Raw genomic sequence first — 230,686 nt, 5'->3', positions numbered from 1 at the left:
TTTTACTGATGTATATGGCACACCGCATAATTTAAGTATAGCATCACTACAGGCAACTATACTCAAAGATCATATTCAAGCAAAGAAATATTGGTTTGGAACTGATCTTTACGGACGTGATATGCTGAGCCGAATGATATTAGGTACGCGAGTTTCCTTTTCAGTCGGAATTATGGCTGTACTTATTTCATTAATTATAGGAATCACCTTGGGCGCTATGGCCGGTTTTTACGGTGGTAAAATTGATCAGTTTATTTCGTGGTTAATTAATGTGGTGTGGTCCCTGCCGTCATTGTTACTGGTTATTGCTATTTCATTTGCCTTAGGAAAAGGATTTTTTCAAGTGTTTGTAGCCATCGGCCTCTCTACCTGGGTTGAAGTAGCCCGTATGGTCCGCGGGCAAATCATCAGTATCCGGGAAGTTGAATTTGTTGAAGCAGGGCGCGCTTTAGGATTTAGCAGTTCACGTATTATTACGCGTCACATTCTCCCTAATATATCAGGGCCGATTTTAGTTGTTGCCTCTGCCAATTTCGCGTCTGCTATTCTGCTTGAGGCTGGATTAAGTTTTCTGGGTTTTGGTGTGCAACCTCCTTTCCCATCTTGGGGTGCGATGATTAAGGAGCATTACGGGTACATAATCATTGATGCTGCATATTTGGCTATTTTGCCAGGTTTGGCAATTATGTTGATCGTTTATGCGTTTAACCTTGTATCAGTAGGATTAACCGATGCCTTTAATGTACGGCAAAATGCTAATGCATAGCCAAATTCGTATTTACTCAAGTTATTTGCTAATTGACGCATGTTTTTTTAGTATTTTGATTGGTAGAAAATTGTATATAATCTAGAAGAAGTGAATCAAGCAAACGATCAACAGGATATTCTCGAACTGCTTATTAAAAGGCAGGTGGAGTTAAATTCATTGCTGGAGATCACCCGTGCCGTAAATAGTAATCAATCTAAGGAAACACTTTTCCAAATGACCGAACTGATTCTCAGAAATCAGCTGCGGGTGGGAAAACTTCGCATTTTTTCACATTTAGGAGCATCCTGGACGCAACCCATAAGCTATGGCGTGCAAGTGTTGGATGATGATGAACTGGCTGAGCTGATTTTTATGGTTTGCTCTTACCAAACCGTAACCCTGCTTGATACTTCATCTCCCGCTATCCTTTCTGATTTTCAATTGTTAATTCCGGTAGCTTATAAAAATCAAATATTAGGATATGTTTTGCTGGGTAAATATGATGTTTCGAATGCAGAGCAAGTTGAAATTGATGTGAAGCTTATTCAAACAATCATTAACGTGATTATGGTCGCTGCTGAAAACCGTCATTTATATGAAGAACGTTTACAGAAAGAGCGTTTGCAACGCGATCTTGAAGTGGCCAGTGAAGCTCAGGAAATGCTGCTGCCACGAAAGTTGCCCGATAATGAGCGGATTTCAATGGCTGCAACCTATATGCCGCATCGTAATATTGGTGGTGACTACTATGATTACATAGAGCTTTCAAAAGATGAGTTTATGTTTTGTGTGGCTGATGTTTCGGGGAAAGGCATTGCCGCTGCATTGCTAATGGCCAACTTCCAGGCCAGTGTGCGAACGCTTGCTTTTCAACATCAACCATTGGATATATTGATGCAGAATATCAACCGGGCCATTTTTGATATTACTCACGGTGAAAAACACATTACTCTATTTCTCGGATATTATAATTTAGCCACGAGAACGTTACGCTACGTCAATTCTGGTCATAATGCTCCTGTGTTGTATAATGGTACAGAAATAAAGGAGCTAAAAACCGGCTCAATGATGATTGGCATTTTTGAAGAACTACCCTTTGTAAAGGTCGGCACTGAACAGCTCCCTTCGGGATCGGTGGTGCTGAATTATACCGATGGATTGATTGAGTTCGATCAGGAGGAAACCGATGTGTTTAATGAAGAAGATGTTGCCAAATTTTTGCTGGAACATCATGAGCTGGGACCTAAAGTGCTCAATGCATTACTGATCGATAAAATTCAAAGCATGTTTATTAGACATCGTCATGATGATGATATAACTTTGCTGACGTTTAAAACGTTTTAATAAGACTCCATGCTGCAATCATTTTATCAGGAAGAATTTTTAGAGGCGGGCTGCGATGAAGCGGGAAGAGGTTGCTTGGCAGGTCCTGTTTTTGCAGCAGCGGTAATTTTACCTAAAGATTTTGAACACCCTGTTTTGACCGACTCTAAGTTGCTAACGGAAACCATAAGATATGATCTAAGGGAATATATTGAGAAAAATGCCCTTGCTTATGCTGTTGCAGCTGTTGATAACGTTGAGATTGACGAAGTTAACATTCTAAATGCTTCATTTCTAGCGATGCATCGTGCTGTAGATCAGCTTAAACTTCAGCCTGAATATTTAATTATTGATGGTAATCGCTTTAAAAAATACCAAAAACTTCCGCATGCATGCATTGTAAAAGGCGATGAGAAGTTTTATTCCATAGCTGCGGCTTCCATTTTGGCTAAAACCTATCGTGATGATTTTATGAATAAGATTCATTTGGAATACCCGCACTTCGGATGGGATACGAATAAGGGCTATGCCACAAAAAAACACCGGGAGGGAATTCGTAAACATGGCCCTACTTCTTATCATCGTACATCGTTTACCTTGCTTCCTTCTCAACTGGAATTGTTTGAACTAACCTCAAAAGATACCGATTGTACAGTCGGTTCCATGTCTTGATTCTTTTATCTTTATTATTTTAGCTCAAAACCATGCAAGCACTAAGTTTCATCACCAACGGAAAAGGTGAGCAAGAAGGTATCTTGATTAATTACAAAGATTTGAAGCGTTTGAACTTGAAAGTTGCAGATGTTATTGCCACGCTAAAAGAGCATGAATTGGCTATAAATGCTGAAATTGACAAAAGTGTTCCGGCAACCTCAATGGCCGATGCGCTGTCGAAGCTAAAAGGTAAGCTTGGATAACGTTAAATCGGCTGATAGCAAAGAAGAACAATTCCACTGTTAAAGGTTTTTGAGCTGATGAGTTTTAAATCTACTGGATGCTGAATGTTTTTGAACAGAGGCGTTCCCTCGCCAATCACAATCGGATCGATCATGATCTGATATTCGTCTATCAAATGCTGTTCAGCAAACTGTGTTAAGATGCTTCCACTTCCTAAAATGGTCATGTCTTTTCCTGGAAGCTTTTTCATTTTCTTAACTTCTTCAAAAATATTGTCTTTTATTATGCTCGTGTTGGCCCAATCGGCAATTTGGAGTGTTCGGGAGAAGACAATTTTATCAGCATCATTCATCCCTTTTGCGACGGCCGGATCATTTTCCATCGCATGGGGAGTAGGCCAGTAACTTGCCATCAGCTCATAGGTTATACGGCCAAAAAGAAGGATGTTTCCCTTTTTGAGCATTTCGGCGGCGTATGCATTTTCTTCTCCACCGTGTTTGTGCCAGCTAATATCTTCTTGTACACCTTTAAAGAAACCATTCAGCGTTGCAAAATTAAATACCGTTAACTTTCTCATGTTTTTTAATCTTTAAGTCTTATCATACATTTTACATCTTTCTTGCTTAAATACCATTCAACACAGTAACCTTGAGGGTCCAGATCAGGTGATTCCAGAAGTTGTTTGAAGGTTCTTCCAATACTTGAGAGGTCATGCATGTAGTCGCTGATTGTTATTCCAAGGTAGTTACCTTTTTTAATCACCAGTGTGTTGCAATTAATTTGTTCAGCTTCTCCTTGATTAATTTCTTCTGCCGCTGCTCTGTAAACTATGCCGACCCCATCTTCAGGGCGCGATAGGCCAAAGTATTTTCTATTAGTAGCAAACGGAATCACTTTATGCAAGGTTTGACGTGCCTCTAAAATGCCATCAGGAAAAGATTTTGCGGTAACGTACATTACCTTAATGTCATTGGTTAATGATAGTGTTTCCATGTATGGGAGTTTTTGATAAAATGATTGGTTGATATAAATTTAGACAATAGACAGCAGAATTGTCGGGTGTAAAGCGATGGTTGAGGATATAATTCCATCTGCCTTCATCCATTCTCCCTTCTTCCAAATATTGTTACCTTTGCGCTTCCTTATGATGAATTCATGAAAAATACAGCTTTAACAAACGTACACATTGCCTTGGGTGCTAAAATGGTGCCTTTTGCAGGTTATAATATGCCGGTTCAGTACACTGGTATTAACGATGAGCACGCTACCGTTCGTAACGGAGTAGGTGTGTTCGACGTATCGCACATGGGTGAGTTCATCCTGAAAGGTGAGAATGCATTGGAGTTGATCCAACGCGTTACTTCAAACGACGCTTCTAAGTTATTTGATGGCAAAGTTCAGTATTCATGCTTGCCTAATGAAAACGGCGGTATTGTTGACGATTTATTGGTTTACCGCATCGACGAGAAAACCTATATGTTAGTGGTAAATGCGTCAAACATTGAGAAAGATTGGAATTGGATTTCAGAGCGCAATACGAATGGTGTTGAAATGCACAATATCTCTGAAAAAACCAGTTTGTTGGCGGTTCAAGGTCCGAAGGCAGCTGCAGCTTTGCAAAAACTTACCGATTTCGATTTAGCGGGAATGGAATACTACTCATTCAAGAAAGGCACATTTGCAGGTGTTGATAATGTTGTAGTTTCGGCTACAGGTTACACCGGTGCAGGTGGTTTCGAAATTTACTTTGATAACGAACACGCAGAGCAAATCTGGAAAGCTGTTTTTGAAGCAGGTAAAGAGTTTGATATTAAGCCGATTGGTTTAGGAGCCCGTGATACCTTGCGTTTAGAAATGGGTTTTGCCCTGTATGGTAATGATATTGACGATACTACTTCGCCATTAGAAGCTGGTTTGGGCTGGATCACCAAGTTCACTAAAGACTTTACCAATTCAGCTGCATTAAAAGTACAAAAAGAAGCTGGCATCAAACAAAAATTAGTTGGTTTTGAAATGTTGGAGCGTGGTATTCCGCGTCACGATTACGAAATTTTTGATGCTAATGGTGCTAAAATTGGCCGCGTAACCTCGGGTACTCAAGCGCCAAGTTTGCAAAAAGCAATTGGTATGGGCTACGTAGCTCTTGATCACGCCAAAGAAAATGACGAAATCTTCATCGGCATCCGCGATAATAAAGTGAAAGCCAAAGTGGTGAAATATCCTTTTAAATAATTCCATTTGTGTCATCCTGAGTGGTAACGAAGGATCCCTGATATTCTTCGGAAGGGGATTCTTCGTTACCGCGGAATGACAATATTTATCCCAATGAAAAAACTCGAAGTCTGCTTTACCCCTGCGCTTTTACACTTATATGATTTAACAGGTAGTGTGGTTGTGGTTATTGATATTTTTCGCGCTACATCTTCCATTACTTACGGCATCGATAATGGAGCTAAGGCCATCATCCCGGTGGCTACGGTTGAAGAGTGTATTGCTTATAAAGATCATGGTCATTTATTGGGAGCAGAACGTAACGGTGAGGTAGTTGATGGTTTTGATTTCGGGAATTCTCCTTTTAGTTATTCAAAAGAGAAAGTAGAAGGGAAAACCTTGGTACTTACTACTACGAATGGGACTCATGCCATTAATGAATCAAAAGGAGCAGATGAAATCGTAATTGGTTCTTTCCTTAATTTGAATGCGGTTTGTCATTACCTGGTTAAACAGGATAAAAATGTGTTTTTGTTGTGTTCGGGATGGAAGGGGAAGGTGAATTTGGAAGATACCTTATTTGCCGGCGCAGTAGTGCATCAATTGAAGTTTCATTTCGACACCTGGTGTGATGCATCTGTTTTAGCTGAAGATTTGTACCTCATGGCCAAAGATGATTTACATGAATACATGAAAAAATCATCGCACAGCGAACGCCTTAAAAAATTGGGAATTGAAAAGGACATTGAATTTTGTTTGAATCTAAACCTGATTGATTCTGTACCGGTGATTAAGGACGGGATGATTGTTAAAGGTTAAAGGTTTAAAGGCTTGAAGAAATGCTTTAAGCTTTAGTCTTAAATTTAAGTAATTCAAACATTCTCTCATTCAATAATTCCATCATTAAAAATGCGCGCAGTTATCCAACGTGTTTCAGAGGCTTCCGTGAAAATTAATGGTAAAATCAATGGCCAGATTGATATTGGTTTTGTGGTGTTACTCGGCATTGAAGATCGTGATACACAGGATGACATTGCTTGGCTCTCCCAAAAGATTGCTTCAATGCGTGTATTTAGTGATGAAAACGGACTAATGAATAAGGCTTTGGCAGATGTAAATGGCAATGTTTTATTAATTAGTCAGTTCACGCTACATGCTTCTACCAAAAAAGGGAATCGCCCCGGATTTACCCGTGCAGCCAAACCCGACAAAGCTATTCCACTTTATGAGGCATTTATTAAAGCACTAGAACAGCAACTGGGCAAAGAAATTGCAACCGGTGAGTTTGGTGCCGATATGAAGGTAACTTTGGTCAATGATGGTCCTGTAACGATTATTATGGACACGCATGATAAGGATAGCTTTTAACAACAACTAAATATAACTTGAACTGCAACAATATGACTCTAGAAGAAGCTCAAGCTTTGGTCGATAACTGGATTACGACCACCGGTGTTCGTTATTTCAGTGAGTTAACCAATATGGCCATCTTAACGGAAGAAGTTGGGGAAGTTGCCCGATTGATTAGCAGAACGTATGGGGATCAATCTTTTAAGAAATCAGATAAGGATAAAAACTTAGGAGATGAACTGGCCGATGTATTGTTTGTATTGATTTGTTTGGCCAATCAAACCGGAGTGAACCTCACAGAAGCTTTAGAGAAAAATCTGGAGAAGAAAAGTATCCGTGATGCTGATAGGCACAGGAATAATGAAAAATTGAAGTAGGTTTTCATGGTTTTTAGTCGCCATGATTCTCAGTAAGACTTAAATACTCATGGCTTTCCTAAACTCGTGTATCCACATTGTGAAATACCGAGAAATAACTTTCATAGCGACTCACCGCAATCCGGCCTTCTTCAACAGCTTTAATTACAGCGCAACCCGGTTCCTGAGTGTGCGTGCAATTGTTAAAACGGCATTGGTTCACCATTTCTTTCATTTCAGGGAAATAGCCCGAAAGTTCATACTTGTCAATATCCACAACGCCCAATTCACGAATTCCAGGAGTATCGATTACGAAACCACCATCCGGAAGTGTAAACATTTCAGCAAAAGTAGTGGTATGCATGCCTTTTTGATGCGCACGTGATATTTCAGCAGTTTTCAACTGATTTTCTGGAACGATAGCGTTAATCAAAGATGATTTGCCTACGCCTGAGTGACCGGAAAATAAAGTGGTTTTGTCTTTAATTAAAGCCTTCACTTTATCGATTCCGAAGCCTGTAAGTGCGGAAATTTCATAGCAAGGATAACCGATCGACTCATAGATTTCCTGAACTGCTTTCAAATATTCTTTATCCGCTTCTTCATACAAATCATATTTGTTGAACAGAAGGATGGCAGGGATATGATAAGCTTCGGCTGTAAGCAGGAAGCGGTCAATAAAACCTAATGATGTGCGTGGTAAAGCCAGCGTAACGACCAAAATGGCTTGATCCATATTGGCGGCGATAATCTGTGTTTGTTTGGAAAGGTTAACCGATTTACGGATAATGTAATTATGGCGTTCATGAAGATGGTTAATGATAGCAGTTTCTTCACCCGGTTCCATTTCAAAATCTACCATATCTCCAACGGCAATCGGATTTGTGGTTTTCAAACCTTTAATACGGAATTTCCCTTTGATCCGGCATTCGTACGAATTTCCGTCATCCCCTAAAACGCTGTACCAGCTTCCTGTCGATTTTATTACTTTTCCTTTCAAGCCGCTAATTTAATTCATTTGTTGAGTAATTGAATGATGGAATGAAGAAATAAAGATTCTTTAGATTCGTTCATATTGCTTAAGTTTCAATTATTTTCAGTTGGAATGAACCCGCCTTAATTCACTTCTATCAAATATCCGGTGTTCAACGTTTGTGGACGGGTTGAAGGATTGAGAAATTTGATTTTCAAGCGAGATACTCTGTATTGCGGAGTGGTATAAATCTTTCCGTAATTCAACTTCATGTTATCAAGCTCTTTTTTATCGTCGCCTACTACAAATACATAGAATTTTTCGCCTGCATCATTTTTGTGTTTAATCTGCTCCACACTCAATCCCGGAACCATTTTCTTAGAATAGAAATCGAATGAATTGATAAGCTGTTTGTAGATATAGGTTTTATCAGTACTTATGTTGTTTTCTTTAGCAATTCTCGCCATTTCATTTCCTGCCTGATATTTTAATAATTGAGGGTAAAAGTTGGCATTCAGCATGAAGTTTACTAGTAAAATGGCAACGGCAGATGGTACTAAAATCCGATACATAATTCCTTGTCCCCGGAAAATGGTATAAAACAGAATCGTAAGCAAAATAAAAGCAATAACTTCAACCCAAATTTTATCCATCGGGAAAAACCAGAAGTTGATGATGATAGAAAGTAGAATGAGTATGCCAATCGTGAATAACTGCGTCTTTTCCAAAATATTCAACGCTTTTAGATTATTACTTTTCATGAGGTTGTCGAGGTAAGAAGCTAAAAGCACGGCGAACATCGGAAACAATACATTCAGGTAATGAGGAAGCTTGAATTGTGACATGGACATTAATGGCAACATGATTAATAATCCGCCTAAGGTCAAAAAATCCATGTCGGGTAATTTGCGAAAACGAACATCCCAAAAGGCTTTGATTCGGCCGAAAATGGACGCATATACAATTAAGACCCAGGGTAAGATTGCCCAAAGAAGCGTTTGGTAGAAGAATGAAAACTCCGGGTTAGAAACAAAGGTTCTGTCACCGGCCAATCGATCAAAGCTTTGAGTCCAGAAAATGAACTTAATACCCAATAGACCGTGTTGCCCATTAACAAACTTCTCGGGATGTAAATCGAATTGTAAATAATAGCAATACAGTACCGGTGCCAATGTAAGCAGAAAAGCAGCTGCACCAACGAGCCATTTCCAATTATAAAAGGTCGTCCATTTGCGTAGATATACGGTGAAGCAAAATAGAGCACTTCCGGTAACGAATACAGCAATCATGCCTTTGGTTGATACCCCTAAGGCTACTCCTGCAGCTCCAATCATGACGTTAATGAGTTTGTCGGTTTTTATAAATTCGGCCAGTTGCCAAATGCCAAGTGCCACAGAACCTGTTAAAATAGCATCCATACGAACATCATGATTGGCCAAAATAATAGCTTGTGATGTTACAAAGATCAACGCGGCCATTTTTCCAACCTCTTTATTATATAAGGTTCTCCCCAGACCATAGGTTGAATAAGCGCCTAGAAATGTAAATAATACGGAAGGCAACCTATATGCCCAATCACTAATTCCAAAAAGTTTATAAGACGCTGCTGCGAGCCAAAACAATAAATGGGGTTTATCCAGGTAGTCATAATCGGCTAAATTGCTTTCTAAACGACCGTAAATATTGACAAAGTCATTATGTTGAAACATCCGTAAGGCAATGCCTGCGAATTTAGTAGCATCGGTATCAATAAGTGGAAAAAGTAAACCAAGGAAATAAATGAATCCGCAAAGGGTAAAAAGAAATATATAGGTGCTTTTATTGATATACTGTTGCATCCGCTATTTTTTGATTGCCAAAAGTAGGAATTTACCTAAGTACGGTCTATATATTTTTCACCCAGTGCCGCTATGTTATCCACAATTTTCTCTGTAACCGCTTGCTTCGACGCGACCCAAAAAAACTTTCTATCTTTAAGGTTCATACATCCCCTGAAAGTAATACTGATGAATTCTAATCGAAAACTGCCAGTTTTGGCGCTAATTGTTCCTTGTTATAATGAAGAGGAAATGCTTGGTATCGCCATCAAGAAATTGGTTGATTTTTTGGCAGATTATGTTTCCAGAGGGTTAATTGCCCAAAAAAGTTTTGTGCTGTTCATTGATGACGGTAGTAATGATGCAACCTGGTCTATTCTTGAAAGCGCAAATCAAGAGTGTCTGAAAGCAATTAAACTTTCACATAATGTTGGAAGCCAACATGCTTTAATTGCCGGATTAACCTGGGTTGTTAATAGAGTTGATTGTTGTATATCATTGGATGCTGATTTGCAAGATGATATTTCGGTGATGGAACAAATGATTGCTGATTATAAAGTAGGCTCACAGATTGTATATGGAGTTCGGGGTAGCCGTGATACGGATCAAGCCATGAAAAAAGGTTCCGCTCGGCTGTTCTATAAGATCATGAAAAAGATGGGTGTTGATTTAGTATATGATCATGCTGATTTTCGTTTGTTGTCTAACAAAGTGTTATTAGAACTGCAGAAATATAAGGAGGTAAATCTTTTCCTTCGAGGGTTATTTCCATTAATGGGCTTTAAATCATCATTGGTATATTATGATCGTCAAGAACGTATGGCCGGCGAAACGAAATATCCTTTAAATAAGATGCTGCAATTGGCCACGAATGGCATCACCTCTTTCTCCAATTTCCCTCTTAAGCTTATTACTTATGCAGGTTTCGGAATTTTCGTAGTAACCTTTGTTATCAGTCTTTGGGTTTTGTTTGAGAAATTCTTTGGATATACCGTTCCTGGTTGGGCTTCTATTACATTGCCTATTTATTTTTTAGGTGGAATTCAATTACTGGCGCTTGGCATAATCGGTGAATACCTGGGTAAGATCTATTTAGAAACAAAAAATCGTCCGCGCTTTCACATAGAAGAGGAAGTAGACTTCGAAAAAATGAGATAAAAAAGCATTTTGGAACTAGTCATGGAGAACTAACCCGTTTTTGTCATGTTGAGCGGAGTCGAAACATCCGTTTCATGATGTTACAGACCCTTCGACTACGCTCAGGGAGACAAGGGAAATCACTTTGGAGACAGCCTCTTTTAATTATAAATTTTAATTAAGGATAGAAGATGGAAATAGATTCGATAAGAAAGATTTTGATTAGATAATAATAATTACAAAATAATTACTTAAATTAACTGTAACTATCTAACAATTAGGCTCATGAATAAATACATCTACTTGTCTGGGCATGGAAAAATATGCCTGGGTTTACTATCTACATTCGTCTTCTTATTCATTTCCTTTCAATCTCTTGCCCAGAAAAAAAGCTATGTGATAAAAGGAAAAGTTATTGAGACAGGAACAAATGCTCCTCTTCCGGGTGTTCTTGTGAATATTACAAACACCAATTTTGGAACATCTACTGAAGGCAGCGGTAATTTTAGTTTGACTGCTAACCTTACGCCGGGGAAATACAAAATTGTGTTCTCCTTGGTTGGCTATAAATCACAAACTAAAACATTGGAATTAGGATCTTCCGAACAAGTTAGTATAAATGGTGAGTTAGGTTCGGATGTGACTGGTTTGGATGAGGTTATCGTTACAGGAACGTCTATTGGTACAACACGAAAGCAATTAGGGAGTTATGTGAGTTCCGTCAGTTCCGAACAGTTGAATAAGGGCGTAGCCACCAATGCATTGTCTGCCCTGCAAGGCAAAACAGCGGGTGCACAGATTACACAAAATTCTGGCGACCCTGCAGGAGGTATGTCAGTCCGCTTAAGAGGAATTAGTTCAGTTAACTCATCTTCAGAACCGCTTTATATTGTTGATGGGGTAATCGTTAATAACTCGACCACCCGGGTTACCAATACTACTTCCAATTATGATGGTGGCAATTTCGTTGGTAATATTGGTCAAAATAGATTAGTGGATATTAATCCGGCTGATATAGAGCGAATTGAGGTGTTGAATGGCGCGGCTGCAGCAGCAATTTATGGTTCCAGGGCAAATGCCGGTGTAGTACAAATTTTTACAAAAAGGGGCAGTGCTGGAGCTCCAGTTGTCGGCTTTAGTACCAGTTTAACATTTAGTAAGTTGCGTAAAAGAATAGATGTAAGTCATGCTCCAACCAAGTTTGGCGGCTCTCCTGATGTGCAAACTCAGGACATTCTAACTCCTTCCTTAGTAAACACGACGCCTGTTACGCGCTATGATTATCAAGATGCAATTTTTCAAACCGCAACAGGAACTGATAACAACATTTCTGTTAGTGGCGGTAAAGAAGATACTAAATATTATACATCCCTTTCTTATTTTTCTAATGAAGGTATAGTGCAAAATACTGATTTTAAGAGGTTTAATTTCAGGGCGAATCTGGATCAAAAGCTAGCTAAATGGGCATCTTTAACAGCAGGGTTAAACTATGTTAATAGTAATGCCAATGAAAAGCCTGATGGTAACTCATTTTTCTCTCCTATGAACTCAGTAACCATTATTGGTAATTTCCATGATATTTATGCTCGGGATTTATCCGGAAATTTAAAAGCGGTAGGTGAAAGAGGGCGTGTAAATCCTCTTTCTGTAATCGAGGAGATTCAACAAAAGGAAGAAACCAACAGGGTTCTCGGAAACTTAGGCATAAAAGTGTTTCCTGTAAAAAATCTTACTATTGATTACACCGCTGGAGTTGACACTTACTCCCAAAATGGAACCACTTTTATTCCTGCTTATCCTTACAATGTAAGCGATGCATTTTTTGGTGGTGGTCCAACTTTGGATCCTGCTCGTAATGGATACAGTGGCAAAGCAAATAACAATGTTTTACAGTTTAATAATGAAATTAATGGAACCTATATTATAGATATTAACAAGGATTGGGGTTCTACAACTCAAGTTGGCTATTCTTACCAATATGAAAAGGGAACTTATTCATTATTGCAGGGCAGGGGTCTGGTGCCTTTGGTTGAAACTGTAAACGGCGCTAGTACTCCAATAGCAGGTTCGGATTTAAGAAATGAGCTTTGGATATCGGGTGGATACTTACAACAGAATTTTAAATATAGAGATCATCTGTTTGTAACCGGTGCAATAAGGGTTGACGGCTCCTCCGTTTTTGGAAAAGATGAACGAAGCCAAGTGTATTTGAAAGGAAATCTTAGTTATATTTTATCCTCTGCTCAATATTGGGAAAAACTAGGTGTTTCAGATTGGTGGGATCTTTTTAAACTCCGTATTGCTTATGGTGAATCGGGTAACCTAACCGGCATCGGTGCTTATGATCGTTTTAATGGATATAATTCTCAATCTTATCTGGGCAAATCATCTCTTTTCTCAAGCACACAACTTACCAATCCGCAAATAAAGCCTGAACGTCAGCAGGAGTTGGAAATCGGAACAGATCTTTCCTTCATGAAAAATAGAATTGGAGTGACATTTAATTGGTATAAAAAACGTGTAAACGATCTTTTATTCCCAACCATAATTGCTCCAACTACAGGCTTTTCAAGTTTACAGGATAATTTTGGTTCCCTTGAAAATAAAGGGTATGAGTTAGTGTTAAATGCTGTTCCTGTACGAAACAAAGATTTTGCATGGAATGCGAGTTTTATTTTTAATCATAACAGGAATAAAGGCTATGGTTTAAGTCAACCACTTTTATTATTGAGCACTAATGCAGGAGCCCCTGTTGCAATTATCGAAGGCCAGCCGATAGGGGTTTTCTATGGAACTTATTTTGCAACTGATGCTTCAGGTAATTGGATACTCAATGCTAATGGAATTCCTTTAACCGAAAGAGGTATTCAAAATGGTCCACTTGATGTTACAGTGCAGAGAGATGCAAATGGGTTGCCGTTGTCTACCGCTACTACTTTGCGTAAAGTCATAGGAGATCCAAATCCAAACTATACCTCTTCATTTATAAACGATTTTACTTACAAAAAACTTTCCTTGCGTGTTCAATTGGATGCAGTGCAAGGTGTTGACGTGTTTAATGCCGATTGGAGAACCCGCCAGGGAGTAGGGAATGGCTTGGTGGCCGAGAAGGAGCATGAAGGATTATTGCCACGAGGTTATATTGCTGGAGTTTACTCTATTGAGGAGTGGAGAATTGATGATGGTTCATTTGTAAAACTTCGTGAAATCTCATTAGGGTATAATTTTGGTAAAGTCAAATTTTTTAAAGACTTAAATGTTAATGTAAGTGGTCGGAATTTGATTTCATGGGATAATTATAAAGGGTATGATCCGGAAGTTAATGGGCCTGGTCAAAGTACGGTATTGCGTGGAATCGACTTTGGTTCGGTTCCAATTCCTAGTACGTTCAGTATTGGTATTCAGGCGAAATTTTAATTTTTAAAATCGAACATTATGAAAAGACATATCATGAAACTTTCATCATATATAAAGATAGCAGCAATGAGCCTGCTTATCTTTGCATGTAGTAAGGAATATTTAGATCCTCAAAAAGCTGTCCCGGAAGAAGTTTTTGATTCTCCATCAGGATTAACTGCAGTAGTAACCGGCATTCAACGTGTTTACACAAATGAGCGGGGTAGTTCATTGTATAATGTTGTAACAGCTAATGGTTTTCTTTCCAAAGAATTGTTTTTAGTGAATCCTGGCAACATTGCTGAAGGTCAGTTAAACGCAGGTGGAAGTACTTTGGATGGAACCAATACAATTATATTGGGTCTTTGGTCAACAAGTAACAAAATCATTTTTGAATCGGATAGGGTAATTACGAATGCCTTGTTATTAAATGATAAAAATTACGCAAGTGGATTAATAGCCTATGCAACGATTTTTAAGGCAATAGCTTTAGGCGATTTAGCAATGTATTGGCAGCAAGTACCAGACGGAAATGGAGTAAATGTTGGTTTTATTAGTAGTACTGATGGTTTCAATAGAGCAATTACTGAGATTGATCAGGCATTAGCCGCTATTACGGCAAATCCAATTAGTTCCACATTTTTAGGTGCCATCCCTCCCGGAATTGATATTGTTAATTCGCTAAACGCTTTAAAAGCTAGGTACGCATTGTATATTGGTAACAATGCACTGGCATTAAGCACTGCAAACAGTGTTGATCTTACAAAAAAATCATCCTTTAACTTTGATGCAATTACGCTAAATCCAATTTTCCAAACGGCAACGGCAACCAATAATGTTTATCAGCCTGTTGATTCTACACTAGGGCTTCCCGTTGGCCTGCAACCTGATTTGCTGGATAAACGTGTGCCTTTTTATACCACAATCAATACAACAATAGCTCCCCGATTCAGAATTAATGGATTTGCTGTTGCTGGTAGTACTCCATGGCCTGTTTACTTACCCGGTGAAATTATGCTGACAAAAGCAGAAGCATATACGCGTCAGGGAGATTTAGTAAATGGTTTAATAGAGCTTAATAAGGTGGTAACAAAAACAGCCGCAACGGATGTTTTTGGTGTAGGAGCTGCGCTTCCACCAATCGCGAGTGTAGCTTCACAGCAGGAATTGTTGGATTTAATTTATAAGCATCGATGCATTGAGTTGTATATGTCGGGCTTAAAGTTAATCGATATGCGACGGTTTAATCGGCCGGTATCTGAAATGAAGCGATCCTTTTTTCCATATCCCTTTGCTGAGCGAGATAACAATCCGAACACTCCACCTGATCCGGCTTTTTAATTAAGCGGGGAATGGCATAATACTGAAAAGCCGTCTGAAATATTTCAGACGGCTTTTCAGTATTAGATTAGAATTTTGATTAACTAGAATACTTGCGAAGCAATTCTATGTGTTGTATCAGTAAATACTTTTGAAGCAATTCTACGGGTTGTATCCGATTTGCCCATTGTATAATAATGCAATACAGGAGCTCCTAAGTCGATAAGCTCTTTTGATTGCTGAATGCACCATTCAATTCCAATTTCCCGAACTTCTTTGTCTGTTTTGCAAGCCTCAACCGCGTCGGCCAAGTCTTCCGGAATATCAATATGAAACACTTTTGGAAGAAGCGTTAATTGCTTTTTAGTAGTAATGGGCTTCAGCCCTGGTATAATAGGTACATTTATACCGATTGCTCTACACGCTTTTACAAACTCATCATACTTTTTATTGTCATAAAACATTTGAGTAACTATGTATTCGGCACCCATGTCTACTTTCATCTTCAAGTATTTTAAATCCGAACGTAAGTTGGGAGCTTCAAAATGCTTTTCAGGATAACCAGCAACGCCAATGCAAAAATCAGTTTTGTCGGCACTAATCAATTCCTCATGTAAATATTTACCTTGATTCATTTCCAATACCTGGCCCATCAATTCCGAAGCGTAGGCATGGCCGTTTGGTTCAGGAATAAATCCGCCATCTTCTTTTCGGGCATCACCACGCAGAACTAAAACATTATCAATACCTAAAAATTTAAGCTCAATTAGAGCATTCTCAGTATCTTCTTTGCTAAAACCACCGCAAATTAAATGAGGAACTGCATCTACTTTATACTTGAACTGAATAGCGGCACAGATGCTTACAGTTCCAGGGCGTTTACGTGTTGAAACTTTTTCTAACAACCCGTCATGTCTCTTTTTGTAGATGAAATCTTCACGATGATAGGTTACATCAATAAAAGGTGGATTGAATTCCATTAACGGATCAATGGATTCAAATATTTGAGAAATACTTTGACCTTTTAATGGTGGTAAAAGCTCGAACGAGAAGAGCGGCTTTTTAGCATTTTTTATATGTTCAGGTATTTTCATGTTTAATAATTTTAGTGATTGATTGAGAGAAGGATAGAATGATTGATCACTCTCTCATTCTATCATCCATTCATTTTTTATTTAATAAGCTAAATTCGGTGCAAGCCAACGTTCAATTTCTTCTACGGTTTTTTCTTTGCGAACTGCGTATTCTTCAACCTGATCTTTTTGAATTTTGCCCAATCCAAAGTATTTAGAATCAGGGTGAGAAAAATAGAAGCCACTGACAGCAGCCGTTGGATACATTGCCAAACTTTCGGTTAGGAAAATACCTGTTTGCGCTTCTGCATCAAGTAGGTCGAACAGTGTTGTTTTTTCGGTATGATCAGGACAGGCTGGATAACCCGGGGCCGGACGAATACCTTTGTAACGTTCCTCAATGAGTTCTTCATTCGAAAATTGTTCATCGGATGCATATCCCCAAAACTCTTTACGAACGCGTTGATGCATACGCTCTGCAAAAGCCTCCGCTAATCGATCGGCTAATGCTTTTACCATGATGCTATTATAATCGTCGTATTGTTCTTCAAACTCTGCAATCAACTTTTCTATACCTATTCCGGTAGTAACGGCAAAGCCTCCCCAGTAATCAGCAATTCCGGTCTCTTTTGGAGCTATGTAGTCAGCCAGCGCGAAGTATGGAATGGTGCCGGCTTTTTCCAATTGCTGTCTGAGCGTATGAATTGTCGTTAATTTTTTAGTTCGATTATCATCTGCATATAACTCGATATCATCATCGTTTACGGTGTTTGCCGGCCAAAAACCAATAACGGCACGAGCTGTAAGTTCTTTGTTGTCAATGATACGTTGAAGCAGTTTTTTTGCATCGGTTAATAATTTAGTAGCTTCTTTTCCAACAACTTCGTCAGTCAAAATTTTAGGATAACTACCATATAATTCCCAAGTGTTAAAAAATGGAGTCCAATCAATGTATTCTGCTAATTCAGCTAGATCATAGTTGTCGAACACACGAGTTCCAATGAAACTCGGTTTTACCGGTTGATAATTATTCCAGTTAATCTGTGCTTTCTTTTTACGTGCTTCCTGCAATGAAACAAAGCTTTTGGTTGATTTTTTGTTCAAGTGCATATCACGCAGCTTGTCGTACTCTTGGGTAATTTGAGCTGTAAATTCTTCGCGTTGATCAGCACTTATTAAGCTACCAGCCACAGGTACCGACTTTGAAGCATCAAGCACATGAACCACCGGGCCAGAGTAGTTCGGAGCAACTTTAACCGCTGTATGGACTCTCGATGTAGTAGCGCCTCCAATTAATAATGGAATGTTAAAGCCTTCTCGCTGCATTTCTTTGGCAACGTGCACCATTTCATCCAAGGATGGAGTAATGAGTCCGCTTAATCCAATAATATCTACATTCTCACGTTTTGCAGTTTCTAAAATAGTTTGACAAGAAACCATGACGCCTAAATCAATGATTTCGTAATTGTTGCAGGCTAAAACTACTCCTACAATATTTTTACCAATATCGTGAACGTCTCCTTTTACGGTAGCCAGTAATATTTTGCCTCCACTTTTATTTCCCGTTTCCGGTAATGCATCCGGGTTTGCTGCGGCAAATGCGGCCTTCTCCTCTTCAATGAATGGAAGAAGGTAGGCAACCGCCTTTTTCATAACACGAGCGGATTTTACAACTTGCGGCAAAAACATTTTACCAGAACCAAATAAGTCACCAACGATGTTCATTCCATCCATTAATGGCCCTTCAATTACTTGAAGAGGTCTTGGGTATTTCAGTCGGGCTTCTTCAACGTCTTCATCCAGGAATTCAATAATGCCTTTTACCAAAGCATGTGAAAGGCGTTTTTCAACCGTATCTTTTCGCCATTCTTCATCTTTAACCAACACCTTTCCTTTTGATTTAATGGTTTCGGCAAAAGTTACTAAGCGTTCGGTTGCATCCTCTCTTCGGTTTAACAGCACATCCTCAACTAATTCCAGAAGATCTTTCGGAATCTCTTCATAAACTTCCAGCATGCCTGCATTCACAATACCCATGTCGAGTCCTGCTTCAATTGCATGATATAAGAATGCTGAGTGCATGGCCTCACGTACCGTATTATTCCCTCTAAATGAAAAGGAGATATTACTTACCCCGCCGCTTACCTTGGCTAAAGGCAAATTTTGCTTAATCCAGCGGGTGGTATTGATAAAATCAACTGCGTAATTATTATGTTCATCCAAACCGGTCGCTACAGTAAGAATGTTTGGATCGAAAATGATATCCTGAGCAGGAAAACCAACTTCTTTTGTTAAAATATCATATGATCGTTTACAGATCTCAATTCTTCGTTCGTAAGTATCGGCTTGGCCTTGTTCGTCAAAAGCCATTACCACAACTGCAGCTCCGTAACGTTTAATTTTACGGGCATAGTTTCTGAATTTTTCCTCTCCTTCTTTTAGGGAGATAGAGTTAACAATGCCTTTGCCTTGTAGTCGCTTTAAACCAGCTTCTATAACTGTCCATTTTGAGGAATCAATCATAATTGGAAGTTTGGCTATGTCGGGCTCCGAAGCAATCAGGTTAAGAAATTTAATCATAGCAGCTTCGGAATCAAGCATGCCTTCATCCATATTTACGTCAATTATTTGAGCGCCACCTTCTACCTGTTGCAAAGCCACTGAAAGTGCAGCTTCGTAATCTCCGGCTAATATTAGTTTAGAGAATTTGGGAGAACCGGTAATGTTGGTACGTTCTCCGATATTTACAAAGTTAGTGAGTGGTGTAATTACCACTGGTTCGAGGCCGCTTAAACGTAAATATTTTTCGGGTTGAGGAATTGATCGAGGTTGAAACTTAGCTACTTCTTCAGCGATGAGGCGGATATGGTCGGGAGTAGTTCCACAACAACCACCCACTATGTTAATAAAGCCGCTTTTTAAGAAGTCACGGATTTGATGCAACATCTGTTCAGGAGTTTCATCGTACTCTCCAAATTGATTTGGTAAACCGGCATTAGGATAAGCGCCAATAAAAAAGGGAGCTTTTTCAGCGACTTCTTCCAAATAAGGCCGCATGTCTTTTGCTCCTAACGCACAATTAAACCCTACAGAAAGTAAATCAAAGTGAGAAATGGATATCAGGAATGCTTCGGCGGTTTGGCCTGAAAGTGTTCGGCCGCTGGCATCAGTGATCGTTCCCGAAACCATTACAGGAATTTTTTTGCCGATGCTTTCACAATATTGATCAATTGCAAAGAGGGCCGCTTTGGCATTAAGTGTATCAAAAATGGTTTCTACCAAAAAAATATCAATACCGCCATCTACTAAACCTTTAACCTGCTCCGTATAGGCTTCAACCAGTTGATCAAAAGTAATTGCGCGAAAACCAGGATCGTTCACATCGGGTGATAAAGACGCGGTACGGTTTGTTGGGCCGATTGCTCCGGCAACAAAACGAGGCTTTGATGGATTTTTGGCCGTCATTTCAACTGCAGCTTCTTTAGCAATACGGGCCGACTCATAATTAAGCTCATAAACCAGGTGCTCCAATTGGTAATCAGCCATCGCAATGCTGGTCCCGCTGAATGTATTGGTTTCAATAATGTCAGCTCCGGCTTCAAGATATTGTAAATGAATGGCTTTTATAACATCAGGGAGGGTAATGCTTAGTAAATCATTGTTGCCTTTTAGATCGCTGGGATGCTTAGCGAAACGTTCTCCACGGAAATCTTCTTCCGTAAGTTTATAACGTTGGATCATGGTTCCCATGGCCCCGTCAAGGACTAAAATGCGTTTTTTTAAAATTTCTCTGATATCCATCTATTCTGTTTCAGCTAATCTTTTGGGTAAATAATCGACAGTAAATTGCACAATCGACAGTTAATACTGCAATTGATGATTCAAAACTGTAGACAAAAAAACTGCTTATCAGATACGTCGCGTGGAGAATCCACTACCGCTTATCTTCTCACACCATAATTAGTGTGAATAGAATGTGGCACCTTGTAAGTACAGGTTGCCAAGACTTCGCTGGGTCTATTCCCTCCGTCTTTCTTAATAAGCATTGCAAATATGCCTTATTCGTATGTTAATTCCAAATTATATGCTAGAAAAAGGGAGGTTATAATTAAGCTGATGTTATTTAACATTAACTTAACATTGACATAATGATTAAGTAATTTTGTTACAGCTCTTTTGTAGTCGAAACATAAGAGGAAAATGAAAAAATACTTTTTATTAATTGCTACTGCTGCCATGATGGCATCTTGTGGTGGCGGAAAGAAATCAGCGGAAAATAACGCTGCCACATCAATTAAGATTGATGGCTCAAGTACTGTTTATCCACTTTCTGAGGCTGTTGCTGAAGAATTCAGAACTGAACAGCCTAATGTTAACGTAACTGTTGGTGAATCAGGTACTGGTGGCGGATTCAAAAAATTCTCGCGTGGTGAAACGGATATTAGTGATGCTTCACGTCCAATCACTGCTGAAGAAATGGAAGCATGTAAAACTGCAGGAATTAACTTTATTGAATTACCAGTTGCTTATGATGGGCTTGCAGTAGTTGTAAGTAAACAAAATACTTTTATTGATCACATCACCGTAGCTGAATTGAAAAAACTATGGGAGCCTGCAGCTCAGGGTACAGTTAAGACTTGGGATCAGATCCGTTCATCGTGGCCTAAAGAACCAATTAATTTATATGGCCCGGGAACTGCATCGGGTACTTTTGATTATTTCACCGAAGCTATTTGCGGTAAAAAAGGAGCATCAAGAGGTGATTATACTGCAAGCGAAGACGATAACGTTTTAGTACAAGGGGTAGCAAATGACAAAGGGGGGTTAGCTTACTTTGGATTGAGCTATTTCGAATCTAATTCAGATAAACTGAAATTAGTTCCGGTTGATGGTGGTAATGGTCCAATTGCACCTAGTCAAGAAACCGTTAGTAACGGAACTTATGCTCCACTTTCTCGCCCAATGTTTATTTATGTTAACACCAAAGCAGTAGAACGTAAAGAAGTACAGGGTTTTGTGAAGTTTTATATCGAGAACGCTGAGAAACTTTCGAAAGATGTAGGTTCAGTGCCATTGCAATCGAATGAATATAAAATGGTATTAAGTCGTTTTGCTGCAAAAACAACAGGAACGATTTTTACTGAAGGTAAAACCTCTGTTGGCATGAGTATGGCTGATCTCTTGAACAAACAAGAAGGTAAATAAGCATTCTAACTATTACAAAAAATTTAACCCCGACCACTTATGGATTATTCCTAAGGGTCGGGGTTTCCATCAAGTAACTAATTAGTAATTCCCAGTAATTACATGCAAAAAATTAAAGAAAAAAGCATCGAGGCATTTCTGATTCTGTGTGCTTCAATCACAGTTTTCACCACCCTTGGTATTATTGTAATTTTGTCCATTGAAACATTTCAGTTTTTCAGAGAGGTTTCTGTTTTTGAATTCTTTACCGGTACCGAATGGACTCCATTATTTGCCATTAAAAAATATGGTATACTTCCATTGGTTGCCGGAACTCTGCTTACAACGCTGATTGCCATTGCTGTTGCTCTTCCGCTGGGGCTAACCATCGCCGTCTATTTAAATGAATATGCTGACCAGCGTTTAAAAGCTGTAATTAAGCCGTTGCTCGAAATATTGGCGGCCATTCCAACTGTTGTTTATGGTTTCTTTGCACTCACATTTGTTACTCCCGTATTACAAAAAATAATTCCTAGCTTGTCGGGCTTTAATGCGCTTTCTGCCGGATTAGTTATGGGAGTCATGATCATACCTTATGTTTCATCATTGAGTGAAGATGCCTTAAGTGCAGTGCCGAAATCCTTACGAGAAGCGGCTTATGGTATGGGTTCTACACGTTTGCAAACAGCTTTTAAAGTAATGTTGCCGGCTGCCTCATCTGGAGTTATTGTATCTGTGATTCTGGCAATTTCGCGTGCTATTGGCGAAACCATGATTGTGGCAGTAGCAGCCGGGCAGGAGCCTAAGTTCACGTTTAATCCTTTACAATCTATAGAAACCATCACTACTTACATCGTTCAGGTTAGTATGGGTGATGTTCCTCAGAATTCACTTGAATTCCGATCTATTTTTGCAGCAGGTATCACTCTATTTGGTTTAACCTTTATCCTAAATAACATTTCATATTGGATGAAACAAAAATATCAGCAGAAGTATGAATAACGCGAGAAAGAACATGTTTAAAGATTCCCTATTCAAGTACTTTGCTATTTTCTGTACTTCAATAGGATTAATAGTACTGGCATTATTGCTGTTTGATATATTTTCAAAGGGATTGACAAGGATAGATTGGGATTTTATTACCAACCTTCCATCACGCCGTCCTGAACGAGCTGGTATTCTAACCGCGTTGTTTGGTATGATGTGGATAGTAACTCTTACTATTTTAATTGCTTGTCCAATTGGTATTGCAGCTGCAGTTTATTTGGAAGAATATAGTTCAAAAAATCGTTTTGCTAAGTTCATAGAAATTAATATTTCAAATCTGGCCGGTGTCCCATCTATTATCTATGGAATTCTTGGATTGGAAGTTTTTGTTAGGTTACTAAAATTAGGGAATAGTGTATTGGCGGGTAGTTTAACACTTTCTTTACTTGTATTGCCTGTAATTATTGTTGCTACACGAGAAGCTATTAAGTCCGTGCCAAATTCATTGCGCGAGGCATCGATTGGTCTTGGTGCTACTCCTTGGCAAACCATTCAGCGCATTGTGTTGCCGGCTTGTTTTGGTAGTATTTTAACCGGGATCATCCTGGCCATATCCCGTGCGGTCGGTGAAACTGCGCCTTTAATTGTTGTTGGAGCCTTAGTTTATGTGCCGTTTGTGCCTCAAACACCTATGGATCAATTTACGGTGTTGCCAATCCAAATTTTCAACTGGACAAGTCGTCCTCAGCATGGTTTCGTGGTAAACGCTGCAGCAGGTATTATTATACTTTTGTTGTTTGTGTTTTTATTGAATAGTATTGCTATTATACTACGAAATCGCCATAATAAAAGAGTAAAATATTAATAGATTTGAGAATTGAGATAGGTGATTTGAGGTGATGTCTTTGCCTGAGGTCTGATCTCACATCTAAATAAGTATGTACAAGTTAGAAGCAAGAGATATTCAATTATATTACGGCCAAAAACACGCCCTAAAAGGGATTAGTATGGCTATTAAACCGAATACTGTTACAGCATTTATTGGTCCGTCGGGTTGCGGTAAATCAACTTTTTTGCGCTGTTTTAATCGAATGAATGACTTGATCGATACATGTCGTATCGAAGGTGAGATTTTAATTGACGGCCGCGATATTTATAAAGACAGAATTAATGTGGTTGACCACCGTAAAAAAATAGGGATGGTTTTTCAAAAACCCAATCCATTCCCAAAGTCTATTTTCGAGAATGTGGCCTATGGTTTGCGGATTAATGGTATTACGCATAAAAAATTTCTTGAGGAAACTGTGGAACGTTCTTTACGTCAGGCCGCACTTTGGGACGAAGTGAAAGACGATTTGAAAAAATCAGCATTAGCACTTTCCGGAGGTCAGCAACAACGCTTGTGTATCGCACGCACCTTGGCAGTTGAACCATCAGTAATATTGATGGATGAACCCTGCTCAGCTCTCGATCCAATATCAACAGCAAAAGTTGAAGAGTTGATTCATGAGTTGAAGAATAAGTACACTATTGTAATGGTTACTCATAATATGCAGCAAGCAGCACGGGTTAGTGACCGAACGGCATTTTTTTATCTGGGTGAATTAATTGAATACGATGATACTCCAACCATTTTTACGAATCCGGCCAAAGAAGCTACTCAAAATTATGTAACTGGTCGTTTTGGTTGATTCATTTTAGTGGTCTATAGTCGTAGACCATGGTTTAGTAATTTTACATTTAGAAAACACCATATTCATGGACTGCTGATTGCTGACCATGGCATTTTTAATTCATACAACTATGACACATTTAGAAGAAGAACTGCAAAAGCTTTATTTGCAGATGATAGATATGGCCAACCTTGTTACAGGTCAAATTAGCAAGTGTCTTTCTGCTATGCTTGAAGCTGACCAAGACTTGGCACGTGAGGTGATTTTTAATGAAAAGAGGGTAAATGCTTACGAGTTAAAGATTGATAAAGATTGTGAAAACATTTTTACACTACTCAATCCTTTTGCTCAGGATATGCGGTTCGTATTTGCTACGCTGAAGATTAATAGCAATTTTGAACGTATTGGCGATAATGCTGAAGGTATTTCACATTATGTATTACTTGCTGATAAAGGATTTGATAAATCGTTGTTGAAATTTTGCCGTTTTGAAGAAATGGTAGTAACAGTAAATGAAATGTTATCCGATGTAACCAAGGCCTATATCGACAAAGATCCGAAACACGCTCGCCGGGTATTTCAAAAAGATAGTATTCTGGATGAAATTAATAAAGCCGCAACTGATTTGTTGGCAAACTATATTAAGGAAAATCCAGGTAATATTATGCAGGCACTATACTTGTTAACTATTATTAGAAAGGTGGAACGTGTTGGCGATCATATTACCAATATTGCCGAAGAAATTATCTTTTATATGGAAGCAAAAGTGTTGAAACACGGTAAAAAATCACACTTTTTTGAAGAAATGGATAAACCGGAATAATTTGAGGGTTTTATAAGTTTAAAGGTTTTAAGTCTGAATAGAATTCAACTTGAAACCTTTAATTTTTCTAATTAAGTCGTTTAGCAATCAACTGCTCAACTTTTTTATAGAATTGAATAGGTTGAAGTGCTCTCCAGTTTAAGTCATCTAACTCTCCTCCCATATTTAAATAATAATCTAGGTTATTATCTTTCATTTCAGAAGATACATGTTCACGAAAGTTGACAGCTGCGATCCAGCCTTCCTCTACCTCTTGAAACCACTCCTCATAATAAGAATCATCGGAAGCATGAAAATTAAGGATGTTTTCACCGATCAAAATAAATTTATTGATTCCATTTGCCATGATAAACTCCAAAACATCGCGTTTTAGAAGCATTATATCATTGTTAATGCAATCGTTCCATTCACCGATCATTTCAATAATGCAATAGCCACGATGGTAATCGACAAAAAGTACTTTTATGTATAAAGTTGATGAGCCAAACGAGTCCCACTGTGGGTGAATGTAGAAGTTGTATATGGTATTATCGTAATAAAACTCACTATACTCACGGTTATAGAATGGTGAAAATTTATCCTCCGAAGCGACATAATAATCACGCCAATTGTAATAAGGTTCTAGTTCGTGCATCTTTAATTTGAGGATTTTAAATCGAGCTAAAAGCTTCAATTGCTTTTCTTACACTTCCATGTTTGGTTAAGAGCTCTTCTGCAGTTTTATAATCCAGTCCGGTTGCATTCATTACCATTCGAGTGCCGCGGTCAACAAGTTTATCATTGCTTAGTTGCATATCGACCATTTTGTTCCCTTTAACACGCCCTAATTTGATCATAACCGTGGTGCTAATCATGTTAAGTACAAGCTTTTGGGCTGTACCTGATTTCATACGCGTTGAACCAGTAACAAACTCTGGCCCTACTACCACTTCAATTGGGTATTGCGATGAGGTAGCAACGGGGCTTCCTTCATTGCAAACAATGCAGCCGGTAAGCACATTATGTTTGTTTGCCTCTTCGAGTCCTCCAATTACGTATGGTGTAGTACCTGATGCAGCAATTCCAATAACGACATCCTTTTCGTTTATATGATGTGCCATTAAGTCTTTCCAAGCCTGTAGCTTATTGTCTTCAGCATTTTCAACAGCCTTGCGAATCGCAATGTCGCCACCGGCAATGATGCCAACTACCATTCCATGAGGAACTCCATAAGTTGGTGGCACTTCAGATGCATCCAGAATACCTAATCGTCCACTTGTGCCAGCACCAATATAAAAAAGACGTCCGCCTTCACGCATCCGTTCAACTATCTTCTCCACTAAATTAGTGATGGAAGGAATTGCCCTTTCAACTGCGAGAGGAACGGTTTTGTCTTCATTATTAATGCTTTGTAAAAGTTCCAAAACTTCCATTTTTTCTAAATGGTTATATTTTGAATCCGATTCGGTAGTTCTATTCATCTCATTTGAGTTTTTTATTCATTAATAAAACTCCAAAGTTCAACAATGCAGCTATAATATCATAACAAAAAGATTAATTGTTTAAGTGTTATAACATGATGAACAATTGAGGAATATAATTTGTATTAGTTTATATTAGGACAGTTAATAATGAATCAAACAAGAAAAAATCTACTGCTTTCTGCATTGGCAGGTGCAATCATGGGAGCAGGAATGTTAGTGGGAATATGGGTGAGTAACAATAATGATCATTCATCTCGATCAGGTTTCCTGTTTTCTTTTCCTTCATCAAGCAAGCTCGATAAGGTGTTACAGGTTATTGATGAACGTTATGTCGACTCAGTGAATATTGATGAAATAGAAAATAAGGCGGTACAATCTGTAATGTCTCAACTTGATCCTCATTCACAATTTGTAGATGCAAATACTTATAGGACCATTAATGAGTCGCTTGAAGGTAACTTTGAAGGAATTGGGATTGAATTTCATGTAATTAACGATTCTTTGTTGGTAGTTTCAGTTATTCAGGATGGCCCATGTGAAAAGGAAGGATTGTTAGCAGGAGATAAAATTGTAGCTATTGAGGGGGAAAGTATAATTGGTGTAAAGAATAGTGATATAATAAACAAACTCCATGGACCGAAAGGGACCGATGTTGTTTTGAGCGTAGTTAGGCCGGGAGTGAAAGGTGTTATGGATTTCCATGTTACACGTGGGCAAGTTCCAATTAATAGTGTAGAGGTGCACTATATGCTGAACACTGAGACTGGATATATTAAAATATCACAATTTGGAGCAACTACTCATGAGGAGTTTTTGAAAGCGATGGCCGATTTAAAAAATAAAGGTCTTAAAAGTTTGGTATTGGATTTACGAGGCAATGGAGGAGGGTATTTGAGAGCAGCAACGGCTTTGGCAGATGAATTTCTGCCAAATAAACAATTGATTGTATATACTCAAGGAAGAAAGCAACCACGAGAGGATTATTATGCTACAGGTGGAGGGGTATTTGAGAAGGGACCTTTGGTGGTACTGATAGATGAAAATACAGCTTCTGCCAGCGAAATTCTTGCCGGGGCGTTGCAAGATACAGAACGTGCTATAATTGTAGGTCGGCGCTCTTTTGGTAAAGGCTTGGTGCAAGATCAGATTAAATTTCCTGATGGTTCTGGCCTGCGGCTAACTATAGCCCGTTATTATACTCCCTTAGGAAGAAGCATTCAAAAGCCTTACGATAAAGGTATTGAAGCCTATAAAAATGAAGTTGGGTATCGGTTAAAACATGGCGAACTTTTTCATGCCGATAGTAATAAAATGGCCTTTAATGACTTGATTCAATATCATACAGCAAATGGAAAAATAGTTTATGGAGGAGGAGGTATTATGCCTGATTATTTCATTGCTCTGGATACATCGCGTAATGCTCTATTTACTACGATTACAGAAAATGGAATTTTGACCAAATATGGATATGAGTTTATATGTAAAAACGACGCTTCACTAAAAACATATAAATCTTTGAATGATTTTCTTACTGGCTTTTCTCTCAACGAAAAGAAGCTTAACGAAATTTTAAAAATGGCATCTTCAAAAGGATTAAAGTATAATCTTGTGGGAGTTAAAAGTGCCGCCAATCCCATAAATACCCAATTAAAAGCGATGGTTGCGCGATGGTTTTGGGGGGAAGAGGGTTTTTATAAGGTTATTAATGCAGAGGATAAAATGATTGCAGAATCAGTGAATATTATTTCTACGGGGCAGCTAGAGCAAGAATCTTTAAATAATATGGCGAAAGTTAAACACTGAATACTACATAAAGAAGCCCTTCGATAAATTTGAAGGGCTTCTTTATGTAGTATTGAAATTATTATTTAGTTGTATCAGCAGCAACTGAATCTACGGTAATAGCTGAAGAATCAGTGGAAAGAGATTTAGCTAAAGCATCAGCACGTTGGGCTAGATCTGCTGAATCAGCTGAATTATCAGTTTTTTTACCTTCACCACACGCAACAACTACGAAAATTCCGGCAGTTAAAATTAAAGCAAATACTTTTTTCATTTTGTTCTTAGATTTTAAATCGGCTGCAAAGGTATGGGTTAAAAAATATATAACAAACTGTTTTTTAAATAATTGATAGTTCAGTGCTTCGATTTGTATTTGTCTGAAAATGAAAAAAGAAGCTGAGTAATCAGCCTCTTTTCGGATCAAACTTGATATTCTATAAATTTATTTTTGTCTGAAATGGATGGCAATCGGAACGCCTGAAAAATCAAAGTGTTCACGCATTTGATTCTCAATATAGCGTCTGTATGGTTCCTTAATATATTGCGGCAAATTACAGAAGAACGCAAATGAAGGAGCAGCTCCCGGGAATTGCGTTACATATTTAATCTTAATGTGTTTTCCTTTGATTGATGGTGGCGGATAATGCGCAATTACATCAAGCATTACATCGTTTAATTTAGATGTAGGGATTTTTTTGGAACGATTGTTATAAACTTCCTGCGCTACTTCTATCGCTTTGAAAATACGTTGTTTGTCAGGTACGGAAGTGAAAATAATAGGAACATCGGTGTATGGCGCAGTTTTTTCTCTAATAGCTGCTTCAAACTTTTTAGTAGTAGTATGATCCTTTTCGATCAAATCCCATTTGTTTACTAAAATAACAATGCCTTTGCGGTTTCTTTCTGCCAGATGGAAAATATTAATATCCTGCGATTCTATACCTTGCGTGGCATCCAACATCAAAATACATACATCAGCTTCTTCAATGGCTTTAATTGTACGCATTACCGAGTAAAATTCTATGTTTTCCTTTACCTTGGTTTTCTTGCGTAAGCCGGCAGTGTCAATCAGCATGAATTCATGTCCAAATTGCTTATAATGAATATGGATTGAATCGCGTGTTGTGCCTGCAATTGGAGTTACAATGTTACGATCGTTACCTAAAAATGCGTTGATAATAGACGATTTTCCAACATTTGGGCGACCAACGATTGTAAATTTAGGAAGTTTGCTTGACTCGTCTTCAATATCGGGATTGAATTTATCAACCACTGCATCTAACAAATCTCCCGTTCCGCTACCTGTCATGGCTGAGATATCATAAATGTCTCCCAAGCCCAAACTATAAAAGGTACTTGATTCGTAGTTCAGTTTATTGCTGTCAACTTTATTGGCTACAACAAAAACAGGTTTTTTTGAGCGGCGAAGAATGTTCGCCACATCGTCTTCAAGATCAGTAACACCTGTGGTAACATCAACCATGAATAAAATAACGGTAGCCTCTTCAATGGCAATTATTACTTGCTCACGAATAGCAGTTTCGAAAACATCTTCTGAATGCGCCACATAACCACCGGTATCGATAACAGTAAATTCTCGTCCGATCCATTCAGCTTTGCCGTAATGGCGATCGCGAGTAACGCCACTCATGTCATCGACGATGGCTTGACGGGTTTCTGTTAAACGATTAAATAAGGTGGATTTACCCACGTTCGGTCTGCCCACTATTGCTACTATATTACTCATGTTTGTCTTTTAATGATTGAATTACTGAATGATGGTGTGATTGATACCTTTTTATCCTTCTCTCCTTCATTCGTTTACTTGTTTTTTATTATTGATTGAATTATTAATGACTTAGAATATTATTCCATCATTCTTTCATTCAATTATTTCTTTTCTCTAGCTATCGTATCCGAAACGTTTAAGGTAATTGTCTTTATTGCGCCAGTCGTCAAGAACCTTTACAAAAACTTCCAGAAAAACTTTCTTTTGCAAAAAGGCTTCAATGTCATAGCGAGCTGCAGATGCGATTTTTTTAAGCATCAAACCTCCTTTGCCAATGATAATTCCTTTTTGTGTATCGCGTTCTACAATTATTTCGGCACTGATACGTACAATTTCAGGTTCGTCTTTAAAAGAGATAACGACTACTTCTGAGCTATACGGAACTTCTTTTTGGCAACATTGGAATATTTTTTCACGAATCAATTCCGAAACAAAAAAGCGCTCTGAACGATCGGTTAAATCTTCCTTGTCATAATAAGGTGGGTGTACCGGAATGTGTTGACGAATAAAAGCTAATACAGCATCAACATTAAAATCTTTTAACGCTGACATAGGAATAATAACTGTTGGATTCAGTTCCTTTTGCCAGTTTGTCACGCGTTCAGTTACTGCTTCTTGATTTGATTGATCAATTTTATTGACAAGTAGGGCAACCGGGCCAGTATATTTTTTTACCTTTTCAATAACATCGGCCTCATCATGCTTTTCGTTGATGTCAGTAACTACTAATAATACATCTGCATCTAAAAAAGACTCATTTACAGCCGACATCATTGATTTCTGCAAACCGTATTTGGGTTTGATAATACCAGGAGTGTCAGAAAAAATAATCTGCGTTTGCTCATCATTTATTATCCCAATGATGCGATGTCTTGTCGTTTGCGCTTTGTGGGTAATAATCGACATGCGTTCACCAACCAATATATTCATCAAGGTTGATTTACCTGCGTTAGGTTTACCAACAATGCTTACAAATCCTGCTCTATGCTCCATTAAATGAGTTCTAAGTTTTGAGTAATAAGTTTCAAATTCTGTGGAAAAGAATCTTCAACTTAATGTTTTTATGAAATCAGCTTGATTGTTAATGGGTTGCAATTTGAATGATTGGGAGCCCTTGAAAAGTAATCACTTGCTGATTTTGAGGTGCAAAGATAAGGTTTAGAAATTTTTAAAAATAATTTTGACGATTAAATTATCATTTCTATCTTTGCAGTCCCAAAAGGAATAGCGGGTTTATGTTCGTGGTTGCGTTTCTAGAGGAGTAAAAATAGTGCGGGATGGAGCAGTTGGTAGCTCGTCGGGCTCATAACCCGAAGGTCGTAGGTTCGAGTCCTGCTCCCGCTACCCAAGTTAAGGCCGATGCTCAATCGGGTCAGATTTAGATAAAAGTATGCATTCCGTTTGGAATTGGAGTCATGAACCTTAAGTATACTATCACTACAAAATAGTGCGGGGTGGAGCAGTTGGTAGCTCGTCGGGCTCATAACCCGAAGGTCATAGGTTCGAGTCCTGTCCCCGCTACCCAAGTAAGGCCAACGTTTGTTGGCCTTTTTCATTTTACTTAGCCCTATTTCTTATCTATCTAGATGCTGGGATTGTTAAAATCATAGCCAATTCAATAATATTCTTAAGTTGACTTGAAAAGAGGTCAATAACCAAGATTATTTTTTTGTAGATCCATATTTTAAGTTCTCATATATATCCCCGCCTAAAATAATTATGATAATAAGATATTAACGTTTTACTTTATAAGTATTTGTTAATCAGCTTATTAAGCTTTGTTTAATTGCTTGGTTTAAGTTGTGAATCTGAATTCTGAGGGTTATATTTTTTTTCTTGTAGAGAATTGTTCAATTAAGCATGCTTTTTGAAGGTTACATAATGGTAATTGACTGACTGTTAATTTGGTATATAAATTGATTGTTAGAGATGTTATTGTTAAAATATGACAGATAAAGCAATTTTCTATGAAAAATAATCGCTTATTATTTAATGGATTGTTAGTATTTGGTTGGATTTCCATTTTAACGTCATGCACGAGTAATAAAAATATACCTTATTTTCAGGATGCTGGATATACCAAGCAAGCACAAAAAGTTATCAATAGTTACCAACCCGTAATACAATCAGACGATATTTTAGCTATCTCTATCTCCAGTTTAAATCCTGAAGCTACGGTTCTTTTTAATACTAAAGCCACTAATTCATCTACTAATACTTTGGATCAGCGCCAAATTGATGGTTATTTGGTAGACAAAAATGGATTTGTCGATATGCCGGTAATTGGGCTAATGAAACTTGGCGGTCTTACTTCTGATGCGGCCTCAAACACTATTAAAGCTAAGCTAACTAATTATCTAAAAGAGCCTTCTGTTAGCGTTCGTTTTCTTAATTTTAAGGTATCCGTTTTGGGAGAAGTTGCCCGACCGGGGGTATATCCAATAACTTCAGAAAGTGTAACATTAGCAGAAGCTCTGGGTCTGGCCGGCGATATTACCATTTACGGAGTTAGAGAAAATGTGTTGCTGATTCGTGAAGAGAATGGCAGTCGGCAATTTGCCAGAATCAATATGAATTCTTCTGATGTATTTGCTACACCTTATTATTATTTGCATAAAGGTGATGTAATATATGTTGAACCTAATCAGCGTAAATATACCTCAAGTGAGAGTAATAAGCCTTATCAAATACTAGCTGTTTTAATTGGATTTTTGAACGTAGCAGCTATAGTAGCTTTAAATAAAAATTAAACAATTAGTGCTCTCGTTATGAACAAGTTGTTAACAACTTCCCAAAAAGCCGTTCCTTTTCAAACAGCTGTACCACCGGAAGTGGGAATTATGCAATTCCTTTTAAAATGCTTACGAAAATGGCCCTATTTTTTATTGTCATTAGTTATAGCCTTTATAGGAGGGTTTATATATTTAAAATTGAATGTACCTATCTATCAAATTACCGCTAGTATTTTAGTAAAACAACAAAGTAAAAAGGATGCTAAGACAAAAGAAAGCGTTATGAATGAACTCAATGTTTTTGATAACGATAAAGTGGTTGTTAACGAAATGGAGGTTTTTAAATCAAGGCTTTTAATGCATCGGGTGGTTGATCTTTTGGGTATTAATGTTACCTACTTCTCACACAATTCAGGTAATTTTTTAAAAGGGCAATGGGTAGATAAAGAATTATACAAGGTTTCTCCTATTCGCGTGCATGTTGAAAAGTTGTTGATGGGTACAAAAGAAGAACCCTTGATTGTTGAAATGCTGGATGATAAAAGGTATCGTATGGTTGATACAAAAGCAGAACACTTGTTTGGTGATAAAATAAGCGATGAGAGAGGCGTGTATACAGTTTCTTATAATCCAGAAGCTCCCATAACCGGTCAAAAAATTAAAGTAAAAATGGCTTCTGTTGAAAGGGTTGCGCAAAATTATTTGGATAACAACCTAAGTGTAACGGTTGCGGGTAAAGATGCCAGCGTGTTTTCTTTGAAGTTAGAAGACGCTGTGCCTGAAAAGGGGAAAGATATTTTAAACGCTCTAATAGTTGAGTACAATAAAAGTGCGGTTAATGAGAAAAATAAGGAAGCTGCAGTGGCTTTAAATTTTATTGAAGAACGCTTAAAATTAGTAACGGGAGAACTGAGTAATGCTGAAGAAAAAGTAGAAGAATATAAATCGAGTAAGGAGATTACTGATATCAGTTCGCAATCAGCTCAGCTGCTTGAGATGATGAAAGAAAATGACGCTCAATTAAATCAAGTAAATATTCAATTAAGCCAGCTGAATTCAATTGGTGAACTGGTTGCTAAAAGTAATGGAGGAGGTTCCATTCCCTCAACGGCTGCTGCAAATGATCCTGTACTTCAAAACAGAATTACAAAACTTAATGAACTTGAACTAGAAAAAGCAAAGTTATTGCAAACAACAAGTGAAAATAACCCAATGGTTCAAGGTTATACTACTCAAATTGAGAATGCCAAAGCAGGCATAGTTGATAACATTCAAGCAACTAAACAGGCCTTGCAAATAACACGAAATTCGTTGCAAAGCAATAACGCTCGATTTGAATCAACCGTTCGAACCGTTCCAAAGAAAGAGCGTCAACTGGTTAATGTTGAACGTCAAAAAAGCATAAAACAAGATTTATATACGTATTTATTGCAAAAAAGGGAAGAAACTGCGCTAGCCTATGCGGCTATGATTTTGGATAGTCAGGTGGTTGATCCGGCGCAAAGTACAATTGATCCTGTTCGTCCAAGTGCTGGTAAAACGTTTGTCTTGGCTTCTCTTCTCGGGTTACTGATTCCGGTGTTTAGTATTTGGGTTAAAGAGCTAATTAATAATAAAATTAAGGCTCGTGAAACCATCGAAGATGCAACCAAAGCTCCTATTGTTGGCGTTATTGGGAAGAGTTCAAGCCGCTCTCCATTGGTGGTTAGTGCAGGTAGTCGTACTGCTTTATCTGAGCAATTCCGGTTTTTAAGAACCAATCTTCAATACATTGATGTAAATAATAAAAACAAAATTCTTCTCGTTACATCAAGTATTACGGCAGAAGGCAAAAGTTTTGTTTCTTTAAATCTTGGTTCCAGCTTGGCTATTTCAGGTAAAAAAACTGTGATTTTGGAATTAGATCTGAGAAAACCCGGCATATCAAAAGCAATTGGGGTGAAAGGAAATTTCGGCATAACCGATTATTTAAGAGGAGAGGCCACTCTTGATAATATCATAAAAATGGTGAGTAATAATGAAAACTTATATTTAATTAGTTCAGGTGAAACCACTGAAAACCCAATTGAGCTTTTAATGGGAGAGAGGGTGTCAGCTTTATTTCAAGAGTTGAACGAAAAATTCGATTACGTGATCATTGATTCACCGCCAATTGGATTGGTTGCAGATGCATTATTAATAGAGAAATTTGTTGACGCGACAATTTATGTGGTAAGATATGGTCATACACAATTGCCTCAGTTAAAGATGATTGCTGATTTTCATGAAGCAGGCAAGTTTAAAAACATGAGTATTGTATTCAATGGAGTTGATTTTGAACAAAGTTATGGTTACGGATACACAAATACAGGATATTATGAGCCGGTTAAATCCCGAAAGCAGGTCTTGAAAAAACTAAAGGCGTCCTGAAATCAAAATCCTTTATAACTTAGAACCGTTATCGCTCAATATTAGTGATCTTGAACAATTCTGCCTTGTAAACATAAATTATTCAAACGTGAAAAATAAACCAATCATAATAATAGTCGGACTCGGTTACGTAGGATTACCCTTAGCAGTTGAATTTGGTAAAAAATACAAAACTATAGGTTTTGATATTAACCCTTCCCGAGTGCTCGATTTGTCAAATGGGTATGATAAAACACTTGAGGTTGATTCAGACGAGTTAAAAGCTTCTAAGCATTTATCATTTACTAACGATTTGGAACAGATCAGAGTAGGTAATGTCTATATAGTTACCGTTCCTACACCAATTGATAATTTTAAAAATCCTGATCTTGCTCCATTGCTAAAAGCCAGCCAGAGTATTGCAAAGGTGTTGAAAAAAGATGATGTTGTAATTTATGAATCTACTGTTTATCCGGGTTGTACGGAGGAAGATTGCGTTCCCGTATTGGAAAAATATAGCGGTTTAAAATATAACCAAGATTTCTTTTGTGGATACTCACCAGAACGCATAAATCCAGGTGATAAGGTAAATACACTTACTACAATTAGGAAAGTAGTTAGCGGAAGTACTCCTGAAATTGCTCTACAAGTACAAGAATTATACAACACCATCATTAATGCCGGTACTTTTTTGGCCCCTTCTTTAAAAGTAGCAGAGGCCTCAAAAGCAATTGAAAATGCTCAGCGCGACGTTAATATTTCATTTGTAAATGAATTATCTCTGATTTTTGACAAAATGGGAATAGATACGCATGATGTGTTGGAGGCTGCAGGAACAAAATGGAACTTTCTTAAGTTTAAGCCTGGTTTAGTTGGCGGACATTGTATTGGCGTCGATCCTTATTATTTAGTTCATAAAGCGCAAAGCTTGGGTTATTATCCTCAAGTTATATTGTCTGGACGTAGGATCAATGACAATATGGGAATGTTTGTGGCCAATAAAGTTGTTAAGTTGATGATCAAAAAGGGGCATAAAATTGATGGATCAAAGGCACTTATTTTAGGTGTTACATTTAAAGAGAATTGCCCTGATATTCGTAATTCGCGGGTTATCGATATTTATAATGAGCTCGTTCAATTTGGCTTAAGTGTTGATGTATATGATCCATGGGCCGATAAGAAAGAAGTGCACGAAGAGTACAGTATTTGTTTGTTGGACAACTTAGATGGCAGAAATTATGACGTAATCATTTTAGCTGTATCTCATGAAGAGTTTCAAGCTGTTGATTACAATTATCTCAAACATAATTACTCTTCAATAATTTTTGACACGAAAGCATTCCTGGATCGTAAACTGATCGATGCCAGATTATAATGGAATAATACTCTCTTGAAATTTACGCTCTCACTATGAAACAGATACAAATGGTTGACCTTAAAGGTCAATATGAACGAATTAAGCAAGAAATTGATTTAGCTATAGTTGAATGCCTGGATTCTGCGGCCTTTATCAATGGTCCCCAGGTAAATGAGTTCCGACAGAAATTAGAAGAATACCTGTCTGTAAAACATGTAATTACATGTGGTAACGGGACAGATGCCTTGCAAATTGCAATGATGGCACTCAATTTTAAGCCAGGGGATGAAATTATTGTTCCTGCATTTACCTATGTTGCTACCGCAGAGGTAATTGCTTTGTTGGGTTTAACTCCTGTTATGGTTGAAGTTGATCCGGAAACATTCAATGTCACGGCTCCCATTATTGAAAAGGCCATTACCAATAAAACTAAAGCAGTCGTCCCTGTACATTTATTTGGTCAGTGTTGTGATATGGAGCCAATTTTGAATTTGGCTAAACATCATGATATTCATGTAATTGAGGATACAGCCCAAGCATTGGGAGCCCTTTATACATTTTCTGATGGAACCGTAAAGAGTGCTGGAACCATGGGTGATATTGGTTGTACCTCTTTTTTTCCTTCTAAAAATCTTGGATGTTACGGTGATGGCGGGGCGTTGTTTACCAATGATACTAAGTTAGGTGAACGTATTAGAATGATAGCCAATCATGGACAAGCTAAAAAATACCATCATGAAATGTTGGGTGTTAATTCAAGATTGGATACACTTCAAGCGGCTATTTTAAAAGTAAAATTATATAAACTCGATGAGTATGCAGCTGCCAGAAATAAGGCTGCGAATTATTATGATGCCGTTTTTAATGGTGTAGATGGAATTAAAATGCCCAAACGCCAATATAATTCTACGCATGTTTTTCATCAGTATACCCTTTTGTTGGATGGCGTTGATAGAGACTCACTTAAAAATTATCTGGAAGAGAAAGGAATTCCTGCTATGGTGTATTATCCTATACCACTGCATCTGCAAAAAGCATTTGAAACTGATCGCTATGGAGAAGGAGACTTTCCAGTTTCTGAAAAGTTGTGTAAACAGGTGCTCTCTTTACCAATTCATACTGAATTAGATGAAGAACAATTAGCATATATCACTCAAAATATTATTTCGTATGCAATTAAACAACGACAATACGCTTGAGAAATCCTATACGGCTCATGCATCAGCTGTGATCGATGAAGGTTGTGAAATAGGCTTGGGGACTCAAATTTGGCATTTTAGCCATATTATGCCTAACTGTAAAATTGGTGAGAGATGTAACATTGGACAAAATGTTGTGATATCTCCTGAAGTCGTATTGGGCAATAATGTGAAAGTGCAGAACAACGTCTCGATTTATACGGGTGTAATTTGTGATGATGATGTTTTTTTGGGCCCCTCCATGGTTTTTACAAATGTAATAAATCCTCGCAGTGCGGTGAATCGTCGTGGGCAATATGCAAAAACTCATGTGGGTAAAGGTGCTTCAATTGGAGCTAACGCAACTGTTGTTTGCGGGAACAATATTGGAACTTATGCTTTAATAGGTGCCGGAGCAGTTGTAACTAAAGATGTTCTACCATTTGCATTGGTTGTAGGGAATCCCGCAAGGCAAACCGGTTGGATTAGTGAGTTTGGTCATAAATTGAAATTTGACGAGAATGGAAAAGCAGTGTGTCCGGAAAGTGGTCAAATATATATGCTAGATAATAACATGGTAAAACGCATCAAATAAACCTAAAATGAACGCTCTCAGTAATAATCTTATAGGTGAAAAAGTAAAGTTTGCGGTGGTGGGTTGCGGCCATATTGGAAAGCGCCATGCTGAAATGGTGACAAGAAATAAAGAGTCGGAATTGGTAGCCTTAATAGATATAAAACCGCAAGATGAACTAAATTTAAAAGATTTTGATCTTCCTTTTTATCGTAGTATCAATGATTTTTTGTCATCAGGCATAGAAGTCGACGTTGTAAATATTGCTTCTCCCAATGGTTGTCATGCTCAGCAATCTCTTCAATGTTTGGATGCTCGCAAACATATTGTTGTTGAAAAACCAGTTGCTCTTCGTAAACGTGATGCTGAAACTGTAATCTATAAAGCTTTAAATGTAAATAGGCAAGTATTCGCCGTTATGCAGAATCGCTACTCTCCCCCCTCGATATGGATTAAAGATTTAATCAATTCCGGAAGATTGGGTAAAATATTTATGGTTCAATTAAACTGTTATTGGAACAGAGATACTCGTTACTATACTCCTTGCAGTTGGCATGGTACAAAGGACATGGACGGAGGAACATTGTTTACACAATTCTCCCACTTTATTGATATTCTGTACTGGCTTTTCGGAGATATTGACAATATAAAAGGAAAGTTTGCAGACTTTAATCATGAGGATATTACTGATTTTGAAGACAGTGGCTTTATTACTTTCGATTTTGTAAATGGAGGTATGGGGTGTGTGAATTATTCAACCGCTGTTTGGGATCAAAATCTTGAAAGTAGTATGACCATTATTGCTGAAAATGGTAGTGTCAAAATTGGTGGACAGTATATGGATAAAGTAGACTATTGCCATGTTAGGGATTATGAAATGCCAGTTTTGGCCCCCACTAATCCAGGTAATGATTATGGTGCCTACAAAGGATCCGCTCAAAATCATAATTACATTATCGAAAACGTGATTGATACTTTAAAAGGTCGTTCAACTATAACCACGAATGCATTAGAAGGTTTAAAGGTTGTTGAGATCATCGAAAGAATCTACGCTCAAAAGTAATTTTATGAATGTTTTTAAAAATAGGTCAGATTATTTTAAGAATTCAGTCACCTTGTTTTCGGGAATTGTTATTGCCCAAGGTGTACAGGTTTTATTGTTTCTGATTCTTCCAAGGTTATATGGGCCCGAGGATTTTGGATGTTTAGCTCTTCTTTTTAGCGCAGTAAGTATTTTATCAGTTGTTTCAACCAGCAGATATGAATTCGCTATTTTATTGCCTCGCAGACAAAATACGGCATTCAACGTAGTGAAAGTTACTTTGATTAACTCATTTATGGTTAATATAATCCTTACCCTGACATTTATAATTTTTAGCAAGCCAATTATTAAGTTATTTAATTTTCAAATACTCGGCAATTGGTATTATTTACTTCCATTGGTGGTGATTATTAACACATTTTCAGTCGTATTTACTAATTGGTTTAATAGAAATAAGCAGTATAAGTTAATCTCAACTAATAAAATTGCTGAAAATGCAATATTTGGAGGAGTCGCAATTGTGTTTGGATTTCTTCACCAACCTTTGGGTTTAGTGTTAGGCAAAATAATTGGGCTTTTATCAGGTGTATTGATTTATTTTTTTAAGTTGGTTAAAACAGGAGATATCGCTTATTTCAAAAAAGACAACAACAAAAGAATTCTTAAATCAACGGCAATCCGGTATATAAAATTTCCAAAATTTACACTTGTTGCCGGTTTATTCAATACGGGAGCATTAGAAACACCATCATTTTTAATTAATTCATTTTTTGGTCATTCGGTGTTGGGATTATTTGGATTCGCAAAGCAAATTTCTACAGTTCCTATGGGGATAATTACCAAATCATTAGGAACTGTTTTTAATGAGCAAGCCGCAAAAGATTATGCGGAAAAAGGAAACTGTGAACAGGTTTTTCTAAAAACGTTAAAAGCGTTGGCAGGAATTTCATTTGTTCCTTTTTTGATTTTTTACTTTTTAGCCCCTGATTTTTTTGCTTTCACCTTTGGAGAAAAGTGGCGTCAGGCTGGAGAGTTTGCCAGTATTTTGACTCCAATGTATTTTTTTCAGTTTATTTCTAGTCCATTATCAGCCACATTTAGTATAGCAGAGAAGCAGGAAGTAGATTTGGTGTTTCAATTTTCATTGTTTTTTGGAGTGTTGGCTTCAATGTATTTAGGTGGAAAAATTGGCCAAATTGAAACTGCCTTAAGCTTGTATGCGGCGGTGTTCACAATTTATTATTTAGGGTTGCTTGCCTATAGTTATAAATATGCTAAAGGTATCGCTGCTTTAAAAAAAAGTAACGTTAGTTCAAAACTTGGTACGGCTTCATAATTGATCCGATGCCTTTGTTGAGATCTCGAGTCTGTTTAATAGTATATTATATACAAAGATCTTTTTATTCTAAAACTAATTCATTTGGGCACAGTAAATGTTAGTAAAACTCACTGATTATAATGCCTGAGTTATTGAATCGAAAGTCAGGGTGTTTTTTTGAAATTATATGATAAACTTTTTGCTATAATATTTGATGTGCTTAATATGGATATCTCAATAGGTTTTTTAAGAGAAGAATCAGTGAGGGTTAAAGACCAGTCTGGTACGAAAACATCGAAAGAAAGATACCGCTCACTTTGCAAAACAGAAGATTCAATTCCGCTTTTTTCACAAGATTGGTGGTTAGATATGGTTTGTGGCGAGCATAGTTGGGATGTGAAAATCATTGAATCGGAAGGGGAAATCATTGCAGCCTGGCCTATTTACATTAAAAGAAAATGGGGCTTTGTTGGTATAGTTCGACCTCCGTTTACACCGTATTTGGGATGCTGGATAAAATATCCTACGGGGCAAGATGATATTATGAGGATGGATTTCGAGATTGAAGTTTATAGTAAATTGATTGCAACGCTTCCGAAGTTTGATCACTTTTCACTAGCTTTTGATTATGATTTTCATAATTGGTGTCCCTTTTATTGGCAAGGTTTCAAACAGACTATAAAATATTCCTATGTAATTGAAGACATTGGTAATTGGGAACAGGTTTTAAAGCGGTTTTCAAAAACTAATCGTCAACGGGTAAAGAAGGGGCAACAAAATATGACTGTGAAGTATGATTTGCCACCTGAAGAATTCTATAATTTTCATGTGGACGTTTTAAGGAAAATTGGGCGCAAAATAAAATATTCATTTGAACTGTTTAAACGTATTCATGATGCAGCTTTAGCACATGGATGCGGTCGGGTTTTATATGCAGTTGATGCAAATAATAAAATACATGCTGCCGTTTTTGACATTAGGGATGAGCATTTCGCATATTCTATTTTTGGTGTTTTTGATCGCGAGTGTAATGCAAGTGGAGCGTCGACTTATCTGAGTTTTGAGGCCATAAAGTACGCATCACAATTCGTAAATCGATACGATTTGGGCTGGACAATGAACGCACCACTTGGGCATGCTAAAAGACACGAAGGAGCTGTTCTCATGCCTTTTCACAACATTTCAAAAAATAATTCAATGCTCTTAAAAGTCAGGTCATTTAGTTCAAATAAACCATTTTCTTAACATGAAATAGAATGCTCTTTTAAAAAACTGATTTAAATAGAACCCAATACATTTTTGCCTGCAACTAGTTTATTTACTTAAGATTTTCATGTGCATTTTTAATTCTTTTAAAGAGGAAATTAATCACCTAAATAATTCACCTGTTTAAACATTTCAAAAAATGGCTATTACACTAGATCTTTTAGAATTAGAAGAAACAAGTCCGATTAAACTCAACGGAGATGCTCGAATAGCTACAGCAAAGGAAAAGTATCGAAAACTCTGCAATCAGGAAAGTTCAATACCCCTTTATTCGAAAGATTGGTGGCTGGATGCTGTTTGTGGTGAAAGTAATTGGGATGTGTTGTTGATTGAATCGGATAGAAAAATAATTGCAGCATGGCCGATTTACATAAAGCAGAAATGGGGCTTAAAAGCAATTACACAACCGCCAATGACTCCCAATTTAGGCATCTGGATCAAATATCCTGATGGTCAAAATTTTGGCAATAAGCTCACGCATGAGATTGAAATATGTAATGAGCTGATATCAATGTTGCCTAAATATCACCATTTTTCAATAGCATTTAACTATGAATTGAAAAACTGGACCCCTTTTTACTGGCATGGATATAAGCAAACAACAAGATACTCGTATGTTATCGATGATATAACAGACCCTCAAAAAGTATTACGAAACTTTCCCAAAGAAACCCGCAGTAGGATTAGGAAAGCGGAGAATAATGTACAGGTAAAATTTGATCTATCTGCTGAAGAATATTATAATTATCATAACAGTATTCTTAAAAAAATAGGGAAAAAGATTAATTATTCTTTTGAATTATTTAAAAGAGTACATGATGCTGCACTTGCACATAATTGTGGGAAGATAACCTATGCCGTTGATCAAAATAATATCATTCATTGTGCTTCATTTATGGTTTGGGATAGTAGTTGCGCCTATGCTATACATGGAGCTTATGACAGAGAATATAATTCAAGTGGGGCTTCCAGTTTACTTTATTTTGAAGAAATCAAATACGCATCATTATTTGCCAATAAGTATGATTTAGGTTGGACAATGAATAAAACGCTGGGTTATGCAAAAAGACGTTTAGGAACTACTCAGGTTCCATTTCATCATATTTCAAAACAAAAATCGAAATTACTAAGAATAGGGCTGTTTTTGTTACAGAACTTTGGCGTTTGAACCATCTGGATTAACCTTTTGAATTATAGATGTGATTGGATTATTTATATTATTTAGAAAAACTACATCTGCAATGCACAATCACGATTTCGTTAATGCAGAGAAGGTCAAATACCGTAAATTGTGCAAAAGTGAGGATACCATTCCCGTTTACTTGAGAGATTGGTGGTTGGATGCTGTTTGTGAACAGCAAACTTGGGAAGTAAATTTAATTGAGGTCGATGGAAAAATAATTGCTGCACAGCCCTATATTATAAAAAGTAAATTCGGTTTTAAAATAGTAGGAACTCCACTATTTACTCCTTTTCTTGGTATATGGCTCAGGTTTCCTGAAAACCAAAACTATGCTAATAAATTAGCTCAAGAGATTGAAATAAGTGAAAAGCTAATAGCCAAGATTCCTAAATGTGATTATTTTAATCAGGGATTTAGTTATGAGTTTACCAATTGGTTGGGTTTTTATTGGAATGGTTATGCACAAACTACGCGTTACTCCTACGTTATAGAAGATATTTCTGATATTGACAAAGTGTTTAATGGCTTTGTAAAAACAAAAAAAACCAATATCAGAAAAGCTCAAAAAATAGTTGATGTAAAATATGATTTACCCGCAAAAGAATTTTATGATTTTCATAAAACCAGCTTGGGAAAAATGGGTCAAAAAATTTCATATACTTTTGAAACGTTTAATCGTATGCATCAAGGGGCCTATGAAAATAATGCGGGTCGTACTATTTATGCCGTTGATGAACATAGTAACATTCACAGTGCTCTCTACTTCGTATGGGATAAAAAGTGTGCATACAGTATTATAAGCGCTATCGATCCCAATTATAATTCAAGCTATTCGTTGAGTTTATTGTTTTTTGAAGCAATTAGAATATCCTCACTCTACGTAAATAAGTTTGATTTTGAAGGTAGTATGATAAGAAGTGTAGAAAATTCATACAGACATTTTGGGGGAGTTCAAAAACCTTACTTTAAAATCTCTAAAATCAACTCAAAATGGCTGAAATTCTTTATGAAATGGAAGTCATAGCATTGTTTAATTAAGCATTTAAGTATGGAATAGATTTTGAATAATAAATTGTATACAATTTATTATTCCGAGAATAAGCCATTATGAATAAGGTAATTATCAATATTCCATGTACTTATCAAGTTGAAAAGCAATATTTGTGCGATGTGCTTTTTACTCAATTTCTGGGCATTGATTATCAAGTTAATTTTAGCCCTGATATAGATAAGGTAATAATTGAAAGTCAATACTATAGAGGGAAACTCATTTTGCCTGAAATTTTGTTTGCTACCCCAGAAGATATCTGGCTTAAAAAACAAAGTTTTCCTAGGCTTCCGCTAAGAGTCAGAGATTTAATTGATCTCCAGCATTCTAACCTTTATAGTCAAACATTACCTGTAATTTATGGTGATGATAAATCACAGCTTTGTAATCTTGAAGCCGATGAAACCTATTTTGATATTGATTTGTTGGGCAGTATGTTCTTTCAACTAACGCTTTATGAAGAAATTGATAACGACCAATGGGACGAATTCGGAAGGTTCCCTTATCAGCATTCAATTTTCTATAAAGAGAATTTGCATGACAGAGCGCTGGTTAATGAAAATTTGGAAGTGTTATGGCATTTGTTGGTCACTAAGTTTCCGGGAATTAGAAGAATAAATCATCAGTACAAATTATCTGTCACTCACGATGTTGATCATCCGATCGCAAATAATAATGGTTTTTTTAGCTTTCTTAAAGGCTGTGGAACAGATCTAATTAGGGAAAAATCAATAAGTGTTTTATCCCGACGGGTTTATTCAAGAATAATCAAAACAGAGGATCTAAATACATCTTTAGATCCTTTCAATAATTTTAAATACCTAATGGACGTGAGTGATAAATTAGGTCTTAAAAGTGAATTCAATTTTATAGTAATAAATGGAAATGGATCTGTTGATGGTGAGTATGATATTGAAAAAGGTTTTGCCCGCCAACTGATTAAATATGTATACGAAAGAGGACATATAGTTGGCTTTCATCCCAGTTTCTACACCTATTGTAATTTGGAAGAAACTAAAAATCAATTTACTAAACTTAAAACATTGTGTGAAGAATTAGAGGTGAAGCAAAGTGTTTTTGGAGGACGTCAACATTATTTGCGTTGGAAAAACCCGGATACCTGGGCTATCTGGGATAAAATTGGCGCAGATTATGATTCATCGCTTGGATGGAGTAGATATTTGGGTTTTAGAACAGGAGTTTGTTATCCATATACTGTATTTGATCTGATCAATAGAAAAAAGTTAAATCTAAAAGAAAAGACTTTAATGGTAATGGATTTAGCGGCTGAAAAGTATGATTCACACAGGTCTTTCATGGAAAAAGTGAAAATGATAAATTATACATGCAAGTATTTTAGTGGAGAAATGACCGTTTTGTTTCACAATAATTATATCATTTCTCCTAAGCAAAAACGACAATACGAATTGCTTCTAAATAGCTTAATATGATCACTATTGAAGACATGCCTTCTCCTGTAACAGTTAAAGTTTGTCACTTGTCATCCGTTCATAAACGATATGATGTGAGGATTTTTTATAAGCAATGTCGAAGCTTGGCCCAAAGAGGCTATGATGTCACTTTTATAATCGCTGACAGTAAGGGAAACGAAAGAAAAGACAATGTTAATATTGTTGATGTAGGTGCACCATACAGCCGTATTCAGCGTATTGCCAAAACCATTTTCAAAGTATATAAAAAAGCGCTGGCTGTAAATGCTGATGTTTACCATTTTCATGATCCTGAATTGCTTAGCCTTGGTTTGTTATTAAGGTTAAAAGGAAAGAAAGTGATTTATGATGTACATGAAGATTTACCGCGACAGGTTTTGGGTAAAGCATACATGAAACCAAGGCTTAAAAAGGCACTATCCGTATTTATTGAATGGTTTGAAAACCATACTGCCGGTAAAATGAGCGGTATCATTACAGCCACTCCTTTTATTCGTGATCGGTTTTTAAGACTTCATGATAACACTATTGATATCAATAATTTTCCGTTATTGGAAGAAAAATTTAATAATACAAACTGGGATCATAAAAAAGATGTAGTTTGTTATGTAGGAGGTATAAGTGAGGTTCGTGGCGTAAAGCAGATGGTTCAGGCCATGGAGAAGGTGCACAATGGTACTCGTTTTAATTTGGGAGGGAGTTTTGAGTCAGAGCAATTGCATACTGAGGTTAAACAATATAAAGGATGGCAAAAAGTAAACGAGTATGGTTTTGTAAACAGAGATCAGGTATCCCAAATACTCTCTGAATCAAAGGTCGGAATTGTAACCTTGCAGCCAATAATAAATTACATAGATTCCTTACCTGTAAAAATGTTCGAATACATGTTGGCTGGTATTCCGGTAATTGCATCTGATTTTCCAGTTATAAGAGGTATTATTGATAAAGCAAATTGTGGCATTTGTGTTGATCCTGAAAATCCCAATGAAATTGCAAATGCGATTAACAGTCTGATGGCTGACCCTGAAAATGCGAAAAAATTAGGAACCAACGGTTATCAAGCAGTTTTAAGCAAATTTAACTGGAATATTGAAGAGCAAAAGCTTTTCAGTTTTTACGATAAAATTCTAGATAATGTATCCTCAATCTAATAATCCAAGTTTTTTTGTAGATATAAAGCCTTTTTTATTTGCTCTGTTTTATCTTCTGTTCATTTTTTCAGGAATGATTAAATGGATGTCTATTTGGGTTCTCGATCCAGCAATTCTCATGTTTGGTTTTCTGATGATGCTCTATTTTCTATTTCCTACACGGGTTAAATTCAATAAAAAAATTCAGTTTGTTTTACTTTTTTATCTCTTGCTGATGGCATGGATCCTGTTTGCAACAGTTTACACTCCATCCCTGGACTATTACAAAGAAAAACTGTTTAAAACAGCAATTATGAGTGTCGGGCTATTTTTGCCTTTTTTTTTCATAGACTCAAAGGAGGACATCAAATACATTATTCCAATTATTAATGTCATAGCATTCATAACAGCCAGCGTTTACATTTATATCTATATAACCGAAGGAAGTCTTGATCGAATTTTATATGATGAGGAAATAGTTTTGAAATATCCGCGCTATGCAGGTGTTTCTTTAACAGCTGCAGCAGGAGTTGTGGTTAATTTAACAAAAAACTCACCCAAGTTTATTGCCTTTAAAGTCTATTTATTACTCGGAATTATTTTAGCAGGTAGTAGAGGTCCTTTCGCCCTATTACTTGTCATGATGATGATTTATTACTTGTCCAACTATATTAAATCTCCTAAAAAACTGATATTATTCAGTGTTGTTTTAGTAACAGGGATGGTTTTATTTCTTTCCTGGCCAGGCAATGAGCGTATCATGGAGCGCTTTGATATTATGAAGGGAGGAGATGAAGGTGATAATACTTCTGTTCAATTGAGGGAAGAACATTGGAGCAAATCATCTGACATAATTGGAAAACATCCGATTTTGGGAGCTGGATACGGTTCTTATGGAATAGTTGCTTTTCAAACCGATGACAGATATGCACCGCACAACATTTTCTTGGAAATTTTTGTTGAAACAGGCATAATTGGTTTTTTAATATTAGGTGCATTTTGGTGGGCTTTGTTTAAAGTTCTCTTTGAATGCTATAAATCACCGGATAATACAGCTGCAGTTTATGGGTTGATGACAGCACTTGTGTTCTATTTTTGTGTTTCATTTTTCTCCATTTATTTCTCTGATAGTAAGTACCTTTTTGGTTTTGTTGGAATGTTTTTGGCTGTTTACAATAATGAGCTCAATTCTATGCAAAATCAATACATTCTTGAGGATTCTTTGACCTCTGAGTAAAAATAATTTAAAATAAAAGAAGTTCGAAATTGCCTTTTGATTTGCCTTAACAGTTTTGTGCGTTTTTTAATTTTGTATTTCATTCATTATGAGTTATTAATGTTTGTTTTGGTACTGATTTTGATCTTCTACAAGCCTTGAGTATAGCCTTCAGATCGTTGGGCTTTAGAAAAATCCGTTCAACCATTATCGTATACATTTATGCTGATTGATATCATTGCCGGTGCCCGGCCCAATTTTATGAAAATAGCTCCCATAATTGAAGCAATTGAAAATGAGCAAAAGAATGGTTTAAATCTTCACTATCGTTTAATTCACACCGGCCAGCACTATGATAAAAAAATGAGTAATGATTTTTTTGATCAACTCGGTATACCTAAACCACATATCAATTTGAATGTTGGCTCAGGAACCCAAGCTGAACAAACGGGGAAAATCATGTTAAGATATGAAGAAGTGTTATTAAATGCTCCTTCTGATATGTGTTTGGTTGTAGGTGATGTTACTTCAACAATGGCTTGCTCAATTGCAGCTAAAAAACTAAATATTAAAGTTGCACACGTAGAGGCAGGTATTCGCTCAGGTGATATTACAATGCCTGAAGAAATCAATCGAATTGTAACTGACTCAATCACTGATTACTTTTTCACCACCTCTGAAGCTGCAAATAATAACTTGAGAAAGCAGGGGGTGAAAGAGGAGAACGTGTTTTTTGTGGGGAATACAATGATTGATACTTTGTTAAAGCAAATGGATCGTTTCATTAAACCTGCTTTTTGGAACGAATTGAATTTAAAGGCAAAACATTATATTGTAATGACCTTGCATCGGCCCAACAATGTTGATCAGGAATCTCAATTACGTGATCTCATTAATGAAATAACTGAATGTTGCTCTCATTTACCAATTGTTTTTCCTGTTCATCCTCGTACTGCCAAAATGTTGACTCAGGTCGGAATTAGCGCTCCTAATTTGCATTTAATTGAACCGCTTGGTTACCTGGAATTTAATTACCTGGTTAAACACGCAAAAGCTGTAATTACTGATTCAGGAGGCATAACCGAAGAAACCACTGTTATGGGTATTCCGTGTATGACTTTACGGAATTCAACGGAACGCCCTGAAACATGTACTATTGGTACAAATGAATTACTGGGGACAGATCCAAAAGCGATTAAACCTGCTATGCAAAAAATATTTGACGGTCAATGGAAAACGGGAGGGATTCCAGAATTGTGGGATGGAAATACATCAGGCAGAATTGTTTCCGTGTTGAAAATGATAGGGAAATTACAAATTCAGATGGAAGAAATTCCTAAGATAGAATAACAAGATTTGGCTATTCGGAATTGAATCTATAGAATTTTTGAATGTAAAATGCGCTCTCATGAAAATTGTTTACTTCTATCAATATTTTTGTACCCCAAAGGGCTCGTGGAGTACCAGAGTTTACGACTTTGCCAAATATTGGATTAGTCAGGGCCATGAAGTTACTGTTGTAACCAGTATCTATTCGAAATCTGATCTGAAGGCCACCCGGTTTATTGAAGATCAAAATATTGAAGGCATTCATGTAAAAGTGATTAACATAGACATCGATAATAAACAATCACTACCCAAACGAATTCTCACTTTTATACAATATACACTTGTTTCAAGTTGGTACGCTTTAACATTGCCTGCAGATGTGGTTATTGCTTCTTCCGGTCCAATTTCAGTTGGTTTTACGGGGTTGTTAGCTCGCCATATTAGGAACAAAAAAATGGTTTTTGAAGTTAGAGATATCTGGCCCGATGCGCTTATCGAACTTGGTGTTTTTAACAATAAAATAGCTCAAAAAGTTGCTTATGCACTCGAGCGAGCTTGTTATAGATCGGCTGATTTAATTGTGGCGCTATCACCCGGTATGAAAGCTAATATTGAACGTCGTTTTAACCTTGATACAGTAATTTCAGTTACTAATGGCGCAAACTTAGATTTATTTGCTACTCCAGCTAACACTTCGAAATTGCCTGCGATTTTTAGAGAAAACAAGGTTGCCATTTATACCGGTAATATTGGAAAAACGAACAATTCAGAGCTGTTGTATAGTGCATCCCAGATTTTGAAAGCAAAAAATAATAAAAGTATAAAAATTGTTTTGGTAGGAGATGGGCAGCTGAAAACTGAGTTGAAGAATCGTGCCCAACAGGAAGGTTTGGATAATTTCGTGATTCTTGATTTGATGCCTAAAATAGAATTAGTGGCTTTATTGCAAAACGCTCTTGTGTCCTTGATTCCCTTGGCTAGCGCACCTTTATTAGATACCTCCTCTCCCAATAAACTCTTTGAATCTTTAGCCGCAGGGGTTCCGGTTGTTCAAACCACTCAAGGCTGGATTAAAGATTTTTTGGATCAAAACAATTGTGGTTTTACTGTGAAACCCGACAATCCGGAAGAATTAGCCGATTTACTAATTTATTTAGACGAGAACCAGTCAGTCCTTAATCAGCAAGGGACAAATGCACTAAATACGGCTCAACTCTTTTTTGGTAAGGATTATCTGGCAAAAAAAATGCTGAATGGCCTAATGGGTATCGCTAGTCACAAAGAAAAATTGGTCACCGTTAAATAATCTAAATTTATCTCTATGTCAATACCGTTCTCTCCTCCTCGAATAGATCAAAAAATTATTGATGAAGTTGTAAATGCAATGAAATCAGGTTGGATTACTACAGGACCAAAAACAAAACTCTTTGAAAAAGAACTTGCTGAATATACCGGAGTGCCGGCAGTACTATGTTTAAACTCGGCAACGGCTGGTTTAGAGTTGGCATTAAGATGGTTTGGTGTGCAAGAAGGTGATGAAGTGATTTTGCCGGCATATACTTATTGCGCTACAGCAAATGTTGTAGTTCATTGTGGCGCAAAACCGGTTTTTGTTGATATAAATGCTGACGACTTTAATATTAGTGTTTCAGAAATTGCAAAGCATATTACCACTAAAACCAAGGTTATTATGCCCGTTGATTTTGGAGGAATGCCATGCGATTACGATGCTATAAACGCGTTGGTGAATGCTCATCGGGTAAAGGACAAATTCGTTCCAAGGAATGAAATACAACATTCTTTAGGGCGAATTATGGTTTTATCTGATGCGGCACATTCAATAGGCGGAAAATATCAGAATAATAAAGTTGGCGGATTAGCAGATCTCTCAGTTATTTCATTTCATGCGGTTAAAAACCTTACCACAGCTGAAGGTGGGGCGATGTGTTTTAACCTTCCTACTCCTTTTGATAATCATAAAGTTTACAACGATTTGGTAATAAAGTCGCTGCATGGTCAAAACAAGGATGCATTGGCTAAAGTTAAACCTGGTGCATGGAAATATGATATTGTGGAGCCCGGCTATAAATATAATATGACCGATATACTTGCTTCGATTGGTCTTGTTGAATTAGCCCGATATGATAATGATACGTTGCCTAAACGCAAATATGTGTGTGATCGTTATTCTAAATTGCTGAAGGAATATTCATGGGCCCAATTACCCATTTTTGAAGATATCAAAAGAGAAAGCTCTTATCATCTTTATCCTTTACGGATTGTTGAAATTACCGAAAAACAACGCGATGGAATTATTGCCATGATCGCCGAAGCTGAGATTGCGGTTAATGTACACTTCATTCCATTGCCCATGATGTCATTTTATAAACAACAAGGATATGATATTTCCGATTATGTCGTGAGTTATGATAATTATAGTAGAGAAATATCATTACCAGTATTTTATGATTTAAATGATAGGCAAATTGAAGAAGTTGTCAATGTACTAATCGATTCGGTGGAAAGAGTTGTGAATAAGGTTAGTATATGATGGCGTTAAATGATTATAATATGGCACATGCAAAATTAAATAATGGCTGAAAATGGAATTCAAACTCAAATTTACTTTCTAATGAAAAGAATGCTCGATTTTTCATCCTCATTGATTGCTTTAGTACTTCTTTCTCCGCTATTACTCATCATCGCTTTTCTAGTAATGATTGATTCAAGGGGGGGAATCGTATATGTTCAAAAGCGCGTAGGTAAAGAAAATCGGGATTTTAATCTATATAAATTCAGAACCATGTATATGAATTCTGATGGTAAGGGATTGTTGACGATTGGGGATCGTGACAGCCGGGTAACAAAGATTGGATATTTTTTAAGAAAGTATAAATTAGATGAATTGCCTCAACTATTTAATGTGTTAGAAGGAAATATGAGCTTAGTTGGTCCACGGCCTGAAGTGCGTAAATACGTGCAGTTTTATTCTCCTGAGCAAAAACAAGTTCTTTCGGTGCGTCCAGGTATTACCGATTATGCATCAATCGTATTTAGGAATGAGGCTGAATTAATGGTAAATGCTGACGATCCTGAATCGTATTATATTACAACAATTCTCCCCATAAAGCTTAGGTATAGTTTGGACTACATTAAGCGGAAAAGTATAACTGAAGACATTAAGATTATTTTTTTAACAATCTTCAAAATCTTAAAATAAAAAAGGTGGACAGTCTAGTTGAGTGTCCACCTTTTTATTGATGTTGGATATTATAATGTTTTCGGTCCTACATTCACACTTACCAAAGGAATACCGTAAGTGTTTCCTGAAATAGTTGTCGAACCCCAAGATCCGCTAGAGAACAACAGAATTGCAGGATCCTGGCTCTTGTGAATAAACTTGTTGTTTTTAATGATCAACTCTTTCTCCGGTGTCGCACGAATCGTAACTGCTCTGTACTGACCCATGTAGAACGTGTTATCGTGTACGTTGATTGAAGTACCGCCTACACCTTTGTAGTCTCCTTCTGAACCGTGCATATCAAACGAGTGTTCGGTTGCGTGCTCAAGTACAGTGTTGAAGGCTGCTTCAAAGCTTGTGCCCGAAGCACCACCACCTGCAATTGCGTGACGGTTGTAGTCAAAGTAGTTATAATCGATTAAGGCAAAACCTTTATCCAACACGATACCGTATCCTAAACCTGCACGTTGGTTGTGGTGAATGTATGATTTGGTTACACGACCAGTTTTGTTACCCTGGAATTTAATACCTGCATATGGGAAACCGAATACTTCAACATTTTCAATTAAAGCGCCATCGTGGTTAACCAATACTCCAATCATGCTGTAGTTAATCGTAACGGATGCAGTGGTAGTACTTGGCCCTTGAATACGAAGACCATTAATGTTAACATTGGTTCCTGCCGTCTTAAACATGGTTTTCGTCAAGCTGTTGGTATATACCAAACCGCCTAATGCACCATTTTTACCTCTGCCACTGTACAGTTTAACTCCTGCTTTAAGCGAAATTGTGGCTGTATTAGTAAGGTCAATTTTTGCATTGTCAGCAACATATACAATTTGACCTGAAGTTGCTTTTCCTAATGCTGAAACAAGCTCAGCCGAAGTTGACACCAAATAATCATACTTATCTGTAGGCGGCGTCGTCATAGTTGGCGGCGGCGTTGTCGTAGTCGGTGGTGGCGTTGTCGTAGTCGGTGGTGGCGTCGTCGTAGTTGTTGGCGGCGGCGTCGTTGTAATTGGCGGCGGCGTTGTGGTTGGTGGCGGAGTAGCTGGCGCACCTGGATCAACTGCCGGCGGTGTTACAGGTGTTCCTGGGTCAATTGCAGGTGGAGTTGTACTTGGAGGAGTTACACTAATACCTGTACTATCACTTGGTGTTACCTCTGTATTGGATTCTGTAGGTTGTATTTCTTCTTCTTTAGTACAAGAAATGATTGAAACGCTTAATGCCAAGCCTAAAATTAGGCTCATTTTGTTTTTTGAATAATTCCCTAATCCGAAAAAATTTCTCATGCTCATAGTATTACTATTTAATTGTTTTTTGTTTGGTTACACTTTTAATCGGCAAAGGCATAAAAAATTACCATCTGCCTTAAATTGGGCACAAAAAGGCCCCTTAGCTCCAAGGCTAATTTTTTAAATCATGAAAAAATCATGAGGATGACTGGCGATGTTTCAAAAATGAACATCATTTGTCGGAGGCAGCGTAGCGTTTGGGTTTAATCAGAAAAGTGAAACATATCGGTCAGCGCCGGACATGAAAATTGGATTACGATTAGCTTAACAATACAATTGTTTCGCTAATTGTGTTAAATCCAACAATACAAGCCATAGAAATGACGGGATATTGTTTTCAATTATCGTAATTAAATAAAACGATACTTGCCTTAGAGAGCGAGAAAATTTAGAGAGAGAATTTAGAGAGAGAGAATTTAGAGAGTATTGCTATTAAATTTTTGGTTTGCTCAAAATCTTATGGTTTTTAAAAAATATTTGATTTAAAATTTAATTATTGACTGGGCGTAATTTTCCAATCAATGGTTCATCTATAGTCAATTAGCGCTCCATAGAGCCAAAGTGATCTAAAATGCCAAAAGAGGTTGTTGATTTTTAAGAATAAAAAAATAGATATAGTGTAGATGGTCTTCCTGTGCAGGAGATAAAAATTATAATCACTTTAATAACATAGGCTTTCAAGAATGATTTACGTTTTTGTGATTTTTTAAAGAAGTGTTAATTAGTTAGAAGGTGCGCGTAATATTGTGTAGATCACACACCCCAAATGGTTATGCAATGGAAATTAATTCCCCAAATTTTCATTAATCTCACGTTGTTAACTGCCTGGTATACAGTCATTGAGTGTATGTTTTTTTGTGCTTGTCGAGTCGTAGCTGCGAATTGGTTAATTATTCACCTCTGTATGTAATTGAATGATTATTTCTTTTGGAGGGATATTGAATGTATTATCAGAAATCATTTCTGAACCAAAATTGCCACTGGATAGTATCGAAATTGCTGACTGCTCATTGGGATGCACAAATCTATTGTCTTTTATGATCAATTCTTTTTCAGGAGTGGCTCGTATAGTAATGGCTTTGAAATTACGCATATAGAAAGTATTGTTGTTAATATTGATTGCTGTTCCTCCTATTCCCTGGTTGTCACCTTCCGAGCCATGCATATCAAATGAATGAGCAGTTCCATGAGATAAAATAGTATTGTAGGCTGCATCATAACTTGTTCCTGCTCGTCCGTCGCCGGCAATGGCATGTCGGTTATAATCAAAATAGTTATAATCAATTAAAGCATAACCTCTTTCTAATACAACTCCATAACCTAATCCATTATTCTGATTATGATGTAGGTAACACGCTGAAATATGACCTGAGTGCGTATTTCTAAATTTAACAGCGGCATACGGCCAACCGAAAATTTCACAGTTATCAATTAAGGCTAGTTCTGCTGTTACCTGAATTCCTACATAATAATCGGGGTTTATATTAGTGGTAGAACCATGTGGCCCTTGAATGCGAACACCAGAAATTCTAACATTATCGCCAATAATACTAAACATGGTTTTGTTTGGATTGTTGGAGTATACTAATCCTCCAAGGGATTCATCAACTCCTCTGCTGCTGTATAGCTTTACTCCTCGCCGAAGTGAGATAGTGTTAGAATTGCTGAGGTCAATTTGGGCGTTTTTATCTATAAAAACCACCTCTCCGGGTTTAGCTTTATCTAATGCTGAAATAAGTTCATCAGCATTGGTAGCCAAATAATCATACTTTTCAAGTGTAACGGGTGTTATTTTTACTGTATCTATTGGGATAGGGTTAAAATAACCTTGCTCCGGCACTTCTGTTTTTTTACATGATATAAGGACCATCATGCATAAAATTACAATTAAGGAATTCATTTTGGTTTTTCTCCTGATCCATATTGTAATTATAATTACAGATTTAATGTAGTTATTGTTTTGATTTTAGGCGCTTGAAGCTTTTGGGGAAAGTGTTGCCAAGGATGTTTTTTGAGTATGAAGTATGGTAAGCAAGGTTACATTGTTTTCGGTCCAACTTTAAATATTGATATTGTAGGGATTTTATAAGTATTACCTGAAATGTTTTTTATCCCCCAGGTTCCGCTAGGAAACAATAGAATTGCAGCAGACTCACTAGTATGCACGAACTTGTTGTTTTTGATAATCAATTCTTTCTCAGGAGTAGCACGAATGGTGATTGCTCTGTATTTTCCCATGTAGAAAGTGTTATCATGAATATTTATTGAAGTGCCCCCTACACCTTTATAGTCGCCTTCTGAACCGTGCATATCAAATGAGTGTTCAGTTGCATGCGGAAGAACAGTGTTGAATGCGGCCTCAAAACTTGTACCCGATGCACCACCTCCTGCAATTGCGTGACGGTTGTAGTCAAAGTAGTTATAATCAATTAAAGCAAAACCTTTATCTAACACGATCCCGTATCCTAAACCTGAACGTTGGTTGTGGTGAATATAGCTTTTAGTTATGTGACATGTTTTAGTATGTTGAACTTTGATGCCTGCATAAGGGAACCCAAAAACTTCAACATTATCGATCAATACATTTTCTTTATTAACCAAGATGCCAATGTTGCTGTAGTTGATTGTAACTGGGGTAGTAGTAGTGCTAGGGCCTTTAATACGGAGTCCCGAAACTCTTACATCGCTACCGGTAGTTTTAAACATAGTTAAACCTAGGTCAGTAGTGTATACCAAGCCGCCTATTGCTCCATTTTCACCTCTGCCACTGTAAAGCTTTACACCCCGAGGAAGTGATAATGATGATGTAATATTAATTTTTGCCTTGTCGTCAACATAAACGGTGTCATTCGGAGCTGCATCGTTTAATGCACTGGTTAATGCCGATAAAGTTGAAACTATGGTTTTTTTATATTTTCCTGCAGGTTGAGTTTGAGTTTTTGAAGTTTCAGCTGCATTTGAATTAATCAGTTTTGAAACTTCTATAGAAATTACATTGTTGTATAAAGTTAGCAGTGCTTCTGATTTTTCACAAGAAACCATTGATGCACTTAACAAAATGCCTAATAAAAAGCTCATGTTATTTTTAGTGTCAATCTTTTGTACCTGATTGTTCTTAAATCTACTAATTAATAGTTATTGTTTAATTCTATTTTTTGATTACTTACTTTTTTAATCAGCAAGGGTAGCGTGTAGACTTTAATGCTCAAGTTTTTGATGTTTGGTTTTTAAACAGTTGATTATAAATTTGTTATAGTTTTTGTTATTTGGGTACTGTTTTCATAAGTATCCTGTTTTCTTGTTTTCGATAGGCTTGTGTGGTTTTGTGAACACTGATATTCTGCTCTTGTTTAAGGCTCGTTTTGTGTAAGTAACTATAAAGCTCTTTTTGTAATTAAAAGAGATGGCTTGTTACTAAGTGTTTGAATATTAAGTATTTGGTTATTGTTGTTGGCATAGGTTTGATTTTTGTATTTATGTTCGTCTGCAATGTATACCACAGTACACAATAGTGAACTGTTTTTTAATTATCAGATTAAGGCGCAATGAATAAAATTTTACTACTCAACATGTAAAGAAAAACTGTACCGATTTATGTTTACGCTCTCTTCCTCTTCTAAAGTAAAAAAAGTAGCTTCTTTTACTTTTCGTCTATCCACTTTTAGATTTGTGCCTACGTGGATTATTTTTTTTATTGATAATTTTTTGAGTTCTCTATCCTTTGTATTTGCATTTGTACTTTATTTTGATTTTAATAAAAATGATTTAATAGCCCATGAAGGGCTTAAACATCTTTTTATAACTAATTTGTTGGTAAGTCTTTTCATTTTTAGCAGGATTAAAACATATACCAGTATAATTCGGTTAACCAGCTTACAAGATTTACTTGGAATTTTTTTGGCGGCTATTTCAAACGTGTTATTACTTGTTTTTTTAAAACTGGTATTGAATATTCTTAACGTCTCGTTTGAGTTGCCAATGAGTGTTATTTTATGCCATTTTCTCATTTTGTTTTTCCTTCTTGTTAGCTATCGGTTTCTGGTAAAGTTTACATTTCAATCATTAACTGCTGAATACAGCAGTGCATTAAAGCCTGTTATTGTTTTCGGTGCAGGTGATTGTGGACGAATGGCAGAACAGTTGATCAATCAGGAGAAAAGAGGGGGAATGAAGGTAGTAGCCTTTATTGATGATGATCCAAATAAGGTCGGTAAAACTATTGAAGGTGTGAAAATATACAATGCCAGAAACGATTTAAACGAATTAATAAAAAAGTATAGAGTTGAGCAGGTGATATTTAGCATCCAGCATCTTGAAGCCAAACGAAAAAGGGAGGTTGTAGACTTATGTCTATTAAATAATGTTAAGGTGGTTTACGTGCCTTCTGTTAAAAAATGGATTAATGGAGAGTTCAATATCAATCAATTACGGAAAATTAAGATTGAGGAACTGCTCGAAAGGGATGTTATCCAGATTAATAATTACTCCATTTTTGAACAGATTTCAGATAAAAAGATACTGATTACGGGGGCGGCAGGGTCAATTGGTAGTGAAATAGTAAGGCAGGTGTTTTCCTACAATCCTAAAGTAGTTGTTTTATGTGATATTGCCGAAACGGCTCTCTATAATGTTGAACTTGAATTAAAAGAAATTTTTCCTGATAAAGTATTTCAGTCGGTTATTGTTGATATAAAGAATTTTGAAAAGATGGAATGCGTTTTTAAGAAATACACCCCTGATTACGTATTTCATGCTGCAGCGTATAAGCATGTGCCAATGATGGAGAAATATCCTGCTGAGGCCATTCTAAATAATGTTGGAGGTACAAAGGTGGTTGCAGATCTGGCAATAAAGTATGGTGTTAAAAAGTTTGTCATGATCTCTACTGATAAAGCTGTGAATCCTACCAATGTCATGGGGGCATCCAAGCGTATTGCAGAAATTTACATTCAATCGTTAGATGATTTCTTGTCTCATAATCAAACACAACCAACTACAAAATTTATCACCACTCGCTTTGGGAATGTGTTGGGCTCAAATGGTTCTGTAATTCCCCGTTTTAAAGAACAGATAGAAAAAGGAGGGCCGGTAACAGTAACTCACCCTGATATTAATAGGTATTTCATGACTATTCCTGAAGCTTGCCAATTAGTATTAGAAGCAGGCACCATGGGAAATGGAGGAGAAATATTTGTTTTTGATATGGGAGAGTCCGTGAAAATTGTTGATCTCGCTAAAAAAATGATCCAATTATCAGGATTAACATACGATAAGGATATTCAGATTGTTTATACAGGATTACGTCCGGGTGAAAAATTATATGAAGAAACATTAACTGCTTTTGAACACTGTGAAAAAAATCAGCATGAAAAAATCATGATTGCTAAGGTTAAGAAATATCCATTTGTTCAAATCGTTGCTCAAATTGAAGAACTGTTGAGTAACGCGGCAACTAATAATGATAATCTTACTGTGCAAAAAATGAAGCAAATCGTTCCAGAGTACAAAAGTAGACAATCCGTCTTTGAGGTATTAGATGCTGTTATGCTATAACATACTTTCTACTTTATTATTCTACTCTATTATGAAAAATACACTTATTGTTGAAAACAACCTCGGCAGCTATGTAAGCTTTGTGGAAACGCAGTTAAGAAAAGGTTATGAGTTTATCAGTTTTTCAGAACTCTCTCGACCTAAAAAACAAATAATTTTACGCCATGATGTTGATTTTGATTGTCAGCTTGCCTATCAATTAGCTCAACTTGAAGAAAATATGGGTGTGAAATCGACGTATTTTTTTCTCGTAAGCAGCGATTCTTATAATGTTGCCTCTAAAGCTAATTTTGAGGCCATTAAAGCCATCCAAGGTTTAGGGCATACAATAAGCATTCATTTTGATCCAACAGTCTATACTGATTTTTCAAAAGGCTTGGAGGTAGAAGTTGCCTTTTTTGAGCATTTTTTTGACACTAAAGTTAATACAATCAGTATACATCGTCCTAATTCCTTTTTCTTAGAATATGATTCTCCAATTATGGGAATCGAACACGCTTATCAAAGTAAGTATTTTAAGAATATAAAATATTTCGCTGATTCAACCGGAGAATGGCGATATGGACATCCATTTGAATCAGAAGAGTTTGAACAAGGAAAAACATTGCAAATCTTAATACATCCTATATGGTGGGTAATAAATGGTTCTAGTAACTTAGATAAACTTAAGAGTTATTATGCTCAAAAGAAAATAGTGATGAAAGAGCATATCGCTAATAATTGTAAACCGTTTAGAGATATTTATGGCGAATTATAAAAAAATTGCAGTTTTTGGCTGTAAACAAACTACCAAATTTATATTAGATGCATTAGGTGATAAAGTGCCTGTTTCTTTATTGATTACAATTGATCCGTATTTGGCTAGAGAAAATGAAGTTGCGGATTATTATGACTTCTCTGAAATTGGTAACCTCGTAAAGGTTTATTCAGCCCAATCCTATTCCTTAAAATCTCAAGGGGATATTAATTTCATCAATGCTCAACAAATTGATATTGCCTTCGTAATAGGCTGGCAACGATTGTTGCCCGAATCGATATTGGATAATTTAACCATTGGAGCCTTTGGTATGCATGGGAGTTCGCTCAACTTGCCATTGGGTAGAGGGCGTTCTCCAATGAATTGGTCGATTATTGAAGATAGAAAGGTGTTTTATACAAACTTATTCAAATTTAATTCAGGAATCGATTCTGGTGATATTGTAGATTCATTTAAGTTTACCATAACTGAAAGAGATAATGCAGCAACCATGCATTTTAAGAATACTTTAGCAATGAAATACTTGATCGAGAAAAACCTTGCTAAGCTTTTAAAAAATGAACAGCTCCTTCATAAACAACCAGCTATTATTCCTACTTATTACCCTAAGCGTAATCCGGATGATAGTTTAATTGAATGGGATAGAGATCTTTATTATATCGAACGATTCATTCGTGCAGTTACCAAGCCTTTTAACGGTGCTTTTTCCTTTTTGAATGGAGAGAAGATGGTGATATTTCAATCGCAACCCTTCGATGTACACGAATTTGGTTATGATAATGAGGAGCCAGGGACAATTGTTGAGGTGCTAACAAATGAAGCCTTTTTGGTGAAGTGTTTTGGCGGTTTGCTATTAGTGACTGATTTTGTGTTTAAAGGGCTGTTAAAAAGAGGTATGCGGTTTGGAAATAATGGAACGATCGTTACTGATTTCCAATTAAACAAATTTGGTTTTTATGATATTCCTGAAGAAAACTTCTATTTAATCAATAAAAAAGTGTCGCACTAAAAAAGCACGACACCCACAGTCTTATTATTTAACTACCGTAAATTTCTGAATATAGTCTTTGGTATTAATTTTTACATCTACTAAATAAACACCTGTTGCATAGTCATCCAGGCGATAGGTTTTTGAATACAATCCGCTGAAGTTTTCTCCTGTTTCCCTTAAAATTACCTTGCCATTAATATCTAAGATTCTTACTTCCAGATTACTTGTTTCCCAAGCATTGAATTGTAAGGTAAATAAGTCTGCCGCTGGTACCGGAAATAATTTCATGTCAATATTTGAAGGGATATCAGGACGAGTATAATTGATTTCGTTTGATGAAGAAGTGCATTCACCTTCTACTTTTACCTGATAAGTGCCTGAATGTTCAGGTTTATAATGGGAGTCTGTTGCTTTCTCTATTAATCTGCCGTTTAAATACCATTGATTATTTCCTAGTTGATTTGATACCAGTTCCCCATTTACTAAAGTTATAAGAGGTTTGTTTACACTAACAGCCTCTCGTGGACTAATACAACCCAAGGCTTTTACTTTCATGTCGTAGAAGTAATAATAGTAATTGAGGGGGCCAGTGGAAGCGGTGTTACCTGTTATTGACATCACTCCTGATATTTGAAATGGATATCCATTTACATTGGCATTATTGCGTAAAATGGTTGCATCTTTATCATAGCTTATATTAATGAGGTAGTTGCCTGGCACAGGTATTTTTAAATTGAGATTATAAACAGTCCCTGTATCAGTGGGATCTACTAATTGTGCTCCTAAGGCTTCTGGTTTGCGGGTGGCAGTTACATTTAAGCTTACTGATGATACTTCTTCTCCTGTTTTTTCATTGGTTACAGAGAAATTAATGATTCCTGAGTGCCCAATGTATAGCCGTGCTTTTTCCAGTTCAATAGGAGCAAGAGCGGTAATTTTTACTGAAGGACTAAATTGATTGTAGGCACTTCCAGTAAATCCAAAAACTGATTTGTTTACAGGTCCAACACTTCCACTAAAATCATTTAAAGCTCCATATAAAACAGTTGCATTAGTGGTGGTCATTGCTTTATTGCCTGCCGCTATTGGATTTGTAGCAGTTGGGCTGTCGTACCAAAATGTTGTTCCTGATGTTGTTGATGCTTGTAATAGAACATTGCCTGGCACATCATCACAAATTGCAGCTGATAATAGAGGAGGAGACGGTACTGGATTTGTAACAACGGTTTGAATAAGCGTATTATTACTGCCTATCTGGTCTCCGCTAAGATTGGCAGTGGTAGTAAAAGTGTAATTATGCCCGCCAATACTGCTGAATGTTTCAGGAAAAGTAAAATTAATAGCTGCGCCCCTTGATAGAGGCCCTGCAATTATTCCCGTAAACGTTTTAAGTGCTCCGGTAGCGTCACTTAGTACAGTGCTCACCGGAATATTGCTTTGAGTTAAAGTGCCTTCATTTGTTATCCTAACAGTAACGTTTTGATTATTATTTTGACAGGAATTATTATCAGGATTTACTAACGCTGTTACTGCAATGTCATTTGAAGGAGGAACTATAGCTATGGCATAATCTTCAGTTTCACCCGAAGCATAACTGCCGCAAGAAATGACTGAATTAGGATCTGTTCCTTCCTGTAAAATGATGCGCATTCGAACCGTTTTTCCAATTGTAATGTTATTGGGAGCGGTAATTGTTGTGTTAATGGTTGATCCAGGCGCAATATTGGGGTTGGTTGAAACCAATTCTCCAGCATCATCGAAGCTTCCATTGCTATTCCAGTCAACAAAAACCTTTACGATAGAAGGATTTGCCGATCCGCAATTGCCGGTTGTAATACTCAAGGGTAAAACTTGACTTGGTTCAATTGATGTTGATAAATTCGAAAAATTTGAATAACCGGTACACAAACCTGCCGTATTATTGTTAATTCTTCCCATGAATACGTTCGTGATTCTGGAACCTGTTGGAGATAATCCTGCTGAAGTGCAGTAGCTTTTGCCTCCAACTCCCGAAACAATGATGGAATAGTCCTGTTTTCCGTTTTTGAGAGTGCCTTTATGTGAAACCGTTATGGTGTAAACCTCCCCAGGTTGGGATGCCGCAATAAATATTTTTTCAATATTATCGCGAAAATTATCGCCGGTTGTTGCCGGATTAGCCGGGTTTGCAGGGTCGAGTATCCAAGGCGCAAATGTATTGTTTGCCGAAGTTATTCTGATATCAAGATCATTAATCAGTTTTAAGTCTTTGCTGTTAACTATACCATCAGCAGTAGGTGTAGCGTCCGGATCTGTCCATGCAATCGTGGCAGCAAGTGGTTCGGTTCCCGATGCAATTACTTGAAATTGATATTTTTCTCCTTGATTTAGGCTGCGTTCCTGAATTAAGCTGCCTTGATTATTATTATTGCTGATCAACAATGCTGCGCGTTTTGCATTTACTAGCCCCCAGCCATTTTGGTAGTCGGGGCCTGGGGCATTGCCTGCTTCATCAGCTGTATGAATAATTAAGCCTTTTAAGGTGGCTGATCGCATGAAGTTATTGTTATTCAAATTCGAATAATGCTCTTGTAATAAAAGAGCAGTCCCTGTTACTGCAGGTGCAGCCATTGAGGTGCCATCCATAATTGCATAAGCATCATTTGCTGCTGAACTAGTGGATAATACATTGATCCCCAAACTAACTACATCCGGTTTAATACGGCCATCATCAGTGGGGCCCCATGAGCTAAACGGAGCAAGTATTACATCAGAGGGTTGGTTGTATTTTCCATTGGTTAACGGTTGGATCGCTCCTACCACAAGAATGTTTTTAGCATTACTTGTGGTAGAAAGAATGTCATAGCTGTCGTTGTTGGAAATAGCGCCGGCAACTCGCTGATTAACTAATTTAAACGTTCCTTGATCATTTCGTTGATAGTAAGCTTGCCCGATATTAGGTCCGGTTTGATTACGATTATTGCCTGCAGATTTTACAATCAAATAATAAGGAGCGTTAAATGCAATTTTATCCCAATTGGTAGCAAATGAGGTGTATGATCCGAATTTATAATCCTCAAATTGACCTTCTTGCCCCCACCATTCCCACTGCGGATCTTGATTTGTTCCTGCACGATCGGAGTTAAATCGCCAACCTGCAATGTTTCCATATGAATGATTGGATAATAATAATCCTCGGTCAGCAGCTGCTTTAGCCATTTCAGCGTCATCATTAAAGAAGTCGTATGAATATAAGTCTGGTGCGGCAAAGGCCATTCCTTTGGCCGAAGGATTGATTCCGGAAGCTATTAGCGTGCCGGCCACATGGGTAGTATGGCTTTCATAAGAACTGGTGTTATCACCGTTTTTTATTCTACCTGCAAATTCCTGATGAGTCCCCAAAACCTGACTCCCGTCCCAAATTGCAATTTTTCCGGCTAATGAACTTTTTGAGCCTTTTAAGTTAAAACCTGTTGAGCCTCCAGGCCATAGGGCATCTGTTTGTAATGTTGCTGCTGAGCTTAAGTTGTTGGTTATAAGGTAAATTGGGTATCCTTTTGAGTCAACTCCCTGTAAGCCCATAATGCTGCCATCTTTATTAACCTTGAATACCTCCCATTTTTTCTCTTTAGCAAGAGCAAGTACGCGTTCATGATTTAATTTATAGTTATCTTTAAGTTTATCAGAAAGCTTAGTGAGTACCTTTTTTTGAGTACGACTGATCTCTTTATAGTTTTGTGAATACACAACTTGAGAACCGTGCACTAGAAATAAAACCAATACAAACGGGAAGAAAAGTTTTCTCATTCAGGAAGACATTTAATTACAATGCTAAAGGTATTTGTTTTTTCAATATGTTAATGAACATGATTCGTATGATCGATGCAGTTTTAATATTTATATTTTCATTTGTATACTCAGCAAAAACCGATTCAATTATTCAGCAAAGTAATAAACAGAGTCAAGGAATTGAAGGAGTTGTGTTTTGGCGGTCCGGGAATCAAATGCCGTCACCTGATGAGTCTGCTACAGGTATGAAAGGAAAACCCATTGTTAGAGAAATTGTAGTGTTTAAACTCACGAAAACAAACGAAACTAAACAATGCAAAACTTTTTTTTCGGCCATTAAAACAGCTGAAGTTGGAAGAACAAGGAGCGATTCTGCTGGATATTTTTTGTTGAAGCTGCCTCCCGGAAATTATTCAATTTTTGTCCGGGAAGAAAAGGGATTATTTGCTAACCGTTTTGATGGCCATAACAATATATGTCCTGTTGAAGTGAAGGCAGGGGAAATTGCTAAAATAGAATTAATAGTTGATTACGCAGCAAGTTATTGATCGATTTCGGATTGGGCTGTAAATTCTTCTTCGAGTATTTGTCTGGTTAGTGGTTTGCCTAAGAATTTACGCACAAACTTATAATTTACAATTCGTTCATGATCCACAGGGTCAAGAGAGGATGATAACATGTAAACTTTACATTTGTCAGTAATATTAGGATGTTGTTTTTCGAAAAGCTTTAAGAAGTCAAAGCCGTTCATGTCAGGCATCCTGATATCCAGGAAAATCAGCTCTGGAAGCGCTTCACCATTTTCCTGTAACACATTCAAATAATGGAGAGCTTCCTTAACGGAAACAGAGCAGTGCACATTCTTTACAAACTGATAGTTTATAAGAATTTTTTTATGAATCAGATTGTCAATGGTGCTATCATCAATAATCAAAGCCGAATTGTAGATATAACTTTCCATTCAACAGGGGATTAGGTTTAATTTTTTAGGTTCGAAAGCGTTTAATTGAGACATCTATATTATAAAAAAAAATGCAAAAAAACAACTATTAATATAGTGATCCATATAATAATTTCAATCCAATTTCTGCTAGTTTAGCTTCATATTGCGCATTGGTATACCTAAAGTCGGCCTGCAAATAATTTTGTTGCGCATCTCTTAAATCCAAAGCCGTAATGTTTCCAAGTTTATATTTCTCTACAGTAATTTCCAGGTTTTGTTTAGCCACTTCTTTATTTTCCTCCTCCAGTCCGATGAGGACAATGCTGTTTACGTAATTATTGTAGGCATTATTCAAACTTGCATCCAATTGTTGTTTAACTTGTTGATAAAAGAGTTCGGCATTTTTAATATTAAATGCAGCATTTTTCTCCTGACGATGTTGTAATAAACCGTTAAAGATATTAATCGACGCGGTAGCTCCATAATTGAATCCTAGGTTTCGGTTGGATAGTGTTTGTCCTACCTCTGATTGGGATTTTAAGAAGCTGTAATTACTATTAAGACTCACAGTCGGGTAACGATTCGCTTTGATCTCTTTTAAACCAAATTTTGAAATATTTTGATTTAAATAAGCAGCAGTTAATTGAGGGTTTTGACTCATTATCCTATTCCGGGTTTCTTCATAGGTTAAAGATTTGTCGATTGGAATAGTATCTTGAGCGGTGAAATCAATTGTTACTTCTCTTGCTAATAAATTGTTAAGATTGATTTTTGTTGCTTTTAAATCTTGCTCGAGGCGAATAAGGTTGGTGGTATCGGCATTTAGGTCGACTTTTGATGCTAACAGATCGAGTTTGGATCCCGAGCCAACATAATATTTATTCGCTGCATTTTTAACCCGCATTCTTGATATATCCAATGCCTCTTTAAAGGTATTTATTTCACGTTGTTTACGAACAATATCATAATAAATAGTTGTGATATCATACATAGTCGTCAGCACTGTGATTTTTGCATTGGTTTCTCCCAAGGCATCCACCTGCTTTAATTTATCGTAGGTGGCAAACATTTGCATACCATCAAAAATGGTCCATGTAAGTCCTACGTTTGCATTGTATGAATTGGAGTGAGCACCGTTTTTATTTTGCTCAGTACCGTTAAAAAAGGTGGTTTTGGTATCGTTGATATTACGAACAGTTCCTGCCGTTGCATCTACACGAGGGAGCATACCTGCATTTGCACGTGTTGCATTGTTTTTATCAATTAAGGAGTTGTTGCGGGCAATTTCAATCGAATAATTATTCTTTAATGCTATTTCTGTGGCTTTTTCGAGTGAAAGAACTTCTGTATATTGAGCAGAAGTTCTTTTACAATAGATTGAAAACAATACTATCACAGCAAGGCTTAATTTCTTCATCATTAATTTAATACAGGTTCTACTTGTTTTTCAGTAACTTCAGCTGATCCTGTTTCGTCAGGTGAGAGTTGGTGTTCTTTTGATAAGTAAGAATAAATTGCAGGGATTACAAATAAAGTAAGAGCAAGTGAAAACATTAACCCTCCAATTACCACAATGCCCATACTCATACGGCTTTTTGCAGCGGCTCCCAATGCCATTGCAATTGGTAAAGCTCCCAATGCCGTAGCTATACTAGTCATCAATATTGGGCGTAAACGAGCGGCGGCGGCTTCACGAATAGCTTCCTGAACGGTTTTGCCTTTTTCTTTCAATTGGTTGGCAAATTCAACAATCAAGATACCGTTTTTAGTTACCAAGCCAACCAACATGATAATCCCGATCTGACTAAAAATATTGATGGTTTGATTAAATAACCATAAGGAGAATACTGCTCCGGCAATTGCTAATGGAACGGTAAGCATGATAATAAAGGGGTCGATAAAACTTTCGAACTGTGCAGCAAGGATCAAGTAAATTAATATCAATGCCAAAATAAAGGCAAACATGATGTTTGATGAGCTCTCCGCAAAATCTTGTGAGGCGCCGGTTAAGCTTGTTGTAACCGATTCGTCCAAGGTTTTTTGGGCTATCGCATCCATCGCTTTGATTCCATCTTCAATTGTTTTACCAGGTGCTAAACCAGCCGAAACGGTAGCAGACATAAACCTATTGTTGTGATACAATTGGGGTGGACTACTTTCTTCTTTCATGCTCACTACATTATCTAATTGAATAAGTTGACCTTGATTATTTCGAACAAACATTGATTGTAAGTCTAATGGCGTTTCACGATTAGCCCGGTCGAACTGGCCAATTACCTGATATTGTTTGCCATTCATAGTGAAGTAGCTGAAACGCTGTCCGCTAAGCCCTAATTGCAACGTCTGGGCCACATCTAATAATGAAACCCCTAAGCTTTTAGCTTTTTCTCGATCAATGGTGATATTTAGCTCAGGTTTATTGAATTTGAGATTAACATCCGTCATGATAAATGTTGGATCTTGGTTTACAGCGTCTTGAAATTTAGGAACTGTCTCTTTTAGTTTTTCAAAATTAGGAGCCTGTAAAACATACTGGATGGGTAGGCCACCTCGTCCGTTAGACGAAATAGTTTGTTGTTGGGTAACAAAAGTACGCGCTTCAGAAAATTTGCTTGTAAGCTTGGTTAGATAATCTGCAATTTGTTGTTGACTTCTATTTCTTTCTTCAGGCTCAGATAAACGCAAACGAATCATTCCTGTATTGGTAGCGCCGCTTCCAGAAAATCCCGGAGAAGTAACGGTTAGACTAATTTTTTTCTCTGGAATAGAATCAAGAATTAATTGATTTAATTTCAACATGAAATTGTCGGTATAGTCATATGAAGCGCCTTCAGGAGCGGTAACTTGTAATCTTAGCAGGCTACGGTCGTCTAAAGAAGATAGCTCCGATTGAAGCATTTTTCCGAAGAAGAAAATCATCCCTATACAAGTGATTGTTAATGGAATGGCAATCCATCGTTTATTTAAAAAAGAATTAAGCGAAGCTCGATAGTTTTCTACCATAGCAATAAAATAAGGCTCTGTTAATTCATAAAACCTGCTGTTTTTTTGAGCTCCTCCACGAATCATGCGCGCATTGAGCATTGGTGTTAAGGTTAATGATACAAATGCCGATATTAAAACTGCCGCTGCGATAACAATACCGAATTCACGGAAAAGCCGACCTACAAATCCTTCAAGGAAAATGATAGGCAAGAATACAGCTGCTAAGGTGATGGAAGTTGAAATTACCGCGAAGAAAATTTCATTAGACCCTTTTATTGCCGCTTGAAATGGAGATAATCCTTCTTCTACTTTTTTGTAAATATTCTCCGTTACCACAATACCGTCATCGACCACAAGCCCAGTGGCTAATACAATGGCTAGGAGCGTGAGTACATTTATGGAGAACCCCATCAAATACATAATGAAAAATGTACCTACCAGTGAAACCGGAATATCAATTAATGGCCGGAAGGCAATTCCCCAATTACGGAAGAACAAATAAATAATCAAGATTACTAGAACTAAAGCAATTGCAAGCGTTTCAGCAACTTCATTAATTGAACGTTGAATGAAAACTGTATTGTCAAGTGCAATATCTACCTTGTAATCTTTAGGTATATCTTTTTTGATCTGATCATACCGTTTATAGAACTCTTTGGCAATATCCAAATAGTTGGCTCCAGGTTGAGGAATCAATGCAAGTCCAATCATTGGGACTCCAGATTCACGGAGAATAGTTTCTTCATTTTCAGGCCCGAGTACAGCATTGCCAACATCGCTGAAATGTACAATGGTACTTCCCGTATTTTTAATTATAAGATTATTAAATTGTTCTTCTGTAGAAAGGTTCCCGGCCGTTTTTACTGTTAATTCTGTGTTGTTTCCTGTAATTTTTCCGGTTGGAAGCTCAATATTTTCACGATCTAAAGCATTTTTGACATCAATTGTAGTAAGCCCGAACGAAGCAAGTTTGTCCGGGTCCAGCCATAAACGCATTGCATATTTCTTCTGACCCCAAATTTGAACGGAACTCACTCCTGGAATAGTTTGTAAACGTTCGGCAATAACGTTTTCTCCATAATCACTTACATCTAGCTGATTACGAGTGTTGCTTTGCAAAGTCATGGAAATAATCGCATCGGAGTTCGCATCTGCTTTAGTTACGACCGGCAATCCGTCGATATCTTTAGGAAGGGTGCGCACAGCTTGAGAAACTTTGTCACGTACATCATTAGCTGCCTCTTCCATATTTTTGGAGAGGTTGAACTCTACGGTAATATTGCTTGAGCCTTGATTACTACTCGATGAAATTGAACGGATACCATCGATGCTATTTACTGCTTTTTCAAGCGGCTCCGTGATTTGTGATTCTATCACATCAGAGTTTGCTCCCGGGTAATTAGTCCGAACGTTAATAACCGGCGGGTCAATAGAAGGGTATTCCCGAACGCCTAAGAATTTAAAGCCAATGAATCCGAACAATAAAATGATAAGATTCATCACGATTGCCAATACCGGCCGCTTTATACTTATGGTTGATATGCTACTCATTGTTAATTAATGAAATATGAACTAGTCGGTTTGGAAGCAGAACTTTAAACTTCAGCCATCTGCCTTCTGTAATTTGTCAGTCTTTATTAAAAGAGAAATTTTATGAATCTTGTTTCAGATTCATTAGCTGCAATCTTAATTCGAAATTTTAACCTTTATAGGGGCATCTGCTTTTAATGACATAATACCGGTAGTAAGTACAGTGTCTCCAGTATTAAGACCCTTTAAAACCTGAACAGTTGCATCTGTTCTTGCCCCTGTTTCTACCATCACTTCTTGTGCAGTTCCATTTTTATTAATAAATACCTTTTTACCTTTTAATACAGGAACTATAGCTTGGGATGGAACAAAAATGGCATTTGTGGTTTCTTTTAAAGGAAGCTCAATGCGAGCAAATGAACCTGCTAACAAACTTCCATCAGCATTTGATGCCTTTGCTTTAAGCATAACAGTACGAGTTGATTCATCTATCTTTGGTTCAATTGCAAATACATTAGCGGTGTGCACCTTATTTGAGCCTTCAACAGTGAACGAAAGGCTGCTATTTTTTCTTAGTACTTGAACGTATTTTTCAGGGACAGCAAAAGTGATTTTAGCTGGATTGGTATTTACCAAATTCGCAATTACGGTTTGTGGCGTAATGTAATCACCCATAGAAATTGACCTTAAGCCGATTGTGCCATTAAAGGGAGCGCGGATCTCAGTTTTTTGTAACTGAGCCCTGAATAGTTGGGTTTCTGATTTTAAAGAATTTAATTCAGCTAAAATAGCGTCATAATCTTGTTTACTTACCGCATCTTTCTGTAATAAAATACGTTGTCGATATTCTTTCTCTTCCGCTAATTTTTGTTGTGTAATGGCTTTTGCTAATTGTGCCTGCAGTTCATTGTCATTAACTTTAATCAGAAGGCTCCCCTTCGATACGTTACTTCCTTCTTTAAAGTAGATGCCAGTAATTAAACCTGAAATTTCTCCACGAACCTGAATTTCTTCATTAGCTTCAATACTTCCGGTAATATTTAAATGATCTGTAAAAACCTCTGGTTTAATAATTATCCCGTTAACAGTCATCGGTCCATTTTTTTTACCATCTCCACTGTTTCTATTCCCTCTAGCCTGATTGCCTGCCGGTTTAGCGGTAATGCGGTTATAGATTAAATAGCCTAATGCTAATACAAGGAGTGTATAAATGATGTGCTTAGTCTTCATGTTTAAAAAAAATGTTTTAACAACTATTTTGTTCAAATGTAAGTGTGAATGCTTTGTAATTGTTTTAAAACTTACAAATGTATCAACTATGTTACTGTTAAAAATGCTTTAACTAAATTGGGAGTATTTATTTTTTTTGTATATAATATACAGTTGTTAATCATTAGTTAGTATTGATAACTTTAAGTGGTGATTACTGAAGTGCTTGAAGGGGTTGATGCTGGAAATTTCCTTCATTGTCGAGGTCTTGCTTCTTTTATTTAAAGCGATTTTCATTAAATTTAGAAGAGCAATCAAGTTTAGTTTAATTAGATCTTTTTCATCAAGTAATAACATATTATGTCTTTAATCACAATTAAAATCATGGATACCGGCAGAGTGTTTCAAGTTCCGTGGACTAACAACATGAATGGTCAGCAAGCCTTGGAGCGTGCTTACGATATTGATCAATTAGAAGGAAGTGATTTTAGTTTTGGACTACAATATTTTGGTCATAAGCTTGGGTATATGGTTTTTATGCTCGATGGTATTTATGATGATGTGGAGAATAAGAAAAACTTCTGGGTGTTAATTGTCAATGATAAAGTGTCTGACCAAGGTATTGATTCAGTAATTTTAAATCCTGACGATGAAATGAAATTCGATTATCAAAGCTATGCTACGGATACTCAAGCCCACTTTTTGATGATAGAAAAGTATCGGACCTATATGTTAATGCGACCGGCTTAATAGCCGGCTTTTTTTTGCCCTTTCACTTTTGGTAAGGAATCTTATACACTTTTGCGCATTAAACTAATTCGTATACTTGCGCTTTATTCAATTGTTATGAAGAAAATAATTAACGTTTTATTATTATCAATTTTATTTATGAATACATCCCAAGCTGCAGATCCTAAATTGAGTTACAAGCTTTCTTTTGATGAGGCTTATGCGCATTATGTGGATGTAGAAATGAATGTTTCCGGCATTAATGACGATGCTTTTATAGTAAAAATGCCGGTATGGGCTCCAGGATCTTACCTTGTTCGTGAATTTGCACGCAATGTGGAAGGATTTCAAGCCTATGTAGGGGATAAAAAATTGAAAACCGAAAAGGTTCGTAAAAATGCCTGGAAAATAGTTGGCACTAAAGGTCAAAACGTAACCATTAAATATAAAGTGTATGCATTTGAACTAACTGTTCGTACTAGTTTTATTGATGAAGCACATGCTTATTTAAACGGAACTAGTGTGTTTATGTATATTGACGGCAAGCAGAATTTACCGGCAACCATCAATGTGAAACCTTACAAAAAATGGAAAGAGATTTCATGTGGTTTAGATGCAGTGAAAGGTGATAAATGGACCTTACATTCTCCTAACTACGATATTTTAGCTGACTCTCCAATGGAAATTGGTAATCAGGAAATCTTGGAATTTACTACAGCAGGTGTTCCGCATCAAATTGCTTTATATGGCGGCGGTAACTACGAGCGTGAGAAATTAAAAACGGACTTGAAACGCATTACTGAAGAAGCGACTTCGGTGGTGGGTGTGCATCCTTGTAAACACTACACGTTCATAGTGCATTGCGTTCCTTCTGGAGGAGGAGGTTTGGAGCATTTGAACTCTACAACTGTACAAGTTTCAAAATTCAATTTCAGTAATGAAACTACCTACAAAAGTTTTCTTTCATTAATTGCGCACGAATATTTCCATTTATGGAACGTGAAGCGAATTCGTCCGATTGCACTTGGTCCATTCGATTATGATAATGAGAATTACACTAGTTTGCTTTGGTTCTCTGAAGGCTTTACCGCCTATTATGATAATTTGTTAACGCGTCGTGCCGGATATTATACTCCTGAAGCGTATTTGGATATAGTTGCTACAGATATTAACAAAGTTGAAAACCAACCGGGAGCTAAAGTTCAACCGGTGGCTGAGGCAAGTTATGATGCCTGGATTAAATACTATCGTCCAAACGAAAACTCTAATAACTCCACTATTTCTTATTATGATAAAGGATCGATTTTAGGAATATTGATGGATATGGAAATTCTGCGTGCAACCAAAGGACAGAAGAATGTAGATGATTTGATGAAATATCTTTATAATGAGTTCTACTTGGGTAAAAAACGTGGTTTTACAGACGAAGAATTTAAGACAAGCGTTGAGAAAGTATGCGGAAAGAACTTTGATGAGTTCTTCGCTAAATACGTAAATGGTGTAGAATCAATTCCATACAATGATTTCTTATCAACGGTTGGTTTACGCTTAGCCAATCAAAACCAAGATAAAAAAGAAGTTTTCTTTGGCGTTAACACCAAAAACGACGGTGGTAAAATTATGGTAACTTCAGTTGTTCGCGGAAGCTGCGCTTATCTTGCCGGCATTAATGCAAACGATGAAATTGTAGCAATTGATAATTTCCGTGTAGACGATTTGGCAAAATGGATCGGGTACAAAAAAGCAGGCGATAAAATTAAAGTCACCGTAACGCGTGAAGGTGCAGAACAGAACATTGATGTTGTATTAGCCGAAAGCAAAGCTGTTCGTTACAAATTTGAGCAAGTAAGTAACCCAACTGCTGAGCAAACCGCAGCTTATAATAAATGGCTTAAAATTCAATAATCGATATATAAATGATAACAATAAAGCCTCATAGTTCTGTCTATGAGGCTTTATTGTTGAAGGAATAGCTTTTCGATTAGCGAAGAGCTTAAAAAACTTAATCCTTTATCCTTCGGCCTGATTTTAACTTACATTTTCGTCTTCACTTTATCCCAGCCTTTAATTTGCCAGTTAACATGTGCGCTACAGATATGATTTTTATTGGCATCGTAAACAGGTAATTCGAAGGTTTTGTATACGGCTTCCGATTCATTTAAATCTTTTAGCAAAGTGTCCGCCTGTTTTTTATCAAAATTGAAGGTTACGCTCACATCGGTTTTACCTTGGTAAAAATATTCCATGCGCAGGTCTTTCATGATGATGCGGTAATTGGCAGCACCCAAGACATTCATCAACTGCAGCCCGCAGGCATATTCGCACAGCGTAGCCAATCCGCAGGCATGTAAACCTTTAATGTGGTTCATGTTTTTACGGATGTAAGGCATTCGAATGCTTACCGATTTGTCAGTAATACTTTCTATTTTAAATTGATGAGGATTGTTAAACGGAATTACTCTCCATAAAACACGATTTAAGATCCAAAGGTTAAATGAAGAGGTCTTTGCTTTATCAATTAGGATATTTAGTTGTTTCATAATTAAGAGCACATCGATTTTTTGGGCTAGATTATCATTCAATCATTTGTGAGAAAGATTCTGTTTTTAGTTCATTCTGCAAGTTACTGTATGCATCTTCCAACTCTGTAATTAAACTGTTCACAATTTCTTTTACCGGTTTAATATCGTCTATCAATTCAACCGATTGTCCGGCGCACCATAGGCTCTTATAATTTCCTGGTTGAACAGCTGCTTTCAGTTTCTTCATACCCCGAATTTGTACCAGCATTTTAAAATACTTTTTGGTCGTTTTATTTTTGGAAAGCAACCGCTCCAGCCAGCCTTGTTTATAACCGATTTGTTTAGCATAAGGAGTATTGATGATATTACAAGGCGTTCCAGAAAGCTTTTCCGTTAGTACCACATCTTGCATATGATTATCAACTATTGCTTGTTTATAAGCATCGCTTACATCGGCTTCAGTTGAGGCAATGAAGCGAGTTCCGATCGAAGCACCTGCGGCGCCAAGACTCAATATCGATAATAATCCTGCTCCATTGGCTATTCCTCCGGCAGCCACAATCGGAATGTTTGGAAAATGTTTGTGAAGTGAAGGGATCAGCAAATGCAATGGGTTTGGACCAGCATGTCCTCCGGCTCCTTGTCCTACTGCAATAAAGCCATCACAGCCTAAGCTCGCACATTTTGCCGCGTGTTCAATATTCGTGACATCACAATATACCTGAGCGCCATAGGCATGAGCCACATCGATAACCTCTTTCGGATTACCCAGTGAAGTAATATAAAAAGGCACCTTGTGTTCCACACAGATTCTTAAATGTTGCTCATACAAAGGGTTCGATTTTTGTACAATGAGGTTTACGCCGTAATTTCCTCGTAAATACGATTGATCGGCCGAGAACTGCTTTAATGCCGTTAAAACATTCACTAATTCACCATCGTTTCTATAATTAAGAGTGGGAAATACGCCCATGATGCCGGAAGATATAGCAGCTTTTACCATCTCCAGGTTGGAAACCAGAAACATAGGCGCCATCATAATAGGATAGTGAATGGACAATCCTTGGGTTAGTGGATTTTTTATTTGCATACTTATTTTCTTGTACTAAATATAGCTTTGGTATTAAGTTGTAAAGGAGAGTTAGTTAAAGATACTTAATTTGGGTAATTGCTTTATTGATTCCTGATTTTTTGTAAATTAAGCCAAGCATCTATACATAAATCTTAACAAAAAAGAACCTAAATCGATACACAATATGCAAGTTAACACAATCATGGATCTGCTGAATACTTTGCCCCAACGTTATAAAGGTCGGGAGGTTGTTGCTGGAAAAAAAGAGGGGGTTTGGGTTAAATATTCTGCTGAACAATTCAGAGAGAATGTAGATAACGTAAGTTTGGGCCTTCTAGCTTTGGGCATGGGCGCTGATGATAAAATTGCCAATATGTCACCTAACCGCCCTGAATGGAATTTTGTTGATTTTGGGATCATGCAAATCGGAGCTCGGCACGTTCCCTTGTATCCGACGTTGGCCGAAAATGATCTTAAATTCATTATAAATGATGCGGAAGTAAAAATCATCTTCGTTGCTTCCAAAGAGCTGTATGATAAAGTACAAAGTATCCGAGCAGAGGTTCCATCGCTGAAAGAAGTTTATACTTATGAAGATGTTCCCGGAGCGAAATCGTGGAAAGAGGTAAAAGCTTTAGCTAATGAAAATGATCGTACACAATTAAAAGCCCTATCATCGAATATTTCTCCTGATGATTTGCTTACTTTAATTTATACTTCAGGTACAACCGGTAATCCTAAAGGCGTAATGTTAACGCATGGTAATCTGGTTAGTAATATAGTGACTTGCCACAAGTTGTGCCCTTCTGAAGCTCAAATTGCATTAAGTTTTCTTCCGCTCTCTCATATTTTTGAGCGAATGATAGTTTACATGCATATGTTTAACAGCCTTTCTGTGTATTATGCTGAAAGTATTGATACCATCTCTGCTAATTTACAAGAGTTGAAACCCGACTGTTTCTCTACTGTGCCTCGTTTATTAGAAAAAGTGTATGATCGCATCGTAGCAAAAGGAAATGAATTAACCGGCATAAAAAAAACCTTGTTCTTTTGGGCACTAAACTTGGGATTAAAGTACGATCACGACGGTAAGAATGGTTGGTGGTACGGTGTGCAACTACAGGTTGCCCGCAAGCTCATTTTCTCAAAATGGCAAGCTGCTTTAGGTGGAAATATTAAAGTGATTGTATCCGGCGGTGCCGCATTGCAAGAACGTTTAGCTCGGATTTTCTGGGCAGCTGGTATTCCGGTGTTAGAAGGTTACGGATTAACGGAAACTTCTCCGGTTATTGCTGTAAATACATTCGATCGGCAAGGGCATTGTTTCGGTACAGTAGGTAAAATAATTAATGGAGTAGAAGTGAAATTTGCCGAAGATGGTGAGATTCTTTGTAAAGGGCCGAACATTATGAATGGTTATTATAAACGACCTGAGCAAACCGCTGAAGCTATAACAGATGGCTGGTTTCATACCGGAGATATTGGGGTGTTGGTCGATGGTAAATATCTGAAAATTACTGACCGTAAAAAGGAAATATTCAAAACAGCAGGAGGGAAGTATATTGCGCCGCAAGTAATTGAAAATAAGCTTAAAGAGTCGGTTTATATTGAGCAAATTATGATTATTGGTGAAAATCAGCGTTTCCCGGCTGCTTTCATTGTTCCAACCTTTGTTAATTTGATAGAGTGGTGCGCTCGTAATAACGTTGAATATACTACTAATGAAGCAATGGTGAAAAACCCTGATGTGATAGCCAAATATCAACAAGAATTGGATAAATACAATGTAGGTTTTGGTAAATGGGAAACTGTTAAAAAGTTTGTGCTTTTACCAAGAGAATGGTCAATTGATGAAGGCGAAATGACTCCAAAATTAAGCTTGAAACGAAAGATCATCATGGAAAAAAATAAAAACCTGATTGAAGCTATTTATGCTCATTCTGAGCCGGTAGTGGCATAGTTTGGAGGTATTAGACTCAAGATAAAAGAATCAGGGCTCTATAAAATTATAACAAACGCCTCCAATGTTCGGGGCGTTTGCTTTTTCCGTTTTAATATGTTTCAGTCTGAGCTAATTTGTCACGCTGAGCGAAGTCGAAGCGTTTTGGCGATAAACCAATCTGCTCAGACACTAATTGATCAAATGCATTAAATTTGATATAAATCAAAATCTATCAACCATGAAATGTTGGACCTCTTTCATCTTATCCATTCTTAGCATCACTCTATTTGCATGTGTTCAAGGGCAAGTTGGACAGAATGTGTCCGGAGCCTACAAGAACGGGATGGTGGTTACTGCTCATCCTGAAGCATCAAAGGTAGGTTTGGCAATCTTGAAAAAAGGCGGAAATGCTGTTGATGCGGCGGTGGCGATTCAGTTTGCACTGGCGGTTGTTTATCCTAATGCAGGTAATATTGCTGGTGGCGGATTTATGGTTTATCGATCAGCTAAAGGCGAAACATCTGCCTTGGATTTTAGAGAAAAGGCCCCGGCTAAAGCTTCGCGAAATATGTATTTAGATAGTGCAGGTAATGTTATTACCGATCTGAGTATTTCAGGGCATTTATCAACAGGCGTGCCCGGTTCGGTCGACGGGATGTTTGAAGCCCATAAAAAATACGGAAAGCTTCCTTGGAATGAACTCGTACAACCGGCAATCGATCTTGCAAATAACGGGTTTGAGTTAACTGAACGTCAGGCAAACGAATTAAATCGAGAAAGAACAGATTTTATAAAATATAACGCCCCAACAAATACATATTTTTTAAAAAAGGGGGCGTGGGAAAAAGGTGGAATTGTAGTTCAATCTGATCTTGCAAAAACGTTAACATTGATTCGGGATAAAGGTCGTGATGGGTTTTATGATGGAGAAGTGGCCGATCTTATTGTGAAAGAAATGCAGGTCGGTAAGGGCATTGTTTCAAAAAAAGATTTAAAAGATTATCATTCAATATGGCGTAAACCGTTAATTGGTAATTATAAAGGGTATGAAATTATTTCAATGCCACCGCCATCCAGCGGAGGGGTAGCTTTATTGCAGTTACTGAAGATGGTAGAGCCTTACGATTTGAGAAAATTAGGATGGAATACTGAAAAATCCATACAAGTGATGGTAGAAGCTGAACGCAGAGTGTATGCCGATCGTGCTGCTTATTTGGGTGATCCTGATTTTTATAAAATTTCACTACTAGAATTATTGGCTCCAGCCTATCTAAAATCGCGAATGGCTGATTTTTCCTGGGATGAAGCGACACCCAGTTCTGCTGTAAAAGAAGGAAAGCTTAGTAAGTATCAATTTGGCCCAGCGATAATGAAAAAAGAAAGCGAACAGACTACTCATTTTTCAATCGTTGATCGCGAAGGTAATGCGGTAGCCATTACAACAACGTTAAATAATAGCTATGGCTCGAAAGTGTTTGTTCAAGGTGGTGGATTTTTATTGAATGATGAGATGGATGATTTTAGCATAAAACCGGGCGTTCCGAATATGTACGGTTTGGTGGGCGGCGAAGCCAATGCCATTCAACCGGGAAAACGTATGTTGAGTTCGATGACTCCAACCATTGTAGAAAAAGATGGAGATTTATTTATGGTTTTGGGTACTCCCGGCGGTTCAACCATTATTACTACCGTTTTTCAAATAATCGTAAATGTGATTGATCATGATGTGGATATGCAAACCGCTGTTGATGCAGGTAGGGTGCATAACCAATGGTTGCCTGATACGGTTTTCTATGAGAAAAAAGGAATAGACAGTTTGGTGCTGCGCTCGCTCGAAAGGAAAGGTTATCATTTTAAATCAAGAAATGCTATGGGCCGTGTTGATGCTATTTTGAAAACAAAATGGGACTATCTGGATCCTGGTGCTGATAAACGAGGCGATGATTCGGCAATGGGATGGTAGGTTGAAATTCAAGTTCGTAATGTAAAGATATCCCCTCTCTCCTGAGGTGTGTCACGAATGTAAGTAGTGCATGCTACGAGCAATGTTGTAAGTAAGATGATGGTAGGTCCATCATGCACCGCGCAAGCGGTCACTTAAAAGTTAAATAAAACAGAAGTCTTAGACTGGTCGAAAGTATAAAGCCTCCAAATCCGGAGTAAAACCCAGTTTAAAAACCAAGTTTTGTTATTTATGGGGCGTAAGCTTTACGCCCCATAAGTCAGATGCACACATCAACAATCCTCTAAACTATTTTATTGCTATGCTTGCATAATAAATATATTATGCCGAAATTGTTTATGCTGGTATAGTAAATTAAAGCGTTACAGTGTGAAAGAACAGGAAACCATAGACTATTACATTAAGCTTGCTTGGCAAAGCGTAGCCAATAAATATAATCAAATTGCTTCGGAGTACGGTATTACTCACTCATTTGGGTATTTGCTAATGAACGTTGCTAAAGAAGGAACTAGTGTTTCGGTGTTAGCCTCCCTTTTAGGACAAAAAGCGACCAGTTTATCTCGCTTGTTAAATAGCATGGAAGATATGGGGCTTATTTATCGACAATCAGATTTACAGGATAAGCGTTTGGTGAAAATCTTCTTAACTCCGACTGGTATAGAGAAAAGAAAAATAGCAAGTGGGGTGGTGCGAAAATTCAATGATTATCTGGCACAGAACCTAAATGAAGAGGAAAAAAATAACTGTTTGGAAACACTAAAGAAGATAAACAGGTTAACCCATGATTATGTTCCTGAAGAGGCCGAAAGGTATAATATTTAGTTATTTATACTAAAACAGTCCTGAGCCTTTTATCATTATTCTTTTATCGAAATAACTTTTAACGAATAAATCAATCAACAATGAATCGAATTATTAAGAAAGTTGCTGTGTTAGGATCCGGAATCATGGGTTCGCGCATTGCTTGTCACTTTGCCAATCTTGGGGTTGAGGTGCTACTGCTCGATATTGTTCCTAAAGAACTAGCTTCTGAAGAATCGGAAGGCGGTGTCGCTACAATTCAGGATAAAGCTGCTCGTAACAAAATTGTAAATGCCGCTCTGGAAACAACTATAAAGTCAAACCCTTCTCCTGTTTTTACCAAATCGGTAGTAAACAAAATCACTGCGGGCAACTTTGACGATAACATGAAAGATATCGCAAGTTGCGACTGGGTAATTGAAGTTGTAGTTGAAAATCTTGAAATCAAGAAAAAAGTGTACGATCAAGTAGAAAAATTTCGTAAACCAGGTACACTTATTACATCCAATACTTCGGGGATTCCTATTCACATGATGGCAGAAGGCAGAGGTGATGATTTCAAAGCGCATTTCTGCGGAACCCATTTCTTCAATCCTCCACGTTATTTGCGTTTGCTTGAAATTATTCCAACGCCATTCACCAATAAGGATGTGGTTGAATTCCTGATGCACTATGGTGATAAATTCCTCGGGAAAACGACCGTCTTGTGTAAGGATACTCCTGCTTTTATTGCAAATCGGATTGGTGTTTATAGCATCATGTCTTTACTCCATTTGGTTGAGAAAATGGACCTGACTGTTGATGAGGTGGATAAATTTACGGGTCCGGTCTTGGGTCGACCGAAATCAGCAACCTTCCGTACTACCGATGTGGTAGGGCTGGATACCATGATTAAGGTAGCAAAAGGATTATATGATAATTGTCCTGATGATAAAGCCCGTGAACTGTTTAAGTTGCCTGCTTACGTAGCTAAAATGGAACAGAATAACTGGTTAGGTGATAAAACCGGACAAGGTTTCTATAAAAAGATAAAAGGAGCAGATAGTAAATCAGAGATTTTATCATTGAATCTGAAAACCTTAGCATACGAGCCTCAGCAAAAAATCAAATCGACGACACTAGAAACTTTAAAGTCGATCGAAGACTTGCGTTTACGTATGAAAGCGTATGCAATGGGTAAAGATAAAGCCGGCGAGTTTTTCCGGACTTCATTCGCTGGTTTGTTTGAATATGTGTCTGATCGCATTCCTGAAATATCTGATGAATTGTATCGAATCGACGACGCATTACGTGCCGGTTTTGGTTGGGAACTTGGTCCGTTTGAAGTTTGGGATGCATTAGGTATAGCAGAAGCGGTAGATATGATGAAGAAATACGGTCATGTTCCAGCTGTATGGGTTACAGAAATGTTAGCTGCCGGAAATACTTCGTTTTATAAAGTGGAAAATGGTGAAAAGAAATACTATGACATTCCGTCTAAAACCTACAAAAACATTCCTGGGACTTCTCAATACATTATTTTAGATAACATTCGGGCAACCAAAACGATTTGGAAAAATGCAGGAACAGCCATTACAGATTTAGGCGATGGAATTATCAATCTGGAGTTTCATACCAAAATGAACACCATTGGTGGCGAAGTGCTGGAAGGCATAAATAAAGCCATCGATGTTGCTGAAAAGGGGTATCGCGGATTGGTAATCGGTAATGATGGAGCAAACTTTTCAGCAGGAGCCAACGTGGGTATGATCTTCATGATGGCAGTTGAGCAAGAATGGGACGAAGTAGATTTTGCTATTCGGATGTTTCAAAACACCATGATGAGAATTCGTTATTCAGGCATTCCGGTGGTTGCGGCACCTCATAATTTAACTTTAGGTGGTGGTTGTGAATTATGTATGCATGCTGATTTCGTTCAGGCTAATGCTGAAACCTATATGGGTTTAGTTGAATTTGGAGTTGGTTTGATCCCAGGCGGAGGTGGTTCAAAAGAATTTGCATTGCGTGCTTCGGATGCTTTCGCAGAGGGGCAAATTGATCAGAATATTTTGAAAGATAAATTTCTGACGATTGGTATGGCGAAGGTTTCAACTTCGGGCCGCGAAGCTGAAGAACTGGGTTATTTACAAAAAGACAAATACGCCATCAGCATGAACCGTAGTCGCTTAATTGCTGATGCTAAAGAAAAAGCTATTGAATTGGCTGATGCAGGTTACACTAAACCCGTTCAACGTAAGGATATTAAAGTGCTGGGTAAGTCGGGTTTAGGAATGGTGCTAGCAGGTGCAAACACCATGTACAGCGGTCATTATATTTCAGAACACGATAAAAAAATCTCTGAAAAGTTAGGTTATGTGCTTTGTGGCGGTGATTTATCGGCTCCAACCCTGGTAACAGAACAATATTTACTTGACCTGGAGCGCGAGGCGTTTTTATCCTTATGTAGTGAGAAGAAAACCTTAGAACGTATTCAAAGCATTCTTACAAAAGGGAAAACGTTAAGAAATTAGAGGTGAGAATTGAGTAATAGTAGCAAGATAATATAATAGTAGCAAGTGTCAAGATTTAACAACCATAAAACCGATGCATAATTTTAAAGTACTCAAAGTGTGGCAAAAATCAATTGATTTTGCTGTGGATATTTATAAAGCTACGGCCTTTTTACCAACTGACGAAAAATACGGGTTGATTTTTCAAATGAAAAGAGCGTCAGTTTCAAATTCTGAACTTGAAACGCAAGTTATTATTGCTAGACTTGAACTATTAAGCGATTCGACCACAATGAATTAATAAATAAAGTATCAGAAATTCAAAAGATGATACATTCTCTTGAGAAAACTTTGTCTTGATATATACTATTCAATACTAAAACAAATATGGAAGCATACATCATAGCAGGATATCGTACCGCAGTGGGCAAAGCTCCACGAGGGGTGTTCCGTTTCACTCGCGCCGATGATTTGGCAGCTGAAGTGGTAAGTTATTTAGTGGCATCAGTGCCAAATTTAGAGAAAGAAAAAATCGACGACGTAATTGTTGGTAATGCAACTCCTGAAGCAGAACAAGGCTTAAATATTGGCCGTATGGTTTCGCTTATGGGGTTAAAAACATATAAAGTTCCGGGTGTAACTGTAAACCGTTACTGTGCATCTGGATTAGAAACCATTGCTATAGCAGCGGCAAAAATTAAGTCAGGAATGGCTGATTGCATCGTAGCAGGAGGTGTCGAAGTAATGTCGGGGATGCCTTTTGGAGGAGTGAAAATTGTTCCGAATTATGAGGTAGCTAAAGACAATCCCGATTACTACTGGGGGATGGGTTTAACTGCTGAAGCTGTAGCAAAAGACTTTAAAGTTTCCCGAGAAGATCAGGATATCTTTGCCTTTAACTCGCACCAAAAAGCAATCGACGCAATTAAAAACGGCCGATTTGCAGACGATATTGTTCCTATTACTGTGAATGAAAATTACGTGGATGAAAACATGAAACGTAAAACGCGTTCATACGTGGTTGATACTGACGAAGGCCCTCGTGCCGATACTTCAGTTGATAAATTGGCAAAATTGAAACCAGTTTTCGCTGCAGATGGTAGCGTAACTGCAGGTAATTCTTCACAAACTTCTGATGGAGCTGCCTTCGTGCTGGTTGTATCTGAAAAAATGCTGAAAGAATTAGGCGTTCAACCAATTGCTCGTTTTGTAAGCTATGGTGTGGCCGGAGTTCCTCCACGCGTCATGGGTATTGGCCCGATTGAGGCTATTCCATTAGCTGTAAAAAAAGCAGGTTTAGGCATAAACGATATTGATCTGATCGAATTAAACGAAGCATTTGCTACTCAATCCTTAGCCATCATTCGTGAACTGAATTTGAATCAGGATATCATAAACGTAAATGGTGGTGCAATTGCCTTAGGACACCCATTGGGTTGTACTGGCGCTAAATTAACTGTACAAGTGCTAAACGAATTGCGCCGTCGTCAGAAAAAATATGGAATGGTAACCATGTGTGTGGGTACCGGACAAGGTGCTGCAGGTATATTTGAGTTTTTAAATTAGAAAAAGTATTGAGCATAAGTGTCTCAATACGCAATATGCAAACCTCAATTCTAAAATCAATCATGGAAGCAATAGCAAAAAAAACAATGAAGGGCGGGGAGTTCTTAATCTCAGAAACCGAAGCTCAAGATATTTTCATTCCGGAAGAATGGGATGAGGAACAATTAATGATTGCAAAAACCTGTCACGATTTTCTTGCTGCAGAGGTTTTGCCTAACCTTGATCGCATTGATAATCACGAAGAGGGTTTGATGGAAAGTTTGATGGATAAATCAGGTGAGCTGGGTATTTTGGGTGTTTCAGTCCCAGAAGAGTATGGAGGTTTTGGAAAAAGTTTCAATACTTCAATGCTGGTAGCTGAAGTCATTGGAGAGGGCCATTCATTTGCAGTGGCGATGTCGGCACATACAGGTATTGGAACATTACCTATTTTATACTACGGAAATAAAGAGCAAAAAGATAATTACATTCCGAAGCTTGCAACCGGAGAGTTGAAGGCCGCATACTGCTTAACAGAACCCAACTCAGGATCGGATGCTAACTCAGGTAAAACCAAAGCAGTTTTAAGTGCCGATGGGAAGAGTTATGTAATCAATGGGCAAAAAATGTGGATTACCAATGGTGGTTTTGCCGATATCTTCATTGTGTTCGCTAAAATTGAGGACGACGAAAACTTGTCAGCCTTTATTGTTGAACGTGGCTTCGGGGGCATCACTATGAATCCTGAAGAGCATAAAATGGGTATTAAAGGATCTTCAACCCGCCAAATTTTCTTCAATGACTGTCATGTGCCGGTTGAGAACATGCTATCTTCCCGTGGTAATGGTTTCAAAATCGCTGTAAATATTTTAAATATCGGACGGATTAAACTTGCTGCAGCGGCAATTGGCGCAGCAAAAGCTGTAGTTAACAAAGCAGTGAACTATTCGAACGAACGCGTTCAGTTTAAGTTGCCAATTTCAAAATTTGGAGCTGTGCGTTATAAATTGGCAGAAATGGCTACTCGTATTTATGCGGTGGAATCAGCGATGTATCGTGCAGGCCAAAACATTGATGATGCTTACGAAACATTGGTTGCCGGTGGGATGGAGCCTGGGCAGGCAAAATTGAAGAGTACTGAGCAATTTGCTGTTGAGTGTGCAATTTTAAAAGTATACGGTTCTGAAGCATTGGATTATGTAGTGGATGAAGGAGTTCAAGTGTATGGAGGTATGGGTTTCTCAGCAGAAGCTCCTATGGATCGTGCATATCGCGATGCGCGTATCAACCGTATTTTTGAAGGCACGAATGAAATTAACCGTTTGCTTACCGTTGACATGATGTTGAAGCGTGCAATGAAAGGTGAGTTGAACTTGATGGGACCGGCTCAGGCAGTTGCTCAAGAATTATTGTCAATTCCTGATTTTAATATTACTGACGATGGATTGTTTGCTTATGAAAAACGCATGGTTAAAAATATAAAGAAAGCCGCATTGATGACCGCAGGTGCAGCTGTGCAGAAACTAATGATGACACTTGGCAAAGAGCAAGAAATCTTGATGAATATTGCAGATATGGCATCATTGGCATATGTGGCTGAATCAATGGTGTTGCGTACTGAAAAGTTGATCGGTATTCGTGGGGAAGAAGCTTGTGCTTCGCAAATCGATATGGTTAAAATCTATGTGAATGAAGCCATCGATAAAGTGTGGTTGAATGGAAAAGAAGCGCTGAACTCATTTGCTGAAGGAGATGAGCTACGCATGATGATGATGGGACTTAAGCGTTTCACGAAAGCGGAACCTTTTAATTCGAAAGATGCTCGTCAACGAGTAGCTAAAAAGATTATTGACGAGAATAAATATTGTTTCTGATAATTATTCTGCGTGTGTTTTTAAGTTACGGTGCATTCGAAAAGATTGCACCGTATTTTTTATTTAAGAACACAATTTATTGTGAATAGAAGAGTTTAAGTAGAGGTCCCGGAGGCTTTATTTTAGGTTATATTGCTTTGCAACAAAAAATTAGCTTTAAAAAAACCATAATAAACAGCATCTTTGCGGGCTAGACAGAAGAAATTAAAGTTCAAATGAAGAAATTATTATTAGCAGCTGTAATAGGAACCGGATTGTTGGTTTCAATGTGCTCTACTCAAGATACTCAAAATGTATATTGTATAAGTCAATATTCAGCAAAAGCAGATTCAGCAGATCGTCAGGCTATAAGAGCATTTGTTGTTCGTAAAGCAATGGACAGCGTTTATACAACGGCTTCAGGTCTTTCATACAGAATTTATAATGCGGGAAATCCTAATAGAAAACCATCCGCAAGATCAAAGGTAGGCGTGGATTATACAGGAGCGTTAATTTCAACGGTCGATTCGTTGTCTGATAAGCAGTTTGATCATGGAACGCATATTAATTTTACCCTGAATAATGTAATTAAAGGGTGGACCGAAGGGTTACAATTAATTGGTGAAGGTGGAAGAATTCGCTTGATGATTCCTTCTTATATGGCTTATGGTGACTGTGGAAATGGAACCGCAGTTCCTTCCAATATTCCGTTGGTTTTTGATATAAAATTGGTCCAATTATATTAATAGGAATTTGAGAGAGATTATGAAGAAAGTTTTATTAACCCTGTCGCTTATCGGAAGTGTCGTTTTTTCAAGTTGTTTGAAAAGTGAACAACCTTGTATGAATACTCCAAGTGCAACTCAGGATGCAAAAGATCAACAGGTAATTGAAGCGTATATAACATCAAAAGGACTTACTGATGTTCAAAGCACTTCAACTGGTTTGCATTACAAAATTATTACTCCGGGCGAAGGAGCCACTCCAACAGTTAACTCACAGGTTACTTTATCTTACACCGGTTCACTCACCAATGGTTTAGAGTTTGATAAGGCGGATTATCCAATTAATTTTGTTTTGGGTCAGTTGATTGCAGGTTGGATAGAAGGTTTGCCTAAAATAAAGGAGGGCGGGGAAATACTCCTGTTAATTCCTTCTCGATTAGGTTATGGAACTTGTGCAAATGGTCCAATACCTGGAGGTTCAGTTACCGTATTTGATATTACACTGCAAACAGTTACTAATTAGAGTAAGGAAGTTGTAAAAAGAGCTTGGTTATCCTAAGCTCTTTTTTTATTTATTATTCCGCTTTTTCTCCATCAAATTAAAATACAGGTTGCATTAACTATAAAGTTGTTTCAAGGCGATATCAATTGTGGGAAATTGAAATTGAAAGCCTTCATTTTTTAGTTTTTCGGCAGAAACTTTTGTGCTACTTAATATCACGGAGCTCATTTCTCCCAAAGCTAATTTTAGAATAAAAGCTGGTGGGTTGGGTAACCAAAGAGGTTTATGTACTACTGATGCAAGAGTTTTTGTTAACTGCGCATTAGTGACCGGGAGAGGGGCCACTGCATTATACGCTCCTGAAAACTGTTCGTCTTCAATCGCTTTAATGTAAATATTGCACAGGTCATCGATATGTATCCAACTCATCCATTGGTGGCCGTTGCCTAAAGCTGCTCCCAGTCCTAATTTTATTGGTTGAGCCATTTTGGGCAAGGCACCTCCTTCAAGGCTTAATACAACACCAGTTCTTACCTTAACCGTGCGAATGTTTAATTTATCGATTTCATCAACGGCCCGTTCCCATTCGACGCAGCAATTGCCTAAAAAATCATTCGCCGGAGTATCATTTTCATTCATTGATTGGTCTCCTCGCTCTCCGTAATAGCCAATAGCTGATGCTGAAATAAATGCCTTTACGTTATTTGGTGTAACGGCCAATGTTTTTCTCAGTAGATTCACACTGTTTGTTCGGCTTTCCAGTATTACTTTTTTACGTGATTCTGTCCAGCGTTTATCAGCAATTCCGGCCCCGGCAAGGTTAATAATATAATCCACCTCCGAAATTGATTTTGGATCGATCGTTTGTTCTTCGACGTTCCATTTGTATGTATTTATAGGAATAGAGGTTTGAGTTGTAGATGATCTGCTTAGCCATGAAACACTATAACCTCTCGCTGACAAGAGTTCTGTTAGTCGATGGCCTACTAATCCACTCCCGCCTGATATAAGTACTGAAGACATGATTTTATAGTTTTAAGTTTCGAGATTCATTATCAAGAATTAGATGTTGGTATTAGCAGAACTAATATTCTTTACCTTTGTTTCGATTAAAAACTTTAAACGATTAATGAAATATACTAAACACATTTTTGTTTGTACGAATCAACGAGCGCTGGGGACTAGAATTTGTTGCGGTGAACAGCATGGCTTAGCATTAGTAGCTGAATTCAAAAAACAAATTAAGGATTTAGGATTGAATACAGAGATTCGAGCACAGCGTGCGGGTTGTATGGAAACCTGTGAGTTAGGGCCGTCCGTAGTGGTTTATCCTGAAGGAGTATTTTATGGAAAGGTACAACTAGCTGATGTGAAAGAAATCGTTCACGAGCATATCGCTAATGATCGTATTGTAGAACGATTAGTGATGGATTTACAAAAGTTGAAAGAGCTTCAATCAAAATAGATTAAACGGTATATCCTGGTGCCAGTATTCTTTTCCATTCTGGATGTTTTTTTAAGTAGGCTGCAACATAAGGGCATAAGGGTACTAATAATTTTCCCTCAGTTTCTATCATTTCTAAAACAGTTTCAACTAATTGTTTTGCAATGCCTTTTCCTTCCAGCTCTATTGGAACCTCAGTATGGTTTAGGTAAATATAACCTCCAGAGCTCCTATATTCAATAAATGCAATGTAGCCGTTTACTTTAGCTTCAAAATGTTTGACTATTGTGTTTTCAATAACGTTGATCTGAATAGGAGATGTGTTCATGGTAAAAAATGTTTTAGTTTGAGGATATGACTTGAAAGGGGAATTAACTTTTTTTATTTACCGTCTGTAATTTGATGGCCGAGATCATCGATAATCATTTGGTGAATATCCATCAGGTATTTTACCAAATCACCAATTGATATTAGCCCAACTAGTTTATCATCTTCTTCCACCGGTAAATGTCGAACACGATAGCGGGTCATCAGTTCCATACATTCTTCAACCCCTTCATTGGGGCTAACGGTATGAAAAGTGTCGCTCATAATATCATGTACACGTGTTTCACGGGATGCTTTACCCTTAAGAATTACTTTGCGGGCGTAATCACGTTCAGTGAATACACCAATATGTCGACCATGATCGGTAACAACCAAAGCTCCTATGTTTTTTTCAACCAACATTTCTAATGCATCGTAAACAGTTTCTTCCGCATCAATTGCATAAATGTTAGTTCCTTTTCGTTCAAGGATGTCTTTTACTTTTAACATTTCAGTTGATTTTTGTCTTAATATAGTGATTTTTAACGTGATATAAAAGAGAGGACGATGTGGTAGAATAGTTAAAAATGATAGAATAATGGTTTTATTCATTCACTCCTATTCATTCAACCGATGCGGCCTGAATGTGTCTGTCTTTACCTGAGCCTGGAGATCATGTAGAATATAATACAATCCGAAATTGGTTCGGTTGAAATATAAAAAGTGCTTAGCCCCCCTGGCTTGTTTGAGTTTGGGGTTTGTGGTTACTTCTTCGCTCCAGGCAAATAATTCATCAAAAAAGGCTGGTTTGCTGAAATCAAATTCCGCCTGTTGGTAAGGTTGAGCAAATAAGCTAATCATCGCTTTATAATTTTTATAATAGAATTCTACTTGTTTTGGAGTATCGGATTTTAAAATGAGACCGAGTTTTCTGAAATACTCAATGGTTTTATGTCTGTCGTCAAAAATGTTGGAGAATAAACAGGTGAAAAAAGGATAATAGAAATCATCTGGAATTTCTTTAATACAACCAAAATCAATAATGCCTAATTGATCATCCGGAGTAATCAGGAAATTGCCAGGGTGTGGGTCGGCATGGACTGCGCGTAATTCATGTTGCTGAAAATTATAAAAATCCCAAAGAGCCTGACCGATTTTGTTGCGAAGTTCCTGTGAGGGCTTTTTCTTCAAGAAATCCTTAAGGTGAATTCCTTCCAGCCAATCCATTGTGATGATTCTTTTACTCGATAATTCAGGATAATAGGTTGGGAAGATGGTGTTTTTTAGGTCTTTGCATACTGTCGAAAAGTGAATGGATCGCTGAACTTCTAAAATATAATCGGTTTCTTCTAATAGTTTTTCTTCAACTTCTCCCATATAAACCTGCAATTCGGCTTCACTCATGTTTAATAATCGAAATGCGAAAGGTTTTACAAGCCTTAAATCAGAACTGATGCTATCGCCAACTCCCGGATATTGTATCTTAACCGCTAGTTTCTTGCCATTTTTGGTAGCCTGATGAACCTGCCCAATGGAAGCCGCATGTTTTGAATTTATATTGAAAGTATCATAAATCTGATCTGGGGTTTTGCCGAAGTGTTTTGAAAAAGTGCGTACAATTAATGGTCCTGAGAGAGGTGGCGCACTATACTGCGCAAGTGAAAACTTGTCGGAATAAACTTTGGGGAGTATGTTTTTATCCATGCTCAGCATCTGGGCAATCTTTAGAGCACTGCCTTTTAATTTACTTAATGCATTATAAATATCTTCCGCATTTTCTTTGTTCAATTCCTCCCTAGAGTGATTAGGGTTAACCATTTTTTTTGAATAATGCTTCAGGTAATTTATTCCCACCTTGGCGCCGGTTGTTACAAACTTCGCTGAACGCTCTACTTTTGATACCGGTATGCTATTTTGCTCTTTCATAAAGGATTTCAGGATTTGCGATGAAATTTACATTGAGGTATTATTTGAAAATAAAATCGGGTTTGAACTTGGAGTTTTTGACCAGGAATTTGCCGTATTCAATTAAGTTATCAATCGGGCTTCTGCTCATCAAGTCAAAAGTTACGTTAATTCCTTTTTCAATAGCCTCATCCGTTTTCTCAAAGTCCGGACTGTCGTCGTGAATCCAAAAATTAAGAATGAACGAAAACTGTAACCACAAGGCATCTTTATATCGGTCGCTAATGTATTTCCGATCGGAGAGTTCATTGTTATCCATGCCTTCATTAATAATCTCAAGTGAAAACTTCGAGAACTCTTCTTTCACGTTTTGAAGAACTGCTGGTGTAGAAATACTTCTTTCGGTGTGTTTTAAGCTGTAAATAATAAAGCTGCGACGCGATTTCAGTACTTCAACAAAGGAGTAAAAGAAGGAAAGAGCTTTCTCTCTGGCATTATAACCTGCATAAGTCTCTTGTGATTTAATAATATCCATTGTTTGGGTAAAGAGCTGCTGCCAGATTCTTTTTTCAATTGCTTCAAAGGAGTTGTAATGTGTGTAAAAGTCGTCTTCTTTCAATTTTAATGATTTGGTAAAAATGTAAACCGATTTGGGTTGTTCGTTATTACTCAGCACATAATCAATATATGCGTTTTCGAGTTTTTCTTTTGTGTTCATAGCTGCATCATGGTCTTGTAAATCAATAACGTTACGTTCTGTAATTGGTTTTGAAAAAGAGTCGTTAAGGAAGGTAAGTGTTGGGTGAAAACAATCTGCACCGCTATGAGGTTATTGAACTACACCGGTGTTTCGGCTATGTTTTTTAATAAAAATTTCTGTTTTTTAGTATAAGGCCGTAAGTTCGGATCGTGGGAGAGTTTTATTTAATCGGCTGTAAATCAATTTATAGTTTAAAAAAACAAGTGGTAGCAGTTTTTGTTAATCAAAAGTAATTGAAGTAAGGTGAAAAAGTTTTCGATTAGTGATATAGAATGTTTGACAAATATTAAGGCGCATACCATCCGTGTTTGGGAGCAGCGCTACTGTTTAATAACTCCTAAACGAACGGAAACGAATATTCGCTACTATGATGATCAAGACCTTAGAAAATTCTTAAATATTTCCCTCCTTCTGGACTCAGGCCTTCGCATCTCCGAAATTGCCAAAATGAGCAATAAAGAAATCAGTTCTCGTATTTTAAAACTTTCCGAATGTGAGGTGAACGGATGTTCATGTACTATTAATTCATTGTGTAATGCGATGTTAGCTCTCGATGAGTTGATGTTTAACCAAACAATGGAGAATAGTATTACTTCTCTTAGTATCGAACAAACCATGCTTGATGTTATATATCCCTTCTTGCATAAGGTGGGGATGATGTGGCAGGTAGGAACAATAAATCCCGCGCATGAACACTTTATTACTCATTTAATTAAACAACGTTTAATTGCCGCGATTCATTCTATTGAAACGGTGAGCAGTAAGGTGGCTCGTAAGTACATGCTGTTTTTGCCCGAAGGTGAAACGCATGAAATCAGCTTGCTTTTTGCTAATTACCTTATCAAATCACGCGGTCATCACGTACTATATCTAGGGCAAAACCTGCCACTAGATGATTTGGAAGAGGTGGCCAGTTTTTATGATCCTGATTATATAATCACATTTTTGATTAGTAGCACCCACTTTACTTGTCCGAATCAGCTTGTTCAAAAAATGTTGGAAACCTTACCTCGCTGGACTTTATTAGTATCGGGTTCATTGGTTTTGAATAATACTATTGAGCCGCATGAACGATTAAAGGTGGTTCGGCATGTGCCTGAGTTGATTGATTTTATTACGAACGACACCGAAGTCAACAATCTCTATTTTACTTGCTAAATCAGGGTGTCTCGACAGGTTTCTCTTCAATGGGTAATTGCAAGGAAATATATAATCGCTTGTTTAACTGTGATGCGGATAATGTATCAAGCTTATCTGTTATATGAGGATTGTGTTGAGATTTCTTAGTTAAAATCACAGTTTTATGAATTACAGCCTTGTCTGTACAGTGTAAATAACTATTTTTGCTTCTCATACATTTTTAGGTATATATTACACGCATGGATAACCTCACGTATCTTAACAACGCCCACACTTCGTACATAGAATCTCTATACCAGCAGTATAAACAAGACCCTGAATCGGTTGAATTTGGCTGGCAAAAATTCTTCGAAGGTTTCGATTTCGGACAAAATTCCGGAGCGCCTGCCGCTGGATATGAAACACCAGAGCATGTTCTCAAAGAAATTAATGTTTTAAACATGATAAATGGCTATCGTACTCGAGGCCACTTATTCACTAAAACAAACCCGGTTCGTGAGCGTCGTAAATATTTTCCCGGTAAGGAATTGGAAACTTTTGGTTTGAGTGATGCAGATCTCGACACCGTTTTCAATGCAGGCGTTGAAGTAGGATTGGGCCCAGCTAAATTACGTGACATACATCAACTTTTAGAAGATACTTACTGCCAATCAATTGGTGCTGAATATAAGTTTATTCGTAATCCATTAAAAATTAAGTGGTTTGAGGATAAAATGGAGGTCGGTCGTAATCAACCGAAATTCGACATTGATCAGAAGAAGCGCATTCTTCATAAACTTAATCAGGCAGTCGTTTTCGAAAACTTTTTGCATACAAAATTTTTAGGCCAAAAACGTTTTTCACTTGAAGGAGCTGAGGCACTTATTCCTGCCTTGGATTCTGTTATTGAAAAAGGTTCGGATTTAGGAATTGAAGAGTTTGTAATTGGTATGGCTCACCGCGGTCGTTTGAACGTGTTAGCCAATATCATGAACAAAACCTATAAAGATATTTTTACTGAGTTTGAAGGCAAAAATTACGACGAAAGTGCTCCTTTCGGTGGCGATGTGAAATATCACATGGGCTTTTCAACGGATGTAGAAACGGCTAAAGGTAAAACTATGCATTTGAGCTTATGCCCAAATCCTTCACATCTTGAAACAGTTGATGGCGTGGTTACCGGTATTGCTCGTGCTAAAATTGATCAGAAATACAATAACGATAACACAAAATTAGCTCCAATATTAATCCATGGTGATGGTTCAGTTGCCGGACAAGGCATTGTGTATGAAGTTTTACAAATGGCTAAGTTGGACGCTTACAAAACAGGTGGTACAGTTCACTTGGTAATTAACAACCAGGTAGGTTTCACCACTAACTTCAAAGATGCGCGTTCAAGTACGTATTGTACTGATATTGCTAAAGTTATTCTTGCGCCGGTTTTCCATGTAAATGGTGATGATGTTGAGGCATTGGTTTATGCTATTAATTTGGCAATGGAATATCGTCAAACTTTCCATAATGATGTGTTTATTGATATTCTTTGCTACCGTCGTTATGGTCATAATGAAGGAGATGAACCACGTTTCACTCAGCCAACTTTATATAAATCAATCGACAAGCATCCAAATCCACGTGAAATCTATATTCAAAAATTACAATCGCAAGGAAGCTTTGATGCTAACCTGGCGAAAGAAATGGATAAGAGTTTCCGCAAAATGCTTCAAGAACGTTTGGATGAGGTAAAACAACAACAACCGGTATTTGAAAAGCCTGTTTTACAAGGTGCTTGGAAAGGGTTACGCTTTGCTACTCCTGCTGATTTTTATAAGTCAGTAAATACCTCAGTAGATGCAAAAACAATTGTTGAATTAGGTAATGCAATCACTGATCTTCCAAAAGATAAAAAGTTCATCAACAAAATTGAAAAGTTGTTTGCCGATCGTAAGAAAATGGTTAATGAAACCAAAACTTTCGATTGGGCAATGGGTGAATTGCTTGCCTATGCTACTTTAGTGAATGAAGGTCACCGTGTTCGTTTCAGTGGTGAAGACGTAGAGCGTGGAACATTTTCACATCGTCATGCAGTGGTAAAAGTTGAAGATTCTGATGAAGAATACACCCCGGTGGCTACTGTTGCTAAACCTGGTGCGCCATTTGAAATTTACAACTCACACCTTTCTGAATACGGAGTATTAGGTTTTGAATATGGTTATGCAATGGCATCTCCAAATGCGTTAACAATTTGGGAGGCTCAGTTTGGTGATTTTGTGAACGGAGCTCAAATTGTGATTGACCAATATATTGCAAGTGCCGAAACCAAATGGCAACGTAGTAATAACCTTGTCATGTTATTGCCACATGGTTTTGAAGGTCAAGGCCCAGAGCACTCATCAGCGCGTATTGAGCGTATGCTGGAGCTTTGTGCAGATAACAATATGTACATTGTTAACCTTACTACCCCAGCACAGATTTTCCATGCGTTGCGCCGTCAGCTTAAAACGGAATACCGTAAACCGTTAACTGTATTCTCTCCTAAGAGTTTATTGCGTCATCCGGCATGCGTAAGCCCACTCGCAGATTTTACTACCGGTGGTTTCCAGGAAATCATTGATGATGCATCAGTAAAAGCTAAAAATGTGAAAAAAGTGTTGTTCTGTTCAGGTAAGATCTATTATGAATTACTTGATCAGCAGCAAAAAGATGAACGCCACGATGTAGCTGTTGTTCGTGTTGAGCAAATGTATCCGTTCCCGATGGAGCAATACAATGCGATCAAAGAAAAATACAGCAATGCTGAAGAAATTTTCTGGGTACAAGAAGAGCCTGAAAACATGGGAGCATGGCCATGGATTGTTCGTCATTTACGCCGCGAGCCAATTGAAGTTATCGCTCGTCAGGAATCGAGCAGCCCGGCAACCGGTTACGCTAAACTTCACGTTGTTCAACAGCTTAACATAATCAGCCGTGCTTTTGCAAGTAAAGTTGATGCTAATGTGAAAGAAACGGTGAAAAAAGCAGTAAAAAAGACTGAAAAAGTAGATTAATAAAATATGAAGTAGGATTTATGAGATAGAGTAAAACTACTTATTACTCATGTATCCTACTTCGTTTATAAATAAGTAACGAATACAAGAAATACCCCAATAAATCATGGCTATTGAAATGAAAGTGCCCGCAGTGGGCGAATCAATAACAGAAGTTACCTTGTCGCGTTGGATTAAAAACGACGGTGAGTTTGTTGAGATGGATGAGGTCATTGCTGAACTTGAATCTGACAAAGCTACTTTTGAATTAACCGCTGAAAAAGCTGGTGTACTAAAAACAAAAGCTGCAGAAGGCGATACTATTCCGGTTGGTGCAGTAATTTGTGCTATTGAGGAAGGTGCTGCTCCGGCTGCTGCCCCTGTAAAAGAAGAGAAAGCAGTTGCTGCTAATGCTGCAACTGTAGCAACGCCTGCGCCTGTTTCCGCTTCTGCGAATTATGCAACGGGTCATCCTTCTCCTTCTGCTTCAAAAATTTTGTCTGAAAAAGGAATTGATGCTAAGGATGTAAACGGTACTGGCAAAGATGGTAGAATAACCAAAGAAGATGCAGAGAAAGCGAGCGCTAAACCTGTTGCAGCACCTGCAAAAGCTGCTCCACTTGCTGCTGCACCTGCCGTTTTTGGTTCTCGTGAAGAAAAACGTGAAAAAATGTCGAACCTGCGTAAGACAATTTCAAAACGTTTAGTTGCTGTTAAAAATGAAACTGCAATGTTAACTACTTTCAATGAAGTAGATATGTCGCCAATCATGGCAATTCGTGCGCAATACAAAGATAAATTCAAAGAGAAACACGGTGTTGGTCTTGGCTTCATGTCATTCTTCACTAAAGCGGTTTGCGAAGCATTAAAAGAATATCCTTCAGTAAACGCTCGTATCGAAGGAGAAGAGATCGTTTACAACAATTTTGTTGATTGTTCTATCGCGGTTTCAGCTCCTAAAGGGTTAGTTGTTCCCGTAATTCGCAATGCAGACTCAATGAGCCTTGCTCAAATTGAATCAGCTGTATTGGCTTTGGCTTTAAAGGCCCGTGAAAATAAATTAAGCATTGAAGAAATGACCGGAGGGACCTTTACAATCACTAATGGTGGTGTATTTGGTTCAATGATGTCGACTCCAATTATTAATGCTCCACAATCGGCTATTTTAGGTATGCATAACATTGTTGAGCGTCCGGTTGCTGAAAAAGGACAAGTAGTTATTCGCCCGATGATGTACATCGCACTTTCTTATGATCACCGTATTATTGATGGTCGTGAGTCAGTTGGTTTCCTTGTTCGTGTGAAACAATTATTAGAAGATCCTACCAGATTGTTGTTAGGAGTTTAGTTTTTAGACTAAAGATTCTAGATAAAAGAAAGCCTTCCTGATTAACGGGAAGGCTTTCTTTATAATCCCAGCGGTTGTAAGGCTTTATTTAACACTATCTTTCTCCATTTTGTCATTCATGTCTTTACGTTCCATTTTGGTCAAATCCATGCCGCATTTAGCACATTTGCCTGGTTTATCACTGGTTTGGTCAAGGTCCATTGTACAATAGTAAGTACCCTCTTTTATTAAGGCCACTTTATCATGAGGACACGTACCTGCTTTTGTTGACATATAATTGCATTTTGGGCAGATATACATAACCTCCATAGTACTCACTTTGTTCATTTTCTTCATTTTGCCCTTAGTGTTATCCTGGGCATTAGCTGTAATACCAAGAAAGGTAATTGTAATTAATAAGATTAGAGTTTTCATTACGATAAATTTTTGGATTTAGTTTATTGGTTAATTCGGAACTGTTAAACTTACGAACTTATTATGCATGAATCAATCTAAATTATTGATTTTCAGCTATTTTGTTTGTTTTTTTAATGAAATTCTAATTCAATACACTTCTTATAAATAAAATTATCTGGATGGGGTAAATTCCGAACCAAATCATGCAAATGGTTAGGAAAAGAAGTGTTGAAGCACTCAAAATATAATAAGCAGGATGCAGTAAATTTTCTTTGATAATATGTTTATCTCCTTTAGAAAACATCGTTGTAATAATTCTCAAATAATAGAATAATCCAATCACACTACTTAGTACCAATACAATTGCCAGCATCCAGAGATGGGCATCAATTCCTGCACTTAGAATGTAGAATTTTCCAATGAAACCTGCTGTTAATGGAATTCCGGCTAGGGAAAGCAGAGCAATTGTCATTACAATTGCTGCTATTGGAGAATGCCAAAATAAGCCACGATAATTATCAATATGATCAGCATCCTGTTCTTTGCTTGATAGAATGGTTACTACGCCGAAAGCGCCCAATGTGGTAATGAAATAGGCAAATAAGTAGAAACTTACGGCCTCAATACCCAGTTTGTTACTGGATAAAAATGCAAACAACAGATATCCTAAATGAGCAATGGAAGAATAGGCCAAAAGCCGTTTAAGGTTTTGTTGATTCAAGGCTAAAAGGTTCCCAATTAGCATTGAAGCAATGGCAATGAGGGTAATTATTAAGGTTGATATTTGAAAACGATTGCTGCCAATGGTGTTAAAAAAATGAATCAACACTGTAAACATGGCAGCTTTTGAAACCGTGGCAATAAATGCAGTAACCGGTAAGGGCGCTCCTTGGTAAACATCGGCCGTCCACATGTGAAAAGGTACCAATGCAAGTTTGAAGCCAATGGCAATCAACATTAGTCCAAATCCCACGAGAAAAATAATTGATGGCATTCCAAGTTTATTCAGATGATCAGCTATTAAATTGAATTGCATGGTGCCCGTATCAGTATAAATTAGCGCCATCCCGAATAATAAAAAAGCTGATGAAAATGCGGCCAGCATCAGGTATTTTATACCAGCTTCAATGGCGAAGTTGCGGGTGCGCAAATAAGCAATAAGCACATAAAGTCCAATACTTAGAATCTCCAATCCTATAAAAAGAGGAAAAAAATGATTGCTGATAACCAATACTTCAGCACCCAAAGTGCATAGCAGTAGCAAAATGTAATATTCCTTTGGGTTTTCCTCTTTCTCTTCGAAATAGATATATGAAAAAACGTTTATTACTAAACCCGAAAATAAGATCAATGCTAAAACGAAAATTGAAAATCCATCAATAATAAAAAGCTGATGAAGAGAATTAGATAAATAACTAGGCCGATTGGATAGCGATACTAACGAAACTATGAACGACAATGCACATATAGCCTGTATGATTTTATGATTCAATTTAAAGGCAATAAGTAACATGATCACAACCGAGGCTACGGCAATGATCGTTAATGGCATCAAAGCGTTTAAATCACTTACCGTCATTGTCAATGGATTTAGGTAGATATTTGATCTCTTTTTTTACAATAGGTTCTTCGATCATTACTGCAGAAGAGTAGTATTCTTTTAGTTTTGAAATACTTGAATTTACAGTATTAATAATAGGCTGTGGATATACTCCAGTCCAAATAATAGCAATTGTTAGACTTGCCATGATGATTATCTCCCGGAGCGAAAAATCTTTTATTGAATGTTCATCGGTTTTCGGCCCAAGGAAAACCTTCTGCATTAATCGGAGGGAATAAATAGCAGATAAAACCAGTCCGATGGTAGCAATTACGGCAAGCGGAATATTGGCTTTGAATGCACCCATTAGAATCATGAATTCAGCTATGAAATTGCCAAGGCCGGGTAATCCGCATGAGGCCATCGCGAATATCAATCCTGTAGTTCCTATTCCCGGAGCATCAGCCCAAAGGCCACCCATTTTGTTGATATCACGGGTATGTAATCGTTCTTTTAAACTTCCAGCTAGTATAAACAAAGCCCCGGTACTGAGTCCATGTGTGATAATTTGTAACAAAACACCTTGTAACGCTAATTCATTAAAGGAAAAAGCGCCGAGCATGATGAAGCCCATATGGCTTACGCTGGTATAAGCTACGAGTCGTTTTAAATCGGTTTGAGCGAAGGCTAGTACGGCACCGTAAATAATGCCTATCACCCCGATTAACATGGCGAGCCAGGCAATTTCTGCAGTTGCTTGAGGGAATAATGGAATTACAAAACGGAGAATTCCATAGGCTCCGGTTTTTAGCATAAGTCCCGCTAAAACGACACTTCCTGCGGTTGGGGCTTCCGAATGGGCATCGGGTAGCCAGGTATGAAAAGGAAAGACAGGAAGTTTCACTACAAAAGCAATCAAAAATCCCAGCATTAGCCATTTGGCGTCCGTTGGTGCAATTTCCGCATTCAGTAAATCGAAATAATCAAAGCTATAATGACCGGTATTGCGGCCGTTTATAAAATACAAACCCAGAATCGCCAGAAGCATCAACAACCCGCTGGCTTGGGTGAAAATGAAAAATTTGTATGAAGCATAAATGCGGTTTTCGCTACCCCAAATGCCAATAAGTAAGTACATAGGTATCAACATTACTTCCCAGAAGAAATAAAACAGAAAGAGGTCCGTTGCAAGAAATACGCCTACAATGCCAGCCAAAATCCAAAGTAGATTGAAATAATAAAAACCTTGTCGCTCTTGAATTTCATCCCAGGAGCATAATATAGATAACACTCCGAGAAAAAGTGTTAATATCACCATAATTAAACTCAAGCCGTCCATTGCCAGATGGAAACTGATGCCAAAGTCAGGAATCCAGATTCGTTTGAAATCGATGATCCAGCCATCGTTATCATAAAATGAAAGAGAAGCATGGCTTATCCAGATCGTTAAACCCAAACCAAATACAATTAATATACTAATCAGCGCAATCGTTCTAGGTAAGTAGGGCTCCCATTTTCCGGAGAGCCACGCCAGCAAACCGCCAGCCATAAGCAATATGATTAACCACCCGAGTATCATAACAAGATGTTTAATGTGAGAATGATGATACTGCCCATTATTATACCCATGATGTACCAACGCAGTGAACCCGACTGGCTAAGTGATAAAATGCGATTAAGCGTATTGGTAAATTGGACTAAGGCAGTATAGATTTGATCAATGAAATCATTTTTATTTATAGATGTAATTGTTTTAAAGGGTTTTACAAATAATGCATTGTAGATAGTATCAAAAAACCAGCCCGAAAACCATAAGCGATGTAGTGTTGACGGTAATGCCTGGCTCTTCAATTTGTCAATTATCCCCGGATTTTTTGCATATGTCCACCATGTCAAATAAATTCCTGATAAACCAATTATTGCTGCAATAAGCTGAAAAGCAAATTCGGATTCGACACCAGCTTGCATACGTGTTTCAGGCAATGTTTTTTGAACCAGATCAGAGAAGATCGTTACCTGCCCGAAATTGTGTGGTAATTCAATGAAGCCTGCTGTGATAGAAAGTACAGCAAGTATTACCAGAGGAATGGTAATACGCATGCCGGGGAGATGGCCTAGCGGCGTTTTCGATTCCCCGAAAAAGGTAAGGATGATCATTCGGGTGGTGTAAGCAGCTGTGATAAGGGCACCGATTAAAGCTGCGAGCCATAACCATGCAGTTCCTTTTTCAGCTGACCAGGCATACCATAGAATTTGATCTTTACTGTAGAATCCTGCGCTAACGAGCGGAAGGGCGGCTAATGACATTGCTCCTGCCAGAAAGGTCCAAAAGATTAAAGGCATTTTGTCTTTCAGTCCTCCCATTTTAAACATGTTATGTTCATGATGCTGAGTTTCGATTACTGCACCTGCAGCCAAAAACAATAAAGCTTTAAAAAAAGCATGGATCATGAAATGGAATATAGCGGCCGACCATGCCCCAACGCCCAATGCCAAAAACATATAACCAATTTGACTGATGGTGGAATAGGCTAAAACCCGTTTTATGTCAAATTGAGCCAACGCCGAACATCCGGCCAAAAGCAAAGTGACGGCGCCGATTACTGCAACTAAATGTTGTGTGAATGGGGACCGTTCAAAAATGACATGCATGCGTGCAATGAGGTAAACTCCGGCGGTAACCATTGTCGCAGCATGAATTAATGCACTTACCGGTGAAGGACCTGCCATGGCATCAGGTAGCCATGTTTGCAACGGTAATTGTGCTGATTTTCCTATACCTCCTGCTAAAAGCAATAAGGCAACGGTGCAGGCAATAGGTGCTCCAATTTGCCATTTATTGCTTGCTCCTTGTAGCAATGCAGGAATATGCAGCGTTTGAAACTGATAGAATAAAATGAATAAGCCAATAGCCATCGCTGTATCGCCGATACGGGTGATAATGAAGGCTTTTTGGGCAGCCAGGCCGTTTTCCTGTTTCTCGTACCAAAAACCTATTAACAAGAAACTGCACAAGCCAACACCTTCCCATCCTAAGTACATTAAAAGTAGATCTTCTGCTAAAACTAAAATGAGCATGGAGAATACGAAGAGGTTCATGTAGGCGAAGAAGCGTGCATAGCTTTTGTCTTCAATCATAAATTCTGAAGAATACAAATGAATTAATGCGCTTACAAAGGTGATAACAAATACAAATACCAATGAAAGTGAATCCAGATAGAGTGATATTTTAGGCGCAAAACCACTTGCATTAAACCAGGTCCATAGAAACTGGCTATAGGCGCCCGAAGGCGGTGGATTTGAAATAAAGTTGACTCCAATGATTATGGTGATTAATGCAGATAATGAAACACTTCCTACTCCGACTAGTGCTACAGTCGTTCGTGATAAATACCTGCCCAGAGCCAGAATAAGGAAGCCGGCAAGAGGAAGTGTAGGTATGAGCCATAGTAAATGCTGCATTTATAGAGAGTTTAGATAAAAGACACAAGAAATAAGATCATAAATAACTCTGGTTTAAAACTGCCAACTGGATCATCCCTTCATTTCATTTACTTTATCTATATCCAGTGATTGATGTTGATGATATATTTGCATGATTAAGGCCAGGCCAATTGAAACTTCGGCTGCGGCCATGGTCAAAATGAATAAAAACATGATTTGTCCATCGGGTTGATTCCATTTCGCGCCTGCTGCTATAAATGCTAATCCTGCAGCATTAAGCATGATTTCTACAGAAATTAACATAAACAGCACATTTCGACGAATCGCAACTCCGATAAGTCCTAATGAGAATAAGATTGCTGCTAAAATCAATACCTGTGAAATGGATATGTCAGTGTTCATTCTTGTTACTTCATTAATTTCAATAGTGATAGGTTATTACTTATTTAGTCTTTTTGTTTCTCTACATATCAGCGTGAGGAGTGTTCTCATTTCATTTGGATTTAGTTTTTTGCCTATTCTTTTTGTGGATGTTCAGCATACTCCGTAATTTTTTTACTCATTGTATTCTTCCAAAAACCGGTGTGAAACGCGCCGTTTGTGTTGGCCGATGTGAGCGGCACCAACTATGCCTGCCGTAAGTAACAATGCGGCTAATTCCACCAAGATCAAATAGGGCCCGAAAAGTGTTTGAGCCACTATTTTCGTGTCCATTCCGGTAATGGCGTGTTCTTGACTTGATGATTTTGATAGAAGATAAATTAGCTCGACTAATAAAATGAGAGAAAGCAAAACCGGACCGGTCCAAGTTTGTGGTTGGAGCCATTTTCTTTCCTGATCTATCGTTTCTTTTCCGAGGTTTAGCAGCATCATGGTGAATATGAACAGTACCATGATTGCTCCTGCATAAATAATGAGTTCCAAAATGGCAATAAAAGGAGCTCCCAGTTGATAGATGACCACCGCGATTGCCAGAAATGAAACGATTAAATACAGCAATGCGTGCACCGGATGTTTACGGGTAATCACCATAAGAGTTGAAACTATGGCAATGACTGATGATATAGAAAAGAGTAGATTCATGGTAGTAAACTATGTATGTCAATCGGAGGTTCTTCGTTATCTCCTTCACCTTTATTTTTCACACCGGCATCCAATCCGGCCACTTTGTAATAATTGTAACCCGGGTATTTACCTTCTCCTGAAATCAAGAGATCCTGTTTTTCATAGACTAAATTCTGACGATCGTATTCGGATATTTCAAAATCAGGGATGAGTTGGATAGCATAGGTAGGGCAGGCTTCTTCACAATAGCCGCAGAAAATGCAGCGCGAAAAATTGATGCGAAAAAACTCCGGATAACGACGGTGGTTCTCATCTTCGGTAGCCTGCAGTGCAATACAATCAACCGGACAGGCTGCCGCACATAAGTAACAACCCACGCAACGTTCCATTCCGTCAGGATCCCGTGTTAGCACAATCCGTCCGCGGTAACGTGGATGCAAAGGAGCTTTGTGTTCAGGGTATTCGATGGTGGCGCGTTTTCTGAACATGTGCAAAGATGTAAGCCATATACTACGGATGATGCTGAACATTTTATTTTAGTATTGAGATATGCATATTGCGAATTGAGATTTAGTGAGTCCATGGGCCATCGGCTATGGTTCGTGGACTTTTAATTCTTCAGTAAAAGCACAACGGCTCCAGTTACCAGTAAATTCAACAAAGTAACCGGTAACAACACTTTCCATCCGTAACCCATTAATTGATCATACCTCGGACGCGGAAGTGAAGCTCTTAACAGGATGAAAAACAGAATGAATGCGAAAGTTTTTAAAGCAAACCAGCAAATCGGAGGCAGAAATTCAGGGCCCAACCATCCCCCCAAAAATAAAGTTGTGACCATGGCCGATATAAGCGTAATGCCTAAATATTCGCCGATGAAAAACATGCCGAACTTCATGCTGGAGTATTCGGAATGGAATCCTGCCACCAACTCACTTTCGGCTTCAGGAATATCAAAAGGCAACCGATGAGTTTCAGCAATTCCGGCTATAAAGAAAATTACAAATCCTACCGGCTGTAAAAGAATGAACCAATGATTGCGTTGAGCTTCTACAATATCACGCAAACTGAATGAGCCAGAAAGCATAACTACGCCCATTAACGAAAGGCCCATAAATACTTCGTAAGAAATCATTTGTGAGGCACCACGTAAAGCGCCCAATAATGAATATTTGTTATTGGATGCCCATCCACCCAGCACAATGCTGTAAACGCCTAATGATGACATCGCCAGGAAGAAGAGTATCCCAATGTTGAAATCAGTAATTAAGATTCCGGGTGCAAAAGGTATGATCGTGAAGCTAAGCAATACAGTGATTACCAAAATGGCTGGAGCAATTACAAAAACCGCCTTTTCGGAGAAGGGAGGAATCCAATCTTCTTTGAAGAATAATTTTAGGGTATCGGCCACTACGATAAAGAGTCCGAATGGGCCAGCCCGATTTGGTCCTAAACGATCTTGCCATAATGCCAACATGCGCCGCTCCACCCATATGAGCAGGGCCGCCAAGGTGAGCAGGCTGAACAATTCTCCTACAATAGTGAGAATATATGTTAATGTTTCGTTCATATCCTTATTATCCAGTACTAATAATAATGTGAGTTTGAGGAGTCGAAAAACTTTTGTCAATGAGCGGTTCGACTCAGCTCAGCGTGACTTTTTTAAATTTTTTATTCTTAATATAATCGGTAAGTGACAATTAAAATCCTGTAACCCGTGAGGCAGTATGGCTACCTTCCTGGGTAATTCAGTTATGATTCTCAGAGGAAGGGTTACTTCTTCGCCATCTGTTTCAAAAGTCACTTTGCTACCATCCTGTAAATTCAAATTTTCTGCATCTAATTTATTTAGGCCAATATAGGGTTGAGGTGACCGTTCGGTAACGCCTGGAGTATGTATGCTTAATTCATCCGAGCCGTAAATATGTTGCACCGGAATGGCTAGCCATTCCTGGTCTTTCAGTTCGATTGGTACAAAATTATTGTCATAGTAAGAACTCATACCCTCCTTGTTGTTTATCAATCTGATTCCCGGATCTCCTCCATGCAAAGCTCCTCCAATTTCAATCTGGAATTTATTAACGGATTGTACTGAATTCCAGCCCGGCGACCAATAAAAGGGAATGATGGACGAAGGGGGTTCTCCTCGATAACCTTCCATCGTAAATGACATAGGTGTATCAAGATCTTGTGCAGGTTTAGGCTCACTTACATTGTCATGGGCATTCATTGCGGTTCGTCCGCTGTAGCGATGAGGTTCTCGAGGGATACGTTGTCCGTTAATCCGAAAGTCACTCTGTAAAACTGCTTGTGCAATCCCTTTGAATTGAGGCATGGCAATCGCAATTTCTTCTAAAAGTTCATGTGGCGAAGTACGATCTTTTATTGAAATGCCTTTTTGCAATGAAAATAATTCATTAAGCCAGCGCCAGCTTTCCTGTATCAGTTCATTTTTTGCATTTAAAGCCTGAAAGAAGCTTTGCGCACGGCCTTCGTTATTAATCAGGGTGCCGTCTGATTCGGCAAAAGTGCCGGTAGGAATCAATACACTTGCTTTCTGAGTTGTTTTATTATGAAGATGATCGATTACAATGATCTCTTTACATGCTTCGAAGAATCGATCAACATTGCCAGATGACGTTCTTCGGTACAAATCGTTTTCGAGAATAATTACCGTATCTGTATCGTTCAAAAAAACGTGTTTCATGGCTTCTTCCAAAGGAGGAGCATCCATCATCGCCAATCCCAGGCTATTGCATTCATGTTCTACAAAGCATAGGTTAGCGGTTTTTAATGATTTAGCGATGTTGGCAGCCGCTTTTACAAGGCCTTCCTGCATGCTGCTCGTGCCTGTAATGATTAATGGCTTTTTGGCTTTTGATAATGCTTTGGCAATCGCTTTGGCTTCTTTTAGCAGACTTTCAGAGAGAAGATGTTCAATAGGTGAGGCTGAATCGATATGATGAGCAATAGCATAACCCAACTGAATAATTTCAGCAGGCGACAGATTTAAGGATGCCTGAGCCAGTTCGTCCAATTGTGTTTTTAGAGGATTGGCAATAAATAATGGAGCATGTTCTTGTTGAATAAATTCTTTCAAGGCTAAACTGTGCCATGCCGGAAGGCTGGTTTTAAGCTCTGAGGGACCTTTTTGTATGGCTTGTCGAACAGCTAGGGCGAGCATTGGGGCAGAATTATGAAGGTCTTCGCCAAGTACTAGAATTGCATCAGCTTCTTCTACTTCTTTCAAGGATGGAATATATGCAATCCCGGAATTCATAACTTCAAGAATTAACTTATGCAATGATGCTTCTTGTTCAGAAATTCCTTGATAGAAGTTTTCCGCACCAATCAATTTTCTTAAAGCAAAATTTGATTCCATGGAAGTTCTTGGTGAACCAATGCCAATGGTTTTTCCGGGTGTTATTAAAGCTGATGTTTTATTTAGAAGATTTTTTTTATTGAGGTCTTTAGAATTTTCATCCCTTAATTTTGCTTCTTTAATCCGAAGTGGGCTGTTGACAAATTCATACCCAAAACGCCCCCGGTCACAAATAAAGTACCCGTTAACTTCTCCATTATAGCGACTTGTAATTTGTCGCAACTCGCCATAACGTTCGGCAGCTATGATATTGCAACCCAAACTGCAATGTTGGCAAACAGATGGGGCAGATGTGAAATCCCATTTACGAGTATAATGTTCTTTTAAGGTTTTATCGGTAAATACGCCTGTAGGGCAAACTTCGGCTAAGTTTCCACTAAATTCGTTTTGTAAAATGCCATCCTCACTTCTGCCAAAATACACATGGTTATGAGCGGCAAAAACGTCGAGGTCTTTGCCGCCTGCATAATCTTTGTAGAACCGAACACAGCGGTAGCATTGAATGCATCGATTCATTTCATGGTTGATAAAGGGGCCGAGATATTGGTTTTGGTAGGTTCGTTTCTTGTATTCAAATCTTCGGTAGTTATGGCCTGTCATCACCGTCATGTCTTGTAAATGACAAGAACCGCCTTCGTCGCAAACGGCGCAATCATGCGGGTGGTTGGTCATTAACCATTCAATTATATTGGCTCTGAACTGTACCGCATCGGCATCAGAAATGGATAGTCTAAGTTCATTTGATACGGATTCCATGCACGACATAGTTATTCTTCCACGTGTATCGGTTTCGTCTTTAAATACCTTTACTGCACACTGACGGCAAGCGCCTACCGATCCCATGGCTGGATGCCAACAGAAGTAGGGTAGGTTGAATCCCAAGGTAAGGCAAGTCTCCAATAGATTTTTGCCCTCCTTTACTTCGTATGCTTTATTGTCAATGTATATGGTTGCCATTGTATGGGCATTTTTTATCATGAATGTGACGCTCAAAATCTTCTCTGAAATATTTCAAGGCACTTTGTAATGGTTCCATCGCGCCGGGAGCCAATGCACAAAATGTACTTCCAGGTCCGAGATACGTTGTATGGAAACTCAATAAATCCAGATCTTCCAATCTGCCTTCTCCTTTTTCTATGGATAATAAAATTCGCTCTACCCATGGAAGGCCTTCGCGACATGGAGTACACCATCCGCAAGACTCTTGAGCGAAGAAATGCTGCAGGTTATGAACAAACCCCACTGGGCAAGTATGGTCATCCAACACGATCATGGTTCCTGTGCCTAGTCGACTCCCCGCAGCACTCACGGTTTTGAAATCCATTTTTATATCCAAATGTTGTTCGGTTAAAAAATCAGTTGAGGCTCCACCCGGTAAAGCACCACGGAAGTTATATCCTTTTTGCATTCCTCCTGCATATTCTTCGACCAGTTGCCGCATGGTAATGCCCATAGGCAGCTCCCAAATCCCTGGTTTTTTAACCCTTCCACTAACACCATAAAGTTTGGTGCCACCATCTTCACTATAACTTAAACTCCTGAACCAATCCGCACCATGGTTAACTATATGAGGAATATTGCAGAGTGTTTCTACATTGTTCACAATAGTGGGTTTGCCGAATAATCCGCTAACCTGCGGGAATGGTGGTTTTGCTCTTGGTGAAGCACGTTTTCCTTCCAGTGAATTGAGCAAGGCCGTTTCTTCACCACATATGTATCGCCCAGCACCGGTATGTAAATGCATCTCGAGATTCAATTCAGTGCCCAATATGTTTTTACCTAAATAGCCGGCTTCATAGGCTTCGTGAATCGCTTGCCTGATTCTCAACGCGGCTTCTTTATAAGCCCATCTTAAAAATATATATGCCGTTGTCGCCTGAATAGCATAGGATGAAACAATCATGCCCTCAATTAACTGATGCGGATTACCTTCGAGCAATAGGCGGTCTTTAAAAGTTCCGGGTTCCATTTCATCAGCATTCGCAATAAGATATTTTGTTGCAGGAGCATCTGGTCCTTTCGGTACAAAACTCCATTTCATTCCAGTGTTGAATCCTGCTCCTCCTCGTCCTTTTAAATTCGATTCTTGGATCAATGATCGAACTTCTTCGGGAGACATGTTTTTAAGCGCATTTCGAACAGACTTATAGCCACCCGTCATCTCATATTCTTTTAAGTTGAGCGGCGGACGATCAATATGAATGTTTTTGGTAAGCGGCCTTTCCATGTTTTTAAATGATTGAGTGAGGTTTTATTCTGTTATTCAGTCCTTCTGTCATTTATATTTTTCCAAAATGCCTTCCAGCTGTTCTTCCTTAACATCTCTATATGTATCCTCATCGATCATTAAAGCAGGAGCATGGTCACAGGTGCCAAGGCAAACATTGGGCAATAAGGTAAACCGACCATCAGGTGTTGTTTCTCCGAAATGAATACCCAAATGATTTTTAAAGGCATCATAAACCTTTTCATAGCCCATTACCCAACAACTTATACTGTCGCACAATAAAATTACATGCCGGCCAACAGGTTTACGGAAGATAAGATTGTAAAAAGTAGCGATGCTGTCTAATTCCGCGGTCGACATTTCCATGTAATCTGCAACAGCATTTAAGCTGCTGTCGGAAACCCAGCCACGATGTTTCTGCACAATTTTCAATGCCTCAATACATGCAGCTTTCCGATGTGGTACCTGAGCCACTTCATGTTCTATTTCTTTTATCTCTTCAGAACTTAACATATTTTCAAAAAATTATAACATGATGTACATACCCTGGCGCACTAGCCAATGTTTTTTATTTCTTACACTTTCTACTTTCCACTTTTTTCACCTGTCAATGTCTGCCAATACATAGTCCATGCTGCCCAAAATCGATAATAAATCAGCTACAGTATAACCTTTACTGATATATGGGAGCATTTGCATATGAGGAAATGATGGGGTGCGCACACGAACCCGATAGGGTGATGTATTTCCATCACTTATCAGGTAATAACTATTGCTTCCTTTTGTTGCTTCAATGCAGCTCATCGCTTCTCCGGGTGGAATCACCGGCCCCCAGCTCACGCCTAAAAAATGTGTGATCAGGGTTTCAATATCCTGCATCGTATGTTTTTTAAGAGGGGGAGTCGTGAGGGGATGATCAGATTTGTAATCACCTTCGGGCATATTGTTAAGGCACTGTTCAATGATGCGCAGGCTTTGCCACATTTCCTCTACCCGAACTACTGCACGATCATAGCAATCTCCGTTTTGAGCGGTTGGGATATCAAATTCAAAGTTTTCGTAACCTGAATAAGGCTGTTTTTTTCTGAAATCCCATTCAAAACCACAAGCCCGCAAGCCGGGTCCGGTAACTCCCCATTCAATAGCTTCTTGCAACGTATAGATTCCTATGCCTATGGTTCTTGCTTTGAAAATGCTGTTTTTCATCACCATGTCATGATATTCCCTTAGCTGTTTCGGGAAATATGCCACAAATTCGCTTACCATTTTATCCCAACCTTTTGGAAGATCTTGTGCTAGTCCGCCGATACGAAACCAATTAGGATGCATACGCCCACCGGTAATGGCTTCAACAATATCAAATACCTTTTCGCGGTCCGTAAACATGTAAAAAACAGGAGAAAGTTGTCCGAGGTCTTGTGCAAAGGTTCCGTACCACACCAAATGACTGGCAATTCTAAAGAACTCGCAGAGCATAACTCTGGCGGTTTTAACGCGGTCGGGAACCGTAATGCCGGCTAGTTTTTCAACGGAAAGTAAATAGGCAAGGTTATTCATTACTCCACCCAAATAATCAATTCTATCAGTGTAGGGAATATAGGTGTGCCACGATTGACGTTCGCCCATTTTCTCGGCACCGCGGTGGTGAAACCCGATATCCGGAACTGCATCAACAATATCTTCCCCATCTAACTGTAAAATGATTCGCAGTACACCATGAGTGCCTGGGTGCTGCGGACCGATGTTTAAAAACATGTAATCCGTATCTGCACTTTTGCGTTTCAAGCCCCAATCTTCTGGTTGGAACTGCAATGCATGTTGTTCTTTGTCTTGTTTTTCATCCCAAAGTTTAAATGGACCCATTTCCGTGGCCCTTGCCGGATGTTCTTTGCGCAAAGGATGGCCTTCCCAAGTTAAAGGCATTAATATCCGTTTGAGATGAGGATGACCTTCGAACTGAATTCCAAACATGTCAAATACCTCACGCTCGTACCAATTTGCGGCAACCCAGAGATGTGTAATGGTTGACATTTTGGGGAATTCGCCTTCTAAGGCAACTTTTAAACGGATGAATTGGTTTCTTTTGAAAGATAGGAGATGATAAACTAAAGTGAATTCGGTAGAATGATGATTATTTTTTTTAGCGTAAGACCTTTCGTCGATTGCTGAAAGATCATAGAGCATCGAAAATTGAATGGGATGATCGTTTTTTAAATAGCTCAGCACATCCACTAGCTTTTCTTTGACTACCCAAAGTGTGGTAATCTCATCAGCAGTGGTTTGCTGAGTGAAAACTGATTCACCGAAGTGTAGGATCAGTTCATCAACCAAAGATGAACGAAGTTCCATTTATAGAGAGCGCTTTTAATAATTATTCTTCAAACTGTGTCGGGAGAGGGATAATCTGCTATTTTCATTCTTTCCTCCCTCTTCATATCTTTCATTGATCTTTTGTCAGGTTTAATAATTCCTTGTTCGCCGATGGTCCAACTTAAGGGCCTTTGCTCTTTGCCTACTGAATCAGCTAATAGCGTTAATCCATGCATAAACGCATCAGGTCTTGGCGGACAACCGGGTACATAAACATCTACCGGTAGAAATTTATCCACACCCTGAACCACACTGTATATATCGAACATGCCTCCTGAATTGGCACATGAGCCCATTGAAATAACCCAGCGCGGTTCCATCATTTGTTCGTGTAAACGTTTAATGATCGGTGCCATTTTTATAAAAACGGTACCTGCAATAACCATAACATCGGCTTCTCGAGGTGTTCCACGAATAACCTCTGCTCCAAAACGGGCCACATCGTATTTACTGGTAATACTGGTGGCCATCTCTACAAAACAACAGGAGAGTCCGAAGTGAAAAGGCCACATCGAGTTTTTTCGTCCCCATGCCAGCAAATCTTGCACAGTGGTTAGTACTACACTTTGGTGCATAGTATCCTCAAAAGAACTTGTTCCCTTAATTGCCCTTTCTGGGTTTTCCGGATTACTCAGCCACCATTTCATGTTAATTAAGTCAAGGATATAGGTTGTAGATTTAAGGATTTAGGTTTTTTTGTCTTCTTCTATGTGTTTAAGCCCCTTTTATCTTTCCGTTTTTAACTTTCCAAATTGTGCCTTCATTCTCAGATCTTAAACCTTTTTTCGCTTTCAGTTTTAAACTATCTGCTTTCATCCCAAGTCTTCATTCTCTTTTTGTATGCCTTTAGTATTTTCTTTCCATTAGGTCCAAAATCAAGGGCGCCAATGCTCCATTCGTAAATCAAAACAATTATTAATATGGCGATGAAAATACATATTCCTAAGTACCCCGGCCAGCCTAATTCTTTGAATGATAATGCCCAAAGTATAATGAAAACAGCTTCGATATCGAAAATTACAAAGAGCATTGCTACGAGATAAAATTGATTTGAGAACCTTAGGCGGGCTGTACCTGTCTCCAAAATGCCTGATTCATAAGGTTGATCGGTTGCACGTTCTTTATGATGCTGGCCCAGTATATAGGAGAGGGCAAGAATGGTAAGTACAAGAAAGAAAACAATTGATGTATAAAGTATAAAAGGCCAACTTGGAATTGGCGGAGTAGAATTTATCATTGTTTTCGCCTCCCCGCGAAGTTAAATTCAAACTTGTTTAATCAAAGGGATGAATTATTTCTGTCCTGCAATGTAATGTTCCAGGTTTTCAATGATGAATTTCTGTTCATCAATCATGTATTTAACTAAATCGCCAATAGATATCAGGCCTACTAATTTGCCATCGTCTATAACCGGTAAATGCCGGGTGAATTTGTTGGTCATCAAATTCATACATTGCTCTAAGCCTTCATCTGAATTAGTAGATATTGGATCAGGGTTCATGATTTCACCGATTAGCGTCTCCTTGGAAGCTTTACCTTTTAAGATTACTTTTCGAGCATAATCGCGTTCAGTAAATATGCCAACGAACTTATCTTTATCGAGTACCACCAAAGCGCCTATGTTTTTATCGACTAACATTTCTAATGCCTCATAAACCGTTTGATTAGGAGCAATTGAATAAATAGCATTGCCTTTTTCTTTTAATATATTCCTAACTTTTGGCATAATCATATGTTTAGATAGATGAATAGGTTTATTGAATGCTAATTAATATTAATTTACCACTTTGCTTCATAAAATCAAAGTGTTATCTTTTTGTAAGGCTGTTTTATCTCCTGTTTAACTTTTTATCCTTATCATATTTAATTACTTTTGCGCAAAAAAAATATGTTTCATCAAAAGAGTTTAGGACTTCCACAACTCTACATATTACACTAAATCTTAATTATTAAAAATGAAATACGACGTAGTAGTTATCGGTTCAGGCCCGGGCGGGTATGTTGCGGCAATTCGTTGCGCACAATTAGGTTTAAAAACCGCGGTTGTTGAGCGTTACAATACCTTTGGTGGAACTTGTTTAAATGTAGGCTGCATTCCTTCAAAAGCTCTGCTTGATTCATCTGAGCATTATCATAATGCTGCTCATACATTCAAAAAACATGGAATTGAATTGAGCCACTTGAAGGTGAATATCGGTCAAATGATCTCACGTAAAAACGAAGTGGTTAAACAAACTACGGAGGGTATTCAGTTTCTGTTTAAAAAGAACAAAATCGATTCATATTTCGGACATGGTTCTTTTGTAAACAAGAATACAATTAAGATTAAAAAAGACGATGGTTCAGAGCAAACCATTGAAGCCGATAAAGTAATTATTGCTACTGGTTCAAAACCTGCTGTTCTTCCGTTTATTAAAAATGATAAAAAACGTATCATCACTTCTACAGAAGCATTAAACTTAACTGAAGTTCCTAAACACCTTATCCTTATTGGGGGGGGTGTGATCGGGCTTGAATTGGGTTCGGTGTATGCTCGTTTAGGTGCAAAAGTTACTGTTGTGGAATACATGGATTCAATTATCCCAACTATGGACCGTGAACTTGGAAAGCAATTACAACGTTCATTGAAAGGTTTAGGGTTTGAGTTTATGATGAGCCATAAAGTTACTGGTGCTGAGGTAAAAGGCAAAGAAGTAACCGTTACAGCAGAAAACCCTAAAGGCGAACTTGTTGAAATTAAAGGCGATTACTGTTTAGTTGCGGTAGGACGTACTGCTTATACTGAAAACTTAGGCTTAGAAAATATTGGTATCACTGTTGAAGAACGTGGTAAAAAGATTACTGTTGATGATCACTTGGAAACTTCAGTAAAAGGTGTTTATGCAATTGGGGATGTGGTTCGAGGTGCAATGTTAGCTCATAAAGCTGAAGAAGAAGGTGTTTTTGTGGCTGAATTAATTGCAGGACAAAAGCCTCATATGAATTATAACCTTATTCCTGGTGTTGTTTACACCTGGCCTGAAGTTGCTGCTGTTGGTAAAACCGAAGAGGAATTAAAAGCTGCAGGAATAAAATATAAAACCGGCTCATTCCCGTTCAAGGCCAGTGGTCGTGCCCGTGCAAGTATGGATACCGATGGTTTGATCAAGGTGTTGGCTGATGCTCAAACCGACGAAATACTTGGCGTTCACATGATTGGTCCTCGCGTTGCTGATATTATTGCAGAAGCTGTGGTAGCTATGGAATTCCGTGCTTCCGCAGAAGATATCGCTCGTATTTGTCATGCTCACCCAACTTATACTGAAGCATTCAAAGAAGCAGCTTTGGCAGCAACGGCTAACAGAGCTATTCATATTTAATCGATAATCGGACCCGTAGATTATAGTCCATGGTTCATATGTTTTAGTTCAAGGTAGAACTAATGATTATGGACAATGGACTATTTTCTTATTTTCGTGCCTATTAATTCTCAGCCCTTTATTACTTCATGAACATTCAGCATAATAAATCCTTACGTAAATTAAATTCTTTTGGTGTGGATGTGAACGCGCGCAATTTTGTTGAAATTACCGACCGAGAACAACTAACCGAACTTTTTTTGAATAAGGAAGTTTCGCGTCAGCCTTTGTTGATTTTAGGAGGAGGAAGCAATATGCTCTTTACCCATGATTTCAACGGATTGGTTGTAAAGGTGAATATTAAAAGCATTAGCTCCACTGAAGAGGGAGATGATGTTTATGTTCATGCTGGAGGAGGTGAAGTTTGGAATGATTTGGTGATGTATTGCGTTAACAATGGCTTCTGTGGAATGGAGAATCTTAGCTTGATTCCCGGCTCTGTTGGAGCAGCCCCAATTCAAAATATTGGAGCCTATGGAGTCGAGGTTAAAGATATTTTTCATAGTCTGGAAGCATTTGATATTACTAGCCTTTCCTTTAGAACTTTTACCAAAGAGGAGTGTGAATTCGGTTATAGAGAAAGCGTATTCAAAGGACGATTCAAAGGTCAATACATAATCTGTTCAGTAAATTTCAAGCTTTCTAAAACTCCTAAATTGAATACCAGTTACGGAGCCATTGAAACTGAGTTGAAAAATAGAGGTATTGAAAAGCCGACGATCAAAGATGTAAGCGACGTTGTTTCCCATATCCGGGTTTCTAAACTTCCTGATCCTTCAACTATTGGTAATGCAGGGAGTTTTTTTAAAAACCCAATTATTTCTGCACAGCATTTTCAATCGGTAGTTACTGCGCATCCGGATGTAGTAAATTACCCTGCTGGTGAAGGAAAAATTAAACTGGCAGCTGGCTGGTTAATTGAACAATGTGGTTGGAAGGGTAAAGTAGTGGGTCATACCGGTACTTGGAAAAATCAAGCATTGGTGTTGGTAAATCATGGAAGTGCCACTGGTAAAGAAATTTTTGATTTCTCTGCACGCATTATTCAGTCAGTCAATGAAAAGTTTGGGGTGGAACTGGAGCGTGAAGTAAATATATTTTAATTGGTTGCTGTAGCCTTATAGCAACGACCTAGCTTACTAAATCTGTTTGGCCTGGAAGGTTCAAGATTTGTACAAAACTTCCGCTAATGTTGAGCAAAGCCTTGTAACAGAAAGCAGGACTGTGAAATGTTAATAATACTGAATAAGCGTTTTAAACAGATAGCTGCCTGGTTTATCTGTATTGTTTTTTTCTTCCTTTGTGTTTAAGATGTTACTTGTTTTGTTTTTGCTATTATTTTGATAATCAGTATATTGTATTAAAATTGAAAGGTTAACGAATTATTTCAAACTCATTTTGCTAGAATGACATTGATTTAGCAAGTAAACTTTATTCCTTTAAATTTACAATCTCTGTTTAAACACATTGTTTAATTAATTTATAAAATAATTAAACAAATGCTTGGATTTTAGTATTGCCTGCTGTAAATTTGTTTAACAAAATTAGTGAAAGGTTAAACGCTATGACAAGTATTGAATTTAGCATTTTAGTAGTGCGGCAAGCTCCTTCATTGAAAATGTATGCTCTGCATTTTACGAAAGACTCTGATGACGCCAATGATTTGGTTCAGGATACATTACTCAAAGCCATCACTTATTATAATAAATTTAAAGAAGGCACTAATTTAAAAGGATGGTTGTATACCATCATGAAAAATACTTTTATCAACAACTACCGTAGGCTAGTGAAGGTAAATAGTATAGTAACTAAAACAGACGAAATACTGCCCTCAAATTTATTGTTCAGTTCGGCTAGTAATTATGCAGAAGGGAAGTTTATAATGGAAGACATTAATAAGTCGCTCGGAAAAATTTCACGTGAATATTATACCCCATTTACCATGTATTATGAAGGGTATAAATACCATGAAATTGCTGAGGAATTAAGCATTCCGATTGGAACTGTAAAAACCCGTATTCATGTAGCCCGTAAATTATTGAAAGTTCAATTAAAGGATTACAGCGAAGGAAGGCCTCAAAAGGTTGTTTATGAAGATTAATTTTTTGTGTTTAGGTTAGATAATTAGGCTTGCTATTGCAGGCCTTTTTTATGAAATCGTTAGCTTGAAAAAAACAAAGGTATTCTGCAAAATGAGAAAACCTTTTTGTTTAAAATTGAAGGTTTACCTAAGCATCTTTGTTTCCAAATAAGTTTTTAAGTTTTCCACAAATTCCTTTTGCTGCCGTAGTGGCTTCGTTGGCTTTTGTATCGAGGTCCATGTTTAAGAAGTCGTCTTTGAAATCGTTTAGTTTTGCGCTAGCTTCTTCTTTATAGTGACTTAAATTTTCATCGCTGAAGTTTTTTCTGATATCACTGGCAATTTCCGAAGCTTTGCCTTTTAGGCTTTCATGCTGTTCGGCTATTTCGTCCGAAATAGTATCGAACTTTTTACTTACAATTTCTTTTATTTTATCAATATTTTCCGGGCTAAGTGAGTTTTTTATATCCTCAAATTTTGACATTATATCATTTTTAATATCCTCAAATTTTCTCTGAAGTTGTTTTTTTAACATCGTCAGTTGCTGTAATATCTTTGGCCAATTCGGATGCTTTGTTTTTAGGATCGTTGGCAGGGATTCCTGAATTGTTTTCGTTCATCGTTATAGGCTTTAAATTTTGCATTAAGTTAATGATTTTGAGGTGCTTATTTTGTTTTCAGGAGTCGTTTTTCAATAAGCAATCTTTAAAAAAGACTTTAATCCTCTCATTTGTCAGATGCGGATTCTATTTTTGAAGCAGATGGAAGAGTTAAAAGCGTATACTAAAAGCCAGCTTGCTTTACGCAATGGACACGATAGGCCTGAAATATGGGTTGCTTTTGAAGGGCTAATTTACAATGTAAGTCATAGCCGATTGTGGAGAAATGGGAAGCATTATGAGCATTGGGCAGGGCAAGATTTAACAGATGAACTGAAAGATGCCCCGCACAATGATCATGTTTTTGAGAAATTTGAAGTTGTTGGTACCTTGAAATGATTATTGGCGATCCTCTAGTTGTTCAATCTCTTTTTTTAGTTTTTCCATTTTAAGCTGGGTAAGCTCAGTTTGAGTTTTTAGATACTTAATTACGTAATAGAATAATGCTACTGTTACGCAAAGAGAAAGGAAGGCAATTGCTGTTGAAAATACTGCGTCCATATTTGATTTTTAAACGCTCAAATTTATAAATATTTTAAACTATCAATAGATAAAAAAACTGGCCTATATTTATTTAGAAGCCAGTTTTTTATTTTATAAGAGAAACGCTTAAAACTGAACCAGTTTTGAAAATGCTGCAACTCGTTCCTCTATTTCTTTTGGAGTTAGATTCTTAATGCGCTCGGTTCCGAATTTTTCAACGCAGAAGGATGCCATTGCCGAACCATGAATCACCGCTCGTTTCATATTCTCAAATGTAATTTCGCCTTTGCTGGCCATATACCCTATAAATCCGCCTGCAAAAGTATCACCGGCACCTGTTGGGTCGAAAACGTCTTCTAAGGGAAGGGCAGGAGCTGAGAAGATTTGTTCCTTACCAAACAATAAAGCACCGTGTTCTCCTTTTTTAATCACCAGGTATTTTGGTCCCATGTTTTGAATCGCACGCGCTGCCTTAATCAATGAATATTCGCCCGAAAGCTGACGCGCCTCTTCATCATTAATGGTAAGTACATCCACTAATTTTAAGGTTTCTTTTAAGTCGTCCATGGCAATGTCCATCCAAAAGTTCATGGTGTCCATTACAATTAGCTTAGGGCGCTTTGTAAGGCGTTTAATAACCGTTTGTTGGATTTGAGGAGTAAGGTTGCCTAACATCAGGAATTCGCAGTCCTGATAGCTCGCAGGAATAACCGGGTCGAAATCGGCAAGTACGTTTAGTTCGGTCACTAAAGTGTCACGACTATTCATGTCGTTATGGTATTTGCCCGACCAAAAAAATGATTTTTCACCATTTCGAATCTGCAAACCATCGGTATTGATGCCGTGATTATTTAAATCTTTAATTTCTTCTCCAGGAAAATCATCTCCAACAACGGCAACCAAATTTACATTTGAAGTGAAATAAGAAGCCGACAAACAAACGTAAGTGGCTGCACCTCCGACAATTCTGTCGGTTTTACCAAAAGGGGTTTCGATGGCATCAAAAGCCACCGTTCCAACTGCCAATAAGCTCATGCAATTTTTTTTAAATTTTTTCTTCGCAAATATTGCATATTTAATTCTAAATCCCGAATATTGCACTCCCAAAACGATACAACGGTATCGGAAATTGAAAAGGGAAATAGTTTAAACGAGTTACATTTAAGCTGTTTTTAATTGAAGAAATGAAAAGCCTTTCAAAAGGTATAACACTCCTAAGTAGCTCAGCTGGTTAGAGCATCTGACTGTTAATCAGAGGGTCCCTGGTTCGAGCCCAGGCTTGGGAGCGATACTGCAAAGATTAATTCTGGTGCAGTACAAAAAGGGACGACTCCCACTTCTCAATTAAATTCCTAAGTAGCTCAGCTGGTTAGAGCATCTGACTGTTAATCAGAGGGTCCCTGGTTCGAGCCCAGGCTTGGGAGCAAAAGTCCTGTCGAGTAATCGACGGGATTTTTTGTTTTATAGTCTTATCGTAATAGCCTACTCTTGTCCTTAGGTTCATTCTAATTCTCTAATTCTCTAATTCTCTAAGTATCATTAAGGATCTGGAATATTGTTTATGATTTGATTTTCAGTTATTTATGGCAATATTTTTGGGGTAAAAGTGTCACCCTTTAATCGATCGTTATGAGAAACTGGAAGAGCATCTTTTTTATCCTATTCAGTATATTTTTTGCCGGATTTATTAGTGATCATCATCAAATAGGATTCTCTAATTATTTTACTGTTTCAAAAGATTCTGTTGAAAAAAAGGTCTGTTTTAAGATCATTGGTATGCCTTTTAATCGGGCAGAGGGGAACGATATTCACAAATTATTATCAAAACAACCTGGAGTAATTCAATGTGCAGTTACTTTTGAAGTAGCAACAGCAAGGCTTGTAATTGATACGCGAAAAACGGATAGTTTTAAGCTGGCTGAAGTCATTGAAGGGTATAAGGCTGATCGAGGCTTCCCCCGGTATCATGCCGTGGAAATAGAAGACCAATAACCGGATAGGTGGGAGGTTGGGAGGAAAATTGAAAAACAAAATGCGATGACTTTGATTAGGTAGTTAACGTCTTAAATTGAAGACCAGGACTTTAATTTTAGCATTATCCAATTTGTTAGTTTCTTATGTGTTTGATAGCTAGTGATTTGCAATGTTAAGGCGTTTTTTGTGAAAATGTTTTTTACTTTTACAGGCTCATTAAATCGGAATCAAGATTTATTGGACTATAAAAAACTAATTAAACACGAATGAAACCAACTTTTGATTTCGAAAAGCCAATCTTAATATTGATGGAAGAGCTTGAAAAAGTTCAGCAAGCGCAAGAAAAAACTAAGGTTGACTTTTCGGCAACTATTAAAGAAATAGAAACCAAAATAGAACAGACCCAAAAAGATATATACAGCAACCTTACCGGCTGGCAAAAGGTGCAGATGTCTCGTCATCCTGAGCGTCCTCAAACATTCGATTATATCTCAATGATGTGTGAGGATTTTATCGAATTGCATGGTGATCGCACTGTAAAGGATGATAAGGCTATTGTGGGAGGATTTGCTACTATTGACGGGCAACCAGTAATGGTAATTGGGCATCAAAAGGGTAAAAATACCAAAGAACGCCAGTTTCATAATTTTGGGATGGCAAATCCTGAAGGGTATAGAAAAGCGCTTCGTTTGATGAAACTGGCCGAAAAATTCAACGTGCCTGTAATTTCGTTAATCGATACTATGGGGGCTTTCCCTGGTCTGGAGGCTGAAGAGCGTGGACAAGGAGAGGCAATTGCCCGTAATTTGCTCGAAATGTCAATATTAAAAGTGCCTATCTTGTGCTTCATTGTTGGAGAAGGTGCTTCTGGTGGTGCATTAGGAATTGGTATTGGAGATAAAGTGTACATGTTGGAATATTCATGGTATTCAGTAATATCTCCTGAATCATGTTCTTCTATTTTATGGAGAAGCTGGGATTTCAAAGAGAAAGCAGCCGATGCCTTGAAACTCACCGCACAAGATATGTTTGCTAACAAATTAATTGATGGCGTTATTACAGAACCATTTGGAGGGGCTCATAATAACCCTGAAGAAATTGCCATGACAGTGAAAGCAAAAATTATAGCAGATCTTGCAGAACTAAAAAATAAAAAGGTAGATACATTGATCAACGAGCGTATTAATAAATTCTCGGCAATGGGAGTTGTTAACGAAGAATAATCTTAATTTTAGAAAATAATTCTAAAAAACAAACGAGCCGTTCTGATTCAGAACGGCTCGTTTGTTTTTTAGTCGGGCTGAAGAGAGTTGATTCTAATTATTTGATAAGGGTTACAATGTCTTATAGCCTTTGGGTTAAAAATGGGTGCATTAAGGGCGCACATTAGAAACGAAATGAGTTAATCAGTAAATGCTTTAAAATGCATTGACGTTACATAGATACTAAGAAAAAGAGCTACCTCAAACCGAGGTAGCTCTTTTTCTTAATCAACTAATTGCTATTTTTTTTCGGCATTAAGTAGTTTATCTCCTTTGGATATACTTCCTTTTTGTACTCTTTGTAGTTCCTCTATGTTTTTATCTTTTTCACATGAGGTAATCGATAAGGTGGTAAAAGCTAGGGTCAGAACTAATGCGATTTTGAATTTGGGTAAAATGGTATGCATATTATAAGATTAAGAATTAATTGTGGCGCGAAAATAGGAGTTGGATCCTGTGGTCTAGTGGCCATTTAGGTAACAAATTTGGTGTTCATTAGGTAACAATTTTAGTGCTCTGAGGTAATGAGTTGAAGGAAAGTTGTTTGAAAAATAAAAATCCCTCTCGTTTTAATACGAGAGGGATTTTTTAATAGCGAGTTGAGATGATTACTATTGCTGCACAGAGCCAAATTTACTCTGCCATGTTTTCAATTCGTCATCTAGTTTTTTGTTAAGACCGGCTTGTCCGTTCTTTTGTGCAATACCGCTGAGTTCATTGATTAGGCCCATTCCGAACTGAATTTCTTCAGAAAAACGACGCAAGCCACTTGTGCCCATTGAGTGATAATAATTTAATTGATCTGCAACAAAGTCATTCAATTTAAGAGCTTGCTTAGTTCCTTTGTCATATTTTTTACAATTAAAGTAGAGTTCGGCAGCCAGCAAGTCAGGAACAAGGTTATAACCTACTTGGTTGTTGATAAACGGAATCTCAGCATTCATACGATCCAGTACTTTTACACATGAATCAAGTTTGCCTTCGTTGAAGCAAGCTTGTGCTAAAATTAAATATGTGCTACGTGCAGTGGTAGTCATACGTGAACTTTCAGGATCAACATAAATAAACGGTTTATTATAGTTATCCCATTTGAAGCGATTCATTACATTGTTGTACATAATAGCAGTATTGATGCTTCCTTCACGTCCTAATATCCCAGCTGTTGAATCTTTTTTCATCGGCACTAAACGGTATGCAAAGCCTTCATTCTGGAAGTAATCTTGTAATCCGTAGTAGTTACGATCAGGTACGGTGATTGCAAAACAGATTGGGCGTTTCCAGTTGTTGTGAGCAATAATATCCAGTGCTAATAAATCATTTTTGTATAAGCCGTTCGATGGTAAAGTCCAATCAATTTCGTTTACAATTTTGCCGGTATATTTAGGGGCAACCACGCCGTATTTTATCACATCGTCTTTATTGACAGTAAGTTTAAGGTTTTTAGTAGGCAAGTAGTTGATCATTTCTCCGCCCTGAGTTTGCGCTTTGGCTTGCTGATCATCGCTTCCAATGAAATCGATAACGTCTTTCAAGTCAGAGTTCCCCGCCATATTTTGGTCAAATAAAGGAACGTAATCACGAATACCTTGCGCGAATTTTTCATTTGCTAATGAAATTGGAACCGGCTCAGAATCGTTCATTTTATTTTTCATCTGACGGCCGTACCAATCTGTTCCTAATAAGCTTAAGTTCACAATCCGAACATCTGTACGAATGCCTTCCACTTCCTGGCAATACCAAAGTGGATAGGTGTCGTTATCGCCATAAGTGAAGATAATTGCATTTTGTGCACAAGAATTTAAATAGTTGGCAGCAAGGTCACGGGTTAAGTAACGTTGAGAGCGATCATGATCGTTCCACTCTTCTTTTGCCATCAAAGCTGGAACCGCAACTAAACAAAGTCCTGTCGCAATACCCGCCGAAGCAAGAACATTCATCTTCTTGGATAAAAGTTCGTATAGCCAAAGTACGCCTAAACCAATCCAAATGGCAAAGGCATAGAACGAACCGGCATAGGCATAATCTCGTTCACGTGGTTGTAACGGCGTTTGATTCAGATAAAGCACAATCGCTAAACCTGTCATGAAGAATAATAAAAATACTACTGAAAGGTCTTTGAAATTACGACGATATTGGAACACAAAACCAATTAATCCAAGAATTAACGGTAAGAAGTATAGTCGGTTATACGCTTTATTTTCGGTGATGCTTTTTGGTAAGCTGTCTTGATTTCCTAAACGGATAGCATCAAGCGGTTTAATGCCGCTAATCCAGTTACCTTCATGCACGCTGCCTTGTCCTTGCACATCATTCTGACGACCCGCAAAATTCCACATGAAATAACGGAAATACATGTAGTTAACCTGATAGCCTAAGAAGAATTTAATGTTATCTGCAAAATTAGGCGCGCCGGTTAACCCTAACCATTGACGGTAAAATTGTTGATGACTTTGATCATCGCTGAAAAGTCGAGGGAAAATTGTGCTTCTTGATTTTTCGTAAATAGGAACCGGTCTGCGTCCAACTTCTTCGTATTTAGTTGCTCCTTTACGGTATTGCATAGCGCCTTCTTCCTGTGACTCTACTTTGGCATCAAAGTAAGGCCCGAACAATAATGGACGGTCGCCATACTGCTCACGATTCAGATAGCTTAAGAAAGAGTAGGCATTTGAAGGGTCGTTATTGTTAAGGTTAGGGTTGGCTTTTGCACGAATTACTACCATTGCAAATGAGCTGTAACCGATAATAATAAAGGTTAGGCAAAGCATTGCCATATTCAGTAGTTCATGCTGTTTTTTGATCGAATAGTAAATGCCGTAAACTAAACCGGAGATCAGAAGTAACAAAAAGAAGATTACGCCACTTCCGAAAGTCATGCCAAAACTGTTTACAAATATTTTGTCAAACCATGCAGAAAGGGAAACAATACCAGGGATTACACCATACATTACAAAGACTAAAATGATGCAGGATATTATAAATGTAATGATTGCGCCTTTGGTAGTTGGTGTGTTCTTTTTGAAATAATAGACGAAAGCAATTGCAGGAATGGCCAATAAGTTTAATAAGTGAACGCCAATTGACAAGCCCATCATATAGGCGATGAATACTAACCAGCGATCGGCATGCTTATCATTCGCTTCGTTTTCCCATTTTAAAATTGCCCAGAAAACAATAGCAGTGCAAAGTGATGACATTGCATATACTTCTGACTCTACAGCTGAGAACCAAAACGTATCAGAAAATGTATAAGCCAATGCACCAACCATGCCAGCACCCATAATGGCTACTGTATTTGCTAATGTTATCACGGAACCTTCTTTTACAATTAATTTCTTTGCCAGGTGAGTGATGGTCCAGAAAAGAAACATGATAGTAGCACCGCTTGATAGGGCAGAGCCGAAGTTAGTCCACCAAGCTACCTGGCTAGGGGCACTAGCAAACGTGGAGAGTACTCTATAAATCATAAGAAATAAAGGAGCTCCTGGTTGATGAACTACTTGTAGTTTATAAGCCGCGGAAATAAACTCACCGCAGTCCCAGAAACTTCCGGTGGGTTCGAGTGTTAAAGTGTAAGTAATTGTTGCAATAAGAAATGCAAGCCATCCGAAGATGACGTTTGAACGGGTATAATTTGTCATAAAGCCTTATTTGACTATTGTTTTTCTATTGTATTATCAAACCGCCGAAGTTAAAAATTATTTTGTGCTCTTATAAAAAATAAATGTGCCGACATAAATTATCATGGCGACATATTTGACTTAATCCATTGCTTCCAGTTTTATCCTGAAAATTTCCATTCCATTTCTGTCTTTTTACTTGGCTCGTACTATTGCTTTGTCTTTCATTCTTTGAATTCTGTTGTCTAGCGAGTGCAATTAGTAGAACTCTTCCTGAAAATGAGCCTGGCTTAGAAAAAAAACATTTAAAATCGGTTTGCTTAAAACATTGATTATCTGAATAAAATGGTGATGGTTATAGTCTTGAAAGTAGGGTGATGGAAAATTATCATTAAAAAATATTTTTTTATTTCAATCTTGATCCTATCTTTGCGGCCGATTGCAACGGCAATTGGTTATCGGGTTCTACTCGCTAATAGTTTGAAATCAGAAACAAAAAATAAAAAAAATATTTTTTTGGATATTAAATTTTTGTTTCTACTTTTGCAATCCCAAAACAACGACAACAGTTGTGATTGCCCGATAGTATAACGGTAGTACGACGGTTTTTGGTACCGTTTGTCTAGGTTCGAATCCTGGTCGGGCAACTCAAACAAATGCGAAATACGGCATCAGTAATTACGATTTCGTACTTTCGCATTTTTTATTTATAAAGATGCCATCACGTTTTAACCCTGTTAAATTATTTGCAGGTTCAGCTTCAAGCTCCCTAGCAGATAAAATTGCTCAAGTTAGCGCACGTCAACTTGGTGATATTTCATTAGCGCGCTTCAGCGACGGCGAGTTTCAGCCGATTTTTAATGAGTCTATTCGTGGTTGTGATATTTTCCTTATCCAATCGACCTACTCTCCATCCGATAACTTAATGGAACTGTTATTAATGGTTGATGCCGCAAAACGTGCATCAGCTCATTACATTACTGCAGTAATCCCTTATTTCGGTTTGGCGCGTCAGGATCGTAAGGATAAACCTCGTGTGGCGATTGGCGCTAAATTGGTTGCTAATTTATTAGCGGCAGCCGGCGTTCATCGTATCATGACCATGGACTTGCATGCTGCTCAGATTCAAGGTTTCTTCGATATTCCGGTTGATCACCTGGATGCCTCTGTAATCATGGTGCCTTATATTAAGTCGTTAAAGTTGCCAAACCTTACCATTGCTTCACCTGATATGGGTGGTACAGCGCGTGCGCGTACCTTTGCAAAAGCATTGAATGCTGAAGTGGTAATTTGTGATAAACAACGTAAACGTGCCAATGAAATCGAATCAATGTCGGTAATTGGTGATGTAAAGGGTCAGGATATTGTTTTAGTAGATGATATTTGTGATACTGCCGGAACTTTAACTAAAGCAGCAGCTTTGTTAATAGAGAAAGGCGCAAATAGCGTGCGTGCAGTATGTACACATGGTGTGCTTTCCGGTAAAGCATTCGAAAATATTGAGAATTCAGTGTTGGAAGAATTGATCATTTGTGATACAATTCCATTGAAACAGCCAAGCAATAAAATTAAGGTGCTTTCAGCGGCTGAATTATTCTCAAAAGCGATTGTAAACGTTTATGAGCACGGATCAATCAGTGATTTGTTTAGAATCAATGATTCCATCCAAACAAAAGTGAAATTTTAACCAAGCTTTTTAATTTTAAATAAATATAAAATATGAAATCTATTGCTATTAGCGGTTCGAAAAGAGCGAACGTAGGGAAACGTGATGCTAAGGAGTTACGTTACGAAGGTAACGTACCAGCTGTATTATACGGTGGTAAAGAGCAAACTCACTTTTTAGTGTCTGCAGCAGATTTGAAACCTTTGATTTATACTGCAGAAGCAATGTTCGTTGAGTTGGACATTGACGGTGTTAAGAAAAGAGCGATCGTAAAAGATACTCAATTTCACCCAGTTACCGATCTTTTGTTACATGTCGACTTCCTTGAATTATTTGAGGATAAATTAGTTGCTATGGAATTGCCTATTAAATTAGTAGGTACTTCTCCAGGTGTACGTATTGGTGGTAAATTAAACCAAAAATACCGTAAGCTTAAAGTTAAAGGGTTACCTAAAGACTTTATTGATGCTATCGAGATTAACATTGAAAAATTAGAGTTGGGTAAAAACATCCGTGTGGGTGAAATTTCACTTCCTAATTTGGAAATTTTGAATGCTAAAGTTGATACTGTAGTTTCAGTTCTTGCTTCACGTGCTACACGTCAGGCTGATAGTGAAGCAGCTGCAGCAGCAAAAGGTAAAAAATAATTTATCTTTTAAATGAAATTAAAGCAGCCCGTACAGGCTGCTTTTTTTATGCCTTTTTTAATATAAAAATCAGATTATTACAGTAATTATTAATCCTAAAGTAGACTAATGAAATATTTAATAGTCGGACTTGGAAATATTGGTCCTGAATATGTTGATACACGTCACAATATTGGCTTTATGGTGATCGACCAAATGGCGAAGGAAGAAAATGTGAAGTTTATCACGGAACGTCACGCCTATTATACAGAAGTAAATTATAAAGGAAGAACTCTACATTTGATAAAGCCAACCACCTATATGAATTTAAGTGGAAAGGCCATTAATTATTGGATGCAGACGTTGAAAATTCCAATTGAAAATGTATTGGTTGTTGTTGATGAGCTGGCTTTACCATTTGGGAGAATTCAATTAAAACCCAAAGGAGGAAGTGCTGGTCATAATGGGTTAAAGAATATTGAAACCATGTTAGGGTCTCAAAGTTATGCCCGTATTCGATTCGGTATTGGCGATAATTTTCCAAGAGGGCGTCAGGTTGATTATGTACTTAGCGGTTTTGATCAAGTGGAAATTCCTGAACTTCCTTTATTAATCGATAAAAGTATAGAAATGATAAAGGCCTTTTCAACGGTAGGGCTGGAATTGGCCATGACCAGGTTGAATAAATAGGTGATAACATAAAACACAAGGGCAAAATTCGTATCGAATTTTGCCCTTGTGTTTTATGAGAAATTAGTCAGTTTCTTAAAAAGTGTTGACTCCGTTTTGTCCAGAATATTGCAACCTTAACTAATCTGACGGTTCTAGCATGAAAATGTCTTCGATTTGCAATCCTAGTGTCTTGGCTAATTTCAGTGAAAGGACAACTGAAGGAACATATCTATTGATCTCTATTGAAATAATAGTTTGACGAGACACATTTACCATTTCTGCTAATTGAACTTGGGTAAGTTGCCTTTTAAGTCGTTCTTCTTTAAGAATATTCTTCATTGCTTTAACTTAACATGAAGGACATAATTAAATCTGCCAATAAAAGTGAGCCAGAAAAGAAAGACCATGACAATAAAGAAAAGCATGAGGATAGCTTCGTGTCCTTTTTGTGATTCACCAAACAAAATAAAAAATATAAAACCAACAATGATAAAAATAATTTGTATTTGGGCTGCAAACTGAAAACTTTCTAGCCTTGTTCTTTGAACCATTTCGTCCTCCTGTTTCTCTTTAGAAAAGGATAGTAAATATACTCCACCAAGAAAGGAGAAAAATGAAATGATTGCTATTATAACATTTGCATAATGGTATGGCGAATTTTGCCCTCCAGCACTTTCTCCAAAAACAAAGGTCAATACCTTGGTGACAATCCCTTTCTGCATACAAACCCAGAGAAAAAAGCCTAGTGGTGCGATGATCGTACCAACTTTTTTGAAACGATGTGATAATAAATTTTCCATAAAAGTGTAATTTTTTAAACACTAATGTAAAGTATACTTTACGTAAAAACAACTGGATTTTCTGGTAAAGCATCTTTTGAAGATTTATCAGGTTCTTCGAAGCGGTAAATAACCAAAGTGATTTTATGCCTTATCTCACCACTGTGATTGAGCCTGTTCGATTTTTTCTTCCATTGTTTGGATTAATAACATAATAATAAACGCCAACAGGTATTTCTATGCCTTTATAGGTGCCATCCCAGGGAGTAGAGTATTTTTTTGCTGAAAAAACAAGCTGTCCATATCTGTTGAATACTAGAATATCTGCATTTTCCCATGTTTCAAGGTAATCTATTTCCCATTTATCATTAATACCATCTCCGTTAGGAGAAAATGCATTGGGTATAACCGGATTTTCCTTAACATAAACAGTAACGTCATCCGTTGCAATACAGCCTGAACCTGAATAAACAGTTACCCTATATTTGGTCTCCTTTTCTGGAAATGCAACTGGATTGGGAATGGTGTCATTACTAAGTCCTGTAGAAGGGGTCCATTTGTACCTGATGTTCATACTTGGTGAAATTGCATTCAGTTGAACCTCTCCTCCTTTTAATACGGTTACATCGTTGCCGGCATCAACTTCTGGGTTGGGGTAAATGGTAAAAGTTTGACTTTTTTCTGCGCTGCATCCATCATTGGTTGTAAATGAATATGTAATTGTATGTGAGCCTAAACCTGCAACCTTGGGATCAAATAAACCATTGGCTGAAACTCCAGGGCCAGAATAGCTAGAACTTCCCGCAAATCCATAAATTTCTTTTGCATTTAGCATAAATGGAGCATCATTAATACACATATTCTTTATCGGGTTAAACTCAATTCCAGGTATTCCTTTTATCGTAATCTGATGGATTTTATCGGAAAAACAAAGGGTCCCGGAAAAAGCTCTTAAGCGTATATCAATTGCTTTTGGTGTTAAATTATGTGTTTCAGGATACTTGAAGGTGTATTTTCTATCCGTTACCAAATCTGGTTTAAGCTCTACCAATTTATAAGCGCTATTGCCCTGGTGATCAGTTTCATCAAAATACCATTCCAGCCGCACAACTTTACCCGGACTAACGGTCGACTTATCTTCAAATGTAACTTCCATTCCAGAACACGTTGAGCTGGTGTTTGAAGCAAATTCGGAAACCGGGCTTAATCCGTTTACTATAAATTTCTTTTCTGCACTGCTAACACAGCCCTTATTTGAAGTAACGGTTAATGTAACCGTAAACTCTCCTTCACGTGGATATAAATGCGTTGCATCTCTGGTCGTTGCTGTGTTTCTGGCTCCTGATGCAGGGTCGCCAAAATTCCACAGATAGCTTAAATTAGCATCCGATCCATCTGTGATGGATGTTATATTCTTGAAATCTGCAGCAGCATCAGTAATACAAATATCAGGTGTAATAAAATCAGCAACAGGTACAGCGTTCACCGTTACCTCATTAGTCAGCTTGTTTACACAACCTAAATCGGTTTCCGTAGTCAAGGTCACATTATACTTTCCTGTTTTGGTAAAAATATGCGATGGGTTTTGCAGGTTGGAAAAATTAGAGGTTGAAAGTGAATCACCAAAATTCCATGCCCATTTTGTAATAACACCCTCGGCAGTGAATGATTTATCAATGAATTTTATTTCCTGGCTTTCGCAATCAGGCTGAGATACTTGCATTTGCACCACCGGTAGTTCTTTAATGTGTACAGTTTTAACATATTGAGTTGCTGAGGCGCAACCGGTTTCGGCTTCTACACTTAATTTAACCTGAAAATCACCGCCGGAAGTAAACGTGTGGGTAAATGGATCTGCATTCAACCGTACTTCAGGTTGGGTTCCATCACCAAAATCCCAGATCCACTTTTTTATAGCTTTGCCATTGCCTGAACTTTTGTCTGTAAAACTAATTGCGGCATCCTTACACTGAGGATTCATCACTTCGAAAGATGCTACCGGTAACGCAAACACTTCATAGTTCAATTCAATTACCTCATCAGCAGTGCAAGCTATTGGTGCAGGGTTGACCACCATTGCCTTGATGACATAAGTGCCGGCCTGATTATAACTTATATTTGAACTTACGTAACTGTACTTATATAGCGTTTCTCCGTTTACCGTTTGTACAATGAAATGAGCATCCGGATTGGGATCTGTAACGATTGTTCCATTACCTAAATCCCATTTCAAGCTGGTTGTTTTATAAGGCAAAGTTACAAACAAGTTAAATGGGGTATTCACGCATCCTCCTGTTAAAGGTTCTTTCGTAACCACATTTTCAGGCTCTATAAATTTGCTTAAATTTTTTAGATCAGAACCGGCAAGATAACCGTATGATTCGACATTCCCATAGCCATAAGCAATGGCTACAAACCCAACCTCGGCTTTAATTCTATGTGTTGGATTAATGTTGGAAGATTGCGAGACATCAACAACTATATAGCTATACTCATTATTGATTGGTATAAACTTGTTTACTGCAAAACTTGCTCCTGCTGGATTTGATCCAAAACTTGCGCCATCTACTGTTAGCGTAGAGGCCCCACTGGTTTTAATAATAATATTGATATAGTGGCTGGTGATATTTGTCGGGGCGCTGGGTGTAGAAATAGCAGAATATACCGTTACATCTTTCAAGGTTTGTTCTATCGGATTAAGAATTGTCATTTCCGGATCTCCAGGGTAGAGTACATTGGTCCTGTTGTTGGGGTTACAATTCTGAGATGTTTGAAACTGTGTCACACTTATGGGCTTATCCGCCTGAATGATGGCGCTGCTTTGGCTTTTAAACGTAATGATGCTTCCTTTGGCATAAGGATTATTCAGCATATCGCCGTTAGCCGAAGTAGTAGATCCATTAACATTAATAGTTGTATTATCCTCCGCCACCTGAATACGGTAAATATCCCAGCTTCCATGTAAAGTGTTGTAAAATGGTGCCGCTACAAAGTTTTTTCCCCAGGCAGAAACCGGCAACAGCTGCTGGTAAAGGTTGTCTTGGCCCGATGGATTGTTGGGATTTACAGTATTTCCGTCTTCGCAAAATCCATTTTTTGAACTTCCTGAAAATACCGAGAACGGCTTACATCCATTTACGGTCCGAAAGCGCGATCCCGACAGATCAAACTGCGACTGATACTGGTAAACATCACCAGCATTCAGGGTTATTGTAAAAGGGAGGTTGGCCTTGTGTGATGAATTTCCCCGGCTGTCTTGTGTAGGTGTTACTTCGATTTCTGTTCCATCTTCTACTCCAACAATTGTAAACTGAGAAGATCTGAGTTCAGCCTTTGTATCCGGAAGCTGCACATAGGAAATAGCATAATAGTTATTCCCAAGGGTATTGGTGGGATATACCAAACAGGCTGCCGAACGGGCCGCATAGGAAATGTGCGAATAAACAATCGCAGGTTTATCCGATGTTACATGTATCGCTTTTCCTATATCTATTCCATCCGATGTACCCACATACACATTATATATCTTGGGGTTGATAACAATGGCTTTTGCTTCATTCGGTTGAATGCTTACCAAGGAATCTAAACCGATAGCCCGGATTCGAACATTGGCAGCATATTCAGAAGTAATAAATAAAGTTAAACGCGAGTTGGTATTATCGATATGCCCGGCATATGGAACCCAGAAATCCGTTCCCTTATTGGATGTACCCTGAGCATTGCTTTTTAGGGTAAACGTGAAAGTAATAAAAAATAGCAATGCAAGCCTATAAGGCCAGATTCTTTCTCTCATATTTTAGGTCTAAACTGAATTGAACCGAGTGGTCAGAAATATTTCTAAAAGTAGAAAATAAATAATCAATGTATAAGGGACTTACCTGTTTTACCGTGGAAAAATAATGCATACTGATATATGAGTTTTGCTCTGTTTTTATTTGGTGTAACTATTTATTAGGATGTTTAAACATATAATGTATTTTTATTCTATAGACAACTTTTGAGGTTTGGTGTACGTAACCTAAATATGCCCATTAAAAGCAATAAAGCATTTTACTGATAAACCATATAGTATGCAATTCTTTAAGAAAAGAAGTATTCGATTAATTTTTTTTGTTTGCTTTACAACTTGTGTAGCGAAGGCTCAGGATGATCCGATGAAGATGCTTGAGAAAACAGACTCAACAACAAAGAACGAGTTGGTTGCTGCAACCTTTAAGGGAACCCGTATTATTAATTTTAATTCAGTTGAAACGAGCGGCCCCCGTACATTGGAATTTCAAATTCAACACCGTTTTGGAGCATTTAACAGTGGGGGATATAATTTTTTCGGGTTTGATGAAGGTGCTTCTATACGTTTTGGATTTTTATACAGTTATAACGGACGATTAGAGTTTGGATTAGGAAGAAGTTCAATCGATAAGCAATATGATGGTTCTGTAAAATATCGGTTACTTCATCAAACAACAGATAACCATATGCCTCTGAGTGTAACTTTACTAGGCTATACCTATTATACCACACTTAGAGATCCGAATAAGGCTATTAATGGATTTGATATTTACGCCAAAACCAGTAGTAGATTTTCATATTCGGCACAAGCCATTATTGCTCGAAAATTTACGGATAATTTTTCCTTGCAGTTAACGCCGGTATTTATCCACTCTAATTTGGTTCTGAATCCGAACGACAAGAATGATGTTTTTGCATTAGAAACGGCTGGTCGCTATAAGTTCACCAAGCGGATGGCCTTAATAGCTGAGTACGGTTTCCCTTTGAACGATTATTCAACAGATACCTATTACAATAGCTTTGGTTTAGGCTTGGAAATTGAAACCGGCGGTCATGTTTTTCAAATCACATTTACCAATTCACTAGGAATGACTGAAAATCAGTTCATACCTTTCACAGTTAATAAGTGGAGCGACGGTGGAATTCGCTTAGGGTTTAACATCTCGAGAGTATTTACTCTTTAAATTAATTACGATGAAAAAGATAGGTTTATGTATAGCAATTATCATCATGAGCATTCAATGTTATGCTCAGATGTATACATCAAATGCCACCATGGTTTCATTTTATTCCAAAACACCCATGGAAGACATTGAGGCTATCAACTCAACAGCAGCCACACTGTTGAATACGGCTAATGATTCAATTTATGTGCGTATGAAAAACACCGCCTTTAAATTTAAAAGTGCATTAATGCAGGAACACTTTAATGAGAATTACATGGAAAGTTCCAAGTACCCCTTATCTACATTTAGAGGTAAAATTAATGAACAGATCGATTTTAGTAAAAATGGAAGTTATGTTGTTTCAGCTACCGGTAAGATGATTGTTCATGGAGTGGAACAGTTGAAAACGATAACCGGAACAATAAATATTAAAGAAGGAAAGATTAGTATTAACTCTTCCTTCAAGGTAAAACCTCCTGAATTTAATATCGAAATTCCATCGCTGGTTTTTACCAAGATTGCTGAAGAAATAACGGTTAAGTTAGTTACGGTATTGGCGCTTATGGATAAAATGTAAAAGTAGTAAGCGAAAAGCAATTTAAACTTTTCGCTTACTACTTTCTATTGTTATCTAAAACTTTTATAGGCATTGATCAATCCATTTGTTGATGAATCGTGTGAGGTGACCATTACTGTTGATTTTAACTCAGGAAAGATGACGTTGGCTAATTGTTTACCAAGTTCAACACCCCATTGGTCAAAGCTGAAAATATTCCAAATTACTCCCTGTACAAATATTTTCTGTTCATACATGGCCAGTAAGCTTCCCAGTGTTTTAGGCGTTAATTTTTTATAAAGGATAGAGTTTGTTGGTCGATTTCCTTCAAATACTTTGAATGGTGTTAAAAAGTCTATTTCATCTTCTGTTTTTCCTGAATTCATAAATTCAGCGTGTACTTGTTCTTCGGTTTTACCAAATGCCAGCGCTTCGGTTTGGGCAAAGAAATTAGAAAGAAGCTTTTCATGATGATCGCCTAACGTATTTAAGGGTTGCGCTGCTGCCATAAAATCAGCGGGGATAAGTTTAGTTCCCTGATGAATTAACTGGTAAAATGCATGTTGTCCGTTGGTGCCGGGTTCGCCCCAAATAATTGGTCCTGTTTGATAATTCACTTTCTCTCCGTTACGGTCAATTGATTTACCGTTGCTTTCCATATCGCCTTGTTGGAAATAGGCTGCGAAGCGATGTAAATATTGATCATAAGGAAGTAAGGCGTGACTTTCGGCTTCCCAAAAATTGTTGTACCAAATTCCTAAAAGCGCCAGAATTACCGGGGCGTTTTTTTCAAAAGGTGTATTCCGAAAATGAAGATCCATTTCATGCGCACCTTCTAGTAATTCTTCGAAATGCTCAAAACCAACCGAAAGACAAATGGACAAACCAATGGCGCTCCATAATGAATAACGACCTCCAACCCAATCCCAGAAAGTAAACATATTGGCTTCATCAATACCAAATTCAGTTACCTTTCCTTTATTAGTTGATAAGGCTACAAAGTGTTTAGCTACTGTCCTTTGATCTTTTGCAGTTTTCAAAAACCAATCGCGGGCCGATAAGGCATTTGTCATGGTTTCTTGAGTTGTGAACGTTTTTGAAGCAATAATGAATAATGTTGTTTCTGGATCTAGATCTTTTAGCGTTTCAGCAATATGAGTTCCATCAACATTGGAAACAAAATTCATTTCCAAGTGATTTTTGTAATGTTTTAATGCCTCACAAACCATTAAAGGTCCCAAGTCTGAACCGCCTATACCTATATTCACAATGCATTTAATTGCCTTGCCAGAATAACCTTTCCATTCTCCCGAAATTACCTTTTCAGAAAATGATTTCATTTGAGAAAGTACGGCATTAACATCAGGCATTACATCTTTGTCTTCAACAATTACAGGAGAATTACTACGATTGCGAAGAGCTGTATGTAAAACCGCACGATTTTCGGTGGCATTAATTTTATCACCGGTAAATTGTTTTTCAACGGCATCTTTTAATTCGCAATTATTGGCTAGTTCAATCAACAGGGTCAATGTTTCTTCATTGATCAGGTTTTTCGAATAATCAAGCAACATGTCACCTATTTTAAGATGGTATTTGTTATAACGTTCACTGTCTGCTGCAAATAATTCTTTCAGATAGAAATTCCTGGCTGCATTGTTAAAGTGTATTTCCAGTTTTTTCCAGGCTTGAGTATTGGTTGGCTTGATGCTTTTTAATGGCATTTTGGGTTTAGGTTGAAAATGTTACAATTATTTTTTAGCTAATGGGTCAAGTTTTAAAACGTTTTCAGCAAATGCAATGCAAGCATTCTCTACACTTTTCACATCTTTACTTTTCAAGGGATTAGCAATTACATGGTTTGCTGCATTTGGAATTGGAACCATTTCTTTACGATTAGCAGGAGTTCCTAACTCATCGTTCATTGTTTTCATTGCTGAAACTTTAACAGTTTGATCCTGATGTTGTTCATCTTTATAATAGTAAACTGTTAAAACCGGGCATTTCACTTTTTCAAATGTGTCTTTGGTCATTGATGTTTCGATAAGTTCTTCCAAAGCAGGAATCGCTTCACATCTATAGGTATAATACCAGTATTTTGCGGCTTCAGCTGTATCAACTTTTGAAGTTCGGTAGTTGCCACCCATCACTAATCTGGTTATTTGTAATCCCCAGGGATTATTCGTGATGAATGCCGCAGGATCATTAATGGCAATGTTCGGAGAGAAATTAATCAGTGCTTTAATTTCAGGATAGGTGGCTGCTAACTTTAGTGCTAATGTTCCACCTGTAGAAGTGCTCATTATAATTACTTCGTCGCCTAGTTGTTTGGCAACTGCGTAAGCATCCTTCGCTGACTCCCAATATTTTTCTGCAGTGAAATCAGCCAAGGCATCAGTAGTATCTATTCCATGTCCGTATAGACGGGCCAAATACAGATTAGCACCAAAGCGTTTTGCAAATTCTCGATGTATAGGACTGCCTTCTTCATGACTTGCAGAAAACCCATGCAGGTATAACACAACAATTTTTGTTTTCTTTTTGCTTGAATCAGTCCATACTATTTCAGCACCGTTACCGGGTTTTATCTTATGTCCGGCATCCAGTTTTTTTACATAGGTCTCCAAATCAGTTGATGAAGAGGGTAGAGTGGGCAGAGTTGAGTTGTAAGTTGGTTTTTCAGGCCGTGGACCTACTAAGTAAATAATAATTGTTACAGTTAAAATGGTACTGATGATTTTCAGAAATTTCTTCATAAATAAAATTTAATAAAATCAAATTTATAGTTTCAATAGGTTAATGGCTACTAAAACGAATATTTTTTAATAAAAGTCTATGTTATGTTTTGGTTAAAAGGATGATGACCGTAACTTCCTGAAAACTAAATTGAATCAGCACTTGATATTTAGAATTATAGTATCTACTTTTGCAGTCCCCAAAATGGGGGTATATTGTAAAAATATTTAGAGATATAATGCCTACTATTCAACAGTTAGTTAGAAAAGGTAGAGTAGCTCTGGTGGATAAGAGTAAGTCACCAGCGTTGGATTCATGTCCACAGCGAAGAGGAGTGTGTACACGTGTATACACCACTACCCCAAAGAAACCAAACTCTGCAATGCGTAAAGTTGCCCGTGTTCGTTTAACCAACGGCAAAGAGGTGAATGCGTACATCCCAGGTGAAGGTCACAACTTACAAGAGCACTCAATCGTTTTGATTCGTGGTGGTCGTGTGAAAGACTTACCAGGTGTGCGTTATCACATCATCCGTGGTGCACTTGATACTTCAGGTGTTGCTGGTCGTAATCAACGTCGTTCTAAGTACGGAACAAAGCGTCCTAAACCAGGTCAAGCTCCAGTAGCAGCCGGTAAAAAGAAAAAATAATTAGAGGCAACAATTTTTTGGTAAAGCAATGAGAAAGTCAAAACCTAAAAAGCGTATTCTTCTTCCAGATCCTAAATTTAACGAGATAGTAGTAACTAGATTTGTTAATAATATGATGTGGGACGGTAAAAAGAGTACCGCATACGATATATTTTATAAGGCAGTTGAGTTGGTTGAAAAGAAAACTAGCGAAAACGGCTTAGATACTTGGAAAAAAGCATTGGCTAACATTATGCCAGCTGTTGAAGTAAAAAGCCGCCGTGTAGGTGGTGCTAACTTCCAGGTTCCTACAGAAGTTCGTCCTGAGCGTAAAACCGCTTTAGGTATGAAATGGATGATTTTATACGCACGTCGTCGTGGTGAAAAAACCATGAAAGAGCGTTTAGCAGGTGAAATTATTGCAGCTGCTAAAGGCGAGGGTGCTGCAGTGAAGAAAAAAGAAGATACGCACAAAATGGCTGAGGCTAACAAAGCGTTCTCTCACTTCCGTTTCTAGAATAAAAAAACGATTACACTGATTATAAAGAGATTATACAAATTAACGTTTGTGTAATCATTTTAGCAATCAGTGTAATCATCTTATAAAATCAGTGTAATCATTATTACAATGTCAAGAGACTTAAAATTCACAAGAAATATTGGGATTGCTGCTCACATTGATGCCGGTAAAACGACAACAACTGAGCGTATTCTTTATTACTCTGGTGTTAGCCACAAAATTGGTGAAGTGCACGAAGGTGCTGCAACTATGGACTGGATGGCACAAGAGCAAGAACGTGGTATTACTATCACTTCGGCTGCTACAACCGTTAACTGGAAATACAGAAACAATACTTACCACATCAATATTATTGATACCCCAGGTCACGTAGATTTTACCGTAGAGGTAAATCGTTCATTACGTGTATTGGACGGATTGGTATTCTTGTTTTCTGCAGTTGATGGTGTTGAGCCTCAATCAGAAACCAACTGGCGTTTAGCTAACAACTATAATGTTGCTCGTATTGGTTTCGTTAACAAAATGGACCGTTCAGGTGCTGACTTCTTAAAAGTTGTTAAGCAGGTTAAAGATATGTTAGGTAGCAATGCTGTGCCTTTACAGTTGCCAATTGGTGCTGAAGAAGGCTTCAAAGGTGTTGTTGACTTAATTAACAACCGCGGTATTGTTTGGAATGAACACGATAAAGGAATGACCTTTACCGAAGTTCCTATTCCAGAGGATATGTTGGATGAAGTTTCTGAGTGGAGAGAAAAATTATTAGAGTCTGTTGCAGAATACGACGAGACTTTGATGGAGAAATTCTTCGAAGATCCAAATTCAATTACTGAGCGTGAAGTTTTAGATGCTTTACGTAAAGCGGTATTGGATGCTAAAATCGTTCCTATGGTTTGTGGTTCATCTTTCAAAAACAAAGGTGTTCAAACCATGTTGGATTACGTGATGGAATTATTGCCATCTCCTTTGGATCAAGAAGGTATTAAAGGTACTCACCCTGATACTGGCGAAGAAGTTACTCGTAAACCAGATATTAAAGAGCCTTTCTCTGCTTTAGCATTTAAAATTGCGACTGACCCATTCGTAGGCCGTTTATGCTTTATCCGTGTTTACTCGGGTAACTTAGATGCAGGTTCTTACGTGTTCAACGCACGTTCTGAAAACAAAGAACGTATCTCTCGTATCTTCCAAATGCATGCAAACAAGCAAAACTCTATCCCTAACGTAAGTGCGGGTGATATTGCTGCAATTGTAGGCTTTAAAGATATCAAAACAGGTGATACGCTTTGCGAAGAGAAAAACCCTATCATCCTTGAGTCAATGCAATTCCCTGAGCCGGTTATCGGTTTGGCAATTGAGCCTAAAACTCAGGCTGACGTTGATAAGTTAGGTATGTCATTGGCTAAATTAGCTGAAGAGGACCCAACTTTCCGCGTTAACACCGATGAAGAAACTGGTCAGACCGTTATTTCAGGAATGGGTGAGCTTCACTTAGAGATTATCGTTGACCGTTTGAAACGTGAATTCAAAGTAGAGTGTAACCAAGGTGCTCCTCAAGTTTCATACAAAGAGGCGATTACAGGTGGTGTTACTCATCGTGAGGTTTACAAGAAACAATCAGGAGGTCGTGGTAAATTCGCTGATATCCAAGTTGAAATTTCTCCGGTTGACGAAGGTAAGTCAGGTTTACAATTCGTTAATGAAATTTCAGGTGGTTCAATTCCTCGTGAATTTATCCCTTCGATTGAAAAAGGTTTCCAATCTGCAATGGCGAATGGTGTACTTGCAGGCTACCAGGTTCCTGATATGAAAGTTCGTTTATTCGACGGTTCATTCCACGCAGTCGATTCAGATGCTTTATCATTTGAGATTTGTGCACGTCAAGCATTCCGTGAAGCTTTACCAAAAGCTAAACCAGTATTGATGGAGCCTATCATGAAAGTTGAAGTACTTACTCCGGAAGAGAACATGGGTGATGTTATGGGTGACCTTAACAAACGTCGTGGTCAACTTGAAGGTATGGATACTCGTGCTGGAGCACAAGTAATCAAAGCTAAAGTTCCTTTGAGCGAAATGTTTGGTTACGTAACTGTATTGCGTACCATCACCTCAGGTCGTGCAACTTCAACTATGGAATTCTCGCACTATGCTGAGGCGCCAAGAAACGTTGCTGATGAAGTAATCGCTAAAGTAAAGGGCAAAAAAGCAAACGCATAATTTAGGCTTGAGAATTGAGATTTGTGTTTCTCATAGCGCAAATCTCATCTCTCAATGCTAAAAGAAGATAATCCGCAAGTTGTAGTTAATAGCTCTTACAACAAGCAATAACTAAAAAAACAAAATGAGCCAAAGAATTCGTATTAAATTAAAATCTTACGATTACAACTTAGTTGATAAATCAGCTGATAAAATCGTTAAGACTGTGAAGCCTACAGGTGCTATTGTTAGCGGCCCGCTTCCTCTTCCAACTGAGAAGAAAATTTACACCGTGCTTCGTTCTCCACACGTAAACAAGAAAGCACGTGAGCAATTCCAACTTTGTTCTTACAAACGTTTGTTGGATATTTACAGCTCTAACGCTAAAACTGTAGATGCGTTGATGAAACTTGAATTACCTTCAGGTGTTGAAGTAGAAATCAAAGTCTGAGTTTAGACTTAGTGATAAGAAAAGGGGATATACATTTTGTATATCCCCTTTTCTGTTTTTTACAGAAATAACGTAAAAAATTCAGAGTCAAGTCTTTGATTTGAAAATATATATTCCTACCTTTGCCGTCCCTTAGAGGCGAAGACCGTAATGTCTTCATTATGAAGCCCTACTGCTGAGTAAAGTTTTTAACGGGAAAAAATCAAATAAATAATTAACAATTAATTATTAAAATGTCTGGAATTATAGGTAAAAAAGTAGGAATGACCAGCATTTTCGGTGCCGATGGAAAGAATATTCCATGCACAGTTATCGAAGCTGGTCCTTGCGTGGTAACGCAAGTAAAAACCTTAGAGAAAGACGGATACACAGCGGTTCAGTTGGCGTACGGTGAGAAGAAGGAAAAAAACACTTCTAATCAAATGAAGGGGCACTTTGCAAAAGCAGGTACCACTCCAAAACGTAAGTTAGTTGAATTTAAGCACTTTGAAGATGAGAAATCTTTAGGGGAAGTGATAACCGTTGAGTTATTCGCTGAAGGCGAATATGTTGATGTAGTTGGTACCTCTAAAGGTAAAGGTTTCCAAGGTGTTGTAAAACGTCATGGCTTTAGCGGAGTAGGTGGCCAAACTCACGGTCAGCATAACAGGTTAAGAGCTCCAGGATCACTGGGTGCGTCATCTTGGCCTTCTCGCGTATTCAAAGGAATGCGTATGGCTGGTCGCATGGGAGGTGACCGTGTGAAAATTCAAAATTTACAGATTTTGAAAGTGTTTAATGAGCAGAACCTATTGGTTGTAAGCGGATCAATTCCGGGTGCTAAAGGTTCTTATGTAATTTTGGAGAAATAGCCATGGAAGTAAAAGTATTAGACATCACAGGAAAAGAAACAGGCAAGACCGTTACTCTTGCTGACGCTATATTTGGCATCGAGCCTAATGACCATGCTATCTATCTTGATGTTAAGCAATTTTTAGCTAACCAACGTCAAGGAACTCACAAGTCTAAACAACGCAACGAAATCTCTGGTTCAACCCGTAAGCTGCACAAGCAAAAAGGTACCGGTGGTTCACGTAAAGGTAGTATCAAGAACCCGTTGTTCAGAGGTGGTGGTCGTATTTTCGGTCCACAGCCACGCGATTACAGCTTTAAGCTGAACAAAAAGTTGAAATCTTTAGCACGTTTGTCAGCATTGGCATACAAAGCGCAAGAGAACAACATCGTGGTAATTGAGGACTTCAATTTTGAAACTCCAAAAACGAAAAACTACGAAAGCTTAGTAAGCAATTTGAAGTTAGAGGGAAGCAAAACTTTATTGGTATTGCCAACTGATAACAAGAATGTGTACTTAGCGAGCCGTAACTTGCAAAAAGCAAAAGTTACTACTGCAGCAGACATGAATACTTATGATCTGTTAAATGCTGGTAAATTATTGCTTACCACAAGTTCAGTTAAAACAATTGAGGAGTCATTTGCTAAGTAATAGGTAACATGGAAATCTTAAAAAAACCGGTATTAACAGAAAAGGTTGCATCATTAACTGAAAAGTTAAACCGCTTCGTATTCGTTGTTGATACAAATGCAAATAAAATTCAAATTAAAAATGCCATCCAACAAATGTACGGTGTTACTGTTGAGTCAGTTAACACAATGCGTTATAGCGGTAAAGTTAAATCGCGTGGTACCAAGCGTGGAGTAGTGGCAGGCAGAACACCATCGTTCAAAAAGGCGGTGGTAACAGTGGCCAAAGGTGAAACTATCGATTTTTACGGAACAGTTTAATTGATTTGAGAAATGGCAGTTAAAAGATATAAACCAATAACACCGGGAACGCGTTTCAGAATTGGTGCTGATTACTCAGAAATCACTACTAATATTCCTGAAAAATCGTTAGTAACCGTTAATAAAAGATCGGGTGGTCGTAACCACGATGGTAAAATGACTATGCGCTACATCGGTGGTGGTCATAAAAAAGCCTATCGTATTATTGACTTCAAACGTAATAAATTTGACATCCCTGCAACAGTAGCTACTGTTGAGTACGATCCAAACCGTACTGCATTTATTGCTTTGTTGCATTATGCAGATGGTGAAAAGCGTTACATTATTGCTCCTTCTGGAATTAAAGTTGGTCAGAAAGTTGTTTCTGGCGAAAATTCGGCTCCTGAAGTTGGTAATGCATTACCGTTAAAGAATATTCCTCTTGGTTCAGTAATTCACAATATTGAGTTGAACCCAGGCCAAGGTGCATCCATTGCACGTTCAGCTGGTACTTACGCTCAATTGGCAGCTCGTGATGGTAAATACTGTGTAATCAAGTTACCTTCAGGCGAAACTCGCATGATTTTGGGAACTTGCATGGCATCCATCGGTGTTGTATCGAATTCGGATCATCAGCTAGAACGTTTAGGTAAAGCGGGTCGTACCCGTTGGATCGGACGTCGTCCAAGAGTACGTGGTGTTGCAATGAACCCTGTCGATCACCCAATGGGTGGTGGTGAAGGTAGAACTTCAGGTGGTCACCCACGCTCACGTAAAGGGGTATTAGCGAAAGGCTTCAAAACCCGTTACAAGAAAAAATCATCGAATCGTTACATTATTGAAAGAAGGAAAAAATAATGGCTCGTTCAATTAAAAAAGGTCCTTATATCGCCCATCACTTGGAGAACAAAGTTCTCGCTATGAATGAGGCTACTAAAAAATCGGTTATCAAGACCTGGTCACGTAGATCAATGATCTCTCCAGACTTCGTTGGTCATACATTCGCAGTACACAACGGTAATAAATTTATTCCGGTGTACGTAACCGAAAACATGGTTGGACATAAATTAGGTGAATTTGCTCCTACACGTACTTTCCGTGGTCACTCAGGAGATAAAAAGAGATAATAATGGAAGCAGTAGCAAAATTAAATGATTGCCCTACCTCACCGCGTAAGATGCGTTTGGTTGTTGACCTGATCAGAGGGCAAAAGGTAGAACATGCTTTGCATATTTTAAAGTATAATACTAAAGAAGCTTCAACCCGAATAGAGAAACTCTTATTATCGGCTGTGGCCAACTGGCAAGCTAAGAATGAGGGTGCGCGCCTAGAAGATGCAGATTTATATGTTAAAACTGTATTCGTTGATGCTGGTCGTCAATTAAAGCGCCTTCGTCCTGCTCCTCAGGGTCGCGGTTACAGAATCAGAAAGCGTTCTAACCACGTTACATTAGTAGTAGACAGTAAAATCAACGCTAACTAAAAACTAATTAGAAAGAAATGGGACAAAAAGTAAATCCAATAGCCTCAAGATTAGGTATTATCCGTGGATGGGATTCTAATTGGTTTGGTGGCAAGAACTACTCTGATAAACTGGTTGAAGACGACAAGATTAGAAAATACTTAAAAGCTCGTATCTCTAAAGGAGGTGTAGCTAAAGTTGTTATCGAACGTACGTTGAAACGCATCACAATTACCGTTCACACTGCTCGTCCGGGTATTGTTATTGGTAAAGGTGGTCAAGAGGTTGATAAAATCAAAGAAGAATTAAAGAAACTGACCAAGAAAGATGTTCAGATCAATATCTTCGAGATTAAACGCCCTGAGCTTGATGCAACATTAGTTGCTGAGAGTGTGGCAAAACAACTTGAAGCGCGTATTTCATTCCGTCGCGCCATGAAGACATCACTCGCATCAACCATGCGTATGGGTGCTGAAGGTATCAAGATTATGGTAGCTGGTCGTGTAGGTGGTGCTGAAATGGCACGTACTGAACAGTATCGTGAAGGTAGAGTTCCTCTACATACATTCCGTGCTGACATTGACTATGCATTAGCAGAAGCTCAAACTACATACGGTAAAATCGGTGTGAAAGTTTGGATCTGTAAAGGCGAAGTTTACGGTAAACGTGATCTTTCTCCAAACGTAGGCACACAGCAACAATCAGCTGGTGGTGGCAAAGGCCGTCACGAAGGTGGAGCTGCATTTGGCGAAAGAGGTGGTCGTGACAATCGCGGTGGCGGTCGTGACAACAAAGGCGGCGGTCGTGGTCGAGGCGGAAACGCTGGCGGTGGCCAACGTGGACCTGGCAAAGGCGGTAAACGATAATTAACTAATTAGAGAACTTTATTAACTTTTAATAAAATGTTACAGCCAAAGAGAACGAAGTTTAGAAAGATGCATAAAGGCCGTATGAAAGGCAACGCCAAACGTGGCTTTGAACTGGAGTTTGGTTCTTTCGGTATCAAGTCTCTTGAAGAATGCTGGATTACAGCACGTCAGATTGAGGCAGCTCGTATCGCGGTAACACGTTTCATGAAACGTGAAGGTCAGGTATGGATCCGTGTATTCCCTGACAAACCAATCACTAAGAAGCCTGCAGAGGTACGTATGGGTAAAGGTAAAGGTGCTCCAGAATATTGGGTAGCTCCTGTAAAACCAGGACGTATCTTGTTCGAAGCTGAAGGTGTTTCACTGGAGGTTGCTAAAGAAGCCTTGCGTTTAGCGGCACAAAAACTTCCGGTTACAACTAAATTTGTGGTTCGTAGAGATTACGAAGAAGCATAGTCTAATTGTAAAACCGGTTAAAAAAATAAGACGATGAAATACGCAGAAATAAAAGAGTTAACAACTGAAGAGTTGAAAGAGCGCATTCAGGCCGAAACAGCAAACTTGACCAAATTCAAATTTGGTCATGCGGTTTCAGCTTTGGAAAATCCTCTTAAAATTAAAGCTCTTAGAAAAGACATTGCTCGTTTGAACACTGAACTGACCCAGCGCAATATTGCTGCTGCTACGAGTAATAACCAATAATACTTTTTGTAGAAATGGAAAGAAACTTAAGAAAAGTAAGGATCGGAAAAGTAGTTAGCAATAAGATGGAGAAGTCTATCGTAGTTGCTGTTGAACGTAAAGTTAAACACCCGATGTATGGTAAGTTCATCAAGAAAACTACCAAATTTATGGCTCATGACGATAAAAACGAATGCGGTATCGGAGATACAGTAAGCATTATGGAGACGCGTCCGCTGAGTAAAAATAAAAACTGGAGATTAATCGAAATAATTGAGAGGGCTAAATAATGATACAACAAGAAAGTAGGCTTACTGTTGCCGACAACAGCGGAGCCAAAGAAGTATTATGTATTAGAGTTCTGGGCGGTACTGGTAAGCGCTATGCTTCTGTTGGTGACAAAATTGTTGTTGCCGTTAAACATGCAATTCCGTCAGGTAACGTTAAAAAAGGTACAGTATCTAAAGCTGTAGTTGTTCGTACTAAGAAAGAAGTTCGTCGTAAAGATGGTTCATACATCCGTTTCGATGATAACGCTGCTGTACTATTGAACAACCAAGATGAGCCTCGTGGTACGCGTATTTTTGGCCCAGTTGCCAGAGAACTCAGAGAGAAACAGTTTATGAAAATTGTATCATTAGCTCCGGAGGTGTTATAAAATGGAAAAGAAAATTAAAGCACAGCCTAAACTAAAAATCCGTACAGGTGATTTAGTTGTAGTTATCGCCGGTGATTCTAAAGGTGTAAAAGGTAAGGTATTATCAGTAGATATCGCTAAAAATCGTGCTACTGTGGAAGGAGCCAATATGGTTACTAAACATACTAAGCCTAATGCAAAAAATCCTAACGGAGGTATCGTTAAAATGGAAGCTCCGATCACAATTTCTAACTTACAGTTAGTTGATCCTAAATCAGGAAAAGCTACACGTGTGGGTCGTAAATTAGTTGACGGTAAATTAGTACGTTACGCTAAAAATTCAGGGGAGGTAATCAAGTAATGGCATACGTTCCAAGATTAAAAGGCAAATATAAAGAGGAAGTTGTTCCTGCTTTGAAAGAGAAGTTCTCTTATAAATCAAGCATGGAAGTTCCTAAATTGATGAAAATCTGCTTGAACCAAGGTGTTGGTAATGCAGTAGCTGATAAAAAATTAATCGATAATGCTATTGAAGAAATGACCATTATTTCTGGTCAGAAAGCAGTAGCTTCTAAATCGAAAAAAGATATCGCGAACTTTAAATTACGTAAAAATATTCCAATCGGAGTACGTGTAACTTTACGTGACAACAACATGTTCGAGTTTCTTGATCGTTTGATTTCAGTTGCTCTTCCACGTATCCGTGATTTCAAAGGTATCAATGATAAAGGGTTTGATGGTCGTGGTAACTACACTTTAGGTGTTACTGAGCAGATCATTTTCCCTGAGATCAACATCGACAAGATCAACAAGATCTTAGGTATGGATATTACCTTTGTAACTTCAGCTAAAACTGATGCTGAAGCATTCGAGCTGTTAAAAGAATTTGGTTTACCATTCAAAAAATAACAAACAATGGCTAAAGAATCAGTAAAAGCCCGCGAAGTAAAACGTCAGAAATTAGTAGATCAGTATGCTGAAAAGCGTGCTGCATTGAAAGCTGCTGGTGATTACGCAGCCTTAGACAAATTGCCTAAGAACTCTTCACCTGTACGTTTGCACAACCGTTGTAAAATTACCGGTCGTCCGCGCGGTTACATGCGTCAGTTTGGTATCTCAAGGGTGTTGTTCCGTGAAATGGCATCGGAAGGCAAGATCCCTGGTATCACTAAATCAAGCTGGTAATCAAAAAAAAATAAAAATATTTTCAAGGCACAAGGATACTTTGTATCTTTGCGCCTCGTTTTTTATGAATTAATCTATAAATTATAATGTTAGGTGATCCAATAGCAGACTATTTAACTAGAGTAAGGAATGCCATTAAGGCCAACCATCGGGTTGTCGAAATTCCTGCATCTAATATCAAGAAGGAAATTACAAAAGTACTTTTTGATAAAGGATACATCTCTAATTACAAATTCGAGGACAATGGTCCTCAGGGCAACATTAAGATCGCGTTGAAGTATAACCCGATCACGAATGTATCAGCCATTACTAAGATTGAAAGAATCAGTAAATCTGGCCATCGTCAGTATGCAGGTGTTGCTACAATGCCGCGCGTATTGAATGGGTTAGGTGTAGCCATTCTTTCAACTTCAAAAGGTATCATGACTGATAAAGAAGCGCGTAAGCTTAATATTGGTGGTGAAGTTTTATGTCAGGTTTATTAATAGGAGATAACGAAGAATGTCACGTATAGGTAAATTACCAATTGCATTAGCATCTAACGTTCAGGTTTCTATTGCTCCTGATAACGTAGTTACAGTAAAAGGCCCTAAAGGCGAATTGACTCAAGCAGTTGATAGCGATATTACTGTAACGGTTGAAGATGGAAAATTACTGGTTCAACGCCCAACCGAACAAAAGCGTCATAAAGCATTACATGGTTTATACAGAGCTTTGTTGAACAATATGGTTCACGGCGTAACCGAAGGATATAAAATTGAGCAAGAATTAGTAGGTGTTGGTTACCGTGCTTCAAATCAAGGTAACACATTAGATTTAGTTCTTGGATACTCTCACCACTATGTATTTCAATTGCCTGCAGAAATTAAGGTAACTACTTCTGCTGAAAAAGGTCAAACTCCTAAAATTATCTTAGAAGGTATTGATAAGCAATTGTTAGGTCAAGTTGCTGCAAAGATCCGTTCATTGCGCGCTCCTGAACCATACAAAGGTAAAGGTATCAAGTTTGTAGGTGAAGTTTTACGTAGAAAAGCTGGTAAATCAGCAGGTAAGAAATAATAGCTATGGCAAATAAATTATCTCGCAGAGACAGAATTAAAAAAGGTATCAGAAAAGGTTTGGCTGGTACTGCAGAGCGTCCACGCTTGTCAGTTTTCCGTAGCAACAGGGGCATTTATGCTCAAGTTATCGACGACGTAGCCGGTAAAACATTAGCATCTGCTTCATCATTGATCGATAAAGTTGCTACTACTATCAACAAGTCAGAGCAATCAAAAGAAGTAGGTAAATTAATCGCCCAAAAAGCTTTAGCTGCTGGTATCAATCAGGTTGTTTTCGACCGTAATGGATACCTTTACCACGGTCGCGTTAAATCGCTGGCTGATGGAGCAAGAGAAGGTGGCTTAAACTTTTAATTGAAAAACGATGTCAACAGCAAATATAAAAAGAGTAAAATCTAGCGAAATCGAGTTGAAAGACCGATTGGTAAGCATACAACGTGTTGCCAAAGTAACTAAAGGTGGCCGTACATTCAGCTTCTCAGCTATCGTTGTGGTAGGTGATGAACACGGTGTAGTTGGTTACGGTTTAGGTAAAGCAAAAGAGGTTACTGAAGCAATTTCTAAAGGCGTTGATGACGCTAAGAAGTCATTGGTGAAAGTTCCTGTTCATAAAGGTACTGTACCTCACGAAGCACATGGTAAATATTCAGGTGGTTTCGTTTTCTTAAAACCTGCAGCTCATGGTACTGGTGTAATTGCCGGTGGTGCAATGCGTGCAGTTTTAGAGTCGGCTGGTATTACCGACGTTTTAGCAAAATCAAAAGGTTCATCGAACCCGCACAACGTGGTGAAAGCTACAATTGCTGCATTAGCTAAAATGCGTGATCCATTTACAGTGGCTCAACAAAGAGGGGTTTCTTTAGATAAAGTTTTTAACGGATAAGAAAATGGCTAAAATTAAAATCACACAGATTAAGAGCGTTATCGACCGTTCTGAGCGTCAGAAAAAAACGATGATCGCTCTAGGTTTGAAAAAGATCAACAAAAGTGTTGAGGTTGAAGCCACTCCTCAGATCATCGGAATGGTGAAACAAGTATCTCATTTGGTTGCAATTGAAAATATTTAATAAAATGAATTTAAGCAGTTTAAAACCAGCGCAAGGCTCTGTTAAAAACAGCAAGCGCATTGGTCGTGGTACAGGTTCCGGCAAAGGCGGTACTTCTACACGCGGTCATAAAGGAGCTGGCTCACGTTCAGGAAATTCAACAAAGGTTGGTTTCGAAGGTGGTCAGATGCCATTGCAACGTCGTTTACCAAAAGTAGGTTTCAAAAATTTCAACCGTGTTGAATATATCGGAATTAATCTAGATATGCTTCAAGAATTGGCTGAAAAACATAACTTAGCGGTTATTGACCTAGAGGCTCTAAAAGCGCACGGTTTGATGTCAAAATCAGATCTAGTTAAAGTTTTAGGTCGTGGTGAATTGACTGCTAAACTTGAAGTAAAGGCTCATGCATTTTCAGCTAAGGCTGTAGAAGCTATTGAAGCTAAAGGTGGGGTAGTTGTAAAACTCTAATTAAATGAAACGACTGGTAAGCACACTTAAGAACATTTGGCACATTGAGGATTTAAGAACTCGTATTTTAAATACCCTATTGTTCCTACTCATATACCGTATCGGTTCCTATATCGTATTACCTGGAGTTGATCCATCTCAACTGAAACAAAGCACCCAAGAAGGAATTCTTGGGTTGTTGAATATGTTCGCAGGTGGTTCATTCTCTCGTGCTTCAGTTTTTGCATTAGGGGTAATGCCATATATTTCAGCTTCGATTGTAATTCAGCTGCTTACTATTGCTGTTCCTTACTTTCAAAAGCTTCAAAAAGAAGGCGAAAGCGGTCGTAGACAAATCAATAAAATCACCCGTATTTTAACCATTTTCATCACAGCAGCTCAGGCTATTGGGTATTTGAAATCAATTGTTCCTGAAAATGCTATTATGGTTAATCACGCATTGTTTAACATTTCATCAATGATCATTCTTACCTCGGGTACGATGTTCGTAATGTGGTTAGGTGAAAAAATTACTGATAATGGTATTGGCAACGGTATATCTATCATCATTATGGTAGGTATTATTGCGCGTTTACCGCTTTCTGTAACTCAGGAGTTAGTAACTCGTGTTAACGGTGCAGGTGGTATTATTACTTTCATTATTGAAACAGTAGTATTGTTGGGTATCGTAATGTTTGCAGTATTATTGGTACAAGGAACTCGTAAGATTCCTGTAGAATATGCTAAACGCATTGTTGGTAACAAGCAATATGGAGGAGTTCGTCAGTACATTCCTTTAAAGGTAAATGCAGCTGGTGTTATGCCAATCATTTTTGCTCAAGCAATTATGTTTATTCCTTCTACTATTGGGCAATTCTTTCCGGATGCTGCTAACAATAGCTTCTTGGCTTCATTCCATGATATTGCTTCAGTAACGTATAATTTAACGTTTGCAATACTTATCATCTTATTTACGTTTTTATACACGGCTATTTCGGTTAATCCAACTCAAATGGCTGATGATATGAAACGTAATGGTGGTTTTGTGCCAGGTGTAAAACCAGGTCGTCCTACTGCTGAATTTATCGATCAAATTTTGACTCGTATTACATTTCCAGGTTCAATATTCTTAGCGCTTGTGGCAATTATGCCTGCCTTTGCTATGATGGCTGGTGTAAATTCACAGTTTGCTCACTTCTTTGGAGGTACCTCGTTACTAATCACTGTAGGTGTAATTCTTGATACTTTGCAACAAATTGAAAGTCATTTGTTAATGCGTCATTATGATGGCTTAATGAAGACCGGCAGAATTCAAGGTCGTACACCAGTTAGTTCTGCAGTTTAATTAAGTGTAGCGGAGAGTATAAAGAAAAGAATGGTACATTACAAATCAGCGGAAGAGATAGAGTTAATTAGGGAAAGTTCTTTATTAGTCTCAAAAACGTTGGCCGAAGTTGCCAAGCATATCAAACCAGGCGTTACCTCGCTTGAACTTGATAGAATTGCTGAACAATTTATTCGTGATAACGGAGCTACGCCAGCTTTTAAAGGATATGAAGGTTTTCCCGCTTCACTATGTATTTCGGTAAATGAAGTAGTTGTACATGGTATTCCAACAAAGCAAGCGCTTGTAGAGGGAGATATTATCTCTGTAGATTGTGGCGTTCTTAAAAATAAGTTTTACGGTGATTCTGCTTACACATTTGCTGTAGGCGAAATTGCTCCTGAGGTTCAGCAGTTATTAACTATCACTAAAGAGTGTTTAGCAAAAGCTGTTGAAGTAGCAGTCGTAGGGATGCGACTTGGCGATATTGGTTTTGCAGTTCAAGAACACGCTGAGAAGCAAGGTTACGGTGTAGTGAGAGAATTAGTAGGTCACGGTGTAGGCCGTCATCTGCATGAAGATCCACAAGTGCCTAATTACGGTAAACGTGGAACGGGAATGAAGTTAACCGAAGGATTGGTTATTGCTATCGAACCCATGATCAATATGGGAACGGCTAGGGTAAAACAATCGAACGATGGTTGGACCGTTTTCACTCAGGATCGTAAACCTTCGGCCCACTTTGAACATACCATTGCGGTAGCCAAAGGTAAAGCTGATGTTTTATCAACGTTTTCAGTTATTGAAGAAGTATTAAAAAACTAAAATACATGGCAAAACAATCCTCAATTGAGCAGGATGGAATAATTAGAGAAGCATTGTCAAATGCAATGTTTCGTGTAGAGCTTGAGAACGGGCATGAGATCATCGCTCATATTTCTGGTAAGATGAGAATGAATTACATCAAAATCTTACCGGGTGATAAAGTTAAATTAGAAATGTCGCCTTATGATTTAACCAAAGGGCGTATAACATATAGGTACAAATAAAATGAAAGTTAGAGCATCAATTAAAAAACGCAGCGTTGATTGCAAAATCATTCGTCGCAACGGAAAGCTTTATGTTATTAACAAAAAGAATCCGAAATACAAACAGCGTCAAGGCTAATCACTGAAAATTAAAGATTGAATTAAAAAATATGGCAAGGATAGCAGGTATTGATTTACCAAGAAACAAACGCGGAGAGATCGGTCTTACCTACATTTATGGTATCGGCCGCCGTTCTGCTCAGCAAATCTTAACAGAAGCTGGTATTGATTTGAATACTAAAGTTCAGGACTGGAACGATGATCAGCTAGCTGCAATTCGTTCAATTATTGATCAGAGCTTCAAAGTAGAAGGTGCTTTGCGTTCAGAAGTACAACTCAACATCAAGCGTTTGATGGATATTGGTTGCTACCGTGGTGTACGTCACCGTAAAGGATTACCATTACGCGGACAGCGAACTAAAAATAACTCACGTACACGTAAAGGTAAACGTAAAACTGTTGCTGGTAAGAAAAAAGCTACCAGATAATAAGTAAATAAAATCAGAGTTATTAATTAAATAACTGATCACCTCCTATAGAGTATCTATAGGTATACAAAGTACTTTTAAAAGAAAATGGCAAAATCAACAAAAAAAGTTACCAAGAAGCGTATTGTTGTAGTTGAATCGGTAGGTGAAGCACACATCAACGCAACTTTTAACAACATTATTATTACTCTGACCAACTCTACTGGTCAAACTATTTCATGGTCATCAGCTGGTAAAATGGGATTCAAAGGTTCTAAAAAGAATACCCCTTATGCTGCAGCTCAAGCTGCTACCGATTGCGGTAAAGTTGCTTATGATTTAGGTTTGCGTAAAGTAGAAGTATTTGTTAAAGGTCCAGGATCTGGTCGTGAATCAGCTATGCGTACACTACAAATCGTTGGACTAGAGATCGCTTCGATCAAAGATATTACTCCGCTTCCACACAATGGTTGCCGTCCTCCAAAACGCAGAAGAGTTTAATTTTTTATTTTAACTAAAGTACTTAGGTTTTAAAGCTAAGATTTAATAGCTAAAGGCTGTTAATACTTTAAAAACAATCAACAAATGGCAAGATATATTGGACCAAAATCAAAGATTGCGCGTAAATTTCACGAGCCAATCTTTGGACCTGATAAAGTTTTAGAAAAGAAAAACTACCCTCCAGGTCAACACGGAGCTTCTAAAAAACGTAGTAAGAAGTCAGAATACGCTGTACAGTTAATGGAAAAGCAAAAAGCTAAATACACTTACGGTGTGTTAGAAAAGCAATTTGCTAACCTATTTGATAAAGCTTCTCGTAAAACTGGTGTAACTGGTGAGTTATTGCTTAAGTTTTTGGAAGGTCGTTTAGATAATACTGTATATCGTTTAGGTATTGCTCCTACTCGTGCAGCTGCTCGTCAGTTGGTAGGTCACAAACACATTACTGTTAACGGTCAACTTGTAAACATTCCTTCTTACGCTCTTAAACCGGGCGATGTAATTGGTGTACGTGAGCAATCTAAATCATTAGAGGCTATTACAACCTCTTTGAGTGCGCGTCGTGTAACCAAATACAATTGGTTGGATTGGGATGGTTCTGAGTTTAAAGGAACATTCCTTAATTTCCCAGAGCGTGATGAGATTCCTGAGAATATCAAGGAACAACTGATCGTCGAGTTGTACTCTAAATAATAGCGACTATTAAGGGTTATTTATTATATTCAAAAAATAAGTAACCCTTAATTACACATATAACGCTTAACTAATAATATAAAACGTTTATAAATCTCAAATGGCAATTTTAGCGTTTCAAAGACCTGACAAAGTAATAATGCAAAAGGCGACCGATTTTCAAGGTCTCTTTGAGTTTCGTCCATTGGAGCCTGGCTTCGGTGTAACTATTGGCAATGCTTTACGCAGGATTCTATTATCATCTTTAGAAGGTTACGCGATTACCAGTGTAAAGCTTGCAGGTGTATCTCATGAATTTTCAACGATCAAAGGTGTTGTTGAAGATGTAACAGAGATTATCCTCAACTTAAAACAAATTCGCTTCAAAAAGATTGGCGAAGCTGGTGACGCAGAAAAAATATTTGTAGTAATCAACGGTCAGGAAACATTTTCTGGGGCTGATATTGCTAAATTTTCAAGCAATTTCACCGTTCTGAACCCTGAGTTGGTTATCTGCAATATGAATTCAGGTGTAACTCTTGAAGTTGAGTTGACTGTAAACAAAGGCAGAGGTTACGTTTCAGCAGAAGAAAATAAATCAGCTGATGCTGCACTTGGTGTAATTGCAATCGATTCGATCTATACTCCAATTAAAAACGTGAAGTACTCAATTGAGAACTATCGCGTTGAGCAAAAGACTGACTACGAAAAGCTGATTCTTGACATTACTACTGATGGGTCAATTCATCCTGAAGATGCATTGAAAGAAGCAGCTAAAATCCTGATTCAGCACTTTATGCTGTTCTCAGATGAGCGTATCATGTTAGAAACTCAGGCCAAAGAAGATACTAAAGAAGTGGATGAGGAAATTTTACACATGCGTAAAATCCTTAAAACTGAATTACAAGATCTTGACCTGTCTGTTCGGGCATTGAACTGTCTGAAAGCTGCTGATATCAGAACTCTTTCTGAATTGGTAACTTATGACGTAGCCGATATGCTTAAGTTTAGAAACTTCGGAAAGAAATCGCTAACTGAGATTCAGGAATTGGTGAAATCTAAAGGCTTAACCTTTGGCATGAACCTTTCTAAATATAAATTAGACGAGGAATAATTTCCTAAATCCCTTCAGGGGAATTAGAAAGATTAGTATAATTTTTCACTGTGTGTAATTCCCTCAGATTAAATTCATAGAGACGGTACACACTTAAATTAATAAAAATGAGACACGGTAAGAAAATTAATCATTTAGGAAGAACAGATTCACACCGCAAAGCGATGTTGTCGAACATGGCTTCTTCTTTGATTTTGCATAAAAGAATCACTACTACTTTAGCTAAGGCTAAAGCCCTACGTACTTACGTAGAGCCTTTATTAACTAAGTCTAAAGAAGATACTACTCACAATCGTCGTATGGTGTTCAGTTATTTACAGAACAAAGAATCAGTTACTGAATTGTTCCGTGATATCGCTGTTAAAATTGCTGACAGACCAGGTGGTTACACTCGTATTATCAAAACCGGTAATCGTATGGGTGATAACGCTGAAATGTGTTTTATCGAGTTAGTAGATTTCAATGCTACTTACACTGCTGGTAAACCTAGCGATACTAAGAAAGCGAAAGCAACACGTCGTCGTGGTGCTGGTAAAGCTAAAAAAGCAGAAACTACTGAAACTGCTGAAACTTCAACTGAGGCTTCTGCTGAATAATTTCAGAAAGATTCAATCTTTTAATAATAAAGGGAACACAGTAATGTGTTCCCTTTTTGTTTATGGCAACTGACAATCTTCAGTTATTTGTCAGTTCCTATTTCTAGTTTACCTCTGTCATCATGTCATTTGAAATTTCGTTTTTGCCACATTTTAACAGTGATTTGCTGTCATACTTTCGATTTTTGGCCTGTATTTTTGCTTGGCACAAGCATTGATGAAGAGTAATACGATTGAAAGAAATATAAAATTATGTCAAAAATTATAGGTATCGATTTAGGAACTACCAATTCATGTGTTGCTGTAATGGAAGGTAACGAGCCGGTAGTAATTCCGAACAGTGAAGGACGCCGTACTACTCCTTCGATTGTTGGTTTTGTTGATAATGGTGAGCGTAAGGTAGGTGATCCTGCGAAACGTCAGGCGATTACGAACCCAACTAAAACCATTTTTTCTATTAAACGATTTATGGGTAATACGTACGCTGAAGATTTGAACGAAATCTCTCGGGTACCGTATAAAGTTGTGAAAGGTGATAATAATACTCCTCGTGTACAGATTGACGAGCGTACATATACCCCACAAGAAATTTCGGCAATGATTCTTCAAAAAATGAAGAAAACAGCTGAGGATTACCTTGGAATGGAAGTAACAGACGCTGTTATTACTGTACCAGCTTACTTCAATGATTCTCAACGTCAGGCTACGAAAGAGGCAGGTGAAATTGCAGGTTTAAATGTGAAGCGTATCATTAACGAACCTACAGCAGCAGCTCTTGCTTATGGTTTGGATAAAGCTCATAAAGATATGAAGATCGTTGTGTTCGACTGCGGTGGTGGTACACATGACGTTTCTGTACTTGAATTAGGTGATGGTGTATTTGAGGTTAAATCAACTGATGGCGATACTCACCTTGGTGGTGACGACTTTGATCAGACTATTATAGACTGGTTAGCAGAAGAATTTAAGAATGATGAGGGGATTGACCTTCGTAAAGATCCTATGGCTTTACAGCGCTTAAAAGAAGCTGCTGAGAAAGCTAAGATTGAATTGTCTAGTTCTACTTCTACCGAGATCAACTTGCCTTATATTATGCCGGTTGATGGTATGCCTAAACACTTAGTGCGTAATTTAAGTCGTGCTAAATTTGAGCAATTAACTGATTCGTTGATTAAAAGTACAATTGAGCCTTGTAAAACAGCGTTGAAAAATGCTGGATTATCGGTAAGTGATATTGATGAAATTATTTTAGTAGGTGGTTCTACACGTATCCCTGCTATTCAAAAAGCTGTTGAAGATTTCTTCGGAAAATCACCTTCAAAGGGTGTAAATCCGGATGAAGTTGTTGCAATTGGTGCTGCTATCCAAGGCGGTGTATTGACTGGTGAAGTGAAAGACGTTTTATTATTAGACGTTACTCCTTTGTCAATGGGTATTGAAACCATGGGTGGTGTAATGACCAAATTGATCGAGGCAAATACCACTATTCCTACTAAACGTAGTGAGGTGTTCTCTACTGCATCTGATAATCAGCCTTCAGTTGAGATTCACGTATTACAAGGTGAACGTCCAATGGCAAACCAAAACCGTTCTATCGGTCGTTTCAACTTGGATGGTATTCCTCCTGCACCTCGTGGAATTCCTCAAATTGAAGTAACATTCGATATTGATGCCAATGGTATTTTACATGTAATGGCTAAAGATAAAGCTACAGGTAAAGAGCAGAAGATTCGCATTGAGGCTTCTTCAGGATTATCTGATGCTGAAATTCAAAAAATGAAGCAAGAAGCTGAAGCTAATGCTGAAGCAGATAAAAAAGCGAAAGAAGAGGTTGAAAAATTAAACGCTGCTGATGCTTTAATTTTCTCTACCGAGAAACAATTAAAAGAATATGGTGATAAGATTTCTGCTGATAAAAAGCAACCTATTGAAGATGCTTTCAAGAAATTGAAAGATGCTTACGCAGCAAAAGATTTTGCGGGTATCGAAAGTGCATCAACAGAGCTTACCAACGCTTGGAATGCAGCTTCTGAAGAGATGTATAAAGCTACTCAAGAAGCTGGTGCACCTGGTAACGAAGGCGGACCGTCAGGCGAAAATGGAACCAGCGATAGCGGTGACGTTAAAGATGTAGACTTCGAAGAAGTTAAGTAACATCAAACTGAATAAACTAAAATCCCTCACTCTGGATAACAGGTGAGGGATTTTTATTTATATACGGAAATTCAGCATTCCCTTTTTCTTCTATTTATTTGATGTATCTGAAGTCATGGCCTGGCTTTATCTCAAGCAAGGTTTCATAGATCAAGCTAATTACATTGTCAACATCGTGTTTATGCACCATTTCAACGGTGGTATGCATGTAGCGAAGGGGTAAAGAAATTAAGGCAGAAACAACACCTCCGTTTGAATATGCAAATGCATCGGTATCAGTACCTGTTGAACGTGAACTGGCCTGACGTTGGAAAGGAAGATCATGCTTTTTGGCAGTATCAACCAATATTTTATTGAGGTTATTGTGAACTGCCGGTGCGTATGAAATCACCGGGCCTTTTCCACAGGCTAAATCACCCTGAGTAATTTTGTTAATCATTGGAGTGCTTGTGTCATGTGTTACGTCAGTAACAATGGCCAAGTTCGGTTTAATTCGATTGGCGATCATTTCTGCTCCTCGTAAACCGATCTCCTCTTGCACAGAATTCACGATGTATAAGCCAAATGGCAATTTCTTTTTATTTTCATTTAACAATCGTGCTACTTCAGCTATCATAAAACCACCGGCACGGTTGTCGAGTGCGCGACCTACATAATAGCGATCGTTCAAAACCATGAACTCATCTTCATAAGTAATAACGCAGCCAACATGTATACCCAACGCGTCTACTTCCTCTTTGGTGGTACATCCACAATCTAAAAAGATGTTTTTTAAGGTCGGCGCTTCTTCTTTTTCACCACTACGAGTATGAATGGCAGGCCAGCCGAAAACAGCTTTTACAATACCTTTTTCGGTATGAATATTAACGCGTTTTGAAGGTGCTATTTGATGATCAGAACCTCCGTTACGAATTACATAAATTAATCCATCATTGGTAATGTAATTCACAAACCATGAAATTTCATCAGCATGCGCTTCAATAACTACTTTGTATTCTGCTTCTGGGTTAATTACACCAACAGCGGTACCGTAATTATCCACAAAATGAGTATCGACATAGGGTTTAATGTAATCTAACCAAACCTTTTGTCCTGTCCATTCAAACCCTGTAGGTGAATGGGTATTAATATATTTTTCGAAAAATTCAATCGATTTCTTATTTACTACCGAATGATGTTTTTTCTCTTCTTTTTTTTCGTCTTTCTTCTTACTCATTTGATTTGAATTTGGATGTAAAGATGGTAATTTATGCTTTTTAAAGAAAATATTCATGTGCATCCCTGCATTTTAAGAAGATGCCGCCTGTTTTATTTTAAGGAGCTTTTAGTGGCCGATTTCTTTGGGGTAGGCGCATAGTTCTCTTACCCATAAAATCAGTTGATATGGGGAGTGTAGTTTTGGCGAGAGCCCCTCGCTTGTCAAACAACTCAAGGGTGATCAGTATGCCTTTTTTGCAACAAGGACAGCAGCTTCAGTAATCTGAAAGATTGGGCATGGTTAAAGGGATTCGAAAACAAATCGATAAATTCGGCCTAACTAATGAAGACCTGGGCGTTGAGACCCTTAAATGGCATCTTTTTTAGCGTTAGTTAGAAAATTGAAACGATGAAAGACAATTTCTCTAAACACTCAAAATTATACGCACAATTCAGACCTACTTATCCGGCTGAACTTTTCGGTTTTTTAAAGGAGATAGTGACGCAAAAAAAGAATGCCTGGGATTGTGGAACCGGGAACGGGCAAGTCGCTGCAGATCTAGCTGAAATTTTTGAGCATGTTTATGCAACGGATATAAGTGAAAAACAAATCACACATGCAGTTAAAAAAAGTAATATCGAATACAAAGTTGAGCCGGCTGAGCAAACATCGTTTCAATCTGATTTTTTTGATTTGATTACCATTGCCCAGGCTATTCATTGGTTTGATTTTGAGAAATTTTATGCAGAGGTTGAAAGGGTATTAAAGCCTCAAGGGGTTATTGCTGTTATTGGGTATTACTTGCTATCAATTGATGCTGAAACGGATAAAATCATAAATCATTTATACAAAGACATAACCGGCCCATATTGGGATGAGGAACGAAAGTACCTGGATGAATTATATCAAACTATTCCTTTCCCTTATAAAGAAATAGAATGTCCATCCTTAACAATAACAGCTAATTGGTCGTTCGATGAATTGATTGGATATTTGAATACCTGGTCGGCGGTTCAGCATTACATCGAAAAGAATAACAAAAATCCCATTGATGCAATTAGTACAAAATTGATGGACTGTTGGGGAGATGCTCCTTCTAAGAAAATTACATTTCCGGTTTTGTTGAGGGTTGGTCGGAAGTAGGAAGTAAGCAGTGGGGTAAAAAGTTAATGTCGAAAGAAGTGCAGAAAATACTATGAGTCCAAATCGATCACAATTGTTACGATTTGGACTCAATACTCAATACTATAAAGGAATGTTCCCGTGTTTTTTTCTTGGATTTTTAACGGATTTATTTTCCAGCATGCGGAACGCCTTAATCAGTTTTATGCGTGTTTCATTTGGAAGAATTACCTCATCAACAAAACCACGTTCAGCCGCCCGGTAAGGGTTGGCAAACATTTCAGAGTATTGACTTTCTTTTTCAACCAGTTTTACATATTGATCATCAGCGCTTGAAATTTCTTTTTTGAAGATAATTTCTGCAGCTCCTTTGGCCCCCATTACAGCAATTTCCGCCGTTGGCCATGCGAAATTCATGTCGGCACCGATGTGTTTCGAATTCATTACGCAATAAGCACCACCATAGGCTTTACGGGTAATAACCGTAATTCTTGGAACGGTTGCTTCGCAGAACGCATATAAAAGTTTTGCTCCATGATTGATGATTCCATTCCACTCCTGATCAGTGCCTGGCAAAAAGCCGGGTACATCTTCAAAAACCAATAAAGGAATGTTGAATGAATCACAGAAACGCACAAAACGAGCACCTTTGGTGGAGGCGTGTATATCGAGCACTCCTGCTAAAAATGCAGGTTGGTTAGCTACAATGCCAATGCTGCGGCCCCCAATGCGAGCAAACCCGACCACAATGTTTTCAGCAAAGTTTTTATGTACCTCGAAGAATGAGCCTTCATCAATTGTATTTTCAATCACCTCACGAATATCATAAGGCTGATTGGCATTTTGAGGTACAATTCCATCAAGCGCTGTTCTTATTTCATCAGTAAATTCATAATCCAATATAGCCGGATCGTCCTCACAATTCTGAGGCATGTAGCTCAGCAGCTTTTTAATGTTGTTGATGCACTCAATTTCATTTGCGCATGAAAAATGAGTAACTCCTGATTTGCTTGAATGGGTAGACGCGCCTCCTAATTCTTCGGCGCTTACTTCTTCGTGCGTTACCGTTTTTACAACATTAGGACCGGTAACGAACATATAGGAAGTATTCTCGACCATTAAAATAAAGTCGGTAAGAGCAGGGGAGTAAACCGCACCACCGGCACAAGGACCCATGATTGCTGAAATTTGAGGTACTACCCCTGAAGCTAAGGTGTTACGGTAAAAAATGTCGGCATAGCCTCCTAATGAAACCACCCCTTCTTGAATACGGGCTCCTCCCGAGTCATTTAAACCAATGATAGGCGCTCCATTTTTTAAGGACAGGTCCATGATTTTGCAGATTTTTTCGGCATGTGTTTCCGACAATGATCCGCCGAAAACAGTAAAATCCTGAGCATATACATAAACCAATCGACCATTAACATTTCCGTAACCGGTAACTACTCCATCACCCGGATAGATTTCTTCTTCTAAGCCAAAGTCTGAGGCGCGATGGGTTACAAGCATGCCAATTTCTTCAAATGAACCTTCATCCATTAAAAAATGAATACGTTCACGAGCGGTAAGTTTTCTTTTTTTATGTTGACTATCGATACGTTTTTGACCTCCTCCGAGGAGAGCCTCATCGCGTTTTTGAAGTAAATTATCTATTCTGTGCACCTGATTTATTTATTGATTGTGCCTCAAATTTAACAAAAACAGGCAAACCATTGGCTTGCCTGTTTTATTAATGGTGCGCTTATTTTTTTTAGAATTTGAACTGTGCTCTTACCGTAAATACATCATCCTTAATATCATGTGTATAAGCCGTAACCGAAGTGGATTCGTTTGTAACAAAGTCATAATAAATTGCTAAGCGGGCAGCTCCTTTGTAGATGTTAACGAAACTTCCAAGACCCCAAGTGTTGTAAGCAATATCACCAGCGTTAGTTAAATTACCGGCTAAGCCAATGGTTTTACCACTAACAAAGGTGTTAGGATCGTAATAATCATATTTTGCAACTACAAATACAGGGAGTTTGCCCAATGATTGTGTTAGCGTAAAATAGTAACCTTCAAACTCTCTATTGTAAAGGGGGGTTGCAGGCTGAACTCCAAAGCTGCGCGAAGCTAATGGGCCACTAATGGCACCTCCTGCAGCAACTCCAGGTTGTTTACCCGAAATATATTCTGTATTGAATTTGGTTGTGCCCAAAACGCTTTTTACTCCGATCAAGAAGTGTGCACCGGTGTAACGTCGCGTTGCATAATCTCCAACCGTAACTGGTTTTTCAATAAAACCTTTATTTCCTAATGCATCAGTTCCGTTATAGAACATTGAATTTGTATTGTTGCGTACTCCTCCGTTATAATAAGAAACACCTACACCTAATTGGTTTAGAGCGGATGATTTCTTTAATAATTTAGAAGCGTCGAATTGTAAACTGGTTACAAAGTTCTTACGGCTGTCGTAGTCGTTAAAGTTACGTCCTGATCCATTTACCAATGCCAATGATAATTTTAAAGTGTTCCATTTGGCCTGAGGCGACTGCACAATCAAATGAGCTCCCAAATCTTTTTCATCAGGGAATAAGGTTTGAATTAAACGACTTCTTTCAATCGATTCAAGTGAGTAACTACTTGCAAGAACTTCATAGCCAAAGGGTACATTCGTTAAACCCATTCCTAAATTGAAGGTTTGGAATTTTGGATCCGAAAATTGAAGATAAGCATCAGTTATTCGAACACTAGTAGGAACCAAATCGAACTGAATAGTTCCAGTAATGAACTTTCGGGTGTAATCTGCTTGAATACGAGCTCTCCGAATGGCAAAACGTGAATCCAGATTTGATGTAAAATCACCTCCGTCGTAAGAAGGAATGCCTGCTGAATCAGCATGTTGATATTGAGTTTGAATGTAACCGGTTAATAATAAGGTTCTTGTTGTGTCTTTAATCGGAACGGGAACCTGAGCAGAAGATGCAAATGGTAAGGCAAATAATAATACTAGCGCAATAAATCCGAAACCTTTTCGGAAAGTCTGATTTAACATGGGTTAACTGAGTAAATTGTTTCTATTATTAAGTTCGTTTTTTAAGTTAAGCTTAAAATTCACTTCCTGTTAATAAATTGTAAACTTAACGCTGCAAAAATATTAATTGAAAGGTAGCGCTAGGTTAATTTAATATTAACAAAATATAAAACCTCTGTAAAGGATGGTTATAATGAATTGTACTTCAGGTGGATTGGTTAAGTGCTTTAAAACGTGTCATTTATATTAAGTTAACATGTGTTGTTGGGTACTAATAAGAAAGCCGGTTAATTATTAGTTAACCGGCTTTCTATTGTAATAGTTGTTTTAAAAATTAGTTTTGATCTGCACTCACAACAGTTTCCGAAACCTTTTTCTCTACTAGGTCTTCTGCCATAAACGGATAGCGATAATCTTTAGCAGGATCAAAAGTTTCTTTAATTGTGCGAGGAGAAACCCAACGCAATAAGTTGATCATTGAGCCAGCTTTGTCATTGGTTCCTGAACCTCGTGCGCCACCAAACGGTTGTTGACCAACAACAGCACCAGTACATTTATCGTTAATGTAGAAGTTACCTGCTGCATTACGTAGGGCATGGGTTGCCTGGTCAATAGCGTAACGATCTTGTGCGATTACGGCACCTGTCAATGCATAAATCGATGTGGTGTCAATCAATTTTAATGTTTCATCGAATTGCGCATCGTCGTATACAAAAATAGTAAGTACCGGTCCGAACAGTTCTTCACACATCGTAACATACTTAGGATCTTTAGCCACAATCACCGTAGGGTTGATAAAATAACCTTTTGATTTATCATAAGTGCCACCCGCAAGGATTTCAACATTTGGATCAGCTTTAGCGTTGTCGATATATTTAGCTAATTTATCGAACGATTTTTCATCAATAACAGCATTGATGAAGTTCTCGAAGTTCTCAACCGGTCCGATTTTGAATGAAGCGATATCTTTCACCATCAATTCCTTAACCGAAGGCCAAATACTCTTAGCAATGTAAGCTCGTGATGCCGCCGAACACTTTTGTCCTTGGTATTCAAAAGCGCCACGAACAAGCGCAGTGTTTGCAACATCTACATCTGCCGATCCGTGAACCAGGATAAAGTCTTTACCTCCGGTTTCACCTACAATTCTAGGATAGGTTTTATAGCGATGAATGTTGTTGCCAATTTCTTTCCAAATATTTTGGAACACTTCGGTAGAACCTGTAAAGTGAATACCTGCAAAGTCAGGGTGTTTAAAGATTACATCACCTGCATCTGGACCTGAAACGTACACCAAATTAATTACGCCATCAGGAACGCCTGCTTCACGGAAAACTTCCATCAGCACATTTGCGGCATAAATTTGAGTGTTGGCGGGTTTCCAAACCACAACATTACCCATCAATGCTGCCGAAGTTGGCAAATTACCGGCTATAGCTGTGAAATTGAAAGGAGTAAGTGCAAAAACAAAACCTTCAAGCGGACGTTGCTCAATACGGTTCCATACACCTTTTGCCGAATCAACTTGCTGACTGTAAATTTCAGTCATGTAGGCCACGTTGAAACGCAAGAAGTCGATGATTTCACAAGCTGAATCGATCTCGGCCTGGTAAGCACTTTTCGATTGGCCCAGCATTGTTGCTGCATTCAATTTAGCGCGGTAAGGACCAGCGATCAAATCGGCAGCTTTTAAGAAAATTGCTGCACGCTGTTCCCAAGCGAGGTCTTCCCATTTAGCTTTAGCCGCTAAGGCTGCATTAATAGCCTGGGTTACATGTTCTTTACTGCCTTGTGAGTAATAACCTAAAATATGTTGATGATCATGAGGAGGGCGTAAGGCTACTTTTCTATCAGTAAGCACTTTCTCGCCGCCAATATACATAGGGACCTCGATTTGCTTAGAACGAGCTTCGGTTAAAGCTGCTTTTAATTGAGTACGTTCTCCTGAACCGGGAGCATAACTCAAAACAGGTTCATTGTATGGAGTTGGAATTTTGAAGAATCCTTTTAACATGATTGATTAGAGAAGTTAAGGTTTATTAGAATGAGGCAAAGATAGCAAAGAATGAGGGCAAAGGGAAGGATATTTTAATGAAATGCGGATAGCAGAATAGAGAAAAAGAGTATTCTTTGGGCTCGATAAGATCAGTTTTCCCCAAGTTTTTCTTTCTAAATTATGCTTTTAGCTTTTAGCTGTCTGTTATTCCCGTAGAATTATATTTACTTTTGTGCCTCAAATAATTATTATGGAAACTATCAAAAACGGTAAAGTGGTAGGAATTTCTTACACACTGACTAATGACAAAAAAGATGTGCTCGATCAGTCGCAGCCAGGCCAACCGCTTGAGTATTTGCATGGCAGCTATAATATAATTCCCGGTTTGGAGAAAGAATTAGAAGGCTTGAAGATTGGTGATGCTAAACTTGTTGAAGTAGCTCCAGCGGATGGATACGGAGAGTTTGATGAATCATTGGTCTTCGCTGCACCTCGTCAAAATTTCCCATCTGATGCTGAATTAGAAGTAGGAATGCAGTTTCAAACAATGGGTGATGGTCAGCCAATGGTAATTCGTATTATTGAATTGGATGGTGATAAAGTAGTTGTTGACGGTAATCATCCTCTTGCCGGACAAACATTATTTTTTGATGTAAAAGTTGAAAGTATGCGTGAGGCTTCTGAATCTGAAGTTGCTCACGGTCACGTTCACCCTGATGGTGGCGAACATCACTAAAACAGGTTTTCAGTGGCAGTGACAGGAGCAGTTTGTCAACAACATTTACTGCAACTGTTTCTGCTACTGCAACTAATTTATCTCCTATGCAAAAATTGCGCTTACTCCTTTATCCTTTCTCGCTCATTTATGGTTTGTTGGTAATGCTTAGAAATAAGCTATATGATTTGGGTTTTTTCAAATCTAATCAGTTTGACCTTCCCATAATTGTGGTTGGAAATTTAGAAGTTGGTGGAGCCGGAAAAACTCCAATGATTGAGTATTTAGTGCGCTTACTTGCCGATAAAAAGAAAGTAGCCACCCTAAGTCGAGGATATGGCCGTAAAACGAGTGGTTTTATACTAGCAAGTAAGGAGTCAACTTCTAGCCAAATTGGCGACGAACCCAAACAGCTTAACGTAAAGTTTAAGGATATTTCAGTTGCTGTTTCTGAAAATAGGGTTAAAGGAATAGAACAACTCAAAAATGATCATCAGGTTATCCTTTTAGATGATGCATTTCAGCATCGAAGGGTAAAAGCCGGGCTTACCGTTTTACTGATCGATTATCATAGAGTATTTGAGCCATGGGTTTTATTGCCGGCGGGGAACTTGAGAGAACCTAAATCAGGAATGAAACGCGCCGACATAATTGTTGTAACTAAAGCGCCAAAAATATTCTCGCCATTGGATCAACGGATTATTGAAAACCGTATTCGGCCCTTCCCCGGTCAGCAGATATATTACTCCTATATTAATTATGCGGAGCTGGAATTGCTTGATTCAAATTCATCTGAAAGTTGGGTTTTATCTGCAATCAACAAAAAAACACAAATCGTATTGTTAACCGGAATTGCGAAGACAGGACCGTTGATTGACTTCCTTGAACAATACTCTAAAAATATTACTCACCTTGAGTTTGGTGATCACCACCGATTTACTAAAGGAGATATCGAAAAATTAAGCGATGCTTATTCTGCTATACCTGGAGGTAATAAGTTAATTATTACTACTGAAAAGGATGCAATGCGTTTGCAAGAGCCGCAGCTGCAGAATGAAATTATTAACTTGCCGATCCATTATTTACCCATTCGGGCTGAAATTTGTGATCGATTTAAACGTGATTTTGACAAACTGATACTTGACTATGTTGGATAGATTAAGAACAACAGTAGATTATATAGAAAAGAAAATTGAAGGCTTTAAGCCTGAATTCGGTATTATACTGGGGACAGGTCTTGGTAAACTGGTAAGTGATATAGATGTTAAGTACGAATTGATGTACTCAAACATTCCGAATTTTCCGATTGCAACAGTAGAATTTCATACCGGTAAATTAATTTTTGGTGAAATTGGAGGCCGTAAAGTTGTAGCAATGCAAGGTCGTTTGCATTATTATGAAGGCTATTCCATGCAGCAAATTACTTTCCCGGTTAGAGTAATGAAGCTATTGGGTGCTGAAAAGTTATTTGTATCGAATGCATGTGGTGGGCTAAATCCTGATTATCGAAAGGGTGACTTAATGATTATTGAAGATCATATTAATCTGTTGCCAGATAATCCTTTACGAGGTCACAATCTTGATTATTTCGGACCTCGCTTTCCTGATATGTCAATTCCTTACGACAAAGAACTAATTGTTAAAGCACAAGAAATTGCAAAGAAACATCAAATTAAGGCACATACTGGTGTTTATGTAAGTGTATCAGGCCCTAACTTGGAAACAAGAGCTGAATATCGCTATCTTCGAATCATTGGTGGAGATGTTGTGGGTATGAGTACGGTTCCTGAAGTAATTGTGGCCAATCATATGAATTTGCCCGTATTTGCTGTTTCAGTTATTACTGATGAATGCTTTCCTGAAACATTAAAACCAGTGAATCTTCAGGAGATAATTGCAGTAGCTGAGCAAGCAGAGCCTAAAATGACATTAATTTTAAAAGAACTGATTTCATCAATTTAAATTTTGAGAAAATATTTATTAGTACTGCTACTTAGTTTTTCCTGTGCATTTTCTTGGGCGCAGGTTCAACCCGTGCTTACAGATACTACCAAGCATGTTCCTCCTGCAAATGCTGGCGGAATACAAGACTTTTATAATCGAAAAGATTCTGTAAAGAAATTTTATGCTAAAGACATTAGGTTTGCTAATGCTAGTCAGTTTGAACAAGATACCATAGCATTCACTCGCCTTGATACGGTAATAAACAGGTTTCAAAATTACAGTCCTTTCTATCATAATAATAATTACTACATGAATAATGGTAATCTCGGATTACCATCTCATAACCTATTTCCTCAGTTTACTGTGAATTCTGTAGAATTCAGAAATGGGCAAAATGCATACTCCTTGTATGAAATTAAACCAGAGCATGTTCAATATTATCGTGTTTATGCTCCTTATACAGAATTGTATTGGGTAAGTGCATTTGGGAAAGAATCCATGTTTTATTTTATTCATACTCAAAATATTAAACCTAATTTTAACGTTGGGATAAAATATTTTACACTGGGGTCTGAAGGATATTACCCCAAGCAACGTCCGAAAGACAGTTATTTGACTGGATGGTCTTGGTATCAGTCAAAAAGCTTGAAATATAATTTGGTGAGTAATATCAGTACTTTTGGTTTTAAGGCGCAGGAAAATGGGGGCTTGACCAATGATAGTATTTTTACCGTTCCAACAGTTGTATCACATCAATTTGAAGGTGTATATCTTAATAATGCAAAAAATACCTGGAAAAACTTTAGTTGGTTTTTAAAGCAGACTTATATTATTGGCAAGCGTGATACAAATGCACGTTATCAAAATAAACTATTCAAATCACCGTATTCAAGAGTGTCGCACGAGTTCTTATACGATCAAAAAAGTTATACATATGATCAAGCCTATGCTAGTGGAGATCCTTTAAGACCAACGCAATATTATCAGTATAATTACTACGATACCCTGAAAACTAATGATAATATAAGTCAAAAATTGCTTAGAAATGATTTGGATTTGGCGCTTTATGGCAGGGGCGGTTTAAATAAGTTCAATGTAAACGCGGGTGTCCGTTTTGATTATCTTACCTATAAGCAATCGATTGTATTTCATGATACCTCATCAGTAGTTCCTACTGACCGTTCATTTAATAATTTCATACTAAAAGGTAAAATTGGGATTGCTTTATCGAATACAATTGGATTAGTAGCAAATGGTGAATATAATTTGGCAGGATATAATTTTAGTGATTATCTGCTCAACGCGGTTGTTACAGTCGATTTAGGTCAGAATGCAGGTAAGGTTTTATTAAAAGCCCTTTCTCAAAATGCTGAACCCGGTTATCTCTTTACCAAGTATGCTTCAAATCATCATTTCTGGGATAATAGTTTTAGTAAAATTAATACCAATCAGCTTGGTGTTTATTATTCAAACGAACGGACGAAAACTGCTCTGTCAGGCGAATATTTTTTAACTACGAATTACACTTATCTTCGAAAAGATCCAATCGGCATTATTCCTATTCAAGCTCCAAATTCGGTGCATTTATTTAGAGTACAATTGGATCAGGAAGTATTGTTTGGAAAATTTGGTTGGTTGAGTCATTACGTTTTTCAGAAAAACAATTCAAGTTTCATTTCAACTCCGGCTTTTTATACCTATCAAAGTATCTTTTATCAAAATAAGGTATTCAAAGCCTTAGGTTTTCAGGTAGGCTTAGATGCGAGATATTACACAACTTATAAGGCGTATAGTTATGCTCCGGAATTAGGTCAATATTATGTTAATAGTTCAACAATTCAAGTTGGTAATTATCCTATTCTGGATGCTTTTTTAACAGCTAATTTGCGTAGAGCCCGCTTTTTAGTAAAATATGATTACCTTAATCAGGGCTTGGGGAGAAAAGGGTATTATACGGTCGATAAATACGCAATGCCCGATCAAAACTTAAAGTTTGGAGTGAGTTGGAGATTTTACGATTAAATGCTAGTATATAAGTGCAAAAAAAAACAATATTAAGTGAGATTTGAAAACAATGGTTTCGAATCTCACTTAATTAATAGGCTAGGTTTTTTGTTTTTTCTTTTTAGCTGCAGGGAAAAGCACATTGTTAAGAATTAAGCGATATCCCGGAGAATTAGGGTACAGGCTTAAATCTGTCGGCGGGTCACCTACCTGGTGGCGATAATCTTCAGGATCGTGCCCCCCATAAAAAGTCCAGGTTCCATTACCATATTCGCCATGTATGTATCGAGCTTCGTTTAAGGCTTTATTTTCTCCCAAAATCAACACATCCGGTTTGATCGTTTCCTTACGGAAGGCTGTAGTTTGTCCCATAAAACCCTTAATAATTCTCGTATGATTTTGGGTAAGCATGGTAGGAACGACATCCCATTTAGCTGAAAATTCAAATAAAGAGAATAAATCGGTTGTTTCATCAACAGTCCTTATGGCCGGCACATCGATATCTGCAAATTCATAGTTGTAGGGATTCATATCAATTTTGAAATTCCGAAACGCAAAAGTTTTACTATAATCGAGTTTAGCGTTCGCGTTGGGGTCGGCAGCATCGCCATCATACATGCTTTCACAGATATCTATCCCTTCTGCAGCTAAAGCAATGTCAAAACTATCCGTTCCAGAGCACATGGCAAACAAAAAGCCTCCACCTGCAGTAAAATCTCTTATCGTTTTAGCTACTGCCAGTTTCATTTCTGAAACTTTTTTAAAGCCCAGAGCATGGGCAGTTTTCTCTTGTATAGCCACATCTTGTTGATACCAGGACATCATTCGGAATTGTGCATAAAAACGTCCGTATTGGCCGGTGAAATCTTCATGATGTAAATGCAGCCAGTCATATTTCGGCAAATCGCCCTTTAGAACTTCTTCGTCGTAAAGTAAGGTGTATGGAATTTCAGCATAGGTAAGCACCATCGTAACCGCATCATCCCACGGTAATTTATTTTTAGGAGAATAAACAGCAATTTTAGGGACTTTCTCAAGTTTAACCAGGTCAGTGTTTGACTCAGGATCTGCAATTTCTTTTAGAATGGAATTTACCTGCACATCCGGAATTACTTCATATGAAACTCCCCGAATGTTACATTCCTGTTGTAATTGTTGGCTGTTAGGTATTAAAAAACTTCCGCCTCTATAATTCAGCAGCCAATCCACTACCACTTCTCTTTGAAGCATCCAGTAAGCAATACCATAAGCCTTTAAATGATTTTTTTGGCTTTCATCCATAGGAATCAAAAGGGATGAAGCCATGCTCATTAGCGATAGGCAGCAAAACAGCAATACAAGTATACTTTTGCGCATTCTCAAATTTAATATAATTACTTTATTGTTTTCAAAATTGGGGCATTATAAGTTTACATGTTTAGGAATTGTTCTCTGCTGTCAGTTGTTCTCATATCTTTTCGTATTTTTGCCCTCCTAATTTATATTTCTAACAATGGCTAAAGCAATTATTAAAACCGAAAAAGGTGACATGAAAGTGGAGTTCTTTGAAAAAGATGCTCCAGGAACAGTTGCTAACTTTATAAAATTGGCCAAAGAAGGCTTTTATAATGGTGTTACATTTCATCGCGTAATTCCTGACTTTGTAGTTCAAGGAGGTTGCCCGTTTTCTAAAGATCCGGCTACGGCGAATCGTGCAGGTTCAGGAGGTCCGGGTTATCAAATTCCTTGTGAGTTAGATGGCGAAAATCAGTATCATGACAGAGGTGTGCTTTCAATGGCGCATGCGGGCCGTAATACTGGCGGTTCACAATTCTTTATTTGCCATAGTCGTAAAAATACAGCGCACTTAGATCGTAATCATACTTGCTTTGGTAAAGTAGTTGAAAATGTTGATATGGTCGATGATATTCGCCAGGGTGATAAAATTTTATCAATTGAAATCGTAGAAGAATAAATCGAAAGAGGAAACAGGGGCTGAAAGAAATTTTGCCTTGTTTCTTTTTTCCTAGATCAAGAAAAAATGAATTTAAGAGGAATTGTTTCTGTAGCTGGAAAACCAGGATTATATAAAGTGATTGGACAAAACAAAGCAGGTTTTGTACTTGAATCAATGGATGCCGCTAGAAATAAAGTTGTAATTAACGGAAATGCTCGTGTTGCAGCTTTGCGTGAAATCACAGTTTATGGTGAAAATGAGGATCTGCAGTTGATCAACATATTTGAAAATATGAGCGCAGTAGGTACTGAGGTTCCGGATGTGAAAGCAGATAATAATGTATTAAAAACATTTTTTGCTAAAGTAGCTCCTGAGCATGATGGCGAACGTGTTTATGTGTCGGATATTAAGAAAATAGTTAGCTGGTATAAAATTCTTTCTGTACTTCCTTTATGGGGAGAAGAAGATCCTGATGCGACAGTAGCTTCTGAATCCACCCCTGAAGCTATTGTGAAAGAGGAGGAAATAGAAGAAAAGCCTAAAAAAGCTAAAAAAACAACAAAAAAAGCGGAGTAATACTCCGCTTTTTTTGTTGTTGGGTGGAAATGTTCAATTTTTCTATTTTTTTTCTGCCAGTTTTGATTTTTTTGTGTTAAATATTGATTGAGAGTAAGATTTGTTTTAATTATTCACAATTGTTGATAACTGAATTGGCGATAAAGTGGGTTCGAAAACTGTTTAATATTAAATACATTGAGTGTCTTTTGTGTACTACTAATAAAAAAACCGGAGATAATCCGGTTTTTTTGTAGTTGAAGCATAAAATAGCTTTGCAAATTAAGTAAAAAGTAGTTATCGCATCATTTGTGCTGATTTAGGTGATTGATTTTGAAGGTCGTTATGAAATCCCAGCCAATGATTTAAGCTAAAAATTAGTAGGATACCTGCTATGAACAGCGCAACGAGTAATAACGTACCTGCATTAGAGTTTGAACTTGTAGCTTTCATATAAAGTTATTTTAATAACCTTACTTATTCAAATTCATTGCCAATGTTTTTACTCATTAATTATAAGATTGGCTTATTCGTGATGATAAGGCTCTCCTTTTAAAATAGTGAAAGATCGGTATAGCTGCTCAGTAAAAAATAAACGTACCATTTGGTGCGAGAAGGTCATTTTGGAAAGACTAATCTTTTCATTGGCCCGGTCATACACTCGGCTGTCAAATCCATAAGGCCCACCTATTACAAATACGAGATGTTGAACAGCTTTATTCATATGGTTGTTTAGGTAAGCTGAAAATGCGGATGAACCGAACTCCTTTCCCTGTTCATCAAGGAGTATTAAGTGGTCAGAATTGTGGATTAGTTTTAATAATAGTTCACCCTCTTTCTTTTTTTGCTCAGTTACGCTCATGTTTTTGGTATTCTTCAGCGCAGGAATGGTGATCGATGAGAAATTGATGTAATGCTTTAATCTTTTTTCAAATTTATCAATGCCTTCCAGTAAATACTTTTCTTCTGTTTTTCCGATTTGAATGAGAGTGATTTTCATATTGCAAGTTCGAAATAATTTTGATTCAATAAATTGAAATAATTGGTTTTAATTTATTGAATATCATTATCGAGTGAAGATGCGCTAAAAAAACCATTGAATTCCCGATCAGGAAAAGAGAAGTCATTGAATCTGATGAAGATTTTTTTATAAAAAATAAAGAGGCTGTCTCCTGTTTTTCATATATAGGAGACAGCCTCTTTATTTATAGAATGTGCTAGAATTTTAATCGTTATTAAATCTTACATTAACCGGTACCGGATGTAAGGCAAGCTTTTTTATAAGATCGGGTGATATAATTTCGTTAAAGGCTGAATAGGCGGTTATGAGCGCGCCTCTTAATCCATCCATGGTTTCTATTGCATAAACCAAAGATGCATCTTTAGGGTCTTTAATTCCGTCGATTTTATAGTATGCTTTAATTGTAAAGTGCTCATGCGAAAGTATAGCTCCAGTTGTAAGTGATTTAATGCCGGTAGCTACTAATTCAAAACTATCTTTATAGCCTTCAGAGGTTAAATAGGCTAAGTGTTTTAATGTTACCAATAACTTCTTCATATCTTTTTTGGTCTATTTGTTTGATAAATGCCATATGAACCCGATCGTCCATATAGTGCTTGGTTTAGACCTGCAATGTAACATTTTTACTATATAAAAAATGTTTTTTCTGAAGAAAAAAAGAGTTTTATCAGAATGTTGCTTTGGAATGAAGTGTTGTTGGGGTTGAAAATTTGTAAATGTTAGTGTTTATTGGAATTTTATTTTGTATTGGGTTAAGAAAGGTGATCTGTAACACACTAAAAAAGCCTCCGAAATTTTCGGAGGCTTTTTTAGTGTGAGTTAATTGAAATTAATTAGCAACCTGTTTGCGGATGATATTTAATGCTCCACCGGCTTTAAACCATTCAATTTGTTGTTCATTGTAAGTATGGTTTACTAAGATTTCATCTTTGCTACCATCTTTATGATTGAATACAATTGTTAACTGTTTGCTTGGAGCAAATTCAGTTAAGCCTAATACATCAACAGTATCATCTTCCTGAATTTTGTCATAATCGGCAGGGTTAGCAAAAGTAACACCTAGCATACCTTGTTTTTTCAAGTTAGTTTCGTGAATACGAGCGAATGATTTCACCAATACCACACGAACACCTAAATGACGAGGCTCCATGGCTGCGTGTTCACGTGATGAACCTTCACCATAGTTTTCATCGCCAACTACAATTGAACCGATACCCGCTGCTTTGTAAGCACGCTGAGTTGCAGGAACTGGTCCGTATTCGCCGGTTAATTGATTTTTAACATTATCAGTTTTGTCATTGAAGAAATTTACCGCACCGATCAACATGTTGTTTGAAATGTTATCAAGGTGACCACGGAATTTCAACCAAGGGCCTGCCATTGAAATATGGTCAGTAGTACATTTGCCTTTAGCTTTGATAAGCAGTTTTAAACCGGTAAGGTTAGTGCCTTCCCAAGCTGCAAATGGAGCAAGAATTTGCAAACGATCTGAAGTTGGAGAAACAGCAACTTCGACACCAGAACCATCAGCGGCTGGAGCCTGGTATCCTGCATCTTCTACAGCGAAACCTTTAACAGGAAGTTCATCTCCGCTTGGAGCATCTAACTTCACTTTTTCACCTTTCTCGTTTGTTAAGAAATCGGTAGTAGGGTTAAAGGTTAAATCTCCGGCAATTGCCAAAGCGGTTACCAATTCAGGAGAACCTACAAATGCGAACGTGTTAGGGTTACCATCGGCACGTTTAGCAAAGTTACGGTTGAATGAATGAACGATGGTGTTTTTCTCTGCTTTTTCAGCACCAACACGCGCCCACATTCCGATGCATGGTCCGCAAGCATTTGCAAATACTTTAGCACCAATTTTGTCGAAAGTCTCTAAGAAACCGTCGCGCTCAATCGTATAACGTACTTGTTCAGAGCCTGGAGTAATTGTGAATTCAGCTTTTGTTTTAAGGTCTTTGTCAGCTACCTGTTTAGCCAAAGATGCTGCACGAGAGATATCCTCGTATGAAGAGTTAGTACATGAACCGATCAAGCCTACTTCGATTTTAGTTGGCCAGCCATGTTTAGCCGCTTCTTCTTTCATTTTTGAAATTGGAGTAGCCAAATCTGGAGTGAAAGGACCATTTAAGTGTGGTTCCAATTCATCTAAATTAATTTCAATTACCTGGTCGAAATATAATTCAGGGTTAGCATACACTTCCGGATCGGCAGTTAAATGTTGTTTAATGCCATTTGCCAAATCAGCAACTTCAGCACGATCAGTTGAACGTAAATAACGCTCCATTGATTCGTCGTAACCGAAAGTTGAAGTGGTAGCCCCAATTTCAGCACCCATATTAGCAATAGTGCCTTTACCAGTACACGACATTGAAGTTACACCTTCGCCAAAATATTCAACGATGCAACCGGTACCACCTTTTACAGTTAAAATACCAGCCACTTTTAAAATAACATCTTTAGGAGCAGTCCAACCGCTTAATTTACCGGTCAGTTTTACACCGATCAATTTAGGGAATTTAAGCTCCCAAGGTAAGCCAGCCATTACATCGCATGCATCAGCACCGCCAACACCGATAGCGATCATTCCTAAGCCTCCGGCGTTAACCGTGTGTGAGTCAGTTCCGATCATCATACCGCCTGGGAAAGCATAGTTTTCTAAAACTACCTGGTGAATAATACCTGCTCCCGGTTTCCAGAAACCTAAACCGTATTTGTTTGATACAGATGATAAAAAGTCGTAAACCTCTTTGTTGGTAACCTCAGCAACATTTAAATCTTGTGCTGAACCCACTTGTGCTGTGATTAAGTGGTCGCAGTGTACAGTAGAAGGAACTGCTACTTTTGGACGACCAGCTTGCATGAACTGTAATAACGCCATTTGAGCGGTAGCATCTTGCATTGCTACGCGGTCCGGTGCAAAATCAACGTATGACTTTCCACGTTCAAAAGCGGTAGTCGCATTGCCATCCCACAAGTGAGAATAAAGAATCTTCTCGGTTAAGGTTAACGGTTTGTTTACGAGCTTGCGGGCAGCTTCAATTCGAGCCGGCATACTTGCGTAAACCTTTTTAATCATTTCTATATCAAACGCCATGTTTTATGTTTTTATAATTTATGCACTGCGAATTTACAAAAAAACAGATTATAGAACCCTTAGAATATTCCATTTGGTAATTTGGAAGAGGTCTAAACAAGAAGTGCTGACTAGTTTGGTTTTTGCGATTTCTTAGGGTCTACTTTATTGTTTAACATGAGGATGACCTATTAAGTTTATTAAGTCGAATTTTAGATTGCAGGAGCAACGAAAGAATAAATCATAGATAATAAAAAAAGGAAACGCATAGCGGCGTTTCCTTTTAATAAATGAATTTAATTTATTTCTTTAAAACTGGCTTCTTTAATATCCATCATTTTACGCAGATTGTTCAATGCATACCGCATCCGACCTAAAGCAGTGTTAATGCTTACTTCTGTTATGTCAGCAATTTCCTTAAAGCTCAAATCAGCATAATGTCGCATAATCAGAACTTCTCTTTGTTCTTCCGGAAGCTTAAGAATAAGTTGTCTTAAATTCAAGTAATTCTGTTCCCTGATTATTTTATCTTCTGCATTTTCTTCAACAAAATGTAAAAGTTCAAAAATGTCGTAGCCATCACCGGTAGTTATTACAGGAGTACGTTTATCTTTACGAAAATGGTCAATAACCAAGTTGTGAGAAATGCGCATAATCCAAGGTAAAAATTTACCTTCTTCATTATATTTACCTGCTCTTAAGGTATTAATCACTTTTACAAAAGTATCCTGAAAAATATCTTCTGCCAGGTAAGAGTCCTTTACCAGTAAATAAATAGCTGTATAAACTTTAGACTTATGGCGTGTAATGAGAGTTTCGAGCGCAATTTCATTCCCTTCAAGGTAGGAATGGATTAGATATTGGTCTGTTTGTATTCGAAAGTTCATAGCTATCCTAACAAATTGAAAACAATTAACGAATTGATTTAGTTGAGTAGAATATTAACCTATAAGCGTTCGTTTTTGGATGTGTCTCTCGCAAATAAACAACTTATTATTTAATTACAAAAGGTTTTTACATTGTTATTCCCTTCTTCTTTGAAATTTATTTTCAACACCCTGTTAATTTGTGCAGTTTTGTTAAACTTTTGAAATGACTGTTTAGTCCCCCACGTAGATATTAGTAAATGAGCAAATCAGTCGACGAATTAAGTGCGAAAACGCATATCATTATAAAAGGTGCACGTGTTCACAATTTAAAGAACATTGATGTCGCAATTCCTAAAAATAAACTGGTAGTAATCACAGGGTTATCTGGTTCTGGTAAGTCGAGCCTGGCTTTTGATACCTTGTATGCTGAAGGTCAGCGCCGCTATGTAGAGAGTCTTTCGGCCTATGCCCGTCAGTTCATGGGACGAATGAACAAGCCCGATGTGGATTATATTAAGGGTATTGCTCCTGCGATTGCCATAGAGCAAAAGGTAAATGCAACCAATCCTCGTTCAACTGTTGGTACTTCTACGGAGATTTATGATTACCTGAAACTGCTTTTTGCCCGAATCGGTAAAACGCTTTCTCCGGTTTCAGGGCAGGAAGTTCGAAAAGATACGGTTTCGTCAGTAACTGATTTTATTATTTCGTTGAATGTTGATACGGCCGTAAATATATTTTGTCCTTTGCATCCGCATAATAATCGTTCTGTAAAAGAAGAGTTAGCGGTTCTATTGCAGAAAGGCTTTAAGCGAATTTCTTACCTGGGTTCGATTAAAAAGATTGAAGATGTTTTGGAAGATCCCACAGTTAAGGCTTCAGCATCTTTACACGAAGGAGATGTCAGAATTCTTATCGATCGGATCATCGTTGATAAAGAAGACGAGGATACTGTAAACCGTATAGCAGATTCAGTGCAAACTGCTTTTTTTGAAGGAAAAGGCGATTGCTTTATTACGTACTCAATTGAGGATGCCGAATTAACCGAAAACCATTTTTGTGATCGGTTTGAGTTGGATGGATTAAGATTCGAAGAGCCTTCTCCACAGTTTTTCAGTTTCAATAATCCATATGGTGCATGTAAAACCTGCGAAGGCTATGGGAATGTAATTGGAATTGACCCTGATTTGGTAATTCCCGATAAATCCCGTTCTATTTACGATGGCGCCATTGCTCCCTGGAGAGGTGAGAAAATGAAAGAATGGAATGATGCCTTAATACGTTCCTCTAACAAATTCGACTTCCCGATTCATCGTTCTTTTCAGGATCTTACTGAAGAAGAAAAAGAATTATTATGGACCGGTAATAAGTATTTTCAAGGCTTAAACGTATTTTTTAAAGAGCTCGAAACACAAACCTATAAAATTCAATACCGGGTTATTCTTTCACGTTATCGCGGAAAAACCATTTGTCCGGATTGTAAGGGAAGTCGTTTGCGCAAGGATGCGAGCTATGTAAAAGTGGCCGGAAAATCAATTACTGATATTGTTTTAATGCCACTTGTAAAGTCAGCCAAATTCTTTGATGAGATACAACTTAACGAGCACGATGCGCAGATTGCCAAGCGATTATTGATTGAAGTGCGGAATCGTTTATTGTTCTTGAATGATGTTGGTTTGGGATATCTAACGCTGAATCGTTTATCCAATACACTTTCAGGAGGAGAGTCACAGCGCATTAACCTGGCTACCTCTTTAGGAAGCAGTTTGGTAGGTTCTGTTTACGTGTTGGATGAGCCGAGTATAGGTTTGCATCCGCGAGATACGAATCGACTGATTGGCGTGTTGAAATCACTACGGAATGCAGGAAATACGGTGTTGGTGGTTGAGCACGAAGAAGAAATTATGCATGCTGCCGATCATTTGATCGACATAGGGCCACGTGCCGGAATTAATGGCGGTAACTTGGTGTTTGATGGAACTTTTGAAGAAATTATTGCTGATGAGGAAAGTTTAACCGGGCAATACTTGTCGGGCAAACGCGCTATTGAAGTTCCAAAACAACGCAGAAAATGGTCGGATTATATTGAAATACAAGGAGCTCGAGAGAACAACCTTAAAGGTATCGATGTAAAGTTTCCATTGCACACGCTTACCGTAGTAACGGGAGTTTCAGGTTCTGGTAAAACAAGTTTGGTGAAGAGAATTCTGTATCCGGCCTTGCAAAAAGCAATCGGCAACTTCACCGGAGAGCAAAGTGGTTCCTTTAATAATATTACCGGAGACCTTTCAAAAGTAGTTCAGATTGAAATGATCGACCAAAATCCAATTGGACGTTCATCGCGCTCTAACCCGGTAACCTATGTTAAGGCTTATGATGAAATTCGAAACTTGTTTTCATCACAAGCCCAGGCAAAAGCTTCCGGTTTAAAACCGGCTGCGTTTTCATTTAACGTGGAAGGTGGTCGTTGCGATACGTGCCAGGGGGAAGGGGAAGTGAAGATCGAAATGCAGTTTATGGCCGATATTTATCTTCCTTGCGAAACTTGCGAAGGCAAGCGTTTTAAGCAGCATGTATTGGACGTAAAGTACAATGATAAAGATATTTCAGAAGTGCTTGATTTGAGCATTGATGAAGCTTTAGAATTTTTTAAAGATGAAAAGAAAATCATTAATAAAATACAACCATTGGCCGATGTGGGCTTGGGTTATGTAAAGTTAGGGCAATCGTCCAATACACTTTCAGGAGGGGAAGCACAGCGTATTAAGTTAGCTTCGTTCCTGGTAAAAGGCCATAATCCACATCATACTTTATTCATTTTTGATGAGCCAACCACCGGCTTGCATTTTCACGATATCAATAAACTGCTAAAATCATTCGAGGCATTATTGAACCAGGGTAATACGATCATCGTGATTGAACACAATATGGATGTAATTAAGTGTGCCGATTGGGTGATTGATATTGGGCCTGAAGGTGGAGATAAAGGCGGAAATATTGTGTTTGAAGGTGTTCCAGAAGATTTGATCAAAGAGGAGAAATCATATACAGGTAAGTATTTGAAAGAGCGATTTATTATAGGGAATAAGGTGGAGAAATAGACCCTAATTCACTAAAGGGGACTTTTAAGCTATGTTTCCCTTTGCTCTTTTAAGTGTTCGCGCAGCGGTCACTTAAAAGTTTGAATAAAATGGAGGTCTCCGACCGGCCGAATGCAACAATCTTACCCAATAGGAAATTCAATTGTGAACAAGCCGTTTTGACCGGCATAATTCCTATAATGCTCGGCTCCATAGGAACTTTTAAGTCATCCTACGGAAGACTTAAAAGAACTGTGTAAGTTTCCCCTTATTTTGGGCCACTCAAAAGTAGAATTTCAATTCCTTATTTCCTCCAATAAATCCATCGGAGTTTTAAAGTTTAGCGCCTTATGAGGGCGCTGGAAATTGTAATCATACATCCATTCTTCGACCTTTGTCCGAACTTCATTCAAGGTTTTAAACCCCTAGCTCTTTTAAGTGTTCGCGCAGCGATCACTTAAAAGTTTGAATAAAATGGTGGTCTCCGACCAGCCGAATGCAACAACCTTATCTAATAAGAAATTCAATTGTGAACAAGCCTTTTTGATCGGCATAATTCCCTTTGCTCTTTTAAGTGTTCGCGCAGCGATCACTTAAAAGTTTGAATAAAATGGAGGTCTCCGACCGGCCGAATGCAACAACCTTACCTAATCGGAAATTCAATTGTGAACAAACCTTTTTGACTGGCATAATTCCTATAATGACGGTCGGAGACCTTGGTTTTATAGGAACTTTTAAGTCATCCTACGGAAGGCTTAAAAGAACTAAGAAATAAATTTATTTCACTCTAAGTGAAGACACTTTCATAAAAAAAGAATCAACTTCGCTAAAAGCGAAGACAACCTTTCAATTCATCCGATGACTTACAATTTTATCAGAATTGAGCATTCAGCAACAAGTCATGTGCTCATTTCCGCCTTATACATTTTCGGCAGAGATGCTGATTTTTCTGGCAATGCTGCGGGCGAAATGTATACAGTGGCAGCGTTTTTTGCTTACTTTTTTCGCTTTAGAAAAAAAAGTAAGGCTCGCGGCAGCGATTGGAACTGATTAAAATATGAACTCAACATTGGGAGATAATGATGATTTAAAATCGCATAACAGGTTCAATTAATAAATATTATTTTCGCTTCTCGAAATACAAGCTGATCTCCCATGAAAACCAATTTTTGTTACGCTCTGCTCGTCTCAATTATATTTGTTTCTTGTCAAAATGAACAGAAGAAAGTAATTGCTTCAGATCAAATATCTTTAAAAAGAACTACAGTAAATAAAGAGCCGGTTGCCGTATTCGAACAAAAATATACCAATAGCACTTTAAATAATGATCTTAACGATTGGCGTTTTAGTATAAAACTTTACGAAACTCCTAAAACGTTTTGGTATAAAATGGTGATTGTTGATAAGGAATTGGAAGTCAGAGACACAGTTGTGTTTCCTGATCTGGGAATGGAGATGATTCCCGCTTTGAAAAAAGGACATGAACCTAATTCATGTTTAGTTGGTTTTTTAGATAAGCAAGGGAATTTTATGGAATATAAAAAAGTGGTTTCTGGTGCAAAAGGCTTAAAAATAAAACAAACTCAAAGCTATTACCTGAGCTCTAAAAAAGCTGCTGAATAAAACTAGTTCGCATTTAATACAGCCTTTGCATCAATTTCATCTTGTGTTAGTTGTACTTTAAGTGCAGGTAGCCCATCAAATTTTATATCACCACGTAAGTAAGAAACGAATTCGAGCGTGATTTTTTGGTTGTAGATATCCTGATCAAAGTTAAAGATATTCACTTCAATGTTGCGTGTCATGCCGTTTATGGTCGGACGGTGACCGATATAAAGCATTCCTCCATAAGTTTCATTTTCTGTATGAACTTTTACAGCATAAATGCCGTCGGAAGGAATGAGTTTATAAGTTTCTTCAATAAAGAGGTTGGCGGTGGGGAACCCAATTTTTCTGCCGATTTGATCACCTTTTACAACCTTGCCTTTAAGTAGATAGTTGTAACCTAAAAACTCATTTGCAGTTTTCACATCTCCTGAAAACAAGGCGTTGCGAATGCGAGTGGAACTTACTGCTACGTCATTTACATCTTGTTCCGATATTTCTTCTACATCAAAGCCATATTTTGGCCCGAATTGCTTTAAGTGTTCGAAACTGCCTTCTCGATCTTTGCCAAATCGATGATCATAGCCAATCACCAGCTTTTTGGTTTCGATCGTATCGACCAGTATTTTTTTTATAAATTCTTTAGAAGTTAAATTAGAAAAATCGCGAGTAAATGGAATGATTAATAAATGGTCAATTCCTGCCGCTTCTAACAGCTGAATTTTTTCATCCATGGTGTTGATGAGCTTCAGGTTTTCATCTTCCGGATGAAGAATCATTCTCGGATGAGGGAAGAACGTTAAGATTACCGTTTCTCCCTGTGTATTATGAGCAATTTCCAATAAGCGCTGAAGAATTTTTCGATGACCAAAATGCACACCATCAAACGTGCCTAATGTTACAACCGGGTTGTTTACTTTGTCAAATTCTTCAAGACTTTTGTAAATCTTCATTAATAGTTACTGCTTAATTGTTTGTTGAATTGTTATTGCTATCGAGGTGCTTTTGTCTGCGGATTTGAAATATCATTTCAGTTACGTCGTGAGCATCAGCAATTTTAAAGTCGCCAATTCTAGTACGCACTAAAGCCGACATGTAGGCTCCGTTTTCTAAGGCTTTGCCAAAATCAGATACTAACGAACGAATGTATGTTCCTTTACTGCAAACAACTCTGAAATCAATTTCAGGAAGTTCAATACGGGTGATTTCAAACTCTGAAATGGTAACGTTTCTTGATTTAATTTGAACTTCTTCACCGCGACGCGCTTTTTCATAGGCCCGTTCACCGTCAATTTTGATTGCCGAATGAGCAGGAGCTATTTGCTCAATGTCACCTCTAAACTGTTCGCAATTATCTAAAATCATTTGCTCCGTAATATGACGAATGTCGTAATGTACGTCAACCTCTGTTTCCATATCATAAGTAGGAGTGGTGGCACCTAAGACCATCGTACCCGTATATTCTTTTTCCTGAGCCTGATATTCATCAATTTTTTTGGTGAGTTTACCGGTACAAAGAATTAATAAACCGGTAGCCAACGGATCAAGCGTTCCGGCATGGCCTACTTTAATTTTTCCGGGTTTCAGTGAATTTCTGATTTTTCCTACTACATCAAAGGAAGTCCATTTGTAGGGCTTATTGATGAGTAACACTTCGCCTTCTTGAAAGTTGAAGGTTTTATCGGAAGAAATTTCTGATTGAGGAGAATTGATTTCGGGTTGAAGCTTATTTAGTTCGTCTTGACTCATCTTTTCGATTTGCGCAGTTTCTACACCGGCAAAGATAGCACTAATTCATTTGTTTCCGTATTTGTTGGTTAGTTGAGCTTTTTTTAGGCGGTTAATAATCAAAAATCCCCGAACCTTCATTGATTCGGGGATTTACTGTTTATGGATTATTAGTTGTCTTCAACTTATCTAACACAGGTGTTTTAACCGCTTTTAGGATGTTTCCGGGAGCTTTGTTTAGCTCCACAATAGTAATATCATTTTTGCCTTTTTTAAGCCAGCAGCCTGGTAGATATAGCGTTTGTTGAGGGCCAACGCTCCAATATCGGCCCAAATGATGGCCATTTACAAAAACAATCCCTTTGCCCCAGGCTTCCATGTCAAGAAAAGTATCGCCTGTTGTAGTCAATTCAAACGAGCCTTTCATAATTATCGGTTGACCATTTTCCGGTTTGGCAGTCAGTTTTGAGATGTCCGGTTGTTGCTCAAGCGGCATTTTATACATTTTCCAGTTTCCCGTAATTTCTGTTCCATTGATTATTACAGGACTGATGATACCTTTATTATTTTCAGTGATTTTAGCGCCATAATTAATTCGGCCCATGTTTTCTACTAAAATATCTACTGTAGCATTGAACGGGATGCTTATCTCACAGAAATAATTTTTATAGTAGCGATTTAATTCTGCAACCCTCTCTCCATTAACATAAATTAAAGCATAATCACGCAATCCGTTTAATTCTAATTTTCCTTCAATAGGCTGATTGAATTTACGACTGTACAGTACAAAGCCATTACCTTGATTAAGGGCTTCAAAAGTTAAGGGGACATCATTCGAAACAGGTGCAATGTTGTTTTTCAGCTCAAGCAATCCTGCTGTTTTATTCAGTTTAATTTCAGGAATTTCAATAACAGGCAGCGCTGAAGGGATAGTGGGAATAGTGTAATTTACATTTTTGCTCATCAACTCCCTAATTGCAATGTATTTAGGGGTTGCCCATCCTGCCTCAGAGATCGGTGCATCGTAATCATAGCTAGTCATATCCGGCTGAATGTCATGCTTGTTATTATAGTTGGCACCCGTAGTGAAGCCGAAGTTAGTTCCTCCGTGAACCATGTAATAATTGAACGAAACTTTGTTTTTAAGGAATTTCTCCGTTTGTTTCACAACGCTTTCAGTGGAAACTTTCGGAAAAGGTTCAGCCCAATGATCTAACCATCCCGGGTAATATTCTGCAACCATGTACGGCCCTTTATTATCATGATATTCATTCACTACTTTTTTAAGTTTCTCTATATCGTCTTCACCATTTGCGGTAGGCAAACAGTTTGCGATGGATCCCCCATTAAATAGTCCGCTACCATCGGAAGTGAATAAAGGCACATCGAATCCGGCTTCTAATAGCTGTTTTTTGATGGCACTGCTATAGGCTTTGTGTTCTTCTAAAGGAATGTCTTTACGTTGAATAACATAAGAACCAAACTCATTTTCGGCCTGAACCATAATGAGAGGCCCGCCTTTGGTGATTTGCAGATTTTTAACTTCGGCTGCTAGGTGATTAATATATTCTTTGCATGCCGCCAAAAATTGAGGATTATTACGGCGTACTTCCAAACCTTTTATGTTTTGAAGGAACCATGGATATCCGCCATACTCCCATTCAGCACATGCGTATGGGCCGGGACGAAGGATCACCATTAATCCTTCTTCTCCTGCTATTTTAATAAATTCTGAAATGTTGCGGTTTTCAGTTTTAAAATCCCATACCCCCGGAGCTGTTTCATGATAGTTCCAGAAAACATAAGTAGCAACGGCATTTAAACCCATTGCCTTGATCATTTTTAGGCGATGGCGCCAGTATTCATGCGGTACGCGAGCAAAATGCATTTCACCTGAGTGAATTTGTATTGGTTTTTTATCGTAAACAAATTCACCGTTTTCAATTTTAAAGGAGTGTTGAGGCTTTTGCGCTAAAAGCGAAATAGATAGAAATACTGGAATGAACAGTAAAAGGAGTTTTTTCATGGATTTACTTATGCTTAAAAAGCCTAAAGTAAAATTTAAAATTGAAAAACTCATGTTCTCCGTTCACGCAACCGTTTGCATTAAGTTTAATGAACTTTTTCCGGTGATAATTAGATAATTTGAAGGTTATGCCCCATAAAGTAAAGTACAATAATTACTACGCCAACAGCTATTCGATACCAGCCAAAAATGCGAAAGCCATGTTTTGTTAGATAACCAATGAATGAACGTATTGCTAAAATGGCAACAATAAATCCTACCATATTTCCCAGTGCAAATAGACTCCATTCATGTGATTTTATACTCACGCCGTCTTTATAAAAGTCGAGCATTTTTTTTGCGGTTGCGGCAAACATGGTTGGAACGGCCAGAAAGAAAGAAAACTCTGCTGCCTGCTTACGATTTAGTTTTTGAGTCAAACCACCAATGATGGTTGCAGCTGATCGTGAAACTCCGGGAATCATCGCCATGGCTTGAAAGAATCCTATTTTTAGCGCACCTGGATAAGTAACTTCTTTGTCCGGATTGTTTTCGGAAGCTTTGAACCAATTGTCGAGTAAAATGAAAATAATACCACCCACCAATAACATGATTCCTACCATAAGCACATTTTCTAATAAAGCATCGATTTGTTTAGAAAAGAGCAGTCCAAAAACAGCTGCAGGAATAAACGCAACAAATAACTTATAATAAAAGTCAAGACTTTGAAAAAAACGCTTAAAGTAGAGTATTACAACTGAAAGTATCGTTCCGAATTGAATGCCTACAGTAAAAAACTTTGTAAAGGCATCATTGGGTACTTTCATTAACCATGAGGCTATAATCATATGGCCTGTAGATGAAACAGGTAAAAACTCAGTGAGGCCTTCAACAATGGCAAGAATTATAGCTTGAAAAAAAGTCATGAAATGTTACTGGTTTATTAATAGTGGGTTGTTGTTGACAATTAGGCGGTTAATTAAAAATAGGTTATTAAATTATTTGCTGTATTTAAATAATTTAATAACCTATTTCTCGAATAACTTAATTAGTATTTAACTATTTCTCGGTTGTTTTTTTAAGAATAGCATAAAATTCAATGGCGAAACCAATGAGAACAACGATAGGGGCAAGCGTGATTTTTCTGAAACTCATGATGTCGGTAGTACCGGTCATAAGCGCAAACCCTAAAATAATTACAGCAACACCAATAAGCATGATGCGGTAATTATCTTTTCCGAATACAAAGTTTGCAGATTTGGTTGTGCCTGTTTCAGACACATTTCTTGAAATTTTTGCCATTGTATATTAAATGTATAATGCGTCGACTTTTAAACGTAGGTACTTGGTGACAGCTAAATAAGTACTAATTAATGAAATAAAAATGCCAATTAAAATTAAACCGGCAAACAAGGTCCCAAACTCAACGTATTTTTGTAAAATAACTAATTCGGGGATTTCTTGCTGAGCAAAATAGATTAATGCGCTTAACAAGAAAATAGCTAATAGTCCGGCTAATAAGCCATGCAGAACAGCCATTAAAACAAAAGGCCAGCGAATAAAGCTTTTGGTAGCTCCAATCAATTGCATACTCTTAATCAAAAAACGCTGCGAATAAATGGTCAGGCGAATAGTATTATTAATTAACGCCAATGCAATAAATAGCAACAAGGCCCCAAATCCCAATATGATCAGGCTTATGGTTTTGATATTTTTATTAATGCTATCAACCAATGAAGGTTGGTAAACCACTTCTTTAACCAGAGGTTGGAGCTTTAATTGATTAATGATCTTATCAATGTTGGCATTATCGGCATACTCGGCTTTGAGATATACATCTATGGAAGCAAGAAGAGGGTTGTATCCTAAAAATTTCACGAAGTCTTCACCAAGGTCTTTGGTTAAACTTTGCGCTGCAATTTCTTTGCTTATATAAACGGTTGATTTTACAGCAGGAATTTTATCAATCTCTTTCTGCAATTGCAGAATATCAATCTCTTTAGCACTTTCATCAACTATGATATTAAAAACGATGTTTTCTTTTACATAATCAGAAAGGTTCTTTGTGTGAAGCACAATTAGCCCCACAAGTCCCAGGAGTGTCAATACCAATGCAATACTGATCACCGTAGTGAAATAAACACGTTTGGTTTTTCGTGATACGTTACTTTCTTCAAATTCCTGCATATACACTTCTTTACTAGATGTTGCGAAAATAGGAAACCTACGTGTTAAACGTAAATAAAAAATTAAAAGTCTTTCTATATAATGAAAAAAATAAGCGGTGTTCAATTTATGAAAATTTCAGTAGTGTTGTATGTTTGAAATAAACCGGTTGAACTAAGTAATAATGGATGGTGCCATTTTATTAACACATCGAAATTTCGATGTTTTTTTATTAAGGGTAAACAAAATCCTATTTTCGCATTCTGAATTATAAGTTTAACTATTAAATCTTAAATCGAACTGCTAAATCAGCATTTTAACATACAAACGATGGATTACAAGTTTAATGAGATAGAAAAGAAATGGCAAAAATTCTGGGCCGAAAACGGAACCAACGAAGTTGCTATTGATAAAAATAAGCCCAAATATTATGTGCTTGATATGTTTCCTTACCCTTCAGGAGTAGGATTGCATGTGGGCCACCCATTGGGTTATATTGCTTCAGATATTTTTACTCGTTATAAACGTTTGAAAGGTTTTAATGTATTGCATCCGATGGGCTACGATGCCTTTGGTTTGCCTGCAGAACAATACGCCATTCAAACTGGCCAGCATCCGGCTATTACTACTGATCAAAATACAAAACGTTACCGCGAACAATTAGATAACATTGGCTTTGCTTTCGATTGGAGCCGTCAGGTGCGCACCTGTGATCCTGATTTTTACAAATGGACACAGTGGATCTTTATGCAGCTTTTCAATGCCTGGTATAATAACGATACCGATAAAGCCGAATCCATCGATACGTTGATCTCTAGATTTAAAACTTCTGGTAGTCAAGGAATCAATGCTGTTTGCGACGAAGAAACTAAAAGCTTCAGCGCAGATGAATGGACCGCCATGAGCTCTGAGAAACAGCAAAAGGAATTGTTGAAATACCGTTTAACGTATTTGTCAGAAGCCGTTGTGAACTGGTGCCCTCAATTGGGAACTGTACTTGCCAATGATGAGGTAAAAGATGGTTTTTCAGAGCGTGGAGGTTTCCCGGTTGAGCAAAAGAAAATGTTACAATGGAGCATGCGTATTACCGCTTATGCTGATCGTTTGTTGAAAGGGTTAGATACCATCGATTGGCCTGAACCGGTTAAAGAAATGCAACGTAACTGGATCGGAAGGTCAGAAGGAGCATCGGTTAAATTCAAGCTTGAAGCAGATTCTGATTCTGAAATAGAGGTCTTCACCACACGTTTGGATACCATTTTCGGCGCAACTTTCCTGGTGTTAGCTCCTGAGCATGAATTGGTAGCAAAGATTACTACGGATGGTCAAAAAGCAGAAATAGATGCTTATCAGGTTAAAACCAAAGCGAAATCGGAGCGTGATCGTATGACGGATGTGAAAACCGTTTCGGGCGCTTTCACAGGGGCTTACGCGATTAATCCAATGAATGGCGAAAAAGTTCCTGTTTGGATTGCTGATTATGTATTAGCTGGCTACGGAACGGGAGCGGTTATGGCTGTTCCTTCCGGTGATGAGCGTGATTATCGTTTTGCGAAACATTTCGATTTGCCAATCATCCAGATTCTCGATACTCAAAATAATCTTGAAGCTGAAGCTGATCCAACTAAGGAAGGTCATTATGTAAACTCTGACTTTATTAACGGATTAACCTACAAAGATGCTTTACCTGTGTTAGTTGCCAAATTAGAAGAGTTGAGTGCAGGAAAGGCCAAAATCAATTTCCGTTTGCGTGATTCAATTTTTGCCCGTCAGCGTTATTGGGGCGAGCCGGTTCCGGTTTACTTTAACAACGGATTGCCACAATTGATTGAAGAAAAAGAATTGCCTTTGTTGCTTCCTGATGTGGATAAATACTTGCCTACTGAATCAGGTGAACCTCCTTTGGCTCGCGCTGAGGGTTGGAAATACCACGGCGAATTTGAATATGAATTAAGCACCATGCCGGGTTGGGCGGGATCAAGCTGGTACTGGTACCGTTACATGGATGCTCGTAATGATAATGAATTTGCTTCTCGTGAGGCGATTGACTATTGGAACGATGTGGATTTATACATTGGTGGTTCGGAGCATGCTACCGGTCACTTGTTATACTCTCGCTTCTGGAATAAGTTTTTGAAAGATATGGGTTATGTGAACGAAGAAGAACCGTTCAAAAAACTCATTAATCAAGGTCATATTCAAGGACGATCGAATTTTGTATACCGTGTTATTGGGACAAATCAATTTGTATCGTATGGATTGAAAAGCCAGTATGGCATTCAGGTTTTGCACGTGGATGTGAACATTGTTCAAAATGATATTTTAGATATCGATAAGTTCAGAAAGTTCCTGCCTGAATATGCCGATGCGGAATTCATTCTTGAAGATGGAAAATACCACTGCGGGCATGAAGTCGAAAAAATGTCGAAGTCGAAATACAACGTGGTAAATCCTGACGATATCATTGAACAGTACGGTGCCGATACATTGCGTATGTACGAAATGTTCCTTGGTCCGTTAGAGCAATCAAAACCGTGGAATACCAATGGTATTTCGGGCGTTTCCAATTTCCTTCGTAAGTTTTGGAACTTGTTTTTTGATGAGAAAGGCAATTTTAACGTTTCGGATGTCACCCCAGAAAAGGCAGAACTGAAGAGTTTGCATAAAATCATTCAAAAAGTTCAGGAAGATGTGGAGCGTTTTTCTTTCAATACCTCGGTGTCAAGCTTCATGATCTGCGTAAATGAATTAACTGCTTTAAAATGTAACAAGCGTGCAATTTTACAGGATTTGGTTATCACGCTGTCTCCATATGCGCCACATATTACAGAAGAGCTTTGGTCATTGTTAGGCAACGAAAAGGGTAGCTTATTAAAAGCAAGTTATCCTGTTTTCAAACCAGAGTATTTGGTCGAAGATTCATTTGAATATCCGGTTTCTATTAACGGAAAAGTAAGAATGAAGCTGAATTTATCGTTGACACTTGAGCCTGCTGAAGTTGAGAAGGTTGTTTTAGAAAGTGCCGATGTGCAAAAACACCTTGATGGGAAATCTCCTAAAAAAGTGATTGTGGTTAAAGGCCGAATCGTGAATGTGGTGATCTAAGAAAGAGAATTTTAAAATCAAGATACAAGAATTAAGAAAGGTTTAACAGAGCACGGGACCTTGTCCCGGCTCTGTTAAACCTTTCTTTAAAACTATCTGATACATTCCTGTTCAGTTGTATTAGAATAATTGAGCTGGTATACTCCATTTCCTATTTCGCTCATATAAACAGAAGGAGCATAGCCAATCATATCTGTATAATGCCAGGTTAATTTCTTTTCAAAATCATCGAAATGAGCCTTTTTTACCAGGGCAATAGCGCAGCCTCCAAAACCGGCACCCGTCATTCGAGCTCCTACTACATGAGGTTGGGTTTTACAAAAATCAATAACACAATCGAGTTCTTTTCCGGTAACCTCGTATAAGTTTCTAAGTGAATCATGTGACGCATACATTAGCTCTCCGAATGCCTCAAGCTGACCATCGCTCAACGCTTTTACGGCTGCATGTACGCGCTCATTCTCGTTTACAACATGCTTTGCTCTTTTGGCAATAGTGAAGTTTTCAATAAGATCCAAATTGTGCTCAAGATCATTAGCATTTAGATCACAAAGGTGTTGTATGGGTAGTCTGGTTTGCAGATTTTTCAAGGCAGATCTGCATTCAGCAAAACGTTCGTTGTATTTTGAATCAGCAAGCGTGCGCTGCTTGTTGGTGTTGATAATAGCAAGCACATAATCATCTAAACCACAAGGAACAGCCTCGTATGCTAACGTGTCACAGTTCAGTACCAAAGCGCTATCTTTTTCGCCAAAAGCTACTGCAAACTGATCCATAATGCCGCAGTTTACTCCAATAAACTTGTTCTCTACCTGCTGCGCATATTTTACTAAGTCGAGTTTGTCATAACCAATATCAAAAATAGTATTTAAGGCAAAAGCAGTTGCCACTTCAATGGCTGCAGAAGAGGAGAGCCCTGAACCAATGGGTACGTTTCCAACGAATAGCATGTTCAATCCGCTGAGTTTCTTACCAGCCCTTGTAAATAAATCGATGACACCAAGCGGATAATTGTACCAAGCTTTTCCAGTTTTTTCATATTCAGGGGCTACCGGAATTTCAATTGCTTCTTCAAAATTTAAACTTTTGAATCGAAAAATATTTTCATCATTAGGAGTGATCAGTAGATGAGTTCCGAGGGCAATAGCGCAAGGCATTACAAGCCCTCCATTATAATCAATATGTTCTCCAATGAGATTTACTCTTCCAGGACAAAAAAAGGAATACTGGGGAGCAGAGCCATAAACGTTTACAAATTCGTTGACAAGATTCATGTTGTTGCTGTATGATAAATTAGTTTCGAATTATTAAGTTAGCCTAACAAAATGCGAACATTTACCGGATAAAAAAAATCATTTTATAAGTGTTTCAATAAATTATCATGAAAAAAAACCTACTTCTTTTCTGCATTCTGGCAATGTCCTTGGGAGTAAAGGCGCAAAGCAAAATTGAAAATATCATTATTGTAACTACCGATGGGTTACGTTGGCAAGATGTATTTAAGGGAATGGATCCTGAGATTGCAAATAATAAAAAATTTAATCAGAGAGATAGTGCTTACCTCTATGAAAAATACTGGAGTGAAAACCTAGAGGAAAGAAGGGCAAAATTACTTCCATTCTTATGGGGAACTATCGGAAAACAAGGGCAGATTTTCGGTAACCGTGATTATGGTTGTAAAGTTGATAATGCAAACCCATATTGGTTTTCTTATCCAGGCTACAGTGAAATTTTTTGCGGATTTGTTGATGAAAAGATTAATACAAACAGCTATCCTAATAATCCCCATGAGAATGTATTGGAGTTTATCAACCATCAGCCTCAATTTAAAGGAAAGGTTGCTGCATTCGGTGCTTGGAATGCCTTTGACAGAATTTTAAATGAACCCCGAGCCGGCTTCCCTGTAGTAGCTGCTTTTGATAAATGTGGAGGGTCTAATCCTACTGCTAATGAACAGCTTGTGAATAGCATGCTCGAAGATTCATATAAGCCCTGGGGTGAAGCGGAGTGTTTGGATGTATTTACGAATTATGCAGCTTTTGAGCAATTAAAAATAAAAAAGCCTAAAGTTTTATATATCGCTTATGGAGAAACAGATGAGTGGGCTCATGCGGGTCAATATAGAGATTACCTGAATGCTGCACATCAGGTTGATGCCTGGCTTCAAAAGTTATGGGAATACGTCCAGAGTCAGTCTCAGTATAAAGATAAAACAGCTTTACTGATTACAGTAGATCATGGAAGAGGTAATCAGAAAAAAGAAGAATGGACAAGTCATGGTCAGTCAGTTGCAGATGCGCATGAAATATGGTTTGCAATAATGGCTCCGGGCCTTGCAGCGAAAGGAGAAGTACAGCAGGATTTGCAGCTTTATCAAAAACAATTTGCTCAAACAATTGCATCATTAATAGGATTAGATTTTAAGGCTAACCATCCGGTTGCTGAAGCTATAAAAGAAATTCATTAATAGTCTAGATATAAAAAACTGCTTGAAAACATGTTTTCCAAGCAGTTTAAATTAACTATGACAGAAATGAAAAAAGTATCGATTAGTCGGATATTCCGGAGTCGTAATAAACGATTGCAGCACTTGGGCCATACTTAATATGGTTGCGTCGGGACAAGCATTTAAAGTAATCAAAAGTCCTCCGGAAATAGGATGGAGGATTTGATTTAACTGTTTCCTGGTAATGAGGGGAGGTTTGTTGTAAATGTTTGATTTTCATAATAGGATGGTTTTGTTGTATCCTAAAATGCTCAAAAGGTATTCCAATTGCCTTGTTGCTTTAGTAAAAATCAATTGATGATTAGTCTTCTTTTTAATATCCAGATTTTCAGTTTATTATTTTTTGGATTCTCAGTACTATACAGGTTGTTATTAATGAACATTGTCTGTAAAAAACATCACTGAACGAATTATGCAACAGAATTGTAGTTGTACTGCAAAAAAAGAAGCCCGAAAGCATTGAATCTGTTTCGGGCTTACTTATTACAAATATTTCTAGCTTTTATATCAAAGCATCGTACAGAATTTCGGCAGTATGTTTTGCCCGAACTCCAGTGCCATCTTTAATTTGATGGCGGCAGGAAGTTCCTGATGCGGCTATTATTGTTCCTTCTGAGGAATTTCGTACTGCAGGAAATAGCACCATTTCTCCTAATGTTTGTGAAACTTCGTAATGTTCAGCTTCATAGCCAAATGATCCTGCCATGCCACAGCAACTTGTTGGTAAATTCATAACTATGTAGTTGCGTGGCAATGATAGTGTTTGAATCAAAGGAATTGGTGATGACAACGATTTCTGATGACAATGAATATGTAATTTAACAGTTCGTTTTTCTTGCGTAAACTGATCTGAGGTTATTTTTCCTTTTTCAATTTCATCAGCTATAAATTCTTCAAACATTAAGCTGTTTTTAGCTAATTGTGCGGCAGCAAGAGCCCATTCAGCTCCCACTAAATCCACATAATCATCTTTAAAACAAGTAACAATTGAAGGTTCAATGGCAATTAATGGGATTCGTTCGTTAATGAGTTTACTGAAAATTTCAACATTAGCTTTTGCGAGCGGTATGGCTTGTTTTACAAAACCTTTTGATAATTGGGTTCTTCCACTTTCAGGGTGATCAGTCATTAATACGTTATATCCCAGTCGGTTCAATAATTTAATAGTCGTTATGCCGATCTCCACATCATTCAAATTAGTAAACTCATCACAAAACAAATACACCGATCCTTTATAGTTTTGGTCGGCAGGGTTGAGCATTTGATTATTGTGTTTGTACCAACGTTTTAATGTTGTTTTATAGAGAGTAGGGATGGAGCGTTTAGGAGCAAAACCTGTTAGTTTTTTGAAAATACCAGAGGTGAAATTATTCGTTACAAAGAAATTGAACAAGCGCGGAAAATTCGATGCGACGGTCATGCTTTTGGTAAAATTGGCGATGAGTTTTGAACGTAAAGGAGCTCCGTTTGCATCGTAATAATGCTGTAGGAATTCGGCCTTTAATTTCGCCACGTCAACACTCGATGGGCATTCACTCTTACAACCTTTACAACTCAAACATAGATCCATCACCTCGTAAATCTCATTCTGATCAAAACGGTTTGTCTTGCGGGAATGGGTTAAGAATTCTCTCAAAACATTAGCACGCGCTCGTGTAGTGTCTTTTTCATTCAGGGTGGCCATGTAACTCGGGCACATGATTCCGCCGGTAGCACCTGATTTTTTGCACTCTGCTGTTCCGTTACAAAGTTCAGTAGCACGAATTACACCGCCTTGTTTGTCCCAGTTAAAATAAGTAGGAAGCAGAGGCGTTTCTTGTCCGGGAGTATACCGAAGATCCACATCCATGGGTGGCGTGTCCACTATTTTATTGGGATTGAAGATATTTTTGGGGTCCCATGTATATTTTAGTTGCCGGCAGAGTTCATAGTTTTTCTCGCCAACCATTTTTCGAATGAATTCAGCCCGTAAACGTCCGTCTCCGTGTTCGCCCGAAAGTGATCCATTGTATTTTTTTACAAGAACCACGGTTTCTTCCAAAATTTCGCGAAGTAGTTTTATGCCATGCTCTGACTTTAAATTGATAAAAGGTAAGGTATGTAACTCACCGGTTCCGCAATGTGCCGAAGTGGTAAGCTCTACACCTTTGGCTTTAATAAGTTGTTGGTGCTGATCGTAGAACTCCGGAAGATCAATCACATCTACAGAACAATCTTCAACTAAATTTACCGGTTTTACATCACTTGCTCCTGAGTACATTAAGCCTAAAACTGCTTTGCGTAAGTCCCAAAGCGGTTTAGTGTCGTCATTGTAAAAAATAGGAAAAGCGTAGCCTAAGCCTGCAGATTTAATTTCTGCAACCATACTATTCGCCACTTCTTCTATCTCTTCTTTGCTGTTGCGAGCAAATTCAACAATGATTACGGATTTAGGGTCACCGATAATCCACTGACTGTTTTGGCTGGCGGTTGGGTTCGTTCGGGCAAGTTTTACCGTGTAATCATCTATAAGCTCAGAAGCTCCCGGTTTATAGTTCACGGCAATCACATTGGCTTTTAACGATTCAATTATATCATTAAAATGCATGGCCACGCAACCAATTACTTTGGGCGGCAAGGGTTCGAGCCGGAGTTTAGCTTCGGTAATCAAACACAATGTTCCTTCTGAACCTGCAATAAGCTTGCACATGTTAAAGTTGGGTCCGCTTGGTGTGAAAATATTGGAACGTAATAACAAATCAATTGCATATCCATTGTTTCTGCGCGGAATATGAGGTTTGGGAAATTCATTTTGAATCTCTTCTTGAGTATCGGCAACTGAAAGTTCCTCGTAAATTTTTCGGTAGATATTTCCTTCCAGATTCTTTAAGGTCAGTTTTTGCTTGAATTCTTCAGGTGTGAGTTCTTTGAATTCAGTTTCAGAACCATCACTCAAAATTACTTTGCATGAAATGAGGTGATCACGCGTGCTACCCCAAATAATAGAATGTAATCCACAGGAATTATTACCAATCATGCCGCCAATCATTGCGCGGTTAGCAGTGGATGTTTCCGGGCCAAATAATAGCCCGTGTTTTTTTAGTTGAAGATTGAGGTCATCACGAATAATCCCGGGTTGAACGCGGCACCAACGTTCCTTTTCATTTACTTCGAGCAGTTGGGTAAAATGTTTGGCTACTTCTACCACGATTCCATTTCCAACAACTTGTCCGGCCAATGACGTTCCTGCAGCTCTGGGGATTATTCCTAGGTTATGTTTCTGAGCAAATTTTACTACTTTTTTGAGATCATTATTGTTTTTAGGATAGACAACCGCCTGAGGCATTTCCCGGTACATAGAGGCATCGGTTGCGTAAAGAATACGGTTAAATGTATCGTAATGGATTTCGCCTTCTAGTTCTTTTGAAAATTTTTTAAGCAGCTCGCTCATGTTAATTTGTGTCTGTCGCCAATGTGGAATTAATCTGTAAAATTACTAGCTATGATGCATAATTGCCTCAACTCCTGAGAGAATATTTCAGTAGCTATGGACTGGGTCAGTTGGAGTGTTCTTTGGTAAAAAGTAGCCCAAAACTGCAAATGAGTGCTCAAAAGCAGTTTTGGGTTAGGGGAAGCGATTCTTAATTCAAACTTTTTAATAGATTAGCAGCTACAGTTTTTACCTGCTCGTCTTTATCATTAGCAAGTTCAGTGAATAAAGCTTTATTGTTTTGTTCAGGGAATAGTTGATTTATTCGCACTAAGGCAATGATTTTGTTGATGCCTACTTCATCAGTTTTGGCCATTTCAGTCAAACGTTTATATAAATTATCATGAATTAAATTCACGGAGTTTTTATTAAGTGCTGAAATAACGAAAGAACGTACCATCCAATCTTTTTCGTTCAATTGAGCCAGCATGAACTGTTGCGCCATAGCATTGTCTTTTAGCTCAGATAGGTTTTTTATAGCAGTTAATTTATCATTCATTAATGCCGAACGCTTAAATAACTCTACCCATTGTTCGGGCGTTTTATTATCCGATATTTTAGCCACAAACAAATGGTCTGGATTAATATTGACCAAATCCGGTTTCTGAGGAAAATTAACAACGAAGCTTTGTGATTGATTGGTAAGTTCAATACTGCGTTGTTCGATTTTACCACTAGTGTAAATGTCAAGCACGATAGGCAAGCGATAAAGCGGATACTTGCTTAAGTCCTGATTTTGTTTGATCGAAACCTTTAATTTTTTAGCAGTTTCGTCATATTTATAATCCACGTTTAAAACCGGATGACCTGGCTGTAAGAACCATTGATTAAAGAACCAGTTTAAATCTTCACCTGTAACTTCTTCAAAAGCTAAACGCAGGTTATGAATTTCAGCCGTTTTAAATTTGTTTTGCTCTAAATAACGATGCAATGACTCAAAGAAAGCCTCATCTCCAACATAGTTTCGCAACATGTGTAAAATTGCGCCGCCTTTAGGATATGAAACCGGATCGAACATTTCGTCCGGATCATTTAAACTAAAACGAATAGGAGTAAGATCTGTAAAATGCGGGTTATTATAATAATTGCTTAATCCTTTTAATAAATCATAATCTGCCGCCTCCCTACCGTGGTTGTGGGCTAGCCACAGATAGGCTCCGTAGGTCGCAAATGATTCATTTAAGGGAATATTTGGCCATGATTCACAAGTTACCAGATCGCCAAACCATTGGTGAAACAATTCATGGGCAACAACGCTTTCTGCTTGCAATAATGAGTTTTTGTCATGATTAAGAGCCATTACTTCAACTCCGTGCAGTGTTGCAGAGGTGTTTTCCATCGCTCCTCCTAAATAACCGTAGGCAACAACTTGTGAGTACTTATCCCAGGGGTAATCGGTTTTTAAAATTTTTGAGAAGAAATCGATCATTTGTGGAGTTTGACCAAAGTTTTCTTTTACAAAAGGTTCAAGTTTTGGATTTACATAGTAACTTACTTCTTTATTACGCCATTTGTCTTTAACTACTTTAAAATCGCCAACAGCAATCATGGTAAGATAAGTACTACTTGGTTTATCTTGTTTCCAAACATCAGTACGAGTGCCATTGGCATTTTCTTTTGAACTAATCATCAACCCGTTTGAAAGAGTAGTGTATTGTTTGTCGACGGTAAGCGTAATTTGTTGAGTCATTTTGGTTTGAGGTCCATTAATGGTAGGGAACCAAAATGAATTTCCTTCCGTTTCACCTTGTGACCAAATTTGTTTTGGAAGATCTTTATTGGAAGGATCATGGTTGGTGAAATACACGCCATGCGTAGCCACGATACTTTCATTTTTAAGCTTTGCTTTATAAGGCATAGCCGTGTATTCAATATAAACATTAAATACCTGGTTTTTTGAGTAAATTTTATCGAGCGCTATTTTTAATAAACTTCCATCATAACTATACTTTAAATCAGTTGATTTGCCGTTCAATAGTGTCACTTTGTTTATCTTAAAGCTATTGGCATTAAGAACCAAACTGTCGGTAGCATAAAAATAAGGCTTTAGCTGCAGTGTAGCTTTTCCATACACAAAGGCGCTGTCCCAATTAAAACTAAGATCAAGCTTAGTATCAATGAGATTCATTTTTTTGGTATAGGAAGCAAAATAATGTTTCAGTACAATATTCGAATCTGCCGGCGCTAATCTGTGCTCAGCAAAAAGAGTCAGGTGTGCAGTAAGCAACCCCGTCAATAAGACCATTTTCTTCATAAGATTTAAATAGTGATTTAGAATATATTTTTAAACATACTTAAATCTACAGCAAAAAAATGAAGCTCTATAGGATTTTAGTATTCAATTCAATAGCTCGAATTCCCCAAGTTGTTTTTGTTAAATGCCCACTCGCTCACAGGTTTTCAAAAAGGCTTCGTCTACATCAGCTCCAATGCCAGGTGTGTCAGGAACATCGATTAAATAGTTGTTGTATTGTGCGCCTCCAATGCAGGGATCTTCTTTTAATAGTAAAGCTGTATCCAGATCGTAGAATTGAATGTTTTCAAGTGACATTGCAAAATGAGCGTTTGCCGATAGTGCAATGCGTGATTCACACATGCCTCCCAGCATGCACTTCATTCCGGCAGCCTCTGCAATGCCGTTGATTTTTATAGCCGTACGCATGCCTCCGCTTTTGGCAAGTTTTATATTGAAATAATCGCAAGCTTTCATCGCTGCCAACCGCTGTGCATCGTGATGATCTTTAACCGATTCATCAGCCGAGATGGGTATAGGTGAGCGATCGGTAATTCTTTTTAAATCGATGTTATTCCAATATTTTACGGGCTCTTCACATAATTGTATGTCATATTCAGCAATACGATCTAAAACATACAAAGCCGTTCTGAAATCCCAACCCTGATTGGCATCGACCCGAAGTGTAGGCGAACTCCCAATAGCTTCACGCACTGCTTTTACCCGATATACATCGTCTTTACCTCTTCCTAGTTTTATTTTAATGATATTCGCTTTCATTGATTTCAATAAAACTGCTTGCGCGGCCATGATATCAGGGGTATCAATGCCGATGGTATGGTCTGTTTCAATAGTTTTCTTTCGCCCTCCTAAAAACTGATAAAGAGGCATTTGAGCATACTTTGCAGCGATATCATGCAAGGCCATATCAAAAGCACTTTTAATCGTTGGGTTGTGAACTGCGTACGTGTTTAATTCAAGCATGCGCCGCTCGATTTCCAATGGATTTTTACCTTTCCAAATACGGGCAAAATCTTTAGCCAGCTCAAAATCGCTGTTTTGTGTCTCTCCAACTAGCATCACAAAGGCCGAACATTCACCCAATCCATAAATATTTTGATTGGTGTAGATTTTAATTAAGGTATTTTGTGCTTTTTCTATTACGCCTGAAGAGATCACAAATGGCGGCATGGCTATGCCAAATTTGTAAATTTCTATTTCTGTGATTTTGATTTCCATTAAAATGGTTGTTCTGTGAACGTTTAAATTAATGATTGCAGTTCAGGAAAAAAAGGAAAGCCGTAGCAATTTTCAAGAAAGAAAAGAATCGTGTGTTAACCAATTCGAATGCCCTATCTGGTCTATAAATTGATAGCAATTATAATGGATGATAAAGAGGCGTGGACATAAGCCTTTAATCCAGGTTATCCATAAGGGGCGTATGCCACTTCAAAAAAACGTTGAACAAACCGGTCCTCTTATTGTAAAGCCAAATGCTCTGATTTAACTGGTTCTCCAAAAAAGATGCTTGCATGTTGATCGAACACTTCGGTTGAATCGGTGGTTAAGAAACGGCGATTACCATTTTTGCTGCACAATGTTTCCACTTCCGGATGACGTTGCAAGTAATCCATTAAACCTTGCGCTACAATTTCGCCTTGTGATAAAACAGTAACAGCTGAAGGCAAAAACTGCTTGATTTTATTAATAAGCAAGGGATAATGAGTGCAGCCCAAAACCACGGTATCAATATCAGCTGATTGGGCCATTAACTGATCAATGTGTTTTTGGACAAAGTAGTCGGCTCCGGAGCTATCAAATTCATTGTTCTCCACTAGTGGGACCCACATCGGGCAGGCTTCTTGAAAAACGTTGATTTCCGGATAAAACTTTTCAATTTCTATTGGATAGGATTGCGAAGCCACCGTTCCGGCAGTTCCCAGAATGCCAACTTTACCGGTTTTTGTAAAATTGCCAACAATCTCGGCCGTCGGGCGAATTACCCCCAATACTCTGCGTGAAGGATCAATAGTTGGAAGATCCTGCTGTTGAATGCTCCTCAATGCTTTTGCAGAAGCCGTGTTACAGGCTAAAATAACCAGTCTGCACCCACTGTCAAACAAATGCTTTACGCATTCCAATGTGTATTGGTGTACGGTTTCAAATGAACGGGTTCCATAAGGAGTGCGTGCGTTATCTCCTAAATACAAGTAATCGTATTCAGGTAATTGCTTAACAAACTCTTTCAGAACTGTTAATCCTCCGTATCCAGAATCAAAAACACCAATAGCCCCTTGTTGCATAAGTTTTGAGTATGGGGGCAAAGATGATAAAAAAGTACTAAGTGGAAAAAGGGAAAATAAATTATGGAAAATATATGTGTAAATTTAGAATCATGGACGATCTGAATAAACAATTGCTCAATATGGAGCTTGCTAAAAAACAGAAAAAACTTTTAGAAGGTTTGATTATGCAGCTTCAAAAAGATTTTAATGAGGTTGGCATTCAGCCTGATTTGTCCAATTTACCGCCTGCCATTTATGATGATTTAAAAAGCAGGCTGTTGCCGGTCATACAAGAGTTAATTGAAAAACATTCTGATAAATTTTTCATTTTACTGTACCGTATTGATATTCCTGAACAAGCTGCAAAACAGGTATTTGCTATGGATGAGTCCATTGCAAAAGCTGAACGGTTTACGGAAATGATTCTCGAGCGTGAACTAAAAAAAGTGATCATTAAGTACTATTTCGTAAACAAATAAATTGGATTGCTGTTGCTCGGATAATTACGTTTTTCTAAGTAATGATCTATGATACAAAACAAAAGGATATGCAGCTCAGGCAGCATCCGTGCCATTGGCCCCTTTCAATTTTGAACGTCGAGAGCCGGGTCCTCATGATGTTTAATTTGATATGGCGACTTTGTAACAAGATAAAAGACACAAGGGTAAAACATCACTACATATGTAATAATAGATTTGGGTTTATGAGAAAAGGACGACTGGAAGCATTTAGCGACGGCGTATTGGCCATTATCATTACCATTATGGTATTGGAAATTAAGGTTCCGCTCAGTCATGATTTCAATGCCTTAGTATCGCTTTATCCGGTATTTCTAAGTTATCTTTTAAGTTTTATTTATATCGGTATTTATTGGAACAACCATCATCACTTACTAAATACCATAGAAAAGGTGATGAGCGGAAGTATCTTATGGGCCAATCTGCATTTACTTTTTTGGTTGTCGTTGGTGCCTTTTGCTACCCGTTGGATGGGCGAAAGTCATTTTGCTCCGACAACAATGGCTTTGTACGGTATAATACTTTTGATGGCGGCCGTTGCTTATACTATATTGCAATTGCTGTTGATGAAACAACATGATCAGAACTCTTTGCTTTCTGAAGCCATCGGTAAAGATATTAAAGGGAAAATGTCGCTGCTTATCTATTTGATTGGAATCTTCTTTGCTTTCATCAGTCCTTTGATGTCGGGGGCACTGTACGTATTAGTAGCCTTGATTTGGCTGGTCCCTGACCGCCGCATTGAACGAGTGCTCAAAAACAAAATCGACTAATTTATGAAGCTGCATTTTAAAATTCTTGGTAAATTGGAACAGATCAACGCTATAAAGAAATGATGAACGAGGATGATTTAATGCAATTCAATTCGGAAGTGCTTTCCAGATGGAAAGCTGCGGGATATAAGAAAATTATTATGACTCAATTTCCTTCCGACGATCCTATTAATGATTTAGGCGAAGAGAGCCTATATTATTTGTATCCTTCCAAAGAAGATTTTGATGCAACACTTGATCATGCCGCTACCATTCCCTTTGAACAGCGTAAAGCAGTTTTTGTGATTGATGCAAAAGAAGTGGAAGAAATGGCCAATGGTATTGCCTTTGACATTTTCTATATAAAAGAACCTTGATGATTTGGCTTTTAACTAAAAAATAGCCTGGAAATGATATTTTTAGGCAAGTACTTTATGTAATAACAATTATCTCCAATCTGTAAAACTATCCTATCCCAGCTACCATATAAGCTATAAATAGTAAAGTGTAAACATTTTGATGCTCAAGTAGATAATCTTTTATAGACTGGAATGATTTGGTCATATGACTATTTACAGTAGCAGTAGAAATACCCATTAATGCTGCAGTTTCTTCATAGCTTTTTCCCTCAATTTTGCAGAGTTGGAATGCTTGTTTTCGTTGTGGAGTTAGCTGATCAATGGCTCGCTGCAACAATATAGAGATTTCCTTGTTTTCAAGCAGGTCTTGTGCATTCAGGTAATAATCCGTAGCATTCGCCAACAAGGATTTTATCAGTGTTTGGTCATTCGCTATCTTGCGGAAATAGTTATAAACAAGGTTTTGGGCAATGGTATACATGTAGGATTGAAAAGATTTTTCTAAATCAATTGATCTCCTGTTATCCCAGAGTTTAATGAAAAGTTCTTGTAACAATTCATCGGCATCTTCCGCATTCTTCACCATTCTTAAAATACGTAGATACAGCGGCTTGCTATACGCTTTATACAAGGCATTAAAAGCAGATTCATCGCCCTGTTTCAGCCTTGTAAGCAATTGCTTCTGTAGGTCGTCTTCCAGAATTTTCAAATCCTTTTTATATGGTTAGGTGAGGTGGCAATATATAAAAAATCGGATTGTTTACAAATCTCCAACTCGTTACAGCGTTTCAAAGGATAGCTAAAAATGGAATTACTTAGGTTGGATTTATTCGCCTGATTATTAAGTGATTGTTGGGTAGTTGTTGATTTTTTTACAATTGGAGTCATTGTTTTTTTGCTTAGCAGTGTATTAGCTATCAATTGTTAGAAAATGGAACAATCAATATATACTTTATTTAGTAAATACCTGGAAGATCGTTGCTCAGAGCAGGAGATCATGTTGCTGCTGAAATACTTCAAAATTTCAGAAGATGATTCTGCTTTAAAGCAGCTCATATTAGCAGAGTTAAGCCGAAAGGAAATACTTGATTCGAATTTACCTGATGTGGATCAACGTTTGGATTTGATCTATACAAATGTAGAATCATATATTAAGCAAAAGGCCAAATCAAATGTTCGCGCAATAAGACTATGGACACGTGTTGCTGTGGCTGCAGTCATTGCTTTAACCATCTCCGTTGGAGGTTACCTTTATTTAAGTAACCTGAAACAAACCTTTGAACAGACCCCCATCTATGCAAATGAAATTGCCCCCGGTAAAAACACTGCAACATTAATATTGTCCAATGGTAAAAAAATCATTTTGTCGGGTGCTATAAATGGCAAGCTTACAAGTGATGCTGGCGTAAGCATCGCTAAAACTGATGATGGCCAGATCACGTATGAGATCAAAGATATAGAGACTGCTTCAAACAAAATAAATACCCTCTCTACGGCTCGGGGTGAAACCTATCAGGTTCGTTTGCCTGATGGAACCACTGTGACTCTAAATGCAGCTTCCTCTCTTAAATATCCGGTAAGTTTCACTTCTCTTAAACTGCGTAAAGTTGAACTTACCGGCGAGGCCTATTTTGAGGTAGCTAAGGATAAAACGCACCCTTTTGTGGTAAAGACAAATGGTCAGGAAGTAGAGGTACTGGGTACACATTTTAATATTAATGCTTATAGTGATGAAGCCAATATCAAAACTACTTTACTTGAAGGTAGTGTAAGGGTTTCAGGAAATGATCAACAAGTCGTACTTCAGCCTAATCAGCAAGCCGTGTTTAGCAACGATATACAAGTGAAAAATGTGGATGTAGAGAACGAAATAGCCTGGAAAAGTGGAGATTTTGTTTTTGATAGCGACGATCTGGAATCTATTATGCGCAAAATTTCAAGATGGTATAATGTAGACGTGTTATACGATGAAAAACCTGACAAGAAAATGCATTTTGGAGGGATTGTATCAAGAGGAAAGAATATTTCCGCAGTATTAAAGATTATGGAGTCAACAGGTCAGGTGAGCTTTAAAGTACAAGGACGAAAAATAACCGTAATGAAAACTAAGTAGTTTACAAACTAAATAAACTGAAAAATGATAGAGAAAGGTTTTCCTTAATAGTAGTCATTTTAAAAAAAGTCAGGGATGCGCCAACACCCCCGACAACGTTCAGACTAATGCGTCAAAAGATGCGACTAAACAACTATTTACGATCATTAACTTAAACGATTCAAATGTATGAATTTTTACAAATTTGGATGTAGTCTTCGCGGCTACATCATAAAATGCCTATTGGTTATAGAATCGGTTCTTAGCCATGTTAGGCAAACTAATAGACGAAAGCTGCTTATGCGAGTTAAACTGACTGCATTTATTTTAGTCACCATGTTTTTACAGGTTTCTCTTGGCGCAAGAGGGCAACTGGTAACTTTACTTGGAACAAGTGAACAACTGGTAACCTTAAATGAAAAGAACGCACCGCTTGAAAAGGTATTAAAAGAGATCAGAAAACAAACCGGATATGATTTTTTCTACGATTCTGATCTGATAAAAGCAACTAAACCCATTAGTATTAATGTGAATCAGGTTGATCTTAAAGATGTTCTTGATTATTGCTTTGCTGATCGGTCATTGGTTTATACCTTAGAAGAGAAAACGGTTATCGTTAAAAAGGCCGTCACTGCATTTAATCCTACAAAGGATATTGATGTTAAAGGTAAGGTCACGGATGAAAAAGGAAAGCCTTTGATTGATGTTTCTGTAACCGTTAAAAACACCAATAAGATTACTAAAACTAATAATCTGGGAGAATTTGAATTTAAGGGGATAGACGAAAAAGCGATATTGGTTTTTTCTTACCTGGGGTTTAAAACCAAAGAAGTGCCGGCCAGTCAGCACAAACCCTTTAACATTATCCTGGAATTGAAATCGTTCGAGCTGGATGCCGTAACAGTGGTTTCTATGGGTGTATTTAAAAGGCCCAATGAAAGTTTTACAGGATCGGCTACTACCATTGGAAAAGAAGAACTACTCAAAGTAAGCGGAAAGAATATCATTCAAAGTTTAAAGACGCTGGAGCCAAGTTTGATGGTTTTTGACAACTTGGAGCTTGGCTCTGATCCGAATAAATTGCCTGAAATACGTTTGCGGGGTACCTCATCTTTTCCGGTTAACCAAAGTATTGATTTAAATGCAGCTTCTTTAAATGATCCAAATCAGCCACTTTTTATACTGGATGGTTTTGAAACCAGTCTTGTGAAGGTTATCGATTTGGATATGAACAGGATTGAATCTGTGACCATTTTAAAAGATGCATCGGCAAAAGCATTGTATGGTTCAAAAGCGGCGAATGGGGTTATCGTTATTGAAACGAAAAAAAGGACCGGTGGACAAGTGGGCATATCCTATTCCGCAAGTACAGATATTGAAGCCCCTGACCTGAGCAGTTATAACCTGATGAACTCGGCAGAAAAATTGGAAGCCGAACGCATATATGGCATGTATTCGCAAACGACTGTTGGTAATCCCAATTATCAAACTCAATTAACCCTTGATCAGCAATACAATCGGAGACTGGAAGCTGTTCTTTCCGGGGTTAATACAGATTGGTTATCCAAGCCATTGCGAAATGGAGTCGGGCAAAAACACGCGATCTCGTTTGAACTGGGTGAAACCAACTTAAAAGTGATTGGCGATTTCTCATACAATCAAATATCAGGTGTAATGAAAGGGTCATCAAGAAATACCCTTTCAAGTTCAATCTCGACGTCATATCGTTACAAAAAGTTTTTGTTTAGCAACATTTTAACAATTACCGGGAATAAAAGTAATGATTCTCCATACGGTTCTTTTTCAGAATACTCGACTATGAACCCGTACACAACTCCATATGATGAGTTTGGAAATATGAAGCAGAATGCAGAGACCGGAATAATTCCTTATGCGGGATCTGCGAGTATTGGTAACTTTTATGCTCCCAATCCGCTGTATAATTCAACACTTAGTACTAAACTCACCAATAACTATACAGATGTTACCAATAATTTATATACTGAGTTCTTTATTTCAGATGGATTAAAGTCTACTTTGAGAGTAGGACTAACCAAAACCTCCAGTCAGGCTGACCAGTTCTATCCGGCCAATCACCTGAAATTTGCAAACTTTTCTCAAGCTGATTTTTTTAGGAAAGGTTCATATTCAAGGATGGAAGGAGACAACAAGGGATTAAGCGGTGACTTTAATGTTAGTTATTCAAAAACTATTGAGAAGCATTCGGTTTTTGCCAATGTAGGAGCGAATATGAGTGAAAAGAGTTATGAAAATGTCACTTTTCAAACCGAAGGTTTTCCCAATGACAGGATGACCGATATATTGTTTGCTAATCAATATAGCCGCTATAACAATCGCCCGACTGGTAGTGAAGGCACAACAAGAGATGTCGGTCTTTTGTCGGTGTTCAGTTACATGTATGATTCGCGGTTTTTAGCGGATGTTTCGTATAGAACAAGTGCATCTTCTCAGTTTGGGTCTAATAACCGTTGGGGGAATTTCTGGAGCACCGGACTTGGCTGGAATATGCATAATGAGGAATTTATTAAAAAGTTGAATGTTTTTGACCGGCTAAAATTACGGAGTTCAATAGGATCTACCGGTTCTCAGAATTTTAGTTCATATCAATCTATTGCTACTTATAAGTATTACTTGGATAAAATATATCAAGGTTATTTGGGTGCATATTTAATGGGCTTGGCGAACGACGATCTTAAATGGCAGCAAAAAATGGATTATAATGTCGGTCTGGATGCAAGCTTCCTGAAAAAGTTTAGCACTCGTCTGGATTATTACCAGAGCATTACGCAAAATACGCTAATTGATTATTCGCTTCCGCCCTCAACAGGTTTTTCCAATGTAAAAGAAAACCTTGGGAAGATCAGGAATATCGGTGTTGAAGCTATGCTTACCTATAATGTATACTCAAATCCAAAGAATAAGACATTTCTTTCTTTCACGGCGTCAGCGATTCATAACAAAAACAAAATACTATCCATATCTGATGCATTAAAAACGTTTAACGAAGAACAGGAAAAAAGGGCAAACGATGTTTACAACAATAAACCCGTTGTTAAATATTATGATGGTATGTCAATGGATGCTATTTGGGCTGTTCGCTCGTTGGGAATTGATCCTGCCAACGGAAAGGAGATTTACATCGATAGAAATGGAAATAAAACGTACACTTACTCAGGAGCAGATATGGTTGTAGTAGGCGATAAAATGCCTGCTGTCAGTGGGACTTTTGGCATCAACGGCGGATATAAGGGCTTTGGGGTTAACCTATATTTCAGGTATTTAACGGGAGGTCAGATTTATAATCAAACGCTTGTTGATAGGGTGGAAAACGTTAATATGAGTTATAACGTTGATAAAAGGGTTTTAAACAGTACCTGGCAAAAACCGGGTGATGTTAAGCCATTTAAATCCCTTGGCTCAGTAGAAGTTCAAAATCCGGACGGATCATGGACTCGTCAATTTCTTAGAACGCAACCTAGCGATCGGTTTGTGATGGCCAGAAGTGAATTTAGCCTTTCTTCGCTGAACCTTTCTTATGATTTCTACAAAAGTGCTTTCATTGGGAAATTGGGGGTAGAGCGCGTTCGTTGTAATTTCTATATGAATGACGTTTTTCTATTGTCTTCAGTCGGGATTGAAAGAGGTTTATCTTATCCATTTGCAAGAAAATGTTCCTTCTCGCTTCAAATTCAATTGTAACTAGTTATGAAAAAGATATTTATTATTGCCTCAATTGTACTCCTTTTTACTTCCTGCAATGAATGGTTAAACATTCCTCCTAAATCGGAAATTGCATCGAATGTATTATTCGAATCTGAGCAGGGATTTAAAGATGCTTTGGTTGGAAGCTATCTTCTAATGACCTCTCCAAAGACGTATGGATTTGAAAGTACGATCGGGTTTGTTGATGCTTTAGCTCAGCAATATTATATGCCAGGAACTACTCATCCTTATTATTTGGCTTCAACGTATCAATATGGTGCTCAGGCTGTAGTTACCAAAAAGGATGATATCTGGGCAGTCAATTACAACGGGATCTCCAATCTAAACAACATTATTGAAAATATTGATGCTAAAAAGGCGACTTTAAACCCTGCAAACTACGCCTTTATTAAAGGAGAGAGTCTTGGGTTACGCGCTTTTTTACACTTCGATCTTTTCAGACTGTTCGGCTATGGAAATCTTATAAAAGATCCAGGCAGTTTATCTAAACAAACATTACCCTATGTGACAAAGTACACCAAACACATTACGGCTCAGGTTTCGGTTTCAGCTTATATAGACTCCTTGAAAAATGACCTCAATAAGGCTGCAGAACTACTTGCACCGTATGATTCTGTTAGTGTCGGTGTGAATAAATTGCCGATCCCCAATACAGATTTGTTTTATAATAACAGGCAGATGCGCTTTAACTATTACGCGGTTAAAGCAACACAGGCTAGGTTGTATTTGTGGATTGGAGACTATGATAATGCAATTTTGGCCGCTAAGGAAGTTGTTGCAAAAGCATCGCGTCATCAAGTCGCTTTCCATTCAGGTAATATTAATGATCCAAACCCGGTGAATAAAGATTATACATTTTCTACGGAGCATATATTTTCTTTAGGCGTCCCAAATCTTTATGACGTAGTTCGTCCATTTATTCAGCGGTTTGCTGCTGATGGAATTAATATAAACTACAGTAGGTTAAACCAAAATGGGGTAGTTGCTGATAATCTGTATGAGATTGCAAGCAAGCCACAGATGTCACAATCTGATTATCGGTATAAAGAATTATACAATAAAGTATCATCATCTGATTATTTGCTTATGAAGTTCAATTATGTTGATGGGTCAACCTTTAAAGATAGAATGCCGATAATAAAATTACCTGAAATGTATTATATACTGGCCGAAGCATATAATGAAAAAGGTGATCAAACCACTGCTGTTGGATACCTCAATACCGTAAGAAGAAACAGAGCAATACAAAGTACCTACGACCTGTCTCCAAGCCTTACAAAGGATGGTGTTGATGTTGAAATTGAGAAGGAGTACAGGAAAGAGTTTGTAAGTGAGGGACAGCTTTTTTATTACTATAAAAGACTAGGGAAAACAGTCATAACAGGTACCTCAAGAGTGATGGATAACAGTATTTATGTGTTGCCAATGCCAGAGAGAGAACTAGAAATGGGTGCCAGGTAATTGGTTGTTAAGGAAACTATGTTTAATAAATTAAATAAAAACTTTATGAAACGTCTAGCAAAATATTGTAGTTTTTTATTTGGCACCGTAATGATCTTAAGCGCTTGTGAAAAGCAGGAGATCTCTACTTACAATGATGATCCTGGAATTTATTTTACGACTTCTACTTATGCTTATTCCTTTACAGAAGATATTGGAGCCAATTCAAAGACCATTTACCTGCCTGTAGCACTCTCCGGAAATGCAAAGGACGTTGACCGGCATTTTACAATTGAGGTAGTAAATGATACTAACACCAATGTCACCAGTGAAATGTACGAAATCCAACAGGGTGATCTTTTAAAAAACAGTTTTAATGGCAGAGTAGGCATTGTGTTGAAAAGAAATCAACAGGTCGATCAATCTCTTGTAAAGTTAAAAGTTAAGCTCAGTGAATCATCAGATTTCAAGCCAATGTTGACCCAAACGGTTCAGATTACCTGGACGGGTAAAATTATTCAACCTGTGAATTGGAATTGGTTGAAGTATTATTTTGGTACCCCTTTTTCTACAAATTGGTATGCCTTTATGCTTAAAGAAGCGGGGGTAACTTCATTTCCTTATAGCGGAACTTTAAGTAAGACTGATCCGGTAACATGGTGGTGGTCTGCCGCGCAGGTTAACGCTTATGCCTTAAAGGTTAAAGAGGCCTTAATTAAATATAACCTGGAGCATCCTGGGAATGAACTTAGATACGAAGACGGACCTAATGCGGGTCAACTTGTTACCATGCCTATTTAGTTTGCCAACTATCAATTTTAAAATAAGGGAAACATGAAAAAAAATATAGTTTACATACTGATTGCTATGTCATTTTTTGCAATGTCCTGTATAAAGGATATGACAAATATGGATGTAAAACCCGTTGCTCAAATAGTGATTGATACGACAGGTATGGGTTTGACTACTTCTTATACTACTTTTCAAGGAGATTCATTAAAAATAAAGATTAAGGTAAATAAAACAGGAACCTCTAATGATAACCTAAAATACGAATGGGGAATTAACACTTATGGAGGATACAAGCGAATAGTGGGAGTAGGAAGGAATCTGGAAACAAAAATTACAGAGGCCCCTGGTAGCTTTGTGCTAATTTATACCGTTACCGACACTACAACAAATCAGAAGGCCTTCTTCACCTGGAATTTGGCTGTGAATTCGGCTTATGGCTCCGGCTTAATTGTAGTGGATACAAGGGATGACATTAATTCGGATTACAATTTAATAATGGGCTTCAATTTCACTCCTGGTATGGGCGATTCTGAAAGTAAAATATTCAGAAATTTATACAGCGGAGCCAATTCAAAAAAAATTGAAGGTATTGTGAAGGACGTAAGCTATGAGAGATATACTACTTCCCGGTTTTTAACCAGTATAACCGATAAATCTATTATTAGAGTGGATCCTCTAAGTTACCAGTTTACTATGCGCGATAACCAATGCTTCCTTTTGCCACCAGAGAAGATAAGTCCGAATAAAATTCAATCTACCCAGCAAACTAATCCGCATGAATACATTGTGAATGATGGGAAAGTGCATTACAGGTATACTTCTACTGCTCCTTTTGGCTATCGCTTTCTGGGAGATAATTTGGATTACTCCTGTAAAGAGATATGTGGCCTGCAATTGCCAACTTCTTCAACTGCAGCTGCAGTATTATACGATGAGAAAAATAACAGATTTTTGCTTACTCCAACAATTACTTCAAGCAGTGGGACTTTAACCTCTTTTCCGGCGGTTGACAATAGTGGTGTTGCGCCTGCTTTTGATCCGAGGAATATGGGCAATAAAACTTGTTTGCATTTAGAAGAAGGGCAAAATAAAAGAGTTTTAGCAATAATGAAAAGCAGAGATGCCGCTCAGTATTTTGTTTACCAGGTACTATTAGCGCCATTAAATGGGAAGATGGGTTATTCTTTGCATGATATCACTAATAATCCTGAAATTAATAATTCAAAATATTATACCTGCTCTCAATCTGAAAACGTGTTGTTTTATGCTACCGACAATAAAGTTTATGCTACAACATTGCTTGCCGGTGGAGGTACTGATGCTAGTTTAAGGTACACCGTTGAAAGTGGTGAAAAAATTACCGGAATGCGGATGCACATTATGCAGGGTAATATAAATTTACCTAGTTTGGTTAATCCGCTTGATTTTACCCAACGACAAACCATGCCTGCGGCTAACAGAATGCTCATTTTGAGTACTTATAATGAAGCAACAAAAAATGGAAAAATTATAACCATACCTCTTCAAACCTTAGGGGTTGGAGGTTTAGTCACTGATCCTTTATATATCAAAACCTATTCAGGATTTGGAAGGATTACAGCATTCTGCAACCAAAATCAGTAATTATTTGAATCTATAAAAAACAATAAAAATGAACAAAATTAGAAGAATTCGCATTGTCTTCGCTGTTTTAGGGCTAATGATTTCCCCAGTGATTACTAACGCACAAGGGATTGAATTTCTGCACAACCTTGATGAGGCGCTGGCAAAGGCTAAGGCTGAAAATAAAATGGTGTTTATCGACTTTTATACCTCTTGGTGTGGCCCTTGTAAAGTAATGTCAAATGAAGTGTTTCCATTAGCTACAGTGGGCAGTTATTTCAATTCCCAGTTTATCAATTGCAAAATTCAATGTGACGATAAGGGTGTAGGTGTTGAACTGGGTAAAAAGTACCAGATTAATGCCTATCCTACTTTAATGTTTGTTGATAAGAATGGCGCTATTGTGCATTCGGCTGCAGGAGGGTTGTCCGGGGAAGGATTAATTGCTCTTGCAAAAACAGCTGCGAATCCTGAAAGGAACTTGCTGTCCATTACAAATGAATGGGATGCCGGAAACCGTAAAGAGGAGTTCGTTGCTAAATATTTTAACGCACTTAAAAAGGCGTATAGGGGAGAAAAAGCAAGTGCTGATTTTACTAAATATTTTAACGAATTGAGCGCAAATGATAAGGCTAAAAAAAGTACTTATGAACTGGTGAAAACCGTTGGAACTGCACCTTTCTCACCGGTTTTTGAATACCTTGAAACGAACCGGAATGCATATGCTAAATCAGTTGGAGAGGCTGAGATAGATAAGTTCATTGCCAATACTTACTTATGGTATTTAAGGGGTTTGGTCGGTAACGATCCGAGGCCTGAGTTTAAAGCCGCAATGGTGAAGTTCAAGGCTAAAAATTACCCTTATTATGATGAGTATGCCATGTTTTATAACGTATTTGAAACATTTGACAGCAAGGGTAGCGTTGACATCGATGAATACATGAGAAGAGGAACAGCGTTTTTAGCTAAATACGGCAAGAATAATGATTCATATACACTTGCATTAACAAGCTTATTAGGTAATTGTACAGGGTATAAGGATGAGGGTGCTGCGGGCATAAAATGGATGGAAGACTTGTTGGAAAGGAATCGTGATCCTAAGTACTTGAGCGTCTATTTTTATATTCTTTGGAGAAATTATAATTTGGAAAAAGCGCTTGTTGTTGGAAACGAGATGAGAGATAATGAAATTAAAGCCGGAAAATCAACAAAAACAGTTGATAGTCAGATTGAAATGGTTAAAGGTTTGAAAGTGAGAGAGAAAAAAGCAAAGGTTTAAATAGAAAAAATAAAAGCGAAGCCTGCATAAGCGCATGTTTATGCGGGCTTCATTTCCGATAAAAAGAAATTTTGATGAAAAAGATAATTCTAACAGCAGCTATGTCCTTGCCGTTTTTGGTTTGGGCGCAAAATGAAACCTTTAGCATAGAAGGTAGAGTGGCAAATAAAAAAAAAGAAGCCAAAGCTTATTTGAAGTATAAAGCAGAAGGTAAAAATAAGATCGATTCTGCTGAGTTAGTAAATGGGAAGTTCTCATTTACAGGTAAAGTTTCAGCTCCTACAGCTGCAACTGTAATACTTGCTCAATCAGGACGGGGAATGGGGCAGATTGATGCAAATTCGGATATTTATAATTTATACTTAGATAAGGGTGAGGTTGTATTAACTACAAAGGATTTGATGAAAGATGCTACTGTTTCAGGGGCTAAATTAAGTGTGGAGTATGTACGTTACAGCAAGCTTTTTGCTGCACAAACCTTAGCGATTGCAGGGTTTGATAAGGAATGGGCAGCAGGATCTGATGCGGAAAAAAAGGATGGAAGTTTAGCGAAACGCTTAATGGCAAAATTTAAGCCGGTCAATGAAGAGAAGCAAAGAATTCAGAAAGAATACATTAAAAAGAACCCTGATTCGTATTTCAGTTTGGTGGCCCTAAAGGAAATTAGTGGTTCAAGGATTGAAGATGTGGAAATGGTTGAGCCTGTTTTTAATTCCTTGTCAGCGTCAATTAAAAACATGCTAGAGGGTCAGGATTTTGCGAAGCGAATTGTGGAGGCTAAAAAAACAGCAAAGGGAGCTGTAGCACCTGATTTTTCACAACCTGATGTGGATGGCAAAGAAGTAAAACTATCTGATTTTAGAGGGAAGTACGTTCTCTTAGATTTCTGGGCCAGCTGGTGTGGGCCTTGTCGTGCAGAGAATCCAAATGTCGTGGCTAATTTTAATAAATTCAAAGACAAAAACTTCACGGTTTTAGGAGTTTCTTTAGACAATCCAGGAAAGAAAGAGGCTTGGGTAAAGGCTATTGAAAGTGATAAGTTAGCATGGACACAATTAAGTGATTTGCAAGGCTGGAAAAATGCAGCAGCAGCTCTTTATGGGATAAGATCAATACCGCAAAATTATTTGATTGGTCCTGATGGCAAGATCATTGCCAGTAATTTGCGAGGTGAGGATTTAGAGGCAAAGCTTGCCGAAGTGTTGAAATAATACAAATAGTGTCACGAATTAGAATGTCGGTGTAGCATCTCTGAAATTATCAGGGATCTACCCGCAACTAACTCGCTGAAAAGAAAATCTTTCGGCCCAAAGGCTTCGTAGCCAATTGGGATGCGGAAAAATCACTCTTTCCTAATCTGATTTTATAGCTTCTTTCCAACAATCTTTGCTCGGTAAAAAACGAATCAGATTATAAATGCCTATATTTTAGCTTTAGTTAGGTAGTGCTATTAGAAAGAATATAATCTGTTAGTATTCAGGAGGGTGTTGTTTTTGCATTAAGGTGTTTTACAGTAAGAGTAATACTTGAATATTAATATTTTTTTGTTATTTCGGCATTCAACTTATCGAGAAAGATGACTCCCTATTATGATCGAACTGATAAAGAGCTAATCGCTTTGCTAAAAGAGCGCGATCAGGAGGCATTTACTGAAATGTTCTTAGCGGTTTTTTTTGGGGTATTTAAAAAATTAACGAAGTTTTCCAATATTCTGCGCTACTCGTAAAATCTTTTCCATCTTTCTGCCCTTCGCCAGCTCATCTACTAGCTTATCCAAATACCGAGCCTTTTGCGTCAATGGATTCTCGATTTCTTCTACACGATAGCCACAGATGACTCCTGTGATGAGGTAAGCATGAGGATTAAGCGTAGCACATTGGAAAAATGTTTCAAAAGTTACTTTCTCCATTATTAGTTCTTGCAGTTTCTGATTGTCGAAACCTGTGAGCCACTCTATGATCTGATCCAGTTCTTCTTTTGTTCTGCCTTTCTTCTCCACTTTTGCGATATACAAAGGATAGACTGAGGCAAAGGTCATTTTGGCGATACGCTGGTCGTGCGCTGCGGTGCTTTTCATATCGTGTATTTATTTTTTATTCGTTTGTTTTTAACCTCTCGGTATTTGTACAAGCATGTTGGTTTAGTCGGTCTATCTAACAGCTGTTAGAATTTCTATGTTTTGAAGATCCAAATTATTTGTCGGTTCATCAAAAATAATGTTATCAGGCGATTGATTATTGTTGCGAATTTCATTTGTCAATATCCGGTAAGGACCAGATGTGGGAATATGGTCATGAGGAGGAAACCTGTCAAACGAAAAGAATAGATCATTGCAAACAGCAAACAAAAAACGATGATCATGATTTGTTCTTAATAATGATATGTTGGTGAGGAACAGCCATTACGATATTATTTTCTTGGAAAGATTTTAAAACGAGTAAGCGAATTTCACCTAACATTCTGCCGACGGCAAAAACTTCCTCTGACCAAAAAAGTAATTTTAAAGAAACGGAATAGTTAGTAAATTCCTCAATTCGCACATAGGGTTCTGGTAGTTTTGTTACTTTTTGATGTGTTTTGACAATAGCCAGCATCAGTTGCATTGCTTGTTCTACATCCTTATCAGACACGTCCACTGCCACAAAATGGCGATTGGTGTTTTTTTGGTTGGACCAATTGATGATTTCATTTTTGGTGAAGTATGAATTGGGAATAATAATTTCCTTTTCGTCCCGCGTCTTTACAATAGAGGTCCTGAATCGAATGGCTAAAATCTCAACCCGTTTATCCCCGATTTGGATAACATGCCCAACCTTTATTATACCTTCGGCCAGAATGATGACCCCGGAAATAAAATCATAGAAAAGTGCCTGCAGCCCCAGGCCAATCCCGACTAATAAAGCTGCAGATCCCGCAATTAATACAGATGCATCAATGCCAAGAATTTTTAAACCGGCTGAAATAAAAAATACCCACAGGAAATATTTAACTATGGTGTAAATTGTGAAACGTTGACCGTCGTCGATTTTTTTTAAATTATTTAAACCACGTTTAATAAGCCATAGGATAACCCGACATGCGATTGCTAAAATGAATACGGATATTACTTCGAAAATAGTAAGTGTATAGCCCCCAAAATTTAATAGTTCGAAATTGTGCCAGTCCTCCATTTTTTTATATTTGATAATTAGATGGGTGATTTTCGATTATTTCCGTTTCAATGGAAGAATGTTGAAGGCGTTTGTCTATAACGAGTCGGTAAACACAGCTCCTTTATTCCGGTAAATGTTTTTTTGCGTTTATATTTCATTTAGGATATCCTTCTTTGGTTTCCTCTTGAGATTTTTTAGCAAAAAAGTAGCCATTCTTTTAATGAGTTTGATAACTACATCAGCAAATATATTGTTGACAAATATCAACTATCCGAAAAAGTAACCATTAAGGAATCTGCCATTGATGCGCTGGGATTTTTACGGGAATCTGTTAAAAATTCGGCAGCCTTTCCCGAGCTTCTTTTTCTCGACATAAATATGCCGCAAATGGATGGCTTCGAATTTCTTGAAGAATACGCCAAATTCCCCGCAGCGCAAAAAGAAAATTGCCGCATTGTCATTCTTACTACCTCAAACAATCCTGAAGACATGGTAAGAGCGAGTGCAAACCCTTACGTAATAAAATATCTTAATAAACCGCTTGTTGCAGAGAAACTTCTGGAGTTGTTAGTATGCGGATAAAGTAAGTCGCGCAGCCTAGGCTTTGTAATTCGCGCAAAAGCTTAATTACCAACTGCAATCTTAGCGCTTGAATTTGCAACATCAGAACTCAATAACGGTTTATCAACGTGCACCGAAAACTGCCAGTCAATCTGTAAGGTGTGAATCCATTTCTAGAATCGGGAGTACACGATACACGGTTCCAATTCCGCGTGGGTGGGGCTATCTTCTCTACTATGCTATTACCCGATAGCGTACTAGATATATAAATTTTTTAGCAGAATCGTTCGCGGTGAATAAGGTTGTATTTCAATCCTAACGCGCATAACCTTTATCACTCCTTGCAGGCGTGAACGGGAAAAGCTACCTTGGGCCTATAATAGGCAGCTATAATTGAAAATATTTCATCCTTGGCAATTTATCAGACAATGAAACGGTTAATCTTATTACTCTTTGGCTTTATGACTTTGTCATCATTTGCACAGTCAAACCGTGAAAGCCTAATAAACTCTTTAGACAGTTGTGTTATATCCCGATCGCAAGAAGTTGGATTTTGGGGTGGAGAAATTGGGCATCCACCTGAAATATTTGCTTTTAATATTATCTACAAATCTCCTTATGCTGGTAAAAAATTTAAAGAGATTTATCCTATGGCTACTATTTCAGGAAAGTTTTATTGTGTAATCGGTCTGTTTCTACTCACAGATTCTGAATATGAAAAATACAAGACTGATTTTATTTCTCTTAAGACAACTGAGCCAATTTATTTTAGGGTAGGTTGCAAGCTGATGAAGTATGAAAGTCAAGAAAAACTATTGAAGCAATGGATGGAAGCTTATGATAACAAAGTATGGTACACAAAAATTGTTTTATAAAAAACTATAGTTCCTCTCTTATCTGTTTGGTTGTTCATAGGATCGCTTACCAAACCGTGGGAAGGACAACAAATTAAGACCTATAAAACATCAACAATGAAGAAATACATTTTTATAGTATCGGTGTTCTTTTCGAATCTGCTTTATGCACAAAACAAACTTATGTTTGATACATTAAAAGTCGATTACGATACGAAATTAAAAGGTTTTCCTGCATCACTAGCCCAAAATGACTGGTTTTTTATCTTCGAAAAGCCGAAAGAAATAAGACAAGCCATGAAGCAATTGATGGCAGGAGTTGGTAAAGAAGTTAGTTATTCCGCAGGACGGGAACGTTTTTTATTAACCCTCATTCAGGGATGGGATGGTATTCACGGAAAGAACCGTTGACCAATCATTGGTTAACCAGTTGTGGTTTCTCCTAGAGGAAGCTCCTTAGCAAACTAGGAGTGGACGGCCCAGGAACTTATACAACCCGTTTGTCCTTCGGAAGCGAGAGAAGAATGATGATGACAGATGGAATAGGTTATGAGTTTTCGCGACTTCAAACTTAAATACATGCCTTTACCACCAGACGATATAAACGCAGATATTTTACCTCGCGACTTCGAATTATTAATTAAAGATTATTTAGTTGATTTGGGTAAGGAATTAAAAACATTTGAGGCAATCCATGACCTACATTTAAAAAGGACTGACGGCGAGTATCAAATTGACGTTTATGCTGAATTTGAACTTTTAGGAGCAAGTTTTAAAGTTCTTGTTGAATGCAAGAGACATAAAAACAAAATAAAAAGAGAAGTAGTACAATTGCTCTATGATAAACTACGCGCAACTGGAGCTCAAAAAGGTATGATTTTTTCTACAAGTGGTTTTCAAGAAGGCGCTAAACTATATGCCAGTGAACATGGCATTGCATTAGTACACGTAATTGAAGGTCGATACACTTATAGCACTAAATCAAAGGATTCTCCAAACTTTGCCCCCCCTTCTTGGGCTAACGCCCCTAAATATGTTGGTGCATATGAAGATGGAGCCTCTATTTGTTATCTACAGAAAGGCTATCTTGAACCATTATCTGAATTTTTATTTGGCGCAAATTGTTAAGCTTCTACTAATGACAAAAAATAATTCAACACAATACGCAATAATCGGATTTTTTGCTGGTTCATTGGGAAAATAAACATTGCGGGTAAAGAAAATTGAGCTTTAGCAGAATTGATATTAAAAAGAATGAATTAAGATCGAAAAAATAAAAATGAGTACTTCTTTAAAGTAAAAGTTTTGGTCATTGGGTTAAATTATCGCAGATAAATGAATCAAAACTACCTTGAAACGTTCTCGTGGAAACTAACTCAATCGAAAGAGGTAACGATCATTCTTTGGATATACAATGCCTGGGGACTCCTTCAACGAGGTCAATTTGTTGCAACGTATTGATTTAGTTGATTATATAAAAAAAGAAAGACAGGCATAACACCTGTCTTTTCTATTTTCACATTTGGAATTAAAGCTTTTTATGATTTAAGATTTACTCAACCATTCATTCAGCACTGCTTTTATTTGTGCTTTACCTGGTCCTGTGGGCCCGTTTGGTCTAGGAGCAGCCAAGTTAATAATATTACCGTTTTTATCGAACAACATGAAGCTCGAAAGAGTATTGTTACCAGTTATTCTGTAAACCTTCTGAATTTGCGGGTCGGCAAATAATTGGATGCCACCCCATTGATAACGATCAAGGAATTTTTTCCAGTTTTCTTTATCTTTTTCCTCTCCTGCAAAAACGCTTAAAAACACCACGTCCTTTCCCTGAAACTCTTCCTCCAATTGAGCAAGTGGATTTTCCTTAATTTGCCCGTTCATGGTCCAAACATGCACATAAACGATTTTACCATTAAAATCAGCTAGCGATACTGGTTTGCCGGTCACATCCGAAGAAGTAAAATTTATGGCTTTTTTACCAGGTTCTAAACGGATAAGACCTGCCGCAATTTCATGTGCACGTTTCTGCTGATCAGCGGTTAGAAAATAGGTACTGTATTTATCTGATATTTCAACAAACTTGGCATAAGAATTAACTGTACTTGCATAATCAAGAACATACTCCCCTTTTAATACATCATTTGGGATAGTCATAACCGCTTCTTTATCAAGGGGCAACATTCCTAGGCCAGGTTTATAGGTTTTAAACATTACTAAGTATTTAAGCAGCAGTTGACCGTACGGAAACTTTAATAAATCTTCATTTTGCATAAATTGATCTGCATTAAAGCCTTTCAAATAAGCGTTATAATTTTCTTTGGTAGGAAATGTACCCGAATTACGCAAGAAATACATGGCCATGTGGGCAAGGTCATAATTAACCGTCAGCTTCATTAAATTATCGAATTCCGCATTTCCTGTTGCTTTACCGTTTGTCCAACTCTTTGCCTGAATGGCAGCGGCATCCAATGCTGAAAAGAAATCTACGTAAGTTTTTAGGGGGCGATTCCTATAAATGGATTTTTGCTCAATATTATAGGTTAGTTTATACCATTGCTCTAAAACTTGATTTTCCTTGGTATTCTTGCCTGTGAGCACATAGGTAGAATCATTTAATTCAAGGTTGATTTTATCTTTACCCTTAACGTATAATTTATATTTGACATTGGCGAAGTCTTGGGCAGAGGCTTTGCCTGAACCTATTACATAAAACCCATCATATTCAGGCTGGAAACTAAATTTGAAAGCACCACCAGCATTTGGGGTAGATGAAGCAATTTCTTCCATGCTGCCGTGAACGATTTTATACAGCTTTACCGCTCCCGGTTTTGTTTTTTTTGAAACCCCTTTGATTTCCGTGATGCCTCCGGCTTGGGCATTTAAAATTGTGCTAGCCAGTACAGCCAGCAATGCAAGATACTTCTTCATGTTTTTGTTAGGTTGTTATAAATGTTAAACTGTAAAATTATAATTAAGTAGCAAAACGGAACAAAAAATCAGTTTTTCAGCCCAATATTTCTGAAATAGAAGTTTGAGGCGGTATAGGCTAAATGTGTTATTCATGGTTTTGAGGTTAGTATGTGTATAATATGAGCTGATTATTTCGTAAGCTTATTAATGTTTCTCATCAAGCCATTTACATTTACCGAAGGTTCTATTGCGGCTTTGATGGTTTTAATATCATTGCATTCAAGCGTAATAGATGAACTATCCGTGGCTTTAATAGATACAAAGTTGAATTTTGAAGTTTTACCGAGTGTAGTCCATTGGCCTTGATGCAATTCTAAAAAAATCGAATCGGCAGTAAGTGAATCAATGCGCAGAATGCCTCCTGAAAGCTTTAGTTGCAAATTGTTTTTTACTACATTAAATCCATTAATATAAAGATCTTCAATTCCATCATGAGCTATAATGTTGGGGCATTTAGTTAAATTTAATGATATTCCGTATTTGGCAGTTGTTCTTGATTTCGTTGGATTTCGTTCCCTGATAAACATGGTGTCCTTTCTGTATTCAAAGGAAACTGAATCTTTAATCCAATTGTAATCTCCTATTGTATTCTTTCCGGGTCCAATATTAAGCCATTCACATTGTCCTTCCACTACAATGCAATTTATTTCGCGATTAATTGAATTTTTAGTCTTGTCAAATTTTTCATAATTGCTTTTAAAAAAATAAACACTAAGCGGTACCAAGCCAATTAATAGGAAGAAAATTAGTAGAATGAGTTTATTAGATGTCTTCATTATTTTAAGCATTTAAGGTGGATGTATAGGTTTGATAACGTTCTTGTATTTCGTCAAATGAAATATTCAACAGATACATGCTTTTAAAGAGTAGGGGCAGTTCGTTTTCAATAAACTGCTTGCGCTTATAGTTTTTTACTTTTTCCATGGCATCCGCATCGGTAAAAAAACCAACGCCACGTTTGTTGCTGCAAATACCTTCGTCCTGTAAAATTTCATACGCCCGCATAATCGTATTAGGGTTTACTTCAAGTGTAACAGCTAATTCTCTAACGGATGGAATTCGTAGCGATGGCATCCATTTCCCCAGTAGAACTTGCTCGCATGCATAGTCTACAATTTGAAGGTAAATAGCCTGTTGTTCTCTGAATTGCATAAGAGTAGCGTTTAAACTTGTTTTTCTTTGATTTTATACCAATTAACTATCCAAATAAGTATAGGCACAAGTCCAAATAGGAGTGTTCCCATAAATAGCTTTTGATTCTGTGATAATTCAAATCCACTAACAGAAAAGTATAGGCCACTTAGGGAAACTGATTTTAAATAAGGGAATGCACGCTGCATTAAATGGAAACTAAATGTGTAAAGCATAAAGCCAATCACAGGAATCGTAATTAACCCTTTAATAATGGCATATTTTTTAAAAGCGAACGGCCAAATAAGAAAAGAAGAATATATTACCAACAACCACCCGAAAAACTCTTCATTTTTTTTAAGGCAATGAGTTAAATTCAAATAACTAAGACTTTTCGCTAAGTAAAACGCTTTAGCTTCCTCCGCTCTTTCTAAATAATGTGTTATAAATCCGTGATCAATCATTTGGAAGACTGAAGTATATACAACAAATAGAACGGGGAATGACCAGATCCAGTGCAATGCGAGTTTTTCAGCGGCGGAGGAAGGCAGAAGCAAAAACTCCACAAGTGTTTTTTTATTAGCCAACTTATTAACTCTTAAAATAGCATTTAGTGAGAATGTTACAAATAAACCAATACTGTATATTGCTTCATTTTTATAACGTGTCCTTTGATACACCATTTCATATTGGTCAGGTAAGCCTCTTTTGGCATACATCAAAGCTATGCGTAGATCTTCTTTATAATCGCCTATCAATAAATAAAGCAATGTGATTATAACCGCAATCGCAGGAGTCGACAATAAGTATATATTCCTGTTCTCGGCCCAGTCTTTTTGAAACAATAGTTTCAGTCGGTAAAAGCTAAAAGTGTTGTTCATGGTTTTAGTTGTTAAATATTCTTAAAAGTTCAGGTTTGTTTACGGTAGCGGCATTAAACAAGAGTTCAATGTCGAGCTTGCTGGCTTCGTTATTAACGTTTTCCAAAACAGTTAACTGTCCGGCCAATGAAGGTTCGGCGTACAGAATCGGGGCTGCTGTTTCCTGGTTTAATACTTTAAAAGCCAGTTTTTCGGTAATTCTATCGGTGCTTTCATTTAAAATTATTTCACCGTTATCCAAAATAATTATGGAATCAATGAGGCTGTCTAAATCCCTGATTTGATGCGTGGATATGATTATGCAACTATCTTCATTTATATGGCCGGCCAACACTTTCCTGAGCTGTGCTTTCGAAGGAATATCAAGTCCGTTGGTAGGTTCATCCAATAGAAGTAAACGTGCATTGGTAGCAATTGCAAAGGCTATTACCACCTTTTTTTGCTGCCCGTAGGAAAGGTCTTTGATGTGGGAGTCGATGTTTACTTCAAATTCGGTTAACAGTAAAGTGAATTGCTCAACATTGAACGCCGGATAAAAAGCACCGTTCACTTTAACAAATTGCTTAATCTGTAAATGCGGTAGTTCAACCTCTTCAGGAACGAAATACACCTGTTGCAAAAAACTGGGTTTGCGCTGCATAGGCATGAATCCCATGGCTTCTATGGTTCCCTCTTTAGGAAATAATAATCCGCACATCATTCTTAATAATGAGGATTTACCTGCTCCGTTTTTGCCCAACAAGCCATAAATGTGACCAGCCGATAAATGCAGGTTTACGTTCTCAAACAATGTCTTTTTGGGTTTATACCCAAATTTTAAGTGATTAATATTTAACATAGATAATTGATTTAGTGTTATAGTTAACTAGTGCACTACAATTATAAAACATTGCTCCTTAATTTCCAAAATGTTTTAAATAAAAGTAAGTGCATGATTGTATAATTGTATAAATAAAAAGGGTGAAGAGGAATGAATTATTGCGAAATGATATCTACTACGATAGTTAACCTGTTGCTTGATTTAGGTTTATAGTTTGTCTGTCGTGGTGGTTAAAAGTGGCTCTAATTTGGGGTTTAAATTGCACGGTTTGCATGCTGATCTACACCCCCAAGACCATCGAAGGTAAACAAGAAAGGGTGTTGAAATATGTAAACTCGAAAAGAGTTTACCACATTCCAACACCTCAACATAACAACTAGGTAGATTGACACAGTTTATTTTACATACGAATCTTAATATACCATATCATATTCCACACAATAAAAAACGCCATTTATAATACTATAAATGACGTTACTTGTGACCTCGGAGGGGCTCGAACCCTCGGCCCGCTGATTAAGAGTCAGCTGCTCTACCAACTGAGCTACGAAGTCTTTAATACATTTTGACTCAATATATGAATTTTATGTACTAAAACAAGCTCGATGGATAGATTTAGCGACTAAATACTACAGGCTTAATTTTTTTAAACCAGTTCACTCAATTCCAACCAGCGTAATTCTTTATCTTCCAGTTTTTTAACAATTACTTCCATTTCCTGAGATAATTTTTGAAGATCATCTGTTGCAGAAGGATTTTCAAATAGAGCAGTGATTTCTGTTTTGCGCAGTTCTAATTGAGCCATTTCTTTTTCTATGCTCTCAAACTCCTGTTTTTCTTTGAACGTCATTTTGCGGGCTTTGGTAGCAGCAGTATTAACGTTAACCGTTTCCTCTTTTTTCTGACCTTCGGTTTTCGGCTTTTCAACTTCCTCCTTTTGCTTTTTGCCTTCTGCTTTTTTGCTTTCTTCTTTCAAGAGCATATACTCGCGGTATTCGCTGTAATTGCCATTAAAATCTGTAATCACTCCGTCGCCTTCAAAAATGAAAAGATGCTGGGTAAGTTTATCCATGAAGTAACGATCGTGCGAAACGATGAGTAAACAGCCCGGAAATTCTTCTAAAAAGTCTTCGAGTACTTGCAGAGTTACAATGTCAAGGTCGTTGGTGGGCTCATCCAGAATCAAGAAGTTCGGGTTTTTCATCAGGAGGGTACACAGGTACAACCGGCGGCGTTCACCTCCCGAAAGTTTGGACACGTACGTGTATTGCTGATCGCCTGAAAACAGGAACCGTTCTAACAATCCGGCCGCAGTAAGCGTTTTTCCTTTTGTCATCGGAATGAATTCCGCGATATCTTTAACCACTTCAATTACGCGTTTATCTTCAGGCATTTTCATGCCGTCCTGATTATAATAGCCGAAAACGATGGTTTCTCCGGTTACAATTTTGCCGCCATCGGGTTGTAAATCACCGGTAAGCAATTTCAAAAAGGTCGATTTCCCGGCACCGTTTACGCCTACAATGCCAATACGCTCGTTTCGTTTAAAGGTGTAACTGAAATCCTTGACCATCTTCTTCTCTCCGAAGCTTTTTTTCAGGTGATGAAGCTCAATGATCTTGCCACCCAAACGGCTCATTTGTATATCGAGCTGCACCTTTTTGTCTTCCAGTCGCTGTGAAGCGATTTTTTCTGTTTCATAAAAGGAGTCGATACGTGCTTTTGATTTCGTTCCCCGCGCTTTTGGCTGACGACGCATCCACTCTAACTCACGATTGAAGAGATTTTTTGCCTTGTCAATTGTTGCTGCTATGGTAAGCTCGCGCTCTGCTTTCTTTTCCAGGAAATAACTGTAATTCCCTGTATAAGAATAAAGCGTTCCGTTGTCTAGTTCCAGGATTTGATTGCACACGCGGTCAAGGAAATAACGATCGTGAGTAACCATGAGCAAGGTCATTTTCTCTGTTTCCAGGTATTCTTCCAGCCACTCAATCATGTCGAAATCAAGATGATTGGTCGGCTCATCCATGATTAACAAATCAGGGTTTTGAACCAGGGCCATCGCCATGGCTACTCTTTTTTTCTGTCCACCTGAAAGTGAAGCCATTTCCTGATGCAAATCGTAAATTTTCAGCTGTCCCAGAATTTGATGGATGCGCTGTTCGTAGTCCCAAGCATGCATGGCTTCCATCTGATCCATCGCTTTTTGCAGTTTTTTGGAATCTTCCGGATGTTCCAAGGCCAGCTCATAGTTCATGATGGTTTGTAGTAGCGGATTTTCTGCATCGTAAACTGCATCGAAAATGGTTTTATTCATCGGCAAATCCGGTTCCTGATCCAGAAAGGCGATCTTTATGTTTTTTCGAACCGAAACTACACCTGCGTCGCAACTGTCTTTGCCCGCCAAAATTTTAAGTAAAGTAGTTTTTCCGGTACCGTTTTTAGCGATTAAGGCTACCTTTTGCCCTTGATTAATTCCAAAAGTAAGGTTGCTGAATAAAACACGTAAACCAAGTGATTTGGTTATATTTTCTGCTGAAAGAAAGTTCATTGTTTGTTTTTTGAGATTGCGAAGTTAGGCAATTTGAACGAGTAGCGGTGCTCTTTGCCGTATTTAGTAGTCTAGGTCTGTTTATGGAAACATTGCAGCACTATTTGCGTTTTTAGTCTATAAATATTGTTAAAACAATTAAATTGGGACAATTTTTGTAAGGTTAAAGCGTAATAGAAAGTATTCTAATCCACATCCTAATGAAGAAACTAATCATCGTTGCAATTCTCGGCTCTTCGCTCTCTGTCTTAGTATCTTGCTCAAAATCATTGTTTCAAAGTCAATACCGTACAGGCATGGTAGCTGATGGTAGAATCAACGACTGGCAATTCGACGTGGAGCCCGAAAGTAAAAATGGGCGCTTTCACTATGCGGTGTCAAATGATAAAGAAAGAGTCAACATCGTTTTTCGCTCTTTTGATCGCTTATCGCAGGCTAAAGTTTTATTGAATGGAATGAAGCTGTACTTGGATCCGGAGTTGACAAAAAGCAGAACTACTTATATTCAGTTTCCTTTGCCGCAAAAAAATATCGATAGTCTAATGGCTAAAGCTCAACTGCGTCCGGGCGTGCGGCCTCCGGCTAAAAATTTGGAAGGTTTTATTATGAGTTTAAAACACTTGCGGCTAACAGGTTTTAATGAAGGTCATAATGGAGTTTTCGCACTTGATAGTACAGACGTAAAAGTTGCAATTAGTTTTGATGACGATGAATCATTGATTTATGAAGCATCTATACCGTTTAAGGCTTTCAGTAAAAATGGTGTGATGCCTACATCTTTAGGTTTTTATGTGGAAGTTGATGGCTTGAAACCACTTAATGCTCAGGAGGATATCTACAAAAGAATGTCTCAACGTGGCGGAATGTATGGCGGCGGCGGAGCAGGATCCTATGGTCAGGGAGGCCCAAATCAAACCGATGCGGCACAGCAAATGAAAGATAACATTAAGTTTGAGCTAAACGTAAAATTGGCTACAACTAAAAAATAATCAGGAAGTTAAAATTAACGTTCTCGTTTTTAACTTTAATTTATTTCTTAAAAAATATCCCTCAAATACTAATCCGGTTGAACGGAGTTTTACTGTTGTGCTTTTAACAATGCAATAGTTTAGCTCAATGATCAGGCCTAACCCAAATGATCGAAAACTAATTCTTATTGTTCAACTAAAAAACTAACTCTTAGTAATGAAAACAAAACCAACAGGACTGGCTGTCCTGATAGTGCTTTCTGCTTTAATAGCTGCATGCTCATCAACATCAACAATTTCCAGTTCTTACACAACAAAGCCCATTACAGTGGATGGAAAAACAGATGAGAGGGAGCTACCTCTTCGTTATGCTACGGAAAAAGGAGGAATTCAGTATGGAATATCCAATGACAATGAAAAATTGTACATGGTTATGAAAATCACCGATAAGCAAACACAAATGAAAATGTTGTCGTCAGGAGCTACAATATGGATTGATACCATTGGTAAAAAAGAAAAAGAAGTAACGCTTAATTATCCTGTTAGGTTGAATGAATCGGTGATGAGGCCCGGTAAATCTGGCGAAAGAGGTCATGCCATGTTACAAAAACTGCTTGCCGAACAAAATGAAATGGTGTTGAATGGCTTTAAACTTATAGAAGGAGGTGAATTGCCGATTAACAACCAATATGGTGTAAATGTAAAAATGAATATTGATCAAGATAATGCCTTGGTTTATGAATTAACACTTCCATTTAATACATTTTACAAGAATTATCAAGTAGCTCTTAAAAATGGAAAGCCTTTAACTATGGGAGTTGAAATTGAAGGCTTATCAAGGCCGGAACACTCTGAAAAAGAAGAACCCTTAATGATGGGAAAGGGTAGATCAGGAGGAGGAATGCAAGGTGGCGGCATTCATGGTGGTGGAATGCGAGGAGGTGGTATGCATGGCGGAGGTATGAATGGAGGGCAATATTCTAATTTTGAAGATATTGCAAAGCCAATAAAGTTTGATTTTAAATTAAAATTGGCGGCAGGTTAGTTCTTTTGGTTTAAGGTTGATGAAAAACAATGTTATAACAAGTTTTTTACAATGAAGGGCTAAACTCTTGGGTATATTTGGCGTCGAACCAGATCAAAATGACAAATTTATTAATGAAAAAAGTCTATTTAATAGTGCTGCTTTGTATGGCAGTTGTTTTTGCAAAAGCCCAAGGGCTGAGCATTCAAAAAGGGGATGGAAAGATTTCAGGTGTTATTATTGACTCGCTATCTAAGCAGCCTGTTGATTTTGCCACGGTGGCATTAGAAAAATGGACTGATTCAAAATCGGTAAATGGGAGCATTTCTGATGAGAAGGGTAATTTTAAACTTACCGGCATTGGTAATGGTGATTACAGGCTGATTGTAACTTTTATTGGTTATAAAACTACTGCTACAAAGAAAATCACTATTTCTGATCAAAATAATGTTGTCAAATTAGGTAAGATTTTTTTGGCGTCTTCAGGAAAGGTACTGGACGAAGTTACTGTTGTGGGGCAAAGAGAGCTGGTTGAGAATAAAATTGATAAGCTGGTTTATAATGCAGAAAAGGATGTTACCTCAAAAGGAGGAGATGCCGGAGATGTATTACGAAAGGTGCCCATGGTTAGTGTGGACATAGACGGTAATGTGGAACTGCGTGGAAGTGGAAATGTTAAAATTCTTATTAATGGAAAACCTTCGTCCCTTGTAAATAATAATGTTGCAGATGCAATGAAAATGATCCCTTCTAACGAAATAAAAAATGTGGAGGTGATCACAAGTCCATCGGCCAAATATGATGCAGAAGGTACTTCAGGCATTATTAATATTGTTACTAAAAAAACAAACATTGCAGGAGTAAGCGGAAATATTAGCGGTACAGTAGGTACACGTACCAATAGAGGAAATGGTTCACTAAGCTATCGTACCGGGAAATTCGGTTTCAATGCAGGTTTCGGCGGTATGTAT

The 230,686-nt window shown here is 37.9% G+C and carries 209 protein-coding genes, 6 tRNA genes and 1 riboswitch (2 of these 216 only partly in view); of the genes, 133 read left to right on the top strand and 82 right to left on the bottom strand.

All coding sequences use genetic code 11. The annotated features are described in order from the left end of the window. The 4 genes from FN756_RS01560 to FN756_RS01545 all read left to right on the top strand — a co-directional run. On the top strand, window positions 1-766 hold the 3' portion of the coding sequence (locus FN756_RS01560) for an ABC transporter permease (protein ID WP_142600880.1). Its footprint begins 449 nt before the window's first position; 766 of the gene's 1,215 nt are visible here — the last part of the coding sequence; its start codon lies beyond the left edge, outside the window; the stop codon is at window positions 764-766. A gap of 90 nt (window positions 767-856) precedes the next feature. After that, on the top strand, window positions 857-2,092 hold the full coding sequence (locus tag FN756_RS01555) for a PP2C family protein-serine/threonine phosphatase (protein WP_142600878.1): 1,236 nt from the start codon (window positions 857-859) through the stop codon (window positions 2,090-2,092). A gap of 9 nt (window positions 2,093-2,101) precedes the next feature. Then, on the top strand, window positions 2,102-2,743 hold the full coding sequence (locus FN756_RS01550) for a ribonuclease HII (RefSeq protein WP_142600877.1): 642 nt from the start codon (window positions 2,102-2,104) through the stop codon (window positions 2,741-2,743). Window positions 2,744-2,775: 32 nt separating this feature from the next. After that, on the top strand, window positions 2,776-2,988 hold the full coding sequence (locus tag FN756_RS01545; protein WP_142600875.1) for a hypothetical protein: 213 nt from the start codon (window positions 2,776-2,778) through the stop codon (window positions 2,986-2,988). A 2-nt stretch (window positions 2,989-2,990) separates the two neighbouring features. Here FN756_RS01545 and FN756_RS01540 read toward each other — a convergent pair whose 3' ends face one another. Then, entirely contained in the window at window positions 2,991-3,545 is a 555-nt protein-coding gene (locus FN756_RS01540) for a dihydrofolate reductase family protein (RefSeq protein ID WP_142600874.1), read from the bottom strand. Window positions 3,546-3,550: 5 nt separating this feature from the next. Beyond that, a complete protein-coding gene (locus FN756_RS01535) occupies window positions 3,551-3,961 on the bottom strand; it encodes a transcriptional regulator (protein WP_142600872.1) in 411 nt (136 codons plus the stop codon). Window positions 3,962-4,123: 162 nt separating this feature from the next. On the opposite strand from FN756_RS01535, the gene gcvT reads away from it, so the two are divergent. The 4 genes from gcvT to FN756_RS01515 all read left to right on the top strand — a co-directional run bounded on the left by gcvT (window position 4,124) and on the right by FN756_RS01515 (window position 6,906). Continuing rightward, window positions 4,124-5,200: a glycine cleavage system aminomethyltransferase GcvT gene (gene gcvT / locus FN756_RS01530; protein WP_142600870.1), complete on the top strand. Its 1,077-nt coding sequence runs from the start codon at window positions 4,124-4,126 to the stop codon at window positions 5,198-5,200. A gap of 93 nt (window positions 5,201-5,293) precedes the next feature. Next, window positions 5,294-5,998, top strand: a complete 705-nt coding sequence (locus tag FN756_RS01525; protein ID WP_142600869.1) for a 2-phosphosulfolactate phosphatase — start codon at window positions 5,294-5,296, stop codon at window positions 5,996-5,998. Between the two features lie 90 nt (window positions 5,999-6,088). Further along, on the top strand, window positions 6,089-6,547 hold the full coding sequence (gene dtd / locus FN756_RS01520) for a D-aminoacyl-tRNA deacylase (protein ID WP_142600867.1): 459 nt from the start codon (window positions 6,089-6,091) through the stop codon (window positions 6,545-6,547). A 32-nt stretch (window positions 6,548-6,579) separates the two neighbouring features. Beyond that, window positions 6,580-6,906, top strand: a complete 327-nt coding sequence (locus FN756_RS01515; RefSeq protein WP_142600865.1) for a nucleotide pyrophosphohydrolase — start codon at window positions 6,580-6,582, stop codon at window positions 6,904-6,906. 58 nt (window positions 6,907-6,964) lie between these two features. Here FN756_RS01515 and rsgA read toward each other — a convergent pair whose 3' ends face one another. Together rsgA and FN756_RS01505 are read right to left on the bottom strand one after the other, a co-directional pair. Then, window positions 6,965-7,885 (bottom strand): ribosome small subunit-dependent GTPase A, encoded by a 921-nt coding sequence (rsgA, locus tag FN756_RS01510; protein WP_142600863.1) that lies wholly within the window; start codon window positions 7,883-7,885, stop codon window positions 6,965-6,967. A gap of 116 nt (window positions 7,886-8,001) precedes the next feature. Further along, entirely contained in the window at window positions 8,002-9,696 is a 1,695-nt protein-coding gene (locus FN756_RS01505; RefSeq protein WP_142600861.1) for an ArnT family glycosyltransferase, read from the bottom strand. A 168-nt stretch (window positions 9,697-9,864) separates the two neighbouring features. Between FN756_RS01505 and FN756_RS01500 the strand changes: the two genes are divergently transcribed. The 3 genes from FN756_RS01500 (at window position 9,865) to FN756_RS01490 (ending at window position 15,549) form a co-directional block, all read left to right on the top strand. After that, window positions 9,865-10,833: a glycosyltransferase family 2 protein gene (locus FN756_RS01500; protein WP_142600859.1), complete on the top strand. Its 969-nt coding sequence runs from the start codon at window positions 9,865-9,867 to the stop codon at window positions 10,831-10,833. A 264-nt stretch (window positions 10,834-11,097) separates the two neighbouring features. Next, entirely contained in the window at window positions 11,098-14,229 is a 3,132-nt protein-coding gene (locus FN756_RS01495) for a SusC/RagA family TonB-linked outer membrane protein (RefSeq protein WP_142600858.1), read from the top strand. Window positions 14,230-14,247: 18 nt separating this feature from the next. Beyond that, the gene (locus FN756_RS01490) at window positions 14,248-15,549 is read left to right on the top strand and encodes a RagB/SusD family nutrient uptake outer membrane protein (protein ID WP_142600856.1); all 1,302 of its coding nucleotides are present in this window, start codon (window positions 14,248-14,250) and stop codon (window positions 15,547-15,549) included. Between the two features lie 83 nt (window positions 15,550-15,632). On the opposite strand, the gene metF is transcribed toward FN756_RS01490, so the two are convergent. Together metF and metH are read right to left on the bottom strand one after the other, a co-directional pair. Then, entirely contained in the window at window positions 15,633-16,622 is a 990-nt protein-coding gene (gene metF, locus FN756_RS01485; protein WP_142600854.1) for a methylenetetrahydrofolate reductase [NAD(P)H], read from the bottom strand. A gap of 81 nt (window positions 16,623-16,703) precedes the next feature. Next, complete coding sequence (metH, locus tag FN756_RS01480; RefSeq protein ID WP_142600852.1) at window positions 16,704-20,402, bottom strand: methionine synthase; 3,699 nt, start codon at window positions 20,400-20,402, stop codon at window positions 16,704-16,706. 137 nt (window positions 20,403-20,539) lie between these two features. Beyond that, window positions 20,540-20,646, bottom strand: a riboswitch (SAM riboswitch). Window positions 20,647-20,801: 155 nt separating this feature from the next. On the opposite strand from metH, the gene FN756_RS01475 reads away from it, so the two are divergent. The 5 genes from FN756_RS01475 (at window position 20,802) to phoU (ending at window position 25,268) form a co-directional block, all read left to right on the top strand. Continuing rightward, window positions 20,802-21,806 carry a PstS family phosphate ABC transporter substrate-binding protein gene (locus FN756_RS01475; protein ID WP_142600850.1) on the top strand — a complete coding sequence of 335 codons (1,005 nt, stop codon included), beginning with the start codon at window positions 20,802-20,804 and terminating at the stop codon, window positions 21,804-21,806. A 102-nt stretch (window positions 21,807-21,908) separates the two neighbouring features. Next, complete coding sequence (pstC, locus tag FN756_RS01470) at window positions 21,909-22,787, top strand: phosphate ABC transporter permease subunit PstC (RefSeq protein WP_142600849.1); 879 nt, start codon at window positions 21,909-21,911, stop codon at window positions 22,785-22,787. 13 nt (window positions 22,788-22,800) lie between these two features. After that, on the top strand, window positions 22,801-23,637 hold the full coding sequence (gene pstA / locus FN756_RS01465; protein ID WP_246085394.1) for a phosphate ABC transporter permease PstA: 837 nt from the start codon (window positions 22,801-22,803) through the stop codon (window positions 23,635-23,637). A 73-nt stretch (window positions 23,638-23,710) separates the two neighbouring features. Then, a complete protein-coding gene (gene pstB / locus FN756_RS01460) occupies window positions 23,711-24,463 on the top strand; it encodes a phosphate ABC transporter ATP-binding protein PstB (protein ID WP_142600845.1) in 753 nt (250 codons plus the stop codon). A 112-nt stretch (window positions 24,464-24,575) separates the two neighbouring features. After that, window positions 24,576-25,268 (top strand): phosphate signaling complex protein PhoU, encoded by a 693-nt coding sequence (phoU, locus tag FN756_RS01455; protein WP_142600843.1) that lies wholly within the window; start codon window positions 24,576-24,578, stop codon window positions 25,266-25,268. Between the two features lie 67 nt (window positions 25,269-25,335). On the opposite strand, the gene FN756_RS01450 is transcribed toward phoU, so the two are convergent. Continuing rightward, entirely contained in the window at window positions 25,336-25,902 is a 567-nt protein-coding gene (locus FN756_RS01450) for a hypothetical protein (RefSeq protein ID WP_142600842.1), read from the bottom strand. 16 nt (window positions 25,903-25,918) lie between these two features. Then, on the bottom strand, window positions 25,919-26,728 hold the full coding sequence (murQ, locus tag FN756_RS01445) for an N-acetylmuramic acid 6-phosphate etherase (protein WP_142600840.1): 810 nt from the start codon (window positions 26,726-26,728) through the stop codon (window positions 25,919-25,921). 150 nt (window positions 26,729-26,878) lie between these two features. Here murQ and FN756_RS01440 point away from each other — a divergent pair, with 150 nt between their 5' ends. After that, a complete protein-coding gene (locus tag FN756_RS01440; protein ID WP_142600838.1) occupies window positions 26,879-28,534 on the top strand; it encodes a S41 family peptidase in 1,656 nt (551 codons plus the stop codon). A 61-nt stretch (window positions 28,535-28,595) separates the two neighbouring features. Here the strand turns inward: FN756_RS01440 and FN756_RS14605 are convergent, their stop codons facing one another. The 3 genes from FN756_RS14605 to era form a co-directional block, all read right to left on the bottom strand. Beyond that, complete coding sequence (locus FN756_RS14605; protein ID WP_246085393.1) at window positions 28,596-28,937, bottom strand: hypothetical protein; 342 nt, start codon at window positions 28,935-28,937, stop codon at window positions 28,596-28,598. 18 nt (window positions 28,938-28,955) lie between these two features. Then, window positions 28,956-30,260 carry a ribosome biogenesis GTPase Der gene (der, locus tag FN756_RS01430; RefSeq protein ID WP_142600837.1) on the bottom strand — a complete coding sequence of 435 codons (1,305 nt, stop codon included), beginning with the start codon at window positions 30,258-30,260 and terminating at the stop codon, window positions 28,956-28,958. A gap of 156 nt (window positions 30,261-30,416) precedes the next feature. Continuing rightward, window positions 30,417-31,295: a GTPase Era gene (era, locus tag FN756_RS01425; RefSeq protein WP_142600835.1), complete on the bottom strand. Its 879-nt coding sequence runs from the start codon at window positions 31,293-31,295 to the stop codon at window positions 30,417-30,419. 278 nt (window positions 31,296-31,573) lie between these two features. On the opposite strand from era, the gene FN756_RS01420 reads away from it, so the two are divergent. The 19 genes from FN756_RS01420 (at window position 31,574) to FN756_RS01330 (ending at window position 52,734) form a co-directional block, all read left to right on the top strand. Beyond that, window positions 31,574-31,650, top strand: a tRNA-Met gene (locus tag FN756_RS01420). A gap of 100 nt (window positions 31,651-31,750) precedes the next feature. Next, a tRNA-Met gene (locus FN756_RS01415) sits at window positions 31,751-31,827 on the top strand. 442 nt (window positions 31,828-32,269) lie between these two features. Then, complete coding sequence (locus FN756_RS01410) at window positions 32,270-33,052, top strand: polysaccharide biosynthesis/export family protein (protein WP_142600833.1); 783 nt, start codon at window positions 32,270-32,272, stop codon at window positions 33,050-33,052. An 18-nt stretch (window positions 33,053-33,070) separates the two neighbouring features. Beyond that, window positions 33,071-35,443 (top strand): GumC family protein, encoded by a 2,373-nt coding sequence (locus tag FN756_RS01405; RefSeq protein WP_142600832.1) that lies wholly within the window; start codon window positions 33,071-33,073, stop codon window positions 35,441-35,443. An 88-nt stretch (window positions 35,444-35,531) separates the two neighbouring features. Beyond that, a complete protein-coding gene (locus tag FN756_RS01400; protein WP_142600830.1) occupies window positions 35,532-36,797 on the top strand; it encodes a nucleotide sugar dehydrogenase in 1,266 nt (421 codons plus the stop codon). A 35-nt stretch (window positions 36,798-36,832) separates the two neighbouring features. Continuing rightward, window positions 36,833-37,978, top strand: a complete 1,146-nt coding sequence (locus FN756_RS01395) for a DegT/DnrJ/EryC1/StrS family aminotransferase (protein ID WP_221928997.1) — start codon at window positions 36,833-36,835, stop codon at window positions 37,976-37,978. Beyond that, window positions 37,950-38,552 carry an acyltransferase gene (locus FN756_RS01390; protein WP_142600828.1) on the top strand — a complete coding sequence of 201 codons (603 nt, stop codon included), beginning with the start codon at window positions 37,950-37,952 and terminating at the stop codon, window positions 38,550-38,552. The genes FN756_RS01395 and FN756_RS01390 overlap by 29 nt, the downstream gene beginning before the upstream one ends. Window positions 38,553-38,559: 7 nt before the next feature. Beyond that, window positions 38,560-39,594 (top strand): Gfo/Idh/MocA family protein, encoded by a 1,035-nt coding sequence (locus FN756_RS01385; RefSeq protein WP_142600826.1) that lies wholly within the window; start codon window positions 38,560-38,562, stop codon window positions 39,592-39,594. A gap of 4 nt (window positions 39,595-39,598) precedes the next feature. Beyond that, a complete protein-coding gene (locus FN756_RS01380) occupies window positions 39,599-40,909 on the top strand; it encodes an oligosaccharide flippase family protein (protein ID WP_142600824.1) in 1,311 nt (436 codons plus the stop codon). Window positions 40,910-41,116: 207 nt separating this feature from the next. Next, on the top strand, window positions 41,117-42,136 hold the full coding sequence (locus tag FN756_RS01375) for a GNAT family N-acetyltransferase (protein WP_142600823.1): 1,020 nt from the start codon (window positions 41,117-41,119) through the stop codon (window positions 42,134-42,136). 160 nt (window positions 42,137-42,296) lie between these two features. Then, window positions 42,297-43,325, top strand: coding sequence for a methicillin resistance protein (locus tag FN756_RS01370; protein WP_142600821.1), 1,029 nt, complete (start codon window positions 42,297-42,299; stop codon window positions 43,323-43,325). A gap of 73 nt (window positions 43,326-43,398) precedes the next feature. Beyond that, window positions 43,399-44,364: a methicillin resistance protein gene (locus FN756_RS01365; RefSeq protein ID WP_142600819.1), complete on the top strand. Its 966-nt coding sequence runs from the start codon at window positions 43,399-43,401 to the stop codon at window positions 44,362-44,364. A gap of 83 nt (window positions 44,365-44,447) precedes the next feature. Beyond that, entirely contained in the window at window positions 44,448-45,839 is a 1,392-nt protein-coding gene (locus FN756_RS01360) for a polysaccharide deacetylase family protein (RefSeq protein WP_142600817.1), read from the top strand. Beyond that, on the top strand, window positions 45,836-46,990 hold the full coding sequence (locus FN756_RS01355; RefSeq protein WP_221928996.1) for a glycosyltransferase family 4 protein: 1,155 nt from the start codon (window positions 45,836-45,838) through the stop codon (window positions 46,988-46,990). Before FN756_RS01360 ends, FN756_RS01355 begins: the two co-directional genes overlap by 4 nt. A gap of 214 nt (window positions 46,991-47,204) precedes the next feature. Further along, complete coding sequence (locus FN756_RS01350) at window positions 47,205-48,206, top strand: O-antigen ligase family protein (RefSeq protein WP_185955146.1); 1,002 nt, start codon at window positions 47,205-47,207, stop codon at window positions 48,204-48,206. Window positions 48,207-48,407: 201 nt separating this feature from the next. Then, window positions 48,408-49,535: a non-hydrolyzing UDP-N-acetylglucosamine 2-epimerase gene (gene wecB / locus FN756_RS01345; RefSeq protein WP_142600814.1), complete on the top strand. Its 1,128-nt coding sequence runs from the start codon at window positions 48,408-48,410 to the stop codon at window positions 49,533-49,535. Window positions 49,536-49,593: 58 nt separating this feature from the next. Next, entirely contained in the window at window positions 49,594-50,820 is a 1,227-nt protein-coding gene (locus FN756_RS01340; protein WP_142600812.1) for a glycosyltransferase family 4 protein, read from the top strand. 15 nt (window positions 50,821-50,835) lie between these two features. After that, entirely contained in the window at window positions 50,836-52,065 is a 1,230-nt protein-coding gene (locus FN756_RS01335) for a DegT/DnrJ/EryC1/StrS family aminotransferase (RefSeq protein WP_142600811.1), read from the top strand. Window positions 52,066-52,146: 81 nt separating this feature from the next. Continuing rightward, window positions 52,147-52,734 (top strand): sugar transferase, encoded by a 588-nt coding sequence (locus tag FN756_RS01330; RefSeq protein ID WP_142600809.1) that lies wholly within the window; start codon window positions 52,147-52,149, stop codon window positions 52,732-52,734. A gap of 50 nt (window positions 52,735-52,784) precedes the next feature. Here FN756_RS01330 and FN756_RS14380 read toward each other — a convergent pair whose 3' ends face one another. The 3 genes from FN756_RS14380 to FN756_RS01315 all read right to left on the bottom strand — a co-directional run bounded on the left by FN756_RS14380 (window position 52,785) and on the right by FN756_RS01315 (window position 57,131). Then, window positions 52,785-54,008, bottom strand: coding sequence for a right-handed parallel beta-helix repeat-containing protein (locus FN756_RS14380; protein ID WP_185955145.1), 1,224 nt, complete (start codon window positions 54,006-54,008; stop codon window positions 52,785-52,787). A gap of 931 nt (window positions 54,009-54,939) precedes the next feature. Beyond that, on the bottom strand, window positions 54,940-55,926 hold the full coding sequence (locus FN756_RS01320) for a right-handed parallel beta-helix repeat-containing protein (RefSeq protein ID WP_185955144.1): 987 nt from the start codon (window positions 55,924-55,926) through the stop codon (window positions 54,940-54,942). Window positions 55,927-56,090: 164 nt separating this feature from the next. After that, window positions 56,091-57,131 carry a right-handed parallel beta-helix repeat-containing protein gene (locus FN756_RS01315; protein ID WP_142600806.1) on the bottom strand — a complete coding sequence of 347 codons (1,041 nt, stop codon included), beginning with the start codon at window positions 57,129-57,131 and terminating at the stop codon, window positions 56,091-56,093. Between the two features lie 516 nt (window positions 57,132-57,647). Between FN756_RS01315 and FN756_RS01310 the strand changes: the two genes are divergently transcribed. Genes FN756_RS01310 through FN756_RS01300 form a run of 3 tightly spaced genes read left to right on the top strand, consistent with a single transcriptional unit; the run spans window position 57,648 to window position 61,372 of the window. Next, window positions 57,648-59,606, top strand: a complete 1,959-nt coding sequence (locus tag FN756_RS01310; protein WP_142600805.1) for a polysaccharide biosynthesis protein — start codon at window positions 57,648-57,650, stop codon at window positions 59,604-59,606. 31 nt (window positions 59,607-59,637) lie between these two features. Further along, a complete protein-coding gene (locus tag FN756_RS01305) occupies window positions 59,638-60,363 on the top strand; it encodes a polysaccharide deacetylase family protein (protein ID WP_142600803.1) in 726 nt (241 codons plus the stop codon). Then, a complete protein-coding gene (locus tag FN756_RS01300; RefSeq protein ID WP_142600801.1) occupies window positions 60,350-61,372 on the top strand; it encodes a methionyl-tRNA formyltransferase in 1,023 nt (340 codons plus the stop codon). The genes FN756_RS01305 and FN756_RS01300 overlap by 14 nt, the downstream gene beginning before the upstream one ends. Before the next feature lie 24 nt (window positions 61,373-61,396). Here the strand turns inward: FN756_RS01300 and FN756_RS01295 are convergent, their stop codons facing one another. Next, entirely contained in the window at window positions 61,397-65,140 is a 3,744-nt protein-coding gene (locus FN756_RS01295) for a S8 family serine peptidase (RefSeq protein WP_142600799.1), read from the bottom strand. 53 nt (window positions 65,141-65,193) lie between these two features. Between FN756_RS01295 and FN756_RS01290 the strand changes: the two genes are divergently transcribed. After that, window positions 65,194-65,670 carry a carboxypeptidase regulatory-like domain-containing protein gene (locus FN756_RS01290; protein ID WP_142600798.1) on the top strand — a complete coding sequence of 159 codons (477 nt, stop codon included), beginning with the start codon at window positions 65,194-65,196 and terminating at the stop codon, window positions 65,668-65,670. Here FN756_RS01290 and FN756_RS01285 read toward each other — a convergent pair. The 4 genes from FN756_RS01285 to FN756_RS01270 form a co-directional block, all read right to left on the bottom strand. Then, on the bottom strand, window positions 65,664-66,083 hold the full coding sequence (locus tag FN756_RS01285; protein WP_221928995.1) for a response regulator: 420 nt from the start codon (window positions 66,081-66,083) through the stop codon (window positions 65,664-65,666). The two genes, FN756_RS01290 and FN756_RS01285, sit on opposite strands and share 7 nt — an antisense overlap. Before the next feature lie 88 nt (window positions 66,084-66,171). Continuing rightward, on the bottom strand, window positions 66,172-67,485 hold the full coding sequence (locus tag FN756_RS01280) for a TolC family protein (protein WP_142600796.1): 1,314 nt from the start codon (window positions 67,483-67,485) through the stop codon (window positions 66,172-66,174). Next, entirely contained in the window at window positions 67,485-70,601 is a 3,117-nt protein-coding gene (locus FN756_RS01275; protein ID WP_142600794.1) for an efflux RND transporter permease subunit, read from the bottom strand. Before FN756_RS01275 ends, FN756_RS01280 begins: the two co-directional genes overlap by 1 nt. A 135-nt stretch (window positions 70,602-70,736) precedes the next feature. Further along, window positions 70,737-71,810: an efflux RND transporter periplasmic adaptor subunit gene (locus FN756_RS01270; RefSeq protein WP_142600793.1), complete on the bottom strand. Its 1,074-nt coding sequence runs from the start codon at window positions 71,808-71,810 to the stop codon at window positions 70,737-70,739. Window positions 71,811-72,149: 339 nt separating this feature from the next. Between FN756_RS01270 and FN756_RS01265 the strand changes: the two genes are divergently transcribed. After that, entirely contained in the window at window positions 72,150-72,539 is a 390-nt protein-coding gene (locus tag FN756_RS01265) for a DUF4430 domain-containing protein (RefSeq protein WP_142600791.1), read from the top strand. A 138-nt stretch (window positions 72,540-72,677) separates the two neighbouring features. Beyond that, on the top strand, window positions 72,678-74,423 hold the full coding sequence (locus FN756_RS01260) for a M61 family metallopeptidase (RefSeq protein ID WP_246085392.1): 1,746 nt from the start codon (window positions 72,678-72,680) through the stop codon (window positions 74,421-74,423). Between the two features lie 128 nt (window positions 74,424-74,551). Here FN756_RS01260 and FN756_RS01255 read toward each other — a convergent pair whose 3' ends face one another. Further along, the gene (locus tag FN756_RS01255) at window positions 74,552-75,058 is read right to left on the bottom strand and encodes a PaaI family thioesterase (protein WP_142600788.1); all 507 of its coding nucleotides are present in this window, start codon (window positions 75,056-75,058) and stop codon (window positions 74,552-74,554) included. Window positions 75,059-75,092: 34 nt separating this feature from the next. Beyond that, a complete protein-coding gene (locus FN756_RS01250; RefSeq protein WP_142600786.1) occupies window positions 75,093-76,130 on the bottom strand; it encodes an NAD(P)H-dependent flavin oxidoreductase in 1,038 nt (345 codons plus the stop codon). 166 nt (window positions 76,131-76,296) lie between these two features. Between FN756_RS01250 and FN756_RS01245 the strand changes: the two genes are divergently transcribed. From FN756_RS01245 to FN756_RS01205, 9 genes are all read left to right on the top strand, one after another. Beyond that, window positions 76,297-78,072, top strand: coding sequence for an AMP-dependent synthetase/ligase (locus FN756_RS01245; protein ID WP_142600785.1), 1,776 nt, complete (start codon window positions 76,297-76,299; stop codon window positions 78,070-78,072). 220 nt (window positions 78,073-78,292) lie between these two features. Then, window positions 78,293-80,017, top strand: coding sequence for a gamma-glutamyltransferase (gene ggt / locus FN756_RS01240; protein WP_142600783.1), 1,725 nt, complete (start codon window positions 78,293-78,295; stop codon window positions 80,015-80,017). 369 nt (window positions 80,018-80,386) lie between these two features. Further along, window positions 80,387-80,839 (top strand): MarR family winged helix-turn-helix transcriptional regulator, encoded by a 453-nt coding sequence (locus tag FN756_RS01235; RefSeq protein ID WP_142600781.1) that lies wholly within the window; start codon window positions 80,387-80,389, stop codon window positions 80,837-80,839. A gap of 80 nt (window positions 80,840-80,919) precedes the next feature. Beyond that, the gene (locus FN756_RS01230) at window positions 80,920-83,328 is read left to right on the top strand and encodes a 3-hydroxyacyl-CoA dehydrogenase/enoyl-CoA hydratase family protein (protein ID WP_142600780.1); all 2,409 of its coding nucleotides are present in this window, start codon (window positions 80,920-80,922) and stop codon (window positions 83,326-83,328) included. A 73-nt stretch (window positions 83,329-83,401) separates the two neighbouring features. Continuing rightward, complete coding sequence (locus tag FN756_RS01225; protein WP_142600778.1) at window positions 83,402-83,608, top strand: four helix bundle protein; 207 nt, start codon at window positions 83,402-83,404, stop codon at window positions 83,606-83,608. Window positions 83,609-83,694: 86 nt separating this feature from the next. Beyond that, a complete protein-coding gene (locus FN756_RS01220; protein WP_142600776.1) occupies window positions 83,695-84,873 on the top strand; it encodes an acetyl-CoA C-acyltransferase in 1,179 nt (392 codons plus the stop codon). Between the two features lie 62 nt (window positions 84,874-84,935). Continuing rightward, window positions 84,936-86,726, top strand: a complete 1,791-nt coding sequence (locus tag FN756_RS01215; protein ID WP_142600774.1) for an acyl-CoA dehydrogenase family protein — start codon at window positions 84,936-84,938, stop codon at window positions 86,724-86,726. 215 nt (window positions 86,727-86,941) lie between these two features. Beyond that, window positions 86,942-87,451, top strand: coding sequence for an FKBP-type peptidyl-prolyl cis-trans isomerase (locus FN756_RS01210; protein ID WP_142600773.1), 510 nt, complete (start codon window positions 86,942-86,944; stop codon window positions 87,449-87,451). A 19-nt stretch (window positions 87,452-87,470) separates the two neighbouring features. Next, complete coding sequence (locus FN756_RS01205) at window positions 87,471-87,953, top strand: FKBP-type peptidyl-prolyl cis-trans isomerase (RefSeq protein WP_142600771.1); 483 nt, start codon at window positions 87,471-87,473, stop codon at window positions 87,951-87,953. A 93-nt stretch (window positions 87,954-88,046) separates the two neighbouring features. Here the strand turns inward: FN756_RS01205 and FN756_RS01200 are convergent, their stop codons facing one another. Continuing rightward, complete coding sequence (locus tag FN756_RS01200) at window positions 88,047-88,955, bottom strand: TIGR01777 family oxidoreductase (RefSeq protein ID WP_246085391.1); 909 nt, start codon at window positions 88,953-88,955, stop codon at window positions 88,047-88,049. A 106-nt stretch (window positions 88,956-89,061) separates the two neighbouring features. On the opposite strand from FN756_RS01200, the gene FN756_RS01195 reads away from it, so the two are divergent. Beyond that, window positions 89,062-89,397: a (2Fe-2S) ferredoxin domain-containing protein gene (locus FN756_RS01195; RefSeq protein WP_142600768.1), complete on the top strand. Its 336-nt coding sequence runs from the start codon at window positions 89,062-89,064 to the stop codon at window positions 89,395-89,397. A gap of 1 nt (window position 89,398) precedes the next feature. Here FN756_RS01195 and FN756_RS01190 read toward each other — a convergent pair whose 3' ends face one another. The 4 genes from FN756_RS01190 to FN756_RS01175 all read right to left on the bottom strand — a co-directional run bounded on the left by FN756_RS01190 (window position 89,399) and on the right by FN756_RS01175 (window position 92,305). Next, window positions 89,399-89,704, bottom strand: coding sequence for a GNAT family N-acetyltransferase (locus tag FN756_RS01190; protein WP_142600766.1), 306 nt, complete (start codon window positions 89,702-89,704; stop codon window positions 89,399-89,401). A gap of 53 nt (window positions 89,705-89,757) precedes the next feature. Continuing rightward, complete coding sequence (locus tag FN756_RS01185) at window positions 89,758-90,192, bottom strand: CBS domain-containing protein (protein WP_142600764.1); 435 nt, start codon at window positions 90,190-90,192, stop codon at window positions 89,758-89,760. 108 nt (window positions 90,193-90,300) lie between these two features. Next, on the bottom strand, window positions 90,301-91,608 hold the full coding sequence (locus FN756_RS01180; protein WP_142600762.1) for an ABC1 kinase family protein: 1,308 nt from the start codon (window positions 91,606-91,608) through the stop codon (window positions 90,301-90,303). Between the two features lie 40 nt (window positions 91,609-91,648). Next, entirely contained in the window at window positions 91,649-92,305 is a 657-nt protein-coding gene (locus tag FN756_RS01175; protein WP_142600761.1) for a TetR family transcriptional regulator C-terminal domain-containing protein, read from the bottom strand. A gap of 285 nt (window positions 92,306-92,590) precedes the next feature. On the opposite strand from FN756_RS01175, the gene FN756_RS01170 reads away from it, so the two are divergent. The 3 genes from FN756_RS01170 to odhB all read left to right on the top strand — a co-directional run bounded on the left by FN756_RS01170 (window position 92,591) and on the right by odhB (window position 97,840). After that, window positions 92,591-93,505, top strand: a complete 915-nt coding sequence (locus FN756_RS01170) for a MerR family transcriptional regulator (RefSeq protein ID WP_142600759.1) — start codon at window positions 92,591-92,593, stop codon at window positions 93,503-93,505. A gap of 221 nt (window positions 93,506-93,726) precedes the next feature. Next, window positions 93,727-96,513, top strand: a complete 2,787-nt coding sequence (locus FN756_RS01165; protein WP_142600757.1) for a 2-oxoglutarate dehydrogenase E1 component — start codon at window positions 93,727-93,729, stop codon at window positions 96,511-96,513. A gap of 106 nt (window positions 96,514-96,619) precedes the next feature. Then, window positions 96,620-97,840 carry a 2-oxoglutarate dehydrogenase complex dihydrolipoyllysine-residue succinyltransferase gene (odhB, locus tag FN756_RS01160; protein ID WP_142600755.1) on the top strand — a complete coding sequence of 407 codons (1,221 nt, stop codon included), beginning with the start codon at window positions 96,620-96,622 and terminating at the stop codon, window positions 97,838-97,840. An 84-nt stretch (window positions 97,841-97,924) separates the two neighbouring features. Here the strand turns inward: odhB and FN756_RS01155 are convergent, their stop codons facing one another. From FN756_RS01155 to FN756_RS01085, 15 genes are all read right to left on the bottom strand, one after another. Next, window positions 97,925-98,254 (bottom strand): heavy metal-binding domain-containing protein, encoded by a 330-nt coding sequence (locus FN756_RS01155; RefSeq protein WP_142600754.1) that lies wholly within the window; start codon window positions 98,252-98,254, stop codon window positions 97,925-97,927. Window positions 98,255-98,378: 124 nt separating this feature from the next. After that, window positions 98,379-99,815: an NADH-quinone oxidoreductase subunit N gene (locus tag FN756_RS01150; RefSeq protein WP_142600752.1), complete on the bottom strand. Its 1,437-nt coding sequence runs from the start codon at window positions 99,813-99,815 to the stop codon at window positions 98,379-98,381. Next, window positions 99,802-101,355 carry an NADH-quinone oxidoreductase subunit M gene (gene nuoM / locus FN756_RS01145; protein ID WP_142600750.1) on the bottom strand — a complete coding sequence of 518 codons (1,554 nt, stop codon included), beginning with the start codon at window positions 101,353-101,355 and terminating at the stop codon, window positions 99,802-99,804. The genes FN756_RS01150 and nuoM overlap by 14 nt, the downstream gene beginning before the upstream one ends. Further along, window positions 101,352-103,238 carry an NADH-quinone oxidoreductase subunit L gene (gene nuoL / locus FN756_RS01140; protein WP_142600749.1) on the bottom strand — a complete coding sequence of 629 codons (1,887 nt, stop codon included), beginning with the start codon at window positions 103,236-103,238 and terminating at the stop codon, window positions 101,352-101,354. The genes nuoM and nuoL overlap by 4 nt, the downstream gene beginning before the upstream one ends. Before the next feature lie 72 nt (window positions 103,239-103,310). Continuing rightward, complete coding sequence (gene nuoK, locus FN756_RS01135) at window positions 103,311-103,622, bottom strand: NADH-quinone oxidoreductase subunit NuoK (protein WP_142600747.1); 312 nt, start codon at window positions 103,620-103,622, stop codon at window positions 103,311-103,313. 153 nt (window positions 103,623-103,775) lie between these two features. Continuing rightward, window positions 103,776-104,303: an NADH-quinone oxidoreductase subunit J gene (gene nuoJ, locus FN756_RS01130; protein WP_142600745.1), complete on the bottom strand. Its 528-nt coding sequence runs from the start codon at window positions 104,301-104,303 to the stop codon at window positions 103,776-103,778. Then, window positions 104,300-104,815, bottom strand: coding sequence for an NADH-quinone oxidoreductase subunit NuoI (nuoI, locus tag FN756_RS01125; RefSeq protein WP_142600744.1), 516 nt, complete (start codon window positions 104,813-104,815; stop codon window positions 104,300-104,302). Before nuoI ends, nuoJ begins: the two co-directional genes overlap by 4 nt. 80 nt (window positions 104,816-104,895) lie before the next feature. After that, on the bottom strand, window positions 104,896-105,855 hold the full coding sequence (nuoH, locus tag FN756_RS01120) for an NADH-quinone oxidoreductase subunit NuoH (RefSeq protein ID WP_142600742.1): 960 nt from the start codon (window positions 105,853-105,855) through the stop codon (window positions 104,896-104,898). A 78-nt stretch (window positions 105,856-105,933) separates the two neighbouring features. Beyond that, a complete protein-coding gene (nuoG, locus tag FN756_RS01115) occupies window positions 105,934-108,624 on the bottom strand; it encodes an NADH-quinone oxidoreductase subunit NuoG (RefSeq protein ID WP_142600741.1) in 2,691 nt (896 codons plus the stop codon). After that, window positions 108,605-109,894: an NADH-quinone oxidoreductase subunit NuoF gene (gene nuoF, locus FN756_RS01110; protein ID WP_142600739.1), complete on the bottom strand. Its 1,290-nt coding sequence runs from the start codon at window positions 109,892-109,894 to the stop codon at window positions 108,605-108,607. Before nuoF ends, nuoG begins: the two co-directional genes overlap by 20 nt. Window positions 109,895-109,942: 48 nt before the next feature. Beyond that, window positions 109,943-110,407: an NADH-quinone oxidoreductase subunit NuoE gene (nuoE, locus tag FN756_RS01105; RefSeq protein ID WP_142600738.1), complete on the bottom strand. Its 465-nt coding sequence runs from the start codon at window positions 110,405-110,407 to the stop codon at window positions 109,943-109,945. A gap of 87 nt (window positions 110,408-110,494) precedes the next feature. Then, complete coding sequence (gene nuoC / locus FN756_RS01100; protein WP_142600736.1) at window positions 110,495-112,243, bottom strand: NADH-quinone oxidoreductase subunit C/D; 1,749 nt, start codon at window positions 112,241-112,243, stop codon at window positions 110,495-110,497. A 29-nt stretch (window positions 112,244-112,272) separates the two neighbouring features. Next, on the bottom strand, window positions 112,273-112,911 hold the full coding sequence (locus FN756_RS01095; protein ID WP_142600734.1) for an NADH-quinone oxidoreductase subunit B: 639 nt from the start codon (window positions 112,909-112,911) through the stop codon (window positions 112,273-112,275). A gap of 155 nt (window positions 112,912-113,066) precedes the next feature. Beyond that, the gene (locus FN756_RS01090; RefSeq protein WP_142600733.1) at window positions 113,067-113,501 is read right to left on the bottom strand and encodes an NADH-quinone oxidoreductase subunit A; all 435 of its coding nucleotides are present in this window, start codon (window positions 113,499-113,501) and stop codon (window positions 113,067-113,069) included. 54 nt (window positions 113,502-113,555) lie between these two features. Then, window positions 113,556-113,990, bottom strand: coding sequence for a CBS domain-containing protein (locus tag FN756_RS01085; protein WP_142600731.1), 435 nt, complete (start codon window positions 113,988-113,990; stop codon window positions 113,556-113,558). 229 nt (window positions 113,991-114,219) lie between these two features. On the opposite strand from FN756_RS01085, the gene lpdA reads away from it, so the two are divergent. From lpdA to FN756_RS01070, 3 genes are all read left to right on the top strand, one after another. Then, window positions 114,220-115,623: a dihydrolipoyl dehydrogenase gene (gene lpdA, locus FN756_RS01080; RefSeq protein ID WP_142600729.1), complete on the top strand. Its 1,404-nt coding sequence runs from the start codon at window positions 114,220-114,222 to the stop codon at window positions 115,621-115,623. Window positions 115,624-115,751: 128 nt separating this feature from the next. Then, window positions 115,752-116,765, top strand: a complete 1,014-nt coding sequence (gene murB, locus FN756_RS01075) for a UDP-N-acetylmuramate dehydrogenase (RefSeq protein WP_142600727.1) — start codon at window positions 115,752-115,754, stop codon at window positions 116,763-116,765. 461 nt (window positions 116,766-117,226) lie between these two features. Beyond that, window positions 117,227-117,763 (top strand): RNA polymerase sigma factor, encoded by a 537-nt coding sequence (locus tag FN756_RS01070; RefSeq protein WP_142600726.1) that lies wholly within the window; start codon window positions 117,227-117,229, stop codon window positions 117,761-117,763. Between the two features lie 127 nt (window positions 117,764-117,890). On the opposite strand, the gene FN756_RS01065 is transcribed toward FN756_RS01070, so the two are convergent. Further along, complete coding sequence (locus tag FN756_RS01065; protein WP_142600724.1) at window positions 117,891-118,226, bottom strand: hypothetical protein; 336 nt, start codon at window positions 118,224-118,226, stop codon at window positions 117,891-117,893. A 19-nt stretch (window positions 118,227-118,245) separates the two neighbouring features. Next, window positions 118,246-118,386 carry a hypothetical protein gene (locus FN756_RS14375; RefSeq protein WP_185955143.1) on the bottom strand — a complete coding sequence of 47 codons (141 nt, stop codon included), beginning with the start codon at window positions 118,384-118,386 and terminating at the stop codon, window positions 118,246-118,248. Between the two features lie 117 nt (window positions 118,387-118,503). On the opposite strand from FN756_RS14375, the gene FN756_RS01060 reads away from it, so the two are divergent. Further along, window positions 118,504-118,740, top strand: a complete 237-nt coding sequence (locus FN756_RS01060; RefSeq protein WP_142600723.1) for a cytochrome b5 domain-containing protein — start codon at window positions 118,504-118,506, stop codon at window positions 118,738-118,740. Here FN756_RS01060 and FN756_RS14370 read toward each other — a convergent pair whose 3' ends face one another. Together FN756_RS14370 and FN756_RS01055 are read right to left on the bottom strand one after the other, a co-directional pair. Next, complete coding sequence (locus tag FN756_RS14370; protein WP_185955142.1) at window positions 118,741-118,902, bottom strand: hypothetical protein; 162 nt, start codon at window positions 118,900-118,902, stop codon at window positions 118,741-118,743. 108 nt (window positions 118,903-119,010) lie between these two features. Then, window positions 119,011-119,919 (bottom strand): PfkB family carbohydrate kinase, encoded by a 909-nt coding sequence (locus tag FN756_RS01055; protein ID WP_142600721.1) that lies wholly within the window; start codon window positions 119,917-119,919, stop codon window positions 119,011-119,013. 177 nt (window positions 119,920-120,096) lie between these two features. Here FN756_RS01055 and FN756_RS01050 point away from each other — a divergent pair. The 4 genes from FN756_RS01050 to FN756_RS01035 all read left to right on the top strand — a co-directional run bounded on the left by FN756_RS01050 (window position 120,097) and on the right by FN756_RS01035 (window position 122,081). Continuing rightward, window positions 120,097-120,170, top strand: a tRNA-Asn gene (locus FN756_RS01050). A 64-nt stretch (window positions 120,171-120,234) separates the two neighbouring features. Further along, window positions 120,235-120,308, top strand: a tRNA-Asn gene (locus tag FN756_RS01045). A gap of 205 nt (window positions 120,309-120,513) precedes the next feature. Next, on the top strand, window positions 120,514-120,876 hold the full coding sequence (locus tag FN756_RS01040; protein ID WP_142600720.1) for a hypothetical protein: 363 nt from the start codon (window positions 120,514-120,516) through the stop codon (window positions 120,874-120,876). 248 nt (window positions 120,877-121,124) lie between these two features. After that, complete coding sequence (locus FN756_RS01035) at window positions 121,125-122,081, top strand: acetyl-CoA carboxylase carboxyltransferase subunit alpha (RefSeq protein ID WP_142600718.1); 957 nt, start codon at window positions 121,125-121,127, stop codon at window positions 122,079-122,081. Between the two features lie 650 nt (window positions 122,082-122,731). On the opposite strand, the gene FN756_RS01030 is transcribed toward FN756_RS01035, so the two are convergent. Next, window positions 122,732-125,761 (bottom strand): glycosyltransferase family 117 protein, encoded by a 3,030-nt coding sequence (locus FN756_RS01030; RefSeq protein ID WP_142600716.1) that lies wholly within the window; start codon window positions 125,759-125,761, stop codon window positions 122,732-122,734. Between the two features lie 555 nt (window positions 125,762-126,316). Between FN756_RS01030 and FN756_RS01025 the strand changes: the two genes are divergently transcribed. The 4 genes from FN756_RS01025 (at window position 126,317) to pth (ending at window position 128,722) form a co-directional block, all read left to right on the top strand. Continuing rightward, a tRNA-Gln gene (locus FN756_RS01025) sits at window positions 126,317-126,387 on the top strand. A 68-nt stretch (window positions 126,388-126,455) separates the two neighbouring features. Beyond that, on the top strand, window positions 126,456-127,427 hold the full coding sequence (locus tag FN756_RS01020) for a ribose-phosphate pyrophosphokinase (RefSeq protein ID WP_142600714.1): 972 nt from the start codon (window positions 126,456-126,458) through the stop codon (window positions 127,425-127,427). Between the two features lie 32 nt (window positions 127,428-127,459). Next, window positions 127,460-128,053, top strand: coding sequence for a 50S ribosomal protein L25/general stress protein Ctc (locus tag FN756_RS01015; protein WP_142600713.1), 594 nt, complete (start codon window positions 127,460-127,462; stop codon window positions 128,051-128,053). 108 nt (window positions 128,054-128,161) lie between these two features. Further along, the gene (gene pth / locus FN756_RS01010; protein WP_142600711.1) at window positions 128,162-128,722 is read left to right on the top strand and encodes an aminoacyl-tRNA hydrolase; all 561 of its coding nucleotides are present in this window, start codon (window positions 128,162-128,164) and stop codon (window positions 128,720-128,722) included. Window positions 128,723-128,842: 120 nt separating this feature from the next. Here pth and FN756_RS01005 read toward each other — a convergent pair whose 3' ends face one another. The 3 genes from FN756_RS01005 to FN756_RS00995 form a co-directional block, all read right to left on the bottom strand. Beyond that, on the bottom strand, window positions 128,843-129,043 hold the full coding sequence (locus FN756_RS01005; protein WP_142600709.1) for a helix-turn-helix transcriptional regulator: 201 nt from the start codon (window positions 129,041-129,043) through the stop codon (window positions 128,843-128,845). Beyond that, window positions 129,040-129,504 (bottom strand): hypothetical protein, encoded by a 465-nt coding sequence (locus tag FN756_RS01000; RefSeq protein ID WP_142600708.1) that lies wholly within the window; start codon window positions 129,502-129,504, stop codon window positions 129,040-129,042. The genes FN756_RS01005 and FN756_RS01000 overlap by 4 nt, the downstream gene beginning before the upstream one ends. Window positions 129,505-129,634: 130 nt before the next feature. After that, window positions 129,635-133,276: a PKD domain-containing protein gene (locus FN756_RS00995; protein ID WP_142600706.1), complete on the bottom strand. Its 3,642-nt coding sequence runs from the start codon at window positions 133,274-133,276 to the stop codon at window positions 129,635-129,637. Window positions 133,277-133,553: 277 nt separating this feature from the next. Between FN756_RS00995 and FN756_RS00990 the strand changes: the two genes are divergently transcribed. Both FN756_RS00990 and FN756_RS00985 read left to right on the top strand, forming a co-directional pair. Further along, window positions 133,554-134,456 carry a DUF5777 family beta-barrel protein gene (locus tag FN756_RS00990; protein WP_142600704.1) on the top strand — a complete coding sequence of 301 codons (903 nt, stop codon included), beginning with the start codon at window positions 133,554-133,556 and terminating at the stop codon, window positions 134,454-134,456. 10 nt (window positions 134,457-134,466) lie between these two features. Further along, window positions 134,467-135,015 carry a YceI family protein gene (locus tag FN756_RS00985; protein WP_142600702.1) on the top strand — a complete coding sequence of 183 codons (549 nt, stop codon included), beginning with the start codon at window positions 134,467-134,469 and terminating at the stop codon, window positions 135,013-135,015. 50 nt (window positions 135,016-135,065) lie between these two features. On the opposite strand, the gene pgi is transcribed toward FN756_RS00985, so the two are convergent. Together pgi and FN756_RS00975 are read right to left on the bottom strand one after the other, a co-directional pair. Further along, the gene (gene pgi, locus FN756_RS00980; protein WP_142600701.1) at window positions 135,066-136,718 is read right to left on the bottom strand and encodes a glucose-6-phosphate isomerase; all 1,653 of its coding nucleotides are present in this window, start codon (window positions 136,716-136,718) and stop codon (window positions 135,066-135,068) included. Between the two features lie 27 nt (window positions 136,719-136,745). Continuing rightward, on the bottom strand, window positions 136,746-137,750 hold the full coding sequence (locus FN756_RS00975) for an alpha/beta hydrolase (protein ID WP_142600699.1): 1,005 nt from the start codon (window positions 137,748-137,750) through the stop codon (window positions 136,746-136,748). A 218-nt stretch (window positions 137,751-137,968) separates the two neighbouring features. Here FN756_RS00975 and rpsL point away from each other — a divergent pair, with 218 nt between their 5' ends. The 34 genes from rpsL to dnaK all read left to right on the top strand — a co-directional run bounded on the left by rpsL (window position 137,969) and on the right by dnaK (window position 158,591). After that, window positions 137,969-138,379 carry a 30S ribosomal protein S12 gene (gene rpsL / locus FN756_RS00970; RefSeq protein WP_142600697.1) on the top strand — a complete coding sequence of 137 codons (411 nt, stop codon included), beginning with the start codon at window positions 137,969-137,971 and terminating at the stop codon, window positions 138,377-138,379. 28 nt (window positions 138,380-138,407) lie between these two features. Next, window positions 138,408-138,875, top strand: coding sequence for a 30S ribosomal protein S7 (rpsG, locus tag FN756_RS00965; RefSeq protein ID WP_142600695.1), 468 nt, complete (start codon window positions 138,408-138,410; stop codon window positions 138,873-138,875). A gap of 111 nt (window positions 138,876-138,986) precedes the next feature. Next, window positions 138,987-141,092 (top strand): elongation factor G, encoded by a 2,106-nt coding sequence (gene fusA, locus FN756_RS00960; protein ID WP_142600693.1) that lies wholly within the window; start codon window positions 138,987-138,989, stop codon window positions 141,090-141,092. 124 nt (window positions 141,093-141,216) lie between these two features. After that, the gene (gene rpsJ, locus FN756_RS00955; protein ID WP_142600692.1) at window positions 141,217-141,522 is read left to right on the top strand and encodes a 30S ribosomal protein S10; all 306 of its coding nucleotides are present in this window, start codon (window positions 141,217-141,219) and stop codon (window positions 141,520-141,522) included. A gap of 233 nt (window positions 141,523-141,755) precedes the next feature. Beyond that, complete coding sequence (gene rplC, locus FN756_RS00950) at window positions 141,756-142,373, top strand: 50S ribosomal protein L3 (RefSeq protein WP_142600690.1); 618 nt, start codon at window positions 141,756-141,758, stop codon at window positions 142,371-142,373. A 2-nt stretch (window positions 142,374-142,375) separates the two neighbouring features. Beyond that, window positions 142,376-143,005, top strand: a complete 630-nt coding sequence (gene rplD, locus FN756_RS00945; protein ID WP_142600689.1) for a 50S ribosomal protein L4 — start codon at window positions 142,376-142,378, stop codon at window positions 143,003-143,005. Between the two features lie 8 nt (window positions 143,006-143,013). Then, the gene (gene rplW / locus FN756_RS00940) at window positions 143,014-143,304 is read left to right on the top strand and encodes a 50S ribosomal protein L23 (RefSeq protein ID WP_142600687.1); all 291 of its coding nucleotides are present in this window, start codon (window positions 143,014-143,016) and stop codon (window positions 143,302-143,304) included. Window positions 143,305-143,316: 12 nt separating this feature from the next. Then, window positions 143,317-144,141: a 50S ribosomal protein L2 gene (gene rplB / locus FN756_RS00935; protein ID WP_142600685.1), complete on the top strand. Its 825-nt coding sequence runs from the start codon at window positions 143,317-143,319 to the stop codon at window positions 144,139-144,141. Then, a complete protein-coding gene (gene rpsS / locus FN756_RS00930) occupies window positions 144,141-144,410 on the top strand; it encodes a 30S ribosomal protein S19 (protein WP_142600684.1) in 270 nt (89 codons plus the stop codon). Before rplB ends, rpsS begins: the two co-directional genes overlap by 1 nt. Window positions 144,411-144,412: 2 nt before the next feature. Then, window positions 144,413-144,766 (top strand): 50S ribosomal protein L22, encoded by a 354-nt coding sequence (rplV, locus tag FN756_RS00925; protein ID WP_142600682.1) that lies wholly within the window; start codon window positions 144,413-144,415, stop codon window positions 144,764-144,766. A gap of 17 nt (window positions 144,767-144,783) precedes the next feature. After that, the gene (gene rpsC / locus FN756_RS00920) at window positions 144,784-145,611 is read left to right on the top strand and encodes a 30S ribosomal protein S3 (protein WP_142600681.1); all 828 of its coding nucleotides are present in this window, start codon (window positions 144,784-144,786) and stop codon (window positions 145,609-145,611) included. A 36-nt stretch (window positions 145,612-145,647) separates the two neighbouring features. Beyond that, a complete protein-coding gene (rplP, locus tag FN756_RS00915; protein WP_142600679.1) occupies window positions 145,648-146,070 on the top strand; it encodes a 50S ribosomal protein L16 in 423 nt (140 codons plus the stop codon). A gap of 33 nt (window positions 146,071-146,103) precedes the next feature. Then, window positions 146,104-146,316 carry a 50S ribosomal protein L29 gene (gene rpmC, locus FN756_RS00910; protein ID WP_142600678.1) on the top strand — a complete coding sequence of 71 codons (213 nt, stop codon included), beginning with the start codon at window positions 146,104-146,106 and terminating at the stop codon, window positions 146,314-146,316. A gap of 14 nt (window positions 146,317-146,330) precedes the next feature. Continuing rightward, window positions 146,331-146,585 carry a 30S ribosomal protein S17 gene (gene rpsQ / locus FN756_RS00905; protein ID WP_142600676.1) on the top strand — a complete coding sequence of 85 codons (255 nt, stop codon included), beginning with the start codon at window positions 146,331-146,333 and terminating at the stop codon, window positions 146,583-146,585. Further along, window positions 146,585-146,953 (top strand): 50S ribosomal protein L14, encoded by a 369-nt coding sequence (gene rplN / locus FN756_RS00900; RefSeq protein ID WP_142600674.1) that lies wholly within the window; start codon window positions 146,585-146,587, stop codon window positions 146,951-146,953. Before rpsQ ends, rplN begins: the two co-directional genes overlap by 1 nt. A 1-nt stretch (window position 146,954) precedes the next feature. Beyond that, window positions 146,955-147,293 (top strand): 50S ribosomal protein L24, encoded by a 339-nt coding sequence (rplX, locus tag FN756_RS00895; RefSeq protein WP_142600672.1) that lies wholly within the window; start codon window positions 146,955-146,957, stop codon window positions 147,291-147,293. Then, window positions 147,293-147,841 carry a 50S ribosomal protein L5 gene (gene rplE, locus FN756_RS00890; protein WP_142600670.1) on the top strand — a complete coding sequence of 183 codons (549 nt, stop codon included), beginning with the start codon at window positions 147,293-147,295 and terminating at the stop codon, window positions 147,839-147,841. The genes rplX and rplE overlap by 1 nt, the downstream gene beginning before the upstream one ends. A 6-nt stretch (window positions 147,842-147,847) precedes the next feature. Continuing rightward, window positions 147,848-148,117, top strand: coding sequence for a 30S ribosomal protein S14 (rpsN, locus tag FN756_RS00885; protein ID WP_142600669.1), 270 nt, complete (start codon window positions 147,848-147,850; stop codon window positions 148,115-148,117). Window positions 148,118-148,203: 86 nt separating this feature from the next. Then, on the top strand, window positions 148,204-148,602 hold the full coding sequence (gene rpsH / locus FN756_RS00880; protein WP_142600667.1) for a 30S ribosomal protein S8: 399 nt from the start codon (window positions 148,204-148,206) through the stop codon (window positions 148,600-148,602). A 16-nt stretch (window positions 148,603-148,618) separates the two neighbouring features. After that, the gene (gene rplF / locus FN756_RS00875; RefSeq protein WP_142600666.1) at window positions 148,619-149,176 is read left to right on the top strand and encodes a 50S ribosomal protein L6; all 558 of its coding nucleotides are present in this window, start codon (window positions 148,619-148,621) and stop codon (window positions 149,174-149,176) included. Between the two features lie 5 nt (window positions 149,177-149,181). Next, entirely contained in the window at window positions 149,182-149,532 is a 351-nt protein-coding gene (gene rplR / locus FN756_RS00870; RefSeq protein WP_142600664.1) for a 50S ribosomal protein L18, read from the top strand. A gap of 10 nt (window positions 149,533-149,542) precedes the next feature. Beyond that, window positions 149,543-150,061: a 30S ribosomal protein S5 gene (gene rpsE / locus FN756_RS00865; RefSeq protein ID WP_142600662.1), complete on the top strand. Its 519-nt coding sequence runs from the start codon at window positions 149,543-149,545 to the stop codon at window positions 150,059-150,061. Window positions 150,062-150,065: 4 nt separating this feature from the next. Beyond that, on the top strand, window positions 150,066-150,245 hold the full coding sequence (rpmD, locus tag FN756_RS00860) for a 50S ribosomal protein L30 (RefSeq protein WP_142600661.1): 180 nt from the start codon (window positions 150,066-150,068) through the stop codon (window positions 150,243-150,245). Between the two features lie 4 nt (window positions 150,246-150,249). Beyond that, window positions 150,250-150,696: a 50S ribosomal protein L15 gene (gene rplO, locus FN756_RS00855; RefSeq protein ID WP_142600659.1), complete on the top strand. Its 447-nt coding sequence runs from the start codon at window positions 150,250-150,252 to the stop codon at window positions 150,694-150,696. A 4-nt stretch (window positions 150,697-150,700) separates the two neighbouring features. Further along, window positions 150,701-152,020: a preprotein translocase subunit SecY gene (secY, locus tag FN756_RS00850; protein ID WP_142600658.1), complete on the top strand. Its 1,320-nt coding sequence runs from the start codon at window positions 150,701-150,703 to the stop codon at window positions 152,018-152,020. A gap of 30 nt (window positions 152,021-152,050) precedes the next feature. Continuing rightward, the gene (gene map / locus FN756_RS00845) at window positions 152,051-152,824 is read left to right on the top strand and encodes a type I methionyl aminopeptidase (protein WP_142600656.1); all 774 of its coding nucleotides are present in this window, start codon (window positions 152,051-152,053) and stop codon (window positions 152,822-152,824) included. 5 nt (window positions 152,825-152,829) lie between these two features. After that, on the top strand, window positions 152,830-153,048 hold the full coding sequence (gene infA, locus FN756_RS00840) for a translation initiation factor IF-1 (protein ID WP_014681251.1): 219 nt from the start codon (window positions 152,830-152,832) through the stop codon (window positions 153,046-153,048). 1 nt (window position 153,049) lies between these two features. After that, window positions 153,050-153,166: a 50S ribosomal protein L36 gene (gene rpmJ, locus FN756_RS00835; RefSeq protein ID WP_073405774.1), complete on the top strand. Its 117-nt coding sequence runs from the start codon at window positions 153,050-153,052 to the stop codon at window positions 153,164-153,166. 31 nt (window positions 153,167-153,197) lie between these two features. Then, window positions 153,198-153,575: a 30S ribosomal protein S13 gene (gene rpsM / locus FN756_RS00830; protein WP_142600655.1), complete on the top strand. Its 378-nt coding sequence runs from the start codon at window positions 153,198-153,200 to the stop codon at window positions 153,573-153,575. A gap of 87 nt (window positions 153,576-153,662) precedes the next feature. After that, a complete protein-coding gene (gene rpsK / locus FN756_RS00825) occupies window positions 153,663-154,055 on the top strand; it encodes a 30S ribosomal protein S11 (RefSeq protein WP_142600653.1) in 393 nt (130 codons plus the stop codon). A gap of 84 nt (window positions 154,056-154,139) precedes the next feature. After that, entirely contained in the window at window positions 154,140-154,748 is a 609-nt protein-coding gene (rpsD, locus tag FN756_RS00820) for a 30S ribosomal protein S4 (RefSeq protein WP_142600651.1), read from the top strand. 100 nt (window positions 154,749-154,848) lie between these two features. Beyond that, window positions 154,849-155,841: a DNA-directed RNA polymerase subunit alpha gene (locus FN756_RS00815; protein WP_142600650.1), complete on the top strand. Its 993-nt coding sequence runs from the start codon at window positions 154,849-154,851 to the stop codon at window positions 155,839-155,841. A 107-nt stretch (window positions 155,842-155,948) separates the two neighbouring features. Further along, window positions 155,949-156,437: a 50S ribosomal protein L17 gene (gene rplQ / locus FN756_RS00810; RefSeq protein ID WP_142600648.1), complete on the top strand. Its 489-nt coding sequence runs from the start codon at window positions 155,949-155,951 to the stop codon at window positions 156,435-156,437. A 252-nt stretch (window positions 156,438-156,689) separates the two neighbouring features. Continuing rightward, window positions 156,690-158,591, top strand: a complete 1,902-nt coding sequence (dnaK, locus tag FN756_RS00805) for a molecular chaperone DnaK (RefSeq protein ID WP_142600646.1) — start codon at window positions 156,690-156,692, stop codon at window positions 158,589-158,591. A 94-nt stretch (window positions 158,592-158,685) separates the two neighbouring features. On the opposite strand, the gene FN756_RS00800 is transcribed toward dnaK, so the two are convergent. Further along, entirely contained in the window at window positions 158,686-159,807 is a 1,122-nt protein-coding gene (locus FN756_RS00800) for a M42 family metallopeptidase (protein ID WP_142600645.1), read from the bottom strand. 390 nt (window positions 159,808-160,197) lie between these two features. On the opposite strand from FN756_RS00800, the gene FN756_RS00795 reads away from it, so the two are divergent. After that, window positions 160,198-160,932, top strand: coding sequence for a class I SAM-dependent methyltransferase (locus tag FN756_RS00795; RefSeq protein ID WP_142600643.1), 735 nt, complete (start codon window positions 160,198-160,200; stop codon window positions 160,930-160,932). Between the two features lie 102 nt (window positions 160,933-161,034). Here FN756_RS00795 and FN756_RS00790 read toward each other — a convergent pair whose 3' ends face one another. The 3 genes from FN756_RS00790 to pruA all read right to left on the bottom strand — a co-directional run bounded on the left by FN756_RS00790 (window position 161,035) and on the right by pruA (window position 165,938). Then, on the bottom strand, window positions 161,035-162,573 hold the full coding sequence (locus FN756_RS00790; RefSeq protein ID WP_221928994.1) for an acyl-CoA carboxylase subunit beta: 1,539 nt from the start codon (window positions 162,571-162,573) through the stop codon (window positions 161,035-161,037). 88 nt (window positions 162,574-162,661) lie between these two features. Beyond that, on the bottom strand, window positions 162,662-163,945 hold the full coding sequence (locus tag FN756_RS00785) for a porin (protein WP_142600640.1): 1,284 nt from the start codon (window positions 163,943-163,945) through the stop codon (window positions 162,662-162,664). Between the two features lie 313 nt (window positions 163,946-164,258). Further along, window positions 164,259-165,938, bottom strand: a complete 1,680-nt coding sequence (pruA, locus tag FN756_RS00780) for an L-glutamate gamma-semialdehyde dehydrogenase (RefSeq protein ID WP_142600638.1) — start codon at window positions 165,936-165,938, stop codon at window positions 164,259-164,261. A gap of 232 nt (window positions 165,939-166,170) precedes the next feature. Here pruA and FN756_RS00775 point away from each other — a divergent pair, with 232 nt between their 5' ends. From FN756_RS00775 to FN756_RS00760, 4 genes are all read left to right on the top strand, one after another. Further along, entirely contained in the window at window positions 166,171-166,656 is a 486-nt protein-coding gene (locus FN756_RS00775) for an FKBP-type peptidyl-prolyl cis-trans isomerase (protein WP_142600636.1), read from the top strand. 86 nt (window positions 166,657-166,742) lie between these two features. Further along, window positions 166,743-167,792, top strand: a complete 1,050-nt coding sequence (gene lpxK / locus FN756_RS00770; RefSeq protein WP_142601352.1) for a tetraacyldisaccharide 4'-kinase — start codon at window positions 166,743-166,745, stop codon at window positions 167,790-167,792. Beyond that, the gene (locus tag FN756_RS00765) at window positions 167,782-168,597 is read left to right on the top strand and encodes a purine-nucleoside phosphorylase (RefSeq protein WP_142600634.1); all 816 of its coding nucleotides are present in this window, start codon (window positions 167,782-167,784) and stop codon (window positions 168,595-168,597) included. The genes lpxK and FN756_RS00765 overlap by 11 nt, the downstream gene beginning before the upstream one ends. 3 nt (window positions 168,598-168,600) lie before the next feature. Next, window positions 168,601-170,601, top strand: a complete 2,001-nt coding sequence (locus FN756_RS00760) for a putative porin (protein ID WP_185955141.1) — start codon at window positions 168,601-168,603, stop codon at window positions 170,599-170,601. An 81-nt stretch (window positions 170,602-170,682) separates the two neighbouring features. On the opposite strand, the gene FN756_RS00755 is transcribed toward FN756_RS00760, so the two are convergent. Further along, complete coding sequence (locus FN756_RS00755) at window positions 170,683-171,894, bottom strand: asparagine synthetase B (RefSeq protein ID WP_246085408.1); 1,212 nt, start codon at window positions 171,892-171,894, stop codon at window positions 170,683-170,685. Window positions 171,895-172,075: 181 nt separating this feature from the next. On the opposite strand from FN756_RS00755, the gene FN756_RS00750 reads away from it, so the two are divergent. After that, window positions 172,076-172,537, top strand: coding sequence for a peptidylprolyl isomerase (locus tag FN756_RS00750; RefSeq protein WP_142600629.1), 462 nt, complete (start codon window positions 172,076-172,078; stop codon window positions 172,535-172,537). A gap of 66 nt (window positions 172,538-172,603) precedes the next feature. Then, entirely contained in the window at window positions 172,604-173,095 is a 492-nt protein-coding gene (locus tag FN756_RS00745) for a DUF5606 family protein (protein ID WP_142600628.1), read from the top strand. Between the two features lie 505 nt (window positions 173,096-173,600). Here the strand turns inward: FN756_RS00745 and rlmH are convergent. The 4 genes from rlmH to FN756_RS00725 form a co-directional block, all read right to left on the bottom strand. Continuing rightward, a complete protein-coding gene (gene rlmH / locus FN756_RS00740) occupies window positions 173,601-174,074 on the bottom strand; it encodes a 23S rRNA (pseudouridine(1915)-N(3))-methyltransferase RlmH (protein WP_142600626.1) in 474 nt (157 codons plus the stop codon). A 225-nt stretch (window positions 174,075-174,299) separates the two neighbouring features. After that, window positions 174,300-174,632, bottom strand: coding sequence for a phosphoribosylpyrophosphate synthetase (locus tag FN756_RS00735; RefSeq protein ID WP_142600624.1), 333 nt, complete (start codon window positions 174,630-174,632; stop codon window positions 174,300-174,302). Between the two features lie 292 nt (window positions 174,633-174,924). Further along, window positions 174,925-177,192, bottom strand: coding sequence for an aconitate hydratase (locus FN756_RS00730; RefSeq protein ID WP_142600623.1), 2,268 nt, complete (start codon window positions 177,190-177,192; stop codon window positions 174,925-174,927). A gap of 275 nt (window positions 177,193-177,467) precedes the next feature. Then, a complete protein-coding gene (locus FN756_RS00725) occupies window positions 177,468-178,058 on the bottom strand; it encodes an RNA polymerase sigma factor (RefSeq protein WP_142600621.1) in 591 nt (196 codons plus the stop codon). Between the two features lie 239 nt (window positions 178,059-178,297). Between FN756_RS00725 and uvrA the strand changes: the two genes are divergently transcribed. Further along, entirely contained in the window at window positions 178,298-181,141 is a 2,844-nt protein-coding gene (gene uvrA / locus FN756_RS00720) for an excinuclease ABC subunit UvrA (RefSeq protein WP_142600619.1), read from the top strand. Window positions 181,142-181,416: 275 nt separating this feature from the next. On the opposite strand, the gene FN756_RS14735 is transcribed toward uvrA, so the two are convergent. Then, window positions 181,417-181,533: an integrase core domain-containing protein gene (locus FN756_RS14735; protein WP_142600618.1), complete on the bottom strand. Its 117-nt coding sequence runs from the start codon at window positions 181,531-181,533 to the stop codon at window positions 181,417-181,419. A gap of 445 nt (window positions 181,534-181,978) precedes the next feature. On the opposite strand from FN756_RS14735, the gene FN756_RS00710 reads away from it, so the two are divergent. Then, window positions 181,979-182,170 carry a hypothetical protein gene (locus FN756_RS00710; protein ID WP_142600616.1) on the top strand — a complete coding sequence of 64 codons (192 nt, stop codon included), beginning with the start codon at window positions 181,979-181,981 and terminating at the stop codon, window positions 182,168-182,170. A 105-nt stretch (window positions 182,171-182,275) separates the two neighbouring features. Next, the gene (locus tag FN756_RS00705) at window positions 182,276-182,743 is read left to right on the top strand and encodes a hypothetical protein (RefSeq protein WP_142600615.1); all 468 of its coding nucleotides are present in this window, start codon (window positions 182,276-182,278) and stop codon (window positions 182,741-182,743) included. A gap of 2 nt (window positions 182,744-182,745) precedes the next feature. On the opposite strand, the gene FN756_RS00700 is transcribed toward FN756_RS00705, so the two are convergent. The 6 genes from FN756_RS00700 to FN756_RS00675 form a co-directional block, all read right to left on the bottom strand. Beyond that, window positions 182,746-183,678 carry a bifunctional riboflavin kinase/FAD synthetase gene (locus FN756_RS00700; protein ID WP_142600613.1) on the bottom strand — a complete coding sequence of 311 codons (933 nt, stop codon included), beginning with the start codon at window positions 183,676-183,678 and terminating at the stop codon, window positions 182,746-182,748. Window positions 183,679-183,691: 13 nt separating this feature from the next. Further along, window positions 183,692-184,474: a tRNA pseudouridine(55) synthase TruB gene (truB, locus tag FN756_RS00695; RefSeq protein ID WP_142600611.1), complete on the bottom strand. Its 783-nt coding sequence runs from the start codon at window positions 184,472-184,474 to the stop codon at window positions 183,692-183,694. Window positions 184,475-184,613: 139 nt separating this feature from the next. Next, window positions 184,614-186,479, bottom strand: a complete 1,866-nt coding sequence (locus FN756_RS00690; RefSeq protein ID WP_142600609.1) for a beta-galactosidase — start codon at window positions 186,477-186,479, stop codon at window positions 184,614-184,616. Window positions 186,480-186,589: 110 nt separating this feature from the next. Then, complete coding sequence (locus FN756_RS00685; protein ID WP_142600608.1) at window positions 186,590-187,384, bottom strand: undecaprenyl-diphosphate phosphatase; 795 nt, start codon at window positions 187,382-187,384, stop codon at window positions 186,590-186,592. Window positions 187,385-187,517: 133 nt separating this feature from the next. After that, a complete protein-coding gene (locus FN756_RS00680; RefSeq protein ID WP_142600606.1) occupies window positions 187,518-187,760 on the bottom strand; it encodes a DUF3098 domain-containing protein in 243 nt (80 codons plus the stop codon). Window positions 187,761-187,766: 6 nt separating this feature from the next. Continuing rightward, the gene (locus FN756_RS00675) at window positions 187,767-188,645 is read right to left on the bottom strand and encodes a cell division protein FtsX (RefSeq protein WP_142600605.1); all 879 of its coding nucleotides are present in this window, start codon (window positions 188,643-188,645) and stop codon (window positions 187,767-187,769) included. A gap of 309 nt (window positions 188,646-188,954) precedes the next feature. On the opposite strand from FN756_RS00675, the gene leuS reads away from it, so the two are divergent. Beyond that, window positions 188,955-191,729, top strand: a complete 2,775-nt coding sequence (gene leuS, locus FN756_RS00670; protein ID WP_142600603.1) for a leucine--tRNA ligase — start codon at window positions 188,955-188,957, stop codon at window positions 191,727-191,729. Window positions 191,730-191,821: 92 nt separating this feature from the next. Here leuS and FN756_RS00665 read toward each other — a convergent pair whose 3' ends face one another. Beyond that, the gene (locus FN756_RS00665; RefSeq protein ID WP_142600601.1) at window positions 191,822-193,003 is read right to left on the bottom strand and encodes a galactokinase; all 1,182 of its coding nucleotides are present in this window, start codon (window positions 193,001-193,003) and stop codon (window positions 191,822-191,824) included. Window positions 193,004-193,110: 107 nt separating this feature from the next. Here FN756_RS00665 and FN756_RS00660 point away from each other — a divergent pair, with 107 nt between their 5' ends. Further along, complete coding sequence (locus FN756_RS00660; protein ID WP_142600600.1) at window positions 193,111-194,196, top strand: alkaline phosphatase family protein; 1,086 nt, start codon at window positions 193,111-193,113, stop codon at window positions 194,194-194,196. Window positions 194,197-194,737: 541 nt separating this feature from the next. Here the strand turns inward: FN756_RS00660 and FN756_RS00655 are convergent. From FN756_RS00655 to murI, 4 genes are all read right to left on the bottom strand, one after another. After that, window positions 194,738-197,665 (bottom strand): FAD-binding and (Fe-S)-binding domain-containing protein, encoded by a 2,928-nt coding sequence (locus tag FN756_RS00655; protein WP_142600598.1) that lies wholly within the window; start codon window positions 197,663-197,665, stop codon window positions 194,738-194,740. Between the two features lie 190 nt (window positions 197,666-197,855). Further along, window positions 197,856-199,958 carry a M1 family metallopeptidase gene (locus FN756_RS00650; protein WP_142600596.1) on the bottom strand — a complete coding sequence of 701 codons (2,103 nt, stop codon included), beginning with the start codon at window positions 199,956-199,958 and terminating at the stop codon, window positions 197,856-197,858. A 120-nt stretch (window positions 199,959-200,078) separates the two neighbouring features. Beyond that, the gene (locus FN756_RS00645) at window positions 200,079-201,176 is read right to left on the bottom strand and encodes a mandelate racemase/muconate lactonizing enzyme family protein (RefSeq protein WP_317131192.1); all 1,098 of its coding nucleotides are present in this window, start codon (window positions 201,174-201,176) and stop codon (window positions 200,079-200,081) included. A 239-nt stretch (window positions 201,177-201,415) separates the two neighbouring features. Next, entirely contained in the window at window positions 201,416-202,240 is an 825-nt protein-coding gene (gene murI / locus FN756_RS00640; protein WP_142600594.1) for a glutamate racemase, read from the bottom strand. A gap of 74 nt (window positions 202,241-202,314) precedes the next feature. Between murI and FN756_RS00635 the strand changes: the two genes are divergently transcribed. From FN756_RS00635 to FN756_RS00625, 3 genes are all read left to right on the top strand, one after another. Further along, window positions 202,315-202,701, top strand: coding sequence for a hypothetical protein (locus tag FN756_RS00635; protein ID WP_142600593.1), 387 nt, complete (start codon window positions 202,315-202,317; stop codon window positions 202,699-202,701). 224 nt (window positions 202,702-202,925) lie between these two features. Then, on the top strand, window positions 202,926-203,513 hold the full coding sequence (locus FN756_RS00630; RefSeq protein WP_142600591.1) for a TMEM175 family protein: 588 nt from the start codon (window positions 202,926-202,928) through the stop codon (window positions 203,511-203,513). Between the two features lie 59 nt (window positions 203,514-203,572). Further along, a complete protein-coding gene (locus FN756_RS00625; protein WP_142600590.1) occupies window positions 203,573-203,869 on the top strand; it encodes a hypothetical protein in 297 nt (98 codons plus the stop codon). An 88-nt stretch (window positions 203,870-203,957) separates the two neighbouring features. On the opposite strand, the gene FN756_RS00620 is transcribed toward FN756_RS00625, so the two are convergent. Then, window positions 203,958-204,560 carry an RNA polymerase sigma factor gene (locus tag FN756_RS00620; RefSeq protein WP_142600588.1) on the bottom strand — a complete coding sequence of 201 codons (603 nt, stop codon included), beginning with the start codon at window positions 204,558-204,560 and terminating at the stop codon, window positions 203,958-203,960. A gap of 222 nt (window positions 204,561-204,782) precedes the next feature. Between FN756_RS00620 and FN756_RS00615 the strand changes: the two genes are divergently transcribed. From FN756_RS00615 to FN756_RS00585, 7 genes are all read left to right on the top strand, one after another. Continuing rightward, complete coding sequence (locus FN756_RS00615; RefSeq protein ID WP_142600586.1) at window positions 204,783-205,964, top strand: FecR family protein; 1,182 nt, start codon at window positions 204,783-204,785, stop codon at window positions 205,962-205,964. 279 nt (window positions 205,965-206,243) lie between these two features. After that, complete coding sequence (locus FN756_RS00610; protein WP_185955140.1) at window positions 206,244-209,663, top strand: SusC/RagA family TonB-linked outer membrane protein; 3,420 nt, start codon at window positions 206,244-206,246, stop codon at window positions 209,661-209,663. A gap of 6 nt (window positions 209,664-209,669) precedes the next feature. Beyond that, window positions 209,670-211,148 (top strand): RagB/SusD family nutrient uptake outer membrane protein, encoded by a 1,479-nt coding sequence (locus FN756_RS00605; RefSeq protein ID WP_142600583.1) that lies wholly within the window; start codon window positions 209,670-209,672, stop codon window positions 211,146-211,148. Window positions 211,149-211,193: 45 nt separating this feature from the next. Continuing rightward, entirely contained in the window at window positions 211,194-211,928 is a 735-nt protein-coding gene (locus FN756_RS00600) for a DUF4843 domain-containing protein (protein ID WP_185955139.1), read from the top strand. 33 nt (window positions 211,929-211,961) lie between these two features. After that, window positions 211,962-213,542 (top strand): PKD-like family lipoprotein, encoded by a 1,581-nt coding sequence (locus tag FN756_RS00595; RefSeq protein WP_142600580.1) that lies wholly within the window; start codon window positions 211,962-211,964, stop codon window positions 213,540-213,542. A gap of 28 nt (window positions 213,543-213,570) precedes the next feature. Beyond that, window positions 213,571-214,800, top strand: a complete 1,230-nt coding sequence (locus FN756_RS00590) for a thioredoxin family protein (RefSeq protein WP_142600578.1) — start codon at window positions 213,571-213,573, stop codon at window positions 214,798-214,800. A gap of 74 nt (window positions 214,801-214,874) precedes the next feature. Beyond that, entirely contained in the window at window positions 214,875-216,011 is a 1,137-nt protein-coding gene (locus FN756_RS00585; RefSeq protein WP_142600577.1) for a TlpA disulfide reductase family protein, read from the top strand. A 479-nt stretch (window positions 216,012-216,490) separates the two neighbouring features. On the opposite strand, the gene FN756_RS00580 is transcribed toward FN756_RS00585, so the two are convergent. Then, window positions 216,491-216,877, bottom strand: a complete 387-nt coding sequence (locus FN756_RS00580; RefSeq protein ID WP_142600575.1) for a DUF2200 domain-containing protein — start codon at window positions 216,875-216,877, stop codon at window positions 216,491-216,493. Window positions 216,878-217,157: 280 nt separating this feature from the next. Further along, complete coding sequence (locus FN756_RS00570; RefSeq protein WP_142600572.1) at window positions 217,158-217,970, bottom strand: mechanosensitive ion channel family protein; 813 nt, start codon at window positions 217,968-217,970, stop codon at window positions 217,158-217,160. Between the two features lie 219 nt (window positions 217,971-218,189). Here FN756_RS00570 and FN756_RS14600 point away from each other — a divergent pair, with 219 nt between their 5' ends. The 5 genes from FN756_RS14600 to FN756_RS14675 all read left to right on the top strand — a co-directional run bounded on the left by FN756_RS14600 (window position 218,190) and on the right by FN756_RS14675 (window position 220,828). Next, window positions 218,190-218,534 carry a response regulator gene (locus tag FN756_RS14600; RefSeq protein WP_142600570.1) on the top strand — a complete coding sequence of 115 codons (345 nt, stop codon included), beginning with the start codon at window positions 218,190-218,192 and terminating at the stop codon, window positions 218,532-218,534. 407 nt (window positions 218,535-218,941) lie between these two features. Next, window positions 218,942-219,388: a hypothetical protein gene (locus FN756_RS00560; RefSeq protein ID WP_142600569.1), complete on the top strand. Its 447-nt coding sequence runs from the start codon at window positions 218,942-218,944 to the stop codon at window positions 219,386-219,388. Window positions 219,389-219,484: 96 nt separating this feature from the next. Then, window positions 219,485-219,778: a hypothetical protein gene (locus FN756_RS00555; RefSeq protein WP_142600567.1), complete on the top strand. Its 294-nt coding sequence runs from the start codon at window positions 219,485-219,487 to the stop codon at window positions 219,776-219,778. A 168-nt stretch (window positions 219,779-219,946) separates the two neighbouring features. Continuing rightward, window positions 219,947-220,495 (top strand): restriction endonuclease, encoded by a 549-nt coding sequence (locus FN756_RS00550; protein WP_142600566.1) that lies wholly within the window; start codon window positions 219,947-219,949, stop codon window positions 220,493-220,495. Between the two features lie 207 nt (window positions 220,496-220,702). Further along, window positions 220,703-220,828: a hypothetical protein gene (locus tag FN756_RS14675; RefSeq protein ID WP_262709383.1), complete on the top strand. Its 126-nt coding sequence runs from the start codon at window positions 220,703-220,705 to the stop codon at window positions 220,826-220,828. A gap of 84 nt (window positions 220,829-220,912) precedes the next feature. Here the strand turns inward: FN756_RS14675 and FN756_RS00545 are convergent, their stop codons facing one another. From FN756_RS00545 to FN756_RS00515, 7 genes are all read right to left on the bottom strand, one after another. Beyond that, window positions 220,913-222,298 (bottom strand): TlpA family protein disulfide reductase, encoded by a 1,386-nt coding sequence (locus FN756_RS00545; protein WP_142600565.1) that lies wholly within the window; start codon window positions 222,296-222,298, stop codon window positions 220,913-220,915. Window positions 222,299-222,468: 170 nt separating this feature from the next. Beyond that, on the bottom strand, window positions 222,469-223,116 hold the full coding sequence (locus tag FN756_RS00540; protein WP_142600564.1) for a hypothetical protein: 648 nt from the start codon (window positions 223,114-223,116) through the stop codon (window positions 222,469-222,471). A gap of 4 nt (window positions 223,117-223,120) precedes the next feature. Further along, a complete protein-coding gene (locus FN756_RS00535) occupies window positions 223,121-223,492 on the bottom strand; it encodes a GntR family transcriptional regulator (protein ID WP_142600563.1) in 372 nt (123 codons plus the stop codon). 11 nt (window positions 223,493-223,503) lie between these two features. Further along, window positions 223,504-224,352: a hypothetical protein gene (locus tag FN756_RS00530; RefSeq protein WP_185955138.1), complete on the bottom strand. Its 849-nt coding sequence runs from the start codon at window positions 224,350-224,352 to the stop codon at window positions 223,504-223,506. Window positions 224,353-224,356: 4 nt separating this feature from the next. Then, the gene (locus FN756_RS00525; RefSeq protein WP_142600561.1) at window positions 224,357-225,190 is read right to left on the bottom strand and encodes an ABC transporter ATP-binding protein; all 834 of its coding nucleotides are present in this window, start codon (window positions 225,188-225,190) and stop codon (window positions 224,357-224,359) included. A 463-nt stretch (window positions 225,191-225,653) separates the two neighbouring features. Continuing rightward, window positions 225,654-225,726, bottom strand: a tRNA-Lys gene (locus FN756_RS00520). Window positions 225,727-225,818: 92 nt separating this feature from the next. Further along, window positions 225,819-227,723: an ABC-F family ATP-binding cassette domain-containing protein gene (locus FN756_RS00515; RefSeq protein WP_142600560.1), complete on the bottom strand. Its 1,905-nt coding sequence runs from the start codon at window positions 227,721-227,723 to the stop codon at window positions 225,819-225,821. A gap of 200 nt (window positions 227,724-227,923) precedes the next feature. On the opposite strand from FN756_RS00515, the gene FN756_RS00510 reads away from it, so the two are divergent. The 3 genes from FN756_RS00510 to FN756_RS00500 all read left to right on the top strand — a co-directional run. Then, window positions 227,924-228,712, top strand: coding sequence for a hypothetical protein (locus FN756_RS00510; RefSeq protein ID WP_142600559.1), 789 nt, complete (start codon window positions 227,924-227,926; stop codon window positions 228,710-228,712). Between the two features lie 196 nt (window positions 228,713-228,908). Then, on the top strand, window positions 228,909-229,736 hold the full coding sequence (locus tag FN756_RS00505) for a hypothetical protein (protein ID WP_142600558.1): 828 nt from the start codon (window positions 228,909-228,911) through the stop codon (window positions 229,734-229,736). Window positions 229,737-229,849: 113 nt separating this feature from the next. Then, window positions 229,850-230,686, top strand: the beginning of a protein-coding gene (locus FN756_RS00500; protein WP_185955137.1) for a TonB-dependent receptor domain-containing protein. It continues 1,641 nt past the right edge of the window; only the first 837 of its 2,478 coding nucleotides appear in the window; the start codon lies at window positions 229,850-229,852; its stop codon lies beyond the right edge, outside the window.

This window comes from Solitalea koreensis (assembly GCF_900182575.1).
Taxonomy (GTDB): domain Bacteria; phylum Bacteroidota; class Bacteroidia; order Sphingobacteriales; family Sphingobacteriaceae; genus Solitalea; species Solitalea koreensis.
Note: the sequence above shows the minus strand (reverse complement) of the source record. Positions and strands in the feature narration are given on the sequence as shown.

Bases quoted from the DNA above. Each gene is read 5' to 3' on its own strand.
- FN756_RS01550 (WP_142600877.1), top strand. From the start codon at position 2,102: ATGCTGCAATCATTTTATCAGGAAGAATTTTTAGAGGCGGGCTGCGAT.
- FN756_RS01545 (WP_142600875.1), top strand. From the start codon at position 2,776: ATGCAAGCACTAAGTTTCATCACCAACGGAAAAGGTGAGCAAGAAGGT.
- FN756_RS01540 (WP_142600874.1), bottom strand. From the start codon at position 3,545: ATGAGAAAGTTAACGGTATTTAATTTTGCAACGCTGAATGGTTTCTTT.
- FN756_RS01535 (WP_142600872.1), bottom strand. From the start codon at position 3,961: ATGGAAACACTATCATTAACCAATGACATTAAGGTAATGTACGTTACC.
- gcvT (WP_142600870.1), top strand. From the start codon at position 4,124: ATGAAAAATACAGCTTTAACAAACGTACACATTGCCTTGGGTGCTAAA.
- FN756_RS01525 (WP_142600869.1), top strand. From the start codon at position 5,294: ATGAAAAAACTCGAAGTCTGCTTTACCCCTGCGCTTTTACACTTATAT.
- dtd (WP_142600867.1), top strand. From the start codon at position 6,089: ATGCGCGCAGTTATCCAACGTGTTTCAGAGGCTTCCGTGAAAATTAAT.
- FN756_RS01515 (WP_142600865.1), top strand. From the start codon at position 6,580: ATGACTCTAGAAGAAGCTCAAGCTTTGGTCGATAACTGGATTACGACC.
- FN756_RS01505 (WP_142600861.1), bottom strand. From the start codon at position 9,696: ATGCAACAGTATATCAATAAAAGCACCTATATATTTCTTTTTACCCTT.
- FN756_RS01500 (WP_142600859.1), top strand. From the start codon at position 9,865: ATGAATTCTAATCGAAAACTGCCAGTTTTGGCGCTAATTGTTCCTTGT.
- FN756_RS01495 (WP_142600858.1), top strand. From the start codon at position 11,098: ATGAATAAATACATCTACTTGTCTGGGCATGGAAAAATATGCCTGGGT.
- FN756_RS01490 (WP_142600856.1), top strand. From the start codon at position 14,248: ATGAAAAGACATATCATGAAACTTTCATCATATATAAAGATAGCAGCA.
- metF (WP_142600854.1), bottom strand. From the start codon at position 16,622: ATGAAAATACCTGAACATATAAAAAATGCTAAAAAGCCGCTCTTCTCG.
- metH (WP_142600852.1), bottom strand. From the start codon at position 20,402: ATGGATATCAGAGAAATTTTAAAAAAACGCATTTTAGTCCTTGACGGG.
- FN756_RS01475 (WP_142600850.1), top strand. From the start codon at position 20,802: ATGAAAAAATACTTTTTATTAATTGCTACTGCTGCCATGATGGCATCT.
- pstC (WP_142600849.1), top strand. From the start codon at position 21,909: ATGCAAAAAATTAAAGAAAAAAGCATCGAGGCATTTCTGATTCTGTGT.
- pstA (WP_246085394.1), top strand. From the start codon at position 22,801: ATGTTTAAAGATTCCCTATTCAAGTACTTTGCTATTTTCTGTACTTCA.
- pstB (WP_142600845.1), top strand. From the start codon at position 23,711: ATGTACAAGTTAGAAGCAAGAGATATTCAATTATATTACGGCCAAAAA.
- phoU (WP_142600843.1), top strand. From the start codon at position 24,576: ATGACACATTTAGAAGAAGAACTGCAAAAGCTTTATTTGCAGATGATA.
- FN756_RS01450 (WP_142600842.1), bottom strand. From the start codon at position 25,902: ATGCACGAACTAGAACCTTATTACAATTGGCGTGATTATTATGTCGCT.
- murQ (WP_142600840.1), bottom strand. From the start codon at position 26,728: ATGAATAGAACTACCGAATCGGATTCAAAATATAACCATTTAGAAAAA.
- FN756_RS01440 (WP_142600838.1), top strand. From the start codon at position 26,879: ATGAATCAAACAAGAAAAAATCTACTGCTTTCTGCATTGGCAGGTGCA.
- der (WP_142600837.1), bottom strand. From the start codon at position 30,260: ATGAGTAATATAGTAGCAATAGTGGGCAGACCGAACGTGGGTAAATCC.
- era (WP_142600835.1), bottom strand. From the start codon at position 31,295: ATGGAGCATAGAGCAGGATTTGTAAGCATTGTTGGTAAACCTAACGCA.
- FN756_RS01410 (WP_142600833.1), top strand. From the start codon at position 32,270: ATGAAAAATAATCGCTTATTATTTAATGGATTGTTAGTATTTGGTTGG.
- FN756_RS01405 (WP_142600832.1), top strand. From the start codon at position 33,071: ATGAACAAGTTGTTAACAACTTCCCAAAAAGCCGTTCCTTTTCAAACA.
- FN756_RS01395 (WP_221928997.1), top strand. From the start codon at position 36,833: ATGAAACAGATACAAATGGTTGACCTTAAAGGTCAATATGAACGAATT.
- FN756_RS01390 (WP_142600828.1), top strand. From the start codon at position 37,950: ATGCAATTAAACAACGACAATACGCTTGAGAAATCCTATACGGCTCAT.
- FN756_RS01385 (WP_142600826.1), top strand. From the start codon at position 38,560: ATGAACGCTCTCAGTAATAATCTTATAGGTGAAAAAGTAAAGTTTGCG.
- FN756_RS01380 (WP_142600824.1), top strand. From the start codon at position 39,599: ATGAATGTTTTTAAAAATAGGTCAGATTATTTTAAGAATTCAGTCACC.
- FN756_RS01375 (WP_142600823.1), top strand. From the start codon at position 41,117: ATGGATATCTCAATAGGTTTTTTAAGAGAAGAATCAGTGAGGGTTAAA.
- FN756_RS01370 (WP_142600821.1), top strand. From the start codon at position 42,297: ATGGCTATTACACTAGATCTTTTAGAATTAGAAGAAACAAGTCCGATT.
- FN756_RS01365 (WP_142600819.1), top strand. From the start codon at position 43,399: ATGCACAATCACGATTTCGTTAATGCAGAGAAGGTCAAATACCGTAAA.
- FN756_RS01360 (WP_142600817.1), top strand. From the start codon at position 44,448: ATGAATAAGGTAATTATCAATATTCCATGTACTTATCAAGTTGAAAAG.
- FN756_RS01355 (WP_221928996.1), top strand. From the start codon at position 45,836: ATGATCACTATTGAAGACATGCCTTCTCCTGTAACAGTTAAAGTTTGT.
- FN756_RS01350 (WP_185955146.1), top strand. From the start codon at position 47,205: ATGGCATGGATCCTGTTTGCAACAGTTTACACTCCATCCCTGGACTAT.
- wecB (WP_142600814.1), top strand. From the start codon at position 48,408: ATGCTGATTGATATCATTGCCGGTGCCCGGCCCAATTTTATGAAAATA.
- FN756_RS01340 (WP_142600812.1), top strand. From the start codon at position 49,594: ATGAAAATTGTTTACTTCTATCAATATTTTTGTACCCCAAAGGGCTCG.
- FN756_RS01335 (WP_142600811.1), top strand. From the start codon at position 50,836: ATGTCAATACCGTTCTCTCCTCCTCGAATAGATCAAAAAATTATTGAT.
- FN756_RS01330 (WP_142600809.1), top strand. From the start codon at position 52,147: ATGAAAAGAATGCTCGATTTTTCATCCTCATTGATTGCTTTAGTACTT.
- FN756_RS14380 (WP_185955145.1), bottom strand. From the start codon at position 54,008: ATGAGCCTAATTTTAGGCTTGGCATTAAGCGTTTCAATCATTTCTTGT.
- FN756_RS01320 (WP_185955144.1), bottom strand. From the start codon at position 55,926: ATGATGGTCCTTATATCATGTAAAAAAACAGAAGTGCCGGAGCAAGGT.
- FN756_RS01315 (WP_142600806.1), bottom strand. From the start codon at position 57,131: ATGAGCTTTTTATTAGGCATTTTGTTAAGTGCATCAATGGTTTCTTGT.
- FN756_RS01310 (WP_142600805.1), top strand. From the start codon at position 57,648: ATGTTTACGCTCTCTTCCTCTTCTAAAGTAAAAAAAGTAGCTTCTTTT.
- FN756_RS01305 (WP_142600803.1), top strand. From the start codon at position 59,638: ATGAAAAATACACTTATTGTTGAAAACAACCTCGGCAGCTATGTAAGC.
- FN756_RS01300 (WP_142600801.1), top strand. From the start codon at position 60,350: ATGGCGAATTATAAAAAAATTGCAGTTTTTGGCTGTAAACAAACTACC.
- FN756_RS01295 (WP_142600799.1), bottom strand. From the start codon at position 65,140: ATGAGAAAACTTTTCTTCCCGTTTGTATTGGTTTTATTTCTAGTGCAC.
- FN756_RS01290 (WP_142600798.1), top strand. From the start codon at position 65,194: ATGAACATGATTCGTATGATCGATGCAGTTTTAATATTTATATTTTCA.
- FN756_RS01285 (WP_221928995.1), bottom strand. From the start codon at position 66,083: ATGGAAAGTTATATCTACAATTCGGCTTTGATTATTGATGATAGCACC.
- FN756_RS01280 (WP_142600796.1), bottom strand. From the start codon at position 67,485: ATGATGAAGAAATTAAGCCTTGCTGTGATAGTATTGTTTTCAATCTAT.
- FN756_RS01275 (WP_142600794.1), bottom strand. From the start codon at position 70,601: ATGAGTAGCATATCAACCATAAGTATAAAGCGGCCGGTATTGGCAATC.
- FN756_RS01270 (WP_142600793.1), bottom strand. From the start codon at position 71,810: ATGAAGACTAAGCACATCATTTATACACTCCTTGTATTAGCATTAGGC.
- FN756_RS01265 (WP_142600791.1), top strand. From the start codon at position 72,150: ATGTCTTTAATCACAATTAAAATCATGGATACCGGCAGAGTGTTTCAA.
- FN756_RS01260 (WP_246085392.1), top strand. From the start codon at position 72,678: ATGAATACATCCCAAGCTGCAGATCCTAAATTGAGTTACAAGCTTTCT.
- FN756_RS01255 (WP_142600788.1), bottom strand. From the start codon at position 75,058: ATGAAACAACTAAATATCCTAATTGATAAAGCAAAGACCTCTTCATTT.
- FN756_RS01250 (WP_142600786.1), bottom strand. From the start codon at position 76,130: ATGCAAATAAAAAATCCACTAACCCAAGGATTGTCCATTCACTATCCT.
- FN756_RS01245 (WP_142600785.1), top strand. From the start codon at position 76,297: ATGCAAGTTAACACAATCATGGATCTGCTGAATACTTTGCCCCAACGT.
- ggt (WP_142600783.1), top strand. From the start codon at position 78,293: ATGAAATGTTGGACCTCTTTCATCTTATCCATTCTTAGCATCACTCTA.
- FN756_RS01230 (WP_142600780.1), top strand. From the start codon at position 80,920: ATGAATCGAATTATTAAGAAAGTTGCTGTGTTAGGATCCGGAATCATG.
- FN756_RS01225 (WP_142600778.1), top strand. From the start codon at position 83,402: ATGCATAATTTTAAAGTACTCAAAGTGTGGCAAAAATCAATTGATTTT.
- FN756_RS01220 (WP_142600776.1), top strand. From the start codon at position 83,695: ATGGAAGCATACATCATAGCAGGATATCGTACCGCAGTGGGCAAAGCT.
- FN756_RS01215 (WP_142600774.1), top strand. From the start codon at position 84,936: ATGGAAGCAATAGCAAAAAAAACAATGAAGGGCGGGGAGTTCTTAATC.
- FN756_RS01210 (WP_142600773.1), top strand. From the start codon at position 86,942: ATGAAGAAATTATTATTAGCAGCTGTAATAGGAACCGGATTGTTGGTT.
- FN756_RS01205 (WP_142600771.1), top strand. From the start codon at position 87,471: ATGAAGAAAGTTTTATTAACCCTGTCGCTTATCGGAAGTGTCGTTTTT.
- FN756_RS01200 (WP_246085391.1), bottom strand. From the start codon at position 88,955: ATGTCTTCAGTACTTATATCAGGCGGGAGTGGATTAGTAGGCCATCGA.
- FN756_RS01195 (WP_142600768.1), top strand. From the start codon at position 89,062: ATGAAATATACTAAACACATTTTTGTTTGTACGAATCAACGAGCGCTG.
- FN756_RS01190 (WP_142600766.1), bottom strand. From the start codon at position 89,704: ATGAACACATCTCCTATTCAGATCAACGTTATTGAAAACACAATAGTC.
- FN756_RS01185 (WP_142600764.1), bottom strand. From the start codon at position 90,192: ATGTTAAAAGTAAAAGACATCCTTGAACGAAAAGGAACTAACATTTAT.
- FN756_RS01180 (WP_142600762.1), bottom strand. From the start codon at position 91,608: ATGAAAGAGCAAAATAGCATACCGGTATCAAAAGTAGAGCGTTCAGCG.
- FN756_RS01175 (WP_142600761.1), bottom strand. From the start codon at position 92,305: ATGAACACAAAAGAAAAACTCGAAAACGCATATATTGATTATGTGCTG.
- FN756_RS01165 (WP_142600757.1), top strand. From the start codon at position 93,727: ATGGATAACCTCACGTATCTTAACAACGCCCACACTTCGTACATAGAA.
- odhB (WP_142600755.1), top strand. From the start codon at position 96,620: ATGGCTATTGAAATGAAAGTGCCCGCAGTGGGCGAATCAATAACAGAA.
- FN756_RS01155 (WP_142600754.1), bottom strand. From the start codon at position 98,254: ATGAAAACTCTAATCTTATTAATTACAATTACCTTTCTTGGTATTACA.
- FN756_RS01150 (WP_142600752.1), bottom strand. From the start codon at position 99,815: ATGACGGTAAGTGATTTAAACGCTTTGATGCCATTAACGATCATTGCC.
- nuoM (WP_142600750.1), bottom strand. From the start codon at position 101,355: ATGATACTCGGGTGGTTAATCATATTGCTTATGGCTGGCGGTTTGCTG.
- nuoL (WP_142600749.1), bottom strand. From the start codon at position 103,238: ATGCAGCATTTACTATGGCTCATACCTACACTTCCTCTTGCCGGCTTC.
- nuoK (WP_142600747.1), bottom strand. From the start codon at position 103,622: ATGAACACTGACATATCCATTTCACAGGTATTGATTTTAGCAGCAATC.
- nuoJ (WP_142600745.1), bottom strand. From the start codon at position 104,303: ATGAATCTACTCTTTTCTATATCATCAGTCATTGCCATAGTTTCAACT.
- nuoI (WP_142600744.1), bottom strand. From the start codon at position 104,815: ATGTTCAGCATCATCCGTAGTATATGGCTTACATCTTTGCACATGTTC.
- nuoH (WP_142600742.1), bottom strand. From the start codon at position 105,855: ATGAACGAAACATTAACATATATTCTCACTATTGTAGGAGAATTGTTC.
- nuoG (WP_142600741.1), bottom strand. From the start codon at position 108,624: ATGGCAACCATATACATTGACAATAAAGCATACGAAGTAAAGGAGGGC.
- nuoF (WP_142600739.1), bottom strand. From the start codon at position 109,894: ATGGAAAGGCCGCTTACCAAAAACATTCATATTGATCGTCCGCCGCTC.
- nuoE (WP_142600738.1), bottom strand. From the start codon at position 110,407: ATGTTAAGTTCTGAAGAGATAAAAGAAATAGAACATGAAGTGGCTCAG.
- nuoC (WP_142600736.1), bottom strand. From the start codon at position 112,243: ATGGAACTTCGTTCATCTTTGGTTGATGAACTGATCCTACACTTCGGT.
- FN756_RS01095 (WP_142600734.1), bottom strand. From the start codon at position 112,911: ATGAAATGGTGGCTGAGTAATCCGGAAAACCCAGAAAGGGCAATTAAG.
- FN756_RS01090 (WP_142600733.1), bottom strand. From the start codon at position 113,501: ATGATAAATTCTACTCCGCCAATTCCAAGTTGGCCTTTTATACTTTAT.
- FN756_RS01085 (WP_142600731.1), bottom strand. From the start codon at position 113,990: ATGCCAAAAGTTAGGAATATATTAAAAGAAAAAGGCAATGCTATTTAT.
- lpdA (WP_142600729.1), top strand. From the start codon at position 114,220: ATGAAATACGACGTAGTAGTTATCGGTTCAGGCCCGGGCGGGTATGTT.
- murB (WP_142600727.1), top strand. From the start codon at position 115,752: ATGAACATTCAGCATAATAAATCCTTACGTAAATTAAATTCTTTTGGT.
- FN756_RS01070 (WP_142600726.1), top strand. From the start codon at position 117,227: ATGACAAGTATTGAATTTAGCATTTTAGTAGTGCGGCAAGCTCCTTCA.
- FN756_RS01065 (WP_142600724.1), bottom strand. From the start codon at position 118,226: ATGTCAAAATTTGAGGATATAAAAAACTCACTTAGCCCGGAAAATATT.
- FN756_RS14375 (WP_185955143.1), bottom strand. From the start codon at position 118,386: ATGCAAAATTTAAAGCCTATAACGATGAACGAAAACAATTCAGGAATC.
- FN756_RS01060 (WP_142600723.1), top strand. From the start codon at position 118,504: ATGGAAGAGTTAAAAGCGTATACTAAAAGCCAGCTTGCTTTACGCAAT.
- FN756_RS14370 (WP_185955142.1), bottom strand. From the start codon at position 118,902: ATGGACGCAGTATTTTCAACAGCAATTGCCTTCCTTTCTCTTTGCGTA.
- FN756_RS01055 (WP_142600721.1), bottom strand. From the start codon at position 119,919: ATGAGCTTATTGGCAGTTGGAACGGTGGCTTTTGATGCCATCGAAACC.
- FN756_RS01040 (WP_142600720.1), top strand. From the start codon at position 120,514: ATGAGAAACTGGAAGAGCATCTTTTTTATCCTATTCAGTATATTTTTT.
- FN756_RS01035 (WP_142600718.1), top strand. From the start codon at position 121,125: ATGAAACCAACTTTTGATTTCGAAAAGCCAATCTTAATATTGATGGAA.
- FN756_RS01030 (WP_142600716.1), bottom strand. From the start codon at position 125,761: ATGACAAATTATACCCGTTCAAACGTCATCTTCGGATGGCTTGCATTT.
- FN756_RS01020 (WP_142600714.1), top strand. From the start codon at position 126,456: ATGCCATCACGTTTTAACCCTGTTAAATTATTTGCAGGTTCAGCTTCA.
- FN756_RS01015 (WP_142600713.1), top strand. From the start codon at position 127,460: ATGAAATCTATTGCTATTAGCGGTTCGAAAAGAGCGAACGTAGGGAAA.
- pth (WP_142600711.1), top strand. From the start codon at position 128,162: ATGAAATATTTAATAGTCGGACTTGGAAATATTGGTCCTGAATATGTT.
- FN756_RS01005 (WP_142600709.1), bottom strand. From the start codon at position 129,043: ATGAAGAATATTCTTAAAGAAGAACGACTTAAAAGGCAACTTACCCAA.
- FN756_RS01000 (WP_142600708.1), bottom strand. From the start codon at position 129,504: ATGGAAAATTTATTATCACATCGTTTCAAAAAAGTTGGTACGATCATC.
- FN756_RS00995 (WP_142600706.1), bottom strand. From the start codon at position 133,276: ATGAGAGAAAGAATCTGGCCTTATAGGCTTGCATTGCTATTTTTTATT.
- FN756_RS00990 (WP_142600704.1), top strand. From the start codon at position 133,554: ATGCAATTCTTTAAGAAAAGAAGTATTCGATTAATTTTTTTTGTTTGC.
- FN756_RS00985 (WP_142600702.1), top strand. From the start codon at position 134,467: ATGAAAAAGATAGGTTTATGTATAGCAATTATCATCATGAGCATTCAA.
- pgi (WP_142600701.1), bottom strand. From the start codon at position 136,718: ATGCCATTAAAAAGCATCAAGCCAACCAATACTCAAGCCTGGAAAAAA.
- FN756_RS00975 (WP_142600699.1), bottom strand. From the start codon at position 137,750: ATGAAGAAATTTCTGAAAATCATCAGTACCATTTTAACTGTAACAATT.
- rpsL (WP_142600697.1), top strand. From the start codon at position 137,969: ATGCCTACTATTCAACAGTTAGTTAGAAAAGGTAGAGTAGCTCTGGTG.
- rpsG (WP_142600695.1), top strand. From the start codon at position 138,408: ATGAGAAAGTCAAAACCTAAAAAGCGTATTCTTCTTCCAGATCCTAAA.
- fusA (WP_142600693.1), top strand. From the start codon at position 138,987: ATGTCAAGAGACTTAAAATTCACAAGAAATATTGGGATTGCTGCTCAC.
- rpsJ (WP_142600692.1), top strand. From the start codon at position 141,217: ATGAGCCAAAGAATTCGTATTAAATTAAAATCTTACGATTACAACTTA.
- rplC (WP_142600690.1), top strand. From the start codon at position 141,756: ATGTCTGGAATTATAGGTAAAAAAGTAGGAATGACCAGCATTTTCGGT.
- rplD (WP_142600689.1), top strand. From the start codon at position 142,376: ATGGAAGTAAAAGTATTAGACATCACAGGAAAAGAAACAGGCAAGACC.
- rplW (WP_142600687.1), top strand. From the start codon at position 143,014: ATGGAAATCTTAAAAAAACCGGTATTAACAGAAAAGGTTGCATCATTA.
- rplB (WP_142600685.1), top strand. From the start codon at position 143,317: ATGGCAGTTAAAAGATATAAACCAATAACACCGGGAACGCGTTTCAGA.
- rpsS (WP_142600684.1), top strand. From the start codon at position 144,141: ATGGCTCGTTCAATTAAAAAAGGTCCTTATATCGCCCATCACTTGGAG.
- rplV (WP_142600682.1), top strand. From the start codon at position 144,413: ATGGAAGCAGTAGCAAAATTAAATGATTGCCCTACCTCACCGCGTAAG.
- rpsC (WP_142600681.1), top strand. From the start codon at position 144,784: ATGGGACAAAAAGTAAATCCAATAGCCTCAAGATTAGGTATTATCCGT.
- rplP (WP_142600679.1), top strand. From the start codon at position 145,648: ATGTTACAGCCAAAGAGAACGAAGTTTAGAAAGATGCATAAAGGCCGT.
- rpmC (WP_142600678.1), top strand. From the start codon at position 146,104: ATGAAATACGCAGAAATAAAAGAGTTAACAACTGAAGAGTTGAAAGAG.
- rpsQ (WP_142600676.1), top strand. From the start codon at position 146,331: ATGGAAAGAAACTTAAGAAAAGTAAGGATCGGAAAAGTAGTTAGCAAT.
- rplN (WP_142600674.1), top strand. From the start codon at position 146,585: ATGATACAACAAGAAAGTAGGCTTACTGTTGCCGACAACAGCGGAGCC.
- rplX (WP_142600672.1), top strand. From the start codon at position 146,955: ATGGAAAAGAAAATTAAAGCACAGCCTAAACTAAAAATCCGTACAGGT.
- rplE (WP_142600670.1), top strand. From the start codon at position 147,293: ATGGCATACGTTCCAAGATTAAAAGGCAAATATAAAGAGGAAGTTGTT.
- rpsN (WP_142600669.1), top strand. From the start codon at position 147,848: ATGGCTAAAGAATCAGTAAAAGCCCGCGAAGTAAAACGTCAGAAATTA.
- rpsH (WP_142600667.1), top strand. From the start codon at position 148,204: ATGTTAGGTGATCCAATAGCAGACTATTTAACTAGAGTAAGGAATGCC.
- rplF (WP_142600666.1), top strand. From the start codon at position 148,619: ATGTCACGTATAGGTAAATTACCAATTGCATTAGCATCTAACGTTCAG.
- rplR (WP_142600664.1), top strand. From the start codon at position 149,182: ATGGCAAATAAATTATCTCGCAGAGACAGAATTAAAAAAGGTATCAGA.
- rpsE (WP_142600662.1), top strand. From the start codon at position 149,543: ATGTCAACAGCAAATATAAAAAGAGTAAAATCTAGCGAAATCGAGTTG.
- rpmD (WP_142600661.1), top strand. From the start codon at position 150,066: ATGGCTAAAATTAAAATCACACAGATTAAGAGCGTTATCGACCGTTCT.
- rplO (WP_142600659.1), top strand. From the start codon at position 150,250: ATGAATTTAAGCAGTTTAAAACCAGCGCAAGGCTCTGTTAAAAACAGC.
- secY (WP_142600658.1), top strand. From the start codon at position 150,701: ATGAAACGACTGGTAAGCACACTTAAGAACATTTGGCACATTGAGGAT.
- map (WP_142600656.1), top strand. From the start codon at position 152,051: ATGGTACATTACAAATCAGCGGAAGAGATAGAGTTAATTAGGGAAAGT.
- infA (WP_014681251.1), top strand. From the start codon at position 152,830: ATGGCAAAACAATCCTCAATTGAGCAGGATGGAATAATTAGAGAAGCA.
- rpmJ (WP_073405774.1), top strand. From the start codon at position 153,050: ATGAAAGTTAGAGCATCAATTAAAAAACGCAGCGTTGATTGCAAAATC.
- rpsM (WP_142600655.1), top strand. From the start codon at position 153,198: ATGGCAAGGATAGCAGGTATTGATTTACCAAGAAACAAACGCGGAGAG.
- rpsK (WP_142600653.1), top strand. From the start codon at position 153,663: ATGGCAAAATCAACAAAAAAAGTTACCAAGAAGCGTATTGTTGTAGTT.
- rpsD (WP_142600651.1), top strand. From the start codon at position 154,140: ATGGCAAGATATATTGGACCAAAATCAAAGATTGCGCGTAAATTTCAC.
- FN756_RS00815 (WP_142600650.1), top strand. From the start codon at position 154,849: ATGGCAATTTTAGCGTTTCAAAGACCTGACAAAGTAATAATGCAAAAG.
- rplQ (WP_142600648.1), top strand. From the start codon at position 155,949: ATGAGACACGGTAAGAAAATTAATCATTTAGGAAGAACAGATTCACAC.
- dnaK (WP_142600646.1), top strand. From the start codon at position 156,690: ATGTCAAAAATTATAGGTATCGATTTAGGAACTACCAATTCATGTGTT.
- FN756_RS00800 (WP_142600645.1), bottom strand. From the start codon at position 159,807: ATGAGTAAGAAGAAAGACGAAAAAAAAGAAGAGAAAAAACATCATTCG.
- FN756_RS00795 (WP_142600643.1), top strand. From the start codon at position 160,198: ATGAAAGACAATTTCTCTAAACACTCAAAATTATACGCACAATTCAGA.
- FN756_RS00785 (WP_142600640.1), bottom strand. From the start codon at position 163,945: ATGTTAAATCAGACTTTCCGAAAAGGTTTCGGATTTATTGCGCTAGTA.
- pruA (WP_142600638.1), bottom strand. From the start codon at position 165,938: ATGTTAAAAGGATTCTTCAAAATTCCAACTCCATACAATGAACCTGTT.
- FN756_RS00775 (WP_142600636.1), top strand. From the start codon at position 166,171: ATGGAAACTATCAAAAACGGTAAAGTGGTAGGAATTTCTTACACACTG.
- lpxK (WP_142601352.1), top strand. From the start codon at position 166,743: ATGCAAAAATTGCGCTTACTCCTTTATCCTTTCTCGCTCATTTATGGT.
- FN756_RS00765 (WP_142600634.1), top strand. From the start codon at position 167,782: ATGTTGGATAGATTAAGAACAACAGTAGATTATATAGAAAAGAAAATT.
- FN756_RS00755 (WP_246085408.1), bottom strand. From the start codon at position 171,894: ATGAGCATGGCTTCATCCCTTTTGATTCCTATGGATGAAAGCCAAAAA.
- FN756_RS00750 (WP_142600629.1), top strand. From the start codon at position 172,076: ATGGCTAAAGCAATTATTAAAACCGAAAAAGGTGACATGAAAGTGGAG.
- FN756_RS00745 (WP_142600628.1), top strand. From the start codon at position 172,604: ATGAATTTAAGAGGAATTGTTTCTGTAGCTGGAAAACCAGGATTATAT.
- rlmH (WP_142600626.1), bottom strand. From the start codon at position 174,074: ATGAAAATCACTCTCATTCAAATCGGAAAAACAGAAGAAAAGTATTTA.
- FN756_RS00735 (WP_142600624.1), bottom strand. From the start codon at position 174,632: ATGAAGAAGTTATTGGTAACATTAAAACACTTAGCCTATTTAACCTCT.
- FN756_RS00730 (WP_142600623.1), bottom strand. From the start codon at position 177,192: ATGGCGTTTGATATAGAAATGATTAAAAAGGTTTACGCAAGTATGCCG.
- FN756_RS00725 (WP_142600621.1), bottom strand. From the start codon at position 178,058: ATGAACTTTCGAATACAAACAGACCAATATCTAATCCATTCCTACCTT.
- uvrA (WP_142600619.1), top strand. From the start codon at position 178,298: ATGAGCAAATCAGTCGACGAATTAAGTGCGAAAACGCATATCATTATA.
- FN756_RS00710 (WP_142600616.1), top strand. From the start codon at position 181,979: ATGACTTACAATTTTATCAGAATTGAGCATTCAGCAACAAGTCATGTG.
- FN756_RS00705 (WP_142600615.1), top strand. From the start codon at position 182,276: ATGAAAACCAATTTTTGTTACGCTCTGCTCGTCTCAATTATATTTGTT.
- FN756_RS00700 (WP_142600613.1), bottom strand. From the start codon at position 183,678: ATGAAGATTTACAAAAGTCTTGAAGAATTTGACAAAGTAAACAACCCG.
- truB (WP_142600611.1), bottom strand. From the start codon at position 184,474: ATGAGTCAAGACGAACTAAATAAGCTTCAACCCGAAATCAATTCTCCT.
- FN756_RS00690 (WP_142600609.1), bottom strand. From the start codon at position 186,479: ATGAAAAAACTCCTTTTACTGTTCATTCCAGTATTTCTATCTATTTCG.
- FN756_RS00685 (WP_142600608.1), bottom strand. From the start codon at position 187,384: ATGACTTTTTTTCAAGCTATAATTCTTGCCATTGTTGAAGGCCTCACT.
- FN756_RS00680 (WP_142600606.1), bottom strand. From the start codon at position 187,760: ATGGCAAAAATTTCAAGAAATGTGTCTGAAACAGGCACAACCAAATCT.
- FN756_RS00675 (WP_142600605.1), bottom strand. From the start codon at position 188,645: ATGCAGGAATTTGAAGAAAGTAACGTATCACGAAAAACCAAACGTGTT.
- leuS (WP_142600603.1), top strand. From the start codon at position 188,955: ATGGATTACAAGTTTAATGAGATAGAAAAGAAATGGCAAAAATTCTGG.
- FN756_RS00665 (WP_142600601.1), bottom strand. From the start codon at position 193,003: ATGAATCTTGTCAACGAATTTGTAAACGTTTATGGCTCTGCTCCCCAG.
- FN756_RS00660 (WP_142600600.1), top strand. From the start codon at position 193,111: ATGAAAAAAAACCTACTTCTTTTCTGCATTCTGGCAATGTCCTTGGGA.
- FN756_RS00655 (WP_142600598.1), bottom strand. From the start codon at position 197,665: ATGAGCGAGCTGCTTAAAAAATTTTCAAAAGAACTAGAAGGCGAAATC.
- FN756_RS00650 (WP_142600596.1), bottom strand. From the start codon at position 199,958: ATGAAGAAAATGGTCTTATTGACGGGGTTGCTTACTGCACACCTGACT.
- FN756_RS00645 (WP_317131192.1), bottom strand. From the start codon at position 201,176: ATGGAAATCAAAATCACAGAAATAGAAATTTACAAATTTGGCATAGCC.
- murI (WP_142600594.1), bottom strand. From the start codon at position 202,240: ATGCAACAAGGGGCTATTGGTGTTTTTGATTCTGGATACGGAGGATTA.
- FN756_RS00635 (WP_142600593.1), top strand. From the start codon at position 202,315: ATGTGTAAATTTAGAATCATGGACGATCTGAATAAACAATTGCTCAAT.
- FN756_RS00630 (WP_142600591.1), top strand. From the start codon at position 202,926: ATGAGAAAAGGACGACTGGAAGCATTTAGCGACGGCGTATTGGCCATT.
- FN756_RS00625 (WP_142600590.1), top strand. From the start codon at position 203,573: ATGATGAACGAGGATGATTTAATGCAATTCAATTCGGAAGTGCTTTCC.
- FN756_RS00615 (WP_142600586.1), top strand. From the start codon at position 204,783: ATGGAACAATCAATATATACTTTATTTAGTAAATACCTGGAAGATCGT.
- FN756_RS00610 (WP_185955140.1), top strand. From the start codon at position 206,244: ATGCGAGTTAAACTGACTGCATTTATTTTAGTCACCATGTTTTTACAG.
- FN756_RS00605 (WP_142600583.1), top strand. From the start codon at position 209,670: ATGAAAAAGATATTTATTATTGCCTCAATTGTACTCCTTTTTACTTCC.
- FN756_RS00600 (WP_185955139.1), top strand. From the start codon at position 211,194: ATGAAACGTCTAGCAAAATATTGTAGTTTTTTATTTGGCACCGTAATG.
- FN756_RS00595 (WP_142600580.1), top strand. From the start codon at position 211,962: ATGAAAAAAAATATAGTTTACATACTGATTGCTATGTCATTTTTTGCA.
- FN756_RS00590 (WP_142600578.1), top strand. From the start codon at position 213,571: ATGAACAAAATTAGAAGAATTCGCATTGTCTTCGCTGTTTTAGGGCTA.
- FN756_RS00585 (WP_142600577.1), top strand. From the start codon at position 214,875: ATGAAAAAGATAATTCTAACAGCAGCTATGTCCTTGCCGTTTTTGGTT.
- FN756_RS00580 (WP_142600575.1), bottom strand. From the start codon at position 216,877: ATGAAAAGCACCGCAGCGCACGACCAGCGTATCGCCAAAATGACCTTT.
- FN756_RS00570 (WP_142600572.1), bottom strand. From the start codon at position 217,970: ATGGAGGACTGGCACAATTTCGAACTATTAAATTTTGGGGGCTATACA.
- FN756_RS00560 (WP_142600569.1), top strand. From the start codon at position 218,942: ATGAAACGGTTAATCTTATTACTCTTTGGCTTTATGACTTTGTCATCA.
- FN756_RS00555 (WP_142600567.1), top strand. From the start codon at position 219,485: ATGAAGAAATACATTTTTATAGTATCGGTGTTCTTTTCGAATCTGCTT.
- FN756_RS00550 (WP_142600566.1), top strand. From the start codon at position 219,947: ATGCCTTTACCACCAGACGATATAAACGCAGATATTTTACCTCGCGAC.
- FN756_RS14675 (WP_262709383.1), top strand. From the start codon at position 220,703: ATGAATCAAAACTACCTTGAAACGTTCTCGTGGAAACTAACTCAATCG.
- FN756_RS00545 (WP_142600565.1), bottom strand. From the start codon at position 222,298: ATGAAGAAGTATCTTGCATTGCTGGCTGTACTGGCTAGCACAATTTTA.
- FN756_RS00540 (WP_142600564.1), bottom strand. From the start codon at position 223,116: ATGAAGACATCTAATAAACTCATTCTACTAATTTTCTTCCTATTAATT.
- FN756_RS00535 (WP_142600563.1), bottom strand. From the start codon at position 223,492: ATGCAATTCAGAGAACAACAGGCTATTTACCTTCAAATTGTAGACTAT.
- FN756_RS00530 (WP_185955138.1), bottom strand. From the start codon at position 224,352: ATGAACAACACTTTTAGCTTTTACCGACTGAAACTATTGTTTCAAAAA.
- FN756_RS00525 (WP_142600561.1), bottom strand. From the start codon at position 225,190: ATGTTAAATATTAATCACTTAAAATTTGGGTATAAACCCAAAAAGACA.
- FN756_RS00515 (WP_142600560.1), bottom strand. From the start codon at position 227,723: ATGAACTTTCTTTCAGCAGAAAATATAACCAAATCACTTGGTTTACGT.
- FN756_RS00510 (WP_142600559.1), top strand. From the start codon at position 227,924: ATGAAGAAACTAATCATCGTTGCAATTCTCGGCTCTTCGCTCTCTGTC.
- FN756_RS00505 (WP_142600558.1), top strand. From the start codon at position 228,909: ATGAAAACAAAACCAACAGGACTGGCTGTCCTGATAGTGCTTTCTGCT.